We start from the raw sequence: 230686 nt of genomic DNA, 5'->3' as shown, positions 1-230686 counted from the left end.
TGAAGGTGGCTAAAGACTGGCAGCGTGACCCCCGCGCGCTGGGACGTTTGGGCTTCTAGGTCCGCCCCAGCCACCACCCAGTTCGCTCACAGAAGTTTTGCCTAGACTTTCCTAGGTTTTAGAGGATCATCGATTGGAGCCGTACGTGGCCGTTTCTGAAAAGACTCCTTCGCGCAGAAATCTGGTGGGTTATGGCCGCCACATGCGGCAGGAGCCCCAGAAATCACAGCGATTCAAGTGGCTTGCCCTTACCTGCGCCGGCCTGCTGCTCTTTGTAGTAGCTGTTGCCGGCGTCAGTGTTCTGCGCCTGCGCTCTAACGTGCAGACCGCCTCGTTGAACCTGGGTAACTATGCCAACGGAGACCTCAAAGACGGCCCGCTCGATATTTTGGTGATTGGCTCCGATACCCGTAGCGGCAACAATTCTGCCTACGGCGATGAATCAGACCGCAATTCCAACGCGCGCTCAGACGTCATGATGCTGGTGCAGGTGAGCGAAGATAAGCAGGATGTTTCGGTGCTGTCTTTCCCCCGCGACCTCATGGTCGATATGCCCGAGTGCACCGACCCTGAAACCGGCGACGTTTACCCCGCCAGCCAGAATACCCAAATCAATGAATCTCTTTCTCACGGTGGCCCCGGTTGCACCGTGGCAACCATCAGCTCCATCACCGGCGTGAACATCGACCACTTTATGCTGGCTGACTTTAACGCCGTCAAGTCCCTCTCCAGCGTGGTTGGAGGTGTGGAAGTTTGCGTAACCGAGCCGATTGATGACTCCTACAGCGGCCTGAAACTCCCTGCGGGTAACTCAACGGTTGAGGGCGAACAGGCCCTTTCCTTCCTGCGCTCCCGCCACGGTTTTGGCGATGGAAGCGACACCAGCCGTATCGCTGCCCAGCAGAGTTTCTTGGCCTCGCTTCTGCGGAAGGTCAAGGCCGAGGGAACCCTGACCAACCCTTCGGGGCTGATGAACATCGCCGAGGCAGTCACCCAGAATGTGACCGTTGACCAGGGGCTCACCAACCCCGCCACCCTGGCCAATATCGGCTCGCTTTTCTCGGATGTTGAGCTGAACAAGGTGGTTTTTGCGACCGTGCCCAACGAACCCTACGAGCTGGATCAGAACAAGCTGCAGCTGGCCGACTCAGCAGATGAGGTCTTTGCAAAGCTACAGAATGATCAGAGCCTGGCCGAACCCCAAGCCGAAGACCCCGCACCCAGCGCAGCGGCGTCGTCCTCAGATACAGCTGCCCCCGGCGAATCTGCCTCACCCACCGCGGTAGAAACCAATTTCAGCGTTCCGGTAAGCCTGCTCAACGCCTCGGGTGCTGAAAACAGGGCAGAGGATCTCGCGGGAACAGTCAAAGATGCTGGCTTTAGCCAGGTAAACACCGAAGATTCAGCGGTAGAGTACAGCGCCTCTGCCGTCTACTACCCGGCAGGCTACGAAGCTGAGGCTCAGGCAGTAGCCGATGCTCTGGGCATCTCCGACGTTCAGCTCTCCACCGCCTACTCAGGCGTCACCGCCGTCATCGGTCAGGACTTCACCGAGGGCAACAGCCTTGAGCAACAGACCAACGCAATTGCCGGTAACGCCAACGGGCAAACCGCAGACCAGGTCACCTGCCAGCAGTCCTTCGAATACTAAAGCGTCTCAGCCGGGCAATCCCACCGCGGATTGCCCGGTATTTTATTATGTGAAATGATGACTGATTTTTTTCGCCCGCTCATCTATTCGTGGTAATTTCATTATGTGATTGAGATAACCGCAAGCGCACTTCTGCTTATGTGCCGCAGTGAAGATCAGCTCTAGAAGAGAACGGTACTTCGCTGCGGTGTTTGGCGTTGCCGGTCTCGTCATTTCATCTACACAGAGGTTTAATCACAGTGAAAAATCGTCAGCAGCCCACCAAGATGCCCGTTCACAAGTACCGTCCTTTCTCTGAGGAGCTGACGGTCAAACTTCCAGACCGCACCTGGCCGGATCGAGAAATTACTCAGGCGCCTCGCTGGTGCGCGGTCGATTTGCGAGACGGTAACCAATCCCTGATTGACCCCATGGATACCGACCGCAAGCTGGCCATGTTCAAGCTCCTGGTTGATATGGGCTATAAGGAAATCGAGGTGGGCTTCCCCTCGGCGTCGCAGACTGACTTCAACTTTGTGCGCACCCTGATTGAAGACAACCACATTCCCGATGACGTGACGATCCAGGTCTTGGTGCAGTGCCGCGAGCACCTGATTGAGCGCACCTTTGAAGCCATTGAGGGTGCGAAAAACGCCATTGTTCATTTCTACAATTCCACCTCGGTTCTGCAACGCAAAGTGGTCTTTAACCAGGATGAAGACGGCATCTTGGACATCGCTCTGACCGGTGCCCGCCTGTGCATGAAGTATGAGGAGCAGCTGGCCAGCGCCACCAATATCACCTACGAGTACTCACCCGAATCCTTTACCGGTACCGAGCTGGAATACGCGGTGCGGGTCTGCAACGCGGTGACCGACGAGCTGAAGATCGGCCCCGGCCGCGAGGTGATTATCAACCTGCCGGCAACGGTTGAGATGGCCACCCCCAATGTTTACGCAGATGCTGTGGAGTGGATGAGCCGCCACCTGACTAACCGTGAACACGTGATTCTTTCCCTGCACCCCCACAATGACCGCGGTACCGGTGTGGCCGCTGCTGAGCTGGGTTACATGGCGGGTGCTGACCGCATTGAGGGCTGCCTCTTCGGTAACGGCGAGCGCACCGGCAATGTTGATTTGGTGACTCTGGGCCTGAACCTCTACACCCAGGGTATTGACCCTGAAATTGATTTCTCTGACATTGATGAAATCCGCCGAGTCGCCGAGTACGCTAACCAGCTGAAGGTTCACGAGCGTTCACCCTACGGTGGAGATTTAGTCTTTACCGCTTTCTCCGGCTCCCACCAGGATGCCATTAACAAGGGCTTCAACGCGATGGAGAAGAAGGCCGCCGAAGAGGGCAAGCAGATTGATGACCTGCTCTGGGAGGTTCCCTACCTGCCCATTGATCCGTGCGATTTGGGCCGTACCTATGAGGCCGTGATTCGCGTAAACTCCCAGTCCGGTAAGGGCGGCGTCGCCTACCTGCTGAAGAAGGACTACGGTTTGGATATGCCCCGCCGGGCTCAGATTGAGTTCTCGGGCATTGTTCAGGCCCGTACCGATTCTGAGGGTGGCGAGATTTCCAGCAAGAACCTCTGGAAGGCCTTTGCAGACGAGTATCTGCCCGCCGAGAATCCCGACGAGCGCTGGGGTAGGTTCCGCATTGAGTCCATCAACGTGGACTCGCAGGAGGGTGGCAACACCAAGCTGCGGGTTGCGCTCAATGTCGATGGACGCCGCTTTGAGCGGGTTGCTACCGGCAACGGTCCAATCGATGCCATGCAGTCGATCTTCCACCAGGAGGGCGTTGATATTCGTCTGCTGGACTATTCAGAGCACACCCTGGCTTCGACCTCCGATGCCAAGGCTGCCAGCTACATTGAGGCGGCGGTGGGCTCCCGCGTACTCTGGGGCATCGGTATTGACAACTCCACCACCTGGGCTTCGCTTAAGGCCATGACCTCGGCGGTCAACCGAGCCCTGCGCGACCAGGACTAATCGGTTCTCTCCGAAACCGGAAGGGGCGGCTGCCCCTTCCGGTTTTGTTTTGTTGCGTGCTCGGAGCCGGCGTGTGAGATGATAGAGGGGTGGCTTTAGTTTCAACTCCCTCGAAGAACTACCGTGACCGCGGCGTCGTCCTAAGAACTCAGCCGCTGGGGGAGACCGACCGCATTATCATTCTGCTGACCAGGTCTTCCGGGTTAGTTCATGCGGTGGCTAAGGGAGTGCGTAAGGGCAATTCTCGTTTTGGGGGCAGACTAGAGCCCTTCATGTATCTTGATATTTCTTTGGTTGCCGGTAAGAAGCTCCACACCGTTTCGCAGGTACAGACCAGGCACGCCTACACCGCCTCCCTCATGGCTGACTTTGACGCTTATTCTGTGGCTACGGTGATTTCAGAGCTGGCAGAGTCGCTCTTGAACTTTGAGACTGAGCAGAACGAGCCTTTTTTTGATCTTTTGGTGGGGGCGCTGGCCTCCCTTGCCCGGAGCGGCCACCCGGCTCTTGACGTTTTCACCGCCTTTGCCCTGCGCGCTATGGGGCTGGCGGGCTGGGGCTTTTCTCTACAAACCTGCTCCCTCTGCGGCCGGCCTGCTGAACCGGCCTGGTTTTCGGCCGAAAGCGGGGTGGTCTGCGACTCCTGCGCGCGCTCTTCAAGAGTGCAGGCACGCCAGCCCATCTCACCCGAGATGCTCACCTATTTAGAGAACCTTCGGTCGGTGCAGTGGAGCAGAATTAGCCCCGCTGACTCCCGCTCACTCTCCACCGCAGCGTATAGAATCATTATTCAGTATGTGCAGTGGCATCTTGAGAAGCCTCTGAGGTCTGTAGCTCTGATTGAAAAGGAAGTGTCATGACTCCCGTTCCGCCCGATCCGCACCCCTCGGGTGCTCAGCCGCCTCAGATTCCTTCGCAGTTTATTCCCCGCCATGTTGCCGTGGTGATGGACGGCAACGGTCGCTGGGCCAACGAACGAGGTCTGCCTCGCAATGAGGGCCATAAGGCGGGGGAGAAGTCCCTGGTAGACGTGGTGGCGGGAGCTATCGAGATGGGCATTCCCTATGTTTCCGCCTACGCTTTTTCTACCGAGAACTGGAAGCGCAGTTTCGATGAGGTCAGCTTTCTGATGCGCTTTACCACCGAGGTGCTGACCCGCCAGCTGGAGACCCTGCAGGCCTGGGGAGTTCGGGTGCTCTGGGCGGGGCGAAAGCCTAAGCTCTGGAAATCCGTTATCAGGCAGCTTGAATATTGCGAAGAACAGACCAAAAACAATACGGTCTGCACCCTGGTGATGTGCGTGAACTACGGCGGACGTGCAGAAATAGCCGATGCCACCGCCCGTATCGCAGAGGACGTCGCTGCGGGAAAGATCAAGCCCTCTTCGGTTTCCGAAAAGACTGTAGCCAAGTACCTCTACAAACCCGAAGTTCCCGACGTTGATCTTTTCCTTCGATCCTCAGGTGAGCTTCGCACCTCTAACTTTTTACTCTGGCAAAGTGCCTATGCGGAGCTGGTCTTCCTCGACGTGCTCTGGCCCGACGTTGACAGACGCACCCTGTGGCACGCCGTCCTTGAGTACGCACAGCGTGACCGCCGCTACGGCGGGGCCATAGATAAAGTGACCTCCTAAGGAAGTCTCCCCACCCAACCGAAGGATTACCATGAGGATTTATCCCACCCTCTTCAAGATCGTTTTCGTTCCTATGGACGCCGAAAAAGCCCACCGTATCGGTTATTGGGGGGTCAAGCTACTGCGCTCTGCTGGTATCAGCAGATCTGCCAAGGCTATCTTGCGCCCACACAAGTCACTGGCGCGAGAGGTGATGGGGTTGAACTTTCCCTCACCCTTTGGCCTGGCCGCCGGTTTTGATAAAGAGGCCCATGCCATCAACGCGCTGACCGATCTGGGTTTCGGCCACGTAGAAATTGGAACCATCACCGGTCAGGCGCAACCCGGCAACCCCAAAACCCGCCTCTTTCGCCTGGTTGATGACTTTGCCGTGGTCAATCGCATGGGCTTCAATAATGACGGCGCCGCTAAGGTTGGCCCCCGCCTGGCGTCTGCGCGGGCGGATATTGACGCCGAGTACAAGCACTCCGAAGTTCGCCCCATTATCGGTGTAAACATCGGTAAGACCAAGGTGGTTGAGCTAGATCAGGCCATCGAAGATTATTTGATCTCAACTCGAACTTTAGCTCCCCAGGCAGACTATCTGGCAGTGAATGTCAGCTCTCCCAATACCCCGGGCCTACGGGACCTCCAGGCGGTCGAAACCCTCAGGCCCCTGCTTGAAGCGGTGCGGGCAGAAGCAGACCGGGTGGTCACAGACCGTCACGTTCCACTGGCGGTCAAGATTGCCCCCGACTTGGCAGATGAGGATATTCGGGCCATTGCCGAGATGGCACTCGAACTGAAACTAGACGGCATCATTGCCACCAACACCACCACTGCCCGTGAAGGTCTGGGTCTGGTGAGCGATCCCGAAAAGATACGAGAAATCGGTGCTGGCGGTCTCTCCGGTAAGCCGCTGAAGCAGCGCTCTCTTGAAGTGACCAAGCTTCTCAAGAGCCTGGTGGGGGATCAGCTAGCTATTATCTCGGTAGGTGGTGTGACCACCGCTGAAGATGTTGCCGAAAGGCTGCGCGCCGGGGCAGATCTAGTGCAGGGTTACACGGGTTTCCTCTTTGAGGGTCCGCTCTGGGCTCACCACATTAACCGCGGGCTGAAAAAGCTAGGTTTCTAAAGAAAAGGGGCGGGGATACCACTTGGTATCCCCGCCCTAATTTCGCAGAACTTTACTTGGGGTATTCGCCTCGGCGAACCTGCGGCTTGGGCAGGCGGAACCGGCGGATCATCATCACGCGGTTAATGGCGTAGCCGGTTGAGCCGGGCTCAATGGAACCAAACTTTTCAATGAGTTTGGCCTTGAGCCGACGCCACATCAACCAGGTATCGATAATCCAGATCAGGATAATCACCCACATAACGGTGACCGAGATGGCTTGAAGCCTGGGGGAGAAGAGACCCATGATAAAGAAAATCAGAACCAGAATAATCACGAAGTCGCCGATGTTGAAGCGGGCATCAACGAAGTCACGAATATAGCGGCGCTGGGGGCCTTTATCGCGCAGGGGCAGAAAGCGCTCGTCACCGGTCTGCAGCGCCTGCTGCTCGCGAAGACGCTGTTCGCGCAGCTGCTTCTTGTTGGCTTCTTTAGCGGCCTTGCGGTCCTCAGGAACCAGAGGATGCTTGCGTGCAGAAACCTGCTGCTTACGGCTAGGGGTGGGGCGGCCCTTCGGTGCGGTGTAACCGGGGCGATGATTTTCCTGCTGATCCTGGGTGGTTTCAGCTGACTCATCACTGCGCGCAGCGGCTACAGAACCGTGGGTTTCCTTTATAGATTCAGAAGTTTTCTTATTGCGACCAAACACCTAATAAGAATATCTGAGAAATGATGTGAATGCAGACTTGAGCGTATGGTTAAGACATGAGTATTAAACACAGTTATGCTTTTTCCCACCGCGATCAGCTTCAGAGCGTCATTGCGGAAAATTTTGACTCAACTCTAGACCGGCTTAAAGAACTGGTTGCTATTCCCTCCATCGCCTGGGAGTCTTTTGACCTCACTCAGGTACAGCGTAGTGCTGAAAAAGTCTCTGAGCTCGCTCAAGAGGTTGGCTTCGACTCTGTCGAAATTCTGACTGCCCGCTACGGTGAAGAAGGCAAGGAGGGTATGCCCGCCGTGGTGGCTCGCAAAGAGGCTGCGCCGGGCTATCCCACCGTACTGCTCTACGCCCACCACGATGTTCAGCCGGTAGGGGACCGTTCGCTGTGGAATACTGAACCCTTCGAGGCTACCCGGGTGGGTGACCGTCTCTTTGGCCGAGGTGCTGCCGATGACAAGGCGGGCGTGCTTGCCCACCTGGCTGCCTTCAGCGCGGTGAAAGAAACCCTCGGTGATGATTTTAAGGTAGGAGTTACCCTCTTCATCGAGGGTGAAGAAGAAGCGGGTTCACCCAGCTTCGCTGACTTCCTTTACACGTACCAGAACAAGCTGGCCAGCGACGTCATTGTGGTGGCCGACTCCAGTAACTGGAAGGCAGGCGTTCCCGCCCTGACCACCTCTTTGCGCGGGGTAGCCAGCGGCGTCATTAAGCTGACCTCTGGCGATCACGCGGTGCACTCCGGCATGTTTGGCGGCCCCATGCTCGACGCCAACACCCTGATGGTTCATCTGCTGGCCTCCCTGCACAAGCCTAACGGTTCAGTTGCAGTTGAAGGTTTAGAAGTTGCATCTAAACCTGAGGTTGAATATGAAGAAGCTGATTTCAGGGCGGATTCGGGAATCCTGGATTCGGTAGAGCTCGCTGGAGAAGATAGCATTACCTCCCGCCTGTGGGCTCAACCGGCTATCTCAATTATCGGCATGGATATCACCCCGGTGGCTGAAGCTTCGAACACCATCAACGTCACCTCCACCGCAAAAATTAGCGTTCGCCTTGCCCCGGGGCAGGATCCCGCTCAGGCCCACCGCCTTATCGAGGAGCACCTCAAGAAAAATGCCCCCTTAGGCGCGCAGGTTCAATACCGGGCAGACGATTCTGGCCAGCCCTTCCAGGCCAATACTGAGGAGCCCAGTGTTGGGCTCGCACTGGCCGCTATGCAGGAATCGTGGCAGGTTGAACCGGTCAAATCAGGCATGGGCGGCTCTATTCCCTTCATCGCCGACCTAAAGGAAGTATTCCCCTCTGCTGACATTCTCATCACCGGCATTGAGGATCCCGATACCCGGGCCCACAGTGCCAACGAGTCCCTCTACCTTCCCGATTTTGAGAAAGCAATCCTGGCAGAGTCGCTGATTCTCAGTGAACTCAGCGCAGGTGCGACCGAGACAAAGTAAGCCCGTGGTCGGGGAATAAAGTATCCGATAGACTTGTTGTAGTTGCAGAATCTTTAGATTTCAGACCTGATCAGACTCGGTGTTCTGAGCTGATTACAAGAAGAGAAAGGGGAGAAACGATGACCGAAACCGTTTCCACCGAACTGCCCACCCACGGCGTAGAACTCACCGAAGTTGCCGCTAACAAGGTGCGTACCCTGCTGGAGCAGGAAGGCCGCACCGATTTGCGCCTGCGCGTAGCTGTTCAGCCCGGCGGTTGCTCGGGCTTGATCTACCAGCTCTACTTTGATGAGCGGGTGCTTGACGGCGACGCCACCCGCGACTTCGACGGTGTTGAGGTTATTGTGGACCGCATGAGCGTTCCCTATCTCGAAGGTTCCACCATCGACTTCGAAGACACCATTGAGAAGCAGGGTTTCTCCATCGATAACCCCAACGCTCAGGGATCCTGCGCCTGCGGTGATTCCTTCCACTAAGAAGCAGGTTTTACCTTGTGTGGGTGCCCATCTAACCAGATGGGCACCCACATTTTCTGTGTCTACCCGAAAATTTTCGAAATACTTAAGAAATAGCGCTAACTTGGGTGACACAGTGTCAGCAGATTGCACCCAATAAGGGTAAGCTCGTATTGAAAGATTTTTAAGGCGCTTTCTGTCCACACGCAGGGAGCTCCTCAAATTCACGCACATCGCTAAAGGAAGGGCCGTCTGTGAGTTCGCAGCATCGAACCGGCAGCCGTAAGCTGAAGGGCATTGCACTTGCCGCAGCTTCCGCTTTGCTAATGACTGGTTGTTCAGACCAAGCTGAGGTGGGCTTCCTCCCCACCCAGCGCGGTGTCACCGACAACGCTGACACCATCATGAACCTTTGGATTGGTTCATGGGTTGCTGCTTTGGTCGTTGGTCTTATTACCTGGGGGCTGATGCTCTGGTGCATCATCGCCTACCGTCGTCGCAAGAATGAGACCGGCTACCCCAAGCAGCTGAGCTACCATGCTCCGCTGGAAATTTTCTACACCATCATCCCGGTCATTTTGATCGTGAGCCTCTTCAGCTTCTCTGACCGTGCAGAGCGCGATATCACCGCTCCCAAGGAAGACAACGCTGACGTAACCGTTGAGGTTTACGGCAAGCAGTGGTCTTGGGACTTCAACTACCTTGACGAAGATGTTTACTTCTCGGGTGTTCAGGCTCAGCTCAGCGGCCGCGAAGGTGCTGAAGAAACCCTCCCCACTCTTTACCTCCCCACTAACTCAACCGTCGATGTTCAGTTGAAGTCACGCGACGTCATTCACTCTTTCTGGGTTCCCGCCTTCCTTGAGAAGCGAGACACCATTCCCGGCAAGACCAACCACATGTACTTCACCACCGGCTCAGAAGAAGCTGAGTACGCTGGCAAGTGCGCAGAGCTCTGCGGTGAGTACCACTCAGAAATGCTCTTCAACGTTAAGGTTGTAGATCAGGCTGAATACGACCAGTACATTCAGTCCCTGCGTGACTCTGGTAACGAGGGTCGCCTGGGCGATGAGTACAACCGCAATCCCAACCTGCACGAATCTAGTAACTAAGAGGTGACCCGTGACTACTCTTGAGTACTCAGCGGATAGCGCGACTTCGGTCGCCCCGCGGGTGGTGCCTAAGTCTAAGGGACGAATCATCGTTTCCTGGCTGACCTCCACCGACCACAAGACCATCGGGTACATGTACCTGATTGCGTCCATGATCTTCTTCTGCTTTGCCGGTCTGATGGCGCTCATCATGCGTATTGAGCTCTTTGAACCCGGCATGCTCTTGCAGACCAAAGAACAGTTCAACCAGCTCTTCACCATGCACGGCACCCTGATGTTGCTGATGTTTGGTACCCCTGCCTTCACCGGCTTTGCTAACGTTCTGGTACCCCTGCAGATTGGTGCGCCCGACGTTGCTTTCCCGCGCTTGAACGCACTGGCATTCTGGTTCTTCCTCTTCGGTTCACTGGTTGCTATCGCAGGCTTCATCACCCCCCAGGGCGCTGCCTCCTTCGGCTGGTTTGCTTATGCACCTCTGAACTCCACCACCTACAGCCCCAGCGTGGGCGGTGACCTCTGGGTCTTCGGTCTGGCCCTGCAGGGCTTCGGCACCATTATGGGTGGCGTGAACTTCATCGCAACCATCCTCTGCATGCGTGCTCCCGGTATGACCATGTGGCGCATGTCCGTCTTCACCTGGACCTCGCTGATTACCGCGATTCTGATCATCATGATCTTCCCCCCGCTGGCATCAGCTCTCTTCGCTCTGGGTATGGACCGTCGCCTGGGTGGCCACATCTTTGACCCCGAAAACGGTGGCGCAATTCTGTGGCAGCACCTCTTCTGGTTCTTCGGCCATCCTGAGGTGTACGTTCTGGCTCTGCCCTTCTTCGGTATCGTTTCCGAAATCATCCCGGTCTTCTCCCGTAAGCCGATTTTCGGTTACAAGGGTCTGGTCTTCGCGACGATCTCCATTGCGGCTCTCTCCGTAACCGTGTGGGCTCACCACATGTACGTTACCGGCGCCGTCATGCTTCCCTTCTTCTCCTTCATGACCATGATGATTGGTGTTCCCACCGGTATGAAATTCTTCAACTGGATTGGCACCATGTGGCAGGGCTCCATCACCTTCGAAACCCCCATTATCTGGGTTCTCGGCTTCTTGGTGACCTTCCTCTTCGGTGGTCTGACCGGTGTTATTCTGGCAACTCCTCCGCTGGACTTCCACCTCTCCGATAGCTACTTCGTGGTGGCTCACTTCCACTACGTGATCTTCGGTACCATCGTCTTCGCTATGTTCGCAGGCTTCTACTTCTGGTGGCCCAAGTGGACCGGCAAGATGCTCAACGAGCGTATCGGCAAGATTCACTTCTGGATTCTCTTCATCGGCTTCCACACCACCTTCCTCATCCAGCACTGGCTGGGTGTTGACGGTATGCCTCGCCGCTACGCAGACTACATGCCCGAAGACGGCTTCACCTGGATGAACCAGGTCTCAACCGTTGGCTCCATGATTCTTGCGCTGTCGATGATTCCCTTCTTCTGGAACGTCTACATCACCGCCCGTCGCGGCAAGAAGATTGAGGTTGACGATCCCTGGGGCTTCGGTGGCTCCCTGGAGTGGGCAACTTCCTGCCCCCCTCCCCGCCACAACTTCACCGCTCTGCCCCGTATCCGTTCAGAGCGCCCCGCACTGGATCTGCACCATCCTGAACTGTCCACCAACCTCGACGTTGCATCAGCTGCTCGTCAGGCAACCAACCGCTAAAGGAGGGTAATCCATGAAAATTCTTGCTTGGCTCTTTACTCTCATCGGAGTCTTCCTGATTCCGGTTGGCGTTGTCTACGGTTTCATGACCCACTTCGACGAGTGGGCAGGCTTCCCGGCGATCCTGGCAACCGCTGCCATGTGCTTCTTCCTGGGCTTCTTCCTCTTCTTCACTGACAAGAAGCACCCGGATCAGCCCAATGACAACCTCGATGGTGAGATCATCGACGGTGCTGGCGACTACGGTTTCTACTCGCCCTGGTCTTGGTGGCCCCTCTTCATCGGCCTGATTTGCGCAGCCCTGGTTACCGGCGTTGCAATCGGTCAGTGGTGGGTTGCTATCATTGCTGGCGTTGTTGCCATTCTCGGCGTCGTCGGCTGGGTTTACGAATACAGCCGCGGCGACCACGCTCACTAAGAACCTCGTTTCTTAGAAGGGTGGGTGACTCCTTGAAGGAGTCACCCACCCTTTTTCTTAAGGGGCTGGCTTACTGAGCAAGAGGCGCTTATCTCAACGGGCCATGTTCAGGAGCTGGCTCCTAAACATCTCTTGCCAGGGGAGTCGCCGCGGAACGCGAGCACCGTAAGGTCTTGACTCGTTTTATCCAGGACGGCGCTTTGGTGAGTTTTCCTTTCAAACGCAAGGCCAGAGCCCATGTGCTTCTCTATCTGGTTAACCTCTTTGATCCTGGTACCACCTACACCGAGCAAGAGGTCAATGATATATTGCGGCCTGTATGGTCTGATTTCGCCTACCTCCGCAGAGAGCTTGTGAACTACGGCTATTTGGAACGTAATAGCAGTAGCGGTATCTATCGATTAAGCGACCTGACTCCTCAGCGAGCCAAAACAGTCTTCGAGCCCGAAGCGCCCGAGTGGGAGAGGGTCTGGCTAGCATCCTATTTGAGCGGTAACGCCGAGCGATTCATCCTGAACATCTAGGGCCCCTGAGATGAGGCATCTCAAAAATAGCGCTTCTCTGCGTCTATTATTTCTAGGGATTTTTCTATCAGTTCTTGGGGCTTCGCTTTCGTCTATCGGGTTTTCACTTTTAGCAGCCCAGGTTCAGCAGTCCTCTTTATTAGCGGGTGTACTCCTTGCCCATCTCTTGCCCAGCGTTATTTTTTCTTTGCCCGGGGGACACGTTGCGGATAAAAAGCTGCGCTGGTGGTGGTGGCCTGTCTCCTTGCTGGCGACGGCACTGGTTACAACGCTCATGGCGCTGAACCTCAGCTGGCCGGTAATTATTGCTGGAAGTGTGTTTAACAGTAGCTGTCTTGCGCTGGTAGGCCCGGTTGCACAAAAGCTAGTCGCTGCTTATTCAGAAGACTCAGCTAGAGCAGGATCCCAGTTAGCGACTGCTCAAGGTTCTGCGACCGTGCTGGGAGTTGCTCTGGGCGGCCTTAGTTTTGCCGCTAGAGCGCTTCAGATCATGCTCCTAGCTGATGCGGCAGCCGCACTGATACTAGCCATGATTGCACTTGTGGTAGCAACGCCTGAAGCCATAAGAATAGAGCAATCAGACGGCCCAAAGGGGATATTTGCAGGACTAGTCATGTTGAAATCTCCTAAGGTGTTTGGCAGCTTGGGGCTAGTACTGATTATTACCACAGTTTTGAGTACCTCACTCGACGATGTTGCCGGAGTATTTGCCCTGACGCATGCTCTTAATCTTTCTCCCTATGAGTATGGATTAACATCAGCGGCATGGGCTCTAGGAATCGTTTTAGGAAGCTTCATCGGCAGGTATCTTCAAGCAAACCCCCTCAAAAAATATCCCTGGACAGCGCTGCCCATCGGAATTGCTATTGCCGCGGTAGGGTTGTTTGCCCCCGGATTTCGAACGATTATGGTTCTCTTCCTGGCAGGAGGTGCTGGCAACGGATGTTTTAACGCTGTAGGCAACCGAATAATTCTTTCTTCGGTGCCTAAAAATCAACAGGGTCGGGCATGGTCAGCATATCGGTGGATAATCCATGTTCTCTTGCTCGTGGGGTACTTAGTCGGTGCCGTATTTGGTGCTGACTACCCTCTAGAGCTTATGGCTTGGGGAGGGAGCTCTTTGGTTCTCTGCGCTCTAATAAATATCTTGCTACGCGCGTATTGGGCCAGATCATCAGCCGCGAGATCCGCTTGAAACGGCTACTTGGCGCTGAAACAGGCTCTCAGTGCACGTAGATTCCGCTGAAGTGCCACAGGTACAAGCAAAGTTCCCGAGTACAAGTATTGACTTGTACTCGGGAACTTTGCTTGTACATTAGGTGGTTCGACAAGAAGAAACTTGTACCTTACCATCACCGAGTTTTCCCGAGAGGCCATTTTTATACCGTTTTTCTCCGATTTGCGGTATAAAAATGGCCACTCGACAATCAAAGTAGCCTGTGCAGATGCCCCTGTCTTCATAGAGTCGCCCAACATGCTAGAAGCCACGCTTTTCTGCCACTATCTTGTGTGGCCGCCCGGGCTAGTGCACAGATTTGTCCTATAACCTGGATTTAGGCTCTAGAACAGACACAAAGAAGGCCTCCTCTCCAAAAGGAGGGGAGGCCTTCTTTTAGGCTGAGAAATTACTTCTCAATTTGAGCTGAGGAATCAGTTCCTTCCACAGCGTCATGGTGTGCATGATGCGCTGCTTCAAGCTCAGCAGGAGTTACCGGAGCAACACGATCCTGGAACCAAATCTTGGAAAGACCGCCGCGGGTCTTCTCAAGGAGGGAAATCTTACCCTTCTTGTTGGGCTGGGCAGGAATGACCTCGGGCGACTCGAAAGCAACCAGCTTGTAACGGCGGTATTCATCGAGGGGCTTGTGCACCTCAATAAACTCACCGTGAGGCAGCTGAACAACCTGACCGGATTCAATACCGTGAAGCACAAGCTCGCGGTCCTTACGCTGCAGAGCAAGGCAGAAGCGGTAGGTAATCAGGAAGCCAATCAGGGGGCCGAAGACGAACATGAAGCGCAGAACGTAGGCCACGTCGTTCAGAGATACGTGGAAGTGGGTTGCAATCAGGTCGGAGCTTGCTGCCACCATCAGGGAACCGTAACCAATAATACCGGCAACGCCCACACCGGTACGGAAGGGAGCGTTACGGGGACGATCCAGCAGGTGGTGCTCGCGGTTGTCCTTGGTTACCCAGCGCTCAATCCAGGGCCAGAAAATCATGGCCATCATGACTGAGCCCGCCATCAGCGCGAAGGGCAGGAATACCGACAGAACCCAGGTACCGCCCAGGAAATTGAATTCCCAGTGGAAGGGCCACACGCCGGGCCACAGACGCAGCGCGCCGTCACCGAAACCAACGTACCAGTCAGGCTGAGTACCTGCCTGAACGGGGGAGGGATCGTAGGGGCCGTAGTTCCAAATTGCGTTGATGGTGAAGGTAGATGCCAGGAAGGCGATGATACCGAACACGATGAAGAAGAAACCGCCAGCCTTAGCAGCGTAGACAGGTCCAACCGGAAAACCAACAACGTTGTCTTCACGACGGCCGGGGCCGGGGTACTGAGTGTGCTTGTGCAGAACGACCATGAACATGTGAACCGCAACCAGCAGAAGCAGGATTGCAGGAATCACCATGATGTGCATGGCGTAAAGACGGCTAATCAGCAAGGTACCGGGGAACTCGCCACCGAAGAAGAAGAGGGAGAGGTAGGTACCAACCAGCGGAATGGCCTTGAAAATACCGTCGATAATGCGCAAACCGTTACCGGAGAGAACGTCATCGGGCAGGGAGTAGCCGGTGAAGCCAGCGAGAATACCAACAATCAGCAGAGCACAACCCACGAGCCAGTTGAGCTCACGCGGACGACGGAAAGCGCCGGTGAAGAACACACGCAGCATGTGGATGGTTAGAGCCAGCATGAAGAGCAGAGCTGCCCAGTGGTGAATCTGGCGAAGCAGAAGACCACCGCGGATATCAAAAGAAATATCCAGAGCTGAAGCGTAGGCCACTGACATTTCGGTACCCTTCATGGGCACGTAGGAACCGTCATAGGCGGTCGGTGCCATGGAGGGATTGAACCACAGGGTCAGAAAGGTACCCGAGAGAATCAGGATAACGAGGCTGTAGAGGGCAACCTCACCAAACATGAACGACCAGTGGTCGGGGAAGATCTTGCGACCAAATTCTTTGATGATGCCAGACATACCCACACGCTGGTCAAGATAGTTAGCAATCTTGCCGGTGTTGGTTTTAGCCTGGTAGTCCTTTTGTACTGAAGTATGGGACATGATTAAGCCTCACTCTTCATTTCTTCAACGTGCTTGCCACGTTCCCAATAACCGGGGCCAACAGGTTCGTGGAAGTCGCTCTGTGCTACCAGGTAACCCTCTGAGTCAACAGCGATGGGCAGCTGGGGAAGTGCGTGACCAGCAGGACCAAAGACAACCTTACACTCGTCGGTAGCATCGAAGGTTGACTGGTGGCAGGGGCACAGCAGATGGTGGGTGCGCTGCTCGTACAGAGCAATGGGGCAACCAACATGGGTGCAGACCTTGGAGTAAGCCACAATGCCGTCTACGTTCCAGTTTTCACGACCTGCTGAAACCTTCAGGTCGTTAGGATCGAGACGCATGAGAAGAACAACGGCCTTGGCCTTTTCTTCAATGTAGCCGTTCTCGTGGGTCAGGGAGTTCAGGTTCTCGGGGAGCACGTGGTAGGCGGAGCCAATAGTCACATCAGCTGCCTTGATAGGAGTGCCCGAGGGGTCGCGCACCAGACGCACGCCTTCGTCCCAAAGGGTGTACTTGAGAACCGAAGGATCATTGGGGCCCAGATCGCGAAGAAGGGTCACAAAGGTCAGGGGAGCGAGAATTACAGAACCAATCAGGGTGTTACGCAGCAGGGGGCGGCGCTTAATGCCTGATTCGTCAAGAATGGTCTCAACAATCTCCTGAGCATCCGCGCGGTCAGCTTCAGCGCTGATTGCGTGACGGCTCTCTTCCATTTCATGGTCGGGCATCAGGGTACGAGCCCAGTGCACGATACCGATACCGATACCGAACATAGAGAAAGCAATGCCCAGACCCATCAGCAGGTTCTGCAGACGGAGGGTGTTATTGGCTTCGGGATTCAGGACGTCGTAGTAGTTGCCGCCGATCTTGATACCGAAGTAAGCAAACCAGAACAGCAGGGCACCCAAAATGGATATAACAAACAGGAGAACTACCTGACGCTCAGCTGTCTTGGCGTGTTTTGCATCGACGTCAGTAAGACGCGGTGCGTGATGGGGAAGACCCGGATCCGGGAACTTCTCCTTACTTTCCTCTTGAGAGGTAACTACGGCAGAGGACTTAGCCTGTACGCCGTCACTATGGTTTCCCATGTGTTGCCTCAAATCTTCCTTGGTACGAACTAGTGTGTGTAGCTATTTATGCAGAACGTGAGGTCAGCCAGATAGTGAAGACAAGCACGATACCCAGACCCAGGGTCCAGATCAGCAGGCCTTCAGCAACAGGACCGAGCGAGCCCAGCGCGAAACCACCGGGGGAGCTGTTGACCTCCTGAGACTTCAGGTAGGTGATAACATCGCGCTTTTCCTCAGGGGTGATGTTCGCATCGTTGAACACGGGCATACCCTGGGGGCCGGTCTCCATTGCTTCATAGATGTGCTTCTCAGAAACGCCCATCAGGCTGGGAGCGAACTTACCGCGGGTCAAAGCACCACCAACACCGGCAGCGTTGTGGCACATTGCGCAGTTAGCCAGGAACACCTTGGCACCGTTAGCAGCATCACCCTGAGATACGTCAGTGAACTCAGCTTCAGGGATGGTGGGGCCAGCGCCCAGAGACGCAACGTAAGCAGCCAGCTGGTGGGTCTGCTCTTCGTTGAACTGGCCGGGCTTTACCTGGGCCTGAGTGCCCTGCATCTGCATGGGCATACGGCCGGTACCCACCTGGAAATCGACAGCAGCTGCGCCAACGCCAATCAGAGCAGGACCATCGGCAGTGCCTTCAGCGTTGGTGCCGTGGCAGGTTGCGCAGTTAGCGATAAAGAGTTTCTGACCCTCTTCAGCGTCCTGTGCTGTATAGGAAACGCTGGTATCTGCTTTGGCCTCATTTGTAGCTGTGGCAACTGCGTAGAGGCCACCGGTGAGGAGCAAAGCGATAGCAAGGAGAATCACTGCTGCGAGCGGATGCCGCCGCTTCTGAGAAAGTGCCTTCACTTTGAATATTCCTTAGTAGTGTGTGAGCTTTTGGAATTAAATGGCTGTAAGAATCAACTTAAACTTCAGGGTTACTTGAGGAAGTAAACGATGAAGAAAAGAAGGATCCAGATAACGTCAACGAAGTGCCAGTAGTAAGAAACCACAATGGCGCTCGTTGCCTCGTAGTGGCCGAAACGCTTAGCCACGTAAGCTCGACCGATAATAAAGAGGAAAGCCACCAGGCCGGCAGTCACGTGAAGAGCGTGGAAGCCAGTGGTGATGTAGAAGGCTGATCCGTAAGCGCTGTCAGCGATGGTCATTCCCTCTGATACGAGGTTTGCGTACTCGTATGCCTGAACGGACACGAAGAAAGCGCCCATCAGGAAGGTGAGGAGGAACCACTCAACCATGCCCCACTCTTTAACGTTAAAGATGGAGCCGGTGCGACGGGGCTTCAGGCTTTCTGCCTTAAACACACCAAACTGGCAGGTTACCGAGCTCAGTACCAGAACAATGGTGTTCACGGTAGCGAGAGGAACCTCCAGATGGCTTGAGTTCTCCGCCCAGATATCAGGACGGGAGGCCCGGAGGGTAAAGTACATTGCGAATAGTCCGGCGAAGAACATCAGCTCTGAAGCCAGCCACACAATAGTGCCGACAGCCACGGCATTGGGGCGATTCAGAGTCGGATGTGCCGACTTACTTGGGGTATGGGTTGCAGTTGTCACATAGACATTATGTCTATAAAAGTGACCGCCAGCCAACTATAAAGACCCTGATTTAGGTTCCGTGTTGAAAATTACCTCAATTACCCCTACATAGCAGGGATTAAAAATCTGCTCTAACGACACGGTGTCTGTAAAAATCGCGTAACCCGCGCTGCTCATCCATCGAAGCCCTGAAATATAGAGGTCATTTTTCCCAAACTTCAAAACGGAGCAGGGGAGAGGTGCAGGGGCTAATAGAATCGGAGCATGACTACTTCGACTACCTCCACCTGGAAAGAGCTGCTCAACGACCTAGTGGCTAGAAAAGATCTAGAGCCCCACCAGATTTCCTGGGCCATGGATCAGATTATGTCTGGTGAGACCTCTGAGGCCATTATTGGAGCTTTCCTTGTTGCACTTCATGTTAAGGGTGAAACTCCAGAAGAACTCAATGCCCTTGCCCAGGGAATGCTGGAGAAGGCTGAAGATATCAACGTGACCCGAGATGCGGTCGATATCGTGGGTACCGGTGGCGATATGCAGAACACCGTCAATATTTCAACCATGGCATCTTTGGTGATAGCTGGCGCCGGGGTGCCCGTTATCAAGCATGGCAATCGTTCTTCAAGTTCATCTTCAGGTTCAGCTGATGTGCTTGAAGCTCTGGGGGTAAACCTTTCAATGCCAATCGTCAAGGTTGCCGAAAGTGTTGACCGGGCAGGTATCACTTTCCTCTTCTCTCAGGTATTCCACCCCTCTATGAAACACGTGGCTCCGGTGCGAAAGTCGCTGGGCGTGCCTACCGCCTTTAATTTTTTGGGCCCCATGACCAACCCTGCCCAGGTGCGGGCTTCGGCTATTGGAGTCGCAGACGGCGCCATGGCCGAAAAGATTGCCCAGGTCTTTGCTTCTCGAGGCGACCATGCTCTGATTTTCAGAGGAAGCGACGGTCTCGATGAAATCACTATTACCGGAACTTCCACCGTCTGGGAGACCTACAACAAAACATACGAGGAGCATCAGATTTCTCCCAAGGACTTTGGACTACCTTTGGGAAGTCTCGATGATTTGCGTGGGGGAGATGCGACCCATAATGCTCAGGTGGTCCTGGATACCCTCAATGGCAAGCAAGGGTTTATTCGGAATGCGGTGGTGCTCAACGCAGCGGCAGCAATTGTGGCCTTTAAGGACAAGACGGATACGCCCTTCCTGCAGCGTTTTACCGCAGCTATCAAGCAGGCTGAAGAATCCATAGACTCAGGTTCCGCCGCCCGGGTTCTTGAAAAGTGGAAGAGCTTCACTCAGGACAAGTAAAAAAATATCCCTCAGGTTAAGACTGAAACTTTACCTGAGGGATATTTTCTACCTATTTTTCCTGGCAAGCAGTAATCGAGCTAGCGCCCTCCAGCCGAGGAGGAAGAGGCCGGTGACCAGCAGGGTCACCACAATAAAACTGAGCTCAGTAGTGCCGCCGAAAATGACCCGAAGCACCTGACCACCCAGCGCCGTCATTAACCAGACGATGAGCCCAGAAGATTTGAGGCTGATTGGATTCCTTCGCACCCGGGGTAGTAGCCAACCAAGCACTAGGGCAAGAAGGAAGGGCAAAGCGGTGGTCAAGGTTCCAGCGAGATCTTCCTGGTGGGACTTTCTGCCGATTGCAACGAAGAGAAGCACCAGTAGAAGGTCGAGAACAAAAGCTAGTACCGGATGAAGTGCTGGTCTTGGAGAAGCCTGCGACGCGCTTGAAGCTGACATGGGAACCTTTCGAGGGATAAATGCAATCTCTGTCTTCACAGAGTATCAGCAGGAGCGAGGGCCAACTTAAGGGCGCGGAGGGGAGTTCTTTTAAGAACTACTTTACATAATGTAGATTATCGGCTTACTAGTAATCCCTGAGTTGGTCAGTAATTACGCTCTATCCCGCCTGTAAACTGATAATCATTACCACTTCATCCCACCAGCGATGAAAGGACTCCCATGATTACCTGGTTTAGCGAGAATCTCTGGGCACTGTGGGTGCTTGCAGCCCTCATCTTTGCCGTGATTGAGATGCTCTCCCTTGATTTTTTCTGCCTCATGCTCTCGGTGGCTTCACTGCTTACCTCCATCGGAACCTTCTTTATCAACGGCTTACCGCTTCAAATTGTTCTTTTTGCGGCGATCAGCCTGATTCTTCTGCTTACCTTGCGACCCAAGCTGGTTAGACGCCTTAACCGCAATTCTCCGAACATATCTACGAATACAGAGGCTTTACTGGGCCAGCGCGTTGAGATTCTCCAAGATGTGACTACCCGCCAGGGTCTGATTCGACTAGCTGGCGACACCTGGACGGCGCGGACCGAGGCCGAGTTTCAACCTCTGCCTCAAGGTACTTTTGGCACCGCAATGCGCATTGACGGCGCAACAGCCTATATCCAGCCCGAATAAACACAAACCTCAACCTTAAGTTGAAAGGAATGAGCATGTCTCTGGCACTGCCCATTGTTTTACTAGCACTGATTATCTTCGTGATTATCGTGCTACTGAAGTCAGTTCGCATTATCCCGCAGGCTCGGGCAGGTATCGTTGAACGCCTGGGAAAATACCACACCACCTTGAACCCCGGTTTCCACGTTACCGTTCCCTTTATTGACCGGGTTCTGCCGCTGATTGACCTGCGTGAACAGGTGGTCTCCTTTCCCGCTCAATCGGTGATTACCGAGGATAACCTGGTGGTTGGAATCGACACCGTGGTCTACTTTCAGGTGACCGACCCCAAGGCAGCAACCTACGAGATTACCAACTACATTCAGGCGGTTGATGAGCTGACCTCGGCTACCCTGCGCAACGTCGTCGGCGGACTCAACCTCGAAGAAACCCTGACCTCGCGCGACCAGATTAACGCTGAGCTGCGCGGAGTCCTCGATAGCACCACCGGCCGCTGGGGCATTCGAGTCTCCCGTGTGGACATCAAGGAAATCCAGCCTCCCATCTCCATCCAGGATTCCATGGAAAAGCAGATGCGCGCTGAGCGGGATCGCCGTGCGGCGATCCTCACCGCAGAAGGTGAAAAGCAGTCTCAGATCTTGACGGCTGAGGGCGACTCCCGTGCCGCTATTCTGCGAGCTGAAGGTGAAAAGCAGTCACAGATTCTTACCGCTGAAGGTGACGCTAAGGCAGCTATTTTGCGGGCAGACGGTGAAGCTCAGGCCGTGCACAAGGTCTTTAGTGCAATCCACAAAGCAAACCCCTCTAATAAGTTGCTGACCTACCAGTACCTGCAGACACTGCCCAAACTAGCTGAGGGTGATGCTAACAAGCTCTGGTTTATTCCCACCGAACTCGGTGATGCCCTGCGAGGTCTGGGCAATGCCTTTGACCCGGCATCGCTGAAACCCCAGCCCGATGATAGCGACTCCCCCGCCACCCCAGAAGCAAACTCAGCAGAAGATGCCATTCTCGATACCGGAATCATCAAGGTCACCGAAGAAGACCTCAACCCCAACCTGGATAAGCTGGATACCGGTATTGAGGTGCCCCTTGAGTCAGAGACACCACGGTCTGACAGGGCAGAGTAAAATCAGCCGTGTTTTATAATGGGGTTTTGATTCTTTTCGAGATTTTGGAATAAACGCTCAACCCGAGATGTTTTCTTATACAGGTTTTGCCAAATTATTGGAGGATAAATAATGAGCGATCGCAGCCTTCGCGGCATGCGCCTTGGTTCGCAGTCTATGGAAACCGAAGCGGGTGTTGAACCGGCTCCTCGCCAGCGGGTTGAGTACCGCACCGAAGACGGTGAACGTGTATTCGTGACCTTTGCCCAGGAAGCTGAGATTCCTCAGACCTGGACCGCCAAGTCTGGTAAAGAGGCATATCTGGTCAACGGCAAGGGTGAGCAGGAGAAATCCAATGAAAAGCCCGCTCGTACCCACTGGGATATGCTTCTTGAGCGCCGTAGCATCGAGGAACTCGAAGAGACCCTTCAAAAGCGGATTGACTACTACCGTGAGCGTCACTCACTCTAAGTAGAACCTAAAAAGAGGGAGCACCATGAGGTTGCTCCCTCTTTCGTGTTTAAGCAATTACTTCTTGCTGAACTTTCGAACCAGCTGCTGGGCCTTACCCGCGCGGGAGACTAGACCCCAGCGGGTCACCTTGGTCATGGAATCGAAGATGATGCTGCCGTCCATCTTTGAGTCTCCAATTTCTCGTTCAACGAAGGTAATGGGAACCTCTGTGATTTTCAGGCCCGCCTGCTCTGAGCGCCAGGCCAGGTCAACCTGGAAGACGTAACCCTTAGAGTCAATACCCTCAAGGTTGAGGCGCTGCAGGGCCTCGCGGCGATAGGCGCGATAGCCCGCGGTGATATCGTGAATCTTAGTGCCGAGCACCATACGGGTAAAGAGGTTGGCGCCACGGGAGAGAACCTGGCGGTGCACGGGCCAGTTCCTGGTTTTACCACCGGGAATGTAGCGGGAACCAATCGCCAAATCAGCGCCGTCCTCAATCGCCTTAATCAGCAGCGGAAGCTGCTCGGGCTGGTGGGAGCAGTCGGCATCCATTTCCACCAGAACGTCGTAGCCCGCTTCAAGGCCCCAGTCGAAGCCTGCCAGATAGGCGCCACCCAGGCCGTCTTTGACCGTGCGGTGCAGCACGTGGATGTGGGAATCCTCAGCTGCCATACGGTCGGCGATTTCGCCGGTTCCGTCGGGGCTGCTGTCATCGACCACCAGGATGTCGCAGTCGGGTACCGCAGCGCGCAGGCGGCCAACTACAACGGGCAAATTCTCTTTTTCGTTATAGGTTGGAATAACCGTGAGCACGCGCATTGATTTCTCCTGTGGTTTCTGATTCTTAGAATACGAACAAAACAGAATTCAAGTATATATTTATTCTCTGACCCCCAAGCCATTTCAGAACTTTCGGGGCAGAGAATTTGGTCATGATTTGCTGTAAACAGTCTGACCGTCAACGGTCAGGGACATGAGTTCAGATTGATCATCTGTATCGAGGGCCGGCAGCACCGAGGTGCGGCCGCGGGGATCTTCGCTAAACATCACCTGGCTTGCCGAGCCCGACTGAACAATCAGTTCTGCCGCCTGCCAGATAGCAAAATCTGCGGGTGCTCCGGGAGCTAGCTGGCCGCTAGCGGGGTTGGCCTCCCCCAGTGCCCGGTAGGCCCCTCGGGTGGTGGCGTTAAAGGCTCCACGAGCAGAAATTTGGTCTTCGGGGGTCTGCCGAATCACAAAGGAGCGAATCAAGTCCCAGCCCAGAGCGGCTGTACTTGCTCCGGCGTCGGCACCGATAACGGTGGCAACTCCTGCTGAAATCGAACGGCGCACCGAATCGTTAGACTCCCGAGTCTGGGAGACAAACCCAAGAGAAACCGAAAGTTTCAGGGCACGGGCAATCTGCTCATCAGTGACCTCAACCAGACCGTCGATACGGAAACTTGCCCGGAGCTTGGTCAGGCCCTCATAACCGCTGATCATCTCAAAAGCCCGGTCGATCCGATCGGGGCTAGCCCCCAGAAAAGCCACCTTCAGCTTAGCCGCGGTGGCGGCCTGAACTTGAGCGGCGGCGTCCTCGTTCAGAGGATCTATCAGGACGCCGTGGGCCCGGCTTTCGGTGGAAAAATCGGCTGAGTCTGCGATCAGGTAGATAAAGGTTTTCAAGCCCGCGGCCCGGAAGACCGAGTCTACTTCATCCGCTACCTCAGGCTCCACGTAGAGGGTGGCTGCGGTATAGCCGAGGGAAATCAGGCGGGCCGCTAGGTCTTTGGCAGACGCGGAATCCTCAATCGGAAGACCGGCCGCCACGAAACCCGGGGCCACCAGCTGGTCGTGAAGGTCGGTGGTTGTCATCGAGTCGTCTCGAATAGATTCGGCAGAGACATCGGGGCCAACCCATTCCACCTGATCCCCCTTAAAAACCATTGCCGATGCAAAAGAATCTACGGGGCTGAATACCGAACCGTTGAAAAACATGTGTGCTTGAGTCATGGTTTACCTCTTCACCTTGGTCTAAATCTGGCTTGCTACCACGCCGCGCCTCAACAATTCTATGGCGGCTTCGCACTGGGTGCGCAAAGCGGCGTCATGATGGGCAACGTGGGAAATCTGATCGAGCGCGTCAATCACCTGCTTGATCCAGCGCACAAAGTCGCCGGCAGCCAAATCGGTATCTTCAATGGCTACTGCCAGAGACTTTCCTCGTGCCCATTTATAGGTGGGCCAGACCATGCCGAAATCCGGGGCGGGAGTTTCAGGAAGTTTATGCGCTACCTCGGCATCGGTGAGCTTACTCCAGTGCTTAATGAGGGTCATCATGGCAGGCTCCATCGAGCGCTGCGGGTACTTGCGCAGCATCCCAATTTCATCGCGTTTTGCCTCAAAAACCAGGGCTGAAATCACCGCGGCGGTGGAAGCCGGGTCAAGACCGTCAAGAAAACGGTCCTCCAGGCATAGCGACAGCAGCAGGTCTTTCTCACCGTAGACCCGGCGGAGGCTCTGGCCGCGGGCGGTCAGCTCAAGGGTGCCCGACTCCCCCGTTTCCACGTAGCCGTAGCTAGCCAGCAGATCGCAGATTCGCTGGAAAACCTGGGCAATCGTGTTGGTACGGCGATCCATCTGCCGCCGCAGCCCCTCGGTATCTTTCTCCAGCTTCCACCAGCGTTCTGCCCAGCGGGCATGGTTCTCCCGGTCTGAGCAACCGTGGCAAGGGTGGCTTTTGAGCTTCTTTCTCAGCTCAGCGATCTCACGTTCGGTCTTTGATTCTTTGCGGTCAAACCAGGCCTGCTGGCTACCGTCGCGGGCTGGACGACCGTCATGAATCGCCTGCCGCATTCGCGATGCCATATCCCGACGTTCCTTGGGCGTCTTGGCCTGGAACTTTTTCGGCACCTTAATCTTCGAAATGGGCTGGACGGCGCCGTCCAAGTCCCGCGCGTCCAGCCGGCGGAGCTGGGCCTGGTCGGTGAGAATCGGTGGACGCGGGTCGGCATTGTTCTCCGAACGTCCAATTACCACGGCATAACCGCGATTGCGGCCGTGGGGAATTTCAATGACGTCGCCGGGAAGAAGCTGGTGAATTGAAGCGACCGCCTGAGAGAGCTCAAACTTCTTACGACCCTTTTCAGATTTTTTCTCGAGCTGGCTAAGCTCCCTGCGTAGGGCAGCGTATTCGGAGAAATCGCCCAGGTGGCACTGCATTGACTCGGCATAGCCCTCTAGCGCCCGCTCGTTTTTCCGTACGCGCTGGGCAATGCCCACCACAGATTTATCGGCCTGGAACTGGGCAAAAGACGACTCGAGAATCTTCTTGGTGCGCTCGGCACCGAACTGGGCCACCAGGTTAGCACTCATGTTGTAGGTGGGTCGGAAGGAGGAATTCAGCGGGTAGGTGCGCTTAGACGCCAGGCCCGCAATCTGCTGGGGCTCCAGCCCCGGCTTCCACACCACCACCGCATGGCCCTCAATATCGATACCGCGGCGGCCAGCACGGCCGGTCAGCTGCGTGTACTCCCCCGGAGTAATATCAACGTGGGTTTCACCGTTGAACTTGGTTAGCTTCTCCAAGACCACCGACCGCGCCGGCATGTTGATGCCCAGCGCCAGGGTTTCGGTGGCAAAAACCATCTTGACCAGACCTTCAGAGAAGAGGGCTTCAACAATCTCTTTGAAGACCGGCAGCAGACCGGCGTGGTGGGCAGCTACTCCGCGAATCAGACCCTCGCGCCACTGATAGAAGCCCAGAACCGAAAGATCCTTGGTATCTAAACCAGAGGTGGCTTCTGCCACGTAGGCGCGGATAGTCTGTGCTTCTGCATCGGTGGTCAGCCGCACGTCAGCGTCAACGCACTGGGCCACCGCAGCATCGCAGCCCGAGCGGGAAAAAATGAAGCAGATAGCGGGCAACAACGCATCGCGGTCTAGAGCCCGAATCATCGCCGGTCGCGAAGCTCGGAAGGGCTTGAGTGAGGAGCTCTGGGAGTCCTGCTTGCGCGCATAAGCCGACTCGCGTCGTCCTTTGCCCCTTCCCGCGCGCCTGAAGTTATCGCGGGGTGCACGAGGACGACGCCGCGCGTCGCGCAGGCGCATCAGTTCGGGGTTGACCTCGGGCACCTCGTCGGTAGAGGAATCCAGCAAATCAGCTGTCTCTTCAACGGTGGTCTCATCCATAAAGAGATCCACCAGCCGGTTACCCACCAGCACGTGCTGCCACAGGGGCACGGGGCGGTGCTCAGAGACCACCACATCGGTAGCTCCCCGCACTGTATCTAACCAGGCACCAAACTCCTCAGCGTTAGAAATCGTTGCCGAAAGGGAGACCACCGAAATGTGCTCGGGCAGGTGGATGATGACCTCTTCCCACACAGCTCCGCGGGAGCGGTCAGCCAGGTAGTGCACCTCATCCATCACGACATAGCCCAGATTGGTCAGGGTCGAGGAATCGGCGTAGAGCATGTTGCGCAGAACCTCGGTGGTCATCACCACCACCGGTGCCTCAGAATTAATGGAGGTATCACCGGTCAGCAGGCCCACGTAATTCTCGCCGTAGATTTCCACCAGATCGTGGTACTTCTGGTTGCTCAGCGCCTTGATTGGGGTGGTATAAAAAGCCTTCTTACCCTGGCGCAGCGCAAGATAGATAGCGAACTCCCCCACCAGAGTTTTACCCGCCCCGGTAGGCGCTGCAACCAAGACAGCCCGGCCCGCTTCTACCGACTCACAGGCTTGAACCTGGAAAGGGTCCATATCAAAAGAGAGGGTTTTTTCAAAGGCGCCAAGGGCTGTATTTGCGTGAGCGGCTCGGCGTTTAGCAGCTTGGTACTGTTCAGCGTAACTAGGCATACTCCCATCCTACGGGAGCCCTCAGTATTTAGCGGAATCGTTTTCTTCGACCCTGCCCAGCTGGTCGAGCTCTTCGGGGGAAGTGGCGCGGTTGAGCTGGTCTGAGTCCATTCCCGCTGCCAGCTTGGCCAGTTTCTTATCTTTGCGCTTATCGTGCATGATGCAGATGAAGATCGCCAGGAAGAAGAAAAAGAGCAGGGGGGCTGCCAGGTAGAACATGGTCATCACATCGGTACCGGGGGCGGTCATCGCCGCTACGGTAGCCACAAAGACGACCACCCAGCGCCAGGCCTTGAGAATGGTGCGCCCGCGCAGAATACCCATAAAGTTCAGCCCCACCAGAATCACCGGAATCACGAAGGAGAGGGCGAAAGAGACCATGAACTTCACCACGAAGGGAATGTAGACATCGGCGGAGATGATGTTGGAGGTTCCCTCGGGGTTGAAGGCTGTCAGGGCGTAGACAGCCGCGGGCAGGCAGATCCAGGCGGTAATCAGGCCGATAATGAACATCGGAATGGCTGAGAAAATGAAACCGAGCGCGTAGCGCTTCTCTTTCTTGTACAGCGCCGGGGTAATGAAAGCCCACAGCTGGTAGAGCCAAACCGGGGCAGCAAGCACCAGACCGATGTAGAGCGAGACAGTCACCATGATGCTGAAGGACGACTGCACATTGGCGTAGTTCAAGATAGCCTCGCGACCCTGGCGGGCGTTGACCTCGTCCAGGGGCTCTTTAATAGCCTCAATGAAGGGCATGTAAAGAAAGAAGCCACCGATAGCGCCCAGAACGGTTGCTACGGCAGACTTAATCACTCGGTTTTTGAACTCGCGCAAGTGCTCCTTCAGGGCCATATTGGCCTGCGGATTGTTCTTGCGGCTGTTGGGGTTAGCCATTTTCTACCTTTGAACCTGATTGACCGAAAGTCTTACAAAGCCCGCATTCGAAAGAGTTTTTCGAATGCGGGCTTGCTTCAGCAAGATCTAAAACTATTTAGTTTCGGGGTTATCGGTGGGGGTAGCTGCGTGTGAACCGTTGTTCTCTACAACCTCACCGCTAACGATATCGGTGCTGTTCTTTGCAGCCTTTTTCTTGTTGTCTTCTTTCATGCCGTCAACTTCAGACTTGAAGATGCGCATCGACTGGCCGAGGCTACGCGCCATGCCGGGCAGCTTCGGTGCGCCGAAGAGCAGAAGAATAATAATCAGCAGAACAATCAACATAACCGGATTGTCGAACAACTTACCCATGAGTGGCGCCTTTCCGTGCGTTATTTCTTAGATCCCCAAGTCGTTGGGGCTGTCCAAGTGAGTCTCGCTTTTGAATTCTACGCGATATTCTATCGCGTTGGCGTCTTTCTTTACCCTGTTCATACTCAGCATACGCTTCAGTCACCGGAACAAAAATCCCGGGTTCGCGCTCAGCCCTGCGTTTTTGGGCTTCTAGCTTCTGCGCCTGCTCCCAAATGTGGGAAAAATTATCATTGAGGGATAGTAGTTCACGGTAGGCCCGGGAGCCTTTGATGATCACCCGGTAGGCATGCCACACCAGCCAGACCAGCGCACCCAGCACCAGCAGGCTCCACAAAATAATCCAAAACCACCACGGCATGCTATCCAGTATAGAGCCCTAACTTTCGGCTTGTGCTTTCTCTAGCAGGTCGCGGGCACTCTCGGCGATTGAGTCTCGAAGGTGCGCCGGTTTAATGAGTTCCCAGGTTCCGGCGTGTCGAAGGGTTTGCTGGGTCAGCCACCGCTCGTGGGTTAGCGGCAGCCTAAAGTAGGTGCGGGAACCGGCTCGGGCTTTCTCCAAGGAGTAGGACTCCAGCAGGCGGATCCCTTGGCTGTTGGTTTCCGTAGTGTGGACGGCGATGACGGCGCTTCCCCGCGCCGATTGCGCTATCCAGTCGCGGGGGTTGGTGGTGTGCGGCTCAGACTCCCCGGTTTCAAGTTCAAAAGCCGGCTTTTGAACATCCGCCACCGACTCGATGGTGAGAGAGTCCACCCGAAAAACCCTCAAATCCTGCTGTAGAAAGCAGAAGGCCCGGAGGTAGGTGGTGTTGAGGTCGGTAAAGATTTCAAGGGGCAGAATCCGTCGATTGCTGGTGGACCGGTGGGAGGTGTAGGTGATGTCTAAAGCGTCGCCGTCCTCAATAGCATCCTTGAGCTTCTCTAGCTGGGGCGAATCCTCAACCACAGCACAGCGGGCTCTGATCTGCCTGGTGCGGGCAGAGAGCGTGGTCAGCAGCAGTTCTGCTTCGTCCAGTACCCGGGTATAGGTGGTAGAAGCTCGCAGGACTCTCAGGGTGAGTAGGAGAAGAAAAATCTCGCTATCGGTCAGTTGCACGGCACCCTGAAGCGAGAGGCTGGCGTGGCTAAAAATCCGGTTGTTTTCCTCATAGTAACCAAAGTTTTCTTCACCCAGGCTTACCAGCAAAAGATCGAGCTTGGAACGCATAGCAGTGGGGCCCATCGAAAAGTGCTGGGCTAAATCTTTAATCTTGATTCCCTGTTGCCCCATGGCAAAGTGGGCGATGGAGAGCAGCTGCAGGGTCTTGTCTTCAGAAGTCATTCTCTGCCGCTGTTTAGACAGCGGCTGAAAGACAAGGTGGTCAATCTCTTCCGCCGCCGATTCATGGCTTTCTAGCAGGCTGGTGAGTTTTGCAAGGAACAAAAGTCGAACGCGGGACTGATAGGGGTTCTCTTCAGCAGAAGCCGAAAGCGGAATCAAGCCCTTCTCTACAGCGTCTGCCACGCTCTCCTCTGCTGAAAAAGAGTCTTGAGTGACCACCTCAGAGAACTGAGGTTGATAGAAAGAGAGGGTAGCCGGTGGAACCTGGGCAACCGTTGCCAGCGCCTCCTCGGCGGAGAAGTCTTCTGGAAAGTCCAAAAAATGTTCGGCGGTCTCCACATGGCTCATCCGGTCTAGCCGGAATTTTTTGACCGTTGCTGAAGAATCTTCGTTTTCGGCGCCTAGGGCGTACCAGCGGCCAAAACGGCTACCCAGACCAAATACCCGGAGCTTTCTCTCGGAGAAGGTACCGTGTCGCTCGTCCAGGTAGCGAAAAGTGACGGCACGCTGTTCAGCCGCTGCCTCCGCCAGAGGTAGAAGATGGGGTACCTCTAATAAATTGCCCGTCAGTTGCCCACTATCGGTAGATTTACCGGTTGCCCAGCCCAGCTTGTGTACTGCTCGCTGTAGAAAGCGGCTGATTTCACCCTCCTGCCAGGACTGGGCAATTACGGCCAGGGTGGTGGATCCTCTCAAAGATCCGGCCGAATCGGGCAGGTGCTGGGCCTCAGCGGTGCGCGCCCGGTAGCGGGGGCTGAATCCGGGTCGAGTCTCGGTCTCCTCTTCTAGCAAGCCCACTTCGCGCAGGGTCGCCTTGTCCCGCTCGAACATCCGTACAAAAGCAGCCTCAGAAACGGCATCGGAGTATTCGGGCACCATCGAGCGTAGCTGCTGCCGGGTGAGCCCACCGGGTACCTGGGTCAGCAGATCAAAAATGGTCAGGTAGCGTTCGACGGTGCGATTACTCATACATACAAAATAACCCCCGGCAGTACTGCCGGGGGTTATTGAGGCTCTTACTTGCGAACATCCACCAGGTCAACCACGAAGATCAGAGCTTCGTTGGGGCCAATTGCCCCGCCCGCTCCGCGCTCGCCATAGGCGAGGTGGGAGGGAATCTCAAGGCGGCGGCGTCCACCGACCCTCATCCCCAGCAGACCCTGGTCCCAGCCCTGGATAACCTGGCCGGTACCCACGCGGAAGGTCAGGGGTTCTCCGCGGTTCCAGGAGGCGTCGAACTCTTCGCCGGTGGATACCGCTACGCCCACGTAGTGGCAGGAAATGACGTCGCCGGCTTCGGCCACTGCGCCAGCGCCCTCAATCTCGTCGATAATCACGAGTTCTTCGGGGGCACCGTTCTCGGGAAAATCGATCTCGGGCTTGGTGCGGTCAAGTTTACGCTGACCAAATGACATGGTGTACTCCTTTGCTACTTAGCTGACTCAGAGGGCTGGGCCGACTGCTGGGGAGCAGCCGATTCTGAAGGCTGGGCTGAGCCGCTGGGGGCCTCTCCGGGTGCCTGGCCCTCGGTTGCTCCCAGAATATCAACCACGAACACCAGCGCACCTGAAGGCTGGCCCTCGGGAGCGTCGTCCCCGTAGGCCTGGTCAGAGGGAATCAGCAGGAGCACGCGGGAACCAACGGTCTTACCGGCCAGACCTTGCTTCCAGCCGTCAATCACCTGGTTGAGCGAGAGGGCTGCGGTGGCCTTGTCATTGCCAAAGTTACCGTCGAAGGCCTCGCCCTTCTCCCAGTCCACGCCCTGGTAGCGAACGTAAACGGTGTCGTTCTCGCCGACCTTCTTACCATCGCCCTTAATGAGGTTTTCAGAGACCAGCTTCTTGGGGGCGTCGCCGCGCTTATCTGCCAGCTTCAGTTCGGCAGAACCGTCGTCCTTGAGGGTGAAGCTGTCCAGGGCAGAGTTGATGTCTTTCTTGGATGTTTCTTCACCGCTGGCCTCCTTGGGAAGCTTCTCAGCGATGGTGTAGACCTCAACGTTGGTGGGAGTGTCTTTGGGAGCCTCAGAGGGTTCAGAGCCGTCCATTGAGGGAATTTCGTTGGAGGTGTAGGCGAAGGAGGTGCCTACCTTAGCACCGCTGAGCACGTCGTAGAGCTCAGGAGCGTTATTTTTCAGGTCTTCGGAGACGGGAATGACCATGGGGGACGACGGGTAGGTGGTTCCCTGCGAGCTACCGTCTTCACCGCTGAAGATCGAGGCGTTGATAATCAGCTCATCGCCATCCTGGATTTCTTCGCCGTTGCCCTCCTCAATCACGTGGGTGGCGGTCTCACCGGCTGCAAAGGGGGTCTCGAACGAGACAGAGGGCTCGGCGGTTGCACCATTCATATCGTACTGAACATCTTCGAGAGAGGAGTTAGAACCGCCGCAGGCAGAAAGCAAGAGGGCCAGGCTGGCGCCGCACACGGCAAAGGTGATTTTCTTAGACAAGAGAAACTCTTTCTTTAGCTTGTAATGAAAGTTAAAACTCGGTTGAGATACTACAGGTACTTTCTGGGTTCCCCGTGTGAATTTTTACCGTAGTAAACCGCTAGATAAAGGGCGGTGACCAGGGTTCAGCGGTAGTCTGCCGCATGGCATTGAGCAGCATTTGAACCTCATCGCTGTGGGACTCGAAAGGGTCCTTACACTGCAGGTTGAACTGGGGCTTGTTATTGAGCCGCAGATGTACCCAGTCCACGGTGAACTGCTCCCCCGCTGCCCGTGCGGCAGCAATAAAGCGACCGCGAATCTTTGCCCGGGTATTGGGCGGAACCATGGTGGCCTGCTCAATCGCCTCGGCACTCACCACAGACCGTGCCCGCCCGGCCTTGGCGAGCACATTGAAAACTCCCCGGTCTGGGTCAATGTCGTGGTAGCTCAAATCCAGTTGCTGGATACGCGGGTCGTCATAGCCACTGGCTCCGCGGGCGATATAGGCATCCAGAAGTTTTTTCTTAATGGCCCAGTCGATTTCGGTATCAATTGCCGAATAGTCCCCGGTTTCAACCGCCTGAAGGGCCCGTTTCCAGAGATCGAGAATGTAGGGAACATCCTCGCGGTGGGTGCCGTGCTGCTCAATATACTTGTGGGCCGAGGAAAGGTAGTGCCGCTGCATTTCAAGGGCAGATTTGAAGGAGCCGTCTGCCAGCTCAAAGCGGGCAGTACCGGTGAGGTCATGGGAGACCACCCGCAGGGCTGTGGCGGTGTCTTTAACCTCGAAATTAGCCAGGGGGAAATGGTCTTCGAGCATCCGCAGCACAATATCGGTGGCACCAATCTTGAGCAGAGTGGTGGTCTGCGACATGTTGGAATCGCCGTTGATCACGTGCATGCGGCGATAGAGCTGGGCATCAGCGTGGGGCTCATCGCGGGTATTGATGAGGGGGCGAGACCGGGTGGTGGCGGTTGAAGCGCCCTCCCAGATATAGTCTGCCCGCTGCGAGAAAGAGAAGCTGGGCTCTCCGGCTACACCCACCGGTGTTGACCCCCACTGTTCGGGTCCGGTGGGGTGGGTTTTGCCCGCGCCCACCATAATCTGGCGGGTAATCAAAAAGGGTATCAGCGACCGAACCAGCTTGGCGAACTCCACCTTGCGTTCAATCATAAAGTTCTCGTGGGAACCGAAAGAGTTACCTGCGGAGTCAACGTTGTTCTTAAAGAGATACATGCGCCCCTGCTGGCCCAGCTCCTCCAGGGTGTCCTGGGCCTGGTTGAGCAGGTCAGCAAAAAGCATCTCCCCCGCTTTATCCTGGGCAATGAGGTCGCGCAGGTTTGCCGATTCGGCGGTGGCATATTCTGGGTGGGAGCCAACATCGAGGTAGAGGCGAGAGCCATTGGGTAGAAAGACATTGGTTGACCGCCATGATTCAACCACGGGTTTGAAGAGAATACGGGCTGCCTCTTCGGGGCCAAGGGGGCCCAGTTGGTCTGGCACATAGGAGATACCGTATTCGGTTTCAATGCCAAAGATTCTACGTTCCATGAGCTTCTACCTCGCTAGATACTGCTGATTCGCCGGAGTCTAAGAGAGACTACTGGCCGCCCTTTTGAACAAAGCCCTTCACGAATTCTTCGGCGTTTTCTTCGAGCAGACCGTCAATTTCAGCCAGCAGGTCGTCGGTTTCTGCCACCTGCGCCTGGTTGACCTCGCGGGCCTGATGCTGAATTTCAACCTGAGCGACTTCCTGCTCGGCCGAGCTGGACTGCTGGGACTGTACTTGCTTGCGTTCCATTGTTACTCCTTAAAATTTCTATATATTTTGACCGTTGAGCCAGCTAATCAAATCTCCGGCGTGTTCACCTTTGAGAAGGTGCTCCACCGAGGACTTGGTAAAGAGCGAAGGGCTGGGCATATTCAGCCGATAAAGGTCGGTGCCCAGCGGGTCGCGTGCCACTATCGTATCCCAGTTAACGCTCACGATTTCCTCTGGCCAGGTGCTGATCACCTTACCGCGCAGGTAGGCCCGGGTGTTCTCTGGCGGGTTGTGGGCAGCTTCTTCAATGGTTGCTTCATCGAAGAGGGTTTTCATTCGCCCCACCTGCACCAGCTTGAAGTAGAGTCCCTTGTGGGGGCGGATATCCGAATACTGAAGGTCGATAGCCGCCAGCTTGGGATTATCCCAGCCCAGGCCCTGAGAAACATACTGGCTGAGCAGCTGATACTTCGCCACCCAGTCCAGACGGTCTGCCAGGGCAAAGAGGTCGGTTTCTAGCAGGTGCAGAGTCTGCTCCCACAGGTCCAAAATCTGCTGGGTGGCGGCGTCGCAGTCCCCTTCCAGCTCGCGGGCGGCGTCCAGAAACTCACCCTGAATTTCCAGGGCGGTAATGGTGCCCCCGCCGGCCAGCGGCAGCTGGGCGGCTAGCGTGAGGTTGTGGCTGACCGTGTGCATGGCCGCCACGGGGTCAGCCAGCTTAATCTGCGGTGCCTGCCCGGCCTCGATCAGGTTGAGAACCAGTGACATAGTGCCGAACTTTAGCAGGTTGGAGTAGTGCGAAAGGTTGGCGTCGCCGGTAATGACGTGCAGGCGCCGATAGCGGTTGATATCGGCGTGGGGCTCATCGCGGGTGTTGACCAGGGGGCGGCGGATTGTTGTTTCCAAGCCCACCAGCCGCTCAAAGAAATCTGCCCGCTGGGTGATCTGAAAACCGGGCTTCTCCCCCTTGGTTCCGATACCCACCCTGCCCGCGCCAATCATGATTCCGCGGGTGGCGAAGAAGGGCAGCAACCCCGCCACCACGTCGTCAAAATTGGTAGACCGTTTGAGCAGGTAGTTCTCGTGGGCCCCGTAGGACTGCCCCTTGGAGTCGGTGTTGTTCTTATAGAGGTTAACCTTCGGCAAACCGGATTCCGTGGCATTGACCTCAATCGTGGCTACGGTCTGGGCGGCGATGTGGTCGCCGGCGGCGTCCCACAGGACGGCGTCCAGCGGGTTGGTGACTTCCGGCGAGGAGTACTCGGGGTGGGCGTGGTCAACGTAGAAGCGGGCGCCGTTGGGCAGAATCGAGTTCATGGTGACTGAATCCCAGTCCAGCCGCTCAGCGTAGAGCCCCGATTCTTTGAGGGCTTCGGCTGCAATTTCTTCGCTGGTAAGCACGGGTGCCCGGTGGGTCAGCTGGGAAGGATGGGCCTGCTCCTCGCTCATTTCCCCACCGCGGGAATCGGCCAGGGGCGACTCCGATGAGTATTCCCACTGCGAGCTTGACCGGGCCCGGAGGGCGCGGTGGAAGAGGGTGTCGTAGGTGTTGACTACCTGGGCAGAGAGAACGGTGGGATTAGCCCCGGTCTGTTCCGGCGCCAAAATCCCGTATTCGGTCTCTGCTCCCATCACTCGTTCTACGGTCATTTCTATTCCTTAGGAAAGCTGGGTTCGGGGAGGAAGTGGGAACCGGCTTTGGCGGGAGTCACCGACTCGATGCGCTGGCGGATATCCAGGGTTGCCAGAACATCCTCAATTTCAGAAATCTGAGGGGTCTCTACCTGGTCTTCAAATTCAACCCGGATAGCCTCAACGAGATGGGCCGAGTCCAGTCCCCTACCCCGGCCCTCAAGCTGGGCCTTAATGGCAAACTTCTTGGCGTTATCTACGATATTGCGAATCACCGCGCCGGAGAGAAAATCACCGCGGCTGAGGTTGATGCTGGAACCGTCTGCCAGGTTCACCCTGAGATAGAGGTTGGCAACGGTATCGGCAAAGAGGTTGGCAAGGCCCACCTCAATCATCGCTTCAAGGGCCGCCTGCGCTGAGCCCGCCCGGTCAATCTCGCTCTGGGCCACCGGCAGGGAGTCGTTGAGGTAGAGGGCGAAAATTTCACGGGCACCGGCCAAATCGGGCCGGTTGATACGAATCTTGATGTCCAGGCGGCCGGGGCGCAAAACAGCCGGATCAATCATGTCCTCGCGGTTGGTGGCGCCAATAACAATCACGTTATCGAGGGATTCCACGCCGTCAATCTCGGAGAGAAGCTGGGGCACAATGGTGGTCTCAATATCGGAGCTCCTGCCCGTTCCCCGGGTGCGGAAGAGCGATTCCATCTCGTCAAAGAAGACCACCACCGGGTTGCCGTCTTCGGCCTTCTCGCGGGCGGCGGTAAAGATATCGCGAATCTGGCGCTCGGTTTCGCCCACGTATTTATCCAGCAGCTCAGGGCCCTTGATGTTGAGGAAGTAGCCGGTCTTCTTAGAGCCGGGGTGCAGCGCCTCAACCCGGGCCGCCAGGGAGTTAGCCACAGCCTTAGCAATCAGGGTCTTACCGTTACCGGGAGGGCCGTAGAGCAAAATACCCTTGGGCGGGGTGAGGTTGTACTCGCGGAAAATTTCGGGGTGCAGGAAGGGCAGCTCCACAGCATCCCGAATCTGATCAATCTGCGAAGACAGGCCACCAATATTGGCATAGCTAATATCGGGTACCTCTTCAAGCACCAGCTCCTGGGCATCGGTGTGCGGAACCCGGCCGCAGATCATGCCGGTTTTTGAATCGAAGGTAACGGTGTCGCCGATAGAGAGGTTCTCCCCTGCCAGGGCACCGGATACCCGAACCACCGACTTAGCCTGGTTAGCCAGATCAACCACCACGTGGGCATCGTCCAGCACCTCGCGCACCGTCACAATCTCGCCGTAGGACTCAAAGCCCAGCGAGATTACCGCCTGGGTTTGGTCATTGAGCAGCACGGTCATGCCCGGCTTCAGCGTGGTGATGTCCAGCAGCGGGGAACAGGTAATCCGCACCCGGCGGCCCGAGAGCAGAACGTCCAGGTAAGACTCGATTTCGGCAGGGGCCTTACCCTGCGCCAGGTCATCATAGGTCATTTCGCCGGTGGAAACATCCAGAATCACCGCAGAGTTCAGGGGCGGAGCAACCTCCTGGCTCAGCGCAACCCGCAGGTGCTCGATCTCTGACTTAGCCTTCTGCAGGGCCAGCACCAGCTTCTGGTTTTTATCACCTGCTGCCCGCAACTGGCGGTCAAGATTTCTGCGGTTGTCGTTGGCCACGTTGAGCTGGCGCAGAATTCGTTCGTAATCCTGCGGCTTCACGCTGGGCTGGTTAGGTTCGCTCATGAGTATCCCTCTAAAGGTTCTACCCCGTTCATAGTCAACGGGATACCTGTTTTCGGCTGTTTATTCAGCGGATTCCTGCTGCGCTGCCTCGGTGGACTGCGCCGATTTCTCCGCCAAAGACCGAGCGTCGCGGGCGGCTCGGCGGAGCTTGCGGTCTGAGACGTTGCGTTCGCCCAGGGTCGCCGGAGTCCAGGCGTTGAGGTCTTCTTCGCTGAAATCACTCTTGGACGCGCGGCGCTTGGGTGCCAGGCGCACGGCACCGTCTGCCAGGCGGCGGGCGGTAATCAGGAAACCGGTGTGGGCAACCATACGGTGGTCGGGGCGAACTGCCAGACCCTCCACGTGCCAGCCACGCACCATGGTCTCGTGGGATTCCGGTTCGGTAAAGCGACCGTCGGCGCGCAGGGCCTCCGCCACCCGGGAAAGCTGGGTTACGGTGGCCACGTAGCAGATCACCACACCGCCGGGAGCCAGTGCGGTTGCCACGGCGTCCAGGCATTCCCAGGGGGCCAGCATATCCAGCACCACGCGGTCAACCGAGCCGGGTTCTTCAACCTCACCCAGAGTCTCGGCTAGGTCACCCAGGGTAATGTCCCAGGCAGGGTGCGGGCCACCGAACATGGTCTCTACGTTTCCGCGGGCAATTTCAGCAAATTCTTCGCGGCGTTCAAAGGAACGCAGGTGGCCGAAATCCCCGATAGCACGAAGCAGAGCAATCGACAGCGCGCCGGAACCAACGCCGGCCTCCACCACACGGGCACCGGGGAAGATATCCGCCATGGTCACAATCTGACCGGCGTCCTTGGGATAGACCACCGCAGCACCGCGCGGCATCGAGAGCACAAAGTCGCGGTAGAGCGGGCGTAACGCCTGAATCTTCAGCCCCTCGGAATTCTCGATCACGGTACCCTCGGGGGAACCAATGAGTTCGGCATGCTTAAAGAAGCCCCTATGTGAATGGTATTCGCCACCGTCTACCAGGGTGATGGTGGTTATCTTGCCACGCTCATCGGTTAGCTGCACGCGCTCGCCTGCTTGGAAAGGGCCCCGGCGATTGATGCTACCGGTGGGAGTGTATTCTGCCATAGGAAAGAGCTTCTCCTTGAAATCTATAGGGGTCGAAGGGATTGACCGACACTCTATTATCGCAAATATTTGCTGACTTTGTGCCGGGGGTTCACCAGCTGAGAGCAAGCTATCCCTGCGGGATTCTACCGGCCTGCTCTGCCGAGAGCCGCAGGGCCATATCGCGGTGCAGTATGACGCCGGTGGGGCGGCCCTGAGCGTCGATTATCGGCCAGGCGATGGGATAGTAGCCCTGTTTAAGCTGGCTGGGTAGCTGCTGATAGAGGTAACCGTTGAAGTATTCCATCATGTCAATCCGCAGAGTATCCTGGCTAATCTTCTGCGGAGCCAGGGGCGAGGCCAGCTGCTTGAGAGAGGTTGCAGGTAGGTTGCCCTCTCGGAGAAGTTCGGCTGTTTCGGCGGGTACCCAGCCCACCGGCTGAGTCGCCCTGGTGAGAATCACCGGAGCAGCGCCGTCCAGCGCCGAAACCACCTGAGCCACAGGTGTGCCCTCATCGACCACCAGCGCGGGGCGGGCTAGATTGCGGGCAGAGAGGGGGTCCCTCCCCGATTCCTGGTTTTTCAGGGCTTTCAGCATGGGCTGGGAGGCGCTGAAAAGATAAAAGCAGACCAGAACCACTAAAAAGAGACCGGCGCTGGTGCGCCAGGCGCCGGTGAAAATGGCGGCAAGCACAAGCACGGGAATCAGAATCATGCCGGTCCAGGCTGTGACCTTGGCGCCGGTGGAACGGCGCTTGCTGGCCATCGTTACCAGGGATTCGAGGGTGTGGCCGCCGTCTAGCGGATAGGAGGGAATCATGTTGAAAATCGAGATGAGAATGTTAGCTTCGACAGCGATTCGCAGGCCAGCTCTGACCGGTGAGGGCTCCATCCAGCTTCCCACCCCGTAGAGCAGAAGAGCGTAGAGGGCATTGACCATCGGGCCAGCAATCGAGACCAGAAAAGAGGAAAAGGGCGAGCCTGGAGACAGCTTGGTTACCCCACCCCAGAGGGTCATAGAAATATATTCAACCCGGAGTTTTCTTACCCTGCCGGTCATGGCGTGGGCTAGCTCGTGCACCAGCACGCCCAGGGCAATCAGAACCGCAATGGTGGTCGAAATGGTAAAGGCCTCGCTATAGAGCATCCAGCCAGTTCTACCCAGATAGAGGCCGTAGCCCACAATCACCAGGCCCATCAGAATAAACCAGGAGGTTTTGAGGTACACGGGCACTCCGCGAACCGTCAAAAGTCGAACACCTAATTGATTCTGCACAGTCTGCCTCTCACCGGATTTTGCTTCACACGTAGTAACAACCCTACAACCTTTAGTCCCTGAGCGAGATATCGGGCATCTTCACTTCGAGACCGCACAAAATTTTCGCTACCATTGCACAGTGAGCACTGCACAGAATTTTCCGCAAAATATCTTTAACCTCGGTACAGAATCCGGAATGAGCACCGTTTTAGTCTGTGCTTTTGAGGGGTGGAACGACGCCGGGAACGCGGCTTCTGAGGCACTTGCTTACCTTGAGCGAGCCTTCGAGACGGTCGACCACCAGCTCTTCGACACCGAACCTTTCTATGATTTTTCCCAGCAGCGCCCCCTGCTGATTTCCCAGGACGACGGTTCTGGCGAGATTACCTGGCCGGAGCTAAAACTGACCGAAATTTCCCTGCGTTCTGGCTCGGTTCGTTTGTTGCTTCTCACCGGCCCCGAGCCTAACTTCCGCTGGAAGACCTTTTGCCAGCAGATTTTTGCCCTGGCCCGCCAGCACGCGGTAGACCACCTGATTCTACTCGGTGGTCTGCTGGCTGAAGTTCCCCACACCCGCCCCTTCCCCATCGCTATTTCTTCCTACACCCCGGCTCTTCTGAACCAGTCGGGGGTTTCTCCCCAGACCTACACCGGGCCCACCGGAATTGTGGGAGTGCTTGCCCATTCTGCCCGCTCCTTCGGCATGGACGATCTCAGCCTCTGGGTGTCGGTGCCCCACTACGCCGGCCATCCGCCCCACCCCAAGGCAAGCTACGGTTTGCTGCGGGCGCTGGAATCGATGTTGGATATTTCCATTCCGCTGCGCCCCCTCGAAGACGAAACCCATGCCTGGGAACGCGGTGCCGCCGAACTCTTGGAAGAAGAGCCCCAGCTGGCCGACTATGTGGCCCAGTTAGAGGCCCAGGCCAGCCAGCAGCAGGAGCAGGAAATTTCCGGGGACGACATCGCCGCCGAGTTTGAACGCTTCCTCAAGCGCCGCGACAGCTAGCCCGACACAGATAAAGCCGCCCCGGCGGCGTCCTTATATATCAAGAGGACGCCGCCGGGGCGGCTTTTATCTCGCCCAGCCCGCGGGCGCCTAGGCGGTGAGGTCCACTCCCAAACGAGCCAGAACCGCATCGCGAATCAGCGCGCCACCTCCGGCGTTCTCCCCTGCCTTCAGCCGCTCCAAGGTTGAAAGCGCCCACTGGTCAAGAGCCACCAGGGCAGCGGGAGAATTCAAATCATCGGCCAGGTGGTCGCGCACGGCGGCCAGGGTAGCTTCTGCTGCCTCATCAGCATCTGCGCTCGCCTGCTCGGTTGCCTGAGCCAGAATCTCAAACCGTGACTGGGCCTTGGTGAGCAGCTCATCAGTCCAGAACCAGTCATTGCGGTAGTGGTTATCCATAATGGCAAAGCGGATAACGCCGGGGTTAACCCCCTGGGCCCGCAGGTTAGAAACCAGCACCAGGTTGCCCAGGGACTTGCTCATCTTCTCGCCGTCCAGGCCCACCATGCCGGTATGGGCGTAGTGGCGGGCCATGGGCTTACCGGCGATAGCGTAAGCGTGACCTGCACCCATATCGTGGTGGGGGAACTTCAAATCAGAACCACCGCCCTGCACCGTGAAAGGGGCGGGCAGCAGCTTCTGGGAAATCATCGTGCACTCAATATGCCAGCCCGGGCGGCCCTCCCCCAGCTTGCCACCGTTCCAACGGGGCTCACCGTCACGGGCCCGGCGCCACAGCAGCGGGTCCAGGGCATCGCGCTTACCGGCCCGCTGGGGATCGCCACCGCGCTCGGCAAAAATGGGGAGCATCTCTTCGCGCGAAAGGCGGGAGACCTGGCCCAGGAACCAGTGGGCAGGGTCTTGCTCGTTCAGTTTCTCGGCGGCGGCGACGTCAAAATAAATATCGCCGTCGGGATGCACCTGACCCTGCTCGTCGGTATAACCCTCCACCGGGTAGCCAAGGCCGCGCTCCACCAGGTTCTCGACAGCCTCAACCACCCAGGGAATAGACTCTACGGCACCCACGTAGTGGTCAGGCGGCAGAACCTTCAGCGCCTCCATATCGGTGCGGAAGAGCTGGGTCTGATCCTCAGCAAGCTCCTGCCAGTCCACGCCGTCGCGGTTAGCCCGCTCCAGCAGCGGGTCGTCAACGTCGGTCACGTTCTGAACGTAGGTGACCTTCAGACCGGCATCCCGCCAGGCACGGTTGAGCAGATCAAACGCTACATAGGTGGAAGCATGGCCCATATGGGTGGCATCATAGGGGGTGATTCCGCAGACGTAAAGGCTGGCAGCTTCACCCTCCACCTCGGTCTGCAGTGCCCTATTCTGGGCGGTATCAAAAACTGTGGGTAGCGGAGCGGTACCGGGCAGGCTCGGTAAATCGGGCTCATTCCATGCGTGCATGCAAATCCTAGTCTTCTGATGTGTTTTTCTTTTCAGTAGAAAACAATACCCGCTCACCCAGAGAAGGGGTGAACGGGTATCGCTCATTTTAACTATTCAGCTCTCAGCTATTGGAACTTAGCTGTTGGGTGACAGAACGCCGAAGCCCAGCAGTACAAAGACCAGCAGACCCAGGGCAATGCGGTACCAGACAAAGAGGCTGTAGCTGTTGTTCGAGACGTACTTGAGGAACCAGCCAATGATGATGTAGCCCGAGACAAAGGCCACCGCGGTTGCCAGCACGGTTGAGCCCAGACCGTAATAACCGGTAAAGCCTTCGGAGAGGCTATCGGCCAGCTTGTAGAGGCCTGAGGCAAAAACCGCCGGAATGGCCAGCAAGAAGGAGTAACGGGCTGCTGCCTCGCGGGTGTAGCCCATGAGCAGACCGGCCATAATAGTACCGCCGGAACGGGATACACCGGGAATCAGCGCCATAGCCTGCGCAAAGCCGTAGATAATACCGTGCTTGATATTGAGATCTTTGAGCTCGCGCTGTTCCTTGCCCACCTTATCTGCAATCGCAATAAAGATTGCGAAAACAATCAGCATGGTTGCCACAATCCACAGCGAACGGAAGGTGCTATCGATATAGTTTTCGAGCAGCAAACCCAAGATACCAATGGGCAGAGAGCCCAAAATGATGAACCACCCCATGCGGGCATCGGGGTCTTTCTTATCGACTCTACCGGTCAGCGAACCGAACCAGTTTTTAATAATGCGAACGATGTCGCGCCAAAAAAATACGAGTACCGCAGTTTCGGTACCCAGCTGGGTAATCGCGGTAAATGCCGCGCCGGGGTCTTCGCTGTTCGGAAGGAACTGGCTCACAATTCGAATGTGACCCGACGAAGAGACCGGCAAAAACTCTGTAAGACCCTGCACCAGGCCCAAAATAATAGCTTGTATCCATTCCACTCTGGAAACTTTACCGTCTTAAAGTGAAACACAGCGGGCACATTCGCTCGCTGTGTTGGTTTTAACAGGCAAAAGTGGGGACGTTCCTAGGATTCGTCCTCATCCAGATCTTCGTAGTCGATATCGTCGTCATCATCTTCGAAGTCTTCGTCGAAATCGTCGAAGTCCTCGTCGTCATCATCAATATAGACCTCGAGCGGGGTGACTTCTTCGTAGGTGTCGAAGAGAGCTTCTTCGTAGCGTTCAAAGGCGTTGGCTACAGCAACGTATGCGTTGTCAATGGCAGGGTCATGCTCACCGCGGCGGTTGACGATAGCGGTAAGATGCTCTTCAAGAGCATTGGTGAGGGTTGCCAGTGCGGCACGAGGATCGTTACTCATACCTTAGACATTATCGGGTAATGGCCCACTGGGGAAATACATTGGAGGAAAAATTTTGCGAGAGCGCGAGACTGGCATTAAAAACCTGCGTGTAGCTGGCCAGGATCAGCGATTTGAGTACCTGGAAATCACGGTGGAGCGCGGCGAGAGTGTCAAGGATGCTCGGGCTCGCCTGCGGGAGCATTCCGAGTACGGGCGGTGGGAGCTCGCCAAGTCTGTGATTTTATATGGAGGACGCCGCCGCTTCTGGTTGCGCCGCCGCATTATGCGGGTCCACCGCACGGTGAGCTTCGCAGATGTCTAGGAACGTGCAGGAGCCGGCTTCTCAACGCCTAACCCGCCGAGCCACCAGCAAGTGACTGAACCACCAGCCCGTTTCTTGTGTCTCGATCAATTCCTGGCGGCTCGGGGAGTCTTCTGGGATAAAGAAAATCCCCGGCTCCTCAGAACCGGGGATTTGTTTTGTGCGCGGAGGGGGGACTTGAAAACCTGCATTTACCTAAAATGAGCCAAAGAAACCTTGAATAATCAAGTGTCTCTTAGACTAGCTGAATACCGGTGAATAGAGTCTGTTGACTGTGTCAACGGAGCTGGCTTCCCGCATTTTCGGAAAGTTGCTAGCTGGGTATCCGCCGCCAGCGTTCGCCTGGAATTAGCTAGAGGTTGCGCTATGCGGGACTTCTTGAATCCCCTCCTCCAAAAGAGATTCCAAGGCGTAGTGCAAGAGAGTCTCTTCTTGATAAGATAATTGACCCCCCAGAATTTTCCTTACAGAAGTCTCAGAAGGTCTGATTATATGATTTGGCTGCAGGTAGTTGACCTGCTGCCAATATCCTTTATGTGCAAACCTCGGTAATGGCCTTATCTCAAGTGACTCAGTCCATCGGGTCTAACCGAGTGTCTGTTTATGTTTTGCTGCCCATTTGCAAGATAGGCAATACACTATTACTAGAAGACAATATTAATGAGAGGACCACAAGAACATCTCGAACCATCCAAATGGAACGAATGCAACGAGTCTAGCTACAATAGACACATGGGACTACCAACCTGAACCCTTCAAGACCATATCCGCAAAGCCCGCGAGCATGCCGACCTCAGCCAAGACCCGCTCGCCTAAAAATGGCAACCACCTGTCAGACTCTCGACCGATGGGAAATCGGCAGTCATATCCTTACTCAGAAGAACCTCCAAGCGGTCGCAGAAGTCACCGACATCTCCCCTGGAATGGCTCAATTGGTCACAGAGCGACTCAAATGCACCTACACAACCACCAGTAACCGTAACCCTAGAGTGGGAACGGCGCTCGCTACCAAGCGGTACACGGCAAATAGCTGGTTCATTTGCCTAGTTACGGTACTCTTTTAAACCTAAACGCACATTTTGATTGAGGAAGATACGAGGCAATGACAGATTCACTAGCCTCTGTAACAAGATTTCCTGGTCCCTATAGGGTCCAAGCTGATGCAATCTTGGATGTTGCAGATACAGGTGAAAGACCACTCCTTGTACTTGCATCAGACGGGTCAGACTATTGGTGTAAAGATTTTGAAAATAGGGGTAACCGAGAAACACCTATCAACGAGATTGTCTCAATTGAAGTTGGGAAAGCAATAGGTGCTCCGGTTTGTGATTGGGCCATAGTCGATCCGCCTGCAGATATGGCAGGCACGCGTATGGGACAAACTATCGTTCCTAGGCTTCCTATGTTCGGTTCTAAAGAAGTGAAAAATGTTCTTCTACCTGAGAACGGTATCGAGTACATTACTAAAGACGATAATTTTCAGCGCATACCTAAGTTAGTGGCACTTTGGTTACTTTGTAACGCTGAGGATATCCAAATAATGTACGCTGCTTCAGAAGACCACTCTATCTACTCTCTTGACCAAGGTTACTGGTTCGGCTCTCATGAAATGGGACGCCATTTCCGGAAGTTTTTCAACCATCTGGCCGTCCGATTTTACCAACTATCCCTCGCGGGATACCTGCAGAATATTGGGAAGCAGCAGTAGAATCCGTCAATTCATTAGCTTCTTTCGATTTTTCTCATTTGTTGAGGGTAATGCCGAAAGAATGGAATGTAGCATCGGATGAAATAACCCAAATGGTTAAGTATGTAAAGAACCGTATCGAGTATACCGTCGGCAGACTGCGGTATTATCAAAAGAATTCGTAAAGAGAGGAGGCAAACTTGCTGTACCGTTACTGGGTCGTACGTTATGTACCAGATTCTGGGAGGCCCGATACCGTAGGTGTTGGAGTTATAGCTTCAAGCAGTAAAACTGGCGACTCGGCCACCCGATTTATAACCAGGTACCGAGATATTCCGGATATTGGTGGGCCACGCAAGGAGTTTGCTGAATTCTTACGCGGGTTTGAACATGATTTAGCAGCATATTCTGTTGGTCAATCACAGATTGGTTTAGATTTACACTCTTCAGTTTTTTCGTATGTAGAGCGTGTACGACGACAGAATTATGGGCTGCTTCAAATTGATGCGCCCATGCCTGCATCTGGTAATAGCGCTGATGAAGTTGCGGATTTACTGTTCGCAAGAATCATTGCTAGGTCCGGAGAGACCCAACATAGTACGCATAGGGTAACTGACCTCAGGCGTCTAGCTCGAGAGAGCTACCTAAGAAATGGGGTCGTAGCTAAGCGCTTGGTCGAACGTCCTAAACTAGAAGTTAAAAATGGGTCAGCGAAGATTGACATCGCTGTTGTCTCGGATAAATATCAAGAGATCGCAAGAGCCTTTTCTTTCTTAGGTAATCCCTCACAGGAGCTAAGGGACAGAGTTATTGCTTGGAATTTCCAAATCAATAAACTTCGTGATGAGGGAGCTTCCCTCTTTGATGTTCGTAGGAACCAAGAGGTCCGCATCTCCCCTGATGCTCCTGTGCTCGCTGTAATTGAATATCCTCGAACGAAGGGTCAGGTCAAAATATACAATGAAGCTTCAGCTGATTGGGAAGAATTAGGTATCATCCCGATGACAGCAGAAGGGCTTCCTCACCATATTAATTCAGTTCAAGAGTTACTAGTGGCATAAAATATTGCCCCGGTAGTCGGAGAAGGTTGTCGGGGGTTTTATTTAGCTCTGCACAGCACATCGCTACAGCGCAGCCAGCTGGGATTCGATGCGGTTGAAAGCTTGGGCGTTTCCTATGGTGAATCCTCCTATCTTGAGTAAGCGTGTATTTAAAAGGGTAGAGGAAAGCCCTTGTGGTCTTTAAAGGTTACAAGTGACGTGTCGCAAGCTACCAGGAGCCTAGCCCAGCAAATCGCTCAGCTGCTTTGGGGTGAGTATTCCGATGCTCACGCTAGGGATTGGTTCACCGTCTTTATTTATCGAGTATGAGGCCTTGGCGTTTGTCGTGATTACGCATAGACCTTTGCCGCGGGCTTTGCGGATGAGGGACGAGTAGTCTCCTGCCTTGTCGGAGGGGAGGAAACCAACCACGAATTCATTTGGTATAGGTTATTGACACCGATAACTAAATCAACCACGACAGGGCGTTCCCGAATTTTCTGGTTGAGGTGAAGATTAAGAAGCTGCCCTAATTCGTCTTGGAAATCGGATGTGTAAACAGCAGAGTATGGATTCATACCGGGTAGCGGGAACCTCGATAGATCATTCGAGACAGGAACGTAAACTGTACGTTCTGCTGGGTGATGCTCTGTCTCCTGCGAGAGCGGTGGCAGACCACCCCAGGGCTCAGCCTCGTGGTAGCCTTGCAAGAAAAATCCCCGGCTCCTCGGAACCGGGGATTTGAACTTTAATCTGAACCCAAAACGCAGTTACTAATTAGCCGGTCGATAGCGCGGATGTTCAAGTCTTTACCAATTTTGAGCTTGAAGTGACCGGCACGGGTCCAGAGTTCAAGCTCAGCGTTCATATCAAGCACTTTGCCCGAGTTCTCGCTAGACCACATGTTGATTGAAGTATAGGGCAAAGAATACATTTCCACCTTCTTACCAGTAAGACCCTGAGCATCACGGATGATGAGGCGCTTATTGGTAAAGACCGCTGAATCTCGCAGGGTTTTGAAAGCCACATGGGGAACTTCACCATTAGCCAGTACTTCGTTAATGTCTTCAGGAATAGGGCATTCGGCAATGAGTGTCCAAGAAGTAATTGCGTTGATTGTTGACGAAGCCAAAGTCAGGGGCCTTTCTCTTCTTCTACCTAGGGGCTAGTTAAAACTAAAACAGCTAGCCAACAAGAGTGAGATATATTACAGAAAGTGACTGAACCACCAGCCCATTTCTTGTGCCCTCGGTCAATATCTGGTGGTTCGGGGTTATAGGACAAATCTGTGTTCTCAACACCCCGCTCTCCAGCAAAGACAAGGCAACCGGCCCCACAGGTTAGTCCCAGAAGCTAACCTCAACCCACTACCACCTAGAATTCCAGCACCTGCGATATGGGGCACGCCTGAATTATGCACTGAAACAGGCTCTCGGTACACGCAAATTCACACGGCTAGCCCTAAGGTACACACGAATTCCCTGGGTACATGTCTAGAAGTGTACCCAGGGAATTCATGTGTACCTTAGGTAGCCCAGCAAGAAGAAACTTGTACCTTTCCTACCGTGCTTTGCCGAGAGTCCATTTTTATACCGAAAATCGGAGAAAAACGGTCTAAAAATGGCCACTCGGCGATCATGGCAGCCCGTGCAGATGACCCCTGTTTCTTTGAGTCGCCGCTTCAACGATATTTCGCCGGTCACAAACCGGCGAAATGTCGCTGAAGCGGCGTCTGTAATCTAAGCGGTGACTCGGCATACTGACCCATTCTGGGGAAGTGACCGGGCATTGGATTGAAAGGAGCCGGCTTCTCTGCAAAAAACCGCTTAATAAACGACCTTTTGTTCAGAAGCCGGCTCCTGAGCGAGACGGGCACAGATTTGCCCTATAACCCACAAGTTTTACCGGGCAAAGAAAAACCCCGGCTCCTCAGAACCGGGGATTTGCTGTGTGCGCGGAGGGGGACTTGAACCCCCACCCTCGTAAATATGAGGACTAGCACCTCAAGCTAGCGCGTCTGCCTATTCCGCCACCCGCGCAGGTGATTGACGAGACGTTTCGTTTCCGAACCTCTCGCGGCAACAGGTAATAATTTACACGCCCGATGGGCAGGGCGCAAATTGAAAACCGCAGAATTTTCATGACCTGCACCACAGAAGCAAGAAAGGTGTACAGAAAAACTCTATTTTCCCTAGTCAAACCGCAAGAAACCAATCTGAAAAATTTCCAGCACCCCTCCCAAACCGGCCAAACCCCACCCAATTCGGCCAGTTCAGGCAACTCACCCACCAACCATCGTATGACCTAGCTAACATGTAGCTACAATGGTGGGCGTGAATAATGAAAACCTGACTCAAGAAGAAGCTGAAGCTCGGTCTGCCCTGCTAACGGTAGATACCTACGATGTGCACCTTGATCTCACCCATGCCGGTGAGCGAGACTTTGCTACCTATCCCGTGGCAGCCACTATCCGATTCCGGGCACAAGCCGGCGAGACTACCTTTCTTGACTACATCCACCAGTCCATCGATTCGGTGAAGCTCAATGGTGAGCATCTGAATATTAACGAGGTGGTTGATGGGTCTCGTATCGTGCTCCCGCGGCTTCAGGATGAAAATATTGTGACCGTCATGGGGCGTTCTTACTATTCCAACTCCGGCGAGGGCCTGCACCGCTACTTTGACCCTAACGATCAGAAGGTTTACCTCTATACCCAGTATGAACCTGCTGATGCCCGCCGGGTCTTCCCCAATTTCGAGCAGCCAGACCTCAAGGCAGTGTTCAATTTTAGAATCACAGCGCCCAAGAGCTGGGTGGTTAGCTCCAACGCTACCCTGGACAAGGAAATCGAAGACCCCGCTGATTCCAGCATCTCCAAGCGGGTTTTTAAACCTACCGAGAAAATTTCTACCTATATCACCACGGTTCTGGCCGGTGAGTACTTTGTGGCTTCAGACCTCTACACCCCCACAGCGAAGACTAATTCGGGCAAGATTCCGCTGACTGCCTACTGCCGCCAGTCGCTGAAGTCCTATTTCGATACCGAAAACATTTTCGCCGTCACCAAGCAGGGCCTAGATTTCTTCCAGGATCTCTTCGACTATCCCTACCCTTTCCACAAGTACGATCAGGCGTTTGTTCCCGAGTACAACCTCGGTGCTATGGAAAACCCCGGCCTGGTCACCTTCACTGAAAGCTACATTTTTGAGTCTGGCGCAACCGAGGCCCAGCTGGAGAACCGCGCTAACGTGATTTGCCACGAGATGAGCCACATGTGGTTCGGTGATTTGGTGACTATGAAGTGGTGGAATGATCTCTGGCTCAAGGAGTCTTTTGCGGAATTCATGGGCACTTTGGGGGCCCACACCGCCAATGGTTTTGACCAGGCCTGGGTTACCTTTGCAAACCGCCGTAAGGCCTGGGCCTATAACCAGGATCAGCTGCCGACAACCCACCCCATCGTTGCCGATATTCCCCACCTTGAGGCGGCGCGCCAGAACTTTGACGGTATTACCTACGCCAAGGGCTCATCGGTGCTCAAGCAGCTGGTTGCCTATGTTGGTTTTGAATCCTTTATCCGGGCCTCCCGCGAGTATTTCAAGCGTCATGCCTGGGGTAATACTGACCTTCAGGATTTTCTGGCGGTGCTGGATGAGGCTACCGACCGTGACGTTCGTGCCTGGGCCGCCGCCTGGCTACAGACCAGCGGTATTTCTACCCTCTCGACCCGGCGGGATAATGATGAGGACGGCGCCCTGCGGCAGTTCTCGATTATCCAGCAGCTGCCGCCGGGGGCTGATTCTTCTCTGGGTAGGCCTCATCAACTGAAGCTTGAGACTTTTACAGCCGCCGAAGGAAAGCTGGTCTCGAGCGGGCTTCTTGAGATTCAGATTCCGGCCGGTGACTCTGCGCAAACTCCGCTCAACCTGAATCAGGAGGAACTTCGCCGGGTTGAAGAGGCTGACCTGCTGGTGCTCAACGCCGAAGACCTTGCCTATGCCAAGGTGGTGCTCAGCGAAGAAGACGGTCTGAGTACAGCCCTGAAGTTAGTCTCAACCCTTGAAGATCCGCTAACCAGGGGCCTGGTTTGGGGTAGTCTCTGGAATCAGGTGCGCGATGCCAGCTTACCCAGCAGGGTCTTCGTTCACGCGGTGGAGCATCATTTACCGCAGGAGACCTCTTCTACCCTGCTGGCAAATTTGCTGTCCCAGGCCCAGGCAGCAATCTTTAGTTTTTCTCACCTTGCTCAGCGGCAGGAGCTTGCCGACTCCCTCTACTCGGCTATCTCAGAGGCGCTGGCTCAGGCACCTGCCGGCAGCGACAGCCAGCTGATCTTGCTCAGGGCTGCGTTGGCCCTGGCAGTCCATACCGACCTCGGTGTGGAGCTGTGCCAGGAGGTCTCCCGCGGTGCTTTCGAGACAGTGAAAGAAAACATCTCAGAAACTCCGGGGCTGACCACCAACCAGACCCTGGGCTGGTCTGCACTCATTGCCTTGGCCGCCCGAGAGAACATCAGCCAGCAGAGCTTGGATGAGGCACGTACTTTTAGCCCGTCGTCCATCTCTGAGCGGGGCTTTGCCTGCGCCAGCGCTGCCTTCCCTACTGAGCAGACCAAGCGCGAGGCGTTCCAGCGGGTCATGGCTGACCCTGAGCTCTCCAACGAGATTCTCTCCGCTACCGCCCAGGGCTTTCAGATGGGGCCGCAGGAACTGCGAGACAGCTTCACCACTGATTTCTTTGACGGGCTAGAGACTATCTGGGAGAGCCGCTCGATTGGCATGGCCAGCCGGATTGTGAACGGTCTCTTTCCTCATGCGCTCTACTCGCCCGAGGCTAGCGCCCAGACCCACCCGGTGGTCAAAGCCACCCTGGCCTGGCTCGATAGCCACCAGCAGGCCACTGCGGCCCTGCAGCGGGAAATTCTTGAGGAACTAGATCGCACGAGGAGGTCGCTCCGAGCCCAGGAGTTCAACAGTAAAAATTGAGCCTTGGCACAGTCGCAAAGGTTATCTTCTGTGACGCAGTGAAAAAGTTACTTGCCGGTTTGGTGCTGAAAAACCAGTGCCAAACCGGCAATTCATGAGAAGCTATTAGAAACGATTTTGTCACTTACCAAGGAGCAAACATTGGCCGATTATGCACTGGGAGATCGCGGCTCTGTTGAGGTCGTTACCAATGATTTCTACGATGCAGAAATTCTCCAGGTCTTTGAAGAGCTCCAGGTTGACCGTGAGCGGATTTGGAACGGTGAGGCGCGCCTGGTTCCCGAGCCCGATAACCCCTACGAGCCCAACAGCATTGCTGTTTATATCGATGATTTTAAGGTGGGCCGCCTCTCCCCCGAAGATTCAGCTCTTTACTGGAAGCCCATTACCCGCGTGGTGGCCTCCGGTTACGATGCTATTGCCCACCTGCAGCTCTCAGCCGTGCTGCGCCGGGTGAGCAACGAGAATTCTATTGAGAGCCGCGGTGTGCTGTCTTTGAGCGCGCCCAGCTCCCTCTTTCCGCTGAACCAGGCCCCCGTGCAGGCAACCCTACTCCCCCAGGGCCCCTCCATGAAGGTTCTGGACGAAAAGGACTATTCAGAGTACCTGCACGGTATTCTGCCGCCCAGTGGTGAGGGTCGAGTGATTCTGGCGCTGGAGGCTAACCAGCTTAAACTTGCGGACGGCGCTGTGGTGGATTCCGTGGAGGTTTTCCACGATCGCAAACGGGTGGGTCGTCTTTCCACCCAGATGTCTCTTCAACTTGCCCCGGTAATTCGCTATGCCTTTGAACGAAACAAGCTAACCAGCGCCTGGGGTACTATCCGAGGCAACTCCCTGGAACTGTCTTTGACGGTTCAGGCGGTGCGGGCAGCAGATATTCCTCAAGAGTGGTTTGAGGAGCTGCCCAACAATGTTCCCGACCTTCTCCCCGTCAGTGATAGCTACGAGGTACCCCCTGCCTTTGAGCCCACCGAGGGTGAGCTCAACCGCGCGGCAGCCACCAAGAAGAAGCGCGGTCTGGTAGGTTCCCTCACCGGTTCCCATGCAGCCGGCCAGCAAACCCAGGCGGCAGATGCCAATGATGCTCCCGGTTCGCACAGGGTAGCTTCTCCCGACCGCCGCCTGGCCATTCTTCTGGGTGTGATCGGAGCGCTCATTCTGCTTGCCGGTATCTTCCTCTGCTTCTGGCAGCCCCTGCTGGGCGTGGTCGCCATTGTTCTGGGTGTCTCGGTAGCCTTTATGGCCCTCTACATGGGCCGCGACGTGCCGGTTGAGAACTCAAGCTACGAAGAAGCTTCAGTCTAAACCACAGGCTATAAAAAGGGAGGCTCCCCGCCGGGGAGCCTCCCTTTTTATACAGTGCTTAGTCTTCGCCGTACTGGGAGACGTAGCCTGCCATGTCTTCATTTTTCAGTGCGTTCGAAAGGTCTTCGGTCGCAGCGCTGTCGAGAACAACAATGGACTGTCCATCAACAGACCAGCCGGTACCGGCATTGGGCAGAGTCAGCATGTGCAGGTTGGGCCCACCGGTGGAAAGGTAGGGAGCTGCCATAGAAACGATGGCGCCGGAATCAAGGCCGGAGTCAACGGTTACGTAGGGAGCGATGGACTCCACCACGTTCTTGAAGTTGGTGGCGTTCCTGAAAGCGCCCTGGCTTTTAATGGTACCCAACACGCCGTCCATGTAGGCCCGCTGATTACGCACCCGCTGGTAGTCGCCGTCCTCAAAAGCGTAGCGCTGGCGTACGAAGGTCAGCGCCTCGTCGCCGTTCATGTGCTGCTGGCCGGCAGTATAGCTCTTACCGTCTGCCTGGAAGGAGAGGGGAACATCCACGTCCACCCCGCCCAGAGCGTCCGTCATCGACTTGAAGCCGGAAAAGTCAATCTCAGCCACGTGGTCAATGCGAATATCCAGGAGCTGTTCAATGGTGGCAATCTGCACGTCTACACCACCGTAGTTCAGGCCGGCATTAATCTTGGCGGAACCGTAGCCGGGAATGTTCACCCAGGTATCGCGCATAATCGAGATCAGGTAGGGGTCGCCTCCGCCTGCAGGAATGTGCAGGAGCATGAGCGTATCAGCGCGCTGGCCGGTCACGGTAGCGGCCTCAGCGGTTCCCGCCCGGGAGTCGCTACCCATAAGCAGAATGTCAGAGGAGCCGGTCTCCGCGGGGCGCTCAGTTGTTTTGCCGCCCTCAAGATCATCGGCAATACCGTTACCGTTCTTATCTTTCTCGGTAGCGTTATTGCGGCCCTCGCTGTTTTGAATATCGGAGGAATAGGAATCCTTACCGATTTCCTTCTTCAGCTGGTCGCTCAGCTGAGAACGCAGCTGATCCTGGTTAGCTTCCGAGCCGTCTTCATTGGGAAAAGCAGTATCGAATTTATCGGTGCCGTTATCCCATGCCTTGCCAATGCTTGCAACGTAGGCACAACCGCCGATACCGAGCAGAAGAACGATAGCGAGAATGATTCCGCCAAAGATAAGACCTTTTTTCTTCTTTTTAGGTTGAGTCGCCTGAGAACGAGAGACCATACCGCTACCTCTTCATGGGTCAGTGTTTTATAAGTCATCCAAACTGGTGACAAGTCATAGTTATTGTACTCGGGAGCATAGAAAAAACCCCGTATCAGACCGGAAATAGTCTGATACGGGGTGTGATTCTCAGCGAATCTTCACAAAACTTAAGCGGTCTTACCGAAGTTCTTGAAACGAGCGTTGAAGCGCTCAACACGGCCAGCGGAGTCCATAATGCGCTGCTTGCCGGTGTAGAAGGGGTGGGACTCGGAGGAGATTTCAACCTCTACGAGGGGGTATTCCTTGCCGTCTTCCCAGGTCTCAGTCTTCTCTGAGGTGCGGGTGGAGCGGGTCAGGAAGGTCTTGCCGGATGCGAGATCGCGGAAGAGTACTTCGTGGTAATCCGGGTGGATATCCTTCTTCATGGTCTTACCTTATCTGCTCTGGATTTTGCCAGATGCCTAGGATTTGGGAGTCTTGCGGGCACGGTTGTGCGCGCACGGTTTTCTAACCAAGGTTCAACTCTAACACCTGCCCTGCCATAGCAGAGGCCAGCGCGCTAGAAGATTAATCACTTTTTCGGCCGGGTCTCCCAGAAGGTCACCGCAGACGCCGCCGCCACGTTGAGGGAATCGACGCCGTGGGACATGGGAATCATCACCGTATAGTCGCAGTTTTCCAGGGTTTTCCTCGACAGCCCGTGCCCCTCAGTGCCCAAAACAATCGCCAATTTCTCATCGTTTCTCTGGGCCAGCTCGGTCAGCGAGAGCGAGTCTTCTTCCAGGGCCATTGCCGCGGTCACGAACCCCAATTCTCTGATGGTCGCCAGGGCATCCGGCCAGGTTTCAAGTCTGGCCCAGGGCACCTGAAAGACAGTGCCCATTGAAACCCGAATGGAGCGGCGGTAGAGGGGGTCTGCGCAACGAGGAGTGACCAACACGACGTCGACGTCCAGCGCCGCCGCGGAGCGGAAGATTGCGCCCACGTTGGTGTGGTCAACGATGTCTTCGAGTATCGCTATCCGCTGGGCGCCCTCAAGTAGCTTCGCCAGCGGGGCGGGCTCAGGACGGCGCATGGCTGCCAGCGCGCCCCGGTGCAGGTGGAAGCCGGTAATCTGCTCAAGCTCTTCTTCACTGCCCACATAGGCGGGAACCTCGGGGTAGGCGCGAAGAATATCGGAAAGGTCATCCGCCCACTTCTCGCTCATGATGAAAGAATCGGGCACGTGACCGGTGGCCAGGGCGCGCCGAATCACCTTGGAGGATTCGGCGATATAAATCCCCCACTCGGGCTCCTTGAGGCTGCGCAGTTTCACATCGGTCAGCGACTGAAAATAGCGTAGGGAATCTTGGGGAGCCTCCCGCAGGGGAACCACCGAGTCAAGGGCATAGACCCGCTGAGCGCGCGCGGCAATATCTGCTTCAGAAAGCTGCTTCTTGGCCACGGATTTAGCTGTTGTTGGCGGCAAAGGCGGAGTAGCGGCCGTTCTCGGTCTTCGAGAGCTTGAAGTCCATGCCGTAGGTTTCCCGCAGATTTTCCTCGGTAATGGTCTGCTCAATGGGGCCCGAAGCCACTACCCTACCGTCCCGCAGCATCAGAGCGTGGGTGAAGCCGCTGGGGATTTCTTCGAGGTGGTGGGTCACCAAAATGGTGGCGGGAGCAAAGTCATCGGTGGCCAGTTCGGTCAAACGAGCCACCAGATCTTCACGGCCGGCAATATCCATACCGGCACCGGGCTCATCCAGCAAAAGGAGCTCGGGATCTGTCATCAGAGCCCGGGCAATCAGGGTGCGTTTCTTCTCACCGTCTGAGAGCGAACCAAAGCGACGCTCACCCAAGTCGGCAATACCCCAGTCGGCGAGCAGCTCGCTCGCCCGAGCGGCGTCCAGACCGTCGTACTCCTCATTCCAGCGGCCGGTCACGGCATAGGCGGCGGTGACCACCACGTCGGCCACCTTCTCGGTATCGGGAATAGTCTGGGTCAGGGCTGCCGACGAAACACCAATGCGGGGGCGGAGCTCAAACACATCCACCGCACCCAAAATTTCGTCAAGAATATCAACGCTGCCGGAGGTGGGGTGCAACCTGGCACCGGCAATCGAGAGAAGAGTTGACTTGCCCGCACCATTGGGGCCAAGAACAATCCATTTTTCGCCGTCATTGACGGTCCAATTGACGTGGTCGAGAAGCTTCTTATCGCCGCGAACAACGGTTACCTGCTGAAGATCTAGTACTGCGCTCATAGAAGCAACTTTATAACGTTGAGCACGCCGTTGGAAATCTCGCATAATGATTCAGGTCATCTTCTGGGCAGAGCTTTTGCCTACAATGAACGCATGAGTACTTCAGTGAACATCGTTGCCCTGAGCAACCAGAACTACACCGCAGATTTTGATGAAGCCGCCCTGGCTGAAGCCCTAGAATCCGTTGAAAACCTCACCGTGGATTCGGCTCTGGCGCTCAATGTTCCCGAAAGCCACCAGGAGTACGAGGGTCAAGGCCCCGCCTACACCGCCTACCTGGCCAGCGGAAATTATCGGGGCAGCATCGAGGATTTGCGCACTGAACTTTTTAACCTGCCTGCCGAGCAAACCTCTGGGCTCACGGTCAATGCGGTGCCGAGCGAACTCGCCAACGACGAGAAAAAGCTGGTGATCATGGACGTCGATTCCACCCTGATTCAGCAGGAGGTCATTGACGAACTCGCCGCCCACGCCGGAAAGCGCGAGGAAATTTCGCTGATTACCGAACGCGCTATGGCGGGCGAGCTAGATTTTGAAAGCTCCCTGCGCGAGCGGGTCAAGCAGCTGGCGGGGGTTCCCGAAACCGTGCTCACAGAGGTCTACGAGCGTATTAGCCTGACCCCCGGGGCTAGCGAGCTGGTGCGCCTGCTCCACGAGGCAGGCCACACGGTAGCCGTGGTTTCGGGCGGCTTTGTGCAGGTACTGCGGCCGCTGGCACAGCGCACCGGCCTCGACTATGCCCGCGCCAACCTGCTGGATATTAAAGACGGCGCTCTGACCGGCGAGGTGTCAGGGCAGGTGATCACGCCGCAGGTTAAGCGGGACTCCCTCAAGGAATGGATGAAAGCCGAGGGCATCTCCCCCAAGCAGGTACTTGCCGTAGGAGACGGTGCCAACGATATTTTGATGGTTAAAGAGGCAGCCCTGGGCGTTGCCTTCAACGCTAAGGCCGCCCTGAAGGTAGAAGCCGATGTTCAGATTAATACCCCGAGGCTTGATGCGGTGAGGCACTTTATCGGGCTCTAGGTAGCTTGGCCTTAAAGTAGTACAGGGTTGTCTCCGGTGTACAAAGGTATCTTTGTACACCGGAGACAACCCTGTACAAAACCGAGGGGGTTACTCCTTAATGAAGCCCTTACCGCCACCTACTAGCTCGGTATGGCCGGACTCAACATCGGCAGTCACCATCTTGGCAACTTCCTGGGCAAACTCATTGACCGTGTAGAGCTTGCCTGCTTCTTCCCGGCGAGCCTCCAGCGCACCGGGGTGGATTCGGTTGAGCAGAGAGGCGGTCACAGTGCCCTCAATCATGTCAGCCGAGATAATCACCAGAGAAATACCCTTCTCGCTGAGAGCGGGGATTTCCTCGATCAGAGCATCTTCACCGGCTCGCTTCGACAGCGCAACGGGCTGGTACTCGGGCATGGTCTCAACTTCGCGAATAAAGTGAGCCTGGTGGCTGGTCACAAAGACGATGCGGGAGCCCGAGGGCATCTTCTCAGCCGCCAGTCGAGCCAGGCGCAGCTGCGAGTCGCGGTTGAGAATCATGGCGTAGTCCTCCACCATGCCCTTCTCCATACCGCCCGATGCGTTGAGCACCAGATAATCGAGCCCACCAAAAGTCTCTACCGCGATATCAACCAGGCGGGCGGCGTCCTCTTCCTTCGTAATATCCGCGCCCACAGCAATTGCCTTACCGCCCTTTTCCTCGATTGCCGCAACAATCTTCTCGGCGCGGGGAGCCTTAGACCGGTAGTTAATCACCACGTTGGCGCCGGCCTCGGCAAGAATCTGGGCGGTGTCAGCGCCGACGCCGCGGGAGGAGCCGGTCACAATAATGGTTTTGCCTGCAAGGTTAGTCATAGATTTTCCTTCGTGTCAGATGGGTGAGTCTTATTTCAAGGGGGGCACGCAGCGTGAGCGTACGGGCCAACTTCCCTTAAACGCCAACCCCGATGCCAGTTGGCCCGTATGCTCGGGCTACTCTTGTGCCCCTTAATCGCGGCGAGCGCCCCGCGCGAGACGCGAGAGGGTCAGCCGGCGACCGCTTACCCGTGAGGGGCGAGGCAAAGAAACTAGTGGCCCATTCCCAGACCGCCGTCTACGGGGATGACGGCGCCGGAGACGTAGGCTGCCTCGTCGGAGGCGACCCAGCGGACTACCTGGGCGACTTCCTTGGGCTGGGCGAAGCGCTTGGCGGGAATGGTCTCGATGTACTGCTTCTTGGTTTCTTCGGGCAGTACGTCGGTCATTTCGGTTTGAATGAAGCCGGGCGCGATTACGTTGGCGGTGATGTTGCGGGAGCCGAGTTCGCGGGTGATGGAGCGGGCCATGCCCACCAGGGCTGCCTTGGAGGATGAGTAGTTGACCTGGCCCATGCCGCCGTAGAGGCCTACCACGGAGGAGATGAGGATGATGCGGCCGCGCTTGAGCTTGAGCATTCCCTTGGTGGCGCGCTGTACTACGCGGAAGGCTCCGGTGAGGTTGGTGTCGATGACGTCGATGAAGTCCTGCTCTTTCATGCGTAGCAGGAGCATGTCTTTGGTGATGCCTGCGTTGGCTACCAGTACTTCAACGGGGCCGAATTCTGCTTCGATTTCTTTGAAGGCTGCGTCGATGGAGGCGGAGTCGGTAACGTCTGCCTTGACGGAGAAGAATTCCTGGGGTGCTTCGCCGGAGCGGTAGGTGATGCAGACGTTGTGGCCTGCGGCCTTGAATTCCTGGGCGATGGCGTAGCCGATGCCGCGGTTACCGCCGGTTACGAGTACGGTTTTTGCAGTGGTTTCTGTCATGGATTTACCTTTTCGTTGACTACTATTCTCTGCAATCTTACGCGCTTTTGCACGGTCGATGAGGCACTAACATCGTATCCGCTTGCGGAAAGTTTTAGACTGGAAGGAAACTGTTAGAACTGGCAGGTAGCCGGTTGGTGTTCGGAGGGTGCATGTCTGAGAAATATTGGACTGCCGATGATCTCAAAGCCTTTGGTTATTCGGCTGATGAGCCTGAGGTGCACTCGATTACCAATGCGGAGTCTCGGCATTCGGAGAGCGTGGACTATCGTTTTAAGTCTTACGCTTTCAAGATGTTTCTGCGCATTGTCTGCATTGTGGGTGCCCTCTACACCGATGGTTGGGTAATGTGGCTCTGCATTGCCGGTGCTGGTTTGCTTCCCTGGATTGCTGTGGTGTTAGCCAATGGCCATGATCGTCAGCACAGTCACGGGGATTTTTCTGCCTATCTGACGCAGGAGCAATTGCTCCAGCTGGCTGCCGCTGAGAAGGTTCAGCAGGATAAGGCTGAGGCAGCGAGCGCGGGCGCCGGTGGGTCTTCTGCGGATTGGCAGAGTGAGGATTGGATTGAGGGCGAGGTTGTTGAGGACGGCGGCAAGTAGTTTGTCGCGTTGGGCGGCTTGGTTGAGTGTGAAGGGTGGTTTGTGATGGATGTTTTGGGTTCTTTGTCCGGTTCTTCGGCGGCGGCTGAGAGCGATGAGTTGCCGGTTCTTCGGTGTTCTCGGAAGGGTTGTCTGGCGACTGCTCGGTGGGAGATTTTGTGGAATAATCCGAAGATTCATGCTCCTGAGCGGCGGAAGTCGTGGTTGGCGTGTGATGAGCACCGGGTGTATTTGCAGGATTTTTTGAAGGCGCGTTCTTTTTGGAAGCAGACTAGGCCTTTGGAGGCTGGTGAGTGCTGAGGAATCTATCGGTGTACCGTTTTCTTTTCACTGGTAAGTGGATTGCCGGCTTTATTTTTGCCGTGATTTTTTCGCTGATTTGTGTGTATCTTGCCGGTTGGCAGATGGGGCGTAAGGAGGAGTTGGATTATCGTAATTCTTTGATTACCGATAATTATGATGCTCAGCCCTATCGTTTTGCTGATGATCAGTCTTTGTTTTCTGATTTTGAGCAGGCTAACCTGTGGCATCCGGTGGAGATGCGGGGGCACTATCTGACGGAGAATCAGCTACTGGTACGGAATCGTCCCTATGAGGGTCTGAATGGTTTTGAGGTGCTGGTGCCTTTTGAGACTGTTCAGGGCAATGTTGTTGTGATTGACCGGGGTTGGCTAGTTGCTGATGATATGGATGCTTCGAAGCCTGCCGGTGAGGTTCCTGCTCCCCCGGCTGGCGAGGTAACGGTGACTGCCCGGGTTCATAACGGTGAGATGGATACGGGTAAGTCTGCGGTTGAGGGGCAGGTTGCATCGATTCATTTGCCGACTATTGCTGCTTTGACCGGGCTTGATGTAGATGATCAGGCGTATGGGCAGCTGGTGAGTGAGGATCCCGCGGCTGCGGTGACCCCTGAACCTTTTGTGAAGCCGGATTTGGATACGGGCCCCAATCTTTCCTATTCGGTGCAGTGGTATGTTTTTGCAGCCGGTGCCTATGTGGCTTTTGCCTGGTTGGCTCGTCAGAAGGTGCGCAACGATGAGCTGGATGCTCAGGTGGCCGCTGAACTGGATGCCTACTATAGCCAGTTCTACGACGCTGAGGGCAACTATATTGGCGAGGAAGATGAATCGGTGCTTCTCCGTAAGATGGAGATGGTTGATGATATGCCGGCTCATATGAAAGCCATCGTTCGGCCCAAGCTGGCCAAGAAGAGAAGTCAGCCAACAGATGAGGAACTTGAAGATGCCTATCTTGATTCCCTAGAGAAGCTTTCCTAGCGCAGGAGAAAATACCACGGTTCGAAGATGTGTTCGAACTGTGGTATTTTCTTTGGTGTTGTTTTTCGCCGAGTCTAGGGTGGTTGATTGGTCATGATGGGCTATTCCCATACCGTAAGTGCAGCAGCGGGCTGGCTTGCCCTCAACCACCTGGGGGTGGTGAGTGTTGCCGATACTCCCAGCCTGGTGGTGACCACTCTTGCCTGCGCCGGTGCCGGTATGCTGCCCGATATTGACCATAAAAACGGCAGTATTGCTCACTCGATTCCTCCTATTTCCGGCTGGATTTCCGGGATTGTTGCGGCGATCAGCGGTGGCCACCGCAAGGGCACCCACTCCATTCTGGGTGTGCTTGTCTTCTGGGCCGTGGCAATCGGCGCGCAAAAACTCACCTATGAGGGTATTCCCTGGATCTCTATCTTTCTTGCCGCCTACACCGGCGGGTTGGCCCTACGGGTTTTGGGGGCACCGGGAGGCTGGCTGGGCGCGGTGGGCCTGGGCTACTTCGCCTGGGTGACCGACTCTTTGGCAGTCCTTCCCCTGGCTATTGGTGTGGGGGCTACCGTGCATATCATGGGAGACCTACTGACCACTCGCGGCGTCAACCCGCTGTGGCCCCTGACCCTTAAACCGGCTTTTGCCTCCCGTCTCTGGCGCAAATCTGGCTATATGGCCCTGCCGATTCTGGGAGACGCCGGCTCCCGGCGGGAAAAAGCGCTGTGCCTTCTACTGTGCGGCTATATTCTCTTTGTTTCGGCCGAAATTCTGGGCTTCGCCCCGCCCCTTACTGCCTAGATCCTTAAAAGAAAAGTGGAGGAGCCATGAGGCTCCTCCACTCGCGCAAGACGCTCGTATCAGTTGTATTGATACCGAAAGTTTTATGCGTCGTCTTCCTCGGTCCAGAAGACATCTACCTCTGCACCTTCGGTGTCAGCTGCTGCGGGATACATTGCGAAAGGTGAATCGAACATATAGTTTCCTTATCTCTCCTGCCGCCAACATCTTTGTTGGTAGCTTTGGGTAAAACCTTGCTGCCTCTAGGAAAGTTATGGGGAACTTCCTCGGCACACTTTCAGTCTAGAGTGGCGCCGTAAATGGTTCAATGGCCCCCACAATTTATCCATTTCGTTACCAAATCGTTATCTTTTGGACGGCGCAAACACGGCTATCGTCTGCATAGTCCATGCCATACTTCACAAAAAGACCTGTCAACTTAAGACATACAAGACTATTGGTTCGTATGTTTTAAATTGACAGGTCTCTACCGGCGCGAAAACTAGGCCAGCGCAATCAAATCTTGGTAGTCCTTAGACCAGAGATCCTCCACGGCATCGGGCAGCATCAGCACTCGCTCGGGGTCCAGCGCCTCGACCGCGCCCTCATCGTGGGAGACCATCACAATGGCACCCTCGTAGTTCTTCAGAGCGTTGAGAATCTCCTCCCGCGAGGCAGGATCGAGGTTGTTGGTGGGCTCATCCAACAGCAGAACATTGGCCTGAGACGCAACCAGGGTCGCCAGGGACAAGCGGGTTTTCTCACCGCCCGAGAGCACACCCGCCGGCTTATCGACATCGTCCCCCGAAAAGAGGAAGGAACCGAGAATCGTGCGGCAGCGGGTGGCGTCTAAGTCGGGGGCGGCAGACTGCATATTCTCGAGAACCGACCGCTCGCCGTCCAAAATCTCGTGCTCCTGGGCGAAATAACCCACCTTCACGCCGTGACCGTAGACCACCTCACCGGTATCGGGCTCGGTGACCTTGGCCAGCATCCGCAGCAGGGTGGTCTTACCGGCACCGTTGAGACCCAGCACCACCACGCGCGAACCGCGGTCAATCGCCAGCTCAACATCGGTAAAAATCTCCAGCGAACCGTAGGACTTTGACAGCCCCTCAGCGCTCAGCGGAGTCTTGCCGCAGGGAGCGGGCTCGGGGAAGCGGATATGAGCTACCCGGTCTACCTGGCGCTCCTCTTCCAGCCCCCGCATCAGCTTCTCGGCCCGCTTGATCATCTGCTGCGCCGCCACCGCCTTGGTTGCCTTAGCGCGCATCTTCTCCGCCTGCTCCATCAGAGCAGAAGCCTTCTTCTCAGCATTGGCGCGCTCGCGCTTGCGGCGGGCTTCGTCCTGCTCGCGCTGCATCAGGTAGTTCTTCCAGCCCATGTTGTACACGTCAATCACGCAGCGGTTGGCATCGAGGTAAAGCACCTTGTTGACCACCAGCTCCATCAGCTCAACATCATGGCTAATCACCAAGAGGCCGCCCTGAAAATTCTTCAGGAAGTCGCGCAGCCACATCACGGAGTCAGCGTCCAGGTGGTTGGTGGGCTCGTCCAGCAGCATGGTGTCGGCATCAGAGAAAAGAATGCGGGCCAGCTCCACACGACGACGCTGACCGCCCGAAAGCGTTGAGAGCGGCTGGTTGAGAATCCGCTCGGGCAAATCGAGGTTGTGAGTAATAGTGGCGGCCTCAGACTCCGCCGCGTAGCCGCCGCCGGCGATGAACTCGGCCTCCAGCCGATCATAGCGGCGCATACCTTTGGCGTGCTCCGCCGGATTATCCGAGGCCATCATCTCCTGGGCCTGGCGCATTTTTCGGGCCACGCCGTCGAGGTTTCTAGCGGAGAAAATACGGTCTTTAGCCAGTTGCTCTATGTTCTCCACCTTGGGATCCTGGGGCAGGTAGCCAATCTTGCCGTTCCTGCTCACGGTACCGTCTGCGGGCAGAGTCAGCCCAGCCAGCACCTTGGTCATGGTGGTTTTACCGGCGCCATTGCGGCCCACCAAACCAATTTTGTCTCCCTTATCGATGCGGAAGTTTACGTCTTCCATCAGCAGGCGGGCGCCAGCGCGCAGTTCGAGGTTGGAGACTGTGATCAAGGGTTTGTTTCCTTATGCGTTTGGTTTTGTTTCCGGTGTTCTAGTCTACTCGGATTTTGTGGTTTTCTGTGGGGTAAGATGGGTGGGCTTAGTCAATTTTGAACGGTGTTCAATTTTGTTTATAGTGTTGGCTATGACTACTTCTGTTGCTGCTCGGTCGACGTCGACCGGTATGAATATTGCCCTGGTTGCTGTGTTTGCAGCCTTGATTGCTGCCTGCGCCCTGATGCCCGCTATTGCTGTGGGTCCGGTGGGCGTTCCCATCACTTTGCAGACCCTGGGCGTCTACATTGCCCTGCTGGTGCTGGGCCCCTGGCGCGGTGGTGCTGCCTGCGCCCTCTACCTGATTGCCGGTTTTATTGGCCTGCCGGTCTTCGCCGGCGGTGGTTCCGGTGTAGGTTCGCTGGCTGGCCCCGCAGCAGGCTACCTGCTGTCTTACCCGGTGGCCGGTGTGGTTGCCGGTTTTGTGGCCTACCTGCTGATTCGTAAGTTCCGCACCGGTTTTGCCGGTTTCTTCGGCCAGTTTGTTGCCACCTGTGTTGCCCTGGTGGTCATCACCGGTATGGGTATCGCCGGCATCATGATCAACGGCCACCTCTCCTTCGGCGCTGCTTTTGCCGCCGCCATGATCTACATTCCCGGCGACCTCATCAAGGGTGTTGTTGCATCTCTGATTTCTGTGGCAGTGCACCGAGCATTTAGGCAGCTGGCTGCATAGGGTTATTGATGGTTTTCTGGAAGAAGAACTCTTCAGCGCTACCCGCTCCTTCCTTTGCACAGGGGGCGGGTATCGCCTTTAAGAATGTCACCTGCATGGATTCTGAGGGGCAGCGGGCCATTGTTTCCGATGTCACCTGCGACCTCAAGGCTCCTTCGACAGCGGTGCTGGGACTCAACGGTTCCGGCAAGTCCTCCCTACTGAAGCTGGTCAACGGCATCTACTCCCCTGCCTTCGGGCAGGTGCTGGTGGACGGCGTCGAGGTAGCTGGCCACGAGGCGGCGGTGCGGTCACGGGTCGGCCTGCTCTTTTCTAACCCGCTGGCGCAGCTCATCATGCCCACTCCCACCGAAGATGTTGAGCTTTCGCTGCGCTCTATCATCGCTGACCCCGTCGAGCGTAAGGCCCGTGCCCTGGAACTTCTGGAGTCCCGGGGGCTGGGGCACCGCGCCCACGCCAGCGTCTATGACCTCTCCGGCGGTGAGCAGCAGCTAGTGGCGCTCACCTCTGTCTTGGCGGTTGAGCCTTCAATCCTGCTCTTGGATGAGCCCACCACCCTGCTGGATTTACGGAACCGGTCGCGTCTGATTGACCTGCTGGGCACACTAGACCAACAGCTGGTGATTTCCACCCACGACCTCGAGCTGGCAGAAACCTGCCAGCAGGCGATTATCGTCAGTAATGGCCGGGTGATTGCCCAGGGTGCTGGCCCCGAGATGGTCACCATCTATCGGAACTGGTGCGCGGTGGGCTTTCCCGATGAAGAAACTGAGCCTGCGGGCCAGCAGTCGGCAGGCAGTAAGCGCGCATGACCGGTCAAAAACTCTTCGGCTATTTTGTACCGGGAAGCACCCTTATGCACCGGGCACCGCTCTGGCTCAAAGCTCTACTTCTAGTGGTCTTGAGTTTGTTGCTTGCCTTCACCCGAAGCTGGCAGGTATCTCTCGGTGCCTTTCTTTTTGTGATGGTGCTGGGTCTACTGGCGGGTATTAGCCCAAAGTCCTGGTGGGCATCTTTCGCTCCCCTGCGCTGGATTCTACTGGTGCTGGTGGGCTACTACACCTTCACCGGCGCGCTTGCCTCCGGCGGCGACGTCCTGCTAACCCTCTTCACCATGATTGCCTACTCGCGGATTCTTCTGACCACCACGGCAATTCCCGCCATGATTGACGGTTTGATGACCTTGATTTCTCCGCTGAAGAAGCTGGGGATTCCCACCGAACGGTTTGCACTTGCCCTGGCGCTGATGATTCGCTCGATTCCCGTGCTCTTCAACGAGTACACCGTGCTCACCCAGGCGGCCCAGGCCCGCGGCGTCAAACCCGCACCCCACCGGCTTATGGTTCCCTGGGTGATTTCTGCGGTGGGCTTTGCCCAGCAAACCGGGGACGCGCTCACCGCCCGCGGTCTTGACTCCGAATAACCAAATAGAGCCGTAGACCACAGATGTACCGGTGAGCATATTCCCTGCTATTCAACCTCCATACTCACCCTTTCACAATGAGCCCCAGCCCAGCCCGAAGATCAGCCAACAGTTGCTCCGTGACATCGCCGGATGCATTAAGATAGTCCAAGGTCAGCCCATTGATAAGGGCTGTCACCAAGCGTGCCCCCTGCTGCGGCGTGATTCCGGACCGCAGCTGATCCAGGCGCTGGGCTGCGACAAGCGCATCACCCACTCGTGCTCGAAATAAGGCGATCTCGCTGTCATACATGTCAGCCAGCCAGTCTCGCGTTGACGCCGCCGCCCCTACGATCACCCACATAGCCGCGTCCTCGCGCTGGACCGGACCGGTGGGCAGTAGCTCAGCCAGGCGTATGCACATAAGCTCTAAGACATCGGTCGAATCCGAAGGTCGTTGCGTTCGCTCCTCCTGTCTCTGCACAGAGCGGATGAACGCCTTGGCCAATATGTCATCCCGCGTACCCATGTGGTACTGGACAGTACCCGGTGCCACTTGAGCAGCAGCGGCAACGTGACGCACACTCAACGCATCGAGACCCTGTTCAACCATCACCCTAATCGCTGAATCGGCGATAACAGCGGCATTCCCGGTGATGGCTGTTGAACGGTCTGTGGCGTGCTTACTTGGGGACATTGCCCTCCTCGAGGCTTGCATAGCGCAGATAGCTTTCATACAATCGTATCAATTCATGATGTCATACGATCGTATGACATTTTATTGACAACCGCGAGGAAACCCGTGACTAATATCCTTCCACTGATCGGCTTGGCTCTCGTCGACAGTCTGAGTGCAGGAACGCTCGTTATCCCCCTGGCCCTCATTATTGTTTGGCGCCGAGTACGAGTGAACCTCTTACTCACATACCTTGGCACCATCGCTGGAGCATACTGCGCGTTGGGGGTGGCGATTCTTTTCGGCTTCAACCTCATTGATACCCTCAGTGTCCAGGTTAGCCAGGCCAAGTGGTTTCCGTGGATCACACTGGTTTTAGGGGCGGTGCTACTGATCTTCGGCGTCTTCTCACCCTCACCCGTGAAGCCCAACTCAACTGCAATGGACACGAAGCAACCTGCCCCCGTTCCCGCCTCATCCGGTGAAGCCCACCCAGGTACGACCGAGATGGGAGATGACGAAGCACCCTCTAATCTTGCCACCAGACTTACCAAGGGTGTGAGTTCCGGGGCAACTGGAATGGTGGGCCTAGCCCTGGGTGCAGCCGTTATCGAAGCGGCCACCATGCTTCCATACTTGGCAGCAATGGGCATTGTTCAGACCATGGATCTGACGGATACGGCGCGGATGGGGTTGGTGGCTTCCTATTGCATCGTCATGATCCTCCCCGCGCTCGTCATCGGCGCAATCGTTGCGGTAACGGGAGACAAGATGTTTGTCAGGCTCCACCGGGTGATGGTTCGCGCGCAATACGAGGCGAAGGTGACGCTACTGTGGATCGCCGCGATCGTAGGTTTCTACATGGCGGCATCCAGTGCAGCGAGGCTGGGCCTGTTAGGCTGAAAATAAATCGGGGGCTATCGAAACCCGAAAAGCTGTAACTATAAATTCCAGTATTCGTGAAATTTTATTAACAACAAAAGTAGCGCCCAGAGGAACACTCTCCCCTGGGCGCTTCTCTTATGAACTTCTATCAGAATGTACTAGCTGGGCTTCGAGGTACTAGCTAGGAGCTGGTAACTGGGCGCGCAGCTAGTACTTTGGCTCGGCACTGAACTTCAGCCTACACGAAAGACAGGAAGGCCAAGATATTCACCAGGTTGGTGAAGTCAATGAACATACCGCCTACAATCGGCAGAATAAAGAAGGCCAGCTTCGAAGGCCGGTACTTCAGGGTCACCGATGCCATGTTAGCCATACCGTTAGGGGTGGCACCCATGCCGAAGCCGCAGTGACCAGCGGTGATGACAGCGGCGTCATAATCACCACCCATTGCACGGAAGGTCACGAAGTTAGCCCACACCCACATCAGCAGAGCCTGAGCCGCCAGCAGCACAACCAGCGGGCCTGCAAGATCAGCCAGCTGCCACAGCTGGATATTCATCAGCGCCATTGCAAGGAAGATGTTCAGCCCCACGTTACCCACCACGTCAATCTCCTGGGTGGGCACCAGTTCCCGCCCCTCTTCAGAGTTGCGGCGGTCGCTAATATAGCGCAGAATAATCGCCACAATAATGGAACCCATGTAGCTGGGGAAAGCCGCCTTATCGGTGAGCTGGCCAATCAGAGCGTTCAGGCCGTCGGTCAGGAAGCTGCCCAAGAACATGGCAAAAAGAATCATGATGAAGGCCTGCAAAACTCGCTCGCTACTGAGCTGGCGGGGCTTGCTCTCCAGCAGAGACTCATCAATGTTGACCTTGGTTGAGGTCTTGTTCATCAGGTCGTGCTTGATAATCAGGCGGTTAGCCACCGGACCGCCCATGAGCGAACCGGCAATCAGACCGAAAGTTGCAGCGGTGTAGGCAACGGTCTCAGCACCGGTTACCCCCGACTGCTCAACCAGGGGTGCGATACCGCCGGAAACACCGTGGCCGCCGGTCATAGGAGTTGAGCCGGTCATCAGCGCCAGGGCGGGGTCGATGCCAACCACCGGCGCCAGAGCAACGGCCACAACGTTCTGGAAGATACACAGGATGGTCGCAAGCAAAAGAAAGAGGCCAACCCGCGAACCCGCTGCCTTCAATACCTTAATAGAGGCGCCATAGCCCACCGTGGTAAAGAACATCACCATGAAGAAGCTCTGAAGGGTGACGTCGAATTCAACGTTCAGCACACCTGTCTGGTTGAGCACCAGGTTCACGAGGGCGAAGAGAAAGCCGCCAATCACAGGTGAAGGAATAGCAAAACGCTGGAAGAAGTAGAAACGGTTCTTAATCAGCGTTCCTATCACCAGCAAAATAACCGCCCAACCGGCGGTCTGAACCATTGAGAGTTCAAAAGTCATAAAGGTCTCCAGTAACTCTATAGAGCGGAGATCAATTGTCTAGGCTATTGATCGAATTGAGTCATCTCGGGTGGTCAGTCGCACCCGCAACACCGAAACTCTACTATGAAGGCAGGGAATCTCCCAAAACGCGTTGAGTCACAAACAAGGCGCTGAGCCACCAGTTAGTTTCTGGTGTCTCAGCGCCTTACCGGTGACTGGAGCCCCGGGGAGTTTCTAGCCTTCCAGCTCCGGGTCTTCAGCTCGCGCCTGCTCAAAAACTTCCTTAGCCGCCGAGAGGTTAATGAGGCCAATCACTATGCCCACCAGCGCATCGGGCCACACGCTCACCCAGAATATAGAAATCACCCCTGCCGCTAGAATCAGCAGGTTGGCGGCAACGTCATTGCGTGCTGCCAACCAGGCGCCCCGCATCAGTGCTGAGTCGGCGCTGCGTAGACGCAGCAGGAGGACGGCGCAGAGCAGGTTAATGAGCATGGCACCTACCGCGGTGGCTGAGAGCGTGAAGGGTTCAGGAGGCGCACCAGTTGCCAGCTTATAAATCGCCATTGCAAAGGCAGAGACGGCGGGAATCAGAATCAATGCTGCCAACCCATAGCTTGCCTTTCTGCGGCTGGCCACAGACCAGCCCAGGGCGGTGAGAACGAGGGTGTTAATGAGGGCGTCTTCTAGAAAGTCAGCCGCATCTGCGAACAGCGATGCCGAGCCAATGATGCTGGCTATAACCATTTCAATGGCAAAGCCAGCAAAGTTGAGCGCAGCAACCCAGGCCACAATCTGCCGGGCAGAACGAGTCAGAGAACTGGCGGTAAGTTCTTGAGAGTCTTCCATACAGTTAGTTTAAAGCAGACGAGCGGCCGCGAAACCGCCCAACGGCCGTGATTAACGCGGCCGATCGGCGTCATCACGGCCGCTGAGTAAGCCCAAGCCAACCCCACCCGAACACAAGAAAGCCGGCCACCTCTCCCCCACCCTCAGGCAGAAGAAGAGGCAGCCGGCTTTCAGCAGCAATCAACTAGACGTTGAAGCCCAGCGCGCGCATCATATCCCGACCGTCGTCGGTGATGCGCTCGGGGCCCCACGGCGGCATCCATACCCAGTTCACGTGCCACTCATCGATCATGAGTTCCAGGTTCTGCTTAACCTGCTCCTCAATCACATCCTGCAGCGGGCAGGCGGCGGTGGTCAGGGTCATGTCCAGAATCAGCGCGCCGTTGTCGTCCCAGCGCATACCGTAGAGCAGGCCCAAATCAACGATGTTCACGCCCAGCTCGGGGTCGATCACATTTTTGAGCGCTTCTTCGAGTTCTTCCTGCGACGGGCGACCGCCGGCAGGAGCGGTGCTAGCTTCAGTCATTTCGACTCGCCTTTCCGACTACTTACCCAGATAGGAGTCGTAGCCTTCTTCTTCCAGTCGGTCAGCCAGCTCGGGGCCGCCCTGGTCAACCATGTGGCCGTCTACGAACACGTGCACAAACTGGGGCTTGATGTAGCGCAGAATGCGGGTGTAGTGGGTAATGAGCATAACGCCCATGTCGTTCTTCTCGTGAGCGCGGTTCACACCGGCAGAAACAATCTTCAGCGCGTCAACGTCCAGGCCGGAGTCGGTCTCGTCGAGAATGCCGAACTTGGGCTTGAGCAGCTCCAGCTGAAGAATCTCGTGTCGCTTCTTCTCACCACCGGAGAAACCTTCGTTGACGTTACGGGAGATGAAGTCGGGGTCGATCTTCAAATCTTCCATAGCACCCTTGACGTCCTTGGTCCAGGTGCGCAGGGAGGGAGCTTCGCCGTCAACAGCGGTCTTAGCCGAACGCAGGAAGTTAGACATGGTGACGCCGGGAATCTCCACGGGGTACTGCATGGCCAGGAAGAGGCCGGCGCGGGCACGCTCGTCTACGGACATCTCGGTGACGTCCTCGCCGTCGAGCAGAATCTCACCGGAGTCAACGCGGTACTTGGGGTGACCCGCAATGGTAGATGCCAGGGTGGACTTACCGGAGCCGTTGGGGCCCATGATCGCGTGAATCTCGCCCGACTTGATGGTCAGGTTAACGCCCTTGAGGATTTCCTTGGAGTTCTCGTCGTCCAGGATAACGGAGACGTGAAGATCCTTAATTTCGAGAGTTGACAATTTTTCTCCTATAAAAGTCTGGGTAGCGGTTCGCTAGTTGTTGCTGATAGCCAGTTCTTGCTCGAGAGCGCTGGTGAGCTGATCCTCAAGATCGTCAATACGAATCTGCTGAATAATCTCGTTGAGGAATCCGCGAACCACCAGGCGGCGGGCTTCAGCCTCAGGAATACCGCGGGCCTGCAGGTACCAGAGGTGGTCTTCGTCGAGCTGGCCGGTGGTTGATGCGTGGCCGGCGCCAGCAATCAGACCGGTTTCAATCTCAAGGTTAGGTACAGAGTCAGCGCGCGGGCCGTCTTCAAGAATCAGGTTGCGGTTGAGCTCGTAGGTGTCGGTACCTTCGGCTTCCTTACCAATGAGCACATCGCCCACCCATACCGAGTGTGCGTTGCGACCCTGCAGGGCGCCCTTGTAGGTAACGCGCGACTTGCAGTTGGGCACCGAGTGATCCACGAAGAGACGGTTTTCCAGGTGCTGGCCGGCATCGACAAAGTAGAGGCCGTACATCTCGGTGGAGGAACCGGGGCCCGAGAACTTGGTGGTGGGGGTAATACGAACGGTCTTACCGCCCAACGAAATGTTCACGTGCTTGAAGTTGGCGTCGCGACCCAGCAGCGCGTAGTGCGCCGAGGCGTGGGTGGCGTCGTCCTGCCACTGCTGCACGGTAATCACGTTGAGGGTCGCGGAGTCGCCCACAATAAACTCAACGTTCTCCGCCAGGGTGGCTGAACCGGTGTACTTGAGCACTACCACTGCCTTGGAGAAGGGCTTAGCCTCCACCACCAGGTGCTGGGCGGCGGGGTCGAGATGCTCGCCGGTGATGTCAATCTCCACGCGCTGATCCAGTTCAGTCTCAGCGGGAATGGTCAGCACGGTAGCCTGCTGGAAGTGGCTCCAAGCATTGGCTGCCACGCGGTCTTCGGGAACACCGGCGGTGCCGATACGCGAGTCGTCGCGGCCCACTTTTTCAATCTGGACGGCGCTGGGAGCGTCAATCTCGATCTTCGGCGCTTCTGCGCCCAGCTCGTCGGTGTGCAGACCGTTCAGACGCTTGAGCGGGGTGAAACGCCAGTCTTCTTCACGGCCGGTCAGGGCCGGGAAGTCCTCCACCTTGTAGGAGGTAAAGCGACCGGCACGCGAAGAATCTACATCCTTGTTTTCCACGCGGATAGTGTCATCTGAAACGTGCTCGGTGCCCAGCTTCTCGCCCTCATCGGTCATGCCGGGAATGGCGGCGCGGTTCTCGGTGATGTTATCGGTGTTAGACATTATTAGCCTACGGATCCTTCCATCTGGAGTTCGATCAGGCGGTTGAGCTCAAGCGCGTATTCCATGGGCAGCTCGCGGGCAATCGGCTCCACGAAGCCGCGCACAATCATTGCCATTGCCTCTTCTTCGGAGAGGCCGCGCTGCATGAGGTAGAAGAGCTGCTCTTCGGAGACGCGGGAGACGGTTGCCTCGTGCCCCATAGTGACGTCGTCCTCCCGAACATCCACGTAGGGGTAGGTGTCGGAGCGGGAGATGGTGTCAACCAGCAGCGCGTCACAGACCACGTTGGACTTCGAGTGGTGGGCGCCCTCGCGCACCTGCACCAGGCCGCGGTAGGCAGACCGGCCGCCGTTACGGGCAATCGACTTGGAGACAATCGACGATGAGGTATGGGGAGCAATGTGCACCATCTTGGAACCGGTGTCCTGGTGCTGGCCCTCGCCGGCGAAAGCGATGGAGAGAGTCTCACCCTTAGCGTGCTCACCCACCATGTAGACGGCGGGGTACTTCTGGGTCACCTTAGAACCGATATTGCCGTCAACCCACTCCATGGTGGCGCCCTCTTCACAGAGGGTACGCTTGGTCACCAGGTTGTAGACGTTGTTAGACCAGTTCTGAATGGTGGTGTAGCGAACGCGAGCGTTCTTCTTCACGATAATCTCAACAACAGCCGAGTGCAGGGAGTCGGACTTGTAGATGGGGGCGGTGCAACCCTCGATGTAGTGCACGTAGGAGCCCTCATCAGCGATAATCAGGGTGCGCTCAAACTGGCCCATGTTCTCGGTGTTAATACGGAAGTAGGCTTGCAGGGGAATCTCCACGTGAACGCCCTTGGGCACATAAATGAAGGAGCCACCCGACCACACAGCGGTGTTCAGCGCCGAGAACTTGTTATCACCGGTGGGAATCACGGTACCGAAGTACTCGCGGAAGAGCTCGGGGTACTCGCGCAGACCGGTATCGGTATCAACGAAAATAACGCCCTGAGCCTCAAGGTCCTCACGAATCTGGTGGTAGACCACCTCAGACTCGTACTGGGCGGCAACACCGGCAACCAAGCGCTCGCGCTCAGCCTCGGGAATACCCAGCTTCTCGTAGGTATTGCGGATATCTTCGGGCAGATCTTCCCAGGTCTTTGCCTGACCCTCGGTGGAGCGCACGAAGTACTTGATGTTGTCGAAGTCAATCTCAGACAGGTCCGCACCCCAGGTGGGCATGGGCTTGCGATCGAAGAACTTCAGCGCCTTCAGACGCATATTCAGCATCCACTCGGGCTCGTTCTTCTTGGCGGAGATATCGCGAACAACCTCTTCGCTCAGACCGCGCTTTGCAGCCTGACCCGCCTCATCGGAGTCAACCCAGCCGTACTCGTAGGTACCAATGCCCTCAAGCTCTGGGTTGGCCTCCAGAATTTCTGAAATGACGGTGCTTTGCGCATCGCGATCAATCTGATCAGTCATTTTGGCCTTTCATTTGTGGGAATCTTTGAAGGGTGAGTTCAAAGAAGTCTATTTCTGCTCTGTATGCTCCGGCGATGAGCCGAGGTCTCGTGCCAGCGGAATATGGGTGGTGCACACGTGGGCACCGGCTGACATGGTGGAGAGCCTACGAACGTCAACACCGAGCAGAGATGAAATTATTTCTGTTTCTTCATCACAGAAAACATGAAAATCTTCGGCAAGGTCGCGCACCGGGCAGTGGCCCTGGCACAGCTGAATGCTGGCGAGAAGATGCTGAGGAAGCCTGCTGTTTCCCGCGGGCTTCATCTCGTTGGCCGTTGCCACAAAACCGTCTTTGGTCATGGCCTGGGCAAGAGCCTGCGCGCGAGCAGCGACGTCCTCCCCCGCCGCCTCCACAGCGGGGCGGTACTTAGCTTCCATCTCAGCCGCCCGACTCGAGGCGAACAGTCGAAGAGCGTCGTCGCCCACCTGCTGCTGCAGCATGGTCAGTGCGGAGCGGGCAATATCGAGATAGTCGTTGCCGATCTTTGAGTGCCCCTGCGGAGCAATGACGTAGCGGCGGGCTGGCCTGCCAGCGCCGGCACCGTGGGCCTTGATAGGGGCCACCACAATCAGACCGTCTTCTTCGAGCGCGTCGAGGTGCCGCCGAACCGCTGCAGGAGTCAGATTAAGCTCTTCGCCAAGGTTGGCCGCAGAAACAGGGCCGAGGGTAAGAACTCCGCGGAGAACTCGGTCACGAGTCCGTTCCTCTGTTTCCGCAGTGCGCGAGCTCTGAGCTGTCTTTTTCTGAGCTTGTCTTACGGAATACACAACTAAAGTATGACCTAATTACCCCCCGCCCGGCTAGTTAGGCGAGCCTTGCTTCACATGTCTACCTGCTCACACACCCCCAGATTTTCGGCAATTTCGCAGTTTTTAGCGGCTTGTTCTCCCCTCGCTGAACGAGCTCCACCGCGTAGAATGGAACGGTGCCGCCCACCGACGATTTATTTAGAAACAGTATGAATTCTCAGCCCGCCCTCGATATCTCTGACCTCGTCAAAGAGTTCAAGCCGTCTAAGGATTTTCGCGAAAAGCACCCTGAAGCCCTGACCGAGGCCGGCCTCAAACGCGCCGTCAATGGCATCTCTTTTAAGGCCTATCCGGGTGAGGTAACGGTTCTACTTGGAGCCAACGGCGCCGGTAAAACCACTACCCTTGCCTGTGCCCAGGGCCTGACCAAGCGTGACGGCGGCACCATCTCCCTACTGGGCGAAGACCCCTGGGGTGCCAGCCCCCAGTTGCGCGCGCGGGTGGGAATTATGTTGCAGGACGGCGGCCTGCCGCAGTCGGTGCGGCCCCTTCCGCTTCTGCGCCACGTGGCGGCCATGTACGCGAACCCGCTCGATATATCTGAGCTGTCTCAGCGACTGGGCATCGATTCTTTCAACGGCACCTCCATCCGCCGTCTTTCCGGCGGCCAGCGGCAGCGGGTAGCCCTGGCAGCGGCCCTAGTGGGTCGGCCCGATGTGCTCTTTCTTGACGAGCCCTCTGCCGGCCTTGACCCGCAATCCCGCCAGGTGGTCTTTGACATTATTGAAGAGCAAAAGCAGCGGGGCGTGGCGATTGTTTTGACCACCCACCTGCTCGACGACGCCCAGCGGCTGGCTGACTACGTCTACATCGTCGAGCGCGGCCAAAACGTGGTGGAAGGCACCGTGGCAGACCTTCTCACCCGCGCCGCCGACGAAACCAAGACCATCACCTTCACGGTGGCTCGGGAGAATCTGACGCTGACGGATTTGCTCTCTGGCTCAGGGCAGCCCTTCTCCCTGGTTAACCGCGGTCACGGCAGCTACCAGCTCTCAGGCCCTCTGAAGCCCTCCACCCTCACCCAGCTGATGCGCAGCTTCGAACAGCTTGACCTCATGCCCACCCACCTGGAACTAACCCCCAGAACCCTAGAAGACGTATTCCTTGATATAGCTGGACGGGAGATTCGATGACCGAGCAAACCACCTCCGTCTCCACTCGCTCGGAGAACCGGGCCGCCCCGGCGGCGTCCCGCCTCCTAGCCCAGGGAAAGTATGAGCTGCTCGCCATGCTCAAAAACGGCGAACAGCTCATGCTCAATATCGCTTTCCCCATCATGGCGCTTCTGGCTATGGCATGGACCAGCTTTCTCGACCCCTTCGCCGAAGAATTCTCCACCAGTCGCATCAACGTTGCCGTACCCGGTGTGCTGGCGCTGTGCGTGATTTCGACGGCGCTCTCCGGCCAGGGAATCGCCACCGGCTTTGACCGCCGCTACGGTGTGCTCCGCTTTCTCTCGACCACCCCGCTGGGACGAGCCGGTCTGATTGTTGGAAAGATTATCGCCGTGGTGGCTGTGCTGGTGATTCAGGTGCTGCTGGTAAGTATCGTGGGGCTACTTCTGGGTTGGACTCCCCACCTGGGTAGCTTTGCCGGGGCTATTCCCACCCTGCTTCTGGGTGCCGCCGCCTTTACCGCCCTGGGTCTGCTGATTGCCGGTACCGTACGAGCCGAAGCAACCCTGGCAATCGTCAATATGGCCTGGGCACTTCTAGCAGCCGGCGGTGGAACCCTGATTCCCGCCCACAACTTTCCCGGCTGGCTCGCCTGGATTATTAACCTGCTACCCTCTGGGGCACTGGGTAATGCCCTGCGTGGGGAATTCCTCACCCACGACTTCCTCTTACTCCCCCACCTGATTCTGGTGGGCTGGACAGTTCTCTGCGGAGCGCTCTCCGTCAAATTCTTCAAATGGTCCGCATAATACACACACTAGAACGAGTTGATTATGTCTCACTCTACGCTCACGCCTGAGACCGCTTCAGGCACCAGTTTCATGGATAAATTGATGCCCAGCCACTACAACCGCTGGGTCAAAGGCATCACCTATGGCGTGGTGATTGCCAACATCATGCTCATTGTGACCGGCGGCCTCGTGCGCCTGACAGGATCAGGTCTGGGCTGCTCTACCTGGCCCCGCTGCAACGGCGACCAGTGGACCACCACCCCCGAGCAGGGTATCCACGGCGCTATTGAGTTCGGCAACCGCCTGCTCACCTTCGGCCTGCTGGCCGTCACCATCCTGTCTTTTCTGGCCATCGTTCGCATTGTGCTGGGCCGGAAAATCACCTTCTGGCAGACCTGCAAACTACTTTTTGGTAGCCAGCTCAAAGCCTTTAAGGGCCTGCGTTTTGCAGAGTTTAAGCACGCCGACCTCTTTAACCTGAACCTGATTCTGCTCTGGGGAATTATCGCCCAGGCTATTGTGGGCGGGGTGACCGTGTGGCTGCGGCTCAACCCCTGGATGGTCACAGCCCACTACGTGCTCACCGCAATCATGATTGCGGTAGCCGCGGTGCTGCTCAACCGTCTTCTGCGTAGCTTCGAGCCCTCTTTCCGAGAAGATGAGGACATTACCTCAGCAGAGCCGCCGCACGGATCCCTCTGGATGGTGCGCCTGGGCTGGGTGGGCGTCGTCCTGGTCTCGGCCCTGGTCTTCTTGGGCACCGTGGTCACCGGCACAGGTCCCCACGCAGGCGACCCCGAGACCCACCGCCACGCCTTCGACCCGGTTTTCGTGACCCGCAACCACTCGCTGACCGTCTGGCTTTACTGCGCAACTCTGGTGGCACTTTTTGTGCTGACGAAAAAGTACAGCTGGCCCAAGGCATTCAATTTTTCGCTCCTGCTGGTCTTCTTCACCCTGATCTTCCAGGCAGCGGTGGGCTACGCACAGTACTTCACCGGCCTGCCGGTGCTACTGGTGGAGCTCCACCTGATTGGTTCGGGCCTCTTCATTTGGGCGGCCAGCGCACTGATTGAACGCCAGTTCACCCTGGGTTCGCAAAAGAAGCGCTCGCGGGCGCTGGAGAGGGCTGAGAACTAAGTTCCTCGCTGCTCACCGAGCTCTAAGAAGAAATCCCCGGTTCTGTTAAGAGCCGGGGATTTTTTAGAGCTGAAATAGGCTCTCGGTACACACAAATTCCCGCGGCTAGACCCTCAGTACACATGAATTCCCTGAGTACACTTCTAGACATGTGCCCAGGGAATTCATGTGTACCTTAGATAGTTCGGCAAGAAGTAACTTGTACCTTGTCTCCACCAAGGTTCCTCGAGAGGCCATTTCTATACCGTTTTAGGCAGATTTTCGGTATAAAAATGGCCTCTCGTGAAATCTCAGCAGGGGAATGCACAAGCTAGTCCTTACCGGGCAGTCAAGGGTACAAGCAGGGTCCCTGAGTACAAGTATTGTCTTGTACTCAGGGACCCTGCTTGTACGGTTGGGCTTTCAGAGCGATACGGCTGCGAGCTTGCGAGCACTCAGGAGTGAGCGTAATCGCGAAGCGTGCGTTTAAGGGAGGTCGGCTGAGCGAAGCCCCCATCGAAACAAGAATGTCTACAGCGGAGGCATCACTGCCGAGCCCACGAAGGGGTCAATCGCCAGGGCGATGAAGAGAATGGTGAGGTAGGTAATGGAACCGTGGAAGACGGTCATTGCGGTGCGGCTGGTTGCCTTTTCAGCCACGGCCAGGTTGTGGAGCTTGTGGCACTGGAAGATAAACCATAAACCAGCGACCAGGGCGGTGACGGTGTAGACCCAGCCAGCTCCCCCCATAGGTACCAGCAACAGCGAGCAGATGACCATTGCCCAGCTGTAGAGCACCACCTGCACCGAGACACTCTTGGCGTTGGAGGTTGCTCCCAGCATGGGGATGCCGGCTCGCTGGTAATCTTCGGCGTACTTCATAGACAGGGGCCAGTAGTGCGGCGGGGTCCAGAGGAAGATCACCATGAAGAGTACGATTGCCGCCCAGCTGATGGTGTTTTCTACGGCTGCCCAGCCGATGAGAACGGGCATGCAACCGGCAATGCCGCCCCAGACGATGTTCTGGGTGGTGCGGCGCTTGAGGATGAGGCTGTAGAAGACGACGTAGAGCAGGATTGCGGCCAGACCCAGGGCACCCGCCAGGGGGTTAACCAAGAAGGTCAGGTAGGCGATCGAGACAATTGCCAGCACCCAGGCGAAGATGAGAGCTTCACGGTCGGTCAGTTCACCGGTAACCAGCGGGCGCTTCTCGGTACGCTTCATCAACCGGTCTGCTTCGCGGTCAATGTAGCAGTTAAAGGCGCCAGAGGCACCGGCGGCCATGGCACCGCCAATGAGGGTGTTGATAATTAGCCAAAAGCTGGGCATACCACCGGCAGCAAACATCATTGTGGGTGCGGTGGTGACCAAGAGGAGCTCAATGACCTGAGGCTTAGTCAGCATCACAAAGGCTTTGATCTTGCGCTTGAGGCTAATTTTTTCTGGTTGCTGAGATACCTCTGCCGGGGCGGGGGTATCGGCTTCCAGCACGTTGTTCGCGTTAAAACCCTTCACTAAAGTTGGGCTCCTACCGAGATCGTTGTGTGCAATACTGTCTAGACATTTGTGCACTAGCCCACCAGAGTTACCCCGTGTTGCTTGATAGACACGCGAGGGCTTCGTACTGCGGAAAAATGCACATCTGTTCAACCGTTGCCCTAGCCAGCTGGCGATGCTTCCGAGCACCGCCATCTTCAGCCATTTTTAAGCACGACAAATGAACAAAAAGTCAAGATAATCCTATACCTTTTACCGCTTGATTCCTAATGGTGAAGTAGTCAAGAGTTTCACGGTCAGCCGATTTTAAACTGAATAAGTTTTCGCTTGGTTTTTTGTTTTATTCTGGTGTCAGTACAGAAAGGAACTTAAACGTGCCAAATCTTGAAAACAAGCTGGAATGGAACGACAAAGATCAGCTCGCGGTCGATACCACCCGCGTGCTGGTTGCCGATGCAGTTGAGAACGCCGGTCACGGCCACCCCGGTACCGCTATGTCTCTTGCTCCTGTTGCCCATCTTCTCTACCAGAAGGTGATGAACCACGACCCTGCTGACGATCGCTGGCCCGGCCGCGACCGTTTTATTCTCTCCCCCGGTCACTCTTCTCTGACCGCCTACCTGCAGCTCTTCCTCAACGGCTACGGTCTTGAGATGAAGGATATTGAGGAGCTGCGTAAGTTCGGTTCGCTCACTCCCGGCCACCCCGAGTACGGTCACACCAAGGGTGTTGAGGTTACTACCGGCCCCCTGGGCCAGGGTCTGGCTACCGCTGTGGGCTTTGCCTACGCTCAGCGCCGTATGCGCGGCCTCTTCGACCCCGAGGCTCCCGAGGGCACCTCCCCCTTCGACCACACCATCTACACCATTGCTTCTGAGGGCGATGTTGAAGAGGGCGTTACCTCCGAGGCTTCCTCGCTGGCCGGTCACCAGGAGCTGGGCAACCTGATTGTTATCTTCGACCGCAACCACATCTCTATTGAAGATGACACCGATGTTTCCTTCACCGAGGATGTTCTTAAGCGCTACGAGGCCTACGGTTGGGATACCGCCCGCGTAGACTGGACTGCCGGTGGAGAATACAAGGAAGACGTCGAGGCTCTCTACGATGCCATCGCCGCAGCCAAGAAGGTCACCGATAAGCCCTCCATCATTGAGCTGCGCACCATCATTGGTTGGCCCGCCCCCAACAAGCAGAACACCGGCGGTATCCACGGTTCAAAGCTGGGTGCAGACGAGGTTGCTGCGGTGAAGAAGATTCTTGGTTTTGATACCGAGAAGAACTTCCACATTGACCAGGACATTCTCGACTACACCCGCCAGTCAAAGGCTCGCGGTGCAGAAGCACACGCCCAGTGGAACGAGAAGTTCGAGCAGTGGAAGTCAGCCAACCCCGAGAAGGCTGCTCTCTACGCGCGCCTGACCGCCGGTGAACTTCCCGAGGGCTTTGCTGAGGCCTTCCCCACCTTTGAGGTCGGCGATAACCTGGCCACCCGCGCTGCTTCCGGCAAGGTGATTAACGCTATCGCTAACACCATGCCCGAGCTCTGGGGCGGTTCTGCCGACTTGGCCGGCTCCAACAACACCACCATTGAAGACGGCGAGTCCTTCAACCCCGCCTCCCGTTCCACCAAGAACTGGTCGGCTAGCCCCTACGGCCGGGTGCTGCACTTCGGTATCCGTGAGCACGCAGCCGCCGCTATTACCAACGGCATTGTGCTCTCTTCCCCCACCCGCGCCTTCAACGGCACCTTCCTCACCTTCTCCGACTACCAGCGCCCCGCCATTCGTCTGGCAGCGCTGATGGGCGTGCCCAGCATCTTTGTCTGGACCCACGACTCCATCGGTCTGGGTGAAGACGGCCCCACCCACCAGCCTGTGGAGCATCTCTCTGCCCTGCGCGCGATTCCTAACCTGGACGTCGTCCGTCCGGCTGATGCGAATGAGGTTTCGGTTGCCTGGCGCAAGATGCTGGAGATTAGCGACCACCCGGCTGGTATTGTGCTTTCCCGCCAGGGTCTGACCACCTTCCCCCGCGAGGATCTCCATCCCGGTGCCGAGGGTGAGAAGTTCGCCTCTGCCGAGGGTGTTGCCCGCGGTGCCTACGTGCTGGCCGATACCGAGGGCACCCCCGACGTCATTCTGATTGCTACCGGCTCAGAGGTTGAAATTGCCGTAGAGGGCCGCAAGCAGCTGGCTGAGAAGGGTATTAAGGCCCGCGTGGTCTCCATGCCTTCGCGCGAGTGGTTTGATGCCGAATCTAAGGAATACCGCGAGTCAGTTATTCCTTCAGATATTAGGGCTCGAGTTACCGTTGAAGCCGGTGCCCGCATGAGCTGGAACGACATTCTGGGCGACGCCGGCCGGGCGGTTTCGCTGGAGCACTACGGTGCTTCGGGCTCGGCTGAGCGCCTCTACCAGGAATTCGGTATTACCGCAGAGGCAGTTGTTGCCGCTGCCGAAGAATCCATTGAAGCTGCCAAGTAAGGATTGATAGTTTTGACTACTTCAACTCAGAAAATTTCCGATGCAGGAGTTTCCCTCTGGTTCGACGACCTCTCCCGCGAGCGTCTGACCACCGGTAACCTGCAGGAACTGATTAAAGACAAGAACGTGGTGGGTGTGACCACCAACCCCACCATCTTCGCCGGTGCCCTGTCTAACGGCGAGGCCTATGCAGAGCAGGTCAAGGAGCTGGCTGCCGCCGGTACCGACCTTGAGGACGCCGTCTTTGAGATTATGACCGACGACGTGCGCGAGGCCTGCGACGTCTTCGCACCCATCTTCAACTCCACCCAGGGTCGCGACGGCCGGGTTTCCATTGAGGTTGACCCCCGCCTGGCCCGCAAGTCTGAAGATACCGCCACCATGGCGAAGAAGCTGGCTGCCCAGGTAGACCGCGAGAACGTGATGATTAAGATTCCCGCCACCGAAGAGGGTCTTCAGCCGATTGCTGACACCCTGGCTGAGGGCATCTCGGTTAACGTCACCCTCATCTTCTCGCTGGAGCGCTACCGCGCCGTCATCAACGCTTTCATGCGCGGTCTGGAGCAGGCGCTGGAGAACGGTAAGGACCTCTCGAAGATTCACTCGGTGGCCTCATTCTTCATCTCCCGCGTGGACTCCGAGGTCGATGCCCAGCTAGAGAAGATTGGTACCGAAGAGGCTAAGGCTCTCAAGTCCAAGGCAGGTTTGGCCAACGCCCGCCTGGCCTACCAGGTCTTTGAAGAGGAATTCTCCTCCGAGCGCTGGGAGCGTCTGGCTGCTGCCGGCGCCAACGTGCAGCGCCCGCTCTGGGCATCCACCGGTACCAAGGATCCTTCCCTGCCGGCTGACCTCTACGTTTCGGGCCTGGTAGCGGAGAACACCGTGAACACCGTTCCCGAGAAGACCCTCAACGCTTTCGCTGAATCCGGCGAGGTTACCGGCGACACCGTAACCGGCACCTACGATGAATCCGAGAAGATTCTCAACGATATTGAGGCGGTTGGAGTCTCCTACAACCAGGTAGTCAAGAAGCTCGAAGACGAGGGTCTGGAAAAGTTCGAGGCCTCCTGGGACGAGCTGCTTGAAACCGTTCGTTCTGCCCTGGCCTCAGCCTAGATCGGAGTGATTTTGAAGAGGGGCAAGCTGATATTCAGCAGCCCGTGATTCCAGCTGGCGGTGGCCGTTGATGAGCAACGGGCACCGCCGGCTGGCGTATAAAAACCCCTTATCATTTCTAAGGATTTACTGTGTCAAACAGTCAAGAGAAGAACCCCCTGCGGGATCCCCGTGATCGCAGGCTTTCTCGTGTTGCAGGCCCCAGCGCCCTGGTGTTCTTTGGCGTGACCGGCGACCTGGCGCGCAAGAAGCTACTACCCGCCGTCTACGATTTGGTCAACCGCGGCCTACTGCCGCCCAGCTTCTCGATGGTGGGCTTCGGTCGCCGCGATTGGTCGGACGACGACTTCCGCCAGCAGGTGCGTGAATCGGTGGAGGCTCACTCCCGCACTACCTTCCGCGAAGATGTCTGGAACCAGTTCGCCACCGGTATTCGTTTTGTGCAGGGCGCCTTTGACGACGATCAGGCTTACGAAAACCTCAAGGCTACCCTGGCCGAGCTGGAGGAAACCCGCGGTACCCAGGGCAACCACGCTTTTTACCTCTCCATTCCGCCCAAGGCTTTTGAAAAGGTGCTCAAGCAGCTCTCGGCCCACGGCCTGGCGTCTCGCGAAGATAAGAGCTGGCGCCGCGTGGTGATCGAGAAGCCCTTCGGCCACAACCTGGAATCGGCCCGCGAGCTGAACTCCATTGTTGAGGAGGTTTTCCCCGCCGATTCGGTCTTCCGTATTGACCACTACCTGGGTAAGGAAACCGTGCAGAACCTGCTGGCTCTGCGCTTTGCCAACCAGATGTTTGAGCCGGTGTGGAACGCCAACCACATTGACCACGTGCAAATTACCATGGCGGAGCCCTTCGGTATCGGCTCCCGCGCGGGCTACTATGACGGCGTGGGTGCGGCCCGCGACGTCATTCAGAACCACCTGCTACAGCTTCTGGCGCTAACCGCTATGGAAGAACCCATCAGCTTCAATGCCTCCCACATGCGGGCTGAAAAAGAGAAGGTTCTGGAGGCTGTTGTGCTACCCGAGGACCTCTCGCAGTCCTTTGCGGTGGGCCAGTACACCTCGGGTTACCAGGGCGGTGAGGAAGTCAATGGCTTCTTCGATGAGAAGGATATTCCGGCAGATTCCCGCACCGAGACCTTCGCCGCGATCAAGGTGGGTATCAACACCCGCCGCTGGTCTGGTGTTCCCTTCTACCTGCGCACCGGTAAGCGCCTGGGCCGCCGGGTGACCGAAATCGCCCTGGTCTTCAAGAAGTCGCCCAACCTGCTCTTCGATAACAACGAAGATTCGGGCCAGAACGCAATCGTGATTCGGGTGCAGCCCAACGAGGGTATGACCATTCGCTTTGCCTCCAAGGTTCCCGGTACCCAGAACGAAATTCGCAACGTTAACATGGACTTCGGCTACACCCACTCCTTCACCGAAGAGTCGCCCGAGGCCTACGAGCGGTTGATTCTGGACGTTCTGCTGGGTGAGCCGCCGCTCTTCCCCCGTCACGAGGAAGTGGAGCTTTCCTGGAAGATTCTTGACCCCTTTGAGGAATACTGGGAGCAGCACCAGATTAAGCCCGAGCCCTATGAGCCCGGCTCCTGGGGCCCCGAATCCTCCTACGATCTGTTGGCACGCGATGGCCGCGAATGGAGGCGCCCGTGATTAAGAAGCTTGAAAACACCCAGACCATTCAGATTGAGAAAGAAGTCTCCCGTCTGCGCGAGGCTACCGGTGCCACCACTTCTGGCTCGGTTCTCACCCTGGTGATCCTGGCTGATCCCGGCCATTCCTCGGCTGCCCGTGAGGCAGCGGTGCGGGCCTCCCACGAGCACCCCTGCCGTATTATCGTGCACGTTGCCAATGACCCCGAGGCCGAAGACCGCCTGGATGCCGAGCTTGAAATTGGCGGCGAGGCCGGAGCCTCCGAACTGATTGTGCTCGAGGGCTGGGGGCGCGCGGCGGTACCCACCGAATCTTTGATTTCGGGTCTGCTTCTGCCTGATTCCCCCATCGTTGCCTGGTGGCCGCATTCCGTTCCTGAGAACCCCGCAGAGCACTCGGTGGGTAAGATTGCCCAGCGCCGGATTACCGACTCGGCTCGGCAGGCTGACCCCATGCCTACCCTGGCTAAACTCTCCGACAACTACGTTGCCGGTGATACCGACCTGGCCTGGATCCGCCTCACCCTGTGGCGTATCCAGCTGGCGGCTATGCTAGATCAGCTGCCCTACTCGCCGGTCAAGCGCGTGGTGGTATCCGGTTCGTCGAAGTCGCCCTCGGTGGTTCTGCTGGGTGCCTGGCTGGGGCACAAGCTCCAGGCCAAGGTTTCCCTCTCTACCACCAGCGCTGAGCGCGGCCTCTACCGGGTGGTGCTCGAGCGCGAGGACGGCGATATTGTAATTGATCGCCCCGGCCATAACATTGCCACCGTCAGCTCTCCCGACACTCCTGACCAGCAGATTGCTCTGCCGGTTCGTACCCTGGCGGAGTGCCTGGCCGAGGAGCTGCGCCGTCTCGACCCCGATGAGGTCTACGGCGAGGTAATGACCGAGGCTCTGCCGGCGGGCAACATCGTGGTCGATCTCAGCGAGAACGATACCTTTGACGAGGGAATTGAATTTACGGAGGTCTTCGATGCCTAAGCCCCAGGTAATCCGCCACGCGGACAAGGCTGAGCTGGGTGTTTCCGCTGCCCAGCGTATCTTTGAGGTGCTGACTTCAACCCTGGCAGAAAAGCCCCTGGCCCACATTTCGCTCACCGGCGGAAGCATGGGTATCGCTGTTCTTGCCGAGCTGGCCCGGCACCCCCGGCTTTCAGAGGTTGACTTTAGCAAGGTTCACTTCTGGTGGTCTGACGAGCGCTTTGTTGCAGCTGGTCACGAAGACCGCAACGAACAGCAGGCAAAGGATGCCCTGCTCTCTCAGCTCGACATTCCGGCGAAGAACCTGCACATCATGGGTTCAACCGATACCTTCGAGACTCCCGAGGCTGCGGCGCAGGCCTACGCCGCTGAGTTGGCTGAGTATGCGGAGAAGGACGACGCCGCTCCGGTCTTCGACCTCACCCTGCTGGGCATGGGGCCAGACGGTCATATCGCCTCGCTCTTCCCCCACCGGGAAGAAATCCATCTCCGGGAGGGGGTTGCTCTTGCTATCCACGACTCCCCCAAGCCTCCGCCGACCCGGGTTTCGCTGACCCTGCCGGTGATTCGGGCTTCCCAGAGGATCTGGTTCTTGATCGCCGGATCTGATAAGGCAGAGGCAACCGCCCGCCTGACCGAGGCCGCCAAGCTCTCCGACGAGCAGCTGGTGGGCGAGGTACTCACCGAGACCCCGGCTGCCGGTGCCCGAGGTCTGGCTGAGACCCTCGTTCTCGCCACCGAGGATTCACTGACAGCCTAGGTCTGCTTCAAAACATAAAAGAAGCGGGCGGCTCCCAGCTGGGAGCCGCCCGGTTCTTTTGCGCTTTAAAAACTAGATGCCGGTTTCCATCTTCATCACGAGCCCGTAGCCCACAATAAGCAGGGCCCAAATGACCACCAGGGTCACGGTCAAGCGAACCAGGTTCTTAGAAGCAGAACCTGAAGAGTTCAGAGAGGTGGTCATACCGCCACCGAACATGTCTGAAAGGCCACCACCCTTACCGCGGTTCAACAGCACCAGAAGAACGGTGAGAATGCTGGTGATAGCAATGGCAACCATGAGTGCGATCTTAAGAATCTCCACGAGAGCCTTTCAGGGTAAACAATGATAGAGCGCGTTGCCGGGTCAACAAGTGGGAAAGTGCCCTGGCAACGCGCTCTCTATTTTCTCAGGAAAGCCGGTTGATGTCCAACCTATCCGAAGTATTAGGAATCGAAACGAGCAATGTTAGCGAACTCGGTGGCATCCAGCGATGCGCCGCCCACCAGCACGCCATCGACGTCCTGCTCGCCCAGAATCTCGGGAGCAGAAGCAGCCTTAACAGAACCGCCGTAGAGAATACGAACCTTCTCAGCCACGTCTGCCGAGTAGAGCTTTTCCATCTCGGCGCGGATAGCAGCTGACATCTCCTGGGCATCTGCCGAGGTAGCTACCTTACCGGTACCGATAGCCCAGACCGGCTCGTAGGCAATCACCAGGGTTTCAGCCTGCTCAGCGGAGAGACCCTCGATGGAGCCGCGCAGCTGTTCCAGGGTGAAATCAACGTGGGTTCCGGCTTCGCGAATCTCCAGGCCCTCGCCCACGCAGAGCACAGGGGTCAAATCGTGACGGTAGGCTGCCTGAACCTTGGCAGCGCACACGGAGTCAGACTCACCGTGGATGGTGCGGCGCTCGGAGTGACCAACCAGCACGTACTTGGCACCGAGCTTGTTGAGGAAAGCACCGGAGATGTCGCCGGTGTAGGCACCGGAATCCTTGTCAGAGAGATCCTGGCCGCCGTAGGCGATGTTCAGCTTGTCGCCATCAACCAGGGTCTGTACCGAACGAATGTCGGTGAAGGGAGGAAAGACAACAACCTCGGCCTTGTCATAGTCAAAGTTGGTGTCGTCCAGAGTCCAGGCCAGCTTCTGAAGCAGAGTCACGCCCTCAGCGTGGTCCATGTTCATCTTCCAGTTACCGGCGATAAAGGGCTTGCGAGTCATAGTACCTACCTAAATCTTGGGGTTCTCGGCCAGCAGGGCCGACAGATAAAAACAGAGGTGAGGTGCGGGCAGGTTTCCCCCACCCGCACCCAAGAGTCTGGGGATTAGGCGCCCAGAACCTCGATACCGGGCAGGGTCTTGCCCTCGATGTATTCGAGAGAAGCACCGCCACCGGTGGAGATGTGGCCAAACTGGTCGTCAGAGTAACCCAGCTTGCGAACAGCAGCAGCGGAGTCGCCGCCGCCGATAATCGAGAAAGCGTCGGAGGCAACGATAGCCTCAGCCACAGCCTTAGTACCGTGAGCGGTGTTCTCGAACTCGGCAACACCTACGGGGCCGTTCCAGAAGATGGTCTTGGCGCCCTTGATCTTCTCAGCGAAGAGCTCGCGAGACTTGGGGCCGATGTCCAGGCCGTCTGCCTTCTCGCCCAGCTCGCCGCCCTCGATGTCGTCCATGGGGCGAATCTCGAAGTTGGCGTCGTTGGAGAAGTCGTCACCGCAGACCACGTCAACAGCGGTTACAATCTCGGTGCCCTTGGCGGGTGCTTCTTCCATGTAGCGCTTGACGGTCTCGATCTGATCCTTCTCAAGAATCGAGGAGCCAACCTTCCAGCCGTTAGCCGCAGCGAAGGTGTAGCCCATGCCACCACCAATCAGAATGGTGTCTGCCTTGCCAATCAGGTTCTCGATCACAGCCAGCTTGTCAGAAACCTTAGCACCGCCCATGATTACCACGAAGGGGCGCTCGGGATTGTTGAGGGTCTTCTTGAGAACGTCAACCTCGGTCTTGACCAGATCGCCCAGGTAAGCGGGTAGGCGCTTAGCAACATCGTAAACGGAGGCGTGCTTGCGGTGAACAGCGCCGAAAGCATCGTTCACATAGGCACCGTTCTCACCGGTCAGGGCAACCAGCTCGTCGGCAAATTCGCCGCGCTCAGCGTCGTCCTTAGAAGTCTCGCGCGCATCGTAACGCACGTTCTCAACCACCAGTAGCTCACCGTTCTGCAGGGACTCAGCCTTAGCCTTGGCATCCTCACCCACAACGTCCTCAGCCACGAGAACCTTGAAGTCTGCCAGCTCGCTCAGACGCTTAGCAGCGGGGGCGATGGAGAACTTGGGATCAACCTGGCCCTTGGGGCGGCCCAGGTGAGCGGTGACAATCACGCGTGCACCTGCCTGAGTCAGCTTGGTCAGAACAGGCAGAGAAGCCTTCACACGACCGTCATCGGTGACAGTCTCGCCATCCAGAGGAACGTTCAGGTCAGAACGAACCAGAACATAACGGCCTTCTACGCCTTCTGCGAGAAGCTCATCAAGAGCGCGTGCCATATGGATCAACTCCAATAAAGTATGTATGAAAAATAAAGAGGGTTATGAAAATGCCCCCACCCAAAACGGTGGGCGGGGGCACAAATTTAGTTTAGCTTAGAGAGCTGCTGCAACCTTGTTGGTGAACAGAACCAGGCGAGATACGTAACCGAACTCGTTATCGTACCAAGCAACAACCTTGACCTGGTTGCCAATAACCTTGGTCAGGGGTGCATCGAAGATGGTGGAAACTGCGTCACCCTCAATGTCCTTAGACACGATGGGGTCGGTTGAGTACTTGATCAGACCCTTGAAGGCACCCTCGGAAGCCTTCTTCATAGCCTCGTTGACCTCTTCAACGGTTACTTCGCGCTTAGCCTCGAAGGTGAGGTCGGTCAGTGAACCGGTGGGGGTAGGAACGCGAACTGCGAAACCATCCAGCTTGCCCTTGAGCTCGGGCAGAACCAGGCCAACAGCGGCTGCCGCACCGGTGGAGGTGGGAACCATGTTCAGAGCAGCTGCACGGGCACGGCGCAAATCCTTGTGGGGAGCGTCGAGCAGGCGCTGGTCGGAGGTGTAGGCGTGGATGGTGGTCATCAGGCCCTTTTCGATACCGAAAGCATCGTTGAGAACCTTAGCCATGGGAGCCAGGCAGTTGGTGGTGCAGGATGCGTTGGAGACGATGTTCATGGTCTCTGAATCGTAAGTGTCATCGTTTACACCTACAACGAAGGTGCCGTCGATGTTCTTACCGGGAGCGGAGATGATAACCTTCTTCGCACCTGCATCGCGGTGAGCCTGAGCCTTGGTACCGTCGGTGAAGAAACCGGTGGACTCGATCACGATGTCGATGTCCAGTTCCTTCCAGGGCAGGTTAGCGGGGTCACGCTCAGCGAGAACCTTGATAGCCTTGCCATCAACGGTGATTGACTCATCGTCGAATGAAACCTCTGAATCCAGGGTGCCCATGACGGAGTCGTACTTGAGCAGGTGGGCCAGGGTCTTGTTGTCGGTCAGGTCGTTGATTGCAACAATCTCGAAGCCTTCAGCGTGAGCCTGAGCTGCGCGGAAGAAGGAACGACCAATGCGGCCAAAGCCGTTGATAGCTACGCGTACAGTCACTGTGGATCTAACTCCTCGTTTATATCAGTGAATTTTTACGTTGGACGATCGCGCCAGGAGCACGATGCCCAGAAAAGAACTCCCCCAAAAGTTTGGGAGCAAGCCCTTTACCTGTTGGGCTTTCGTCCGTTCTGTATCTATCTTACGACAGATTGTGTGGATTTGGGTGTGATTTTGTGGTTTTTTTGAGTGAAGTTTTGCATTCAAGGGCAAAACCCTCACACAAGCCCACAGAAATAGAGCAAAACACCCGCGTTCCCAACCAAGGGGACACGGGTGTTTCAGCGATTATGTGGTTTTAAAAGCCTAATTCTTCACCGGCATCGGTACCGGGAATACCCTTCTCTGCTGCTCGTTTATCGGCCATGGCCAGCAAACGGCGAATGCGACCCGCAATGGCGTCTTTAGTCATGGGCGGGTCAGCCAGCCGACCCAGCTCATCCAGCGATGCCTGCTTGTGGGCAACACGTAGCTCGCCGGCGTAGCGCAGGTGCTCGGGCACCTGGTCTCCGAGAATTTCCAGGGCCCGCTCTACTCGAGCCCCGGCGGCAACGGCTGCCTGGGCGGAGCGGCGCAGGTTGGCGTCGTCAAAATTAGCCAGTCGGTTGGCGGTGCCGCGCACCTCTTTACGGGCCCGGCGCTCCCGCCAGTTACCCAGAGTGTCGCTGGCACCCATGCGCTCCAGCAGCATACCGATGGTCTCACCGTCACGCACCACCACGCGGTCAACCCCGCGCACCTCACGAGCCTTAGCGATGACGTCAAGACGGCGGGCAGCCCCCACCAGCGCCAGGGCGGCTTCGGGGCCGGGGCAGGTGAACTCAAGGGCGGACGAGCGCCCGGGTTCGGTCAGGGAGCCGTGGGCGAGGAATGCGCCGCGCATCACGGCCTCGGCATCAGCCAACGAACCGTTGACCACGGCAGGAGGTAGGCCGCGCACCGGGCGACCCCGGCTATCGAGCAGACCGGTCTGGCGGGCCAGGGCCTCACCGCCGTTATCCACGCGCACCACAAAGCGACCACCGCGGCGGAGCCCACCGCCGGCCACCGAAGTGACGGTAGCCTCGTGGCCGTACATCTCAGCAATGTTGTACTGAAGGCGAAGCGCTGTCGATTCAAGATCAACCTCAGCCTCAATCACAATGCGGCCTGATACCAGGTGTAAACCGTTGGTAAACCTCAAAATGGTTGAGACCTCGGCCTTACGAACCGACGACTTGGTCGACTCGTAACGAGCTAACTCTTCTTTAACCGATGCCGTCAGGGCCATACGGTAATTCCTCCAATAATTATTAGCGGGTGCACGACGAGAAACTCCACCGTTCACAGGTGCCCCTGAAGGTTCTAGCTGTGAAGGCGGAAAACTTCTTCGTAGGCCGCGCCGAGCTTCAAAGGATCGTGAACGTTCTTCTCCAGGCCATGTCTGACCTGCGCCCACGTGACACTGCCACCCAAAGAGTGGGCAACTTCTTCTAATTCAGCGGGCGATCCCATGCCATCGCTGTCAGCAATAACAGCATTAAGCCTAAATTCTGGAACGTATTTCTGCAAAATCCTCAGGTGCTCGGCGGCGCTCAGCCCCGCGGTTTCTTTCCCAGACAGCTCAAGGTTCATCACCACAATGATCTTAGCCTTGGTCTGCAGAAGGGCATTTCGAATACCGGGAAGTAGCAGGTGCGGCAGTACGGAGGTGTACCAAGAGCCGGGGCCAAGAATCACCCAGTCAGCGTCCAAAATAGACTGCACGGCCTGGGGCGTTGCCTCAGCCTGATCGGGGGTAATCCGCACGTTTTCAATATTTTTCGCCCTGGCCAGGTTCGCCTGACCCACGATTTTTCTCAGCTGAACTTCGCCGGTTTCACTGACCGTACGAGCCTCCCCCTCGATCACCAGAGGGGTGCAGGACATAGGCAGAACCCGGCCTCGCGCGTTGAGTAGGGCGCCCACCCAGTCCAGCCCGGCTACCGTATCGCCCAGCAGCTGCCAGAGAGTAACAATCAGTAAATTACCCAGCGCGTGCTCGTCGAGCTGCTGTGAAGATTCGGAGGTTTCAGAGTTAAAGCGGTGTTGGAGAACATCACGCCAGGTTCTGCCCCAGTCGGTATCGTCGCAGAGGGCAGACAGGGCCATGCGCAAGTCCCCCGGTGGCACCACGTTAAAATCCTGCCGCAGTCGACCCGACGAACCGCCGTCATCGGCAACAGTCACCACGGCGGTCAAATCCGTGGTCACGTGCCGCAGGGCAGAGAGCGAACCGTAAAGACCGTGGCCCCCGCCGAGGGCAACCACCTTGGGCTGGGTAGCACGCAGAGGCGCAGGGGCAACCCCGCGCAGATTTTCGGGCAGTTTAATGGGTGCTGCGGGAGAATGAGCGGTCACGGTTTACTCACGCCCCATATCTCTGTGCTGAACGTTAATGTGAATACCGCCTGCTTGAGCCAGTCGACGGGCAATTTCTTCGGTGACAGCTACCGACCTGTGCTTGCCTCCTGTGCAGCCGATGGCCAGGGTGGCGTAGTGCTTGCCCTCCACCATGTAGCCTTCAAGCACCGGCTTGAGCGCCTTGAGGTAGTTGTCAATAAACTCCAGAGTGCCCGGGTTCTCAAAAACATAGTCGCGCACCCTTTTGTCCTGGCCGGTCAGCGGGCGCAACTCGGGAATCCAGTGAGGGTTGGGAATAAACCGCATATCCGCCATAAAGTTGGCATCGGTGGGAGCACCGTACTTAAAGCCGAAGCTCATAACCGTGAGGTTGAGAAGTTTAGGCCCGGTCTGAGAGTACATCTCGTGCATGGTCTTCTTCAGCTGGTGCACGTTGAGACCGGTGGTGTCAATAACCGTATCAGCGGCGTCCTTGAGCTCGGCGAAGAGCTTACGCTCCCGCTCGATACCGTCTACCACTCGCCCACTGCCCTGTAGTGGGTGGGGACGGCGCTGGGCCTCGTAGCGGGCAATGATGTCTTGATCTTTTGCATCCAGGAAGAGCATGGAAAACTCAACGTCAGACTTGCGCAGCACATCAATGGCGGCGGGAAGGTCACTGAAGAGGGCGCTGCCACGCACGTCAATGCCTACCGCCAGCTTGGGCATAGCCTCCGGTGCCCGGGTGACCCAATCGGCCAGAGCCTGTAGCATCTGCGGCGGAATATTATCGACCACGTACCAGCCCTCATCTTCGAGAGCGTTAGCTGCGGTGGACCGTCCAGCCCCAGAAATTCCGGTAATCACCAGAATCTCCGGGCGGCTCTGCTTCAAGGGCTCCATCTGCGAAATGCTTGAATCGGTAGACGCTACCTTTGAAAAATCAGTCACAATCTTTCCTTTACTCCCCTAGTAGTTCCCCACTAGCTTAGACCGACCGACTCCTCAGACGCTAGGGAGTCTTCACCAGCTGTGGGGTCTTTCTGCACAGCAAAGTGCTCCACAATTTTAGCCGCCATAGCCGGCCCGACACCCGGAACCTCCTGCAGTTCTTCTTCGCTGGCCGAGGCGAGCACCTTGAGCGACCCAAAATGCTTAATCAGGGCTTCTCGTTTGGCCGGGCCCAACCCCGCAACCCCGTCGAGGGCAGACTTGACCATTGCCTTACCGCGCTTGGTGCGGTGGAAGGTAATGGCAAAGCGGTGGGCCTCATCGCGCACCCGCTGCACTAGAAAGAGGGCCTGCGAAGAACGCGGTAGAATCACCGGAAAATCGTCGCTGGGCAGCCACAGTTCCTCCAGGCGCTTGGCAATGCCCGCCACAAAAATATCCGAAATACCCAGGTCATCGAGAGCCCGCTGGGCGGCAGCAACCTGGGGCGGGCCGCCGTCCACCAACACCAGGTTCGGCGGGTAGGCGAACTTCGCGGTCTCTTTCTCGGCCGCCTCCTCAGCCGAAATCTCTCCGCTGGTCAGCGGATTCTGCCGGCGCTGCTTCTGGTCGGCCAGGTAGCGGGAGAAGCGGCGGTGAATGACGTCGTACATGCTGGCGGTATCGTCGCGGGCGGCGTCACCGGTAATGGAGAACTTACGATAGTCACTCTTCTTAGGCAGGCCGTCTTCAAAGACCACCATCGAGGCCACCACGTTGGTGCCCTGCACGTGCGAGATGTCGTAGCACTCGATCCGCAGGAGTGGGTCGGCTATTTCCAGGGCGTCCTGTAGTTCCACCAGGGACGTCGACCGGGTAGTGATATCGCCGGCGCGGCGGGACTTGTGGAGGGTCAGCGACTGCTGGGCATTCTCTGCAACGGTCTGCAAGAGCGCGTGCTTATCTCCGCGCTGGGAGACCATAATGTGAGTTTTTGCCCCGCGGATGGAACTGAGCCACTCCTCCAGCTTCTCCCGGTTATCGGGCAGGGTCGGCACCACAATCTGGCGGGGAATATCGTGCTGGGTCTGTTCCAGTTCAGCTAAATCTCCGGTGGAATTGACCGCAATTTCACCGTAGACCTGCATAATCAGCTGCTCCACCAGGGCAGCATCAGAGGTTTCCTCGACCTTCTCCACAATCCAGCCCCGCTGGCCCCGGATTCTGCCACCGCGTACGTAGAAAACCTGCACCGCGGTTTCCAGCTCATCCGAAGCAAAGGCGAACAAATCGGCGTCCACAGAATCAGCCAGAACCACAGCGTTACGCTCAAAGGCTTTCTGGAGCGCCTCGATGTCGTCGCGTAAAACCGCCGCCTTTTCAAAGTCGAAGTCGGCGGCCGCCTGCTTCATCTGCTGGGTAAGATTCGCGATGAATTTCTCGGCACCGCCGCCCATAAACCGGCAGAGATCCTCGGCGAGCTTGAGGTGGTCTTGCTGAGAGATATTACCCACGCAGGGCGCTGAACACTTATCGATATAGCCCAGCAGACAGGGGCGCCCGCTACGCTCAGCCCGGTTGAACACCCCGGCTGAGCAGGTGCGCACGGGAAAGACCCGCAAGAGAGCGTCCAGGGTTTCGCGAATAGCCCAGGCCTGGGAGAAGGGGCCGAAGTAGCGAACCCCCTTCTTCTTCTCGCCGCGCATCACCTGGGCCCGCGGAAAACGATCTTTGAGAGTCACCGCCAGGTAGGGGTAGGACTTATCATCCCTAAAGGCGATGTTAAAGCGGGGCTTGTACTCCTTAATCCAGGTGTACTCCAGCTGCAAAGACTCAAGCTCCGAGCCCACCACGGTCCACTCCACCGAGGCGGCGGTGTGCACCATAGCGTAAACCTTAGGTGCCAGCGCGTGAACGTTCTGAAAATAGGAGTTCAGCCGGTTGCGGAGGTTCTTAGCCTTGCCCACATAGACCACGCGCCCGAATTCATCGCGGAAACGATAGACTCCGGGCACGGTTGGAATCTCACCCGGTGCCGGGCGGTAGCTCGCCGGGTCAGCCACTTAGGCGACTCCACCGTCTCGGGCAGCCGAGGGCGAGACATTGTATTCGTCTTTGCGCGGCTGGCCCGACAGCTTAGCAATCTCATTCATAATTCGATCTGTGGTTTGGCGCCTCAGCTTGCCGCTCATCTTTTCGCCAGTTTTCTCAAAGTAGATGGGCTCCCCCACGCGCACGGTAAAGCGCTTGGGGTAGATCATGTTAGAACCCTGTTTCTGGAGCTTGTCGGTGCCAATCAGGCCCACCGGAACCACCGGGGCACCGGTCATGTGGGCCAGCCAGGCAACACCAATCTTGCCCCGGTAAAGGTAGCCATCACGGGAGCGGGTGCCCTCGGGGTAAATACCGAAAACCCGGTCTTCCCGCAGCACGGCCAGGGCCTTATCCAGGGCCTTCATCGACTCCGACCGGTCAGAACGGTTAACGGGAATAATGTCTATCGCCTCAAAAAACCGTTTCATTGCTTTGCCTTTAATGCCGGGTGAATTCACGTACTCAGCCTTAGCGAGAAAGGCCACGCGGCGGGGCATCAGCGCAGAGATAATCACGGAATCCAAGAAGGCAAGGTGGTTAGAGGCAACAATCACCGGGCCCTCAGCGGGGAAAGTTTCCAGCCCGGTAACCCTGGCACGAAAGCCGGTCTTCAGAAGGGCGGTCACGCATCTCTGGATTCCCTTGTAGTACTGCACGCTAGCGAAAGTCCTCTATCTCGGTTTCTGGGTGTGTATGAAAGTAGGGCATGCTACATCTTTGGAGCATCCCCTCAAACATAGAGATTACTCTTATCCGCAGGGTAAAAGCGAATATTGCGCCCGGGTCGTAGACAGCCGCTACCTTTCAGGGAAGCGGCTGGCTACAAAGGTGCCTTAGCCCTTAAATATTTCCCTCAGGAAGGTACCTGTATAGGATTCCTTGACCTCGGCCACCTCTTCGGGAGTACCCTCAGCGACCAGCGTTCCACCGCCGTCACCGCCCTCGGGCCCCATGTCCACAATCCAGTCGGCAGATTTAATGACATCGAGATTGTGCTCGATGGTCAGCACAGTATTGCCCTTATCCACCAGGCCCTGAAGCACCTTGAGCAGCTTGCGAATATCTTCAAAGTGCAGGCCGGTGGTGGGTTCATCGAGCACGTAAATCGAACGGCCGTTGGAGCGTTTCTGTAACTCCGATGCCAGCTTGACTCGCTGCGCCTCACCGCCGGAGAGCGTGGTGGCGGGCTGGCCCAGGCGGATATAGCCCAGACCAACGTCAACCAGGGTGTTGAGGTGGCGGGCAATGGGAGTAAAGGCCGAGAAGAACTCGGCTGCCTCTTCCACCGGCATCTCTAGTACCTCGGCAATGTTCTTGCCCTTGTACTTAACCTCGAGGGTCTCCCGGTTGTAGCGCTGGCCGTGGCAGGTTTCGCAGGGCACATAGACATCGGGCAGGAAGTTCATCTCAATCTTGAGCGTGCCGTCACCCGAGCAGGCTTCGCAGCGGCCACCCTTGACGTTAAAACTGAAGCGGCCGGGCTGGTAGCCGCGCATCTTTGCCTCGTTGGTTTCAGCAAAGAGCCTACGGATATGGTCAAAAACGCCGGTGTAGGTTGCCGGGTTTGAGCGGGGGGTGCGGCCAATGGGCGACTGGTCCACATGGATAATTTTGTCCAGGTGGTCCAGGCCCTCAATGGTCTTGTGGCGGCCGGGCACCTGCTTGGCTCCATTGAGCTTATTGGCCAAAGCGGTGTAGAGAATACTGTTGACCAGCGTGGACTTACCCGAGCCCGAGACTCCGGTGACGGCGGTCAGCACACCCAGGGGGAAGCTCACGCTAATGTTCTTGAGGTTATTCTCGCGGGCACCCACCACCTTAATCATGCGCTTTTTGTCGATAGGACGGCGCTGGGGCGGCACGGTAATCTCGCGGCGGCCGGCCATGTAGTCGCCGGTAATCGATTTCTCGTTCTTAAGCAGCTGCTGGAAGGTGCCCGAGTGCACCACCTGACCACCGTGCTCACCGGCGCCGGGGCCAACATCAACAATCCAGTCTGCCTCTTTCATGGTGTCTTCGTCGTGCTCCACCACAATGAGGGTGTTGCCCATGTCGCGAAGTTTAGTCAGGGTATCAATCAGGCGGCGGTTATCGCGCTGGTGCAGGCCAATGGAGGGCTCATCAAGAACGTAGAGCACGCCCACCAGACCCGAACCAATCTGGGTTGCCAAGCGGATTCGCTGCGCTTCTCCACCCGAGAGGGTTGCGGCGGGGCGAGAGAGGGTGAGGTAGTCCAGCCCCACATCCAGCAAGAACTGCAGGCGAGCGTCAATTTCTTTCAGCACCAGCTCGGCAATCTGAGCTTCCCGCTCGGTCAGCTTGAGCTTTCGCATAAAAGTCAGCGATTCCCGCATGGGCATGTCGGTGACCTCTGCGATGGAGGCACCGCCCACCTTCACGCCCAGAATCGTGGGGTTGAGGCGGGCACCGTTACATTCGGAACAGGCTACGTTACGCATGTACTGCTCATAGCGGTCTTTGGACCAGTCAGATTCGGTCTCCTCGTGCTTGCGCAGAATGTAGGCAAAAACTCCCTCAAAGCCAGAGGTATAGCGGCGCTCCCTGCCAAAGCGGTTGCGGTAGGAGACTGTGACCTTGAAGTCCTTACCGCGCAGAATAGCCTTCTTTGCCTTGGCGGAGAGATCCTTCCAGGGGGTATCTAGGCTAAAGCCCACCTCATCTGCCAGGCCTGCCAACAGGCGCAGCCAGTACTCGGTGGTTGCCTTACCCTGAGACCAGGGGGCAATAGCGCCCTGAGCCAGGGAAAGGTCGGGGTTGGGAATCACAAGGTCTTCATCCACCTGCAGCTTAGAACCGATACCATCGCAGACTGGGCAAGCACCGAAGGGAGAGTTAAAGGAGAAGGCACGGGGCTCAATCTCATCCACCTGCAGGGGGTGGTTATTGGGGCAGGCGAGGTTCTCGCTGAAGGAGCGAGTACGAGCCGGGTCGGCGGCGTCCACGTCTACAAAATCAACCAGCACCCGGCCATCAGCCAGATTAAGGGCGGTCTCAACCGAGTCGGTGAGCCGCTGCTGCACAGACTCCTTAATGGCAATGCGGTCCACCACCACCTCAATGGTGTGCTTGTAGGTCTTAGCCAGCTTGGGCGGATCGCTGAGCTGAACCTGCTCGCCGTCTACCCTGGCTCGGGAGAAGCCCTGGGCCGAAAGATCCTGGAAGAGATCAGCAAACTCCCCCTTGCGTTCAGAGACCACCGGGGCCAGCACCTGCAGGCGGGTTTTCTCGGGCAGCTCCATCAGCTGATCAACAATTTGCTGGGGAGTCTGCTTAGAAATTTCCTCGCCACAGATAGGACAGTGCGGGTGCCCCACGCGCGCCCACAGCAGGCGCATGTAGTCATAAATCTCGGTAATGGTGCCCACCGTGGAGCGAGGGTTCTTAGAGGTTGACTTCTGGTCGATTGAAACCGCCGGTGAAAGACCCTCAATAAAATCGACGTCCGGCTTATCAACCTGGCCCAAAAACATGCGGGCATAGGAGGAAAGGGACTCCACATAGCGGCGCTGGCCCTCAGCAAAGATTGTGTCAAAGGCCAGCGAAGACTTACCCGAGCCCGAAAGACCGGTAAAGACCACCATCGAATCGCGGGGGATTTCAAGGTCAACGTTCTTCAGGTTGTTCTCGCGCGCTCCCTGCACCCGAATGTGGGTTAGATCTTGGGCAACGGTGGAAACCGAACTCTTGGGCATACACTTCCTCACGTCTATATGTTTCGAAAATATATTCTATGCCCCCGAGCGCCGTGTTTGAACCGTTTCCGCCCTCCCTCTCAGCTTAATCTCCGCCCGAGTTGAACGCTCACAGTAAAAATCGGTCAGTAACCTTGTTTTTGATTGAGTTCTTTGCCGCCGCGGTTCTAAACTGTGAATCATGACAACTCCTTCAGGCAACCTGATTCTCGATGATGAGTACATGACCGTGCGCTCCATTTCCGTCTCTGACATGGACAACAACGTCTACCTTCTCACCTCCAAAACCACCGGCCAGCAGGTGCTCATCGACGCCGCCGACAACGCCCCTGCAATCCGCGAGTTCATCTCGACCTCAGCCGACGAAGATTTCACCGGGGACGGCGCCGCGGCGGGTCTGAGCGCTATTTTCACCACCCACGGTCATTGGGACCACATCAGGGCGCTCAAGGAGATCGCCGAAGAATTCGACGTGGCGACCTTTGCCGGCGACGATGACCTTCAGGCTATCGAAGAGCAGGAGAACTTCACGGTAGACACCGGAGTCAACGGCACCGAAATTTTCCACTTTGAAGATTTTTCACTGGAAACCATCTCTCTGGTGGGCCACACCCCCGGCTCCATCGCCCTGGTCTTGCGAGACATTGACGAAATGCACCCCACCCTGATTTTCACCGGTGATTCCCTCTTTCCCGGCGGAGTGGGTAAGACCAACTCCCCCGAGGACTTTGAATCCCTCTTTGAAGACGTCAAGACCAAGATCTTTGATGAGTTTGACGACGACACCGTGGTGCTCCCGGGCCACGGCAACTGCACCACCCTCGGCGCAGACCGCGGCAATCTTTCCGAGTGGAAGAAACGGGGCTGGTAGCCTCTGAAGAGGCACTTTATAAAGTAAGGATGAGGTTCTTTCTCACGCCTTACCGCTGTATCACCCCTGGGGCTGAGCTCAAGTTCGTCCCCAGGGGTGATTTGTTTTAAAAGGGGTCTCACTAGGCTGGAACTAACGGGTTGTTCAGACTCGTTCGCACCTTGTGGAGACGCTGACCCGGAAGAACCACCCGGGTCAGCAATCTACCGTTACCAGGAAAAATAACGTGAAAAATCTATATACTTCGACTCCCAGCCTTAAAGTTCTCATCGCCAGCGGCACCTTAGCCACCGCGCTGGTTCTCTCAGCCTGTACTTCGCTCCAGCAAGCGACCCCCGATACTTCAGCTTCGACCGTAGCAACTGCTGCTGACCGCACGCACGGGGCCAAGTGGCAGAAGAAAGAATTTTCCTCTTTCTACGGCCAGAAAATTGACTGGGGTAAGTGCACTGCTCAGGATGCGGGGTTAGGCGCTGAGGACGAAGAAGCTCTCAAGCAGGCAGGCGTGGATTTCGCCAACTTTGAATGTGCCACCGTTAAGGCTCCGCTGAACTGGGCTAACCCCGACGATGACCGTTCTATTGAGCTGGCCATCTCTCGAACCAAGCCCGCCGGTGATTCCCAAGACTCCGTGCCCCTCTTTACCAACCCCGGCGGCCCGGGCATAGCCGGTATTCAGCACACCATGCTGATGGGAAGCGACCCGTCTTTCGAGAAAGTGCTCAGCAACCATGAGCTGTGGGGCTTTGACCCCCGAGGCATTGGCAACTCCACCCCGGTACACTGCGATTCATCCTCAACCGTTGCGGCTGTTCAGCTCGCCGAATGCGCCAGCAGCCAGCCGATTGCCCAGTTTATGGGTACCTCCCAGGTAGCCCGCGATATGGAACTACTGCGGGTTCTTGCCGGTGATAAACAGCTGGACTACGTCGGCTATTCCTACGGCACCATGCTGGGCGCCACCTACGCCACGCTCTTTCCCGACCATGCCGGCCGTATGGTGCTTGACTCAGCTGAAAACGCAGGCTGGGGAATGCTGACCCACAATTTTGACCAGGCTGTTGCAATTTCCAAGGCCGTAGGAGACCTGGCCAATCGATGTGGCGAACTGACCACCTCTGACGGCTCGGCCGTTGAGTGCCCCTTCACCTCCGAAAAGGAGATGCTGAAGCTTAAAAAGAGACTGACCGAAAAGCCGCTGAAAGCACCCAACGGCAAGAGCATCGACGGTGAAGGGCTCCGTTCATACCTGACCAGCGCCCTCTACGTTCCCCAGCAGATGCAGGGAGACCAGCTTGATCTGCTCGGCCGCGCGCTCAAGGGTGATGAGGAAGCTCTCAACGAGCTAGCGGTGGTCGTTGAAGAGGGAAACGTAGAAATTGATGCGGCGGGTCAGCTGACCGTCTGCCCCTCAACGCCCAAGACCCCTGACCTTGAGGGCCTCATCAAACACATGAAAGAGGTGGATGTACCCGAGTTTGTGGGTGGCCCCGAAATTACCGATGAGGTTCTTGCCGAGTACACCGAGTTTGACTGCGCGGTTCTTCCCAGCACCGGCACAGATATCCTCGACAGTTTCAACGCCGAGGGTGTGAAAACTCCCCTGATGGTCATTGGTATTACCGGCGACCACGCCACCCCCTTCCAGCACGCCCAGGAGCTGGCCAAGCAGCTTGGCCAGGCTCGACTGGTCACACTGGAAGGTAGCGGCCACGGCGCCTCCTTCTCGGGCAGGTCTACCTGCATCGATCAGGTAGCAACCGACTACCTGGTCAACGGCACCCTTCCTGAAGAGGGCAAGGTCTGCCAGGCCGGCTAGGAAAGGCCCACCATGGTGCCCTTCTCATCGAAGCCAATTCGTTCTGCTGCCGGGGACTTCGCCAGGCCGGGCATGGTGCGCATGGTACCGCAAATTGCGTACACATAGCCTGCCCCGGCAGCCAGACGCACCTCGCGCACGGGTAAGGCCCAGTCGGTAGGTGCGCCCTTCAAAGACGCATCGGATGAAATGGAGAGGTGGGTCTTAGCAATCACCACCGGCAGGTTACCGTAGCCCAGCTGCTCAAACTGAGCCAGCTGTTTCTTGGCGGCAGGTGCCACCTCAATGCCGTCAGCACCGTAGACCTTGGTGGCCACCTTCTCAAGTTTGGTCTCAAGAGAGTCTGAGTCTTCGTAGGTATACACCAGTTCCGAATGATCGTCACAGGCTGCCGCCACCGCATCTGCCAGGTCGGTGGCACCAGCCCCGCCTTCGGCAACCCCGCGGTGGATTGCCACGCGGGCACCGGCTGCCTCTGCAATTTCGCGAATCTTCTGATGCTCTGACTCAAAGTCAGTGGGGAAAGCGTTAATAGCCACCACCGGTTGCACACCAAAGTTCCGCACAATCTCAATGTGCTTGAGCAGGTTAGCGGCACCGGCTTCAACGTCAGCCGGGGATTCTTTGAGCATGTCTTCCGGCAGGGGCTTGCCGGGCACGATCTTGAAAAGACCCGAGTGGGACTTCAGCGAACGCACCGTCACCACCAGCACGGCGGCGTCCGGCCTCAGACCCGACACCCGGCACTTGACGTTGAAGAAACGCTCGGCGCCCATATCAGCGCCAAAGCCCGCTTCGGTAATCACGTAGTCGGCGTGCTCAAGCCCCACGTAGTCGGCAACGATAGACGAGTTGCCGGTGGCGATATTGCCGAAGGGACCAGCGTGAATCAGGGCGGGAGTGTGCTCAAGGGTTTGGAGCAGGTTGGGGTTCACCGCATCGGCCAGAATAACCGCCAGGGAGCCGTCTGCTTTAAGGTCTTTTGCGGTCACGGCATCGCCGTCATGATTGTAGCCAATCACAATCCGGCCCAGCCGCTCGCGCAGGTCATCGAAGCTGGTGGCCAGCGAGAGAATCACCATGATTTCCGAGGCCGAGGTGATGTCAAAGCCGGTTTGGCGCGGCACGCCGTCCATCCGTTCGCCCAGACCAATGACGACGTTGCGCAGCGCGCGGTCGTTGACGTCAAGTACCCGGCGCCAGGAGATACTGCGGGTATCGATATTGAGCTCGTTGCCGTGGTGCAGGTGGTTATCAATCATCGCCGCCAGCAGGTTGTGGGCTGCGGTGACGGCGTGAAAGTCGCCGGTGAGGTGCAGGTTGAGCTTCTGCATGGGAATAATCTGTGAGTAGCCACCGCCTGCTGCACCACCCTTAATACCAAAGGTGGGGCCCATCGATGGCTGGCGCAGGGTCAGCATGGCCTTGCGCCCGGTTTTGCCCATACCCTGAGCCAAAGAAACAGCTGTTGCGGTTTTTCCCTCGCCCAGCGGTGTGGGGGTCACGGCGGTGACCACAATATATTTGCTGCCCTTTTTGAGGGCATTTTCGGCGGTGGTGGTTTCATCGAGTAGAACCTTGGCAACGTTTTTGCCGTAGGGTTCCAGGCGAGCTTCGCTAATGCCGGCTTCAGCCGCGATGTCGCTAATCGGCTGGATCTCAGCAGCCTGGGCGATTTCGAGGTCTGAGGGAAAGGGAGTGCTCATGGCTATCATCCTTGATAGATCGGTTATCATCCACGCACAAGTATATACTTTTGAGAGAGGTAGGTCACTCGATGAGCCGCCTTTCCCTGCCCCTAAGCTCGAGCGAAAATCTGCTCTGGCCTACCCTCAGCAACAATCTGCCCACCGCTGAGTAGAACAGCCCGATCCGCCAGCGAAGCAATACGGGCATCGTGGCTGATAATCACCACAGCCCGACCTTTCCTTACCGCTTCTAGAGATTGCCGGGCATCGGCAAGTTCGAGCTGGGTGGTGGATTCATCCAGAATTACCACGTGGGGATCTGCCAGCACAATGCGGGCCAGGGCGAGCTGCTGAACCTGGTCTCTTGAAAGCTGACAGTGGCCTCCGCCCAGGCGGGTCTGAACGCCCTCGGGCAGGGAATCTACCCAGTCGGCTCCAACGGCTCTGAGTGCCGCAAGCATCTGCGTCTTACTTGCATCGGGGGCCACCAGGGTAAGGTTATCTGCCAGGGTTCCAAGAAATAGATGGGCTTCCTGGGTGCAGATGAGCAGGTGGGGCCGCTGTTGAATTCCGCGCTGGGTGGGGTAGAGCCCGTTGCCCACCGGCTCTCCCATGACCTCCACGGTACCCGAGCTGGCAGAGAGGGAACCCGCCATCAGGCGGGCCAGGGTGGTCTTACCCGAGCCAGACCTACCCACCAGCGCCACCATCTCCCCCTGCTTCAGGCTAAAATCAATGCCTTCCAGCACAGGCTTGGCAGGATCATAGCCAAAGGTCAGCTCCCGCACCCGAACCGCAGCGCCGTCAAACTCAGCGGTTTGAGCCGCCCCGGCGGCGTCCTTCTGCACCTCCACCACAGAACCGGCAGAGTGCTCCGCCCGCTGGGTAGCCCGCCGCAGCCTGTGTGTGCGCGCTAGATCGATGACGCCGCTGACCCGGCCCATGGTCACGGTCATCTCACGCAGGCGGTCGAGCCAGTAGCTGAAAATATCGGCGTTGGTGCGCATGGTAAACACCAGAATCGAAGCGGTAGAGACCTGACCCCAACTCGCCCAGCCGTTCCTCACGCAGATTGCGCCCCAGGCCACCGACAAGAAGAGCGGAGAATAGGCAGCGATACTGTCCAGGGCCCAAAGGCGGGCGCGCAGTTTCACCAGGCCGTCGGCGACTTCGTAGTAGTCCCAAATATTTCTCTCAAGCACCCGAGCCCGGGCGTCCACCACGCCCAGTTCAGAAGCGGTGGCCGCACCGTGAACGTTTTCCGTCACCGTAGTGGTCATGGTGGAAATGCGTTCGGTACGCAGGACAATTCGGCGGGCAATACGGGGTAGAAAAACGGCGATTACGCAGGTTTCAAGCACCAGGAAGGGCAGGGTCATTGCTCCCAGCGCGGGCGAGAGCACAAAGATAGAAACCACGATGGTGAAGATGCTAATCAGCACGTGGATAATCTCGGGCAGGCCCATCGTGATAATCTGGCGCACCGAGTCAAGGTCATCCGTTACGCGGGAGACCAAATCACCGGCCCCGGCGTCCTCCACCGTCTGGGCGTCAAGATCGAGGGCTGAACCCACCAGGTCTATGCCCAGCTCCTTGTTCATCTGTGTACCCAGGTTCTGGGCCTGAAAAATCCAGGTGCGGGTGATAAGGGCATTAGCCAACGTGGCGGCCGCGATAAAGGCGAGTTCCCGCCAGGGAAAGCCCGCGAGTTCCGCAGCGATTGCGCGGTCAACAATCAGACCAATCTGCCAGGGAGTCACCAGAGCCACCAGTGAAGAGGCAATAAAGAGACACAGAATATAGGTAAATCGTGCGGGATGGTTAAAAACCGTTCGAGCAATGAGTTTCCAGGTGGTTTTTCCGCTGGCGATGGGTAGCAACTCTGCCACGGTCAGCTCCCCCTCTCCACCGGGTGAGACTCTGATGTTGCCTCTCGATTAATGCGCTTTTGAACCTCCACGGTGCCCGAGACAAGATAAACCGCCCGGGTTTTTTCAAGCGGCCCCGGCTGGGCAACGAGGGTTTCAAGCTGGTCGAGAATAAAGCGCTGGCTGGGCTCATCTACGGAGTTCAGTGGCTCCGCCAGAACCAGGTGACTACGCTTCTGCGCCAGGGCGCGGGCCAGTGCCAAGCGCTGGCGCTGGCCACCGGAAAGGTTGGTGCCCTCTGAGGCAATACCGGCTTCAAAGTAGTCAGCCGGTATGTTCCCGCCCAACCGGCGAGCGATTTCCTCAGAGTCGGTAATGCGCAAGAGTTCTTCCGCCTCCCGGTCGCTCAGACCGCCGGTCCCCAGCTCCAGGTGCTGCCGAAGGGTTCCCGCAAAGATAGTGGGATTGGGCTCGCTCAGCAGCACCGCCGATGCATCGGGCAGCACCGCGCGCAGGTGGGCGGCAATCTCCTCGCTCATAGTCTGAGCAGTGACCCCCGCAGTTTTGGGGTTGAAATAGAGGACGCCGCTGGCCCCCTCTACCCCCTGCGGCAGGTAGGCGGGGGGAGGGATGGAAGCCGGTGAAACGGCGTCATCCTGCCCCTCATTCTGGCTACTCTCCGCCTGCCTCTCCAGGCGCTCCACGCGTTTGAGTGCCACTCGGGCGTTGCGCCAGTTAAAGAGGGTCATCTCCACGGCCCACAGCGGGCCCATCATCATAGTGATAATGCCGGTGACCGTAACCAGCTGGCTGGCGGGAATGTCAGGAACCCAGCTGCCGTTGAGCAGGCTACCGCGCAGGGCAAAGCCCACTGCCAGCAGGGTGATGAAGCCGATGAGGGAAACGCGCAGGGCCGAGCTCCAGGACTGGACGGATTCGTAGCGCATCTGGGAGGCTCGGACTTCCTCGGCGCTGGCACTGTAGCGGGTCATCATGATTCGCCCCGCCCCTAAACCAAGAATGGTGCGAATAGACGAGGCAATATCGGAGGCTTTGGAGGCGTTGAGGCCAATCTTGTCTCGGAAGACATCGGCGCGTTTTTCAAGCACCCTGGAGACCGCGGTGAGGGCAAGAACGGTGGCGAAAAACCCCAGCAGGGTGGTGCCAGCCACGAGAGGGCTGAGCAACCACAGCTGAACAGTACCGAAAAGCATAATCGGCACAGCCGCAGAAAGATCCAGCAGGGGCATGTACATGTTGGCGATGTTGCGGGCGTCCTTATTAATGAGGGCAATGATTTGGCCCGCATCAGACCGGCCGGCCACCCGCGAAATAAGGGCGGCGGTATGAAGTTTCCAGTCGCGCTCAATCATGTAGATGGTGCGGAAAGCAGTGCCATAGCCGAAGAGCTCATTAAAGGAAAGCAGAATAATCACGCCGCCCAGAAACCAGGTAAAGTTCCAGGCCAGCTCGCTACTCCCCTGCGAGTGCAAAGTGATGATATGCGCTACCAGGGCGGGCAGAGAAACAATTGCCGTACCCGCTAGAAGCTGGGTAAAAAAGGGCAGAAACCAGCGAAACCGGCTGTACCGGGCGTCGGGCGGAGTTAGCCTCAACCGCACCGGATCAGGCTTTTTGCCCTGCTGCTCTTCCGCTTTAATCACCACACCCAAATTTTATAGTCCCTTGAGTAGACTGGGAATATCATGAAAAAAATTCTCGAGTACCTCGACCCCAAACTTGCAGACAGCTCCAACCGTTACTTCCGCGGAGACTTCGCCTCGAACCCCCTGACCGGCGACGAAATCTACGAGGCTTTTCTTTCCTGGATTGCCGACCGCGGTATGGAGCTCTACCCTGCCCAGGATGAAGCGGTGCTCGAAATCGCCAACGGCTCCAACGTTATTCTGGCGACCCCCACCGGCTCGGGTAAGTCTACGGTGGCGGTCGCCGCACACTTTGCCGGTCTCGCCACCGGCCAGCGCTCCTACTACACAGCCCCCATCAAGGCCCTGGTCTCTGAGAAATTCTTTGACCTGGTGGAGATTTTCGGCGCTGAAAACGTGGGCATGGTAACCGGCGACTCCTCTATTAACGCCGACGCCCCGATTATCTGCTGCACGGCAGAAATCCTGGCGAACGTCGTCCTACGCGAAGGGGAAAACGCAGACCTAACCCAGGTCATCATGGACGAGTTCCACTTCTACTCAGACCCCCAGCGCGGCTGGGCCTGGCAGGCTCCCCTGCTGGACCTCCCCCAGGCGCAGTTTTTGCTGATGTCGGCGACCCTGGGCGATACCAGCCGCTTTGAGAAGGAGATGACGGAGCTGACCGGCCGGGAGTCCAGGCTGGTTACCAGCGTCACCCGGCCCATTCCCCTGCACTTCTACTACTCCACTGACACGGTGCAGGAGACCGTGGAGGAGCTGGTCTCAACCTCCCAGACCCCCATCTATATTGTTCATTTTTCGCAGCTACAGGCTATTGACGCCGCCACCGCGCTGATGAGCGTGAACATTGCCTCCAAAGAAGAGAAGGCCCGTATCAACCAGCTGACCGAGAACTTCCGTTTCTCAGCCGGTTTTGGCAAAACCCTGCAACGGCTGGTTAAAAACGGCATCGGGGTGCACCACGCCGGTATGCTCCCCAAGTACCGTCGCCTGGTTGAGCAGCTGGCGCAGGCAGGTTTGCTCAAGGTCATCTGCGGAACCGATACCCTGGGTGTGGGTATCAACGTGCCAATCCGCACCGTACTCATTACAGCTCTCTCCAAGTTCGACGGCCAGCGCACCCGCCGCTTGAAGGCCCGCGAATTCCATCAGATTGCAGGCCGTGCGGGCCGCGCAGGTTTCGACACCGCCGGCACCGTGGTGGTTCAAGCTCCCGAGCACGACATCGAAAACGAGCGCCTGGAAAAGAAAGCCCGCGAAAAGTTCAAGGGCGACGAGAAGAAAATCAACCAGTCTCTGCGGGGCAAAAAGAAGAAGCCGCCACAGGGTTTTGTTGCCTGGTCAAAGAAGACTTTTGAGCAGCTGGTAGAAGCCCAGCCAGAGCCCCTCACCAGTTCTTTTGATATTACCCACTCCATGCTGCTCAACATCCTCCAGCGGGAAGAAGACCCCTTCGCTGTTGTCAAGAAGTTCCTCACCCGCAATCACGAGCCGGTGGCCCGCCAACGTGCTCTGATTCGCAAGGCTCTGGGTATCTACCGCGAGCTGGTGGCCGGCGGCGTCGTCGAACGCCTGCCCGAACCCGACGAGTTCGGCCGCAGCGTGCGCCTGACCGTCTCCCTGCAAGAGAACTTTGCCCTCAACCAGCCCCTCTCCCCCTTCGCGCTGGCTTCGCTTTCGATGCTGGATCAAGAATCGGAATCATACGCTCTCGACGCTGTGTCTGTGATTGAGTCAACCCTGGAAAACCCCCGTCAGGTACTCAATATGCAGGAGAAGAAGGTCAAATCTGAAGCCCTGGCCGAGATGAAGGCGGAGGGCATGGACTACAACGAGCGCATGAACGAGCTCGACAACATCACCTATCCCAAGCCGCTAGAAGACCTTCTGGAACAGGCCTTTGAGACCTACCGCTCCGGTGCCCCCTGGATGGGCGAGTTCGAGCTAGCGCCCAAGTCTGTGGTGCGCGATATGTACGAGCGCGCCATGGATTTCGGCTCCTACGTGCAGTACTACTCGCTGGATCGCTCCGAGGGTATTCTGCTACGTTACCTCTCCGATGCCTATAAGGCGCTGCGGCAGACCGTGCCCTTATCCGCCCTGACCGAGGACCTCACCGACATTATTGAGTGGCTGGGCGAGATGATTCGCCAGACCGACTCCTCCCTGGTGGACGAGTGGGAGCGCCTGGCCAACGGTGAGTCAATCGAGGATTTGCGCGCTGATTCGCTGGAGGATTTGGTGGAGGAAACCGCCCCCGCCATTACCGCCAATACCCGCGCTTTCAAGGTGATGGTGCGCAACGCCATGTTCCGCCGCGTGGAGCTCTTTGCCGACGAGCGCGAGCGCATTCTTGGCGACTTGGACGGCGAGTTGTCGGGTTGGGATGCCGACCGCTGGGCCGATGCTATGGATGACTATTTCGACGACTACGACGATATTTTTACCGACGCCGCGGCACGGTCGCCGCAGCTGTTACAGATTGATGACGAAGTCGCTGCCCACCCCGGTGTGTGGAAGGTTCGGCAGGTGCTCTCTGACCCCGAGGATAACCATGACTGGGCTATTAGGGCAGAGATTGATCTTGCCGCTTCTGATGAGGCGGGGGCGCCGGTGGTGAAGATTGTGGATGTGGGGAACTAAGACCGCTGAGAAAATATAACAATATAGCGTTGTATTTATATTTATAACAATATATCGTTATAAATATGTTTGTGATGACAGTCGATCAGCGCAACTCATCAAAAAATGATGATCTCATTCCATATTTGGAACATGAACTGTTGCAAGAAAATACGGCCATTCATCCCCTGCGGGGCTTCCAGAGAACCGCAGGGGATGAAGCGCAAGCGGTTTTCGACGATCCCCACGATCTCTTGACCGCAACCCTGTTCTTAAGTAGACAGGGGCGGTGGCACCTTGGAATTGGCTCAGGAGAAATCGAAAAGCCCTTGCCCGAGAATACAAGAGAAGGTAGGGGCGCAGCTTTTGTACATGCTAGAAAAGCAGTGGAACGCGCCAAGAAATCGACTGCGCATATCGCTTTTGAGTCAAACAGCAGATACAGCAACCTGATCGAAGCAACTCTGCAACTGTTAATGAGTATCGAAGAAGACCGTAACGATTCATGGCAACAAGCAGGAGAACTCTACTCACAGGGCTTCACCCAAAAAGAAATTGCTCAAAAGTTAGACACCTATCAATCGGCCGTCAGTCGTTCCCTCAAGCTGGGGCATTGGAAAGAAACGCGCCGAATACTGAGTGAGCTTGAACCGCTGTTGGCAGAGGAAGTATAGATGTCCTTCCTACTTTATGTATCCCTTGCGCTCCTTTTGGCAGGGACTGTGCTGTGGTTCAGGTCGAAAGGAGCTCAGGCAGTCAAAGCTTGGTCGCTCATCCTTTTGCTCATAGCTGTGGTTATCGCGTCTACTTTTACACCGCCGCTTGAACCCCAAATCGTGGCTGTGCTCAGAGTATTGCTTGTATTCATTGGCTCTTTAGGTGGTTCAGTGCCGGCAATGTATTGTCTGGGACTACTCAAACCTCATCAGCAAGAAATGCCAGCTGAAAATCGGAACATACACGGTAAGCTCGGCCCTATTCCCCTTAAAGCAATATTCTCTGCACCTCATTCACCTGCAGAAGCCAGCGGCGGTGGACGTTTGATTGGGATTCTTGAACGCCTTGCAGTTGTACTAGCGCTCACCACATCCCAGGTCAGCCTACTTGCTGTCATTGTCGCAGTGAAGGGCTTAGCTCGGTACCCAGAAATCAAGTCAGGCCAGCTCACGGCCGAAAAATTCATTGTAGGAACTTTTTCTTCACTATTGTGGGCAGCCGGATGCGCAATGGCTACGGTAAATCTTGCCTAACACAGGGTTTGATGCGTCTTAGGGAGTGCCTCATCGCCCCTGTCTTTGGCATATTCGATTGGTGCAGAAAAGCGGTTTTCGGTTGCAAATTTGAAGCCGGAAACCGCTTTTCTGCACCGGTGATTTTTACAATGGAAACTAAGGCTACCCCACACCCCGTGAAAGGCAACTACCGTGACAGCTCCCCACCTTGCCAAGCTCAATCTGCCCCAGGCCAGCCACAGGGTTGGCGCCCAGCACACCATTGGCTCCTTCCAGCTCACAGACCACTGGTTTAGGGTGCCGCTGACCCACGGTCTGGTCTTTGGCAAGGGCGAGGAGGCATCCACAGACCATACCCGGGCGAACGAGACTATCCAGATTTATGCCCGGGAGGTCGTGAATACCAGCCCCGACCTCACCGTCTCGCCCGAGCGCCGTCCTTACATGATCTTTCTACAGGGCGGCCCGGGTGGAAAGTCACCCCGACCCGTAACCGACTCCGGCTGGGTGGCTGAGCTTTCCAAGACCCACCAGCTCATCCTGTTAGATCAGCGAGGAACCGGCAACTCAACTCCGCTCACCGCCAGAAATATCACCGAGCAGGGCACCACCGAAGAGCAGGTCAGCTACCTTGAGCTCTTCCGCGCTGACTCCATTGTTGCTGACGCCGAAGTGGTCAGGGATTTTCTAACACAGGGCAGGGCGGATAAACGTTGGTCTACCATGGGCCAGTCCTACGGCGGCTTTCTGACCCTGAGCTACCTGAGTTTTGCGCCGGAGTCGGTGAAAGATTCGCGGATGACGGCGGGGCTGGCACCGATTCGAGCGAAGGTGGACGACGTCTACCGCTCCACCCTGCAGCGGGTAAAAGAGCGGAACGAGGAATTCTACGGCTGGTACCCCGAAGACCAAGAAAGGGCCGCTCAGATTGCCGATTTCTTGCGGAAGAACACCGTTTACCTACCCACCGGCGAGCGCCTCACCGACCACCGTTTTCAGATGCTGGGGCATTTCTTGGGTGGTAACGGTAGAGTGCACGGGCTGCACTATGTTCTTGAGTCGGCTTTTGCTGAGGGGGAAGAGAGGCTATCGAGTCAGTTTTTAGCGGCGGTGGGGGCAGAGGTTTCCTTTCAGGCTAACCCGCTGTACGGTTTGATGCACGAGACAATTTATGCTGATGGCCCCGCAGGTTCTGGCTCACCCAGTGCAGGTGCTACCGGCTGGTCTGCTCAGCGTATGGCGGCGGAGAGGCAGGATTTTAGTCCCGAGGCGGAGACCCTGCTCTTTACCGGCGAGCATATCTTTGACTGGTACTACCGGGAGGATCCTGCGCTGGTGCCTCTGGCCGATGTTGCTCAGGCGCTGGCGGAGAAAGATGACTGGGGCAGGCTCTATGACCACTCTCAACTGGCCCAGAACCAGACTCCGCTGGTAGCCGCCGCCTACACCCCCGATATCTATGTAGACTATGAACACTCCATGTCTACAGCCAGCTGGGTTGGCAGCACTCGCGTGTGGACGTCGGAGACCCACCATCACGATGGCTTGGGGGTTGATGGTCCGGCAATCCTTGAGCACCTGAAGAATCTTCTGGCCGATTAGGGGAAAATTAGACACTGTGATTACTCGCGCACAATTTTTTGGAGGGTCCGCGCTGGGGTTGGTGGCGGCGTCCTTGGCGGCTCCTGCCCACGCGGCTGAGTTGCACGACGACGGCGCTGCGACGCTGGTTCTCGCGACCGAGCACGGCATAGCCGCTGGGGATAACTCCCCCGTTAACGGCAAGGTCAACGACCTTATTAATGAGCTGGCGGCCCGGGGAGGCGGAACTATCATTTTTCCGCCCGGAATTTACCGGGTTGATTCGAGCGGTATTGAGCTGAAGAACCAGGTTTCTATTATCGGTTTGGGCGAGGCCACCCAGTTTCAGCCGGTAGGTGACTGGAAGGAGCTTGCCGGAGTCTTTCGTATCGGTAGCGACACCGAGAATAATTCCGAGCCGGTTTTCCGCACCGGCCTGCACAATTTTTCTATCAAGCCGGGTACCGACCCTGTTCAGCACTCAGACCCTATTCCCAACACGGTCGGAGTTCTCTTCAATACCTATAACGGCGAAGACCCCGGTGAGCCCGACGCCGCCCACCGCATCTCGGGGCTGACCCTCTGGGATCTCGATATGGGAATCAAGCTCAAGGGTAAAGATGACCAGGGTTGCCAGGTGACCAATATCCGCGGACGCCGCTTTCTCAGGACGGCGCTGACGGTGGGAGACCTCGACCGTGAAGGTGGTGCCGACAACAGTTTTCAGATGATTGACTTCTCTTCGGCCAACCTGGCTCGGCTCGATGCTGCCTGCGTCGAGGTCTACTCCGCTAACTGCTCCTTTTCCCAGGTCAAAACCTGGTATTCCAAGCGTTCTCTGGATTTCTCAGAATCTCTTAAGGCCGGAGCCGGGTTCTTTGTACGGGCCACACGCAATACCTTTAGCCAGTGCGATGCCCAGGATAACGGCGGCCACGGCTTTGTTATTGCCCTAGGCGACAACGGCTTCACCAACTGCATTGCTGACTCCAACGGCCACGCCGATAACCTCTCGCAGGCCTCCCACCAGAGCGACGCTCACGGCTTTCACCTTGAGCGCGAAGCCGAGCGAGTTCAGCTTCTTGGCTGTCAGTCCTTTAACAGGTTGCGGGAGGCCCCTGGCCAGGCGGTGGGCTTTTGGGTATATCCAGACAACACCTCGGTCACCCTCATTGGCTCCGCCGCCCGCAACACCCAAGAACAGGTGAGCGCGGGCAAGCTTCCTGAAAGCCGCTTGCTCATTCTCGAATAACCCACCGCGCTCTCTGCTCACCCCACCCCTTAAAGCCGAAGCCCCGCCGTCCTTACTTCTCAAGCAAGGACGGCGGGGCTAAAGTCTGCGCGGAAACCTCCGCGCTGTCGAATCGGTTGGTTAGCCGTTCATGTAGCTTGCGTGCTCGCCGCGAGCGCGCTCCACCAGGTTCTGGTACTCGGTCTCAGACTCGATGAGTTCGTCGCGGTACTTCTGGGGAACCTTGCGGGACTTGGCGGTAGCCTCGTCGAGCTGGGCCTGAATCTTCTGGCGCTCCTCGGTGGAGGCGTCGTCGGGAAGGTTCAGGTACTTCTCGGAGAGGTTGCGGGTCTTCTGGATAGCTGCCAGGGCCTTGCCCTTGGGTGAGTAGAGGGAGGCCAGCACGGTCAGTGCCAGAACCACCACGATGAAGGTCAGCGAGAAACCAATGGTTACCTCGGGTACGTGAATCGGCTGACCGTCGTTGATGAAGGGCAGGTTGTTCTCGTGCATAGCGTGCAGCAGCAGCTTCACACCGATGAAGGCCAGAATCAGCGACAGGCCCCAGGAGAGGTAGATGAGGCGGTCCAGCAGGCCGTCGATGAGGAAGTAGAGCTGGCGCAGACCCATCAGAGAGAAGGCGGTGGCGGTGAAGACGATGTAGGCGGACTGGGTCAGACCGAAGATTGCCGGAATTGAATCCAGGGCGAAGAGAATGTCGGTACCGCCGATAGCCACCATCACCAGCAGCATGGGGGTCATAACCTTCTTGCCGTTTTCGATGGTGAAGAGCTTGTCACCATCGTAGTGGTCGGTGGTGTGGAAGAGCTTCTTGGCCAGGCGAATGATGAAGTTGTTGGCTTCGTCGTCTTCGTCCTTGTCGGTGACCTCATCCTTGATGAGATTACCGGCGGTGTAGATCAGAATCAGACCGAAGAGGTAGAAGATCCAGGCAAACTGGTTGATGAGGGCTGCACCGATGAAAATAAAGACGGTTCGGGCAATCAGGGCGAAAACGATACCGAAGAGTAGCACCTTCTGCTGATCTTCACGGGGCACCTTGAAGGAGGCCATGATAATCAGGAAGACGAAGAGGTTATCTACCGACAGGGCCTTCTCGGTGATGTAGCCACCGTAGTATTCAGCGGCGTAGGTGGGGCCGTCCATCCAGAGGATGACCAGGCCAAAGAGCAGGGCGATGCCTACGTAGACAGCAGACCAAATGGCCGCTTCTTTGATGGTTGGTTCGTGCGGCTTGCGCACGTGGAAGAAAAAGTCATACGCCAGCAGGCCAAGGATGACCACCAGCGTAATTGTCCACTGAAACCCAGTAATTTCCATTATGGGAGCCTTTCTTGTGGGTTGGATTTGCCAATTGCCACAAGTCTCTCCCGCCCTCACTTCAAGGCATGTTCTTCCGGAAAAACGCCCTCGGTTTTCGTGCTGACGAAAGAACAGTTTGTGGGATACTCCCTTGCTCGTTGAAATAGTCTACATGACTTAGCTCGCCTACTGAGTAAATAGCGGGTGACTTCACTGCGGAGTAGCTGAGTTCTTGCTTACAGCCAAGGCCGCAAGGGGCCACATATCGTTCACTTTTCCCCTGAAATCAGGCAAAAAGTGAACGATATGTGGCCCCTCGCGGAGGATAGTTACTTGCCCTGGGCAGCCTGCTCATTCTTAGAGGCCGCAGTGAAACGCTTACCGGTAAAGCTGCCTTGCTCTGCCTCATCAACAATGGCAATAGCGAAATCTTCAGCAGAGACGAACTGACCTACCGCCTCATCTGAGCCCAGAACAACCTCGCCGGTTCGCACACCGGGAGCAATCACGGGTGAAGGGGAAATCATAGACCACTTCAGCTCCCCTGCCTCAGCGATATAGCGGTCGTAGACCTTGGCGAAAGCAGAAGCCTCTGCCAGGTAGGGGTTGTCTTCGGTCCAGTTGGTGTAGGCTTGCGCGCCGTTCTCATAGAGAGAACCAGCGCCGCCCACCACCAGGAACCGGCCCTGCGGAGCTGCGGCGATCAAATCCGCGTGAGCCTGAGAGACCTCAGAGTAGTCAAGGTTTGCCCGGTCGCCGGTCACGGTAATCACGGTGAAGTCGTGGCTATTAATGACGGCGGTGGTTTCGGCGGTGTTGGCTAGCTGAAGTTTGTGCGCGGTGGCTCCCTCAACTTCCTTACCTGAGCGGGTATAGGCATCAACCTCATGGCCGCGAGCCACAGCCTCTGCTACCACGCGAGAACCAACCATGCCCGAAGCACCGATCACTGCAATCTTCATCATCTTTCCTTTCCTGTTGTGGGCTTTCGCCCCTTGATATACTCAATAGTAACTTTTAGGAACTAGGTACCTCAACGTAACTATTGGAAGAAAAATGGAAAAATTTGAATTCGCCCCCAACATTCTTAACGCCGCCTGCCCCTCCCGCACCGTTTTGCGCCACCTCACCGACCGCTGGACACCCATGATTGTTGCCGTGCTCTCCCAGGGCACAGCCCGGTTTGGCGACCTTAAGAGTCAGATTCAGGGAATCTCCCCCAAGGTACTCACCGAGACTCTTCGCTCCATGGAACGCGACGGCCTGGTGAGTCGAACCGTTACAGCCAGCGTGCCCGTCAGGGTTGATTACACCCTCACCGACCTGGGAGCTACCCTCATTGAGCCCATGTCTACCCTGCGCGCCTGGGCCGAAACCCACCTAGCTGAGGTAGAGGCCAACCGCGAGCGCTACGACGCCCAGCAGGCTTCGTAGAGCGGGCACTTTAAAGACGAGGACGCCGCCACCCGACTCCCCTGCCCTCAGGCAGGAAAGCCGCGCGGCGGCGTCCTTCAAGAAGCACCCCTCAACCAATGTGCCCCGCGGGGCGGAAGGCTCCCTAGAAGCTCTCTACACCGTGGCGGTCGAGGATTTCACCGAAGGGTTCCAGACCCTCAGCTTCAAAGTGCTCAACGAACTCGTTGAAGTCCTCAATCACGGCGGGGTGGCCGGTGCGGCGGTGCGGGAACTGTTCAACCGGCAGCAGACGGTCATTGGAAATCTTGATGTCCACCAGAACCGGCTTGCCTTCGCGAGTCACAGCCTGTGCCGCTTCGAGGGTAGACTTCAAATCCTCCGCCTTATCAACGGTGAAGCCGCGAACGCCAAAGCCTTCAGCTACCTTGGCAAAATCAACATCGGAGAGATCAATACCGGAGTGGGGCTGGTGGGTATCGTCCTGCTCAGCCTCGATAAAGCCCAGGGACTTATTGGTGAAGACAAGGTTCATCACCGGCAGCTTGTGCTCTGCCTGGGTAATAATGTCGGGAATGACCATAGCTGAGGCGCCGTCGCCGGAGAGAGTCCACACCTCGCGGTCGGAGTACTCAAGACCGGCAGCAATACCTGCGGGAAGACCAAAGCCCATAGTGGCATACAGCGGTGAGGTCACCTGGCGGCGATCCTTACCCAAATCCAGCAGGCGGGCAACGGCGATGTTGACATTTCCAACATCTACACCAAAGACAGCGTTATCAGCCGCCATCTCATTGATCAGCTTGTAGGTGTACTCAAAACCAATGGTTCCCTCAGTGCGGGCAGCACGCTCAGCAATCCAGGCCTCCCACTGCTTCTTATCTTCAAGAGCAGCCTCGAACCAGGCGGTGTGGTCAACGCCGCGCTCGGTGTAGCGCTCGCCGTCATTACCGTAGCGCTCCTTGGCAGCTGCCAGTAGCTGACGCAGGAAGGTGGGAACGTCTGCGATGATACCCAGGGCGGTCTGATGGCGGGCACCAATCACCGAGGAACGCAGGTTGACGTCCACAAAGGTGGCATCCTGGGAGAACATGGGGAACTCGAAGTTAGTTCCGGCGAAGAGAACAAAGTCAGCCGCCCGAGCTACGTCCACACCCGGCTTGGTGGCCAAACGGCCGGTGGAGTGCATGTAGAAGTCTTCGTCGCCCTCTAGAATTTCCTTGGCCAGGTAGGTGGCAGGCATGGGTAGCTTGAGAATCCGACCCAGTTCACGCAGCTCGTCAGCGGCACCGTTCACACCCCGACCGAAGTAAATGATGGGGCGGTGGGACTTCTCCAGCAGGTCCAAAACCTCCTGAACATCCTCCTCACGAGCCGGCTGCTCCCACTGGTTGGTGCGGTAGGTCTGGGCCGAGGACTTGTAGGAATCCTCAATTTCAGCCCAGCCGAAGTCCTTGGGAATTACCACAACCGCGGGGCCCTTCTTCTCGTAGGCAGTGCGGATAGCGGTATCAATCACCTGGGGCAGCTGCTCCGCCGTCATCACGGTGCGGTTGTAGACGCTGGCGTCGGCGAACATGGGGTTCTCCGGCATCTCCTGGAAGTAGTCGGTGTTCATTCGAGATGAGGGAACCTGACCAATGAGAGCCAGCACCGGAATATTATCTGCCTTGGCGTCGTAGAGGGGGTTGACCAGGTGGGCAGCGCCGGGGCCTGCCGAGCCAATCATCACGCCCACGCGACCGGTTAGCTTTGCTTCGGCGACGGCGGCCAAACCGCCCACTTCTTCATGACGAACGCCGATGTAGTCGATCTTGTCACGCCAGTTGTGAATTGCGTTCATGGTGGAGTCGAAGGAGCCGCCGGGCAGGCCGTAGATTCGCTTAATGCCCCATTCGTGCAGAACCTTCATGAGTGCATCTGAACCGCTGATTTTAGCCATGGTCCTCATCTTCTTTCGTGAGTGGTGGTTTTCTTTTATGGCTTCAGCTTACACCAAAATTACTTTACAAATCAAATAATTTTGGGGTGTGATGGTGCAGACACAATCCGCGGTGCGGTCCCTATTTTAGGCGTGACCAGCCTGCTGCATCTGCCGCAGTTCCTTCTTCAGATCCGCCACCTCATCGCGCAAGCGAGCTGCCAGCTCAAACTGCAGTTCCTCGGCGGCCTTCATCATCTGAGCGCTCATCTCTTCAATCAAATCCATGAGGTCCTCAGCCGGGGCAGCCGCCAGGCCATCTGCCCGCACGCGTGCCTCAGCCCGGGCCAGAACCTCGTCAGCCTCAGGTGTAGAAGTAGCAACCTTCTTGCCCTTCTTCTGAACCGGCGCCGTCTTGCCCGAAGCTTTCTTGCGCTGGGCCAGCAGCTCAGAAGTATCCTCTTCCTCACGCGCCAGCTGGTCGGTAATATCAGCAATCTTCTTCCGCAGCGGCTGCGGATCAATACCGTGCTCAAGGTTATAGGCCTGCTGAATCTCACGACGGCGGTTAGTCTCGTCAATGGCGGTGCGCATGGAGTCGGTTATCTTATCGGCATACATGTGCACCTGGCCCGAGACATTTCGAGCCGCACGACCAATGGTCTGAATCAGGGAGGTAGTCGAGCGCAGGAACCCCTCCTTATCGGCGTCCAGAATCGCAACCAAAGAAACCTCGGGAAGGTCCAGACCCTCGCGCAGTAGGTTAATACCCACCAGCACGTCGAAGGAACCCAGGCGTAGCTCGCGCAGAAGCTCCACGCGTTTGAGGGTGTCCACGTCGGAGTGAAGGTACTGCACCCGCACCCCGTGCTGGGATAGATACTCGGTTAGGTCTTCTGCCATACGCTTGGTCAGCGTGGTTACCAGCACGCGCTCGTCCTTATCAACGCGCACCCGAATCTCCTCGAGTAGGTCATCAATCTGCCCCTTGGTGGGCTTGACGATTACCTCGGGATCAATTAGGCCTGTGGGGCGAATAATTTGCTCCACGTAGCCATCAGCCTGAGACAGTTCATACTTGCCCGGGGTCGCCGAGAGGTAGACCGTCTGGCCAATACGTTCCAGAAATTCGTCCCACTTCAGCGGGCGGTTATCCATAGCCGAGGGCAGGCGGAAACCAAACTCCACCAGGGTGCGCTTACGGCTCATATCGCCCTCGTACATACCGCCAATCTGGGGAACGGTCACGTGGGACTCATCGACAATCAGCAAAAAGTCATCAGGAAAATAATCCAGCAGACAGTGCGGGGCTGAGCCCGCCGGGCGACCGTCAATATGGCGGGAGTAGTTCTCGATGCCGTTGCAGAAGCCCATCTGCTCCATCATCTCTAGGTCATACTGGGTGCGCATGCGCAGGCGCTGGGCCTCAAGCAGCTTGTTCTGGCTCTCCAAAACCTCCAGCCGGTCTGCCAGCTCGTCCTCAATGGACTTAATCGCCTTGGCCATACGCTCGGCACCGGCAACGTAGTGCGACGCCGGGAAAACATACATCTCAGTTTCTTCGCGGATAATCTCACCGGTCAGAGGGTGCAGGGTATAAATCGACTCGATTTCATCGCCGAAGAACTCAATGCGAATCGCGTTTTCCTCGTACATGGGAATAATTTCCACGGTATCGCCACGCACCCGGAAGGTGCCGCGGTGAAAGTCCACATCATTGCGCACGTACTGCATGTTCACGAACTGCCGCAGCAAATCGTCGCGGTCAATCTCCTCCCCCTGCTTCAGGGTCACCATCTGCGCGATGTACTCTTCGGGGGTACCCAGGCCGTAGATGCAGGAGACTGTGGAGACAACGACGACGTCACGGCGGGTCAGCAGCGCGTTGGTGGCTGAGTGGCGCAGACGCTCGACTTCCTCATTGATAGAGGAGTCTTTTTCAATGAAGGTATCAGTCTGGGGAACGTAGGCCTCAGGCTGGTAGTAATCGTAGTAGGAGACAAAGTACTCCACCGCGTTATTGGGCAGAAGTTCCCGCAGCTCGTTGGCCAGCTGGGCAGCCAGGGTCTTGTTCTGCACCATCACCAGGGTGGGGCGCTGCACCGATTCAATGAGCCATGCCGCGGTAGCCGATTTACCGGTACCGGTAGCACCCATGAGCACAATATCTTTTTCGCCGTTATTGACCCGCTCGGTCAACTCGGCTATAGCCTTGGGCTGGTCGCCCGCTGGCTTGTAGTCAGAGATTACTTCAAAGGGCGCTACAACACGTTCAATCTTCTGGGCAAGACTCATGCCTCTAGCTTACAGGCGCGGGGCGAACCTCTCTATGGTGTTTCACCGTCAGGGCAAGCGCGCCCGCTATCACGCGCAAAAACCGCCCGGCGGCGTCCTTGAGGCAGGACGGCGCCGGGCGGCTCATACTCGATTTTCAGCTGTGCGAGGGGCTAGTACTTCTTGCGCTGACCAGATCTGATATTGACCGAGGGGGCATCATTCTGACCGCGAACCGTGTGGGTTGCCCCGGTGTCCGGTGAAGAATTTTTCTTGTGCTTGGCGGCGTCCTCAGCAATATCCTCAGCGGTAATCACCTGAATTTGGCCGGTGTTGGGAACCAGAGACTCATATTCAGGCTCGGTACCAACCTCGTATTCAGGGCGCATCACAACTTCCTCCACCGAGGAATGATCTTCCTGAGCACGGCGGTGGTACTCCTCAATGGGGATTACCTGCTTCCACTGGCGGGTGCGCATGGGAGGCAGCTCGCCGGCGTCCTCCCGCAGAGCGCGCACAATCATCCACATCTGTAGATAGCCCAGCACAAAGACCGGAAGACCAATCACGATAATCACGTTCTGCAGGGCGTTGAGACCGTTATCTCCGGAGAACATCAAGATAATGGCACAGACCAGACCAATGGATACCGCCCAGAAAACGCCCTGGCGCTTAGGAGCCGGATCTTCATGGCCGTTTGCCATAGCGTCCATCACCAGCGCCGCCGAGTCAATGGAAGTGACGAAGAAGAGGGTAATGACGATTAGAGTCACCGCCGCTACCAGCCCATAGGCGGGGAAATGGCTGAGGAACTCGAAGAGAGCAGCGGGAATATCTCCCTCTTCTACCACGGTCTGCACCAGGGTGCCGCCCTCGTTTTCTTCAATGTGGAAAGCCGACAGACCAAAAACGCCAATCCAGACCATAGTGAAGAGGGTCGGGCCCGACAGCGCAGCAATAATGTACTGGCGGATGGTGCGGCCCTGCGAAATCTTAGCCACGAAAAGTCCCACGAAGGGGGCCCAGGTAACGGTCCATGCCCAGTAGAAGACGGTCCAGGATCCAATCCAGCCGGTGTCATTGAGGGCATCGTTGAAGAAGAGCATCTGCGGTAGCTTCTGGGCGAAGTAGCCGATGGATTCAATGGTGCCGTTAATGATGTAGCGCGATGAGCCCGCCATGAGGATAAAGAGCATCAAGGCGATAGCCATCAGAATATTGACGTAAGAAATCATCTTCACGCCCTTATCCATACCGGCAACCACAGAGGTCACGCCAGCGGCGGTGATGATAGCGATAATAGCGGCCTGAATCCAGCTACCGTAGGGCACTCCGTACATGATATTGATACCGGAGTTAATCTGTAGGGCACCCAGGCCCACCGAGACGGCGATACCGAAAACGGTAGAGATAATAGCGATGCAGTCAATAGTTTTACCGATGGGGCCGTGAATACGCTCGCCCAGCAGAGGCTGGAAGACGGAGGAAACACGGGGAGGTAGCTTGCGCTTGTAGGTAAAGTAGCCGAAGGCAAGTCCCGGAACCAGAAGAATAATCCACACACCCAGGCCGATATGCCAGTCAGCAATAGACAGCGCTTCCATCATTGCCTGGTGGGACTGTGGCTCAACCCCCTCATAGGGCGGCCGCGCGTAGTGGGTAATCGGCTCTGCCGCACCCCAGAAGAGCAGCACAGCACCCACGCCGGCGGCAAACATCATGCCAAACCAGGCAAGACCAGAATATTCAGGCTCGGCATCGTCATCACCCAGCTTGATTCGACCAAACCGGCTGGTGGTCATATAAATCAGGAAGATGAAGAAAATGGCCACACCCAGAACATAGAACCAGCCCAGGTATTTGATGATGAAGGCCGCCATAGAGTCAAAGGCTGGCCCCACAGCATTGGGGAAGAGTGCGAACGCGATGGTAAAGAGAAGTACAAAACCTGCTGAGAAGAAGAAAATCGGTGGATTCGTTCTCAAGCCCAGCTTGTCATGAAGCTTGCTTAACACAGTTTTACCCGGTGGATTTTCGCTTTCTCATGGCGGTCAATGATCCACCCCGCCACAAAATCTCCCATTAAGGGAGACTTATAAATAATAGGCAGGGCTTCTCAGCGATACCAACAAAATCATCAGCGCGACTTAGTATTTTTTCTTAAAATCAGCCCTGACTAGGCGCTATGCAGGATTTATATTCTTGTCACATATCTTGCAGTCTTGAATAAATTTGCTCAACCTGCGCACGAGTGTCGTCTAGGCTGCGCGAGTTGTCCACCACCCAGGTTGCAATTTCTCGCCGCCGCTCATCACTTGCCTGCGTAGCCATTCTTGCCCGAGCGTCATCCTCGGCCATACCCCGCTGCTGCACCAGGCGCTGAAGCCGAATATCCGGTTCTACCTCGACCACCACCACGGCGTCGAACCGATGTGCCTGGCCGGTTTCTGCCAGTAGCGGGATGTCCTCGATAATGACCCCCGAGAAGTCCGGTGCAGCCTGAGCCTCTTCAGCCAGTTGCGCAGAATGACGCCGCACCGCCGGGTGCACGATACTGTTCAGCTTCTCGCGCGCCTGACTATCGCTAAAAACAATCTTTGCCAGCTCCGGCCGAATCAGGTGACCATCGTTGGTGAGAATCTGATTGCCAAAGGTTTCTGCGACCTGCGCCAAAACGGGGCTGCCCGGGCGCATGAGGTCCCGGGAAATCTGATCGGCATCGATAATCACCGCGCCCATCTCTTCAAACATCTTCGCCACGGTGGATTTACCGGATCCGATTCCACCAGTGAGGCCAATTCTCTTCATGACTCCCCTTTCATCTCTCCCTTATTCTAGAGCCAACTTGGCCACCTGCCGTAGACTGGCTAGGTGACTGCTGAAGAATCCCGAGCCAACCAATACACCGTACTATCCAGCTTTGAACCGGTTGAATCTCTACTTGAGATTAAGAAATCAGAGTTCATTGGTCACGTTAAACGCGTGCAAACCGAGAGTGAAGCTCGAGCTTACATTGAAGAAATTCGGAAAAAGTACCACGATGCCCGGCATGTTTGCTCCGCCTTTGTTCTCGGCCCCGATCGAGAGACCCAGCGTTCTTCCGATGACGGCGAACCTGCCGGTACCGCCGGGATCCCCATGCTCCAGGCCCTCCTCAACCGGCGGACCTCAACTGAGGACGAGTCGGTCATGGACCTCTCCGATATCTGCGCCGTGGTGGTGCGCTACTTCGGCGGCATTAAGCTCGGTGCCGGCGGCCTGGTTCGCGCCTACACCGACGCGGTGGTTCAGGTGTTAGATGAAGCTGAACTTGTGCCCCGGCGCCGCCTGCGCATGGGAGCCATCGAAACGAGCTTTGCCGAGGCTGGCAAACTTGAAAACGAACTTCGGGCAGCAGGAATCCACGTAGACACCACCGACTACGGCACCGGTTCGGCCTCCATTATCATCGGCGTCTTTGACTCCCCCGCTTCCAAGGCAGAACTAGAGGAACAGCTCGCCGCACTGACCGCGGGCGCCTCTTCCGTTGCTTGGCAGGATACCCTTTGGGTGTAGGATAAGGCGGAAGTGACGTATGGACCGAGCGGAGCATTCGGGCGCTCAGCGCCCGCATGCGTAGCGAGGGAATCAGTCACGGAGCGTTATCCTACGCCCCCAACCGGTCGCACCTGACCATAACGTCGCTGCCGCATCGCCCCACACGCCGCCAGGGGGGGGTTGCTTCGGCTACAAAAAAAGGGGGTTAGGCAGAAAAGTGTGTCCACAACACCCCACGCCCCAATAAACACAAGACAATCAGCCCCACAAGATAGCCCCATCCCCCTCTACCACCCAAAATCCAGCACCTGAGATATGGGCCAGTCTGGATTTTTCGCGGAAACAAGCTCTCGGTACACATAGATTCCCGCTGAGGTGCCAAAAGTACAAGCAAAACCCGGCTGAGAGGTCAAAGGTACACCTGTGTTCCCTGGGTACACATCTAGATGTGTACCCAGGGAACACAGGTGTACCTACGCCAGCCCAGCAAGAAGAAACGTGTACTTTACCTACCGAGCTTTCCCGAGAGGCCACTTTTATACCGAAAACCTGCGATAAACGGTCTAAAAATGGCCACTCGGCGATCATGGCAGCCCGTGCAGTTACCCCTGTTTCATTGAGTCGCCGCTTCGACGACATTTCGCCGGTCACGAACCGGCGAAACGTCGCTGAAGCGGCGATATGCCACCGAAACGGCGACTCGGGGCGGCTTGCCTATCCTAAATCAGCGCCTAGGTTGTTAGAAGCCATGCTTTTCTGCCGCTATCTTGGGTGGTATGCTCGGGGTGGACACAGATTCGTCCTATAGCCCACAAAAATCCCGCCCCACGCTTTCGCGGGACGGGATTCTATTGAGCTAAGTTGCTAGCTAATCTCGAAAGATTAGTTGCCGGTCAGCTTCTTGCGGAGCTCAGCCAGTGCCTCGTCAGAAGCCAGGGTACCGGAGTTGGAACCCTTGTTATCTGAGGAGTAGGAAGTGGGTGCAGGCTCGGAGGACTCTGCGGCGGGAGCTGAAGTTGCAGCGGATGCTGCTGCTTCTGCGTCTGCCTCGAGTGCCTTGGCAACCTGTACCTTGTGAGCTTCCCAGCGAGCCTGAGCGTCTGCGTACTGCTGTTCCCAAGCTGCACGCTGTGCTTCGTAGCCTTCGAGCCATTCGTTGGTCTCGGGGTCGAAGCCCTCGGGGTACTTGTAGTTACCCTCTTCGTCGTACTCTGCAGCCATGCCGTAGAGTGCGGGATCGAACTCGGTGCCTTCGGGGTCAACGCCCTCGTTAGCCTGCTTCAGTGACAGGGAGATGCGGCGACGATCCAGGTCGATGTCGATAACCTTGACGAACAGTTCATCGCCCACGGAGACAACCTGCTCTGCCAGATCAACGTGGCGAACAGCCAGCTCGGAGATGTGAACCAGGCCCTCGATGCCGTCTTCAACGCGAACGAATGCGCCGAAGGGAACGAGCTTGGTGACCTTACCGGGCACAACCTGACCCAGAGCGTGGGTGCGGGCGAATGCCTGCCAAGGATCTTCCTGGGTAGCCTTCAGAGACAGGGAAACGCGCTCGCGATCCAGGTCAACTTCCAGAACCTCTACGGTTACCTCGGTGCCAACCTCAACAACCTCTGAGGGGTGGTCAATGTGCTTCCAAGACAGCTCGGAAACGTGAACCAGACCGTCTACGCCGCCAAGGTCCACGAATGCACCGAAGTTGACGATGGAGGAAACAACGCCGGTACGAACCTGGCCCTTTTCCAGCTGGTTGAGGAAGGTGGAGCGGACCTCGGACTGGGTCTGCTCGAGGTAAGCGCGGCGGGACAGAACAACGTTGTTGCGGTTCTTGTCCAGCTCGATAATCTTTGCTTCGATCTGCTGACCAATGTAGGGAGCGAGGTCGCGTACGCGGCGCATTTCGACCAGCGATGCGGGCAGGAAGCCGCGCAGGCCGATGTCGAGGATGAGGCCACCCTTGACAACCTCGATGACGGTACCGGTAACAACACCGTCGTTTTCCTTGATCTGCTCGATGTCGCCCCAGGCGCGCTCGTACTGTGCGCGCTTCTTGGAGAGAATCAGACGACCTTCTTTGTCTTCCTTGGTCAGAACAAGGGCCTCAACTTCGTCACCAACGGCAACAACTTCGCCGGGATCGACGTCGTGCTTGATGGAGAGTTCGCGTGAAGGGATGACACCCTCGGTCTTGTAACCGATGTCGAGAAGAACCTCGTCGTGGTCAACCTTAACAACTTCACCGGAGACGAGATCGCCGTCGTTGAAGTACTTGATGGTTGCGTCGACTGCTGCGAGGAAGTCTTCCTCGGTGCCGATATCGTTGATTGCAACCTGGGGAGTGTTGGTGCTCATGTAGTAAAGGGCTCCAATATGGATAGATTTTTCTAGGTCGATACAGTCACACTTCCCCCGCCAACAGCCACGAGAGTGATTGCTTGCGGTATCCGTGTAAGTGGTTCCGCTCTGTATCGAGCGTTTATTCGGACAATTTTGTGCGCGCTTATAACACGCACTCCATAAAGTCTAGGAGGTAGCGTGTGTGGGGTCAATGAAAGGCGCGGTTAATTTCCGCTTAATTCCGGGTTTTTCGCGGCTTTTGGCTTAAGGTCACGCGCCCGGGTGTGTCATGACACAGGCAAGGCTGACTCAGCAGAGCTTAGCTGGCGAACATCGATTCCCAGGAGCTGAGCGGGTGCTTCAGAATAACCTCGGTGTGGGTTTCAGACTTCATAATCTCCAACCCCCGTTTTTGGTAGTTAGCCAGCGCAAAGGGGCCGTCTAAATCGCAGGTGTGCACCCATACCCGCGACACAGCGGGAAGCGGATGTCTGCGATCGATACTCCAGGCGTTGGCAATCATTGCTTCAAGAAAGGCCTTGCCCAGGCCCTGCCCCTGGGCAAACTGCATGAGGCCGAAGTAGAGAATCTCGGTTTCGGAGCTCATGCTGCCCTCGTTAGCGGCCACAGTAACGTGTAGCTGGCAGTAGCCGGCGGGTGTGCCGTCCAGGTAGATCAGCCAGATTTCGCTACCGGTCTCCTCGAGTTCCACCTGCCACTGCTGGCGCGACCAGCCAAGCCGTTCGTACCAGCGGTAGGGCCCGCCCACCACGGAATAGAGCCAGCGGGCAAGTTCGGGAGTGGGGTGGCCCACCCGCTCAATGCGCACATTGGCGGGTGTTTCTAAAGGACGGCGCGTGGGAGGGGTGAGCATCTGCAGGTGGGTAATCGTCACCGAGCGGGGCGCGGCGTCGTTCTCCCACTCCCCCTCACTCGCCCATTCCAGCTCTGCCGCCCCGGCGGCGGCCTGACGCTCAATCGTCATTAGTGGCCTGCCTCGTGCCAGGAGGTACCCGAGCCCACCTGAACGTCCAGGGGAACGCGCAGCTCAACCGCGCGGCTCATTTCCTCAGAAAGAACCGCCGCTGCGGCCTCTTCTTCGCCGGGGGCCACCTCAAGAATCAGTTCGTCGTGAATCTGTAGCAGCATGCGGGTTTTCAGACCTTCAGCTTCCAGGCGAGCCGCCACGTTAATCATGGCAATTTTCATGATGTCAGCCGCAGAGCCCTGAATCGGCGCATTGAGAGCGGCGCGCTCTGCTGCCTCGCGGCGGGCACGGTTGGAGGAACCCAAATCGGGCAGGTTGCGGCGGCGGCCGAACATGGTTTCGGTATAGCCGTCCTGGTGGGCCTCTTTGAGGGTTCCGCGCAAGAAACGCCCCACATCGCCAAAGCGCTTAAAGTAATTGACGGTCAGCTGGGCAGCTTCTTCCACCGGAATGCCCAGCTGCTTGGAGAGGCCGAAGCGGGAAAGACCGTAGGCAAGGCCGTAAGACATAGCTTTGACCTTGGCGCGCATTTCCGGGGTAACATCCTCGGGAGCAACCCCGAACACCTCTGAACCCACAAAGCGGTGCAGGTCTTCGCCAGATTCATAGGCCTCGATCAGTTTTTCATCCTGAGCCAGGTGCACCATAATGCGCATCTCAATCTGAGAGTAGTCGGCGGTGAGCAGGGTTGAATACTGCTGGCCATCTACCGTACGCGGATCAACCACAAAGGCTCCGCGAATCTTCCGGCCCTCCTCGGTGCGAATCGGTATGTTCTGCAGGTTGGGGTCGGTGGATGAAAGCCTGCCGGTAGCAGCAACATTCTGCTGGAAGGTGGTGTGAATCCTGCCGTCTTCAGCGGTTGCCTTTTGCAGCCCCTCCACGGTCTGCTTGAGCTTGGTGTAGTCGCGGTACATCTGCAGGGCCAGCAGAAACTGGGCTCCCTTAGAGTCGGGGTCAATTCTGGTCAGCAAATCGGCCATTGACTCGGCATCGGTGGAGTAACCCGACTTGAGCTTGCGGGTGGTCGGTAGCTCCAGCTCCTCAAAGAGAACCGCCTGCAGCTGCTTGGGAGAGCCCAGGTTGACCTCGTGGTCAATCAGTCGGTACGCCTCTTCGGTGGCCTGCTTGATGAAGGTGTTGTAGTGGTCCTTGAGCTCGGCCAAAACAGTGGAGTCCACGGCAATACCGGCACGCTCCATCTGAGCCAGCACGGTGGCCAGGGGAAGTTCAATCTCCTCGTAGAGCTTGAGCTGGTTCTGCTCTGCCAAATCAGCGTGAAGCGCGTAGGCTAGCTCCTGGATATAGCGCGCCACCAGCGCAACGTATTCAAGGTCAACCTCAGCTTCAAGGGAGAAGAGCTCTCCCTGGGCGCTTTCTTTAACCTCAGCCTTGGGAAACTCGGTACGCAGGTAGGCATCGGTGAGGTCTTCCATCATCGCCTCGAAAAAACGACGGCGGGCAGAGGGAACATGACCACACACGTAGGAGCTCAGCACCGGGTCTTCCACCACACCCGCCAGCCGGAAGCCGCGCGCAGCCAGAGACTTCACGTTGAGCTTGGTATCGAAAACAATCTTCTTCTGGTTTTCGTCTGCAAGCCAGTCGCTCAGGGCTTTTTCGGTGGCAGCATCAATCTCTGCAAACTTAATCCAGCCTGCCCGGGCTCCCCCCAGCAACACCGCGCCGGTGAGGTTCTGCTCGTGCGCGTTACCCGCCTCAGCGGCGTCCTCGTCCACCACAGGATAGAGGACGAGCGCGCGGGCCAGTCGCTCGGGCACGGCAACCGGGCGCTCTGCGGCGGTAATCGCCGCCAGCGCGCCTTCCACAAAGTCACTGAACTCTTGAGCTGACTCAATGGTTTGCACCGACTCCACCGAAATGTCGATCCGGGCGGCAGCTGCCTGAGCAAGATCAGAAAATACCTCCGCCAGGCGCTGGCGGATGGAGCGGAATTCAAGCTCGTCAAAAAGCTCGTTGAGGGTCTCTGGATCCCTGGGGCCAAATTCGGCGGCATCGGCCAGGGTAATAGGCAGCTCCAAATCATCGACCAGGCGGTTGAGCCTGCGGTTGCGCAGCACATCGTCCAGGTGTTCCCGCAGGGCTTCGCCCTTCTTGCCCTTGATTTTCTCTTTGTTCTCGATAATTCCATCGAGGTTGCCGTATTCATTAATCCACTTGGCAGCGAAGCCGGGGCCCACGCCGGGCACACCGGGCAGGTTATCCGCCTGCTCACCGGTAATGGCGGCAAGGTCAGGGTAGAGATGGGGAGGAATCTTGTACTTCTCTTCCACAGCGGCAGGATCCATACGGCGGATACCCTTAGAAGGGCCGGTCGTTACCGGGTAAAGAACCGTTACCGTATCGTTGACCAGCTGAAAAGCATCGCGGTCGCCGGAGACAATCTCAACCTCCATGCCCTCCTGCTGGCCAATCTTGGCCAGGGTCGCCACAATATCGTCTGCCTCAAAGCGCTCCACCGTCACCGAGGGAATGTTCAGCTGCTCCAACAGACGCTGAATGAGCTCAACCTGACCCAGGAATTCCTGGGGAGTCTCAGCACGGCCACCCTTGTACTCACCGTATTCTTCGGTGCGGAAGGTACCGCCTGCGAGGTCAAAAGCAGCCACAATGTGGCTGGGCTTCTCACTCTTGATCAGGCTCAGCAGGGTCGAAAGAAAACCGTGCACCGCATTGGTGTGCTGCCCCTGACTATTGACAAACACATCAACGGGAGTGCCATAGAACGATCGGAAGGCCAACGAGTGGCCATCGATGAGAAGGAGTTTCTGGTTCTGGGAAGCTGCATCAGTAGAAGTCACCTCTCTATCCTAAACGCTCCCTGTCTCTCCCGTACACTCGTTGGCTGCACCCATTTTGCCTGCCTACCTTAGGTGAGGGGCATAATAGAGGTACCCCTCCGGCTGAAAGGAATACTGCATGTTCAGCAATGAAGAACTAAGCCCCGAAACCCGCGCCGAGCTAGCCGAGCGCGGAGTTCCAGAAGAGCACCTGGGCATCTTTGGTCATCACGGCCTGGGCACCCTCATACCCAAACTAGACATCCGCTTCCACGAGTTCACCCGCGAACAGGTGGTGGCTTCCATGCCCGTTGAGGGCAATACCCAACCGGCCGGCCTGCTCCACGGCGGAGCATCCGCCGCCCTGCTCGAAACGGTCGGATCCTTCGCGGCCGCGCTGGCGGCGTCCTCAGATCAAATGGCGCTGGGCACCGAACTCAACATCACCCACCTTCGCCCCGGTTCTTCAGGTCGCGTGACAGCAACAGCCACCCCCATCAAACTGGGCCGTACCCAGTGCGTGCACTCCATTGAAATCGTCGGAGAAAACGGAAAAACCATCTCTGTGGGCCGCATGACCAACATGCTGGTACCCCGCCCGCCGCAGGCCGCCGCCGACTCGCAGCTCAAAGCCGCATAAAACACCCCACATGCCGGTGAGGCACCCCACTGCGAGAAACTTCTAAGCTACAATGTTCATAATTCAGCGCAGATTACTACCTAATCTGCGCTGCTTTGTTTCACACCATTTCCACCGATCATAAGGTTGTATCCCGTGAAGAAAATTCCTCTTCTCGTATGGATTGTTGTCGCCATTATCCTTGGTGTGCTGATTGGCTCCTTTACCCCGGGCATGATTAGCGGACTCAACGATCTCTTCGGCTGGTCTATTCCCACCGACACCATTGTGCAGCTCTTCGTGAGCTTCTCCACCATCTTCAGTGCTTTCCTCAGCTTCGCCATTCCGCTCATTATTCTGGGCTTCATCGTGCCCGGTATCGGCTCTCTGGCCTCGGGCGCAGGTAAGCTGCTGGGCTCCACCGTTGCCTTCGCCTACATTTCGTCGGTGGCTGCGGGCTTTCTGGCTATCACTACCGCTTACTTCATCTACCCCATTATTCTCAAGGGCCAGCAGCTGACCTCCTTCGAGAACCCCGAGGAATCCCTTTCCTCCGGTTACGTGGACTTCACCCTTGACCCGCCCTTCGGCGTGATGACGGCGCTGGTGCTCTCCTTCGTTCTGGGCCTGGGCCTAACAGCTCTGAAGACCAAGACCATGCTCAACCTTTTCATTGATTTCCAGACCATCATTGAAAAGTTGCTCTCCTACGTAATCATTCCCCTGCTACCGGTGCACATTATCGGTGTCTTCTCCAATATGACCCTGGCCGGCGAGGTTGCCATGATTCTGGCGGTCTTTGGCAAGGTCTTTGTGATGGTTCTGATTCTGCACTGGGTGATGCTGCTTATTCAGTACATCTTCGCCGGCACCGTCACCGGCCGCAACCCCTTCACGATGATCAAGGGTATGCTCCCCGCCTACTTCACCGCCCTGGGCACCCAGTCTTCTGCGGCCACCATTCCCGTGACCGTTCGCTCTGCCAAGCAGGTAGGCATCAAAGACAAAATTGTGGACTTTGCTATTCCGCTCTGCGCCAACATCCACCTCTCAGGCTCCATGATTACCATTACCTCCTGCGCGGTCTCGGTAATCTACATGACCTCCGGTTCACTGAGCTACGTAGACATGATTCCGCTCATCTTTATGCTGGGCGTCATGATGGTAGCTGCCCCCGGCGTTCCCGGTGGCGCGGTGATGACAGCCATTGGTCTGCTGGAATCTATGCTCGGCTTTGACGAGTCAATGATTGCCCTGATGATTGCCCTCTACCTGGCCCAGGACTCCTTTGGCACCGCCACCAACGTTACCGGCGATGCCACTATTGCTGCGCTCACCGAGAAGCTCAGCGACCGCATGGAGAAGAAGGACGCCGCTCGTGCGGCTTCTCGCTCCGAGGCGGCTTCCTAGGGTAGCGGCTGAATCTGGTTCAACATTAATCTGATTAGCTTGAAAGGTTAGATATGGCCCCCGAGACCAAGAAAAAATTGGGCATGGTTTTTCTGGTGCTCACCATTGCTTCGCTAGTAACCGCCATGCAAAACGGTGGCTACTGGTGGCTGGCAGTAGCGGTGTGCTCCGCTGCTACCCTCTGGGGCATCGGCCTCAGGTCAGATTCAGGGTCAAAAAAGCGCTAGCCGCTTGAGCCTAGCTTCCTTATACAAAGTGCCTCCCGATTCGTGAATCGGGAGGCACTTTGTATATTCAGATTTATTCTGTTCGGGTCAGAAACCGGCCCTAGGAAACCTGGTTGACGATGGTCTCAGCAACCTCGCGCATAGACAGGCGACGATCCATGGAGGTCTTCTGAATCCAGCGGAAAGCCTCGGGCTCGGTCAGGCCCATCTTGGTGATGAGCAGGGACTTTGCGCGGTCTACAATCTTGCGGGTTTCAAACTGCTCCTTGATGGAGCTGACCTCATTCTGCAAAGCCTTAATCTGCTCGTAGCGGCTCATCGCTACCTCGATAGCCGGAATCAGATCGTTGGGAGTAAAAGGCTTGACCACATAGGCCATGGCGCCTGCTTCTGTTGCCCTATCAACCAGTTCCTTCTGGCTAAAGGCGGTTAGCAAAACCACGGGGGCCAGCTGCTTCTTATTGATTTCTTCGGCTGCGGTAATGCCGTCCATCACCGGCATCTTCACGTCCATCAGCACCAAATCTGGCTGGTGCTCTTCGGCAAGTTCCAGCGCTTTCTGACCGTTGTCTGCCTCGGCCACCACGTCAAAACCCTGGTCTTTGAGAATTTCAACGATATCTAGACGAATCAGTGCTTCGTCTTCCGCCACCACAACGGTGCGGGCGGGCTGGGTCTCTTCTGCGGTGGTTTCAGCAACCGTTTCTTCTGTCTTCTCTGACATCTTGGCTCCTTGACCGTGCTGATTCTTGTCTGCTTACTTCTATGTTTACTTATTGTTCCATGTATAGCGCTGGGATGGAGAGGATTTAGCTCTCAACGAGCTGTATCTGAGGGTTATCTTGACCACCAGAATCCGCCGGGAGAGGCTCGATTTCGTATTTCCCTGTTTACAGTGTAAAGTGTAAGAGCATTCGCGATGGTGAATGCAGAGAATTTAATATGCCCAAGTGGCGGAATTGGCAGACGCGCCGCACTCAAAATGCGGTTCTTCGGAGTGTGGGTTCAAGTCCCACCTTGGGCACCACAGCAAAGGCTGGCTAGCAGAAACAAAGGTTTCTGCTAGCCAGCTTTTTCGCCAAAACAACGTTTCTGGACACCTTTTACTCAAAATAGGACAAATCTGTGTTCCCTCCCGGGACTGTTACCGAGACGTGAGCAGAAAAGCCTGCCCCCTAGCATGCCGGGCCACTACCCAGAATGAGCAAGTGCATTGAGTCGCCGCTTCGGTTGCATATCGCCGCTTCAGCGACATTTCGCCGGTACTGTACCGGCGAAATGTCGCTGAAGCGGCGACTCGATGAAACAGGGGCAACTGCACGGGCTGCAATGATCTCCGAGCAGCCAATTTATGACCGTTTTTCGCAGATTTTCGGTATAAAAACAGCCTCTCGAGGAAGCTCAGCAGGGAGAGTACAAGCTGATTCTTGCCGGGGTGCCAAAGGTACAAGCCTGGTCCCTGGGTACAAGTATTGTCTTGTACCTGGGGATTTCACGTGTACCTTGCGGGTATTAGCGGGAACTTGCTTGTACCCAGAGCATGGTTCAGCTCAAAACCCAAAGCCACCACGCACCGCAGGTGCTGGAAACACAGGTTGCACTAGAACCCTGAACTAGTGGTCTGACTAGCTTGGATTGTCGAGAGGCCACTTTTATACCGAAATTCGGAGAAAAACGGTATAAAAATGGCCTCTCGAAACAGTAGAAGCTGATGAACTAGGCGACCTCGTGGCTGAACACCACGCCATCCTCGGTAAAGTGGTCAATCATCGCCAGAGAGTACACGTCATAGCCCTGCTCACGGAACTCCTTACCGCCGCCCTGGAAGACCTTTTCAATAGCAATACCAAAGCCAGCAATCTCTGCCCCGCCCTGGCGGCACAAATCTGAGAGGCCGTGCAGCGCCTGGCCGTTCGCCAGGAAGTCGTCAATAATCAGCACCTTATCCTCGGGGGTAATAAAGCGCTTATCAACGCGGATATCGTATTCAATCTTCTTGGTGTAGGAGAATACCTTGGAATGATAGGTATCGTTCGAAAGAGTCTTAGAGGAAATCTTCTTAACGAACACCATGGGCACGCCCAGGGCCAGAGCGGTGGTCAGAGCCATCGAGATACCCGAGACCTCCAGGGTCACCACCTTAGTAATCCCCTGCCCCTTAAAGTGCTCGGCGAAGTCCTTACCCATTTCAATCATGAGCTCAGGATCAACCTGGTGGTTAACAAACTGGTCAACCTTCAGAATATTTCCCGGCAGAATACGGCCGTCTTTGCGGATACGATCTTCAAGCAGCTTCATGTTTTTTCTTCCGATCAGTCAAGATAATGTTCAGGAACAGGGCTACCAGGGTACCCGTGGAAATACCCGATGAAAAAATCATCTGCAGAGCAGAGGGCAGTGAACCCAGAATATCGGGTCGCACCGTCACACCGATACCTAGAGCAAAGGCCACGGAGATAATCAGCAGTTCACGGTCACCCAGATGAATATGCGAGAGGGTCTTAATACCCTGAGCGGCTACCAGACCAAACATAATGACGCCGGCCCCACCCAACACCGGCTGGGGCATCACGGAAATCAGGGCGCTCAGCTTGGGAAAAACACCCAGAATCACCAGAATAATTCCGGCCAGCATCATCACCCGGCGGGAGGCAACCTTGGTCAGCGAAATCAGGCCAACGTTCTGGGAAAAAGCGGTGTTGGGGCCGGCCCCAAACACGCCCGCAATAGCCGATCCCACGCCGTCCGCAAGCACACCACCGGCAACCCGCTCATCGCGCACCTTCGTCTGGGAGGCCTCACCGATTGCCTTAATAATGCCCACGGTACCGATTGAAGAGACAATGTAGGCGGGCACGAAGGCCAGGGTCGAGGCCCAGTCAAAGTGGAAGCCATAGCTAAAAATATTGGGCAGGGCGAACCAGGCAGCGTCAGAGACAGCCTGCAAATACACCATGCCCAAAGGAATGCAGATGATATAGCCCAGCACCATGCCAATAAATACGGAGGCAGAGCGAACCATACCCGAGCCAAAGTGGTTCAGGGCCAGGGTAAAGAACATCACGATAAAGGCCACCGCAAGATTGCGCAGCGAGCCGTAGTCTTCTGCCCCACTACCGCCAGCAGCCCAGTCCATGCTCACCGGCAGCAGGGTGATACCAATCAGGGCAACCACGGTTCCGGTAATTAGCGGCGGGAAAAAGCGCATCAGTGGCTTGATAAAGCGGCTGAGCACAATCTCTACCAAGGAACCGGTAATCGTGGCGGCCACAATACCTGCCATGCCGAACTGGGCACCTACACTAATGGTGGGGTTTACAAAGGTGAAATCGGTGCCCATCATTCCCGGCACCTTCGCGCCCACCGGACCAATCTTCTTGGACTGAATAAAGGTGGTAATACCGGCAACAAAAATAGTTGCCGAGACCATCAGCGACGTCTGGGCAACGCTAAAGCCCAGAGCAGTACAGACCACCAGGGGCACCGCGATAATTCCGGCAAAAGCCGCCAAAATATGCTGTAAAGCAAGAATAATGGAGGCACCTACCGGCGGAGTATCTTCTACCCCGTACAGCATCTGATCTGAACCGTCGCTATGATTCGGCTGATTCTCTTCAGTCACTTTTCAATTCTTTCGTTCGCACTGAACACCGGGCTCTTAAAACAAAAATCGCCCCGTTGACCGGCGGCGACCATGCCACCCTTTAGTGTACGGGGCGATATTGCTTTCAGAGAAATATTTCGGGAGCAGAGACAGAAAAGTGGGTGGCTGCTCACAGCAACCACCCACCTATTTTTTGAGGCTTACTCCTCTACCCAGGGGCCGAGCTTCTCGCGCTCTTCGGGTAGAACCGCACCGGCGTCGTCCACATCGCCTACGCGGTGAACCTTCAGCAGGTTGGTGGAGCCAGCAACACCGGGAGGTGAACCGGCTGCCATCACCATGAGGTCGTTAGCCTTAGCCAGCTTGTGCTCCAGCAGGAAGCGGTCTACCAGACCGGTCATCTCGTCGGTTGAACCGGCGAAGTCACTCTGTACTGCCTGAACGCCCCAGAGCAGAGCCAGGAAGGCGCGCACCTTGGGGTCGGGGGTGAAGGCAATCACCGGCTTGGACGGGCGCAGACGTGCAAGACGGCGCGCGGTATCGCCAGACTGGGTGAAGGCGGTGATGTAATCGACATCGAGCTGGTCAGCCACGTTAACAGCCGCACGGGTAATCGCACCGCCGCGAGTCTTGGGCGAGGTACCCAGCTCGGGCACGCGGTAGAGGCCGCGCTCTTCGGTGGAGGCAACAATGCGAGCCATGGTCTGAATGGTGATAATCGGGTACTTACCCACCGAGGTCTCGCCCGAGAGCATCACGGCATCAGCACCGTCCAGAATAGCGTTAGCGCAGTCAGATGCCTCTGCACGGGTGGGAGTGGGGTTGTTAATCATGGTTTCCAGCACCTGGGTAGCCACGATAACCGGCTTTGCCCAGCGGCGGGCCAGCTCAATGGCGCGCTTCTGCACCAGGGGAACTTCCTCCAACGGGAACTCAACACCCAGGTCGCCACGGGCCACCATAATGCCGTCGAACTTATCAACAATATCCTGCAGATTCTCAACTGCCTGAGGCTTCTCAACCTTAGCAATCACGGGAAGACGGATACCCTCTTCGTCCATAATCTCGTGAACACGCAGGATGTCGTCGCCGGAACGAACGAAGGAGAGAGCGATGATGTCAACGCCCAGGTTCAGAGCGAAACGCAGGTCGCGCTCGTCCTTCTCAGTCAGGGCGGGAATGGACACAGCAACGCCGGGCAGGTTAATACCCTTGTGGTCAGAAACGGGGCCACCCACCACAACACGGGAGGTCACGGTGGTCTCGTTAACCTCGATAGCTTCCAGGCGAATCTTACCGTCGTCAATCAGCAGGGTGTCGCCGGGCTTGACGTCGCCGGGCAGACCCTTGAAAGTGGTACCGCAGATTTCCTTGGTGCCCTCAATATCTTCGGTAGTGATCTTGAAAGTATCACCGGGTTCAAGAATCTCAACACCGTTCTTGAAAGTTTCCAGGCGGATTTTAGGACCTTGGAGGTCAGCAAGAATCGCAACGTTCTTGCCCAGCTTCTGGCTCTGCTCACGAATGGTGGTGTAGGAGTTGGTGTGCACCTCGTGGTCACCATGGCTCATGTTCAGGCGGGCAACATTCAAGCCAGCCTCAATCGCAGCAGCAATCTTCTCCGGAGCGGAGATAGCCGGGCCAATAGTACAAACAATCTTTGCGCGTCTCATGCATCAAACCTTAAAAGTATTGGGGTTGTTACAGCTGGAACCCTTCGCGTTCGGAGTGTTACTTGGGTCACGGATAATCTCACCTAAACCCACGGAAACACACTTTTGCGGGGCGGGCTCCTTCGTGTACTGGTTCTAGTATATTCAATTTTCTGTGGTTTTGGGTGCGAAATGCGTGAATATTCTCAGCATGAACATATGTTTTCCAACAAAAACACACACAGCCACATACCTTGTCAAGGGGTTTCATGCCCTGATTTCAAGCTCTCCACCGTCACAGACCGCAACATGTTTCCCCGCGTTGCGCCACAAACGCCACGTTGGGCCACCGCTTTATAAACGACTGGCAACTGCGTAATCTAGTGGATAACCAAACAAACCCAATCACAAACGAGGTTATCGTGTCTGAAAAGAATGTCGTGATTCTCTACGGCTCCAACTACGGTTACACCGAGCGCTACTCCAACTGGATTGCCGAAGACCTGCGCGCTTCAGATTCCGCCCCCACCGTGACCCTGGCCCCCATTGCCGAGGCAACTGACGAGCTCATTGAGTCTGCCGATGTACTGATTGTGGGCGCCAGCTACCTGGGCGGCTTCCTCACCGGTGCTCCCACCCTGCGCAAGCGCCGCGAAGCTATGCTCAAGGTGCCCAACCGCGTCTTCTTCACCGTCTGCTTCAACGGCCTGGCCGTCTACCCCCGCGAGTACCTCGATAAGCGCGTGATGAAGTCTTACAAAGAGGACGTCGCTGGCGGCTACCCCGCCTTCCACTTCCGCGGCGGCCTCGATATGGAACGCATGACCAGCATGCACCGTAAGGCACTGGGTCTAGTAAAGACCGCCTACAAGCTCAAGCCCAAGCAGAACGAGTACGACAAGCAGCTTATTGAAGCCTTCGATAATGGCGGCGGCGACTTCTCTAACCGTGAAGACACCAAGCCCCTAATCGAGACCGTTCTCGGCTACCTCAAGTAAGGTTTCCTGCCGTGTCTTCTCAGGTTCTTGTTCTTTTTGCCAGCCAGTACGGCTTCACTGAAAACTACGCCCGCTGGATTGCAGAAGATTTGCTTTCCCTGCGACCCGAGGTTGAGGTTCAGCTCTCCCCCATCGCGCAGGCAACAGCCGCGCAGGTGCAGGCGGCGGACGCCGTCGTGGCGGGTGCCTCTGACTACGGTGGCTTTCTGACCGGGGCAGGCGAGCTGAAAAAACTGGCTCCCCAGCTCAAGTCGAAACCTCGCTTCTTCTTCAGCGTCTCCTTTAGCGGACTGGCAGGTGCGCCTGCGGAAAAGCTAGACGGAATTGTCAGCAAAAATTTTGGAAACGACCTGGTGGAAGGTGCCCGGCTCTACCACTTCCGCGGTGGACTCGACCACACTAGACTCTCGCTAAAGCACAAGACCACCATGATGGGTATTCGCGCAGCGATTGCCGCCCTGCCCAACAAGAACGAGGCTAACCGGCAGATGCTCGAAAGTTTCGAGAAGAAGACGGTGGACTATAGCGACCGCTCTGCAATAGCCCCACTGGTTGAAGATGTGCTAGCGGCCCTCGGCTCATAGTTTTTATTATTTTTCAAAGGGAGGTTGGTCAGCGCGAGAGCGCTGGCCAACCTCCCTTAAACGCCAGCCCCGATGCCAGTTGGCCAGGCGCTCTCGCACTGTCCGTTGGGGCCACCTTGAATAAACTTCCTGTCGCCTAGACCGCCAGGTCAATCTCCCGATCGCCGGGGCCTACCGGCTCGGGCAGGCTGGTTGAACCGGTCAGGTAGCGCTCCACCGCTGCTGCGCAGGCGCGGCCCTCGGCGATGGCCCAGACCACCAGGGACTGACCACGGCCGGCGTCACCGGCGGAGAAGACGCCGGGCACGTTGGTCATGTAGGTCTCGTCGCGCGCCACGTTGGTGCGAGCGTCAAACTCAGCGCCCAGCTGCTCGGTGATACTCTCCGAATCCTGGCCGGTGAAGCCCAGGGCCAGGAAAACCAGGTCGGCGGGAATAATGTGCTCGGTGCCTGCCTTGGGCAGTCGGCGGCCGTCGTCCATGTACTCGGTCTCTGCGACCTTCAGGCCGGTGAGCTTACCGTTCTCCCCCACGAACTCCACGGTGGAGGCCAGATACTTGCGCTCGCCGCCTTCCTCGTGGGAGGAGGAAACCTCGAACACCTTGGGATACATGGGCCAGGGCTCGTGGTCGGCGCGGTCGCGCGGGGGCTCCTTACCGATGGCCAGGGTGGTGATGGACGCCGCCCCCTGGCGCACAGCGGTGCCGATGCAGTCGGAGCCGGTGTCGCCGCCGCCGAGAACAATCACGTTCTTGCCGGTTGCGTTGATTTCGGGTGCCGATTTGAGACCGGAGACTACCCGGTTGGACTCGGTGAGGTAGTCCATGGCAAAGTGCACACCGTCGAGGTCTGCACCGGGAATGTTCAGCCCGCGGGGCTTGGTGGCGCCGGTCGCTACAATGACGGCGTCAAAGCGCTTTTTGAGCTCGTCCCAGCTGATGTCTTTGCCCACCTCAACGTTGGTGCGGAAGCGGGTGCCCTCGGCCTCCATCACGGCCAGGCGGCGGTCAACCACATCTTTTTCGAGTTTGAAGTCGGGAATACCGTAGCGCAGCAGACCGCCAATCTTGTCATCGCGCTCGTAGACCGCCACGGTAAAGCCCGCCTGGGTGAGCTGCTGGGCAGCTGCCAGACCGGCAGGGCCCGAGCCCACCACGGCAACGGTCTTATCCAGCATGCGCTCGGGCATGATGGGTTCAATCAGGTTCTCGTCAAAGGCCGCTTCACCGATGGAGTATTCAATCTGCTTGATGGTCACCGCGGGCTGGTTGATGCCCAGCACGCAGGAGGACTCGCAGGGAGCCGGGCAGACCCGGCCGGTGAACTCGGGGAAGTTATTGGTGGCGTGCATCCGCTCCACTGCCTCAGCGGTTTGGCCGCGCCAGACCAAATCGTTCCACTCGGGAATCAGGTTGCCCAGGGGGCAACCCATGTGGCAGAAGGGAACACCGCAGTCCATGCAGCGCGATGCCTGGTTTTTGAGCACCGCCTCGTTCTGCGCCACCTGAACCTCTTTGAAGTCCAGAATACGCACCGGCACGGGTCGCTTGGGGCGGTCTTGACGGTTGGTTACTTTTAGGAATCCGCGAGGATCAGCCACGGGTTACCTCCAAAATCTTATTCCAGACATTCATTGAGTCGGGGTCTTCACCGGTTGATTCTGCCTCAGCTCGAATCTGCTGTACCGCCGCGAAATCGCGGGGCAGAACCTTGGTGATACGGGCAAAGGTTGCCGGAAGGTCAGCCAGCAGCTCCCGGGCCAGCAGGGAGCCGGTTTCTGCCTCGTGGGCACGCAGGAGGCTCTCGACGTCCTTCTGGTCTTCGTGGGTGAGCTCGACGAAGGTCAGTTCACCGGAGTCACGGGACTGCCTGTTGACCCTATCCATATCGAGATCCATCACGTAGGCAATACCGCCGGACATACCGGCGCCGAAATTGCGGCCGGTGGAGCCGAGAATCAGCGCCTTGCCGCCGGTCATGTACTCGCAGCCGTGGTCGCCGATTCCCTCGACAACTGCGGTGGCACCGGAGTTACGCACCAGGAATCGTTCGCCCACGATACCTCGCAGGTAAATCTCTCCGCTGGTGGCGCCGTAGCCAATCACGTTACCGGCTACCACGTTCTCGTGGGCAACGAAGGAGGCCCTTTCGGCGGGCTTGATAATCAGGCGACCGCCGGAGAGACCCTTGCCCGCGTAGTCGTTGGAGTCGCCGGTCAAGCGCAGGGTCACGCCCTTGGGAACGAAGGCACCCAGAGACTGACCCGCCTGGCCGGTCAGGTTAATCTCGATGGTGTCGTCGTCCAGGGTCTCCACACCGAAAGTCTTGGTGACCTTATGGCCGAGCATGGTGCCCACCGAACGGTCAGTATTGACCACCTCAGAGGTAATGCTGACCTTTGAGCGGTTGGTCAGCGCCGGCTCTGCCTCGGCAATGAGCTTGTTATCAATGTGCTTCTCGAGCTCGTGGTCCTGGGTGCGGGTGTTGCGCACGCCCTCGCCGTCATACTCCACGAAGCTGGACTTGAGCACGTTGGTGAGGTCCAGCCCGTCTGCCTTCCAATGGGAAATAGCGGCCGAGGTATCGAGCACCTCTGCATGGCCAATCGCTTCGTCCAGGGTGCGGAAGCCCAGGGCGGCCAGGTATTCGCGTACTTCTTCAGCGATGAACTCGAAGAAGTTAACCACGTGGTCTGCCTGGCCGGTGAAGCGGGCGCGCAGGTCGGGATTCTGGGTTGCTACGCCCACGGGGCAGGTATCCAAGTGGCACTTGCGCATCATAATGCAGCCCTCAACCACCAGCGGAGCGGTGGCGAAGCCGTACTCTTCAGCGCCCAGCAGGGCCGCGATAATGACGTCGCGGCCGGTCTTCATCTGGCCGTCTGCCTGAACCACCACGCGGTCGCGCAGGCCGTTGAGCAGCAGGGTCTGCTGCGCTTCTGCCAGGCCCAGCTCCCAGGGGGCGCCGGCGTGCTTGAGCGAGTTCAGCGGTGCCGCACCGGTTCCGCCGTCATGACCGGAAATCAGGACGACGTCTGCCTTCGCCTTGGTCACGCCCGCCGCCACGGTACCAATGCCCAGTTCCGAAACCAGCTTCACGTGAATGCGGGCCTCGGGGTTGGAGCGCTTCAGGTCGTAGATGAGCTGCGCCAAGTCCTCAATCGAGTAGATGTCGTGGTGCGGCGGAGGCGAAATCAGGGAAACGCCGGGGGTTGAGTGGCGGGTCTTGGCCACCCAGGGGTAGACCTTAGCCGCCATGAGCTGGCCACCCTCACCGGGCTTAGCGCCCTGGGCCATCTTAATCTGAATGTCGTCGGCATTGGTCAGGTAGAGGGAGGTTACGCCAAAGCGGCCCGAAGCTACCTGCTTGATAGCCGAACGGCGCTCGGGGTCGAGCAGGCGGTCAACGTCTTCGCCACCCTCACCGGTGTTGGACTTAGCGCCCAGCCGGTTCATGGCAATCGCCAGGGTCTCGTGGGCTTCCTTGGAAATAGAGCCGTAGCTCATTGCACCGGTGGAGAAGCGCTTGACAATCTCAGAGACCGGCTCCACCTCATCAATGGAGATGGGGGTGCGGTCTTCCTTGAATTTGAGCAGACCGCGCAGGGTCATCAAATCCTTAGACTGGTCATCTACCAGCTTGGTGTAGGACTTGAAGATGTCGTAGCGGCGGGTCTTGGTCGAGTGCTGTAGGCGGAAGATGGTCGCCGGGTTGAAGAGGTGGGGTGCACCGTCGCGGCGCCAGTCGTATTCGCCACCGGATTCCAGCGGGCGGTGAGGCACCGTCACGCCGTCCTCGGGGTAGGCCTTCTCGTGGCGGATGCGAACTTCCTCGGCAATGACGTCCAGCCCCACGCCGTCCATCTGCGAATTGGTGCCGGTAAAGAACTCGTCGCAGAGGCGCTGGGAGAGGCCGAGTGCCTCAAAGGTCTGCGCGCCGGTGTAGGAGGAAACGGTGGAGATGCCCATCTTGGACATAATCTTCTGTAGGCCCTTGCCCAGGGCCTTAATGAGGTTCTTGACAGCCTCCTGCTCGGTGACACCGGTGATTTCGCCCTCGCGCACCAGCTGCTCCACCGATTCCATCGCCAGGTAGGGGTTCACGGCGGAGGCGCCGTAGCCGATGAGGGTTGCCACGTGGTGAACTTCGCGGACGTCGCCGGCCTCCACAATCAGGGACGCCTTGGTGCGGGTCGCCGAGCGTAGCAGGTGGTGGTGGACGGCGGCGGTCAGCAGCAGGGAGGGGATGGGGGCCCACTGGCCGTTGGAGTGACGGTCAGAGAGAATGATGTGCTGCACACCGCGGTTGACCGCGGCAGAGACCTTCTCGCAGATTTCGGTCAGGCGGGCCCGCAGGGCAGCCTCTCCCCCGCTGGGGTTGTAGAGGCCACGAACCTTCAGGGCAACCTCCATGCCGTCTTCGTCAGTGATGTGCGCGATCTTGTCGAGCTCATCGTTGTTGATCACGGGGAAGTCGATGGCGACCTGGCTGGTCTCGACCTGGCCCTTGCGCAACAGGTTGCCGTCGGGGCCGATGGAGGTCTTCAGCGAGGTCACCAGCTCTTCGCGGATGGAGTCCAGCGGCGGGTTGGTCACCTGAGCAAAAGACTGGATGAAGTAGTCAAAGAGCAGGCGGGAGCGGTTGGCCAGCACAGCAATGGGGGTGTCGGTGCCCATCGCGTAGATGGGCTCGGCGCCGGTCACCGCCATAGGCCCCAGGATCTTCTTCAGCTCTTCGGTGGTGTAGCCAAAGGTCTGCTGACGCAGGGTGGTAGAAGACCGCGGGTAGCGGATGTGCTCTCGCTCGGGAAGGTCGGCGAGGTTGACCAGGGATTCGTCGGCCCACTTCTTCCAGGGGGCGGACGCCGCTACTTCGGCTTTCACCTCTTCGTCTGGAATAAGACGGCCGGCTTCGGTATCGACAAAGAACATCTTGCCGGGGCTCACCCGACCCTTTTCAACGATGTGTTCCTCGTCGATGTCTACGATGCCCACCTCGGAGCCCAGCACCACCAGGCCCTCGTCGGTCACCCAGTAGCGGCCGGGACGCAGACCGTTGCGGTCCAGCACAGAACCCACGCGGGCGCCGTCCGTAAAAGCAATAGCGGCGGGGCCGTCCCAGGGCTCCATGAGGGTGGAGTGGTAGCGGTAGAAGGCCTTACGGTCTTCGTCCATGTTCTCGTTGTTTTCCCAGGCCTCCGGCACCATCATCATCATGACCTGCGGTGCAGAACGGCCCGAAAGAAGCAGGAGCTCGGCAACCTCATCGAAAGACTGGGAGTCTGAGGCACCCACCGAGCAGATGGGGAAAAGTTCTTCGGGATTGCGACCCAGTACCGGTGACTTCATCTGGGACTGGCGGGCGCGCATCCAGTTACGGTTGCCCTTGACGGTGTTGATTTCACCGTTGTGGGCGATGGTGCGGAAGGGCTGGGCCAGCGGCCAGGAGGGGAAGGTGTTGGTGGAGAAACGCGAGTGGACAATCGCCAGCTTGGTCTTGAAGCGCGGGTCTGAAAGATCGGGATAGAAGGGCTCCAGCTGGGCGGTGGTCAGCATGCCCTTGTAAACGATGGTGCGCGATGAGAAAGAGGGGAAGTAAACTCCCAGCTTGTGCTGGGCGCGCTTGCGCACGCGGAAAGCCTTCTGATCCAGCTGAACCCGCTCGGCGTCCTGGTCAAGATCAATCACCGGAATGTGGCCGGTGAAGGGGGCAGCTACGGCGTCCACCTCGGTTGCGCTGGCCTCTGCCACGAACATCTGCACGAAGTAGGGCATGACGGCGCGGGCCGACTTACCCACGAGCTCGGGCACGATTGGCACCTCGCGCCAGCCCAGAACGGTCAGGCCCTCTTTTTTCGCGATGGCGGTGAGGCCCTCTTTGAGCTCGTCTGCATTGACCCCGTTGGTGGGGAGAAAAGCGGTACCCACGGCGTACTTACCCTCGGCGGGCAGCTCAAAATCAACTACGGAGCGCAGGAACTCGTCAGGAACCTGAAGCAGAATACCCGCGCCGTCACCGGTTCCCTCGTCAGCTCCCACTGCACCGCGGTGTTCCAGGCGACGCAGAGCAACCAGCGCGTGATCCACAATGTCGTGCCCTGCTTCACCGCGCAGGGTGGCAATCATGGCAAGACCGCAGGCATCCTTCTCAGACTCGGGGTTGTAGAGCCCGGTCGCCTCGGGAATGGCGGCGAAAGTCTTAAAAGGCGATTCAGCGTGCTGGGTGCTCGAAGAAAACTTCTCTTCGGTGAGCTGGGAGTGGGTCATAAAGGCCTTTTCCTCTCCACATGGTCGAGGCGCTTCCCGCGAGGGGTTGCGCGAACGATACTGGCAGGTAGGCTCGGGCAGGTCAACACGCACGCTGATGTGGCGCCCCCGAAGAGAAACGGGGAGGTGTATGACTAGCCGCGCCATTGCAGCGATTCATAAGAGGAAATCGCGGAGCCCAGTGGTACTGGGGGAAACCGGGATAACTCCTGTGTGTGATGACAGTTCATCTTGATCAGGTCTCTTACGGTCACTATGAGACAGAACACCCACTTAAGTGAGTCTCTTCTCAGATATGTCCATTGTGCAATTTTTATGTTTCTAATCGGTAAACCGGCTTGTTACATTGGCGTAAAAAACGGGGCTAGGTGAGTAAGTATTAGCCTTGCTTACACCTCTTGCACTCTGTAAAACCCATTCTATGCATAAAATTCCATTTGTATGCAAGAGTATTCTCATTATGAAGAGGGTTCTGTTTCATATTCTGAAACAAGGCCCAGTCCCCTCTTCGTGTCGCAGCTCATGCCTGAGCCGGCATAAGTTGATAGGTTACTTCTCAGTAACGGAATCTAGGGCAGAGCATCATGAACAACAATATGTCCCCCGAAAACAGCAAGATCTTCGACCTTCTCTTCAACGCAGGTGAGGCATTGCTGCGCAGCGGTGCCAGCGCCGCCTCCACCACCAAAACCCTGCTGGCCATCTGCGCTAAAGCCGGTATGGAAAATGTCTCGGTCAGCATTACCGTGGGTCAGCTAACCGTTAGCTACCAGCCCACCAGCGATTCTTTTCCCATCTCCCGCATGCACAACATCGCTCCGGGAGTGCTCGATATTTGGTGGAGAACCCGTGCAGAAGACACCATTGAGCAGTACCTGATGGGCGACCTTGAAATTGAAGAAGCTAACCTGGCCCTGCAACAGTATTATGAGCGGAATAAATACCGCACCCTGTGGTGGTGGACCACCGCTGGCTACGGAATTCTAGGAGCCGGCTTCTCTATTCTGCTCAACGGTGACTTCACCACCACCCTGGGCGCCGTGCTGGTATCGGTCTTTGTCTCCATGCTCTTCCGATGGCTCTCCCGGGTGGGAGCACCGGGAATCTTCAGCTATGCCGCCGGTGGTTTCTGCGCGGTCTTTCTTGCCGCGGGCTTTATGTTGCTGACCAATACCGACCAGGCTACTATCTGCATTGTCTCCGCCCTTGCCTCCCGGCTAGCGGGTGTAACGGCCTACGCGGTGATTCAGGATTCAATTACCGGCTGGTACCTCTCGGCGGCAGGCCGACTCATGGATATCGCCGTGTGTACCGCGGGCCTTATCTCGGGCGTGGCAGCGGCTATCGCGGCGGCCCAGCCCTTCATTGGAGACGATATTCAGCTGGTTACCCTGGTCTCTGCCGAATCAACCAACTGGTTCTATTCAATCCTCGGCGCAGCGCTGGTGGCCGGTGGCTTTGGCCTGGCAAGCGGCGGCTGGAAAATTCGCCTGCTGGCCCTTGTTATTTTAGGCAGCCTTGCCGAGGTCTTTTACCTGATTCTGTCCGAGTCCTTCGAGGTCAATACCTACTCAGCTATCTTCACGGTGGGAACCATCATCGGTGGCCTCTGCGTGCTTTGCTCCCGCATGGTCAGTCTGACCTCCAACGCTTTGATGCTGGTGGCGCTACTCCCCCTCTTCCCCGGCCTGATGATCTACCAGGGTGCCCTGAGCTACTTCTTCGGCCTGGGCGATACCTCTACCTCCCTCATGGAAGCTCTGGTGACCACCTACTGCCTGTCGATGGGCGGAACCTTAGGCCAGTACCTGCTCTCTCAGCTGCTCTGGCAGATTCGCAAACGCCAGTTCTTGCGAACCCATCCCGACAAACGCTTTGACCGGGACCTACAGCACGAGTACCAGGCCAAGGACATTATGCTGCCGGTCTTCAGCAAACCCTTCAACGGCGCTGAGCCCAGGGAATAGAAAATGGCCTGTTCTCCACAGGAGAGAACAGGCCATTTTTACGCTCTGACTAGCTTACTTTTTCAACTGTGGCCTCTTGATCGGAAGCCTTTTCAAGCCTGCGGGCCCGGGCGCCAAAGACCAGAAAACCAATCAGGCCCAGAAGAATCAGGGCACCGGACGTCCAGATATGCACGCGCAGTCCCAGGAACATCTGCGCGTTATCGATACGCAGAAAGCTCTCAATCATAAAACGACCTACCCCGTACCAGAGCACGTAGAGCCAGAAGGTCTGCCCCAGCTTCAGCACAGCCTTTCGCCCCAGAACAATCAGCACTATCGCACCGAGCAGATTCCACAGAGACTCGTAGAGGAAGGTGGGGTGAAAGAGGGTACCCGGCGGGTACTGGCGGGGGAAGTTCCCCGAGAAGTAGTCAATCTCCAGGCCCCAGGGCAGGGTGGTGGGCTTACCGAAGAGCTCCTGGTTGAACCAGTTTCCCCAGCGGCCAAAGGCCTGCGCCAGAATAATACCGGGGGCAGCGGCGTCGGCAAATTTCACCAGGGAGATTCCGTAGCGGCGGCAGGCAAGCCAGGCACCCAGACCGCCCACCGAAATTGCACCCATAATGCCGATACCGCCCTCCCAAATCTTTGCCCAGCCCCAGGGGTCAACGCCGGGGCCGAAGTAAGAGGCGGGGTCGGTAATGAGCACGTGGTAGGCGCGGGCACCGACAATGCCAAAGGGAATCGCCCAAATGGCGATATCCCAGACCCGCTCGGGGTCCTCGCCCCAGCTCTTCCAGCGGCGGGAGGTTAGCCAGAGGCAGACCACAATGCCGGTCAGAATACACAGCGCGTAAAAGTGAACGGTCAGCGGCCCCAGCGAAAACTGGCTGACCGAGGGCGAGGGAATAGAAGCTAACAGAGTTGAACCCAATCTGTTTCCTTTCTATGCTCGACCGGCAAGCTCGCGGGTCAGCGCACCCACAGCCGCCGGGCCGCCGTCCTGCAAAGCCTTAACCAGCGCAGTACCCACAATCACGCCGTCCGCATAAGCACCGATTTCTTCCACGTGCTCGCGCTTGGAGACGCCCAGGCCCACGCAGACCTTGGGGGCACCGGCGGTGCGCAGGTTCTCCACCAGGGTCTGGGCGGCGGTGTTGACCGAAGACCGCGCGCCGGTCACACCCATCACCGAGACCGCGTAGACAAAGCCCGAGGACGCCGCCGAGACCAGGTTCAACCGCTCGGTAGAGCTGGAAATCGCGGCGAGGAAGATGCGGTCGAGGCCAAAGTTATCGGAGGCTTCAAACCACTCGGAGGCCTCATCGGGTACGAGGTCGGGGGTAATCATGCCCGCTCCCCCGGCCTCTGCTAGGTCGTGGGCGAAAGCGTTAACGCCGTAGCGCAGAATGGGATTCCAGTAGGTCATGACGACGACGACCGCCTCGGTTGCCTCGCTGATTTCCTTCACGGCGCGGAAAACATCCTTGACGTGAAAACCGTTGCGGATTGCCTCTTCGGTTGCCCGCTGAATCACCGGTCCATCCATTACCGGGTCGGAGTAGGGAATACCCAGCTCAATAATGTCTGCACCGTTCTTGCCCAGTTCAATAGCGGCGGCAATTGAGTCATCTACGGTGGGATAGCCCACGGGCAGGTAGCCAATCAGCGCGGCACGGCCCTCTACCTGGCATGCCTCAAGTTTTGCCTTGAGCTTGGAATCGGGGTTGGGCGCGGGAAACTTCTTCTCGAGCACGGAGAACTTGGCAGCGCCGGGAATTTTGTCCTGATAGGTCATTACTTCGCCTCACGTTCCTTGGTAGCCTCGGTGTTACCGGTCAGCAGGGTTGAGCTAGGGATTGCCTTGCCCAGGCCGAACCATTTGAGCGCGGTTTCCATGTCTTTATCACCGCGGCCCGAGAGGCAGACAATCATAATCTTCTGCTTGGCCGCCTCGGGATCTTCAGCTGCCCATTCCTTGGCCACCCGCACGGCACCCGCCAGAGCGTGAGCCGATTCCAGGGCCGGAATAATGCCCTCGGTCTGGCAGAGCAGGCGCAGGGCGTCCATTGCCTCGGTGTCGGTCACCGGCTGGTAGCTCACCCGGCCAATATCGTTGAGGTAGGAGTGCTCGGGGCCCACACCCGGGTAGTCCAGACCGGCAGAAATCGAGTGGGACTCAATGATCTGGCCGTCTTCATCCTGCATCAGGTAGGTTACCGCGCCGTGGAGCATACCCGGCCGGCCCAGATTGATGGTGGCAGCGTGACGGTCGGTGTCCACGCCGTCACCACCGGCCTCAAAGCCATAAATCTGCACGTCTGAATCGTCCAGGAAAGCGTGGAACATACCGATAGCGTTCGAACCGCCACCCACGCAGGCAGCGATGCCGTCGGGCAGTCTGCCGGCTGATTCAAGAATCTGCTCGCGAGCCTCTGAACCAATGGCATCGTGGAAGAAGCGCACCATGGCGGGGAAAGGGTGCGCCCCGGCAGCGGTACCCAGCAGGTAGTGGGTGGTCTCAACATTGGCAACCCAGTCGCGCAGAGCCTCATTAATGGCGTCTTTGAGGGTGCGGGAACCGGTCTGCACCGCAATCACCTTGGCACCCAGCAGCTGCATACGCGCCACGTTCAGCGCCTGACGCTCGGTATCTTCCTCCCCCATATAAACCACACACTCCATGCCGAAGAGGGCGGCGGCGGTAGCGGTGGCAACACCGTGCTGGCCTGCACCGGTCTCAGCAATCAGACGGGTTTTGCCCATGCGCTTAGCCAGCAGAGCCTGGCCAATCACGTTGTTAATCTTGTGGGAGCCGGTGTGGTTGAGATCTTCTCGCTTGAGGAAGAAGCGCACGCCCCCGGCGTGCTCGGAGAACCGGGGCACCTCGGTCAGCAGCGAGGGGCGGTTAGAGTACTCCCGAGACAGACGGCGGAACTCCGCCATGAACTCCTCGTCTTCGCGAGCCTTATTGAAGGTCTCTTCCAGTTCCTCCATGGCAGCCATGAGCGACTCGGGCATCCACTGGCCACCGTACTTGCCAAAATAGGGTCCGGGGGCATTCTTCAGGGACTCCCCCGGTTCACCCAAAAACTGGTCTACAAGATTCTCAGTCATACTCGACTACCTATCTTTAGTTGCGATTCAAAAACTCAGCGCGAGCAGCCGCGCCCGCTTCACGGAAATCCCGTACCGACCGGGTCGGCTCACCCGATTTCACCAGCGCCTCACCCACCAGCACAGCCTGCGCTCCGGCAGCCGCGTAAGCAGCGACGTCCTGCGCACCAGCCACACCCGACTCAGCCACCGTCACAGCATCGGCCGGCAGGTGGGCAGCCAGCTCGCCAAAGTGACCGTTATTGACTTCTAAGGTCTTGAGGTTACGAACGTTCACGCCCACAATCTTGGCTCCGACCGCCTTTGCCCGCTCAATCTCTTCAACGGTGTGGGTCTCCACCAGAGCGTTCATGCCCAGCTGGTGGGTCAGGTCGAGAAAACGCTTGAGGGTCTCGTCGTCCAGGGCGGCAACGATTAGCAGCACAAGGTCGGCGCCGAAAGCGCGAGCCTCCCAAATTTGATACTCGTCTACCGTGAAATCCTTGCGCAGCACCGGAATGTTCACGCGCTCGCGCACCGCTGCCAAATCTGCCAGCGAACCCTTGAAACGGCGCTGCTCGGTCAGCACAGAAATAACAGCCGCCCCGCCCGCTTCATAGGACGCCGCCAGGTCGGCCGGGCTGGGAATATCGGCGAGTTCTCCCTTAGAGGGCGAGGAACGCTTCACCTCAGAAATAATTTCCACTGTCTCGGGGCTGGCTCCGCATAGAGCCGCTAGAGCGTCCAGAGCCGGTTTCTGCTGCCGGGCGCGCTTTTTCATCTCGTCCAGCGGGGTCTGCTCCATGCGCTGGAGCATATCCTCGCGAACGCCCTCAATGATTTCGTCTAGTACAGTTGCCATACCCTTACCTCTTTTTCTTACACAAAAGCGCCCCGCTGCGGTGCGGGGCGCTCTTATGTCACCGTGAAAACTTAGTGATGCTTGTACTTGGTCTTTGCACCACCCTGGCCAAAGCCCATGCCCTTGAGAACCAGACCGGCAACGATACCGAGTACCATAATGGCTGCGCCCGTAATAACGATGGGCCAGTGGAAGGTATCAAAACCTACAGCAGCGATCACGGCGCCAACGCAGGTGATAATAACAAGTGCCCACGCGGCAACGGTGTTGCCGTGGTTGGGGTAGGGCAAGGGAGAGTCAAGTACAACCTGCTTCTCAGCCATTTTTACTCCTTGAATGTGTGTGCCCGTGATGCTGCACGGGAAATGTTCTCTACAAGTCTAAGCCATAGGGCCAGCGCCACCACAAATATTCGCCTATGTTGCTCGATTTAACGTTGACGATTTCTCGCTGTTTTCATCAGGCCCACCAGCTCGAACAGTACTTATCGGGTGGGGTCAACGCCGTCGGTCAGCGAATCCCAGGTGTCGATTTCATCCATCTCCTGCCCCGCAGCGGTGCGACCCCGCTCGTATTTGCGGCGCTGGGGCCACTTTCGGCTGGCCACCGCCGCCCAGAGCGCTGCCAGCAGAATCAGCAGGGCGCAGACCAGGGCAATCCAGGGCCAGGAACTGAAGGTATAGTCGGCGGCTGAGCCCACCATGCCGGTGGCCTTACCCACCTCGGTCATCGACGCTTCATCGGGGTTTCCCAGCACCTGAAGAACCGAAAAGCCCATGCCCACCGCAGCCAGGGCCACTACCGCGGCAACGATCAGGCGAGCCTTGGGCCCCACAATCCGAATCGCTAACCCGCCCGCCAGGGCCACCAAGGCCAGCGAACTCACTGCCGGAGCGGCGTCCGACCCCGCAACCGCAACGTTGGCCTGCGAGAGGGAGGTGTGAACCTGCGCGGTAATCCAGGTGGGCAGGGTGGTGCCAAAGGCAATGGCTGCGGTGGCGACCATCAGCAGCATTACCCGTCCCGGGGCTGCCCAGCCCTGTTTCTTGGGCTGGGGTGATTCATGGTTTTCTAAGCTGGCGTTGGATTGCTCCACGCTTAACCAACTCCCTTGTCTGTTGAGGTGTGTGGTGCTTGGGCTAGTCATGCCGGAATTCGGTCTCCAGCGGTTCAAGACCCGATGCTGTGAGGACGGCGCGGAGAGGGGCGGCCGACTTGTTGACGGTCTCCTCTGCCTCCAGGGCGGGCACGGAATCCATCACAATACCCGCGCCAGCCTGAACGTAGGCTTTGCCGCCCTTGAGCAGGGCGGTGCGGATAGCGATCGCCATGTCCATGTTTCCGGCAAAGTCGAAGTAGCCGCACACGCCACCGTAGACCCCGCGAGCTACCGGCTCGTACTCATCGAGCAACTGTAGCGCACGAGGCTTGGGGGCACCTGAGAGTGTGCCCGCGGGAAAGGCAACGCGTAGCACATCGTAGGCTGTCATGCCCTCTCGCAACTGGGCGGTGACGGTAGAGGAAATGTGCATCACGTGGCTGAAACGCTCAATTTCCATGAACTGGGTGACGTTGACGGTACCGGGCACTGCAATGCGCGAAATATCGTTGCGGGCCAGATCGATGAGCATGAGGTGCTCGGACCGTTCCTTCTCATCAGCCAGCAGTTCTTCTGCCAGGCGCTGCTCTTCTTCGCGGCTGGCACCGCGCGGGCGGGTGCCAGCAATGGGGTGGGTGGTCGCCTCGCCGTCCTTGAGCGTCACCAGTGCTTCGGGCGAGGAACCGACAATCTGGAAGGGCTCACCCTCTGGGGTTTCAAAGTTATAGAGGTACATGTAGGGCGAGGGATTGGACTGGCGCAGAATGCGATAGACATCCAGGGCCTTGGCCTTGTTTTCCACCTCGAAGCGGCGGGAGACGACAATCTGAAAAACGTCCCCATCAATAATGTTCTTTTTGGACTTATCGATGGCATCAAGGAAACCCTGCTCCGCCCAGGTATGCTCCACTTCGGTGCTGATTCTACCCTGGACCTTCTCAGTACCGGTCAAAGTTGCAACCGTGGTCTGCGGCTGGGGGTTGGCCAGCTTGGCCAGCATCTGGTTGAGACGGTCCACGGCGTCCTCATAGGCGGCGTCCACATTCTCATCGGTGCCGTTGAAATTGACGGCGTTGGCCACCAGGGTCACGGTACCGTCGGTGTTATCGTGAATCGCCATGTCGGAGACCAGATTCAGGACGAACTCGGGCAGGTTGACATCGTCAGCGGGTCGGTGGGGCAGCTTCTCCCAGTGGCGCACCACGTCCCAGCCCATGAAGCCCACCAGGCCGCTGGTCAGCGGCGGTAAGCCCTCCAACTTCTCGGTGTGGAGCATGGCCAGGGTGGTTTTGATAGCCTCCACCGGATCCCCCTCGGTCGGCGCACCCGAGGGAGTCATGCCCTGCCAAAAAATCTCACCGTCTTTGGTGGTCAGGGTTGCCTTGGAATGAGCGCCGATGAAGGAATAGCGCGACCACCTACCGCCCTCGGCAGCGGATTCCATCAGAAAGGTGCCCGGCTGCGGGTCGCCGTCCTGCATGGTCAGCGTGCGGTAGATTCCAATCGGGGTCAGCGCATCGGCAAGGATCTTTGCGCGCACCGGAATCACCCGGTGGTTCTTGGCAAGCTCGCGGAATTCGCTCAGGCTCGGCTCAACGGTTCCAAGGTTCTGCATGGGGTCTTCCTCTCGGCAGATACGTGGTTCTTGGTTAACTTGTTGGTTTGCGCGGCTCAGCCGCAGCGCCGCCGGCTTAGGCGGCGGGACTCTCTGCGACGACGGCGTCCAGGCTACCCCCAGCCTCAAAGCAGGTTCTGGTGCCGGTGTGGCAGGCGGCCCCTACCTGATCAACCTGCACCAGCAGAGCGTCGCCGTCACAGTCGATTTCTACCTGCTTGACGTACTGAAAATGGCCCGAGGTATCCCCCTTACGCCAAAACTCCTGACGCGAGCGCGACCAGAAGGTGACCCGCCCCTCGGTGAGGGTGCGGCGCAGGGCTTCGTCGTTCATCCAGCCCAGCATCAGCACCTCTTTGGAGTCATACTGCTGAATAATGGCGGCAACCAGCCCGTTGGGGTCTCGCTTGAGCTTGGCTGCAATGGCGGGGTCGAGCTGCACGGGTATTCCTTACACCTGGCTTGATTTATATACTTTGAACAATTACATCTACTGTAAACCAATTGGGGAGAACCACGTGAATGCTAAGTCGCCAATGGATTTTATGGCTGCCCGTTTTGCCTCAGCAATTATCTACGACAAGACGTGGGTGCACAGGGTGGTAGACTCCCTCACCTTTGAAGCGGGAGAAGTTATTAACTCGCAGTCAGTCTCGCTTGATTTAACTGTTCCCGACCTTCCCGCCTGGCAACCAATCGAAAAAATTCTTGGGTCAGGTGCAACACCCAAGTGCTCTGAAGATTCCTGGAATTTGGCTCACCGCAGGGAGAAAGACCAGATACCGGTGCCCCTTGCTTTGCTTCTTAAGGGTGTTATTGACCAGCTAGACATCACCTTAGAGGGGAAATCTCTTCCAACTCTTACGAGCAATGAAAATCGCCTCTTAACGATTATCATGGTCAAACACGCGGTGCTGGAGATTATTCCAGATGCTTTCTCTTTAGATGAAGATATTGACAGTATTCTTAGCGGTTCAGTCTCAGATTTTGAGGCTCTAGATATAGTTCAAGAACTTATCAAGGTGGCTGAATCTTCGTCGGTTGTTGCTCATAAAGCCCATGCATTATTGAATTTCTTGAATAATCTTATGGACCAGTTTGTTCTATTTGCCCTGGCACCCGCATCAGTTGTTGGTCAGCGCGTTGTAATGAAGTACAAGATTTCAAGTTCAGCAGGCCCAGCTCAACAGGCTTCTACTTTTCCCGCCCTGTTACTTCCCTTCAAGTACCAGTATGGGGCTGGAACCTGGTGGTCAGAGGCAAGCTATCACGTTGATATTACTGTTCCAACCGACCTGGTTATCTCACAGGTACGGGTGAGCCTGCCAGAACAACCCGCTGTATCAGAACCGTTTAGTACCCCCAATTCTCACCGTTTTCATGGGTACATTTCTTCGCAGGAGCTGAAAGAATCTCCCCTCAAAATCTTAACTTTGAAACTTGAACCAAGTTTTCAAGGCATAAGAAAGTGGAGCCTGTGGCTGTCGGTTCTCTTCGCTCTAGGCTTTATCTTCGCAGCGATAGTTCAGTTTCAGCCGGGAGGTCTGGAAGCACCCATGCTTCGGTCTTCGGTGACGCTTCTGCTCGTTACCCCGGCCTTGATGCTTTCGTGGTTGGCCCGCAATGCTGAACATCCCTTTGTCGGACGAGTGCTTGCCCCTATTAGAACGTTGCTCATCTTTCAGGCTTTGATCCTCTATCTCAGCGCACTCAACTTAGCGACCCAGCTTACTCATTTTTGGGTAATTGGATGGATCATCTGCTATATCGCAGCGTTCCTTGTCTCTGCATATGCTTTATACGTCCACGGCATGATTTTTAATAGGGGGAAAGCCCTCTAGCTCACCAGAAGATGTAGAATATCTACCAGAAGAAAGGTAAGGAGGTAGCCTCCATGCGTATCCCGAGCTACTCTGCCCTGAAGAAGAAGACTAGTTCTAAAACAGTAAAGCCTTCTCGCAATACACATCAGCTTTGGTCGGGTTCGAAGATTGTGCAGTACAAGACTCCTGCGCAAAGAAGCGAAGAACAAGCGACCTCACACTACCAGGCTAAAACCGCATAGCACAGACTTTACCTAGCCCCTGCCCAGTGCAGGGGCTACTTGTATCAGGAGTTTATTTTGTCTCTCACCTCAGCAGAACTCATAGCCTACGAACGTGCCGAGATGGTGCGGGTCTTACGCGAATCTGACCCAAGCGCGCCCACCCTCTGCGAAGGCTGGGAAGCCCGCCACATGCTGGCCCACCTGCTCTTGCGAGAATCCTCTGTTTCTTACGCGGCCGGGGTGGTGGGCGGCCCGTTGGGTGCCCGCACTGACAGACTCACTGATGAGCTGGCCGAGAAGCTGGCAAACCGGTCAGAGTATGACGCTGCTTTGGCGCAGTTCGCTTCTCTCCCCGGGCACCTAAAGATGCGCTCGCGCAAGCCTGCCGCCGATGCCGCCATGAACACCATTGAGTATTTTGTTCATTGTGAGGACGTCGTTCGGGCGGATTCCGCGCGGAAGCCTCGGGTTGAGCGTCGCGAGGTGCAGGAGAAAATCTGGGCAGACCTAATCAAACGTGCCCGCATAATGTTTGGCAGGAGCTTTAAGAATGGTCTGATTCTGGAGGCACCCGGCTACTCCCCTGTTGCGGTGACTGTGGTTGCCCCGCCCGCCGGTCACGTTGCCACCGTTCTCTCAGGCGAACCGGGCGAACTGCTGCTCTATCTCTTCGGCAGAGAAGAGGCGGCTCAGATGAAGGTCAGCTAGCCCCGGCCCATAGGCCACTTTGGTTGGTTCTGTGCAAACTTATCTGCACAGAATCAACCACAGTGAACTATTATTTCAACACCATCGAATAACGAAATTCCTCAACAGGTGTCGGATATACTACTTCATACATCAAGTAAACTCCTGATCCCCCTGAGGAAAAGTCTTGTCCCCCATCAGAAAGAAACGCTCTGCCGTCTATCCTCCAGCAACCCCGCCAAGGCAGAGCAAAAAGAAAACATCGCTCCGCACTAAAGCACTCACCGGCCTGGGTATTTTCGCCCTGCTTGCAGGTTGCGGAGCACTCATCGATACCGATGAAGAATCAACCACAGCAAGTTCTACCTCAAGCTCGACAGCAGCGCCTTCTCTCGAGCGATCATCTGAAAGTCCGGTTACCCCAAGTCCGGCAGTAACCTCTGAGAGCCCTTCAGAAGAACCAACTCCTGAACCCACCTCAGAGCAGGCAGAACCCACGGCTGTTGCCCTCGATGAAGAGACAAACGCAGCTGAGATTCCTGCTTTAGGAACCGCCGATGGTTCCGACGCACAGTCAGCCATGGATACCCTCAACACCCTTGAAGTCAAGGGCCGGGCACCCAAGACTGGATACGACCGAGCTCTCTTTGGCCCAGCCTGGGCAGACGTAGACCGCAATGGTTGCGATACCCGCAATGACATTCTCCGTCGTGACCTGGTAACAATCACTGTCAAAGCTGGCACTAACGGTTGTGTTGTTATGACAGGCACTCTCCACGACAATTACACCGCCAGTGTGATTGACTTTCAACGGGGTAATAGCACATCCAGCGCCGTCCAAATTGACCACGTCGTAGCTCTCTCCGATGCCTGGCAGACCGGAGCACAGAACCTCAGCGTTGACGAGCGCGAAGCCTTCGCTAATGACCCCCTCAACCTGCTGGCGGTAGACGGACCCACCAACCAGCAGAAGTCGGATGGGGACGCCGCCACCTGGCTTCCGCCCAACTCCAGCTACCGCTGTACCTACGTAGCTAAGCAGATTGACGTGAAGGCAAAGTACCATCTGTGGGTCAAGCCCGCTGAAAAAGACGCTATGATTAGCATTTTGGAGAACTGTGGCGCTGAGGATTTTACTAGCGAGCCCGAGCCGGTTGAACCTGCCGAGCCGACTCAAACACCGGTATATGAAGCTCCTGCCCCGGTAGAGCAGGCCCCCGTTCAGCAAGCACCGGCGGCGCCTGCGGCTCCCGCAGCGCCAGCTACTCCGGCTGGACCTTTCCCCAACTGCGATGCCGCCCGGGCAGCTGGTGCAGCCCCTGTATACGCAGGTCAACCTGGCTACCAGCCCAAGCTAGACCGCGATGGTGACGGCGTAGCTTGTGAAAACTAATCACTAGGGGGCAATCCCGATGGCAAATCGGGCACGCCCCATCCGGTGACGGTAATTGACCGCCAACTGGCCCTCAACACGGTCAAAGGGCCATACCCGGGGCCAGTTGCTGGTCAGCGCCCTGCCCCAGTTGGCAGAAAGTTGTGACTCCAGCAAAATAGTTCACTTTGGTTGATTCTGTGCAGATAAGTTTGCACAGAATCAACCAAAGTGAACTATAGCTGCCGCGTTACCGAGTAGAAGGGGCTACTACCTACCGCACCTCATAGCCCGCTTCGCGCAGAGCCTGCTTCACCTCACCGATGGTCACTTCGCCGAAGTGGAAGATGGAGGCCGCCAGCACGGCATCGGCGCCTGCCTCAATCGCCGGCGGGAAGTGCTCGGGAGCACCGGCACCGCCAGAGGCAATCAGAGGAACCCTGGTCACTGCCCGCACTGCCCGGATCATCTCGAGGTCAAAACCCGCCTTGGTACCGTCAGCATCAATAGAGTTCAGCAGAATCTCTCCCACTCCGCGACGTTCAGCTTCAGCCACCCATTCCAAAGCATCAATACCGGTCGACTTGCGGCCGCCGTGGGTGGTGACCTCATAACCCGAGGGGGTCTCAGAAGACCGCTTGGCGTCCACCGAGAGCACCAGCACCTGGGACCCAAACCGCTCGGTAATTTCGTTGATAATCTCGGGCCGGGAAATCGCGGCGGTGTTGATTGACGCCTTATCCGCGCCGGTGCGCAGTAGCCGATCGACGTCGTCCACGGTGCGCACGCCCCCGCCCACGGTCAGCGGAATAAAGACCGTCTCGGCGGTCTGGGCCACCACGTCGAAGGTGGTCTCTCGGTCAGAGGAAGAAGCGGTGACGTCCAGGAAAGTCAGCTCGTCAGCGCCTTCAGCGTTATAGCGCTTGCCTAACTCCACCGGGTCACCGGCGTCGCGCAGACCCTCAAAATTGACGCCCTTGACCACGCGGCCGGCGTCCACGTCCAAACAGGGAATCACACGAACAGCTACACCCACGGGACATCCTTTCAAAGAAGCCCGCGACCGAAAACCGGCCGCGGGCGAAAAACCAACAGAATTTAGAGGCGGGCCGCCTGAATCGGCGAAACCAGCACCGCGCGTGCGCCTACCTCATAGAGGTCGTCCATCACCTTATTGACGTTCTTGCGCTGCACCATCGAGCGCACCGCTACCCAGCCTTCGCGTCCCAGCGGCGAGACGGTGGGCGCCTCGAGCCCGGGGGTCACCTCGGTAGCCTTGGGCAGCAGCTCCTCGGCGATGTCATAGTCAACCAGCACGTACTGGCGGGCAATGAGAATACCCTGAAGACGACGGCGTAGACGGTCGAGTTTCTCGGTTTCGGCGACTCCATCACGTTTAATGAGCAGGGCCTCCGAGCTCATCAGCGGCTCGCCGAAGGGTTCAAGACCGGCCGCGCGCATGGTGTTGCCTGTCTCGACGACATCGGCGATAGCGTCTGCCACGCCCAGCCGGATGGAGGACTCGATAGCGCCGTCGAGTCGAACAACCTCGGCACTAATTCCCTTCTCTGCCAGATAATTACGCACCAGGTGGGAATAAGAGGTTGCAATGCGCTTGCCTTCAAGCTCCTCGACCGAGGTAAATTCGCCGGCGGGGCCTGCAAACCGGAAGGTGGAGCGGGCAAAGTCCAGACCCAGCTCTTCGACGGCGGGGGCTTCAGAATCCACCAGAAGGTCGCGACCGGTGATGCCGGCGTCCAGGGTTCCCTTACCCACATAGACCGCAATATCGCGTGGGCGCAGGTAGAAGAACTCCACCTCGTTTTCTTCATCGAGAATACGGAGCTCACGGGAATCACGGCGCTGAAGGTAGCCTGATTCTTTAAGCATCTGGGTTGCCGCTTCTGAGAGCGACCCCTTGTTCGGAACTGCCACACGCAGCATAGATTTTTCCTTTGAAAACTTAGAGGTACTTGTAGATATCTTCGGGAGTCAGTCCCTTGGCGATCATCATGACCTGCAGATGGTAAATCAGCTGAGAGGCTTCTTCAGCAAACTCAGCATCTGACTGAAATTCAGCAGCCATCCACACTTCAGCAGCCTCTTCAACGATTTTCTTACCAATGCCATGAACGCCGGAGTCAAGCTCGGCAACGGTGCCGGAACCCTCGGGGCGGGTTTCGGCCTTTTCAGCGAGTTCAGCAAAAAGAGAATCGAATGTTTTCACAGTCACTACCCTAGCGTGACGACGCTCAAGGAAACTAACTGTGACCGAAGATTTCCATCATGTGGGCGTTATTCTCAGCGGGTAGACCGCGAACACCACCCAGTCACGACTCTCACAGCTTCCCTCACCGTTTACCCAGGTTCTTTTAAGTTTTAATACTAAAGTCCCCCGCTAGATAAAACGTTTTAGAGAGATTCCCCTGTGTCTAAACGCCATATTTCACGTAGGACTTTAGCCAAAGGAGCCGCCTGGGCGGCACCGGTTCTGGTGGCCACATCAACGGTACCCGTCTACGCAGCGTCAAACAGCTGTATCCGTTATACCTCTGCTGTTAGAGAATCTGATTTCCGCTACGGTAATGACGTTGTTGACAAAACCGATGACGTGACCGAAGCTTCCCTGGCCCTCAATAGCTCGCAACTTACCATTGTTGGTCTTGACAGGGACGAAATAATTCAGCGCGTCGAATTTAGCTGGTACGTGGAGTTTCTCAAACTTGATCAAATGCGAGCCGGCTACGACCAGGGCTTCTACTACCCCGATGCAGAGCAGGTGAGCTACGATTTCTCAGGTCTAGGGGCCGGGTGGGCACCTTATCAGATTAATCAGCCCAGCCCCATTTCGATTCCCACCGATCAGGGAACCATTCGGAAGACCATGTGGTCTTTGAGCTTTGCCAACACCACCAATATTGCCCGTTACAGTACTGATGCAACAGGGTGTAAGACCGCTGAAATCACCAATCTTGTGACTCGGGCAGGTGGCTTTAATGCAACTCTAAGCGATGTTGTGCCGGTTACAGGTGACCCCGGTAACTATGCTCCCGCCCAGATTTTCTACTGGACGGTGACCACTAACAAGCGCACCATCGAATTCTTCGGCTACCTTTACGACAACGACATGGTCGGTGACAAAGTCCAAAGTAGAAACGCAGGAACCAGCGATAACTGGACCGGCTCTTCTGACTGATATAGCTTCCTGGTCGAAGGCCCCAAGGTACATGTTTAACACGGAGTCCAGGTCTTACCGCCGGGAGCATAACAGCGGGGCCCGGTGTAGCCGGGGTAAGGGTTCTGTCCCTGGCCCGAATCAGGGGCAGGAGCCTGGGTAGGTTCCGGCGCCGGGTTCGGAGCGCGTACCGGCTCAGGTTGCGGAGCAGGTGCTGGCGGAGCCGCGGGGGCAGGAGGCGGTGCAGGGATATTCTGCTGGGACTGCCCCTGTTGCCGAGCAGCCTCTTCCGCGGCGATTCGGTCAGCTTCTGCTTGCGCTGCTTGATCCTGAGCCGCTGAGTTGCCGCCCGCTTCAGCCGGAGTATTTTGGCCCTTATCAGCAGCGGCTGGCTGAGAAGCGTCAGCTTTCTTCTTCTCTTCTTCCTTTTTCGCCTTGCTCTCCTCAGCCTTCTTTTTCTCCTCGGCTTTCTTTTTCTCTTCTGCCTGCCGCTTAGCCTCTGCTTCTCGGTCTGCTAGCTCGCTCTTTGCCGCCCTGTATTTGCCCTTCTTGACCGCGACTCGATCTTCCAGGCGCTCTTTTAACATGACGAATGTAGCCGAGTCGATGAGGTTTTCAACATAGTCAGAATCCGCTGAAGACGAAAGATTCTCAATTTCGCTGAGGAGTTCCTGAGCTGCCTCGTATGCCGCTACTGTCTCTTCCGGAGAGGTCGCTTTTTCCAACTGCTCGTTAGCCTGCTTCATCTGGGCCTGCAGAGAGCAAGAAACCTCCGGGTCGAAGAGACCTACTTGATTGCGGGTTGCTTCTTCCTGCGCAGCTAAAATCTGGGGGTAAAACTTTTCATTAGGAGCGATTTTAATAGCGTTACCAAAGCCGTTACGCGCTATCTCTTCGTTGACAAAGGTGGAATCCTCAGTGAAAACTCCCGCCAGCAGGCGGTCGTACTTATCGGTTTTTTCTTCATCAAATTCCAGGGTAACCTTGCTGCCCTCCGGCAGAAGTTCTGTGAGAAATTCGGTAGCTTCAGGCCCCATACACTCCACCTGTTTGTTGGGGTGTTTTGTTTCAGACGTATCTATATTGAGCAAGCGCACAGTGGCGTCGTTGCCACGATAGTTCACTTCAATCGTGTCGCCATCAATAACGCGTGTGACTGTAGCTGTGTCTTCTCCGCCGCAAGCTGTCAAGATAAGCGACGATAAGAGTGCTATTCCGATAGCACCCGAAAGATTCTTGTGCATGTGTTGTCTTTCTTGGTTTTAACCCTCGTGTCTTTATAGACCTAACAAGCATATAGATTTTTTAGATAAGTTAAAGAGCCCCCTTGTTCCGCCTTATTTAAGGCGGAACATAGGGGGCTTTTCTCAGAAGCCTCTGGGACTAGAGTTGCTTGAGAACCACCGCGGTTTCCAGGGCTGCGGCGGTAGCCTCAAAACCCTTGTCCTCAGATGAGTCTGCCAGGCCAGCTCGGTCCAGCGCCTGCTGCTCGTTATCGCAGGTCAGCACGCCAAAGCCCACCGGGGTCTTAGAATCCACAGCAACCCTGGTCAAGCCGCTGGTGGCAGCCTCACACACGTAGTCAAAGTGCGGGGTACCTCCCCTAATCACCACGCCCAGGGCAACCACCGCATCGTAGCTTTCAACCAGTCGAGCCGCCGCCACCGGCAGCTCAAAGGTACCCGGCACCCTCACCAGAGCGACGTCCTCAATTCCCGCCTGCTCGGCAGCCCGCTGGGCACCGGCAACCAGGCCGTCCATCACCCGGGTATGCCAAGACGCCGCCACGATAGCCAGCTTCAGGTTCTTCATGGTTGAAGGGTCAAGGTTTGTTGTAGCAGCTCCTGCACCGCTCATGATTTTCTCCTTAGGGTTCTACTCTGCCTCAGAAAAAGGCAGAAGGTGATTCATTCTGTCTCGTTTAGTTTCAAGGTAGCGCGCGTTCTCCGCGCGGGGCTCAATGCGGTCTGGCACCAGACCGGCAATTTCAATGCCCAGCTCCCCCAGCGACATTTCTTTGGCGGGGTTGTTGGTTATCAGCCGAATCTTGGTCAGCCCCAGCCGGTGTAGAATGACGGCGGTCTGCCGGTAGTCGCGCTCGTCGGCTCCCAGCCCCAGCCGGAGGTTGGCCTCAAGAGTATCCAGCCCCTGATCTTGGAGCGCGTAGGCGCGCAGCTTATTGACCAGCCCAATGCCGCGGCCCTCATGATTCTTGGTGTAGATCATATAACCGCCAATACGCTGAATAATCTCTAGCCCCTGTTTTAACTGGGGGCCGCAGTCGCAGCGAAAGGAACCAAAAATATCGCCGGTGGCACACTCCGAGTGAACGCGCACCGCCGGTATTCCAGCTAGCTCGTGCGGCACGGGCTGACCCTCGGCGGTCATGGCCTGCACCGAAATATGTTCGCTTCCGTCAGCAAAGGCCCAGGCCTGCATGGAGAACACTCCCTGGGGCGTGGGTACCAGCACGGCTTCCGAGAAATCGAGCAGCTGTGGATTAGGCTCAGGCCGCAGGTTCTGTGGATCCACCCTCCACTGACTTCCAGTCATTTGTTAACCTTCAGATACTCAACCAGGTCAGCTATGGCAATCATGGGCAGGTTATGTTCCGTTGCAAAGGTGCGCAAAGAGTCAAAGCGCATCATGGAACCGTTATCGTGCACCAGTTCAGCGATTCCGGCGACTCCCGAAAGTCCTGCCAGCTGGCACAGCTGCACCGCAGCTTCGGTGTGGCCGGGTCGCTCCGCCACGCCGCCGTCCACCGCCCGCAGTGGGAAAACGTGACCCGGCCGGGTCAGCGATTCGGGGCCGGACTCAGCCGCTGCCAGGGTCTTGAAGGTGGTTGCGCGGTCGAGAGCGGAAATTCCGGTGCTTTCCACCGCCATAGCATCGCAGGAGACCGTGTAGGCGGTTCCCTTGGGATCCTGGTTGTTCTCAAGCATGGGAGGCAGGTTCAGCTCGTCTGCCCGAGCGTTGGGCATGGGAGCGCACAGCACACCCGAGGTAAAGCGCACGGTAAAGCCCAAAAGTTCCTCGGTCGCGTGCTCGGCGGCAAAAATAATATCGCCCTCGTTCTCGCGGTCTTCATCGTCAACGGCCACTACGGCGCGGCCCTGCCGAATTGCCTCTACCGCACTTTCAACAGAATCAAGACCGTGGCGGCCACCCTGCTGTTCAGCGGTATTAAAGGTGTGCAGTGCCCTACCCCCATAGGCGGGCACATAGGGCGAGACCTCCAAAATCCGCTGGATGTACTTGGCGAGCGCATCGGTTTCGAGATTCACGGTGTCGCCCACGGTCAAGCCCCCCAGGGTGGTGGCAGCCAGGGTCACCGGTATCAGACCGATTTCAAACCAGGCCGGGCTTTCGTCGGGGGCTGAGACGGCGGTGACGGTCAGCGAGGCGCCCGAGACGGTAATCGATCCCTTCTCTACCAGGTGGGCGGAGAGCTCGCGGGGAATGCTGATTCTCAGAGTTCGCCAGGATTCATGGTTGATGACCTTGGCGACCGTGCCCAGCCCGTCAACGTGCCCCTGCACCACGTGGCCGTCAAAACGGCCACCGGCTGGCATGCAGCGTTCGAGGTTCACCTGTGCACCCACTTTCAGCGCGCCCAGGTTGGTTCGTTGTAGGGTTTCGCCCATGACGTCGGCGATGAAGCGCCCCGGTGCTAACCCCTCGGTGCGGGTTGCGGTGAGGCACACGCCGTTGACCGCCAGAGAGCCTCCCTGCCCCAAATCGTCGATGATTTCTCCGGCATCGACGGTAATGATAGCCGCTTCTTCATCGCCCGAAATACTCATCACGGGCTCGATTTTTTCTACGGTGCCCACTGCACCGACAATTCCTGTAAACATGGTCTTCTTTCTGTGGTTCGTTTAGTTTCGAGGGGCGAGGTGCAGGCGAAGATCCTCGCCCAGCTGAATCAAACCCGGCTGCATACCCAGCTGATCAATCTCCCACTGCCCCGCCTCGCTGAGAGTCGAGATTCCGAGATCACCCACGCCACGGCGTCCTGCACCCAGCACCTTAGGCGCCTGGTACCAGAGAAGCTCGTCCACCAGGTTCTCGCGCAGAAAGGCGGAGACCACCGTGGGCCCGCCCTCGACCATCAGGTGGCGCACCCCGCGGGAGTAGAGTTCATTCAGGACGACGCGCGGGCGGCGACTGCGCACCTGTAGCACCTTGGAGTCGCGGAAGACCGCTAGATCTTCCGGCAGGTCGCGTTCCCCCATAATGACTCGCAGAGGTTGGTTGCCGCTTTCTCGCCCGGCAGAATCGCGAGCGCTCAGACGCGGGTTATCGGTGACTGCCGTTTGGGTACCCACCAGAATGGCATCTGCCCGCTGCCGCAGCTCGTGGCCGTCTGCCCGTGCCTGGGTACCAGTAATCCACTGGCTACTGCCGTCTTCTGCGGCAATGAAGCCGTCTAGGGTTGAGGCGATTTTAGCGGTGACCCAGGGCCGCTTAGCTTCGGCTGCGGCAAACCAGCGCCGGTTAATCTTCTCTGCCCGGTCTTTGAGCAGGCCAGACTCCACGGTGACTCCCCTGCTGCGCAGGTAGGCCGCACCTCCGGCGGCGTCCTCGGTCTCATCACCAATTGCAAAGTGCAGATAGGAGACTCCGGCATCAGCCACCGCCCGGGAACAGGGACCGGTGCGGGCGGTGTGGTTGCAGGGTTCCAGGCTCACATACATGTGGGTGCCCCGCAGGTCGGTGCCCGATGCCCGGGCCTGAGCCAGGGCATCGGCCTCGGCGTGGGGGCTACCGGCACCCCGGTGCCAGCCCACGTGCAGAACCTCGCCTCGGCTGTTCGCCAGCACCGCCCCCACCAGAGGGTTAGCGCCTCGAATTCCCTGAAGCGAAGCGTCTAGGGCAAGCTGCATCAGCTGCTCACCGCTCAGTTTTCCGCCGGGTATCTCGAGAGTCTTAGCGGGCATTGCCGGGAGCTTCCACCACATCGACCGAGGGGTCAAGGTGCTGGGTCTGCACCTTCACCCGGGCGGCCTCCTGGTTGCGGGTGCGCCACCAGACGAAGAAACCGGCCAGGGTAAAGGCGCCGTAGAAGATATACATGAAAGCGGTGGCGTAGTAGCCGGCAGACCAGAGCAGGGGCGTGCCCACCACGTCAACGGCCACCCAGACCAGCCAGAACTCAACCCAGCCCTTGGCCATGCCGATGGTTGCCAGCAGGGAACCGGTGAAAATCCAGGCGTCAGACCAAACGGGTTCGTAGGAGCCCAGAGCCCGGAAAACGGGGGTGAGCACCCCGGTGCCGATCAGCATGAAAGCCACCATGAAAAGGCGCTCTTTCCAGCTGGCCCACTCGGGAACCACCGCAGCGCCGTCCGAATTCTTAGAGGTCTTCCAGCGGTACCAGCCCCAGATCGAGACCACGATGAACATAATCTGGCGGCCCGCCTGCCCCAGCATATTTGCCGCGTGCACCTGCCCGCCAAAGAGCGTACCCATAAAAACAGTAAAGAGCAGCAGATTACCGGCAATGCCCACCGGCCATGCCCATACCTTGCGTCGCATACCGCCCAGCGCAGATGCCAGGCCAAAAAGATTACCGAGGACTTCGCGCACAAGCACCGACTGATCGCCAAAATGCCACTGAGCGTCGAAGAGCCACCGCAGAAATTCCATTGTTTTCCCTTTCGCGGAGGCTCCGGGAAGAACAAAATGGGTAGCTTGAAACCGCCCGGTCTCGGGCGGAAAGAATCATTTTGCTCGTGCACCTACCATCCAGACTGTACTGTCTGCCAAGGAATTCCACCTTGCAGGTATCGGGCTTTGCCTCTGGTTGTGCAGAAGAAAAGCCGTCAATTAGCGGGCTTTTACCGCAGGTTCGGAATTTCACCGTTTCCCGGAGCACGAATTATTGCCCTCTCGTTATATCACAGGTTCCTTATCTACGGACAGTGCCCCGGCCACAGGAGGTCATACTTATACGGTTGGCCCACCCTCTACTTGCTAGGATTAAGGCTGAAAAGTAACCGTTGAAAGGCCATTGTGAGCGAGCAGAATCTTCCGAAGCGAGACACCACCTTTAAGCAGGAGCACGGCGCGGTCACCCACGCCGTCAAGCGCTCCCCCGAACGGGCTGTAGCCCGCGCTATCAAGGGATCCAGCAAATTGCTTGAGGAGAATCAGACCAAGCAGGCCCTGAACGTTCTCACCCTGGCCAAACCGGTTTTGGCTGGCCAGAGTTCTGAACAGTCTGCCGACTACTATCAGATGCTGGGCACCATCCACGAGGCTTTGGGCAACGTGTCTGCCGCCGAACGCGCTTTCGCTCGGGCGCGCGAAGCTTAAGGCCCACCGCGAGGGGTCATATATCGTTCAAAAATAGGCTGTTTTTAGCCTGAAAATGAATGATATGTGACCCCTCGCGGTGTATGGGGGCTACTTCTTGCGGAAAAGCGCAAAGAACATAGCGTCGGTCGCGTGCACGTGCGGCCACAGCTGCGCGGTGGTCTGCTGGGGCTTCTTCTCATCGGGGGCGAAAGCTACCTCGCGCTCGCCACTCAGCCGCGAAGCGCCGTCCTCATTCTTCAAGGCCACCGCCCGCAGGGCCTCGCCGGAGTCGAGAAGCTCCACCTCGCCGCCAGCCAGAATGTCATGCACGATGTTCTGGGTCTCCGCCATGTGGGGTGAGCAGGTGACGTAGGCGATCAGACCGCCCGAACGGGTCACCGAGGCAGCTGCGTCAAAGAGCTGCTTCTGCAGGGGTAGTAGCTCGGCGATGTCGCGGGGGCTCTTGCGCCAGCGGGCCTCAGGACGACGCCGCAGGGCTCCCAGCCCCGAGCACGGCACGTCTACCATCACCCGGTCGAAGAGCTGGCCCTCAGACATACCGGCGGGTAGCAGGGCCGCCTTGGAAACAGTCTTGGCAATCTGCCGACCGTCGCCGGTCACCACCTTGTAGGAGTCAGCGGGCAGGGGCTTAAGGGAAGACTCCACTAGCTTGGCCCGGTGCTTGACTGACTCGTTGGCCAGCAGGCTGGCACCGCGTTCAGCAGCCAGAGCACCCAAGAGCGCCGCCTTACCGCCGGGTCCAGCGCAGAGATCAAGCCAGGCTAAATCAGAACCGTCCAGGGGCGCAGAAGCGAGGGCGCGGGCCACCAGCTGGGAGCCGACGTCCTGCGCTCTCACAGAGCCCGAGCGCACCGATTCAAGGCGGCCCAAATCACCGGAAGAATAGTAGGCAGAACCCTCAACCAGCTCGCCCTTTTCAGCACCCTGGGCCAGTGCCTCGTCAAGGGAGCCCAGGCCGGGTAGCTCCACCAGGTTGACCACCGGCGCGGCGTTATCGGCATCGAGCAGGGCCTCAATCTCAGAGGCCGAGCGGCCGTGGGCCGCCAGGGCCTGGCGGAAGGCGCGCACCACCCAGGTGGGGTGGGACTTGGTCAGGGCCAGGCGCTGGTGATCGTCCTTGGCCTCGGCTGTAATGAGATCATTCCACTCTTCAGCAGAGCGCTCAGACACCCGGCGCAGCACCGCGTTAATGAAGGAGGAGGGGCCCGAACCAATCTCAGCTCGCGCCAGTGCCACGGTGGAATTCAGCGCTGCGTGGGCGGGCACCCGCATACCCAGCAGCTGGTGGGTGCCCATGCGCAGGGCTGTCAAAATCTGGGTGCCGGTTTTCTCCAGCGGACGGTCAACGCAGTGGGAAAGAATCGCATCGTAGGTGCCCTGGTTCCGCAGGGTGCCGTAGGTAAGCTCGGTGGCAAAAGCTGCATCGCGGTGGTCTAGCCGGTGGCTGCGAATCGCCTTGGGAAGCACCAGGTTCGCGTAGGCGTCGTCGAAGCTCACCGCGTTGATGACCTCAAAAGCCGTGAGACGGGCGGGGTCAGCGGTACGACGGCGCTGCCCCGGCGCCAGCGCGGACTTTTGGCGCTGGTCGAGGGAACGGCGGTTGCGCTCGTGCCCCTTGGCATTGCGGCGGGAACCGCCACCCTGACCCGCTGCACCCGCCCGGGTACGATCCGACTTGTTGGCTCCGGAACGACCCTGGCCAGCCCGGTTAGTCGCCCGTTTGTTTGAGCCGCGGCCACCGCGACCGCCAAAGTTCTCTCCGCTCATACCAGCACCAGCCTATCTGCCTCTGCGTTTACTCCGGCACCGCGTGCCCAGTCAGCGGCGTTCATCATTTTCTTACCGGCAGGCTGCACCTGGGTGAGTTCCAGGCAGCCGTTTGAGCAGGTCACCACAACTTTCTTGGCAAGGAGCCGAACGCTACCCGGTGTGCCCTCGGGCGCTACCTCTGAGGCCCGAACCATGCCCAGCTTAAAACGGGCATCCTTGAATTCGCACCAGGCACCGGGCTCGGGTGTGACCCCGCGAACCTGCGCCAGAATATGCTCAACGGTGTCAGAAAAATCAATGCGACCATCAGCTAAGGTCATCTTGGCAGCGTGGGTGGGCTCCCCGCTCTGCTCGGTGCCGGTCTCCCCCGCCTCAATGTTGGCAAAGGTCTGCGCCAGCAAAGCGCCACCGGTTGATGCCAGCCGATCCAACACGGTACCGGCGGTATCGTCTGCCTCAACGGCGGTGGATTCCTCTAAGAACACCGGGCCGGAGTCAAGCCCAGCTTCAATGCGGAAGGTATTGGAGAAAATCTCGGTCTCCCCCGCCATCAGCGCCCGCTGTACCGGCGCCGCACCGCGCCAGTGCGGCAGGGAGGAAAAGTGCAGGTTAATCCAGCCCTGGGGTAGAAGATCCAGCGCTGACTGGGGCAAAATTGCCCCGTAGGCAACCACAGCGGCAATATCGGCGCCGAGGGCAGAAACAGCTGCCGCGGCGTCGTCCGACCATCTATTCGCCTTAACCACGGGTAGCCCTAGCTCTTCGGCACGCGCTGCCACCGGGGACGCCGTGAGCTTGCGTTTGCGGCCCACCGGTGCGTCTTCGCGGGTCAGCACACCCACCACGTCATAGCCGGCTTCTAGCAGGCCGTTGAGCGGGGCAACAGCAATCTCGGGGGTACCGGCAAAAAGAACCTTCAGAGTCACTTATTTACCTCCAAAGGCTGAACCGGGCTTGTGAGCACCCACGGCGCCAAAAGAAGCACCCGCGCCGAAAGCAGAGGAAACCGCCGAAGCTCGCTCGGAACGGGTTGCCGAAGAAATCTGATCGTAGTTGGCGGCCCGGATAGCGCGCATGATGCGCTTCTTGTCCTCGCCCACCACCCGGTCGATGAACATCTTGCCGTAAAGGTGGTCGGTCTCGTGCTGAAGCATGCGGGCAAAAAGACCCTCGCCCTCAAAGCTGACGGGCTTATTATCGGCATCTACACCCGTGACCCGCGCCCAGTTCTTACGGGGAGTATCGGAGGAAAGACCGGGAACTGAGAGGCAGCCCTCACCGCCTTCTTGGTCTTCTTCGCCCACCTCAAGCACGGGATTAATCACATAACCTTCACGGTCATCGATGTTGCCAAAGGTAAAAATCCGCTTGGAAATACCCACCTGCGGCCCCGCTAGGCCCACGCCGTTGACCTCGTACATGGTCTCCAGCATGTCGGCAATCAGTTTTTTTAGGTCAGCATCAAAAACAGTGATGTCATCGCAGACCGTGCGCAACACCGGGTCCCCCACGGTACGAACCGTCAGAATGGTCATAAAAAATTTTCTTTCCTCTACGGGTTATTTTCTGCTTCTAGTCTAGAGAATTTATTGCACCGGCGGAGGCACCACGGGCATCAGCGAATCCTCCGTTTCTTCGCCGAGCGCCCGGTTATAGTCCCAGACCCGCTTGAGGGCACAGAACTTATACCAGTTCTTCTCTAGCACCGCGGGATTAGCCTGCTGGGGAACCACCTGGGTCTCCCCTAAAGCAATCCCCATAAGAATCGGCGCGTTCGAGTGCTGCCAGGGCTCCCAGTCACCCGCCACCGGATCAACCAGGCACTCCTCAGCCTTCACACCGGCAACCAGCTGCATCACCACTTTTTCATCCAGCGGCTTCACCCGGCCGTTGCGGTCAGTGCCCTTGGTCTTATAGTCGATCACGCAGGTATGCCCGGCAATCTCAGCTACCAAATCGAGGGTGCCCGCATAGCCCACCGTAGAGTTCCAGATGGTCACCTCGGTAGCCAGGGGCTTAGGCTTCCACAGCTCCCACCACTCATCAAAACGGTCTGCATAGGCCTGCTCACCGTGGCTAAGCAACAGCTCCCGCATCTCTTCAACCTGATGGGGCTGGCCCATCGCCCGCAGCGCCACGTTCTCAGCGTAGTTATGCACCCGGTCTCCCCGGGCGGCAGCGGCGTCCCGGTAGCGCTCGCTGGCCGCGGCGGCGTCCCGAATAATCGCGTACTTTAGCCCCGATGAGGACGACGCGCGGTAGGCCCGCTGGTCTTCGAGGGCCGCCTTCGCCGCCATGTAGCCGTGCCAGCCGCCTAAGTCGGTGGCCTGCTGGCCAATTACGGTGGTAATCGAGGGAACCTCAAGTTCCCCACCTTCAACACGGGCATACATGCGGCCGTGGGCAGTACTCGTTGCTAAACGCGGTGAAGTCACCCTTTACACCCTCACATGAACTACAGAAAAGCCCCCACCAATCGGTAGGGGCTAACGCTGCATGAGCATTAATATCGTGCGCGATACTGGGTTCGAACCAGTGACCTCTTCGGTGTGAACGAAGCGCGCTACCACTGCGCTAATCGCGCTCAAACACAGGATAAGACTTTACTCCCGCTCTGGCACAAGGTCAAATCGAGGGTCTGGGGCAGGGCAAATTCCACAGAGCCACCCCATAACCCAAAAGTTGCAGTTTTGGTTCTTAAAACCGCTGAATAAGAACCAAAACTGCAACTTTGTGGTTAAAAAAGGCTCCCGGCCAAAGCCGGGAGCCTTTCTATTGGAGCGGTTGACGAGACTTGAACTCGCGACATCCACCTTGGCAAGGTGGTGCTCTACCAACTGAGCTACAACCGCGTGCAATTACCTCTTAGAGGTAAGTGCGCGATACTGGGATCGAACCAGTGACCTCTTCCGTGTCAGGGAAACGCGCTACCGCTGCGCTAATCGCGCCTACAATATGAAATTGTATGGAGGTGAGGACGGGAATCGAACCCGCGTACACGGTTTTGCAGACCGTTGCCTAACCACTCGACCACCTCACCGTGACCTTGCGTGAAGGTTAGGGCGTGTGCTTGAGAATATTCAAACAACATGCGAGCGGTTGACGAGACTTGAACTCGCGACATCCACCTTGGCAAGGTGGTGCTCTACCAACTGAGCTACAACCGCATATCAGCTTGTTTCCTTCGGAGTTTTTCACCCCGTCGGGCTGACAGGTAAATACTTTACACATATTTTTGCCCCGTGCCAAATCGAGACACGGGGCGGTCTAAAACCCCGGATTTACAGGGAAAAAGCGGGTAGACCCACTCCAAAACCCGGCCCAGACTCAAAATTTATTTCTATGGGCTGAGTCACAGACTTACTGGTTTTGCTCGCCCAGCATTCCCTCTCGCGCCAGGGCGGTGAGGCGGGAAACAGCTCGGAAGTACTTTTTCTGATAGCCACCGGCCATCATCTCTTCGGTGAAGACCCGGTCAAAGGGAACACCCGAGGAAATAATCGGTAGGTCCTTGTCATAGAGACGGTCTGCCAGCACCACAAAGCGCAGGGCAACCGCCTGCTGGGTGATGGGCTGCACGTCTTTCCAGCAGATTCCATCGAGGCCGGCAATGAGCTGCCGGTAGCGCGAGGGGTGCACCACAGATAGGTGCTCCACCAAATCGGCAAAGCTATCCACAGCAATGGTGGCTGAGGCGGGGAACTTATCTTGCACGGTTGCCTCTTCGCTTCCGGCGGCAACGGGCTGCGGGGCCTCGGGCAAACCACGGTGACGGTAGTCCTCGCCGTCCACCCGGATCACCTCAAACTGGTCAGCCAGCACCTGAATTTCGCGCTTGAAGTCAGCTGCGGCGAACCGGCCCTCGCCCAGGGCGCCGGGCAGGGTATTCGAGGTTGCGGCAATTTTGACGCCGGCGTCTGAAAGCTCGCGCATGAGCCGGGACATCAGCACGGTATCGCCGGGATCGTCCAGCTCAAACTCGTCGATGCAGACCAGCTTGTACTGGCTCAGCGCCTCCACGGTTTTGCGGAAGGTCAGGGCGCCCACCAGATTGGTGTACTCCACAAAGGTGCCGAAGGCCTTGGGGCCTTCAACCATGTGCCATAGGGAGGCCAGCAGGTGGGTCTTACCCACGCCGAAACCGCCGTCAAGATAGATTCCGTTCAGTCCGCCGCCAGCAGGCTTGCCCCCGCCGAAGAGCTTGGAGAAAAATCCTCCACCGCCCCCGGAGTTTGAGCCCACCCGGGCGCCAAATTTTTTCAGTTCCTCTACCGCCTGCGCCTGGGAGGGCTGGTTGGGGTCGGGAATGTAGGTATCGAAGGAAACTTCACCGAAGCGCTCGGAGGGGCGGAAACCCTCAAGCAGCTCCTCGGGTGATACCTGCGGACGACGGTCGGTCAGGTGCTCGATATTGACCAATGCAACAACTTTCGTATCTACTGCGCAGGCAGATACCCCTGTGAGGCTTATTCAAAGATCACAGAGAACAGCCTGAGGGCGCCCAGGCAACTGGCACCGGGGCTGGCGTTTAAGGGAGGTTGCCTGGCGCCCTCAGGCTGGGAGTCCCACCTGTTGAATAAGCCACTGTGTATCCACCTGTTTTGTTTATCACGTTTAGTCTAGTTCAGCAGGGCGCTCGAGGCATATTTATGACTTGCACCCAGAGCCACCGGCGTAAACTGGGGTGCAACAAGGAAACCGCGAGAGATGTGAGGCGCTAGAAGTGGCGAAGAAGAAAAAGCAGGCACACGGATCAACCGCAGCGGTAAAGGCTCTGACCGAGGCGGGGGTTGCTTTTGAGGCGCTGGAGTATGTGCACGAGGACGGCGCCACCAACTTTGGTGCCGAGGCGGCGGCATCGCTGGGCCGGAACCCCGAGCAGGTTTTCAAAACCCTGATGGTCAACCACGACAAGGATTTCGCTATCTGCGTGGTGCCGGTGGCGGGAAAGCTCAACCTCAAGGCGGCAGCTGCTGCCCTGGGCTGGAAGAGCGCCTCAATGGCGGATCCGGCGGTTGCTGAAAAGCGCACCGGCTACGTGGTGGGCGGTATCTCTCCCCTGGGCCAGAAGACGGCCCACCCCACCCTGCTCGATGAATCTGCCCAGCTCTTTGAGACCGTGCTGGTCTCCGGAGGGAAGCGGGGCCTTGATGTGGAGCTCTCCCCCGCCGACCTCCTGAAGCTGACCGGCGGCAGCTACGCCGACATCGCGGCGTCCTAGCACCTACTCATCTACCGCCTAGCGGGCGAGCGCCAGCAGCCAGTCCTGAACGGTCTTCGTCCACAGCTGCGGATCAACGTTCCACTCGCGGGTGTGGGTTGCCTGCGCGAAGGGCACAAAATCCACCAGCGGAGACTGCTTGGCCAGCTTCTTGCTGCTGGAAGCGGGCACAAAGGTATCGGCCAGCGAGTGGATAATCAGCACGGGTACGCTGATATCTTCGGGGCGGCGGTTCCAGGAGAGTCGGGCCAGGTCAATGGGCTTCTCGAGGCCGGTAAAGACTTTCAGGGCGGCCTTAGAAATCATCGAGATACCCAGCTCGCCCAGCCGCAGGGGCAGCTTGTTAATCTCCGAGTGGTATTGGATGAGTTCTAGCCAGTCGACGGCGGGGCCATCAAGCACCAGGGCCCGAATAGCTGCGCGGTGACGGGCGCGGTCCATGGCCTGAAGGGCAATCGCTCCGCCCATCGACCAGCCAAAAAGCACTACGTCCTCGGCTCCGCGAGCCAGGGCAAATTCGATGGCGGTATCAACATCTTCCCACTCGGTAAAGCCCAGCCCGTAGCGGTTGTCGCCGGCCGCCGGGGCCTCGCGGTCGGTTCTATAGGAGATATGGAGCGAGGTCATGCCCAGGGCCTGGGTGGTTTCAAGCGCCCGCAGGGTCTCTGCCCGGGTGGCGCCCATTCCGTGCACCATGATGGCCCAGGTTTTGCGGTAGGGGCTATCTGCTTTGTCGTCGGCTCGGATTAGCCAGGCGGGCGCCTGGCCCACCGGCAGTTCCAGGGAAACGTCTTCGGAGTCATAGCCGGCCAGCTCGGGAGTCGGTGAGACAACACCCGAGAGGCGCCCACGGGTTGCCTCCGCCAGGTTCCCCTTGATGACTTTCAGGACGGCGCGGGTTACGGATTCCTCGCGCGGCGAGTAGGCAAGCACCTCGCCGAGCAGGGCAAAGGAGGCACCGCCGTCAAAGTAAAACCCGTAGGTGCCCGGGGCCAGGGTTGCGCGTGTGGCGTCCAGGCGGATTGCCGTGGGCACCTGTCCCTCAGTAATGTCAGGGCTGGAGAAGTCCACCGACAGCACTTTGAGGTTCTCTATCGGCTTCTTGGGCGGAACCACCACTTTCCGGGCAAAGTAGGCCGAGACAGAGGCTGACCCCACCAGACCCACCGTAGCTGCACCGGCACCGACTGCTGCGCCGATGAGGCCGGGCCCCCACTTTTCACGCTTCACCCTGTTCTTTCCTTTCGCTCTCTGCTCAACTCTTTCCACCCAGCATAGAGGCAAGAGTGCCCCGGGCGGAATATGTGAGCTGCCATGATGGTTATGAAGGAACACAGATAAGGAGGTTTATTCGAAAGGTTACAAGAAGTCAGCCCGAGAGCGCCTGGTCAACTGACATCGGGATGAAGCGACACGGGTGCGAGCCTGCGAGCACATAAAAGTGAGTGGAATCGCGAAGCGTGCGTTTAAGGGAGGTTGACCGGCGCTCTCGGGCTGGGTACCTTGCTTTTTGAATAAACCTCAAGCTAGCGAAAGGCAATCATGAGCGATTCACTGCCCGGCGTAGGAAAAATTGCAAAGGACTGGAAATCAGTTCTCAACCCCACCGAATACGCGGTGCTGCGCGAGGCGGGAACGGAGCGCCCCTTTACCGGTGAATACTGGGATACCACTACCGAGGGTGTCTATTCCTGTCGAGCCTGCGGTACCGAGCTTTTCCGTTCCACCGAAAAATTTGAATCCCACTGCGGCTGGCCCTCTTTCTTTGAGCCGCTGGCTGAAGACCGGGTGCGCTACCTCGAAGATTTCAGCATGGGTATGAAGCGGGTTGAGGTGCGCTGCGCTGCCTGCGACTCCCACCTGGGTCACGTCTTTGAGGGTGAAGGTTACGATACCCCCACCGATTTGCGCTACTGCATCAACTCGGTGTCCCTCAGGCTGGAAGAAAAGCCGGTAGAATAAACACGGTTGAAATTGATGGAGCGGTCTTTCACCGCTCCATCGCTGTATGCAAAGACGGTAGTGAAACGGTGAATCATTAATGGCTCAAGCAGAAGAAACCGAGCTGACCTGCGAGCAGCTGGGACTCTCTGGCCTTACCATTCCTCGGGTTGTCGAGCTCAATGAGCCCTCGGGTGGTGTTCCCTCCGTTATTTCTACCCAGCGCGGGCTTGACCATGCCCTTGAGGCCCTGCGCAGTGCCGAGGGACCGGTGGCTGTTGATACCGAACGTGCCTCGGGTATCCGCTACGGGCAGCGGGCTTTTTTGGTGCAGCTCAAACGGGGTGATTCGGGCATTATTCTCATTGACCCCGAGGCTTTTGAGAATCTCAGCGCCGTCAATGATGCCCTGCGCGGGGTGGAGTGGGTGGTGCACGCCTCGACCCAGGACCTCCCCTGCCTGAGGGATTTGGGCATGCACCCCGATTTCCTCTTCGACACCGAACTCGCCGCCCGACTTGCCGGCTTCGAGAAGGTGGGCCTCGGCGCCGTCGTCGAGCGGATGCTGGGCTTTAAACTCGCCAAGGAGCACTCCGCTTCCGACTGGTCTAAACGCCCCCTGCCCCCTGAGTGGCTGATTTACGCGGCGCTTGACGTCGATATTCTGCTAGATTTGCGCGACGCTATGGAAGAGGTACTCGAAGAGACCGGCAAGCTCGAATTTGCCCGCCAGGAATTTGCCTACATCGCGGCCTCCCCCGGTAAGGAAGCCGCCAAAGATCCCTGGCGTAAGACCAAGGGTATTCACGCCCTGCGCAACCGCAGGCAGCTGACCGCCCTGCGGAATATCTGGTTTGAGCGCGATAAGCTGGCGCGGAAGAAGGACGTCGCTTCTAAGCGGTTACTACCGGATTCCTCCCTGATTGAGGCGGCGCGCACTATGCCCCGCTCAGTGCCGGCGGTTCTTTCTATTCCGGGCTTTCAGACCCGAGCCCTGAGACGCGAGGGCCCCCGCTGGGTGCGCGCTATCAATGCTGCCCTGCACGAGAAAAACCCGGTGCCCTACACGACTCCGGCAGACGGTCCTCCGCCGCTGAAGGCCTGGGAAAATAAGCGGCCCGAGTCGTATGCACTGATCCAGGCCAGCAAAGAGGCTATCTACGCTCTGGCCGAAGAGCTTCAGATGCCCCACGACAACGTGCTCACCCCCGATACCCTGCGCAGGCTGTGCTGGGATCCGCCCCGGGAAGTATCAGAGCAGGCCCTCGCCCGGGAGCTTGCTGCTATGGACGCCCGCCCCTGGCAGATTGAGCAGGTGCTACCGGTGCTGCTTCCCATATTCGATTCTGTTCTAGGGCATAATCGCTAGTAGGCCCATCGTTCTTTAGGAGATTCCCATGAAAGAAATGTATTCGTCCCTCTTTACCCGTCGCACCGCTTTGAGCCGGTTGGGGCTATCCGGTCTGGGCCTGGGTGTGGCTCCCCTGGCCCTGTCTGCCTGCTCTTCCTCTGACGAGTCTTCTGACTCCAACGCCCTCAATGTAGATGTAACCGGTCCCGAGACCCCCACCGATGTTGCCGCAGCCTCGGAGGTTCCTGTCGGTAGTGCGCTGAAGACCAACACCGGCGAGTTCACCGTGATGCTCACCCAGCCCACCGAGGGTGAATTCCACGCTTTCAGCTCCATCTGCACCCACCAGGGCTGCGTGCTCAACGTGCAGAAGAACATTCTTGCCTGCCCCTGCCACGCCTCCCACTTCTCCATCGAAGACGGCTCGGTTCAGGGTGGACCGGCGCCTGAGCCCCTGCCCGAATTTGAGGTGGAAAACAGGGGCGGCCGCCTCTTTGTGTCCAAGAAAGCCTAACCATTAATACAGCGGTGCGCCGCTCACCCTGATCTACTGCTTTCGGTAGGCTGGGTGAGCGGCGCACCGCTGTCACCGGACTACTAGTGAGCGTTCTTGGGTGCCTCGCCCTTCTCGCGGGCATAGGGCACCATCTCACCGGAGAGCTGGGCCAGAGTATCGGCGGTAATCTTCTCCACCGTCAAGCCGGTCTCCTCGAAAATCTGCTCGCGCGAGGCGTGCTTAATAAACTCGGCGGGCAGACCAATCTCGTTCAGGGCGGTGTCTACCCCGGCAGAGCGCATTTCCTGGCGAATTCGAGAGCCTACGCCCCCGGCTCGAATACCGTCCTCCAGAACCACCACAATGCGGTGATTCTGCGCTGCCTTAACCACTGAGCCGGGCACGGGCATCACCCAGCGGGGGTCAACCACGGTGCTGGTCACTCCCGCCTCAGCCAGTTTCTCTGCAACGCCCAGGGCAAGCGGAGCCATAGCGCCCACGGCTACCAGAAGCACATCCCGCTGGCCTGTCTGCGCGTCAGCCTCACCGGTGCAGGCCAGTAGGTCGGCGCCGTCCTCCCACCGCTCGATCGCGGGAATATCCTCGCCCACCGTTCCCTTGGGATAGCGCACCACGGTGGGGGCATCGTTGACCGCCACCGCCTCACGCAGTTCCTCGCGCAGGGTGGCGGCGTCGCGCGGGGCGGCCAGGTGCAGGCCGGGAATAAACTGCAGGAGGGAGAGATCCCACATGCCGTGGTGGGAGGCACCGTCGGGGCCGGTAACACCCGAGCGATCCAGAACAATAGTGACCCCGGCCTTATGCAGGGCAACGTCCATGAGTAACTGGTCAAAGCCCCGGTTCAGGAAGGTCGCGTAGAGGGCAACCACCGGGTGCTGGCCGCCAAAGGCCAGGCCCGCGCTCATAGCGATAGCGTGCTGCTCAGCAATGCCCACGTCAATCACGCGGTTGGGGTGGGCCTGCTGCATGGGCTTGAGCCCCACCGGAATCATCATGGCACCGGTCACGCCCACAATATCGGGGCGCTCGTCTGCAATTTCCTTGATTTCCTGGGCAAAAATACCTGTCCAGGACTGGCCGCTGGAAGCGCCCAGGGGCTTGCCGGTCTGCGGGTCAATCTTGCCGACAGCGTGGAACTGGTCGTCCTCATCTGCCCGGGCAGGCGCGTAACCGCGGCCCTTTTCGGTAATGGCATGAACAATCACGGGCCCGGCAAATTTCTTGGCCGCCTTGAGCGCCTTCTCCACGGCCTCCTGGTCGTGACCGTCAATCGGGCCCACGTACTTCATACCCAAGTCTTCAAAGAGACCGTTGGGCACGACCATGTCTTTAATACCCGCCTTCATGCCGTGCAGGCCCCGGTAAACCGCCTTGCCCACGTGGCCGGAATTTTGCAGGATGTTCTTGCCTGAATCCAGGGCCCTATCGTAGCGACGGTCCAGGCGCACCTCATCCAGCCGCTTCTGTAGCTCCAGCTGAAGCTCGGCCATGTGGTTGGCAAAACCGCCCACGGTCGGCGCATAAGACCGGCCGTTGTCATTGACCACGATCACCACGCGGCGATCTTTATCTGCTGCAATGTTATTGACCGCCTCCCAGGCCATACCGCCGGTCAGCGCGCCGTCACCAATCACTGCAATCGTGTAGCGGTCTGACTCGCCGTTGAGCTGGTGGGCGCGGGAGATACCGTCTGCCCAGCTCAGCGAGGACGACGCGTGGGACGACTCCACGATGTCGTGTTCAGATTCTGCCCGCTCGGGGTAGCCCGAAAGGCCACCCTTCTGGCGCAGGGTATCAAAATTCTGGCGGCCGGTTACCAGTTTGTGCACATAGGACTGGTGGCCGGTATCAAAAATCACGGAATCGCGGGGAGAATCAAAAACGCGGTGAATCCCCAGGGTCAGCTCCACCACGCCCAGGTTGGGCCCCAGGTGCCCGCCGGTGGCAGAAACGTGCTCCACCAGGAAGTCCCGAATTTCTTGTGCGAGCTCCTTCATCTGCGAGCTACTGAGTGCCCGCAAATCTTGAGGCTTAGAAATTTTCTCAAGAAATCCCACCGTGTTCTCCTCATACATTCTTTAAAAATTCGTGCACGGTTTTTAAGGCTGAGCCCCGAGAGGCCGTCGAATCTGTGCTGTTTCCACTTTACCCGTTATAAAAGGTTCTAAGCCTCTACCAAACGGGGCGGAGACTGACGGAACTTCGCGAACTGAACCTCACCGACGTCGTCCTGCACCTCAGACTGAACCTGGGCGGCACGGGTGAGCCGGTTCTTCATGGTCTCAAAGGCCGGCTTATTCTTATCAACCAGCAGAAAGTTCCTGCCCAGCTGTAGAGCGGCCTCGCCGGTGGTGCCGCTGCCGCCGAAGAAGTCCAGCACCCAGTCACCGCGCTGGGAACTCGCCTGAACAATCCTGCGCAAAATACCCAGGGGCTTCTGCGTGGGATAGCCTGTTTTCTCCCTGCCCGAGGGGCTAACAATCGTGTGCCACCACACATCGGTGGGGAGCTTGCCCAGGGCGACTTTCTCGGGAGTCACCAGTCCCGGAGCCATATAGGGCTCGCGGTCAACCTCGCGGTTGTTGAAGTAGTAGCCCTTGGGATCTTTCACGTAAACCAAAATGTTATCGTGCTTGGTGGGCCAGCGCTTCTTGGAGCGGGCGCCATAGTCGTAGGCCCAGATGATCTCATTGAGAAAGCACTCGCGACCAAAGAGCACATCAAGTAGCACCTTGGCATAGTGCACCTCGCGGTAGTCCAGGTGTAAGTAGAGGGTACCGCTGGGCTTGAGCAGACGCCAGGCCTCTTCAAGGCGGGGTTCGAGAAACTCCCAAAAATCCTCAAAAGAGTCATCGTAGCTGGTGATTTTACCCTTGACCGTTTCGTAGGTCATGCCCTTATAGCCCACCCGGTTGCCCTCCTCCGAGCGCACGGTCTTGATATTCTGCCGGGTTTGCTTCTTGCCGGTGTTGAAAGGAGGGTCAATATAAATGAGCTGAAAAGACTCGTCTGGCAGCTCCCTAATGACCTTAAGGTTATCCCCGTGTACCACGAGGTTAGGCGAAGTGGGAGTCCAGATGGGTTCTTTGGGCATGAGCAATATTTTAACAGCATTTTCCCACCGACCGAGAATTCATGACCTCACCCCACCGGCAATATCTGGCGTGAGATGGCAGGATAGACCTATGAGCACCCTACACCCCTCTCCCCTAGGAAACCGGCGCCCCAACAAAGAGGAACTGGCAAGCTTCAAAAACGCCGAGATTACCGACCGGCTCCCCACCCCGGAAAACCCCTACCCCGTACGACTTCTAATTGTGGGAATCAACCCCGGCCTCTGGACCGCCGCCGTCAATGCCCCATTTTCCCACCCCGGCAACAGGTTTTGGCCCTCGCTAGCTCGGGCCGGGGTGCTGGATCCGCAGGTTGACGCCACCGCCGGAATGACCGATGACGACGAAGCCCGACTCCAAGCGCAGGGGATAGCCATCACCAACCTGGTGGCCCGCGCTACCGCGCGTGCCGATGAGCTCACCCGCTCCGAATTACGAGACTCGGTTCCCCGTCTGCTGTCCCTGGTAGCTGAGATTGAGCCGCAGGCAGTTGCCATTGTTGGCATTACGGCCTTCCGCACTGCCTTTCGGCAGCCCAAGGCTGTCTTGGGCAGGCAAGACACCTCTTCTCTTGAGGGCTGGCCTAACGATGCTGCCCTGTGGGTGGTTCCCCAGCCCAGCGGCCTGAACGCCCACGAGAATATCGACACCCTGGCGCAGAAATGGCGGACGGTGTGGGACTCCCTGGAGGGGTAACAAGCCATGTGGGTGAGGTTGCCCTCGCCAGCCTGAGGGGCCTGCCAACACCCAAACGCCAGCCCCGAGCCAGTTGGCAGGCCCCCTCAGGCTGGCTCTTTCAAGTTCCCCAAGCCCCACAGTTCACTTTGGTTGATTCTGTGCAAACTAATTTGTACAGAATCAACCAAAGTGAACTATCGAACCCCTGCAGCATTTAATCTGGCCAGCAAATTTCGGGGTTGGTTCTGCACCTCGTACCATTCAACGCGAAGAACCGTCCACCCCTGGCGCTCTAGGTTTCTTTGCCGGGCTCGTTCCTGGCGGATAACTTCATCAGCTTTGCCGTAGATACCCGAGTATTTAACCCTGCCATCTGCTTCAAGAATGACCTTGGGCCCCCACCAAAGAAAGTCAGCTCGGTGTTTCTGACCGCCACCACAATCGATCCAGACCTGCTGAGCCGGTAGTTCAATTCCCCACCCTTTGATTCTGAACCAAATCAGTGTTTCCAGGGGTGACTCGCAGTAAGGATTCAATAATTCTTGTACCTGCTGACATCGCCCAGAACGGTACAGGCCGGGGTCTAACAAGGCCTCACTAGCAGTCTGATATTCAATGAGTTCCTCCTTCAGGAAGTAATTTCCCAGAGTGAGGGCTGTCAGCACCGGATAAGCTACTGTGCAGTCAAGAAGCGTGTCAATAATGGAGGTTACCGGCAAATTTTGGTGAATGACCGATGACTCGCATTGTTGAGGTCTATTCCTGTGGATTTTTGTTGAAACTTGACGCCTGGTTGAGTTTGTAGGCACCGAAAAGTGCACCAGTTCTGGCTTCTCAAGCAGAGGAGCACCCCACCACAAAGCGGCCGAGATATGTGAGAGCACTAGTTGATTTGAACATTTTGCGGCACTCACAATTCGAGCCAGAGGTCTCTCGAAATCTGTCAGTGCCCGGGCAAAGTCTGAATAGACATACACGCCACGATCAGACCTCAGCAACTCACCGCGCTTGAGACGGGTGTGGATCTGGTTCTTGCTTATTCCTTTTTCTGCCAGTTCCTCTATGCTCAAGATATTTTGTAGAAATTTAGTATGCATAGGTTCATTTTCATCACCAGATTAAAGGCTGGCAATGAAAATTTTGAGCTTCCTGTGGATAACCTCTGATTGTTACAGATAGCAAATAGTGCACTTTGGTTGATTGTGTGCAGACTAGTTTGCACAGAACCAACCAAAGTGCACTATCAGCCGCTCCCAGGCACAGCACAAAGGGGCACTCCCCAGTGGGAAGTGCCCCTTAGCCTAGTTACGAACCGGCTTACTTAGAGCCGCGAACCAGGTTACGCAGAACGTACTGCAGAATACCACCGTTGCGGTAGTAGTCAGCTTCACCGGGTGTGTCGATACGAACCACTGCATCGAACTCGGTGGTCTTGCCGTCCTCAGCGGTGGCGCTAACCTTCACGGTCTTGGGGGTTACGCCGTTGTTGAGCTCGGTCAGGCCAGTGATGGAGAAGGTCTCGGTACCGGTCAGACCCAGGGACTCGTGAGACTCGCCCGCGGGGAACTGCAGCGGCACAACGCCCATACCAATCAGGTTTGAACGGTGGATGCGCTCGAAGGACTCAGCAATAACAGCCTTCACGCCCAGCAGGGTGGTACCCTTAGCTGCCCAGTCGCGGGAGGAACCGGAACCGTATTCCTTGCCGCCCAGAATCACCAGCGGAGTGCCGGCTGCCTTGTAGTTCTGAGCTGCATCGTACACGGTGGACTGCTCGCCGCCAGCGGTGAAGTCGCGGGTGAAGCCGCCCTCCACGCCGTCCAGCAGCTGGTTCTTGATGCGGATATTCGCGAAAGTACCGCGAATCATCACCTCGTGGTTACCGCGGCGAGAACCGTAGGAGTTGAAGTCCTTGCGCTCCACGCCGTTTTCAATCAGGTACTTACCAGCGGGGGTATCTGACTTGAAGGAACCTGCCGGGGAGATGTGGTCGGTGGTGATGGAGTCGCCCAGCTTCAGCAGAACGCGGGCACCCTCGATGTCGGTAACGGGGGTCAGCTCCATGCTCATACCGTCGAAGTAGGGAGCCTTGCGCACGTAGGTGGAGTTGGGGTCCCACTCGAAGGTGTTACCGGTGGGGGTCTCCAGGGCCTGCCAGCGCTCGTCGCCGTCGAAGATGGAGCCGTATTCCTTGCTGTACATATCGGTGGAAACCGAAGAAGCAATAATCTGCTCAACCTCAGCGGGGTCGGGCCAAATGTCCTTCAGGTAAACATCGTTACCCTCGGAGTCCTGGCCCAGGGCATCCTTCTCAAAGTCGAAGTCCATGGTACCGGCCAGGGCGTAGGCAATCACCAGCGGGGGTGATGCCAGGTAGTTCATCTTGACGTCCGGGGAGATACGACCCTCGAAGTTACGGTTACCGGAGAGCACCGCGGTAACGGAAAGGTCGTTGTCCTGGATAGCCTCAGAAATCTCGGGCTCCAGCGGACCGGAGTTACCGATGCAGGTGGTGCAGCCGTAACCGACCACGTAGAAGCCCAGCTTCTCGAGCTCGGGCAGCAGGCCTGCCTTCTCGTAGTAGTCGGTAACAACCTTTGAACCGGGGGCAATAGAGGTCTTAACCCAGGGCTTGGAGGTCAGGCCCTTGGCAGCTGCGTTGCGGGCCAGAATACCGGCAGCAAGCATCACCGAGGGGTTAGAGGTGTTGGTGCAGGAGGTAATCGATGCGATGGAAACCGCACCGTTCTTCAGCTCGAAAGCGCGGCCGTCTGACATGGAGACGTCGGTTGACTTCGCCTCTTCGCCTTCCTTGGCGTAGTTCTTGATGTCGGAGCCGAACTGTTCCTTTGCCTTGTCCAGCTCAATGCGGTCCTGGGGACGCTTGGGGCCGGAGATAGAGGGAACAACGGTGGAAAGATCCAGTTCCAGGTACTCGGAGTATTCAACTTCCTTGGAGGGATCGTGCCACAGGCCCTGCTCCTTGGTGTAGGCCTCGACCAGGGCAACCTGCTCCTCGGAGCGGCCGGTCAGGCGCAGGTAGTCCAGAGTGACGTCGTCAATCGGGAAGATTGCTGCGGTGGAGCCGAACTCGGGGCTCATGTTACCGATGGTTGCGCGGTTAGCCAGGGGAACCTGGCTGACGCCCTCACCGTAGAATTCAACAAACTTGCCCACAACACCCAGATCGCGCAGCATCTCGGTGATGGTCAGCACGACGTCGGTTGCGGTAGCGCCGGAGGGAATGGAACCGGTCAGCTTGAAGCCAACCACCTTGGGAATCAGCATGGAGACGGGCTGGCCCAGCATTGCTGCCTCAGCCTCAATACCGCCAACACCCCAGCCCAGTACGCCCAAGCCGTTGACCATGGTGGTGTGGGAGTCAGTGCCCACAACGGTGTCGGGGTAAGCGCGCAGAACGCCGTCTACCTCGCGGGCCATGACGGTGCGAGCCAGGTACTCGATGTTGACCTGGTGCACAATACCCATTCCCGGGGGAACAACCTTGAAGTCGTCGAAGGCGCCCTGGCCCCAGCGCAGGAACTTGTAGCGCTCACCGTTACGCTGGTACTCGATGTCCATGTTGCGGGTAATCGCATCTGCGGTACCGAAAGCGTCAATCTGAACGGAGTGGTCAATCACAAGCTCAGCGGGTGCCAGCGGGTTGATCTTGGAGGGATCGCCGCCGAGTTCCTTCACTGCCTCACGCATGGTTGCCAGGTCTACAACACAGGGAACACCGGTGAAGTCCTGCATAATCACGCGGGCGGGGGTGAACTGAATTTCTACACTGGGTTCAGCCTTGGCGTCCCAGTCTGCCAGCGCCTTGATGTGCTCGCTGGTGATGTTTGCGCCGTCTTCGGTGCGGAGCAGGTTCTCCAGCAGGATCTTCAGGGAGTAGGGAAGCTTCTCTGATCCTTTGACCTTGTCCAGGCGGTAAATTTCGTATTCGGTACCCTTGACGTTCAGTACGTCCTTGGCACCAAAGCTGTCCACAGTGCTCATGTGGGACTCCTCTCGACACTGTTTTAATGCGATGCGGTGCAGTGTCTGCCTCGAAAAACCTCGGGGGCTAAGCGATCACCTGTGATGCGCTTCTTAGAGACAGAATGACACTAAGCACGTTGTTTCTCAGTGTACTACGCCTCACCTTTGGCTCAATTTCGCAAGAGAAACATGACTAAATAGAAAGTCTTAAAAGATAGGGCCGCCCGGCAACATTTTCGGGCGGCCCTGCCTTCTAGCGTTTCTCAAAAAGCGCTACCGTTTCTACGTGGTGGGTATTGGGGTACATGTCGAAGGCCCGCAGGGCTGTGATCTCCCAGCCCATCTGGCGCAGGTAGCCGGTGTCGCGGCCCAGTGCCGCCGGGTCGCAGGCAACGTAGACGATGCGGGACGGCGCCAGCTGGTTGCACTGTTCCATCACCTTTTTGCCGGCCCCCTCGCGGGAGGGGTCGAGAATGACGGCGCTGGGGCGACCCAAGCGCCCGGAGGCGACCGAGGGCAGGATTTTTTCCAGGTGGGCTCCAACATCAGACCGAACCACCTCAACCGGGGTCTTCTTTGACTCCTTAATTCGGGCCAGGCCCGAGGCAAAGTTCTCCCGGGCGTTGGCTGATGTTACGGCGGAACCCTCCACCGCCAGGACTGAGCCCTTTGCCCCAACCTCAGCAGCCGCCATAGCGGTAAAGAGGCCGGCTCCCGAGTAAAGGTCAAAGACGGTCTCGCCCGCTGAGAGTTCCAACATCTCGGCAACCGTGGCTGTTAGCGCTGCGGGTGCTTGGGGGTGAATCTGCCAGAAGCCACCGGCTCCGACTTTCCAGCGCAGGCGCGCGCCGTCGGCGTCCAGCTCCTCGGTTACGGTCGGCCGCTCCGACTGGGCACCGCGGGTAAGATCGGGCTGGCGCTGGCCGCGGCGTCGTCCTCCCACCCGCTCTTCTGTGAAGTGCAGGGTGATATTTTGCGCAGTGAAATCACCCCAGGCAGAACCCGCCTGCTCGGTGATTTTCCGGGCAACCGACTCTACAGATTCTCCGGTAGAAACGGCAAAGACCAGCAGAATCTCACCCGTTGAAGAGACGGTCGCATCGAGTCGTACCGCCCCGGTGAGGTCAAGCTGGGAAAGATTGAGTTTCCTCAGGGTCTCGTGGGCCAGTGGAAAGTCCTCTACCTCACGAGTCTCTGCCGAAGAGTGCGGGTGCATAGCTACCCTACCCGCCGGAGACACCGCAAAGTGTACCCGGGTGCGCCAGCCCAAGTCCTCCTCTGAGAGAGCCTCGACCCGGAGCAGGCGCAGCAGCGCAAAGTCAGCGGGCAGTCCACCTAACCGTTCCAGTTGCTCCCGCACCACCTGGGTTTTGAGCTCGCGCTGATAGTCGGGGTTCAGGTGGCCAAATTCCATGCCACCCAGGGGGCTTTCCTGGGCTAGGGCATCAGCGGGCGCCCAGGGGTGGGGGCGCCGGTGCTCAGAGGGCTCAAGCACCTCAACCGTATCGGCAAAGAAGAAGCGGTTCTTAGCGCCAACTCCGGTGATGCGAGCGCGCACCTTCTCTCCGATTGCCGTGTGGCGTACAAAAATTACCCGGTCGTGGGCGCGGGCTACGAAGGAGCCTCCGTGGGCCACCCGTTCGGGGGTGAGGGTGATGATTTTGCCGACTTCCAGTTCTTCTGGGATGGGGGCTTTAGCCACGAGAATCTCCTTGGGCTGCTAAGGGGCTGGGCGTGATGATTTCGGTTTCTTTACCGATGTTCCAGGGAACCTGGGCGATAACGATTCTGTTCTCGCGCCTGAGCTGGGCTGCGAGCTTGTGCACGGTGCGCCGGTGGATGAGGTTCTCCCACCAGTGGCGCACGATGTACTCGGGCAGGTAGACCACCAGGACGTCTCGGGGGGATCTTTGCTTGAGTTCCCGGATGTGCTGCATCACGGGGGTTACCGGGTCGCGGTAGGGGGAATCCAGCACGGTCAGGGGCACGGGAACGCCCAATTGCTCCCAGCGTTTGATGATTTCTTTGGTGGAGTCTTCGTGCATGTTGATAGCGACTGCTTCGATGGACGACGGCCGAGAGGCCCGCGCGTAGGCCACCGCCCTGGCCACGGGTTTGCGCACGCGTGGAACGTAGATGACGGCGCGTACCCGCGAGGGCAGTCTGCGGGCTTCTTCTGCCCCGGTCTCGAGGTCGAGTTCTAGGTCGTTATCAATTCGACTGTAGTGTTTGCGCACCATGAGCATGATTCCTACGGTTGCGGTAATGAGTAGCACGGTAATCCATGCGCCCTGCGCCAGTTTGGTGAGCAAGACCACCAGCAGAGACAGGGCGGTGGCAAGCAGGCCGAGGGCGGTGACGATGAGGTCTCGAATAACCCGCCGGCGCTTGAAGCGGTCGAGGGTTACCCGCAGCTGCTGAATTTTGTGGCGAACAATCGCTGTTTGGGTGAGCGTCATGGAGGTAAAGACCCCCACGATGTAGAGCTGGATCAGCGAGTTGACGTCTGATCCAAAAATCGCCACCAGGAAGACGGCGGTGGCCGAGAGCACCAGCACTGAATTGCCGTAGAGGTTTTGGGAGGTTCGTGCGGAGAGCTGGATTGGCAGATAGCGGTGTTCTGCGATTTTGCTGGTGAGCAGGGGGAAGCCCATGAAGGCCGTTGCCGTGGCCATCATCAAGATACCCACGGTTGCCAGCGAGAGCAGAACGGGCATGGCTTGCCCGGCAAAAACAGCGTCGGTGACCTGAAAAAGCACCGGCTTCTGGTAGAAGTTCTCCCCCACCAAAGCGCCGTCCACCATCAGGTAGCGCTGGGGGTCTGCCACCACCTTGGCCCCCGTTTTCTCCACCAGGTAGAGAATACTGACCAGGAGAACAGACGAGATAGCGCCCATGAGCATGAGTGTGCTCGCCGCATTGGTTTTCTTGGGCCGGGCAAAGAATTTCACCGAGTTGTTGACTGCCGAGACGCCCGAGAGCGCCACCGCTCCGGAGGAAAAGGCCCGCGCCAGTAGCACCGCTAACCCCAGACCGGTGAGGGCCTGGTCTAGATTGGTGCGGGGAATGATGTAGTAGTCGGCGCTTTCGGCCCGGGAAAGCCAGCCGAACTGGGCCTCCACCAGCCCCACCACCAAGACGATGGAAAGCAGAAGCAAAAAAGCATAGGTGGGAATAGCGGAGATTTTGCCCATAAAACGCATACCACGCACGCAGAGCAGGGTGGTCAGCAAAACCAGACTGATAGCTACCCAGCGGTCATAGGGAATCAGGCCGGGCCAGATCGCCTGCAAAAAGGCCGAGCCGGAGGCGGCAGAAACCGCCACCGTGAGCAGGAAGTCCACCATAGAAGATGCGCCCAGCACCATCGCGGGCACCGCACCGAGACGCCGGTGCACCAGCTGGTAGTCACCCTGTTCAGCAATTTGAGAGATGTTGTAGCGGTAGGTTCCCACCACCGCTAGCAGGATAGCTCCCACGCCAAAGCCCACCCAGGGCGAATAGATGAGCCCCGCCCCACCGGCAAAGGCCAGCATAAGGATGATTTCATCGGGGGCATAGGCCACAGAAGAAATAGAGTCTGCACCCAGCAGGGGCAGGGCACGGCGCTTGGGTAGCACAAGGGTAGCCAGCTTAGTCCTGTGTGCTGGCTGCCCCAGCACGGTGCGCTCTAGCCTGCCCAATACTTTCTTCACAGCCTTTACGGTAGCCCTTATCAGGGCCAAACAAAAGTTTGCCCCGCTGCGGGTGGGAGAGAAAACAAAATGCTCTAGAGTACAAAGTGCACTACAGTGACATAGGCTAGTACTACCGGTAAAAGCAAAACCCACCGATGAGGAGCAGTGAGTGCCGCATTTTGTGATTATGGGCGCGGGCCGCGTTGGCGTGATGCTGGCGCACACGCTGGAAGACTCCGGTCACACCGTTGCTGTGATTGACCAGAACGAAAGCGCCTTCCGCAGACTCCGCAAAGATTTTGAGGGTAAAAAAATTACCGGGGTGGGCTTTGACCGGGACACCCTCAAGCGGGCAGGCATTGAAAACGCCTACGCTTTTGCCGCGGTATCGTCGGGCGATAACTCCAATATCATCTCCTCCCGCGTGGCCCGCGAGACCTTTAAGGTTCCTCACGTGGTAGCGCGCATTAACGACCCCAACCGCGCCGAGTTTTACCAGCGCCTGGGTATTCCCACCGTGGCGGCGGTGCGCTGGTCTACAGACCAGGTGTTGCGCCGCATTCTGCCAGAGCAAACCATGTCGGGCGACTTCCGAGAGGCCTCGGGCCGACTGATTTTGGCAGAACTCCAGCTCAATGACGAATGGGCGGGCCACGCCCTGACCGAAATTGAAGAGGCCGCCGGGGTGCGCATCGCCTATATCACCCGGTTTGGTGAGGGAATCCTGCCCCCGGCCGACGCGAGCTACCAGCAGGGCGACGTCGTCCACGCCATGATGCGCACCATCGACATCGGCGAAATTTCGCGCGTGCTCGCCGCGCCCCCTCTTGATCCAGACGACACCGAAGCCCCGGGAGAGTAGCTCGTGAAAGTTCTCATTATTGGCGCTGGCTCCGTGGGCTCCTCTATTGCCCGCGAGCTCATCTCGCACAGCCACCACGTTACCGTGGTCGATGAAAAACCCGAAGTCATCGGCAGAACCGACCTCAAAAGTGCCCACTGGATTATCGGGGATTCCTGCGAGCTCTCGGTGCTACGCAGGGCCAGACCGGAGGTCTGCGACGTCATTGTGGCCGCCACCGGCGACGACAAAACCAACCTGGTGGTCTCGCTGCTCGCGCGGTCTGAATTCGGTGTGCCCCGCACGGTGGCGCGGGTCAACAACCCCAAGAACGAGTGGCTCTTCGACGAGTCCTGGGGCGTGGACGTCGCCGTCTCGACTCCCCGACTCATGACAAGCCTGGTGGAAGAGGCGGTGGAGGTCGGCGACGTCGTGCGCCTGCTCCAGCTACAGGCAGGCGGCGCCATGCTGGTGGAGTACACCGTACCCGACGACCACCCGATTATCGGCCACACGGTCGAGAACATCCAGTGGCCCGAAGACACCACCCTCACCGCGATTCTGCGCGACGGCACTCCGATTGCCCCCAGCGGCGACGAACCTATCGAGGGAGAAGACGAGCTCTTCTTTATCACCACCCCCGAGGGCGAAGAAGATATCAGGGCGCTCTTTAGCTAGCTTCTCTCTTCAGCCAGCACGTCTGCGGGCTTGCGGGTCATCATCCAGGTCACCCACAGCACCGCGGCGTAGAGCGGGGTGCCCATGAGCAGGCGGGCAGCTCCCAGACCGGCCACATGATCTGCCAGGTAGAGGGGAACCTGAACCAGCAGGCGCACCACAAACATGGCGAAAAGTACCCAGGTGGCTTTTTGGTAGGCCTTCAAGCGGCCGGGAACGGTTCGCCAGGTACCCACCTCGTCTCGAATGAAACTGTAGATCAACCCTAAGATAGGCCAACGCACGATAATGGAGAGCAGCACGCCCAGACCGTAGGCGAGGTTAATCCAGAGCCCCGGCACATAGTAGTCGGCGGCGTCCCCGGTGCGCAGGGCAACCACCGCACAAATCAGCACGCCCACAAAACCCGAAACCGACTGCACCAGCTTGCCCCGCTGTACCAAACGCACCGCGGCAAAGACCAGGGCAACAGCCCCGGCCACCGCCAGGGAAACATAGAGACTCTCAGAGACCAGGTAGACCGTGAGAAACAGAAAACCCGGCAGCAGCGCCTCCACCAGACCGCGCACACCGCCGACGGCGTGCATCACGTCTACCTCGCCGTTTTCCCGGCGGCGCAACTGGGAACCAGCCATAGACAGAGCATCCTGGAGGGACTGGTGATGTTCCCTCTCATCTCGGGCGGAATTAGAGGGGTTAACACCGGGGTCTTGCATCAGGGTCTTTTCACCTTCTAAAAATTCTTGGTGCTTACCCGCACCGGGACTATTTCATAGCGTGGATTAAAAATGCGCACCGGGGACTGCCGGGTAGAGAGCATACCGCTCACGCGCAGATAGGTACCCGCTGTAATACCGGGTACTGATTTCTGGCCGTGCCAGACCAGCTGCACCTTCTCCCCTGCTGCCACCGGCGGGTGGTCCGGGTAAAGAGGCGCCGGTTTCACCGCGTGGCGGTGCACCCTGTACTGGGGAAAACTCTGCGCGTCCTCGTCCTCATCCACGTGCTCTAGCGCGGTACCGCCGGCGGTTGCGGAATCCTCCGCATCTCCGCGATCATTATCGTCTTCGGCAGCGACTTCTGACTCGTCGTCCAGGTCATCACCCACCACCTCAACCATGGGAATGCCGCTCAAAGCGTGCACGCTAATGGGCGGCAGGGGCCGGGACTTCTCTACCTCCAGCACCGCCTCGTAGCGGGGCGGTAGACCGGGAGCAGAGAGCGAGACCTGAAGAACCCTGCCCGCCACACGGGCGCGGAACCGTTCGGGGTAGGCTTGGAGCCGTTCCCGTTGCTCGGCAGCTAGACTAGAACCCCGATGCTGAGATAGCGATGTCACTAGCGGACTTCTGCGATTTCGGGGCCGCGTTCGGGCATATCCAGAGTCTTCTTCTCTTCTGCCTGCTTATTCGCCTCCTGGGCTTCACGGATAGAAGCGGGAACGGTCATGGGCAGCAGGTCTCGGGGTGGGCGGGGATCCTCACCGCGCACCACCACAATGCTCCTGAAAATCTCTTCCATCTCGGCGGCGTCGGCCGGGCGCAGGGCAGCATCGCCGGAGTAGACCCCGCGCAGGAACCAGCGCGGACCATCCACGCCCACAAAACGCGCAACGCGGAAACCCTTGCGGCCGTCCTTGGTCTTTGCCGGTAGCTTTGAGATCATTTCGCGGCCCAGACCGGCGTCCCGAATCTCAACGGTTCCACCCTGCTTGCGCACGGAGTCGGCAATTTCAGCGCGAATATCGTCCCAGATACCGGTGGACTTGGGAGCGGCAAAAGCCTGCACCTGTAGCGAGTTGTTTCCCTTGGTCAGGGTGACCGCCACCATCTGCTGGCTCTTCTGCTCCACGTCAAGGCGCATATTGAGACCGTCGATCATGCGAATGCGCATAGAGCCGAAATCGATGTAATTCTCATCTACATCAATTTCGTCAATATCCCAGGGGCCGTTCGAGCGGTCAAACTCCCCCGGAGTCTGAACGGCGGCAGCTTCTTTTTCCTCTTTCGTTTCGGTGGTCTCAGCCTGTTCAGGGGCGGAGGCGACTTCTTCTTTTTCTTTCTTCTTACGACCAAACATCGCTAGCCTCTTTTCTCGTGTCTCGTTAGCGGCGGTTTAGGCAAGCCCGGTAGAACCGAAGCCCGCAGCTCCGCGGGCAGATTCGGGCAGGTAATCGACCGCAATAAACCGTGCTGTCTCGTACTTCTGAATGACCAGCTGGGCAATACGATCGCCCTTCGCCACCCGGAAGGTTTCTTTCTGGTCTGTGTTGAGCAGGCACACCTTAATTTCCCCGCGGTAGCCAGCATCGACGGTTCCCGGAGCGTTAACAATGGTGATACCGTGCTTGGCGGCTAGCCCCGACCGGGGGTGCACCAGACCCACATAACCGGCAGGCAGGGCAATCGCCAGGCCGGTGGGAACCAGCGCCCTCTCACCCGGGGCGAGTTCGAGGTCAACTGCGGCGCGAAGGTCAGCGCCGGCGTCCCCCTCCTTGGCATAGCTGGGCGGTTCAAGAGTGGAATCCAGCATCTTAATCTGCACGTCTATCTGTTCATTCACAGTGTTTACTGTACTAGAAAACCCTGCACGCCAGCAGGGAGCCCACCCCGCGAAGGTGGCTGCGGTTCGCCAGGCGGGAAACTCATCACTAAGATAGGGGGAAGAAAGCTAATTCTCGGGTCTTGATTCCCACTGGCAAGTTAGGTGAGCACAAAGTTTATGGCAGCTGAAAGTTCTGTTGGTTCAGACGTTATTTACCGGGAACGGCTTTCACCGGGAGTCGGCATGTGGCTCATCGCGTTGGGTAGCGGCGTAGCCTCCTTTTTCGTGGGTGCCCCCATCGCTATTCCCGCCGGAATTATCGCCGGCATCGTTGTAGCTGCCCTGGTTGCCATTATCTTGGTTGCAACCTCCCCCATCATTGAAATCACGCCCTCTGTTTTGCGCGTGGGTCGCGCTCAGATTGAGCGCGAGTACGTGGGTGAGGCCGAGGCTTTTTATGGGGAGGACGCGCGGGCGGCGGCTGGTCCTGCCCTCGATGGTCGCGCTTTCATGTGCTTTCGTGGCTGGATTGAGCCCAAGGTGCGCGTGCAGATTATCGACCCCGCTGACCCCACCCCCTACTGGCTGGCCTCGAGCAGGAACCCGCAGAAGATTGCGGACATCCTCAACGGCTAATTTTCTACGATACACAGGGGCCCGGGGCAGAAGATTTTTCTTCTGCTCCGGGCTCCTGTACACCCTCAGAAAAACTACATGATTCCGGTGGGAACCAGGATTGCCCAGGCAATCAGGGGAGCAATGAGAATAACGAAGCCGGCGTAGACCACCAGATCCTTCCAGATGGTCTTCTTTGCCCGGCCCTGGGTAGAAGCGATCACCAAAGCTCCGTTGGTTGAGACAGGCGAAACGTCAACGATGGTGGCAGAGATAGCCAGTGCCGCCAAAACAGCCGTGGGGCTGAGGTTTGATCCTTCGAGAAGCGGGGCGGCCATGGGCACAAAGGCAGTAATCAGAGCGGTGGATGATGCAAAGGCTGAGCTGATGCCGATGACGTAGCAGAGGAAGAGCGCTACCACGATGGGCACACCCAGTCCCATTGCCGCGTGGGAAAGGCTATCTGTTACTCCTGCCTTGGTCAGCAAGGAAATGTAGAGCATCATACCCGTCACCAGAAGAATGGTGTTCCAGGAAATTCCCGAGGTGAGGTTTTCGGTTTTGTTCAGCATGGTGAAGGCTAGAATAACGCCCAAGACAATTCCGAGGAAACCGATGTTGAGACGGAATCCAACGGCCAGAACCACCATCACTGCGGTGAGAATCAGAGTGAGAACAATTCGCCAGTTGAGCTTGTGCAGATTGGGCACGGTTGTAAGCCCCGTGGTTGCATCCAAAACGTGCTCTTCCGGTTTAACGTGCAGTTTGCCCAACACTTTCATGGCCACGATGGTCAATACAGAGATAAAGAGGTTGACCACAAAGGAGGAAATAAAGAGGCCCATATTATTAACGTCAAGACCGTTCTTCGCGCCGATATCCATCACGATGTTGCCGGAGACTGAGATCGGTGAGAAAGCGCCCGCATGAGCACCGTTAATAATGAGGGCACCCATAGCAACGGGACTGAAGCCGGTTCGGGCGCTAAAGGCCATAGCCGCAGGAACAAGCAGGGCCACCGCCGCCGGTGAAAAGGTACCCATAGCTGTCAGCGCAGCCCCCATGAAGAAGAAAATCCAGGGAACCAGACTGGTTTTAGAGCCCATTCTGTGGATGAGCGAATTCACCAGATAGTCAATGGTTCCGTTCTTTTGCGCCAGGGAGAAAAAGAAGGTAACACCGATGATGGTGACCACAATGCTGGCGGGGAATTCCTCAAGAATTTCGCTGTCAGACATTCCCAGCACAAAGGCACCGACGATAAATGCCCCAACATAACCCAGAAGCCCGATATTAATCGGCCACTTGGTGGCAATCACGAACATGATTACCAAGATGGCAAGAAGAGCTATCTCCATAAACGTCATCTTTTAAAATCCTTCGAACAAGTAAGCTAACAAACTCTTAGATAAAAATTTCTGCATCTGCAATATGGTGGGCACTGCGCAGAAGCGAAACTGAGACAGAACCGTCGTCGGGGCTGGTTCTCAGCGTGGTTTCGATAACCCCGGAGAGAGTTCCCATTCTGAGGGTGAAGCCGTCGCTGGAGGGTTCCAGTCCCTTTACCCTCAGCAGGCTATTGACGACTGAGCCCTCAACAAGTGCACTTCGGGCGATAGCAACCGCAGAGGTAATACCGATGGCGGGGTGGGCGTCAAACATCGAGAGCATCCGCACCGAAATGTCATACTCATCAGCACTTACCTTTGTGCCGGTCAGGGTCGTATAGTCCTGGGCACCGCCCACCACACCAACTTTAGGAACAGCGGGGCTGGCAGTCTCGACAGAATCCGAGAGGCCCGTGCGAACCGAGGCCAGGGAGCGGATGGTAAGTAGCGAATCTAGAAGATTGTTTCGGATGGTTTCAAGGTTTTCAGCGCCTGTGACCCCGAGAGATTCCGCTGAGATGAGGCAGGCCGGGGCGCCGGCGTCAATACAGGTGGCGTGGGCTTCAAACCTGCCCTGCTCGAAAGAGTCGAGGGGGCGGCCTGTGGGAAGCAAGGCTCCGGTTGAGACGCCGTCCACCCGTTCAAAGGTTACGTCTACCCCGTAGCCGGGATCCTCCACTCCCGGAATTGCAACGCTCTCCTGCTCGGGCAGGCGACCTGCCGGGGTGGGAATATAGGTTGAGATGAAAGCACCGGTGTTTTCGTTATAGATTCTCACCCGCGTGACGTCGTCGGCCGGCTCAACCAGCCCCTGGTCGAGGGCAAAAAGCCCCACCGCCGCAGAGCAGTTTCCGCAGTTTGAGGTGTATTCCACGGCTTCTTTTCCGATACCCACCTGCGCAAATAAGAAATTGATGTCCGCTTCTTCACCTTCAAACGGTGAGATGACGGCGGCCTTCGAGGTGGTTGAGGTTCCCCCTCCCACCCCGCTCAGCTGCCGAGCATCAGATGCACCAAAGGCTTTAACCAGAACATCGGTCACGTGCTCTCGGGAACCCGAGAGATCTTCGGGGCCAAAAATCCAGCACTTTGAGGTACCACCCCGATACCAGTGCCCTTTCAGCGTCGTCATTGAATTTACCTCCTGGAAAATTGCGATAGAAATCACTATCTACCAGGTTTCAGTTAATGACAATTTAAAATATCTCAAATATGTTTAAGCTAAACTTAAAGCATGGGCAATAATCCAATCAGTTTTGAACGCCTCAGAATCCTGCTCTCAGTAGCAGAAACAGGGTCACTCACCGATTCAGCCGCCGATCTCATGATGAGTGTTTCAGCAATATCTCAGCAGATGAGCAAGCTGGAGAAGGAACTAAAAATTCCGCTGATGGAAAGGCTACCCAGAGGGGTAAGACTCACCGATGCGGGCAGGTCGCTGGCCGAGCACGCCCTCAAAATCGATAGAAATATTTCTGCCGCCCTGGCTGAAATCGAAAATTACAGAAAGCTCAATCAGGGGAAGGTAAGAATCTCTACTTTTCCCACCTTTGCCGCCTCTGTTATGCCTGAGATTATCCGTCTCTACCGCATGCGGCATCCAAATATCGAGATTGAGGTCAAAAGTACCAGGCAGCAGGCTATTCTTGACTCCCTGCTGAGGCGGGAAACCGAGGTCGCAACCCTCTGGGACTATCCCTGGCTCCCCTTTAGCCACGCCGACCTCAAGCTCACCCCGCTGATGGTGGAACCGACCATGCTCCTTGTTCCCAAAGAACACAGGCTCTCCAGCCGAAAAATAGTGGATATGAGCGAGCTAGAGCAGGAGAAGTGGATTACCAGAGAAGATCACCCGGTCGCCTCGGTTCTAGAAACCATCTGCCAAAACGCGGGCTTCAAACCAAACATTGCCATGCTCACCAATGACTACCAGGAGCTCCAGGGCATGGTCTCAGCGGGTATCGGCTTAGCCCTTGCCCCCAAGCTGGCCGTGATTAACCCCAACCCCAGCGTCAAGGTCATCAAAATTAAAAACAACCCGGCCCCGCGAAGAATTTTCCTAGCCCGTCACGCCCACGGAATGATCTCGCCCAGCACCCACGAGGTCGTCAAGATTTTCGGAGAAATCGCCCCACAATTTTCCGGTTAAAACCAATCGGGGCGGCAACCCAAGAAGTTGCCGCCCCGATAAGATCAAGTCGTTTTAGCCCTCGCACTCGAAGCAGTACAGCAAGCCACCCTCTTCGCGGGCAATCTGCGAACGGTGGCGAACCAGGAAGCAGGAGGCGCAGGTAAACTCGTCGTCCTGAGCAGGCAGAACCACAACATTCAGCTCTTCGTTAGAGAGGTCAGCACCGGGCAGCTCAAAGCTTTCGGCAGCCGCGTTTTCGTCCTCGTCTACGGCGCCGGACTGCATCTCAGAGCGGTGGGCATTCAGCTCTTCAATTGATTCTTCGTTGTTCTCGTCATCTTGCTTACGAGGTGCATCGTAATCGGTAGCCATCTACTCTTCACGCTCCGTGTGTTAGGCGAATTGTCTGAAGATGATCAGGCAATTTGCGCGATCTGTGGGATATTTTGCCACCGTTGTGCCTCTAGTGCGATTACTTAGGTCGTTCCGGTAACGCGTAGCATTTTTCACTAATTTTTCGATTCTTGCAAGCCCGGCAGGGGGTCTTTATCTTCTGAGCGAAACACACAGTCGCAACATCCGCGATAAATTCCTTCAACTTCAACTTTGCCTTGAAGCGTTTTCGCTTGATTTTCCGCAGTTTTTACCCGGTTTGAAGCTGTGTCTTTACCCGAGCTTGAACATTCGCGATAGTCTTTTCTTGAACTTTTTCTTTAACCTTTATTTCTACCTCAGGAGATCGCATGGCTCAGTTGCGTTTGGTAGGTGTTCACGATGACGGCGAGCACCTGCTACTCGAATCAGCAGACGGTACCGAGTACCAACTTCCCATTGACCAGAACCTGCGCACCAGTATCGCTAAGGCCCGCCGTATTCAGCCCGCTCGCGGGCGTGGAGCCAGCGGAACCTTCGGCCCCCGCGATATTCAGACCCGCTTCCGCCAGGGCGCCACGGTAGAAGAGATTGTTGCCGAGTCTGGTTGGGACGCTGACCGGGTGCGCCGCTACGAGTGGCCCATTGTTGCCGAGCGCGCCAACATCATCACCGTTGCCCGCAAGGTTTTGATTTCTACTGCCGGGGCTAGCCGCCGCGATTCCTCTGCTCTGACTCTCGATGAACACATTAACCGGGTGGCCCAGCACTTTGGTTTTGAAGAAGCACCCACCGACTGGAATACCTATCAGCAGGAGTCTGGTCAGTGGACTATCAGCCTCGATATTTCCCTCGACTCCGATACCAAGGATTCCCTGCCCCGGGGCGTGGTTTTCCCCGCCCGCTGGTCTTACAACCCCGCTAACCAGAGCATTTATGCCTCCAACGAGGCCGCCTACTTCCTTCTGGGCCGCGACCACTCGGGTGATGCTCCGCTGCCCGGTATCGGCGCCCACGACCATAGCGAGGACGACGCCGCCGCGGAGGATTCCGCCGAGCAGACGGCGTCGTCTCCTCTGACCGCGGTCAAGCAAGAGCAGCCGAGCGCTCAGGAGGAACTGCTGGATGAGTTAGAGAACCGTCGCGGTATCCGTGACCGCTCCTCGGCAAGCGAGCGCAAGCTGGCTGACCTTCTCGAACGTGCCCGCCAGAAGCCGGAGTCTCCGCTGGTCAACACCGAAGAGACCGCCGCCCGGGCTCAAGAAAATGAGTCGGCGGCAGAAGAAGAAGCGCAGAGTCGGGAAGAGCCTGTCTCTACGGCGGATGAAACAGAAGAAGGAGCCGAAGAGACCGTTATCTCCCCCGAGCCCAACCAGGCAATTGACGCAGAGGTAGCTGCTGGCACCGAGGTTGAAGATTCGGTACCCCACGAGGTGGCCCAGCCCGACGTTGCAGAAGATGAGCCTGCAGCCGATGAGGCCGAACAGCCCCAGAAAGAAGAAAAGCCGGCTCCCAAGCCTGCCCAGCGTTCCAAGCGCACCTCTGTCCCCAGTTGGGATGACATTATTTTTGGCAACCAGCGCCGCTAAAATCACAGGTCACTGGCCTGTTTTCCCAAGAAATCCAGGTCAGTGACCAAATTTACTCAGTCAACTGAGTAAAATCAGCGTAGTATATTCTCAAGCACAAGTGTTGACAGTAACCACGACTCACTTTCAGTAGGAACTCATGGTATGAGCTAGGGACTCATCCAGAAAAGAGATAGCTTCATGGCTACGCAGCCCCCTTCGAATCGTTTTTCGCAGAACGGTGATGAAAATCGGGACCTTTCTCAGCAGTCATCGATCGATGCAACCGAGGAGTTTGCGCCGCTTGATGATGGTTATGTCTACGTGACGGATAGCGATGATTCCGGGGACCATGATACCGAGGACGATTCGCTGTCTCACCAGCTTCTCAGTGGCGGTAGCGTGGTGGAGAAGCGCTCTTTCAAAAATGTGATTGAGGATCGCAACTATAACCGTGCCGTGGAGCGCGAGCAGCGGTTAGAAGAAAAAGAGCAGCAGCGTGAAGCCGAAATTATTGCAGGTATTCAGGCGATGCGCGCAGGTCGTGCCCGTGCTGCCGAACGCGAGCGCCTGGGTCTTCCGCCGGAGGAAGCTGAGCAGCCTACCTCTTCTAAGAAGCCTCTGCTGATCGGCGGGCTTACCCTTGCGGGCCTGGCGCTGGCGGGGGGTACCCTGGCTTTTGCCCTGGGCGCAGGTGATTCGGAACCTTCTGAGGTTCCTGCCGCTGAGCAGCAGACCGAAAGCTCTCCCGCAGAGACAGCCCGCCCCTCTGCCCCCGAGCCCTCCTTTAACTCCAAGGCTCCCGAGGTTAACTTTGTTGAATCCACGGAGCAGCCGGTTGCCCCCGGTCAGGTGGAGTATGTTGAGGACGACGCCGCGGCGGCTGTGCCTGCACCGGCAGAAGAAGCGCCGGTAGAGACTCCAGAGGATTCTGCCGCTGAGGAAACTGAAGCGGCTGAAGAGAGTACCCCCGCTGAGTCAAGCGTCGCTGAGCCCACTCGCTCAGTTCCCGCCGAGGAAGAGACCGGTCAGCCTGCCGAAGAGAGCCAGCCAGCCTCAACCAGCGCCCCCGCCCCTACTCAAGCGCCGGCGCAGCAATCCAGCCCGGCCCCGGCGAGCCAGCCAGCCCTTGAATCTCCTGTGGCCCAGCCCGGAACAGAGCGGGCACCAGCGCAGGAGACCCAGACAGCGCCGTCAGCTAAACAGCCCGAGGCCGGAGCAAGCGGCACGGCTACCCCCTAAGATACCGACCTAGAAGCCCCTAAGATACCGGCCTAGAAGCTAGCGGCTTAGCCGGTGGGCAACAGCAGGAGCGGTACCGAGGTCTCTGCCTCGGTTAGCGAACCGTGCTGGCCCACCATCTTCAAAGAGTGCGGCTTAAAGTGGCGCATGTCGTAGAGGGCAATGTCATCCCGGGCAGCAACAATAACGTCACCGATTCGGGCTTTTGCTTCCTCGGTGAGGTTCTGGCCAAAATAGCCCGCTGCATAGAGCTGCTCGGTATCAAAAATCCATGCCTGCTCACCCCAGCGCTGCGCCCAGCTTTCTAGGGTGTTCTTCTTAGCGGCCGCACTCTTGTCTTTGAGGTAGAGCTGCACCATGCGGGGTTCACCGGCGGTAAGTTCGATGTTTTCCAGCAGTTCGGTGTCAGTGGAATAGTCAATCCGGTTCTCGGGCTTAATATCGACCATTCCGTGGTCGGCAGTCAGAAGCAACAGAACATGAGAAGGCAAGCGCTCAGCCATGCGCCTCATGGCCAGGTTGAGCTCTTCGAGCTGGTCGCTCCACTCAGGGGAGTCAACACCGTAGCGGTGGCCCGCTTGGTCAATTTCGCCCCAGTAGAGGTAGACCAGGGCGGGTTTGCGCGCCGACAGCAGGCTGGTTGCCATGGTAACCCGCGCCGTGGGGCTCTGGGCGTGAATGAACCTGCCGCCGCGCAGTCCAGCCTCGCTCAGCCCCGATCCCTGGTACTTGCTCAGGGAGACGGTAGCAACATCGCAGTGGTTTTCATAACGCTCAAACACCGTGGGATAGGGTTGCCAACGGTGGGGGTCAACGGTCTTATCCCAGCCAGAAAGCTGGTTCATCACCTGCCCGTTGGCGGGGTTGCGTACCTCGTAACCGGCCACGCCGTGCGTTCCCGGAGCCAGCGCCGTCCCAAAAGAAGTCAGGGAGGCCGCGGTTGTGGAGGGCACCGCCGAGTGCAGCGGCCCTAGGGACGGCGCGGACTTGAGGTAGGGCGCGTAGGAGCCGAAGGTGCGCAGGAGCTGCTCCCCCAGTCCATCGACCATCACTACGCAGACGCTACGGTACTTGTTGGGGTCGTAACCCGCCGAGCGAACCAGGTCAGCCAAACCCAACAGGTCGTGGCGGCCTGCCCCCAGCTGAGGGTGGTCATCGGGGGTCAGTGACCCCTGCGCTACCAGGGTTCCCGCCGACTCAAAGAGGTCTGAAACATTGTGCGCGTGGTAGCCGGGGTGGGTGGGTAGCGGCTTACCCAGGAAATCTTTAAGGTCCACCCTAAGCCTCGATTCCCAGCTGGGCTGCCCGCAGAGCCCGGGCAAAAGTGCGGGCCTGCTCCACCATCTCCGCCCCATCGGCGGTAGCACTGATGCGCATGACGACGTCCTCCCGCGGCGCCACTCCCGTATAACCGTGGTCGGCGGTGCAGGTGGGATCGGGGCAATCTGCCGGCTGAACGTCAATGCGCTGGCCGCCGGTCCAGGCGATCATCAAAGAAATCTCAGAGGCGGGCTGGCCCGGTACAAAGTCCTGCGGCTGTGGGTAGGAATAGCTCAGGGTCAGGGCATTGATAGCAGAAACCGGCAGGGTCTCCACGTTCACGTGGGCAACCACGGCCTCTCCCGACTCATCAAACTGCTGGTCGTCGAGGTGGGCCACCAGCAACCAGGAGCCGGTCAGCGCCAGCACCGTAATGTGGCGGTGAAACTCGGCGTTGTCGAAGTGAGTTTCCAGCTGCACCAGGTGGGCATCGGCGTCCCGACCCAGCAGCCCGTCTGCCACGGCGTCCTTCACCAGCTCGGGGTAAAAACCCAGTTTCGAAATCGATTTATCGAGAGTTGGCTGAAAATCGCCCTGCATACCTGGTGTCCTACCTTTGGGGAGCTGATAAATGACTAAGTTTCTATTTTAGGTCAAGACTCGCTACGACTCATGGTTCTCCGGGCCGAATCGGTTCTCTGCTTGGGGTTACCCAGCTTCATCTGGGCCCTGGCAACGGTCAGTCCCTCATCGGTAACAATCACCGGGCTCAGCTGAATACTCGCGATTTCGGGATGGTTGTCTTTGAGCAGGGCAACCCGAGCCACCAAATCTTCCAGTAAATCTACGCGCACCGCAGCCAGGTTATTTTCACCAAAGAGCCGCGCAGCCGCCTTGGGGGAACGAACCATCTTGAAGATATCCCGCTGGGTCAGCGGAGGAATCCGGTGGGCCCAATCTTCAAGCAGGGCGGTGGAATCGCCGCTCATGCCAAAGGAGACAACGGGGCCCAAGAGCGGGTCTTCAATCGCTTCAAGAATAGTTGCCTGGCCAGCTTTCACCTGTTTTTGCAGGGCAATCTCTTCTTTCTGGTACTGGGTCAGGGTTCGTTTGAGGGCCTCAAACTCGTGGGCGAGTTGGTCTGGGCCTTCAATGTTGAGGCGGATCGCCCCCAAATCAAGCCGGCGGCCCAGGAATTCATCGGTGGACTTGAGCACCACCGGATAGCCGCCCAGCTCCTCGGCAGCAGCCTGGGCCTCTTCGACCGACTCCACCACGCGGGAGGGTAGCAGTTCAATCCCGTACTCAGCCAGGATGTGGGAGGTATCGGCCTGGGAAAGGGCCAGCAGCTGTTCGCCGCTAACCTCTTCCATGCGGGAGGCAATAAATTCAGCGGTATCCTTGGGCTTGACCCCGCTGACCACCGCAAAAATACCCTCTTCTTTCTCCCGCCACTCCACATAGTTCATGGCACTGGCCAGGGCGTTGACGGCGGGCACCGGCGAGCGGAAGCAGGGCAGGCCGCTGACCGCGGACTCAGCCCCAGCGGCGTCGTCATTATAAATTCCCTGAATCTGCGCCGGATACTCCATCAGGCCGGGGAAGACCGCCACCACCGGCTTGTCAGCCCGGCGGGCGCTCTCCAGCAGAATCTGCGCCACGGTCACCGGATCGGTAAAGCCCTCGGTCAAGAAAATACCAATCAGCGCATCAACATCGGTTGATTCCAGGACAGAATCTACCACCTCGGCCAGCAGCTTGAGCCCCTCTTCATCTAGATCCAGGCGGTTCTCGGTGAGCTTGACCTCGATGTCCCGTTCTACCGCCGCATCCACAATCAGCTGGCCCAGTGCCATCGCGTTAGAGACCACCGCAAGACGGCGGCCGGCGGGCAGGGGCGCAGAGACCAGTAGCTGGCCGACCTCTAGCACCTGCTCGCTGGACTCGGCGCTAATCACCCCCGCCTGGTTAAACATAGAGTTCAGGGCATCAGCGGGAGCAATCGAGGTGCGCACGGCATGGCCGGGAGGCAGCTTAACCCCCGTCAGCGAATTCTTAGTGACAATCACCGGCTTGGTGCGGGAGAGCCTGCGGGCAATCCTGCTGAACTTTCTGGGATTACCGATAGACTCCAGGTAGAGCGCGCAGACAGAGGTATGGGGATCATCCTCCCAATACTGCATCAAATCGTTACCCGAAACATCTGCGCGGTTGCCAGCTGACACCAGCGACGACACCCCGATATTCTTCCGCACCGCGGTGTGGGAAAAAACCGCCCCAATAGCTGAGGACTGACTAAAAAGACCCAGCTTTCCCGGCTTGGGATCGTGGTGGGTAATCGTGGCATCCAGACGAATCTCGGGATTATTATTCAGCACACCAAAGGAGGCGGGGCCAATAATGCGCATACCGTACTGCCGGGCCGAACGCACCAGCGCCTTTTGGCGCGCCCTGCCGCGAGCGCCGTCGTCCGCAAAACCCCGGGTGTAGATGACCGCACCGCGCACACCGGCGGCACCGCAGACCTCCACCGCCTCTGCCACCCGCTCAATCGGAACTGTTACCAGGGCGAGGTCAATTGTTTCTGAGCTGTCATCGAGGGAGTCGAGAACCTGGTAGTCCTCTGCGGTAGCAGCTGCCGGCTGGTCTGAATCGAGGGAAAAAGCAAAGAGGGTGCCCGAGAAGTCACCCTCCACCAGGTTGGTGAGCATGGGTTGAGCGGCCGACTCCCAGGTGGCAGACTCCCCCACCACCGCGATTCTCTCCGGTGCCAGAAGCTCGGTGATTGACTTGGCCTCGGCGCGGTGCTCACGGGACTCCATGACCTCGCGCGAACGGTCGGTGGGGTCAATATCGAACTCGAGCATCACAAAGCCGTCTTCGATTTCCCGCGATACCTCGTAGCCAGCGTCGGCAAAGACATTGAGCATAGCCCGGTTTTGCGGCAGTACCTCGGCGGTGAACCGGTGGATTCCGCGTTCAAGTGCTGCCGCCGCCAGGTGCTCCAGCAGAATCGACCCGATTCCCCTCCCGTGGTGGCGGTCGGAAATAAAGAAAGCAACCTCACCGGTGGTAGGATCAACCCCGCGGTCATAGCGCCCAATACCGATAATCTCTGACCCCAGGTAGAGCACAAAGGCCACCCGGTCAATATGGTCAACGGTGATAAAGCGGGTCAGCTCTTTTTCTGAGAGCTTGGGCTTGGGCGCGAAAAACCGATAGTAGATCGAATTTTCGCTCTGGCCCGCATACATGGCCTCATAGGCCTCCCGGTCAGAAGGAAGAATGGGGCGCAGGTGGGCTGTCGCTCCGTCGCGGAGCACCACGTCTGCCTCCCAGTGGGCCGGGTAAATGTAGGGAAGCTCATCGGTGGTTGGGCTCTGACCGGAGTCGGGCGTAGCGGACATGCTCTGACCTCGATTTCATGTGGCGTATACAGTAAATTCAGAATACCCGAATATGGCCTAGATAACATTCATGCGGCGACGGAAGGGCAGAAAGAAGCGGCGGGGAAATCCTGGGATTTCCCCGCCGCTTTAGCGCTAATTCGCCCGCTGTTAGCGCGCGAAGGGCTTATTCAGCACGACGGCGCGCGATGGCAACAACCGCTACGCCCAGTGCCAGAATACCCAGACCACCCAGGGCAAGCTGCCAGGAGTTGAAGCCGGTGTAGGCCAGCACTCCGGTGGACTGGCGGCCGGCCTGCTGCTCGGTCATGCCAGAGCCACGCCCCTCAGCAACCACGGTGGAACGATCCTGCTGGTCCAGGGGCTGGGAGGACTGCTCATTCTGAGCCGGAGCGGGAGGCTCTGAACCGTTATCGCTCACGGGAGCGGGGGTTTCAGAAGCCTCGGGAGACTCGGTCACCTCAGGGGTAGGCTCCTCAGAGGGCTCCGGCGCCTCAGGAGTTTCAGAGGCCTCGGGGGTTTCAGTTACCTCGGGCGTAGACTCTTCAGAAGGCTCGGGAGCTTCAGGAGTTTCAGTCACCTCAGGAGTGGGTTCCTCAGAAGGCTGAGGTGCTTCAGGAGTCTCGGTTACGTCGGGAGTCGGCTCTTCGGAGGGCTCGGGAGCATCAGGGGTTTCGGTTACCTCAGGAGTGGGTTCCTCAGAAGGTTGAGGTGCTTCAGGAGTCTCGGTTACGTCGGGAGTCGGCTCTTCGGAGGGCTCCGGCGCCTCAGGAGTTTCAGTCACCTCAGGAGTGGGCTCCTCTGTAGGAGCGGGAGGGGTCGGTTCCTCGGAAGGTGCCGGAGGTAGCTCGCCGTTGCCGCTACCCGATGCCCAGTAGACGGGAGTGGAGGCTGCGCCCTCGTAAGAGCCGTTATCAGCGGTCAGCGTCCAGTCGTTGGTTGCCTCTGCAACGCCGTTAACGGGTACAGAGTCAATGGTTACGTGCACCAGCTGGTTGTCGGGAATCTCGGCGATGTTGAGGGTAAAACCGCCTTCGGTGCAGTTGAAGGAGTAGGCATCTTCGCCCACGGAAGTCCAGCTGCTGGGGTAGCCGTTAGATTGATCAGCAATTCCCACGTAAATCGAGTCGCACTTCAGCGCCACGTTGTTGGGAGAATCAACCAGTTCAGCGTTGGTCATCTGCCCGGGAATATCAAAGGCCCAACCAACGTCACCACCGGCGCGGTTCCAGCCCAACTTACGGGGTTCCTGAACGGGCTTGATGAGATTCTGGCGGGGCTGGACAACGATTGCCTGGCCCTGCCACTCGATGGTTTCGGGCTCGGTGGCTGCAACGTTGTTAGCGGCACGAGCCGAAAAAGAAAGGGTGCCCTTGATGTTAATGGGGTGCTGGGTGACGTAGTCGGTGAGGGTAGCGGTCACCAGGCCGTTTTCAACGGTGACATTAGCTACGGTCTGGCCGTCGTCCGATTTCACCTCAAAGGCACGGGTGAGAGCAACGAGCTGCTCGGGCAGCTGAAGGGTAAAGGTATCGCCGGGCTGAGAATAGTCAGGTACTGACCACTCAGCGTTAACAGTGAAGGGCTCTCCGGCGACAGCCTCACCGGCGGTGGTCAGGCTTGTAATTGCGCCGTCAATTTCTTCTGCCTGCGCGGGTACAGAAACCAGGCCCAGCCCACCCAAGGTGAGAGCAGTAACGGTCAATGCTGCTGCTTGTTTTTTCATTTTTTCTCCTCATATTGCATGCGAATATGCGGGGAGAGCGAGAGTGTTGTGAACCGATCGGCTCGACTCGATAAGAAGAACCAGCAAACCCCATATTTGCTGGCATTTCTTAAGAATTCTCATGCGTGACAAATGCAATTTGCCACATTCCCCTAGTTAAATTGGCCTGTTCTGGCAGACCGATTCATCAGCGAGTGTAACAAGGTGGAAATTCTTTGAAAGATAAGACAGCGAGGTTTTTGCCATTTTGTGGGTCAAAGTAGGTATGGTCTCCACTCTTTGTCCCGAGAGAAAGTAAGAGCCACTGTAGAATAGATATTCGATTGTGCCCGTATCTACCGCGCAAGAAGGTTCACCTATGGCCCGCAAGTCAAAGACCGTTCACGATGACTACCCCACCGGCATCGTAGAGAACATCGTTGATATTGATGTTTCAGCTGAGATGGAGACCAGCTTTTTGGAGTACTCCTACTCGGTCATCTACTCCCGTGCGCTGCCCGATGCCCGCGACGGTCTCAAGCCTGTACAACGCCGTATTCTCTACATGATGCAACAGATGGGTCTGCGCCCCGATAAGGGGCACGTAAAGTCGGCGCGCGTCGTCGGCGAAGTGATGGGTAAGCTGCACCCCCACGGCGACTCGGCTATTTACGATGCCATGGTGCGCCTGGCCCAGCCCTTTGCCATGCGAATGCCGCTGGTTGATGGCCACGGTAATTTCGGTTCTTTGGACGACGGCCCGGCGGCTTCGCGCTACACCGAGGCCCGCATGGATTCGGCTGCCCTGGCGCTGACTGCCGATCTCGATGAGAACGTGGTGGACTTTGTTCCCAACTACGATAACCAGTTCTTTCAGCCGGCTGTTCTACCCGCGGCCTTTCCCAACCTGCTGGTCAACGGTGCTACCGGCATTGCTGTGGGCATGGCTACCAACATGCCCCCGCACAACCTGCGCGAGGTCATTGCCGGTGCCCGCCACCTGATCGAGCACCCCGATGCCAGCCTGGCAGAAATCATGAAGTTCATTCCCGGCCCCGACCTTCCCAGCGGTGGAACCATTGTGGGGCTCTCGGGTATTAAAGATGCCTACGCTTCGGGTCGCGGAATTTTCAAGACCCGCGCCAAGGCTAGCATCGAGCAGGTGTCTGCCCGCAAGCAGGGCATTGTTTTCACCGAGCTACCCTACATGGTGGGCCCCGAAAAGGTCATTGAAAAAATCAAAGACGGGGTCACCAAGAAGAAGCTGGTGGGTATCTCAGATGTTCAGGACCTCACTGACCGCAAGAATGGCCTGCGCCTGGTGGTCGAGATTAAGAACGGCTTTAACCCCCAGGCTATTTTGGCTTCCCTCTACAAGTACACTCCGCTGGAAGATTCCTTCGGCATCAACAACGTCGCTCTGGTTGAGGGCCAGCCCCACACTCTGGGCCTTCTTGATTTGCTGAAGGTCTATGTGAACCACCGCATTGACGTGGTGCGGCGCCGCACCGAGTTCCGGCTGGGTAAGCGCCGGGACCGCCTGCATCTGGTAGAGGGCCTGCTGGTTGCAATCCTCGATATTGACGAGGTTATTCAGATCATTCGGTCTTCCGATGAGACCGCCCAGGCCCGCGAGCGCCTGATGCAGATTTTTGACCTCACCGAGGTTCAGGCTAACCACATTCTTGAGCTTCGCCTGCGCCAGCTCACCAAGTATTCCCGACTTGAGTTGGAAAAAGAACGCGATGATCTCACCGCAGAGATTGCCGAGCTTGAGGCAATTTTGGCGGATGAGCACAAACTCAATACCCTGGTTTCTGACGAGCTACAGCAGGTGGCAGATCGCTACGGTACTGACCGTCGCACCAAGCTTACCAACAAGGATGACCTCGAGGCGGCAGCGCTTGCGGCAGCACCGGCTGAGAAGAAGGGTAAGAAGGGCCTGGGTCTGGCGCTTGAAATTGCCGATGATCCCTGCTGGGTTTTGCTCTCTACCTCGGGACTCATCGGTAGAACGGTGGCCCAGAAATCAGGTCGCGCTGCTCTGGTGGAGCCGGGTAAGAGAATCAAGAACGATGCTCTAGCCTCCTGGGTACCCGCCACAGCCCGGGGTGAAATTGGCGCTGTAACCTCTTCCGGGCGCATGATCCGCATCAACGTGATGGACTTGGCCACCCTGGATGACTCCAAGGGCACTCCCCTGCTCTCCTCGGGAGTCAAGGCCAGCGACGTCCTTAATCTCAACCGCGGCGAAACCCTGGTGGGGCTTGCTCCCATCAATGAGATTATTGCGCTGGCAACCAGCGCCGGCGTGGTCAAGCGGGTGAACCCCGACTACCCGCTCAATGCCGATGACTGGGAGGTCATCAAGCTCAAGCCCAAGGATCAGGTGGTTGCCGTGGCAGCCTGCCCCAGCAATGATTTGAATCTCACCTTCGTGACCGAACAGGCCAAGCTGCTGACCTTTGACGCCGGTAAGGTACGACCCCAGGGTCGTACCGGGGGCGGTATTGCCGGCATTAAGCTGGCTAAGGACGACCGCATGATTTCCTTCGGCGTGACTGCCCCCGGCGCCAACGCCGTGGTGGTTACGGTCACCGACGGCTCTGCCGATGAGGACGCCGCTACTTCAGCTAAGGTGACTCCACTCAGCGACTTCCCCGCTAAGGGCCGTGCTACCGGCGGCGTGCGTTCCCACCGCTTCCTGACCGGTGAGAAAAAGCTGGCGCTGGCCTTTGTGGGAGTTGGCCCAGCCAAGGCTGCTACTGCTGCCGGTGTGGCCCGCGCCCTGCCCATGGAATTTGGTGCCCGAGACGGTTCGGGCGTTCCCATGAACCAGGCGATTGCCGCTATCGGCCCCGCATACACGGTGACCGAAGAGGTCTCAGTGCCTGCTGCTAGTGAGGCTCCAGCCGAAGAGCCCCAGGGCGCAGGCAGACCAACACCGGCCGAGGGCAAGACCGTGGTTTCCGACCCTGACACTGCTCCCCAGCCCCTCACGTTGGATTCGCCCCTGGTAACCGACCAGACACCAGACGCCCTCTTCTAGAAGAAAAGTCCCCGGTTACAAGAGAAATCTTGTAACCGGGGATTTTTAATCAGCCTGTCTATTTCGGTTCGGTAGGTGTTCTTCCCCAGAACTTGTTGCGTACAGCCACCACTACCGTAATCACCAGCACAGCGTAGAGGGTGATGACGATGGGCCCGTCGAAAAGAACGCTGAAGTCACCCGATGAGGCAATGAGTGCATCTCGCAGGTTGGTTTCTGCCAGCGGACCCAGCACCATGCCGATAATCAGCGGTGCCAGCGGGTAGTCGTTGACCCGCATCAAAAAGCCCACGAAGCCGATCCCCAGCACCATCAGCAAATCGAAGGTGGAGTTCGACGTTGCGTAGATACCCAGGGCACAGAACACGGTAATCCCCGCGTAGAGGTAGGGAGCCGGAATCAAAAGCAGCTTAGCCCAGAGCAGGGCAAAGGGCAGGTTGATAATCAGCAGCACCACCATGGCCACAAAGAAGCTCGCCAATAGTGCCCAGACCAAATCCGCCGAGCGGTCAAAGAGCAGGGGGCCCGGTTGCAGGCCGTACTGTTTGAAGGCGGCCAGCATAATGGCGGCGGTGGCGGAGATGGGCAGGCCCAGCGCCAGCAGGGCACCCATAGACATACCGGTGGTGGCGTTGCCAGCGGCTTCGGGGGCGGCGAGTCCGCGGATAGCGCCGCGGCCAAAACGCGGGTTCTTGCGGAGGGAATCGAGCTTCCGTTCCACGCCGTAGGCGAGGAAGGTAGGAATATCCGCACCGCCTGCAGGAATCACGCCGAAGGGCAGACCAATAGCGGTACCGCGCAACCAGGCGGGAGCCGCCTCTTTGAGGTCGGCCTTGCTGAGATAGGTGCCCTTCTTGGGGCGGATCATACGGTGCTCCGACTTATGGCTACGAATGCAGGCCTGGTAGAAAACCTCGCCCAGCGCCAGTACCGCCACGGTCACCGTCACCAGCGAGATGCCGTCAAAAAGCTCCGGCGAGCCCAGGGTAAAGCGCGGGGTGCCGGTCACGCCGTCAATACCCACCACTGCAAACGCCAGGCCCAGCAGCAGGGAGAGCACGCCCTTGACCGCCGAGTCGGTGACGACCGAGGACGTCGCGACGAAGGCGAAGAGCGCTAAGGCAAAGAATTCGGCGGGGCCAAAATTTGCCGACCAGTCGGCCAGTTTTGGAGCCAGAAAGACCACCAGAACCGAGGAGATAAAACCGCCGATAAAGGCACCGATAGCGGCAACGGCCAGCGCCTGGGCAGCCCGGCCTTTCTTGGCCATGGTGTGCCCCTCGAAGGTGGAGGCAATGGCCGAAGCCTGGCCGGGGGTGTTCATGAGAATACCCATGGTGGAATCGCCAAAGAGGCCACCGAAGTAAACACCGGCAAACATAATAAAGGCTGCGGTGGGTTCCAGCGCGAAGGTTACCGGCAGGAGCAGGGCCACCGCCATAGAAGATCCTAGCCCGGGCAGCACGCCCACGGCGGTACCCAAAAAGCAGCCAGCGAAAACCCAGAAGAGGTTTTCCAGGGTGAGGGCGTTGCTAAAACCCTCCATCAGCAAAGAGAGCGCGTCCATTAGAGAACCCCTCCTAGAAATCCGGTGGGCAGGGGAAGCCCCAGGCCCAGGCTAAAGGCCAGGTAGGTCAGAGAGCTCAGGGTCAGGCCAACCACCGCTGAGTGCAGGTGGCGCTTAGCTCCGAAGGCATGGGCCACGCACCAGAAGAGCAGGCCGGCGGCGAGAATCCAGCCCAGAAAGTTCAGGGCAAAGGTGAACACAATAAAGCCGACCAGGCACCAGACCAAAGAGAAAAGGTCGAGCTTCGAGACGGCGTCCTCATGCACCTCATCGGCGGGATCACCATCGCGGAAGGTCGTGTTCTGCACGCTGTGGGCGGTAACCGGCTGGCGCAGCTGCCGCAGCACCATCGCCAGATCCACCAGGCCCAGAATAATCATTCCCCCTGCAATAACCGCCGGAAAGAAGCGGGGGCCAGGAAAATCTACGTTATCGCTAACCTCCATACCCAACATGCTGATCACCATAAAGGCGGCAAAACCCAGCAGGAGCAAGGGCATCGAGAGCATCTTCACCGCCAGAGAAAATTTACTGGGCGCCTGAGGTTCTTTACGGGCTGCCGGTACAGAAATTTGAGTGCTCACAGTCCCAGCTCCTCCTGTAGGTCGCTAATTTTCTCGGTTTCTTCCTGCAGAAAGCTCTTGAGTTCATCCCCCGTTATCACGTTCTCATTCCAGTGATAGTTCTCAATGGCGGCCTGCCACTCGGGGGTTTCAACCGTCTCTACCACAATGGATTCGAGCTCGGACTTCTCCTCGTCGGAGAGCTTGCCCGGCGCCAGCAGAATGCGCCAGTTCGCCAGGGTAACGTCGTGGCCCTGCTCAACCGTGGTGGGGATATCAATACCTTCCACCGGTTCTTCGGCCACCAGCGCCAGGGCCTTGAGGCGGCCGGCTTCAATCTGGTCGATTGTATCGGGGTAGCCCGAGGCAGAGGCCTGGGCGGTACCGTTAATCATGGCCTGGGTGGCTTCACCGCCGCCGTCTGAATTGACGTAGACCATGTCATCAACGTCCAGCCCTGACGAGAGCGCCAGGTCAGCTACCACCAGCTGGTCGAAGGCGCCGCCGCCCGTCCAGGCCACCGAGCTGGGGTCCTGCTTCCAGGCGGTTACCAGCTCGTCGAGGCTGTTGTAGGGTGAATCGGCGGGTACCACAATGACGTCGTACTCCTCCACGGTCACCGCCAGCGGGGTGACGTCGTCATAGGTGGTCTTCGATCCATACTGCAGGTAGCCAGCCAGCTGGCCAGTTCCGCCCACCATCAGGTGGTTGGGCTCGCCCGCCAGCACGCCCAGATTTTCCAGGGCGATGGTGCCTGCGGCACCGGGCATATTAACCACCTGCGTGTTGTTCACAATGCCGTTGGCCCGCTGGGCCTGCTGCATCTCGCGGGCGACGGTGTCCCAGCCGCCACCGGCGGCTGCCGGGGCAACAATGGTCATGGACGAGCGCAGGCCCGACCCGCTCTCTGCCGAGGATGCAGAGACAAAAAGAGCTGAACCAATCACCGCAGCCGAGAATACACCGCCCACCACAGTCAGCCATTTTGACTGTTTTTTGGTGATGCGTATGCCCTGTGTGTGCGGAGAAGTGGTCTCAGGGGAAATATTCTGAGATTCCAAGGGGGTCTCCTTGTGTGTGCAAACCAAAGGTTGAGAGACCTAGATTACAGGCAGGTGTGACGCAGGGCAATTTATTACACCCCCCGCTTAGGAGCCGACTCCTGAACATGGAGACTGGTAATACAAAAACCCACACCCCTTATAAGGGGTGTGGGTTTTCTCTGGTGGCCTAGTTAGGCTAGTGGGGCAACAGAGTTACTCGCCGAGTGTCTCTGCCAGCTGAATACCCTGGGCAACGCCAGCCATGGTCGAGGCGATACGCAGCGCCTCGTTGACCTGCTCCTTACCCATGCCGCCCTCGCGCACCTCGTGCTCGTGGGCTGCAACACAGTGGGAGCAACCATTGACTGCGGAAACTGCCAGGGAGAAGAACTCAAAGTCCACCTTCTCAATGCCACCGGACTTACCGATAATCTGCATGCGCAGGTTGGCACGCTGATCATCGTAGGCGCCATCGAGGTAACCGCGGGTGCGGTAGAGAACGTTGTTCATACCCATGATGGTCGCCGCGCCCAGAGCCGCATTGAAAGCCTCATCAGAGAGGTGCTGCTTTGCCTCTTCAGCAATTTCAACAATCACTGAATCAACCTTGGTTGCAGCGGCAGTTGCCAGAATAGTTCCCCACAGCTGCTGCTCGGAGAGGGAACCAATGCGGGTCAGCGAAGAAAGGTTAAGGTTGAGATCCTTGGCGTAGGAGGGAAGTGCCGAGCGAAGATTGTCGATGCTCATTACTTATCGCCACCCATTTCCTTGAAAGCGTCAATGGTTGCCGCACCCTTCTTCCAGTTGCATGCACACAGCTCATCTGACTGCAGAGCATCCAGCTGGCGCAGGATTTCGTCGGTGTTACGACCAACGGAATCTGCGGTGATGGAGACGGACTGGATAACGTTGTTGGGGTCAATGATGAAGGTTGCACGGTCTGCAACACCGGCAGCATTCTTGATTCCCAGTGCCTCTACCAGTTCGCGGTTGAGGTCAGACGCCATTACGATGGGCAGATCCTTCAGTTCTTCGTGGGAACGGCGCCAAGCGTAGTGGGTGTATTCGTTATCTACAGATGCACCAATAACCTGGCAGTCGCGCGCCTCAAACTCGTCTGCGAGCTTACCGAAAGCTGCAATTTCGGTGGGGCAAACGAAGGTGAAGTCCTTGGGCCAGAAGAATACTACGCGCCACTGGTCTTCATCACGATCCTTGGAGGAAACGGTGGTGAAGTAATCCTCGGGCTGCTGTGCATCAACCTTGGAGAGGTCACCGGGGATAACACCGGTCATTTCGTACTCAGGGAATTCGTCGCCAATAGTCAGAACGGGCATGCAGTATCACGCTTTCTTTTCAGTGCGAATCCGCAGGGTGCGGATAGAACAGACGCTGGTTTGAAACTTCCGTGTTTCAACCAACCAGTATCCAGATTATTATGAATTACTCAAAATAGTCCAATACCATAGTGAGTGATTCACATCACCACCCTCTAGGGTATAGAAAGACCGCCCCTCTCCCAGGAATGACACAGTTGATTTCAAGAAAAGGAGCGGTCTGAGTTTTTCGAGCGTTGAGACCCGCCTAGAGTTTCACCACCTCATCGCAGGCTTCAATATCTTCTGGCCGGTGTGATACCAAAATGACGGCGGGGGGAACCTTAAGTTTCGAGTCTTTGGCGACCTCGCCCAGCGTCTCGCGGCTGACCTTGGTTCCGCGAGCCACCTCGGCAATGAGCGCCCGGGCCGACTCGGTATCGAGATGGGCCGTGGGTTCGTCCATGAGCAGCAGCGGGGAGTCGGTCAGCAGGGTGCGGGCAATGGCAATTCGCTGCCGTTGGCCGCCCGAAACATAGGAGCCTCCGGCACCCACCTGGGTCTGGAGCCCCTCGGGTAGCGAGCGCACAAACTGCCCCAGGCCTACGCGGTCAAGAACATCCAGCATTTCTTGGTCGCTGGGCCTCTTCTCCCCCGGCGCCGCCAGGGCCAAGTTGTTTGCGATAGAGGATTCAAAGATGTAGGCAGACTGGGGGCACCAGGCGGCGTAGCCACGGAGCTGTTGCTGGGAGAGCTGGCGGCCGTTGACGCTAATCGAACCCGTTTCTGCCGGCAGGAAGCCCAGCAGGGTGGCCAGGGCGGTGGTCTTGCCCGAGCCTGACGGCCCGGTAATGCCCAGCCAGGCTCCCGATTCCGCCCGCGCCGTCAAATCTTCAAAGACAGGAGCCTTCATTCCCGGCCAGCGGGTAGAGACCCCGGAAAGATCCAGGGTAATCGGGGAGCCAAGCTCGGCGCGCTGAGCCAGCACGCGCTCGTCCTCATCATCGCTCACAGCAATACGAGAGTTGACCTCCAGCAGGGGTCGCATCCGCGCCACCAGCTGGGCAAAGGCGGGCCAGCCCCGCACCGCTTCAATGTGGGCGCCGGTGGTCTCGAAGAGAGCCGTGCACATGAGCACCACAATGGCCGCCGACGGCGCAGTTACAGCCCCCTCGCGCACGGACGACCAGGAAATTCCGATGGTTGCCAAGGTTGCCAACCACCAGGTCAGCGAGGTCAGACCCTGCCCAAAGCCCTGTGCCCGGGAACTGTCCAGCGTGGAGTCAACGTTGCGGCGGTCTTTTTCGGCAAAGGCATTAGATACCAGGTCATTGAGGCCGTTGGCTTGCAAGTCCCGGGCGGCATCTACCGAAGAGACCCCCAAACGTAGCATCTCTGCGGTGGACTCGCGGGCGGCGCTGTCGGCGGTGGAATCGGTGTAGAGCACCAGGGCGGGCACCAGCAAGGTTACAATCAGGGTCGCGACCGCCACCACCGGCAGCGCTTGCGGCAGGGCAAAGCCTGTGACCACCAGGGCCAGCACCATCACTGCCAGGTGGGTTGCCACCGGCAGTACCACCCGGGGCAGGGCGTCGCGCAGCTCGTCAATATCGCCCACCAGTCGGTCAAGAATTTTATCCCCGCGCAGCAGCGAGCGAATCGAAAGCACGGTGCGCCCGGCGGAATCCCAGGCGCGCACCCGCAGGGTATTGGCCGCCCGGAGCACCAGATCGTGGGTTTTCAGCCGCTCGAGGTAGCGCAGGCTCGCCCTGCCCAGGCCAAAGAAACGCACGCCCACCACGGCAACCAGCAGGTACATCATGGCCGGCTGCTCGGCGGCGCGAACAATCAACCAGCCCGAGAGCGCCGTCAAAGAGATAGCGAAGGAGGCTGCCAGGGTGGAGAGCAGTACCGGCGCTACCGCCTGAGAGGCGGTGATGCCGGTCAGCGCTGAGACATCGCGCAGGGTTTTGAGTACGGAGCGCTTGGGCTGTTTTTCAGGACGTCGCTGGGGCAGCTTGGGCGCCTCCTGTCCGCCAGGTGCGGGGGCTTCTTCCGCGACGGTTTGGCGCAGCTCTTCCAGGTTCCAGCCCCGGCCTCCCCCGGTAGTGAGTTTCCACCGAGCGGCGAAGCCCTCGCGCTGCATTGTGGCGCTCAGAACGTAGTCTGTTCTCTCGGTCAGGCTCAGGTCGTGGGTGACGATCAGCAGGGTGGCACCGGTGGCGGCGAGCGCTGCCAGTGAAGCATTGACCCGTTCGGCAGCGCGGGAATCGAGATGGGCTGTGGGTTCGTCTACCAGTACCGTTACCTGACGACCGACCTTTTCTAGGGCATCCACCCGGGCCAGGGTGCGGGCGATGGCCAGGCGGCGCATCTGGCCGGCGCTGAGGGATTCCGGTGCCAGGTCGGCAAAGTCGGCAAGCCCCACCATCCTGAGGTAGCCCAGGTATTTCTCCCGGCCTCGGCGGGAGAGGGACATGGGGCCTGACTCGTCGAGGAGGGCCAGCACCGCATCGAGGTCTTCTTCAAATTCCACCTCGGCGGGAAAGCCAAAGAGGGCCACTTCGTTAATCACCGAGCTGGCGATAAAGGCCGGAGACTGGGAGACCCAGACGGTTTCTCCGGTGCCGGTCACCTGGCCGGTAACCCGCATGGGCTCGGTAGAGCCGGTGGGCACCAGCCCGTTGGTAATAGAGCCGCTCATAACCCCCAGCAGGGTGGATTTTCCGCAGCCCGAGGCACCGGTAATCGCGGTGGTGCTGCCGCGCTTGATACGGAAATCCACCTGGTTGAGCACCTCACCGCGCCCGGGGTAGGAGACCGAAATTTTCTGGGCAATGAGGTCTTGGCCGTCGGGGTTGACGGTGGTCTCGGGCAGGGGCTGGTCAATAATCTGCTGGGCGGTGCGCAACGCCTGCACGCCGTCCTGCGATTGATGGAAGGCAGAGCCCACATTGCGCAGGGGCTGGAAGCACTCGGGGGCGAGCAGCAGAGCCAGCAGGGCGACGTCCAGCCCCATCTGGCCGTGCACCAGCCGCACGCCAATCAGCACCGCCACCACCGCAATGGAGATGGTGGTGAGCAATTCCAGCCAGAAAGAGGACATGAAGGCCGATCGCAGCGTGACCATGGTGGTGGTGCGGTAGCGCTCCCCCAGCTGGGCCAGAGCCCTAGACTGGGCGCGGGCGCGGCCCAAACCGATGAGCACCGGCAGCCCCTTCACCAGCTCCACAATGTGGTCGGAGAGGCGCAAAAGTTCCTGCTGTGAGCGGGCGGTATCGCTCTGGGTGGTTTTACCGATGAGCACCATAAACAGCGGAATCAGCGGCAGGGTCACCAGAATAACCAGCGCCGAAACCCAGTCGTGAAAGCCGATGTAGACCAGAAGAATTACCGGTACCACCACCGAGGAGACCGCAGCGGTGAGGGTTTTGGTGTAGTAGTTATCCAGGGCATCGAGGCCGCGGGAGAGCAGGACGGCGGTTGCGCCGGTTCCGTCGGGAGTATCGACTCCCCCGGTGGCTAGTACTCGGTCAATGAGCCGGGCTCGAATGGTTGACTTGGCTCCGGTGGCTGCCCGGGCGGCGAAGTAGTTGAGTGCCCAGTCGCTGGCCGCCCTCAGCAGGGCTGCCAGCAGGCCCATGCCCAGCAGAAGCATCACGCTGGGTTCCCGCCCCAGGGTGGAGAGCCAGATACCGGAAACCTGAGCCTGGGTGTTACCGGCGAAGATCGCCAACCTCTGCTGATACTCGCTGGCAAAGACCTGGTTCTCGTGCAGGGCGAGAAAGGTCATGCGCGCCATGTAGGTCAGGGCTGTTCCCACCACCGAGGCAAAGAGCAACATCGAGAACGCTTTGACGGCGCTGAGCACCCCAAAGACAGTGAGGTTGGCGGCTGCTGAGGGACCAAGTGGAGGGCGCTGATTCATAGGCGGGCGGGTGCTTTCGGTAACAAATAACTCCAAAGTTGTAAGAAAAGTTTACCGAGTGAACCTGCAAATCACCGAGATTGTAAGGTTACTTTTCAACACAGGCTACCTACCGCGGGGCAGTTCTTTAATCTCGTGCACCGCGGGAATATGTTCCACCCGAATGCGCTGGCGGAACTGGTAGTAGCTCCAGGACTGGTAGAGAATAATCAGCGGCAGGGCAAAGACTCCCAACCAGGTCATAATCGTCAGGGTGTAGTCGGAGCTGGCAGCATTGGCAACGGTCAGGCTAAAGTCCGGGTCTAGTGTAGAGGTAAACACGTTGGGGAAGAGGGCGCTGAAAATTGCCAGGGCGCCTGCCCCCATGAAGAGGGAGGTGCCCACAAAGGCCCGGCCCTCTCGGTCAGCACGCACGCTCACCCAGGCGAAAACCACGGCAAGCAGCGCAAGAACCAGCAGAGCCCAGGAGAGCGCACCTGCGCTCTTACCCACAAACTGAAGGTAAAGGGCCCAGGCGAGCAGGGGAAGAACCGCCACCGGCAGTAGCGCCGCCAGCCGAGCCCGCGCGCGGTGCCGCACCTCGCCGTCCGTCTTCAAAGCCACAAAGGCCATGCCCTGAACCAGCGAGAACAGCACCATGCCCACACCGCCGATGTAGGTAAAGGGGCTGGCCAGCCAGGCAAAAGCGGAAACAACGTTGCCCGACTCATTAACCGGCAGACCGGTGGTGGTCAGGGCCAGCAGGGCTCCGATGAAAAAGGCAATAGCTGCTGATGAGACGACGATCCCCCGGTTCCACCAGGTCACCCAGGTTTCGCTGGCCTTTTTACCGCGGTAGTCAATCGCCACCACGCGCAGAATCAGAGCCACCAGCAGGAGCACCAGCGGAATGTAGAGGGCCGAGAGCAGGGAGGCATACCAGTGGGGAAAGGCGGCAAAGGTGGCGGCACCGGCGGTCACCAGCCACACCTCATTGCCGTCCCACACCGGGCCAATCGTGTTGAGTAAAAGGCGGCGCTCTTTCTCGTTCTTGGCAAAAATCTTGGACATCATCATGCCCACGCCCAGGTCAAAACCGTCGAGAATCAGGTAGCCAATCCAGAAGATAGCAATAAAGATAAACCAGACGGTGGGCAGGGTGGGTTGTTCGAAAAATGCGGTCAAGGGGCTCTCCTGCCTAGTAAGCAAACGCCAGGACGTCGCGGTCGCGGTCATCGGAGTCGGCGGGGTCTTCTGTCAGTTCGGGCATGGCGGCTATGACGCCGGCGCGCACGTACTTACTGAGCAGATAAATTTCTACCACCGCCAGGCAACCGTAGACCAGGGTGAAGGTAATCAGCGAGAACAGGTAGGTTCCGGCAGAGATTTCCGGTGACACTCCGGCTGCGGTAAAGAGGAAAATCGAGGCGTCTTCCTGGAAATTGGGCGCCACCACAAAGGGCTGGCGGCCCATCTCGGTGAAGATCCAGCCGGTGGCGTTGCCGATGAAGGGGAACCAGATGGCCGCCAGCTGCAGGTTCTTCATCCAGCGGGATTCGGGCACGGTTCCGGCACCCGATTTGCGGGTGACCCAGAGAACATAGAGGGCAACCAGCATCGACATACCGCCGAAGGTAAACATGGCGCGGAAGCCATAGTAGGTGGTCTCAAAAATCGGGGTGTAGTCAATTTCCTGGCCCGCATAGTCACCGTAGATTTCCGGATCGTCGGGGTAGTGGATACCCAGCTGCTGCGAGTAGGTCTCCAGCAGGGTTTCTACGCCGGGCACATCGGTATCGAAGTTGTTGTAGGCGAGGAAGGAGAGCAGGCCGGGCACCTTGATGAGGGTCTCCATGTGCTCACAGCTCTGCGAAGCGGGATCAAAGCTCACCGAAAGAATGGAGAACTCGGTGCCGTCTTCACAGGCAGCCTCGGCCGCCGCCATCTTCATGGGCTGCTGCTCAATCATCAGCTGGGCCTGGGCGTGGCCAGAGAAGGCGGTGCCGAAGAAGCCCACCAGAGCGATAATTGCGCCGAAGCGCAGGGAGTACCACCAGGCATGGAAGTCCTCGGTGTCTCGGGCGGTTTCACGCTGCTCACCGATTACAACCTTGCCATCGACCACGGTATCGATACCGTCTGCTCGACGGCGGTAGAGGTGGTACCAGGCAATACCCATAAGAAAGGCGCCACCGACCATCACGGCTCCGGCAAGCACGTGCGGAACAGCGACGAGAGCGGTGCTGTTGGTGAGCACAGCCCACACGTCGTTCATCACCGGTCGGCCGTCAACCATTTCAACACCCACCGGGTGCTGCATCCAGGAGTTTGCCACCATGATGAAGTAGGCAGAAAGCCAGGAACCCGCCACCGCAATGGTGATGGTCATCGCATGGATTTTGGGCTTGAGCTTACCCCAGCCGAAGATCCACAAACCGATAAAGGTTGACTCGAAGAAGAAGGCGAGCAGACCCTCCATGGCCAGGGGTGCGCCAAAGACGTCGCCCACAAAGCGGGAGTATTCGCTCCAGGCCATGCCGAACTGGAACTCCTGCACCAGGCCGGTGGCAACGCCCATCGCGAAGTTGATGAGGTAGAGCTTGCCCCAGAACTTGGTCAGCCTCTTGAATCGATCCTGGCCCGTTTTAACGTAGCGCCAGTGGAAGTAGGCAACGAGAGGGCCCAGACCGAGGGTTAGGGGCACCATGAAAAAGTGGTAGACGGTGGTGATACCGAACTGCCACCGAGCAATCAACAGAGGATCCACAAGAGATTCCAATCGGTGTTGCGGACAAAGACAGATTGCTCAACAGAGTAAAGCCCCAAGATGAAAATCAGCTCTATGCTCCAAGCCCGACCCCCGGCACCCTCAAAATCACCCTTGACAAGTGCAAATAAGGTGTGACTCACCCAAAGTCATTGGGTGTTTACTAAGTAAACTCCCAGTTTCGCTTTTCCCTCCCGCGTTTGAGCTGGTCACCCGGTTCTCGCAGAGCTAACAGAAGAGACTTCTCCCCCGCCCCCGGTCTTCCTTACTCGCCGAAAATACCGCCCGCACCGGCTTCAGAGGCCACCGGATGATGGACAGCAGGAGCCAGCACGGGCATTTTCCCGGTGACTATGTTCATAAAAATATTTTGACTCAAAGGGTGGCCCCCACCCTGCTTCTAAGCCAACAGCCCCAAGCTCAGCACAGTGTCCCGCTCAGCTTTCAGTTCCTCCACCGATGCCCGCAGGCGAGCCTTCGAGAACTCCCCCAGCTCAAGGCCCTCCCGAATCCGATATTCGCCGCCCTCGCAGATAACGGGGAAGGAGCAGACCAGCCCCTCTTCCACGCCGTAAGCACCCGTGGAGGGAACCGCCATAGAGGTCTCCACCGGTTCGTCGCTCATCCAGTCGCGCATGTGCTCAATCGCCGCGTGGGCGGCAGAACCCACCGAGGACCCACCGCGCACCCGAATAATTTCCGCACCGCGCTGGGCTACCCGGGGAATGAACTCATCCTCCACCCAGCTGTGGTCCTTTCCCCGAGCCTTCAGCACCTCCAGGGCGGGCACTCCCGCTACCGTGGCAAATTCAAGTGAGGGATACTGGCTGGCCGAGTGATTACCCCAGATAGCGACTCCCTCAATCTCTCCCACGCCGGTCTCCGTTGCCTGCGCCAGCTGTGCAAGGGCCCTGTTGTGGTCCAGTCTGGTCAGGGCGGTAAAGCGCTCGCGGGGGATACCCCGACCGTGGTGGGCGGCAATCAGCGCGTTGGTGTTGGCGGGATTACCCACGACGACGACGCGCAGGTCGTCCGCCGCGCCGTCAGCAAGCGCTCGTCCTTGAGGCGCGAAGATTTCGCCGTTAGCGCTGAGCAAGTCGGCGCGCTCCATGCCGGCGGTTCTCGGCCGGGCACCAATAAGAAAGGCGCAATTGACCCCGTCAAAGGCTCGCACGGGGTCACTAAAGGTATTCACCGATTCCAGCAGAGGAAAGGCGCAATCCGCCAGTTCCATCGCCACACCCTCTAGCGCCTGAGCGGCGTCAGGAATATCAAGCAGGTTGAGACGAACCTGAACGTCCGGGCCCAGCAACTCCCCCGCCGCCAGGCGAAAGAGGATGGCGTAGCCGATATTGCCGGCAGCTCCGGTAACAGCAATCGTGACTGGTGATGACTTATGATTCATACCACCATAGTAGTGGCACAAGTCACCCTCAGGAATTACATGTCAATTTGAGTCTCGTCGAGCTTGTGAGCGCCATTGATAATAAACTCCTTGCGGGGGGCAACTTCCGACCCCATTAGCAGGGAGAAAGAGCGTTCCGCCGCCTCGGCGTCTTCAATTCTCACCCGGCGCAGCACCCGGTGGGCCGGATCCATAGTGGTCTCAGCCAGCTGGTCGGCGTCCATCTCGCCCAGACCCTTGTAACGCTGAATGGGCTCCTTATAGTTCTTGCCCTCAGCCTCCAGCCGAGCCAGCAGTTCGTTCAACTCCCGCTCCGAATAGGTATAGACCATCTCGTTGGGCTTACCACGGTGTACAATTTCCACCCGGTGCAGGGGCGGCACCGCCGCGTAAACGTGGCCCGCCTCAACCAGCGGTCGCATATAGCGGTAGAAGAGGGTCAGTAGCAGGGTGCGGATGTGGGCGCCGTCCACATCGGCATCGGTCATCATAATAATCTTGCCGTAGCGAATACCCTCGAGGTCAAAGGTTCTTCCCGAGCCAGCACCGATCACCTGAATAATGGCGGCACACTCGGCGTTGGCCAGCATATCGGTCAGCGACGCTTTCTGGACGTTAAGAATCTTGCCTCGAATGGGCAGCAGCGCCTGGTAGGTAGACGAGCGAGCCAGGCGGGCAGTACCCAGCGCCGAGTCACCCTCAACAATAAAGAGTTCAGAGTGCTCCACATTATCGGAGCGGCAGTCCACCAGCTTGGCGGGCATAGACGAGGTTTCCAGCGCGGTCTTGCGGCGCTGGGTCTCCTTGTGCACACGGGCCGAAATACGAGACTTCATCTCGGCAACGACCTTCTCGGTCAGCGTGGTTGCCTGCTGCTTATCAGCGCGGGCTGTTGCCTTGAGCTTGGCAGCCAGTTCCTTGCTGACAATCTTAGAAACAATCTGGCGCACGGCGGGTGTTCCCAAAATTTCCTTGGTCTGCCCCTCAAACTGCGGCTCCGCCAGGCGCACCGTCAGCACGGCAGTCATACCCGCCAGCACGTCGTCCTTCTCAATCTTCTCGGTCTCCTTGACCTTGAATTTTCGGGCGTTAGCGCTAATGTGCTTGCGGAAGGTTTTGAGTAGCCCCTGCTCAAAACCTGCCTGGTGGGTTCCTCCCTTGGGGGTGGCAATGATATTGACGAAAGTCCTGACGGTCGTTTCGTAGCCGATGCCCCAGCGCAGAGCCAGGTCTACCTCGCATTCCCGCTCCACCTCGGTCAGCTGCGAATGGCCCTTCTCATCAAGCACCGGAACGGTCTCGGTGAAGGTCTCCCGCCCCTGAAAACGCCAAATATCGGTGACAGAAGAATCATGGGCCAGATAGTCTACAAACTCAGAAATACCGCCGTCATGCTGAAAGACCTCTTCGTGGGTTTCAAACTCGCCGGGGGTGCCGGGCAAACGGCGCTCGTCGCGAATCGCTATGCGCAGGCCGGGAATCAAAAAGGAGGTCTGCCGGGCCCGCTGGGCAAGGTTCTCGTAGCTGAACTTAGCATCGGGGGTAAAAATCTGCGGGTCAGCCCAGTAGCGCACGCGGGTACCGGTCACACCCCGCTTGGCCTTGCCCACTACCACCAGGGCGTCGTTGTCTTTCTTCGACTCAGTAAAGGGAGAGTCCGGTTTGGGAGTTCGACCGTCGTCAAACGTGCCGGGAATACCGTGTTTGAAGCTCATCTGATAGGTTTTGCCGCCGCGGTCAACCTGCACGTCCAGGCGGGAGGAAAGGGCGTTGACCACCGAGGCACCTACGCCGTGCAAACCGCCGGACGCCGCGTAAGAGCCGCCGCCGAACTTACCGCCGGCGTGCAGCTTGGTGTAAACCACCTCGACGCCGCTGAGGCCGGTTCTCGGCTCAATATCGGTGGGCACGCCGCGACCGTCGTCGCGCACCTCCACCGAACCATCTTTATAAAGGATAATCTCGATGGACTGGCCAAAGCCCGCCAGCGCCTCATCCACCGAGTTGTCAATGATCTCCCACAGGCAGTGCATCAGGCCCCGGGAATCGGTGGAGCCAATGTACATACCGGGGCGTTTACGCACTGCCTCCAAACCTTCCAGCACTGAAAGGTTGCGGGCGGTATAGGAGGATGCTGCCACGAATGACTCCGTTCATCATAAGGTCGAAAGGCGCTGACTAACCCCACTAGTTTAGGCGAAGATTCCCTCTGAGCGAAAGCAGGAATGAAGCCGGGGGCTACCGTGGTTATATGGTTGAACCCTTGAAAGATTAGAGAGAAACCCACAGGAGGAGAAAGCATGTCCACCGCAACTTTAGAAACCCGGGAACTGACCAACCTAGACCGCTGTGATGCCTGCGGAGCCCAGGCCTACGTTCGGGTCGTCATGGCCTCGGGAAATGAGCTCTACTTCTGCGGCCACCACGCCCGCGAAAACGAAGAGGCGCTCAAGGCTGTAGCCAGCCACTGGGACGATCAGACTGACCGTCTGAGCTAGGGAGCAACCGAGATCGCCAGCCCCGGTGGTTCCTTATGCTTAAAGTCAAAGCCGGTGCCCACCCCAGGTGTTAGAGGGTGGGCACCGGCTTTTTCGCGCCTGAGCCTAACTGCTTAGTCCAGGTAGTCGCGCAGCACCTGCGAGCGCGAGGGGTGGCGCAGCTTAGACATAGTCTTGGACTCAATCTGGCGGATGCGCTCGCGGGTCACGCCGTAGACCTTGCCGATTTCGTCCAGGGTCTTGGGCTGGCCGTCGGTCATACCAAAGCGCATGGCTACCACACCGGCTTCACGTTCAGAGAGAGTGTCGAGCACCGAGTGCAGCTGCTCCTGGAGCAGGGTGAAGGAGACCGCATCGGCGGGCACTACCGCCTCGGAGTCTTCAATCAGGTCGCCAAACTCGGAGTCGCCGTCCTCACCCAGCGGGGTGTGCAGGGAGATGGGCTCGCGGCCGTACTTCTGAACCTCGATGACCTTCTCGGGGGTCATATCCAGTTCCTTAGCCAGCTCTTCGGGGGTGGGCTCGCGACCGAGGTCCTGTAGCATCTGGCGCTGAACGCGGGCCAGCTTGTTAATAACCTCAACCATGTGCACGGGAATACGGATGGTACGAGCCTGGTCTGCCATAGCGCGGGTAATAGCCTGACGAATCCACCAGGTGGCATAGGTCGAGAACTTGAAGCCCTTCGAGTAGTCGAACTTCTCCACCGCACGAATCAGACCCAGGTTGCCCTCCTGAATCAGGTCGAGGAAGAGCATACCGCGGCCGGTGTAACGCTTAGCCAGCGAAACCACCAGGCGCAGGTTAGCCTCGAGCAGGTGGTTCTTGGCGCGGCGACCGTCATGGATGACCCAGCGCAGCTCCTTCTTGAGCTGGCGGTCCATGTCGGGGTTTTCCTTGAGTTTGTGCTCGGCGTAGAGGCCGGCCTCAATGCGCATGGCCAGATCGACTTCCTGCTCTGCGTTCAGCAGGGAAACCTTACCGATCTGCTTCAGGTAGTCCTTCACCGGGTCAGCGGTAGCACCGGGGGTGACCACGCGAATCGCCGGGGCGTCGTCGTCATCGTTGTTGGTCAGCACAAAGCCGTTGCGCTTGGCAGCGACCTCTTCAGACTGCTTCTTCTCTTCTTTTTTCGCAGTCTCTTCTTCGTTTTCTACCGAGTCGTCAGCATCGGGGTCGATCTCGGCATCGGGGTCGTCAAGGTCGAGCTCGTCGGTATCGAGCTCTTCATCGTCGAGGTCTTCTTCGGCCTTTCTAGCTTTTTTGCGGGAGGCAGTCTTTGCCATGGTCGCGGTTTTCTTGCTGGTGAGTGCCAGGTCAAGATCTTCTACGTCAGTTGTCTCGTCAGATGCTTTCGCCGCCTTGGTAGTAGCCTTTGAGCGGGTCGAAGGCTTCTTTTTTGCCGTAGCGGTTTTAGTTTTGGAAGCTGGGCTCTCCGATGCCTTCTTACGTGCAGCAGGTGACACTGGGTACCTTTCTTTTTGGAACAGACCGCTCATCGGGGAAATGATTGCGGTCAAAACACCTAAGACCCTGTCAAGTCTGCTCGTTATCCAAAGCGGTGACCTGAAGGGTTTCAGCCGGTAAAACGGTGAAAATTACAGGTTTATTCCCGGGGAAGGAAGGAAACTTTGAAGTCAGACTAAACGGGGTCAATTACCTAGTATCGCAGATTCTTGCTCAAGTCGCGGTAGGGCCGCTGTGGTGTCGCTTGCTTTAGCCAGCAGGCTCAGCCGCAGCGGCCACAGGCTTCAGGAATCCTGCTGCTCCGCAAAGTCTATGCCCCGAAAACAGCGCTCCCCATCGGTCACCCACTGCGGTAATAGCCCGCACTCAACCACCATATCCAGCGGAGTATCCTCCCAAATTCCGAGGTTCCTGCATTCATCAAGGTACTGTGCTGCCAGACTACAGCTTCCCTTGAGCCAGGCTATCCAGGCCAGCATGAGCTTCAGCCTGCCCAGTTCCATGCCGTAGGCGCAGGGAACCAGAAACTCCACCAGGTTCTGCAGGGCAACAATCCGCTCCCACTGCGGGGCTGTATCTGCCCGCCCGGTTAGAAGCTCGCCAAAGCGAAAACACGCCTCGCCCATCTCATCTTCTTCAACACTGGGGAAGTCAATCTCATCTGCCGCCAGCTGCTGAGCCTTCTCTTCGAAAATTCCTCCCTGGAAGATGGTGGTGGGCAGCAAGAGGTGGGAGGACGCCGGCGCTTCGGCTTGCGGCTGTTCCCTCGCCTGTTCACGGTGCAGGTGGGCCATCAGCGCCCGGCAGGTATCTATAGAATCTGCGGCGGTGAACAAAGCAAATTGCATACTGGAGATGCTGGTCAGGGTCGCAGAAAGAAAGCCGGCTAGTTGCTCTGGGATTGCACGGCGCAGGCGGTCTGCCAGCACGGCATTTCGGTTCTTATTTTCCTTACCTTTGAGGGGTTTGCTCAGCTCTTGCCGGGTAACATCCACCGCTAACGACCAGAGGGCGGCTTCTGCATACTTCTGCCGCAGATAGTCTGCACAGTAGTCATCTTCAATCTGAATATGATGCTGGAACTGGTCGAACCAGAAGGTGGCCTCGCGCAGCCAGCCCTCCTGAAGTTCCGTATCTAAGGTCGCCTCGGGTCGAAGACAGTCCTGGGGAACATGTTCAGACCGATTAGATGCCACAACAGAGCCTTCGGTCATCAGGGTCAGATAGACATTGGTTTTCTGTATATCTTCAACAAAACCAGATAATTCAAATTCTGGCTTTTGCTGGCTGAGTTCCCAGCGACTCACCTCGCCGATATAGAAAATATCGCCGAGGTTCAGCCTGAGAGTTCGGGCTGCCTGAAACGCCCCGCTAATCCAGGGTAGAAAATCAGCGGCCTGTTCAGCTTCTGCCTCAATCTGTGCGTGTTCCGGCTGGCGGTGGGTGTGCGGGTTGAGCTGGCGGCTACGAATGCCCGTATCTGCACCAAAAATCAGAAGGAAGAAGGTAGTGATGGGCTCGGCGGGGCTAAACTTCTGCGGACTATTGCCCACCAGCTGGCAAATCATCTCTTCGATTTCCTCAGCCGGCAGATCAAAGGTGGGCACGTTTGCCCGAAGAACCGGCCCCATACGGGCGCCGCTGGCTGTCATCACCATGATCGATTTCTCAGGCCAGTAACCGAGATTATGCAGGGCGCAGGCGGTCACCTCTGCCGGGGTTGAAACGGATACGACGGGCTGCTTGTGATTCTGTGTTGTTGTCATAGCCACCACGGTGCCACGCTTTGCAGCCCGGTGGGAGCGAAATAAAAAATCTGTGGATAACCACCGCCCGTTTGAGCAAAATTTTTTGGTTATCCACAGATTTTACGTATGAAGTTGTTCACAAAACGGTCGGTTCTTGGGTTTAGCTTTCCTCGTTGAACCGGGCCAGGTAGGCCTCAATGGTTGCTCCCAGCTCGTCTCGGTCGGGCATCTTTCCCTGCTCGCGCTCTTCGAGGGAAAGCATCTGAGAGGCCGCGTTTTTCATGTTGAAATCGTAGTTCTCTTCGAGCCGAGAAATCATGGTGGCAATCTCGGGGTTAGCCTCAACCTGCTCGTTAATCTGGGCGTTGGCTGCGTCTGTGGCATCCAGCAGCTGGTCGGTGGGCAGAGAAAGCTTAGCCGCCATCGAGAGGTGCTCCATGGCCAGCAGAGATGCCTGGGGCAGCTCTGCCTCCGCCAGGTACTGGGGCACGTTGATAGCAAAACCTGCCGTGCCAATCCCCGCCTCGGTCAGTGAAACCTCCAGCAGGCTAGAGACCGAGCTGGGTACTTCTGCTACCGGTTTCCAGGCAGAAATTCCCCGCGTGAGGTCCTTGCGAGATCCGTGAGCGGAGACAGGCAGGGGGCGGGTATGGGGAACGGGTACCGGAAAAGCCGTGACCAGCAGGCCCACCGAGACTTCAAGTTTTTCGGCAATATCGACCACGCCCCGCACAAAACGCTGCCACTGCAGGTCTGGTTCAGCACCGGCCAGGAGCAGGAAGGGGGTTCCCAAACGATCCTCTACCGCATAGAGCTTGAGCTGGGGCATCACGGGGTTTTCAAAATGGTCTTCGACAAAACGGATTCGAGGCTTGCGCGCGCGGTAGTCGTGGAGCTGGTCGGCATCGAACTCCACAATAGGAACGTTTTTGAGTTCCTTGAGTAGCACATCCGCCAGGTGGCCGGCTGTGCCGCCGGCGTCATGCGGGTGACTGAGCGCAATCACGAGGGGTAGCCCGCGCAGCCTCTCATTGCTCAATGCCCCTGCTTGGCTGAGATATAGATTGTCTGGTTCAAGCACCGCTACTCCCCTCTTTCCTTATCCTCTAAATCAACTGCTTCCGGGTAGGTCATTATTTTATGCCAAGACCCTAGCAACCGGGTTCAAGCACCAACGTGATATAGCACGGTAGAACTACCTGTACCGTGTTTCAACCGGAAAGCAGACGGTTTTATTTCCGTCGCTCTTCCTGTTTTAGCTCACAGGGTAATCCGAAGAAGAGAAACTCAGCCGGCACCGGTGACTACTGGGCTACCCTGTCTATAGGGTTCAAATCAACCCCTACCGTGGTCTTCACCGGCGGCAAGCAACTGTCGCCGGTTGTCCTAAGGAGAGATATGACTGAATCAGCAGATCTTACGTTCTCGGTGA

General features: G+C 57.5%; 195 protein-coding genes, 7 tRNA genes and 1 riboswitch (2 of these 203 only partly in view). Of the genes, 74 read left to right on the top strand and 128 right to left on the bottom strand.

What is annotated here, in order from left to right:
- The 6 genes from IEV00_RS01465 to IEV00_RS01440 form a co-directional block, all read left to right on the top strand.
- A protein-coding gene (locus IEV00_RS01465) for a GTPase Era (RefSeq protein ID WP_188358564.1) crosses the window boundary here: on the top strand, positions 1-59 show its 3' portion. Its footprint begins 1027 nt before the window's first position; 59 of the gene's 1086 nt are visible here — the last part of the coding sequence; its start codon lies off the left edge, out of view; the stop codon is at positions 57-59.
- 86 nt (positions 60-145) lie between these two features.
- Positions 146-1651: an LCP family protein gene (locus tag IEV00_RS01460; protein ID WP_229723009.1), complete on the top strand. Its 1506-nt coding sequence runs from the start codon at positions 146-148 to the stop codon at positions 1649-1651.
- Between the two features lie 239 nt (positions 1652-1890).
- On the top strand, positions 1891-3630 hold the full coding sequence (gene leuA, locus IEV00_RS01455; protein WP_188358563.1) for a 2-isopropylmalate synthase: 1740 nt from the start codon (positions 1891-1893) through the stop codon (positions 3628-3630).
- Positions 3631-3719: 89 nt separating this feature from the next.
- The gene (gene recO, locus IEV00_RS01450; RefSeq protein WP_188358562.1) at positions 3720-4490 is read left to right on the top strand and encodes a DNA repair protein RecO; all 771 of its coding nucleotides are present in this window, start codon (positions 3720-3722) and stop codon (positions 4488-4490) included.
- Positions 4487-5263: an isoprenyl transferase gene (locus tag IEV00_RS01445; RefSeq protein WP_188358561.1), complete on the top strand. Its 777-nt coding sequence runs from the start codon at positions 4487-4489 to the stop codon at positions 5261-5263. The genes recO and IEV00_RS01445 overlap by 4 nt, the downstream gene beginning before the upstream one ends.
- A 31-nt stretch (positions 5264-5294) precedes the next feature.
- The gene (locus IEV00_RS01440) at positions 5295-6377 is read left to right on the top strand and encodes a quinone-dependent dihydroorotate dehydrogenase (RefSeq protein WP_188358560.1); all 1083 of its coding nucleotides are present in this window, start codon (positions 5295-5297) and stop codon (positions 6375-6377) included.
- Between the two features lie 52 nt (positions 6378-6429).
- On the opposite strand, the gene IEV00_RS01435 is transcribed toward IEV00_RS01440, so the two are convergent.
- On the bottom strand, positions 6430-7065 hold the full coding sequence (locus tag IEV00_RS01435) for a DUF3043 domain-containing protein (protein ID WP_229723008.1): 636 nt from the start codon (positions 7063-7065) through the stop codon (positions 6430-6432).
- 56 nt (positions 7066-7121) lie between these two features.
- Here IEV00_RS01435 and IEV00_RS01430 point away from each other — a divergent pair, with 56 nt between their 5' ends.
- The 7 genes from IEV00_RS01430 to IEV00_RS01400 all read left to right on the top strand — a co-directional run bounded on the left by IEV00_RS01430 (position 7122) and on the right by IEV00_RS01400 (position 13946).
- Positions 7122-8534 (top strand): dipeptidase, encoded by a 1413-nt coding sequence (locus tag IEV00_RS01430; RefSeq protein ID WP_188358559.1) that lies wholly within the window; start codon positions 7122-7124, stop codon positions 8532-8534.
- A gap of 119 nt (positions 8535-8653) precedes the next feature.
- Positions 8654-9010, top strand: coding sequence for a HesB/IscA family protein (locus tag IEV00_RS01425; protein ID WP_188358558.1), 357 nt, complete (start codon positions 8654-8656; stop codon positions 9008-9010).
- Between the two features lie 233 nt (positions 9011-9243).
- Positions 9244-10101 (top strand): aa3-type cytochrome oxidase subunit II, encoded by an 858-nt coding sequence (gene ctaC / locus IEV00_RS01420; protein ID WP_188358557.1) that lies wholly within the window; start codon positions 9244-9246, stop codon positions 10099-10101.
- A 10-nt stretch (positions 10102-10111) separates the two neighbouring features.
- A complete protein-coding gene (gene ctaD / locus IEV00_RS01415; RefSeq protein ID WP_188358556.1) occupies positions 10112-11809 on the top strand; it encodes an aa3-type cytochrome oxidase subunit I in 1698 nt (565 codons plus the stop codon).
- 13 nt (positions 11810-11822) lie between these two features.
- Positions 11823-12227 (top strand): cytochrome c oxidase subunit 4, encoded by a 405-nt coding sequence (locus tag IEV00_RS01410; RefSeq protein ID WP_188358555.1) that lies wholly within the window; start codon positions 11823-11825, stop codon positions 12225-12227.
- Positions 12228-12400: 173 nt separating this feature from the next.
- Positions 12401-12751 carry a DUF2087 domain-containing protein gene (locus tag IEV00_RS01405; protein WP_188358554.1) on the top strand — a complete coding sequence of 117 codons (351 nt, stop codon included), beginning with the start codon at positions 12401-12403 and terminating at the stop codon, positions 12749-12751.
- A gap of 10 nt (positions 12752-12761) precedes the next feature.
- Positions 12762-13946 carry an MFS transporter gene (locus IEV00_RS01400; RefSeq protein ID WP_188358553.1) on the top strand — a complete coding sequence of 395 codons (1185 nt, stop codon included), beginning with the start codon at positions 12762-12764 and terminating at the stop codon, positions 13944-13946.
- 430 nt (positions 13947-14376) lie between these two features.
- Here the strand turns inward: IEV00_RS01400 and qcrB are convergent, their stop codons facing one another.
- The 4 genes from qcrB to ctaE all read right to left on the bottom strand — a co-directional run bounded on the left by qcrB (position 14377) and on the right by ctaE (position 18686).
- Complete coding sequence (qcrB, locus tag IEV00_RS01395; RefSeq protein WP_188358552.1) at positions 14377-16041, bottom strand: cytochrome bc1 complex cytochrome b subunit; 1665 nt, start codon at positions 16039-16041, stop codon at positions 14377-14379.
- 2 nt (positions 16042-16043) lie between these two features.
- Positions 16044-17135, bottom strand: a complete 1092-nt coding sequence (gene qcrA / locus IEV00_RS01390) for a cytochrome bc1 complex Rieske iron-sulfur subunit (protein WP_188358551.1) — start codon at positions 17133-17135, stop codon at positions 16044-16046.
- A 46-nt stretch (positions 17136-17181) separates the two neighbouring features.
- Positions 17182-17976, bottom strand: coding sequence for a cytochrome bc1 complex diheme cytochrome c subunit (gene qcrC / locus IEV00_RS01385; RefSeq protein ID WP_188358550.1), 795 nt, complete (start codon positions 17974-17976; stop codon positions 17182-17184).
- 71 nt (positions 17977-18047) lie between these two features.
- Complete coding sequence (ctaE, locus tag IEV00_RS01380) at positions 18048-18686, bottom strand: aa3-type cytochrome oxidase subunit III (protein ID WP_188358549.1); 639 nt, start codon at positions 18684-18686, stop codon at positions 18048-18050.
- Positions 18687-18932: 246 nt separating this feature from the next.
- On the opposite strand from ctaE, the gene trpD reads away from it, so the two are divergent.
- Positions 18933-19979 carry an anthranilate phosphoribosyltransferase gene (trpD, locus tag IEV00_RS01375; protein WP_188358548.1) on the top strand — a complete coding sequence of 349 codons (1047 nt, stop codon included), beginning with the start codon at positions 18933-18935 and terminating at the stop codon, positions 19977-19979.
- Between the two features lie 48 nt (positions 19980-20027).
- Here trpD and IEV00_RS01370 read toward each other — a convergent pair whose 3' ends face one another.
- Positions 20028-20423, bottom strand: a complete 396-nt coding sequence (locus IEV00_RS01370) for a DUF3054 domain-containing protein (RefSeq protein WP_188358547.1) — start codon at positions 20421-20423, stop codon at positions 20028-20030.
- A gap of 222 nt (positions 20424-20645) precedes the next feature.
- On the opposite strand from IEV00_RS01370, the gene IEV00_RS01365 reads away from it, so the two are divergent.
- From IEV00_RS01365 to IEV00_RS01355, 3 genes are all read left to right on the top strand, one after another.
- Positions 20646-21095, top strand: a complete 450-nt coding sequence (locus IEV00_RS01365; RefSeq protein WP_188358546.1) for an NfeD family protein — start codon at positions 20646-20648, stop codon at positions 21093-21095.
- Between the two features lie 35 nt (positions 21096-21130).
- Positions 21131-22225 carry an SPFH domain-containing protein gene (locus tag IEV00_RS01360; protein WP_188358545.1) on the top strand — a complete coding sequence of 365 codons (1095 nt, stop codon included), beginning with the start codon at positions 21131-21133 and terminating at the stop codon, positions 22223-22225.
- Between the two features lie 111 nt (positions 22226-22336).
- Positions 22337-22675: an RNA polymerase-binding protein RbpA gene (locus IEV00_RS01355; RefSeq protein ID WP_188358544.1), complete on the top strand. Its 339-nt coding sequence runs from the start codon at positions 22337-22339 to the stop codon at positions 22673-22675.
- 57 nt (positions 22676-22732) lie between these two features.
- Here the strand turns inward: IEV00_RS01355 and IEV00_RS01350 are convergent, their stop codons facing one another.
- The 15 genes from IEV00_RS01350 to IEV00_RS01280 form a co-directional block, all read right to left on the bottom strand.
- The gene (locus tag IEV00_RS01350; RefSeq protein WP_188358543.1) at positions 22733-23479 is read right to left on the bottom strand and encodes a polyprenol monophosphomannose synthase; all 747 of its coding nucleotides are present in this window, start codon (positions 23477-23479) and stop codon (positions 22733-22735) included.
- A 111-nt stretch (positions 23480-23590) separates the two neighbouring features.
- Positions 23591-24652: an amidohydrolase family protein gene (locus IEV00_RS01345; protein ID WP_188358542.1), complete on the bottom strand. Its 1062-nt coding sequence runs from the start codon at positions 24650-24652 to the stop codon at positions 23591-23593.
- 21 nt (positions 24653-24673) lie between these two features.
- Positions 24674-27502, bottom strand: coding sequence for a DEAD/DEAH box helicase (locus IEV00_RS01340; RefSeq protein WP_188358541.1), 2829 nt, complete (start codon positions 27500-27502; stop codon positions 24674-24676).
- A 21-nt stretch (positions 27503-27523) separates the two neighbouring features.
- Positions 27524-28396 (bottom strand): twin-arginine translocase subunit TatC, encoded by an 873-nt coding sequence (gene tatC / locus IEV00_RS01335; RefSeq protein ID WP_188358540.1) that lies wholly within the window; start codon positions 28394-28396, stop codon positions 27524-27526.
- Positions 28397-28489: 93 nt separating this feature from the next.
- Positions 28490-28750 carry a Sec-independent protein translocase subunit TatA gene (tatA, locus tag IEV00_RS01330; protein WP_188358539.1) on the bottom strand — a complete coding sequence of 87 codons (261 nt, stop codon included), beginning with the start codon at positions 28748-28750 and terminating at the stop codon, positions 28490-28492.
- Positions 28743-29111, bottom strand: coding sequence for a hypothetical protein (locus tag IEV00_RS01325; RefSeq protein WP_188358538.1), 369 nt, complete (start codon positions 29109-29111; stop codon positions 28743-28745). Before IEV00_RS01325 ends, tatA begins: the two co-directional genes overlap by 8 nt.
- An 18-nt stretch (positions 29112-29129) precedes the next feature.
- A complete protein-coding gene (locus IEV00_RS01320) occupies positions 29130-31040 on the bottom strand; it encodes a WYL domain-containing transcriptional regulator (protein ID WP_188358537.1) in 1911 nt (636 codons plus the stop codon).
- Between the two features lie 47 nt (positions 31041-31087).
- Positions 31088-31486, bottom strand: a complete 399-nt coding sequence (locus IEV00_RS01315) for an FKBP-type peptidyl-prolyl cis-trans isomerase (RefSeq protein WP_188358536.1) — start codon at positions 31484-31486, stop codon at positions 31088-31090.
- 14 nt (positions 31487-31500) lie between these two features.
- A complete protein-coding gene (locus IEV00_RS01310; protein ID WP_188358535.1) occupies positions 31501-32520 on the bottom strand; it encodes an FKBP-type peptidyl-prolyl cis-trans isomerase in 1020 nt (339 codons plus the stop codon).
- 100 nt (positions 32521-32620) lie between these two features.
- Complete coding sequence (gene pafA / locus IEV00_RS01305; protein WP_188358534.1) at positions 32621-34054, bottom strand: Pup--protein ligase; 1434 nt, start codon at positions 34052-34054, stop codon at positions 32621-32623.
- Between the two features lie 49 nt (positions 34055-34103).
- The gene (locus IEV00_RS01300) at positions 34104-34304 is read right to left on the bottom strand and encodes a ubiquitin-like protein Pup (RefSeq protein ID WP_188358533.1); all 201 of its coding nucleotides are present in this window, start codon (positions 34302-34304) and stop codon (positions 34104-34106) included.
- A gap of 18 nt (positions 34305-34322) precedes the next feature.
- Positions 34323-35915: a depupylase/deamidase Dop gene (gene dop / locus IEV00_RS01295; protein ID WP_188358532.1), complete on the bottom strand. Its 1593-nt coding sequence runs from the start codon at positions 35913-35915 to the stop codon at positions 34323-34325.
- A gap of 2 nt (positions 35916-35917) precedes the next feature.
- Complete coding sequence (arc, locus tag IEV00_RS01290; protein ID WP_188358531.1) at positions 35918-37627, bottom strand: proteasome ATPase; 1710 nt, start codon at positions 37625-37627, stop codon at positions 35918-35920.
- 60 nt (positions 37628-37687) lie between these two features.
- A complete protein-coding gene (locus tag IEV00_RS01285) occupies positions 37688-38713 on the bottom strand; it encodes a tRNA (adenine-N1)-methyltransferase (protein WP_229723006.1) in 1026 nt (341 codons plus the stop codon).
- 109 nt (positions 38714-38822) lie between these two features.
- Positions 38823-39920, bottom strand: a complete 1098-nt coding sequence (locus IEV00_RS01280) for a site-2 protease family protein (RefSeq protein ID WP_188358530.1) — start codon at positions 39918-39920, stop codon at positions 38823-38825.
- A gap of 226 nt (positions 39921-40146) precedes the next feature.
- Between IEV00_RS01280 and IEV00_RS01275 the strand changes: the two genes are divergently transcribed.
- Positions 40147-40959 (top strand): PAC2 family protein, encoded by an 813-nt coding sequence (locus IEV00_RS01275; protein WP_188358529.1) that lies wholly within the window; start codon positions 40147-40149, stop codon positions 40957-40959.
- Positions 40960-41049: 90 nt separating this feature from the next.
- Here IEV00_RS01275 and mshC read toward each other — a convergent pair whose 3' ends face one another.
- The 3 genes from mshC to IEV00_RS01260 form a co-directional block, all read right to left on the bottom strand.
- Positions 41050-42366: a cysteine--1-D-myo-inosityl 2-amino-2-deoxy-alpha-D-glucopyranoside ligase gene (gene mshC, locus IEV00_RS01270; protein WP_188358528.1), complete on the bottom strand. Its 1317-nt coding sequence runs from the start codon at positions 42364-42366 to the stop codon at positions 41050-41052.
- A gap of 117 nt (positions 42367-42483) precedes the next feature.
- Positions 42484-43320 carry an undecaprenyl-diphosphate phosphatase gene (locus IEV00_RS01265; protein ID WP_188358527.1) on the bottom strand — a complete coding sequence of 279 codons (837 nt, stop codon included), beginning with the start codon at positions 43318-43320 and terminating at the stop codon, positions 42484-42486.
- A gap of 86 nt (positions 43321-43406) precedes the next feature.
- Positions 43407-43700 (bottom strand): hypothetical protein, encoded by a 294-nt coding sequence (locus IEV00_RS01260; protein ID WP_188358526.1) that lies wholly within the window; start codon positions 43698-43700, stop codon positions 43407-43409.
- Between the two features lie 55 nt (positions 43701-43755).
- Between IEV00_RS01260 and IEV00_RS01255 the strand changes: the two genes are divergently transcribed.
- The 3 genes from IEV00_RS01255 to IEV00_RS01245 all read left to right on the top strand — a co-directional run bounded on the left by IEV00_RS01255 (position 43756) and on the right by IEV00_RS01245 (position 46752).
- On the top strand, positions 43756-44004 hold the full coding sequence (locus tag IEV00_RS01255; RefSeq protein WP_188358525.1) for a DUF5703 family protein: 249 nt from the start codon (positions 43756-43758) through the stop codon (positions 44002-44004).
- 1102 nt (positions 44005-45106) lie between these two features.
- Positions 45107-45712: a hypothetical protein gene (locus tag IEV00_RS01250; protein ID WP_188358524.1), complete on the top strand. Its 606-nt coding sequence runs from the start codon at positions 45107-45109 to the stop codon at positions 45710-45712.
- Between the two features lie 179 nt (positions 45713-45891).
- Positions 45892-46752: a DUF3037 domain-containing protein gene (locus tag IEV00_RS01245; RefSeq protein WP_188358523.1), complete on the top strand. Its 861-nt coding sequence runs from the start codon at positions 45892-45894 to the stop codon at positions 46750-46752.
- 727 nt (positions 46753-47479) lie between these two features.
- On the opposite strand, the gene IEV00_RS01240 is transcribed toward IEV00_RS01245, so the two are convergent.
- Both IEV00_RS01240 and IEV00_RS01235 read right to left on the bottom strand, forming a co-directional pair.
- Entirely contained in the window at positions 47480-47863 is a 384-nt protein-coding gene (locus tag IEV00_RS01240) for a PH domain-containing protein (protein WP_229723005.1), read from the bottom strand.
- 819 nt (positions 47864-48682) lie between these two features.
- Positions 48683-48770: transfer RNA gene (locus tag IEV00_RS01235), tRNA-Leu, on the bottom strand.
- Positions 48771-49064: 294 nt separating this feature from the next.
- On the opposite strand from IEV00_RS01235, the gene pepN reads away from it, so the two are divergent.
- Both pepN and IEV00_RS01225 read left to right on the top strand, forming a co-directional pair.
- Positions 49065-51716 carry an aminopeptidase N gene (gene pepN, locus IEV00_RS01230; protein ID WP_188358522.1) on the top strand — a complete coding sequence of 884 codons (2652 nt, stop codon included), beginning with the start codon at positions 49065-49067 and terminating at the stop codon, positions 51714-51716.
- A gap of 141 nt (positions 51717-51857) precedes the next feature.
- Positions 51858-53024 (top strand): HIRAN domain-containing protein, encoded by a 1167-nt coding sequence (locus IEV00_RS01225; RefSeq protein WP_188358521.1) that lies wholly within the window; start codon positions 51858-51860, stop codon positions 53022-53024.
- Between the two features lie 58 nt (positions 53025-53082).
- On the opposite strand, the gene IEV00_RS01220 is transcribed toward IEV00_RS01225, so the two are convergent.
- From IEV00_RS01220 to IEV00_RS01205, 4 genes are all read right to left on the bottom strand, one after another.
- Positions 53083-54255 (bottom strand): LCP family protein, encoded by a 1173-nt coding sequence (locus IEV00_RS01220; protein WP_188358520.1) that lies wholly within the window; start codon positions 54253-54255, stop codon positions 53083-53085.
- 149 nt (positions 54256-54404) lie between these two features.
- Positions 54405-54662: a type B 50S ribosomal protein L31 gene (locus IEV00_RS01215; protein WP_188358519.1), complete on the bottom strand. Its 258-nt coding sequence runs from the start codon at positions 54660-54662 to the stop codon at positions 54405-54407.
- A 146-nt stretch (positions 54663-54808) separates the two neighbouring features.
- Positions 54809-55651, bottom strand: a complete 843-nt coding sequence (locus tag IEV00_RS01210; protein ID WP_373868225.1) for a TrmH family RNA methyltransferase — start codon at positions 55649-55651, stop codon at positions 54809-54811.
- Positions 55652-55685: 34 nt separating this feature from the next.
- Entirely contained in the window at positions 55686-56480 is a 795-nt protein-coding gene (locus tag IEV00_RS01205; RefSeq protein WP_188358517.1) for an ABC transporter ATP-binding protein, read from the bottom strand.
- A gap of 93 nt (positions 56481-56573) precedes the next feature.
- On the opposite strand from IEV00_RS01205, the gene serB reads away from it, so the two are divergent.
- Positions 56574-57506 (top strand): phosphoserine phosphatase SerB, encoded by a 933-nt coding sequence (serB, locus tag IEV00_RS01200; protein ID WP_188358516.1) that lies wholly within the window; start codon positions 56574-56576, stop codon positions 57504-57506.
- 90 nt (positions 57507-57596) lie between these two features.
- Here serB and IEV00_RS01195 read toward each other — a convergent pair whose 3' ends face one another.
- Entirely contained in the window at positions 57597-58343 is a 747-nt protein-coding gene (locus IEV00_RS01195; RefSeq protein WP_188358515.1) for an SDR family oxidoreductase, read from the bottom strand.
- A gap of 212 nt (positions 58344-58555) precedes the next feature.
- A complete protein-coding gene (locus IEV00_RS01190) occupies positions 58556-59272 on the bottom strand; it encodes a beta-ketoacyl-ACP reductase (protein ID WP_188358514.1) in 717 nt (238 codons plus the stop codon).
- Positions 59273-59424: 152 nt separating this feature from the next.
- Between IEV00_RS01190 and IEV00_RS01185 the strand changes: the two genes are divergently transcribed.
- The 3 genes from IEV00_RS01185 to IEV00_RS01175 all read left to right on the top strand — a co-directional run bounded on the left by IEV00_RS01185 (position 59425) and on the right by IEV00_RS01175 (position 61946).
- The gene (locus IEV00_RS01185; protein WP_188358513.1) at positions 59425-59874 is read left to right on the top strand and encodes a DUF3099 domain-containing protein; all 450 of its coding nucleotides are present in this window, start codon (positions 59425-59427) and stop codon (positions 59872-59874) included.
- Positions 59875-60185: 311 nt separating this feature from the next.
- Complete coding sequence (locus IEV00_RS01180; protein WP_229723004.1) at positions 60186-61151, top strand: SURF1 family cytochrome oxidase biogenesis protein; 966 nt, start codon at positions 60186-60188, stop codon at positions 61149-61151.
- Between the two features lie 93 nt (positions 61152-61244).
- The gene (locus IEV00_RS01175; RefSeq protein ID WP_188358512.1) at positions 61245-61946 is read left to right on the top strand and encodes a metal-dependent hydrolase; all 702 of its coding nucleotides are present in this window, start codon (positions 61245-61247) and stop codon (positions 61944-61946) included.
- 481 nt (positions 61947-62427) lie between these two features.
- On the opposite strand, the gene abc-f is transcribed toward IEV00_RS01175, so the two are convergent.
- Complete coding sequence (gene abc-f, locus IEV00_RS01170; protein WP_188358511.1) at positions 62428-64026, bottom strand: ribosomal protection-like ABC-F family protein; 1599 nt, start codon at positions 64024-64026, stop codon at positions 62428-62430.
- Between the two features lie 133 nt (positions 64027-64159).
- Here abc-f and IEV00_RS01165 point away from each other — a divergent pair, with 133 nt between their 5' ends.
- The 3 genes from IEV00_RS01165 to IEV00_RS01155 are packed head-to-tail and all read left to right on the top strand — an operon-like array spanning position 64160 to position 66167.
- Positions 64160-64744 (top strand): biotin transporter BioY, encoded by a 585-nt coding sequence (locus IEV00_RS01165; RefSeq protein ID WP_229723003.1) that lies wholly within the window; start codon positions 64160-64162, stop codon positions 64742-64744.
- Between the two features lie 8 nt (positions 64745-64752).
- Positions 64753-65556 carry an energy-coupling factor ABC transporter ATP-binding protein gene (locus IEV00_RS01160; protein WP_188358510.1) on the top strand — a complete coding sequence of 268 codons (804 nt, stop codon included), beginning with the start codon at positions 64753-64755 and terminating at the stop codon, positions 65554-65556.
- Positions 65553-66167 (top strand): energy-coupling factor transporter transmembrane component T family protein, encoded by a 615-nt coding sequence (locus IEV00_RS01155; RefSeq protein WP_188358509.1) that lies wholly within the window; start codon positions 65553-65555, stop codon positions 66165-66167. The genes IEV00_RS01160 and IEV00_RS01155 overlap by 4 nt, the downstream gene beginning before the upstream one ends.
- 64 nt (positions 66168-66231) lie before the next feature.
- Here IEV00_RS01155 and IEV00_RS01150 read toward each other — a convergent pair whose 3' ends face one another.
- Positions 66232-66843: a TetR/AcrR family transcriptional regulator gene (locus IEV00_RS01150; RefSeq protein WP_188358508.1), complete on the bottom strand. Its 612-nt coding sequence runs from the start codon at positions 66841-66843 to the stop codon at positions 66232-66234.
- Between the two features lie 105 nt (positions 66844-66948).
- Here IEV00_RS01150 and IEV00_RS01145 point away from each other — a divergent pair, with 105 nt between their 5' ends.
- Positions 66949-67725 (top strand): GAP family protein, encoded by a 777-nt coding sequence (locus IEV00_RS01145; RefSeq protein ID WP_188358507.1) that lies wholly within the window; start codon positions 66949-66951, stop codon positions 67723-67725.
- Positions 67726-67945: 220 nt separating this feature from the next.
- On the opposite strand, the gene gltS is transcribed toward IEV00_RS01145, so the two are convergent.
- The 7 genes from gltS to IEV00_RS01110 all read right to left on the bottom strand — a co-directional run bounded on the left by gltS (position 67946) and on the right by IEV00_RS01110 (position 74833).
- Positions 67946-69166: a sodium/glutamate symporter gene (gene gltS, locus IEV00_RS01140; RefSeq protein ID WP_188358506.1), complete on the bottom strand. Its 1221-nt coding sequence runs from the start codon at positions 69164-69166 to the stop codon at positions 67946-67948.
- 216 nt (positions 69167-69382) lie between these two features.
- Entirely contained in the window at positions 69383-69997 is a 615-nt protein-coding gene (locus IEV00_RS01135; protein ID WP_188358505.1) for a cation efflux transmembrane domain-containing protein, read from the bottom strand.
- A 184-nt stretch (positions 69998-70181) separates the two neighbouring features.
- On the bottom strand, positions 70182-70523 hold the full coding sequence (locus tag IEV00_RS01130) for a metal-sulfur cluster assembly factor (protein ID WP_188358504.1): 342 nt from the start codon (positions 70521-70523) through the stop codon (positions 70182-70184).
- 18 nt (positions 70524-70541) lie between these two features.
- On the bottom strand, positions 70542-71297 hold the full coding sequence (gene sufC / locus IEV00_RS01125; protein ID WP_188358503.1) for a Fe-S cluster assembly ATPase SufC: 756 nt from the start codon (positions 71295-71297) through the stop codon (positions 70542-70544).
- 33 nt (positions 71298-71330) lie between these two features.
- Positions 71331-72563: a Fe-S cluster assembly protein SufD gene (gene sufD, locus IEV00_RS01120; RefSeq protein ID WP_188358502.1), complete on the bottom strand. Its 1233-nt coding sequence runs from the start codon at positions 72561-72563 to the stop codon at positions 71331-71333.
- Between the two features lie 2 nt (positions 72564-72565).
- The gene (gene sufB / locus IEV00_RS01115) at positions 72566-74023 is read right to left on the bottom strand and encodes a Fe-S cluster assembly protein SufB (RefSeq protein WP_188358501.1); all 1458 of its coding nucleotides are present in this window, start codon (positions 74021-74023) and stop codon (positions 72566-72568) included.
- Between the two features lie 48 nt (positions 74024-74071).
- Complete coding sequence (locus IEV00_RS01110; RefSeq protein ID WP_188358500.1) at positions 74072-74833, bottom strand: helix-turn-helix transcriptional regulator; 762 nt, start codon at positions 74831-74833, stop codon at positions 74072-74074.
- 191 nt (positions 74834-75024) lie between these two features.
- On the opposite strand from IEV00_RS01110, the gene IEV00_RS01105 reads away from it, so the two are divergent.
- The 3 genes from IEV00_RS01105 (at position 75025) to IEV00_RS01095 (ending at position 77921) form a co-directional block, all read left to right on the top strand.
- A complete protein-coding gene (locus IEV00_RS01105) occupies positions 75025-76008 on the top strand; it encodes an ABC transporter ATP-binding protein (protein ID WP_188358499.1) in 984 nt (327 codons plus the stop codon).
- On the top strand, positions 76005-76799 hold the full coding sequence (locus tag IEV00_RS01100) for an ABC transporter permease (protein ID WP_188358498.1): 795 nt from the start codon (positions 76005-76007) through the stop codon (positions 76797-76799). Before IEV00_RS01105 ends, IEV00_RS01100 begins: the two co-directional genes overlap by 4 nt.
- Before the next feature lie 84 nt (positions 76800-76883).
- Complete coding sequence (locus IEV00_RS01095) at positions 76884-77921, top strand: COX15/CtaA family protein (protein ID WP_445009367.1); 1038 nt, start codon at positions 76884-76886, stop codon at positions 77919-77921.
- Between the two features lie 510 nt (positions 77922-78431).
- On the opposite strand, the gene IEV00_RS01090 is transcribed toward IEV00_RS01095, so the two are convergent.
- Positions 78432-79391, bottom strand: coding sequence for a heme o synthase (locus IEV00_RS01090; RefSeq protein WP_188359402.1), 960 nt, complete (start codon positions 79389-79391; stop codon positions 78432-78434).
- A gap of 380 nt (positions 79392-79771) precedes the next feature.
- Here IEV00_RS01090 and tkt point away from each other — a divergent pair, with 380 nt between their 5' ends.
- The 5 genes from tkt (at position 79772) to pgl (ending at position 86400) form a co-directional block, all read left to right on the top strand.
- Entirely contained in the window at positions 79772-81883 is a 2112-nt protein-coding gene (gene tkt / locus IEV00_RS01085; protein WP_188358496.1) for a transketolase, read from the top strand.
- A 12-nt stretch (positions 81884-81895) separates the two neighbouring features.
- Positions 81896-82999 carry a transaldolase gene (gene tal / locus IEV00_RS01080; protein WP_188358495.1) on the top strand — a complete coding sequence of 368 codons (1104 nt, stop codon included), beginning with the start codon at positions 81896-81898 and terminating at the stop codon, positions 82997-82999.
- A gap of 131 nt (positions 83000-83130) precedes the next feature.
- Positions 83131-84660 carry a glucose-6-phosphate dehydrogenase gene (gene zwf / locus IEV00_RS01075; protein ID WP_188358494.1) on the top strand — a complete coding sequence of 510 codons (1530 nt, stop codon included), beginning with the start codon at positions 83131-83133 and terminating at the stop codon, positions 84658-84660.
- On the top strand, positions 84657-85640 hold the full coding sequence (locus tag IEV00_RS01070) for a glucose-6-phosphate dehydrogenase assembly protein OpcA (RefSeq protein ID WP_188358493.1): 984 nt from the start codon (positions 84657-84659) through the stop codon (positions 85638-85640). The genes zwf and IEV00_RS01070 overlap by 4 nt, the downstream gene beginning before the upstream one ends.
- Positions 85633-86400: a 6-phosphogluconolactonase gene (pgl, locus tag IEV00_RS01065; protein WP_188358492.1), complete on the top strand. Its 768-nt coding sequence runs from the start codon at positions 85633-85635 to the stop codon at positions 86398-86400. Before IEV00_RS01070 ends, pgl begins: the two co-directional genes overlap by 8 nt.
- Before the next feature lie 72 nt (positions 86401-86472).
- On the opposite strand, the gene secG is transcribed toward pgl, so the two are convergent.
- From secG to uvrA, 10 genes are all read right to left on the bottom strand, one after another.
- Positions 86473-86724 (bottom strand): preprotein translocase subunit SecG, encoded by a 252-nt coding sequence (gene secG, locus IEV00_RS01060; RefSeq protein WP_188358491.1) that lies wholly within the window; start codon positions 86722-86724, stop codon positions 86473-86475.
- 122 nt (positions 86725-86846) lie between these two features.
- A complete protein-coding gene (gene tpiA / locus IEV00_RS01055; RefSeq protein ID WP_188358490.1) occupies positions 86847-87623 on the bottom strand; it encodes a triose-phosphate isomerase in 777 nt (258 codons plus the stop codon).
- A 104-nt stretch (positions 87624-87727) separates the two neighbouring features.
- Positions 87728-88951, bottom strand: a complete 1224-nt coding sequence (locus tag IEV00_RS01050) for a phosphoglycerate kinase (protein ID WP_188358489.1) — start codon at positions 88949-88951, stop codon at positions 87728-87730.
- A 96-nt stretch (positions 88952-89047) separates the two neighbouring features.
- On the bottom strand, positions 89048-90052 hold the full coding sequence (gap, locus tag IEV00_RS01045; protein ID WP_188358488.1) for a type I glyceraldehyde-3-phosphate dehydrogenase: 1005 nt from the start codon (positions 90050-90052) through the stop codon (positions 89048-89050).
- A 298-nt stretch (positions 90053-90350) separates the two neighbouring features.
- On the bottom strand, positions 90351-91322 hold the full coding sequence (whiA, locus tag IEV00_RS01040; RefSeq protein WP_188358487.1) for a DNA-binding protein WhiA: 972 nt from the start codon (positions 91320-91322) through the stop codon (positions 90351-90353).
- A 74-nt stretch (positions 91323-91396) separates the two neighbouring features.
- Positions 91397-92431 carry a gluconeogenesis factor YvcK family protein gene (locus IEV00_RS01035; RefSeq protein ID WP_188358486.1) on the bottom strand — a complete coding sequence of 345 codons (1035 nt, stop codon included), beginning with the start codon at positions 92429-92431 and terminating at the stop codon, positions 91397-91399.
- Positions 92432-92434: 3 nt separating this feature from the next.
- A complete protein-coding gene (gene rapZ, locus IEV00_RS01030) occupies positions 92435-93316 on the bottom strand; it encodes an RNase adapter RapZ (protein ID WP_188359401.1) in 882 nt (293 codons plus the stop codon).
- 80 nt (positions 93317-93396) lie between these two features.
- Positions 93397-95406, bottom strand: a complete 2010-nt coding sequence (uvrC, locus tag IEV00_RS01025; protein WP_188358485.1) for an excinuclease ABC subunit UvrC — start codon at positions 95404-95406, stop codon at positions 93397-93399.
- Positions 95407-96063 (bottom strand): lysophospholipid acyltransferase family protein, encoded by a 657-nt coding sequence (locus IEV00_RS01020; RefSeq protein WP_229723001.1) that lies wholly within the window; start codon positions 96061-96063, stop codon positions 95407-95409.
- 207 nt (positions 96064-96270) lie between these two features.
- Positions 96271-99150 carry an excinuclease ABC subunit UvrA gene (gene uvrA / locus IEV00_RS01015; RefSeq protein WP_188358483.1) on the bottom strand — a complete coding sequence of 960 codons (2880 nt, stop codon included), beginning with the start codon at positions 99148-99150 and terminating at the stop codon, positions 96271-96273.
- A 178-nt stretch (positions 99151-99328) separates the two neighbouring features.
- On the opposite strand from uvrA, the gene IEV00_RS01010 reads away from it, so the two are divergent.
- Both IEV00_RS01010 and IEV00_RS01005 read left to right on the top strand, forming a co-directional pair.
- A complete protein-coding gene (locus tag IEV00_RS01010; protein ID WP_445009366.1) occupies positions 99329-100021 on the top strand; it encodes an MBL fold metallo-hydrolase in 693 nt (230 codons plus the stop codon).
- A 226-nt stretch (positions 100022-100247) separates the two neighbouring features.
- The gene (locus IEV00_RS01005; RefSeq protein WP_188358482.1) at positions 100248-101840 is read left to right on the top strand and encodes an alpha/beta hydrolase; all 1593 of its coding nucleotides are present in this window, start codon (positions 100248-100250) and stop codon (positions 101838-101840) included.
- On the opposite strand, the gene IEV00_RS01000 is transcribed toward IEV00_RS01005, so the two are convergent.
- The 3 genes from IEV00_RS01000 to IEV00_RS00990 form a co-directional block, all read right to left on the bottom strand.
- Positions 101837-103546, bottom strand: coding sequence for a formate--tetrahydrofolate ligase (locus tag IEV00_RS01000; protein WP_188358481.1), 1710 nt, complete (start codon positions 103544-103546; stop codon positions 101837-101839). The two genes, IEV00_RS01005 and IEV00_RS01000, sit on opposite strands and share 4 nt — an antisense overlap.
- Before the next feature lie 92 nt (positions 103547-103638).
- Complete coding sequence (locus IEV00_RS00995) at positions 103639-105417, bottom strand: ABC transporter ATP-binding protein (RefSeq protein WP_188358480.1); 1779 nt, start codon at positions 105415-105417, stop codon at positions 103639-103641.
- Positions 105418-105419: 2 nt separating this feature from the next.
- Positions 105420-107063 (bottom strand): ATP-binding cassette domain-containing protein, encoded by a 1644-nt coding sequence (locus IEV00_RS00990; RefSeq protein ID WP_188358479.1) that lies wholly within the window; start codon positions 107061-107063, stop codon positions 105420-105422.
- A gap of 39 nt (positions 107064-107102) precedes the next feature.
- Here IEV00_RS00990 and IEV00_RS00985 point away from each other — a divergent pair, with 39 nt between their 5' ends.
- From IEV00_RS00985 to IEV00_RS00965, 5 genes are all read left to right on the top strand, one after another.
- The gene (locus tag IEV00_RS00985; RefSeq protein WP_188358478.1) at positions 107103-109709 is read left to right on the top strand and encodes a DEAD/DEAH box helicase; all 2607 of its coding nucleotides are present in this window, start codon (positions 107103-107105) and stop codon (positions 109707-109709) included.
- Positions 109710-109783: 74 nt separating this feature from the next.
- Positions 109784-110362, top strand: a complete 579-nt coding sequence (locus tag IEV00_RS00980) for a terminase gpP N-terminus-related DNA-binding protein (RefSeq protein WP_188358477.1) — start codon at positions 109784-109786, stop codon at positions 110360-110362.
- Positions 110363-110938 carry a hypothetical protein gene (locus IEV00_RS00975; RefSeq protein ID WP_188358476.1) on the top strand — a complete coding sequence of 192 codons (576 nt, stop codon included), beginning with the start codon at positions 110363-110365 and terminating at the stop codon, positions 110936-110938.
- Positions 110939-111112: 174 nt separating this feature from the next.
- The gene (locus tag IEV00_RS00970; RefSeq protein WP_229722999.1) at positions 111113-112522 is read left to right on the top strand and encodes an alpha/beta fold hydrolase; all 1410 of its coding nucleotides are present in this window, start codon (positions 111113-111115) and stop codon (positions 112520-112522) included.
- Positions 112523-112538: 16 nt separating this feature from the next.
- A complete protein-coding gene (locus IEV00_RS00965) occupies positions 112539-113753 on the top strand; it encodes a glycoside hydrolase family protein (RefSeq protein ID WP_188358475.1) in 1215 nt (404 codons plus the stop codon).
- A 120-nt stretch (positions 113754-113873) separates the two neighbouring features.
- Here the strand turns inward: IEV00_RS00965 and IEV00_RS00960 are convergent, their stop codons facing one another.
- Positions 113874-115073, bottom strand: coding sequence for a TerC family protein (locus IEV00_RS00960; RefSeq protein WP_188358474.1), 1200 nt, complete (start codon positions 115071-115073; stop codon positions 113874-113876).
- A gap of 311 nt (positions 115074-115384) precedes the next feature.
- A complete protein-coding gene (locus IEV00_RS00955; protein ID WP_229722998.1) occupies positions 115385-116020 on the bottom strand; it encodes an NAD(P)-dependent oxidoreductase in 636 nt (211 codons plus the stop codon).
- A gap of 91 nt (positions 116021-116111) precedes the next feature.
- Here IEV00_RS00955 and IEV00_RS00950 point away from each other — a divergent pair, with 91 nt between their 5' ends.
- Positions 116112-116489, top strand: a complete 378-nt coding sequence (locus IEV00_RS00950) for a winged helix-turn-helix transcriptional regulator (RefSeq protein WP_188358473.1) — start codon at positions 116112-116114, stop codon at positions 116487-116489.
- 124 nt (positions 116490-116613) lie between these two features.
- Here the strand turns inward: IEV00_RS00950 and spxB are convergent, their stop codons facing one another.
- From spxB to coaE, 4 genes are all read right to left on the bottom strand, one after another.
- Complete coding sequence (gene spxB / locus IEV00_RS00945; RefSeq protein ID WP_188358472.1) at positions 116614-118410, bottom strand: pyruvate oxidase; 1797 nt, start codon at positions 118408-118410, stop codon at positions 116614-116616.
- 126 nt (positions 118411-118536) lie between these two features.
- Positions 118537-120684 (bottom strand): excinuclease ABC subunit UvrB, encoded by a 2148-nt coding sequence (uvrB, locus tag IEV00_RS00940; RefSeq protein ID WP_188358471.1) that lies wholly within the window; start codon positions 120682-120684, stop codon positions 118537-118539.
- A gap of 152 nt (positions 120685-120836) precedes the next feature.
- A complete protein-coding gene (locus IEV00_RS00935) occupies positions 120837-122648 on the bottom strand; it encodes a BCCT family transporter (RefSeq protein ID WP_229722997.1) in 1812 nt (603 codons plus the stop codon).
- 220 nt (positions 122649-122868) lie between these two features.
- Positions 122869-123471: a dephospho-CoA kinase gene (gene coaE / locus IEV00_RS00930; RefSeq protein ID WP_188358469.1), complete on the bottom strand. Its 603-nt coding sequence runs from the start codon at positions 123469-123471 to the stop codon at positions 122869-122871.
- 63 nt (positions 123472-123534) lie between these two features.
- Between coaE and IEV00_RS00925 the strand changes: the two genes are divergently transcribed.
- Positions 123535-124218, top strand: coding sequence for an IMPACT family protein (locus IEV00_RS00925; RefSeq protein ID WP_188358468.1), 684 nt, complete (start codon positions 123535-123537; stop codon positions 124216-124218).
- A gap of 864 nt (positions 124219-125082) precedes the next feature.
- Here IEV00_RS00925 and rpsA read toward each other — a convergent pair.
- From rpsA to polA, 3 genes are all read right to left on the bottom strand, one after another.
- A complete protein-coding gene (gene rpsA, locus IEV00_RS00920) occupies positions 125083-126558 on the bottom strand; it encodes a 30S ribosomal protein S1 (RefSeq protein WP_188358467.1) in 1476 nt (491 codons plus the stop codon).
- A 304-nt stretch (positions 126559-126862) separates the two neighbouring features.
- The gene (locus tag IEV00_RS00915) at positions 126863-127528 is read right to left on the bottom strand and encodes a GNAT family N-acetyltransferase (RefSeq protein ID WP_229722996.1); all 666 of its coding nucleotides are present in this window, start codon (positions 127526-127528) and stop codon (positions 126863-126865) included.
- Entirely contained in the window at positions 127528-130353 is a 2826-nt protein-coding gene (gene polA / locus IEV00_RS00910; RefSeq protein WP_188358466.1) for a DNA polymerase I, read from the bottom strand. Before polA ends, IEV00_RS00915 begins: the two co-directional genes overlap by 1 nt.
- A gap of 118 nt (positions 130354-130471) precedes the next feature.
- Here polA and IEV00_RS00905 point away from each other — a divergent pair, with 118 nt between their 5' ends.
- The 3 genes from IEV00_RS00905 (at position 130472) to IEV00_RS00895 (ending at position 132588) form a co-directional block, all read left to right on the top strand.
- Positions 130472-130972 carry a PaaI family thioesterase gene (locus IEV00_RS00905; RefSeq protein ID WP_188358465.1) on the top strand — a complete coding sequence of 167 codons (501 nt, stop codon included), beginning with the start codon at positions 130472-130474 and terminating at the stop codon, positions 130970-130972.
- Between the two features lie 135 nt (positions 130973-131107).
- Positions 131108-132361: a dicarboxylate/amino acid:cation symporter gene (locus IEV00_RS00900; RefSeq protein ID WP_229722995.1), complete on the top strand. Its 1254-nt coding sequence runs from the start codon at positions 131108-131110 to the stop codon at positions 132359-132361.
- 53 nt (positions 132362-132414) lie between these two features.
- Positions 132415-132588, top strand: a complete 174-nt coding sequence (locus IEV00_RS00895; protein WP_188358463.1) for a hypothetical protein — start codon at positions 132415-132417, stop codon at positions 132586-132588.
- Between the two features lie 100 nt (positions 132589-132688).
- Here the strand turns inward: IEV00_RS00895 and IEV00_RS00890 are convergent, their stop codons facing one another.
- Entirely contained in the window at positions 132689-133312 is a 624-nt protein-coding gene (locus tag IEV00_RS00890) for an ANTAR domain-containing response regulator (protein ID WP_188358462.1), read from the bottom strand.
- Positions 133313-133532: 220 nt separating this feature from the next.
- Here IEV00_RS00890 and IEV00_RS00885 point away from each other — a divergent pair.
- Positions 133533-133615: transfer RNA gene (locus tag IEV00_RS00885), tRNA-Leu, on the top strand.
- 689 nt (positions 133616-134304) lie between these two features.
- On the opposite strand, the gene IEV00_RS00880 is transcribed toward IEV00_RS00885, so the two are convergent.
- The 3 genes from IEV00_RS00880 to pyk form a co-directional block, all read right to left on the bottom strand.
- The gene (locus IEV00_RS00880) at positions 134305-134886 is read right to left on the bottom strand and encodes a xanthine phosphoribosyltransferase (protein ID WP_188358461.1); all 582 of its coding nucleotides are present in this window, start codon (positions 134884-134886) and stop codon (positions 134305-134307) included.
- Positions 134873-136210, bottom strand: a complete 1338-nt coding sequence (locus IEV00_RS00875; RefSeq protein WP_229722994.1) for a nucleobase:cation symporter-2 family protein — start codon at positions 136208-136210, stop codon at positions 134873-134875. The genes IEV00_RS00880 and IEV00_RS00875 overlap by 14 nt, the downstream gene beginning before the upstream one ends.
- A 182-nt stretch (positions 136211-136392) precedes the next feature.
- The gene (pyk, locus tag IEV00_RS00870) at positions 136393-137865 is read right to left on the bottom strand and encodes a pyruvate kinase (protein ID WP_188358460.1); all 1473 of its coding nucleotides are present in this window, start codon (positions 137863-137865) and stop codon (positions 136393-136395) included.
- A 401-nt stretch (positions 137866-138266) separates the two neighbouring features.
- Between pyk and IEV00_RS00865 the strand changes: the two genes are divergently transcribed.
- Positions 138267-138842 carry a flavodoxin domain-containing protein gene (locus tag IEV00_RS00865; RefSeq protein WP_188358459.1) on the top strand — a complete coding sequence of 192 codons (576 nt, stop codon included), beginning with the start codon at positions 138267-138269 and terminating at the stop codon, positions 138840-138842.
- 11 nt (positions 138843-138853) lie between these two features.
- A complete protein-coding gene (locus tag IEV00_RS00860) occupies positions 138854-139426 on the top strand; it encodes a flavodoxin domain-containing protein (protein ID WP_188358458.1) in 573 nt (190 codons plus the stop codon).
- 136 nt (positions 139427-139562) lie between these two features.
- Here IEV00_RS00860 and IEV00_RS00855 read toward each other — a convergent pair whose 3' ends face one another.
- Together IEV00_RS00855 and gltB are read right to left on the bottom strand one after the other, a co-directional pair.
- Complete coding sequence (locus IEV00_RS00855) at positions 139563-141026, bottom strand: glutamate synthase subunit beta (RefSeq protein WP_188358457.1); 1464 nt, start codon at positions 141024-141026, stop codon at positions 139563-139565.
- Positions 141019-145692 carry a glutamate synthase large subunit gene (gene gltB / locus IEV00_RS00850; protein ID WP_188358456.1) on the bottom strand — a complete coding sequence of 1558 codons (4674 nt, stop codon included), beginning with the start codon at positions 145690-145692 and terminating at the stop codon, positions 141019-141021. The genes IEV00_RS00855 and gltB overlap by 8 nt, the downstream gene beginning before the upstream one ends.
- 584 nt (positions 145693-146276) lie before the next feature.
- Between gltB and IEV00_RS00845 the strand changes: the two genes are divergently transcribed.
- Entirely contained in the window at positions 146277-147659 is a 1383-nt protein-coding gene (locus IEV00_RS00845; protein ID WP_188358455.1) for a threonine/serine exporter family protein, read from the top strand.
- Positions 147660-147708: 49 nt separating this feature from the next.
- Here IEV00_RS00845 and lgt read toward each other — a convergent pair whose 3' ends face one another.
- The 8 genes from lgt to hisI all read right to left on the bottom strand — a co-directional run bounded on the left by lgt (position 147709) and on the right by hisI (position 154761).
- Positions 147709-148575: a prolipoprotein diacylglyceryl transferase gene (gene lgt / locus IEV00_RS00840; RefSeq protein ID WP_188358454.1), complete on the bottom strand. Its 867-nt coding sequence runs from the start codon at positions 148573-148575 to the stop codon at positions 147709-147711.
- A gap of 12 nt (positions 148576-148587) precedes the next feature.
- On the bottom strand, positions 148588-149439 hold the full coding sequence (gene trpA, locus IEV00_RS00835) for a tryptophan synthase subunit alpha (RefSeq protein WP_188358453.1): 852 nt from the start codon (positions 149437-149439) through the stop codon (positions 148588-148590).
- Positions 149439-150758 carry a tryptophan synthase subunit beta gene (trpB, locus tag IEV00_RS00830; RefSeq protein ID WP_188358452.1) on the bottom strand — a complete coding sequence of 440 codons (1320 nt, stop codon included), beginning with the start codon at positions 150756-150758 and terminating at the stop codon, positions 149439-149441. Before trpB ends, trpA begins: the two co-directional genes overlap by 1 nt.
- A 16-nt stretch (positions 150759-150774) precedes the next feature.
- Complete coding sequence (gene trpC, locus IEV00_RS00825; RefSeq protein ID WP_188358451.1) at positions 150775-151599, bottom strand: indole-3-glycerol phosphate synthase TrpC; 825 nt, start codon at positions 151597-151599, stop codon at positions 150775-150777.
- Positions 151600-151670: 71 nt separating this feature from the next.
- Entirely contained in the window at positions 151671-151922 is a 252-nt protein-coding gene (locus tag IEV00_RS00820) for an HGxxPAAW family protein (protein WP_188358450.1), read from the bottom strand.
- 161 nt (positions 151923-152083) lie between these two features.
- On the bottom strand, positions 152084-152695 hold the full coding sequence (locus IEV00_RS00815; protein WP_188358449.1) for a Trp biosynthesis-associated membrane protein: 612 nt from the start codon (positions 152693-152695) through the stop codon (positions 152084-152086).
- Positions 152696-152738: 43 nt separating this feature from the next.
- Positions 152739-154313: an anthranilate synthase component I gene (locus tag IEV00_RS00810; RefSeq protein ID WP_188358448.1), complete on the bottom strand. Its 1575-nt coding sequence runs from the start codon at positions 154311-154313 to the stop codon at positions 152739-152741.
- A 76-nt stretch (positions 154314-154389) separates the two neighbouring features.
- Entirely contained in the window at positions 154390-154761 is a 372-nt protein-coding gene (gene hisI, locus IEV00_RS00805; RefSeq protein WP_188359395.1) for a phosphoribosyl-AMP cyclohydrolase, read from the bottom strand.
- 70 nt (positions 154762-154831) lie between these two features.
- Between hisI and IEV00_RS00800 the strand changes: the two genes are divergently transcribed.
- From IEV00_RS00800 to IEV00_RS00790, 3 genes are all read left to right on the top strand, one after another.
- Positions 154832-156154 (top strand): hypothetical protein, encoded by a 1323-nt coding sequence (locus IEV00_RS00800; RefSeq protein WP_188358447.1) that lies wholly within the window; start codon positions 154832-154834, stop codon positions 156152-156154.
- Between the two features lie 281 nt (positions 156155-156435).
- The gene (locus IEV00_RS00795; protein WP_188358446.1) at positions 156436-157068 is read left to right on the top strand and encodes a TIGR03085 family metal-binding protein; all 633 of its coding nucleotides are present in this window, start codon (positions 156436-156438) and stop codon (positions 157066-157068) included.
- A 166-nt stretch (positions 157069-157234) separates the two neighbouring features.
- Positions 157235-158440 carry a GmrSD restriction endonuclease domain-containing protein gene (locus IEV00_RS00790; RefSeq protein ID WP_229722993.1) on the top strand — a complete coding sequence of 402 codons (1206 nt, stop codon included), beginning with the start codon at positions 157235-157237 and terminating at the stop codon, positions 158438-158440.
- Between the two features lie 253 nt (positions 158441-158693).
- Here the strand turns inward: IEV00_RS00790 and hisF are convergent, their stop codons facing one another.
- From hisF to IEV00_RS00775, 3 genes are all read right to left on the bottom strand, one after another.
- Entirely contained in the window at positions 158694-159455 is a 762-nt protein-coding gene (hisF, locus tag IEV00_RS00785) for an imidazole glycerol phosphate synthase subunit HisF (RefSeq protein WP_188358445.1), read from the bottom strand.
- 62 nt (positions 159456-159517) lie between these two features.
- Positions 159518-160363 (bottom strand): ATP phosphoribosyltransferase, encoded by an 846-nt coding sequence (gene hisG / locus IEV00_RS00780; RefSeq protein WP_188358444.1) that lies wholly within the window; start codon positions 160361-160363, stop codon positions 159518-159520.
- 19 nt (positions 160364-160382) lie between these two features.
- Positions 160383-160646, bottom strand: a complete 264-nt coding sequence (locus IEV00_RS00775) for a phosphoribosyl-ATP diphosphatase (RefSeq protein WP_188358443.1) — start codon at positions 160644-160646, stop codon at positions 160383-160385.
- A gap of 201 nt (positions 160647-160847) precedes the next feature.
- Between IEV00_RS00775 and IEV00_RS00770 the strand changes: the two genes are divergently transcribed.
- Positions 160848-161615, top strand: a complete 768-nt coding sequence (locus IEV00_RS00770; RefSeq protein ID WP_188358442.1) for a hypothetical protein — start codon at positions 160848-160850, stop codon at positions 161613-161615.
- Positions 161616-161650: 35 nt separating this feature from the next.
- Here IEV00_RS00770 and IEV00_RS00765 read toward each other — a convergent pair whose 3' ends face one another.
- The 6 genes from IEV00_RS00765 to pnuC all read right to left on the bottom strand — a co-directional run bounded on the left by IEV00_RS00765 (position 161651) and on the right by pnuC (position 167246).
- Positions 161651-162838 (bottom strand): thermonuclease family protein, encoded by a 1188-nt coding sequence (locus IEV00_RS00765; RefSeq protein ID WP_229722992.1) that lies wholly within the window; start codon positions 162836-162838, stop codon positions 161651-161653.
- 139 nt (positions 162839-162977) lie between these two features.
- A complete protein-coding gene (gene ribH, locus IEV00_RS00760) occupies positions 162978-163451 on the bottom strand; it encodes a 6,7-dimethyl-8-ribityllumazine synthase (protein ID WP_188358440.1) in 474 nt (157 codons plus the stop codon).
- 18 nt (positions 163452-163469) lie between these two features.
- Positions 163470-164147 (bottom strand): GTP cyclohydrolase II, encoded by a 678-nt coding sequence (locus IEV00_RS00755; protein ID WP_188358439.1) that lies wholly within the window; start codon positions 164145-164147, stop codon positions 163470-163472.
- On the bottom strand, positions 164144-165454 hold the full coding sequence (gene ribB, locus IEV00_RS00750) for a 3,4-dihydroxy-2-butanone-4-phosphate synthase (protein WP_188358438.1): 1311 nt from the start codon (positions 165452-165454) through the stop codon (positions 164144-164146). Before ribB ends, IEV00_RS00755 begins: the two co-directional genes overlap by 4 nt.
- A gap of 21 nt (positions 165455-165475) precedes the next feature.
- Entirely contained in the window at positions 165476-166537 is a 1062-nt protein-coding gene (ribD, locus tag IEV00_RS00745; protein WP_188358437.1) for a bifunctional diaminohydroxyphosphoribosylaminopyrimidine deaminase/5-amino-6-(5-phosphoribosylamino)uracil reductase RibD, read from the bottom strand.
- Complete coding sequence (gene pnuC, locus IEV00_RS00740; RefSeq protein ID WP_188358436.1) at positions 166527-167246, bottom strand: nicotinamide riboside transporter PnuC; 720 nt, start codon at positions 167244-167246, stop codon at positions 166527-166529. Before pnuC ends, ribD begins: the two co-directional genes overlap by 11 nt.
- Before the next feature lie 83 nt (positions 167247-167329).
- Positions 167330-167478: riboswitch (FMN riboswitch) on the bottom strand.
- Positions 167479-167612: 134 nt separating this feature from the next.
- Here pnuC and IEV00_RS00735 point away from each other — a divergent pair.
- The gene (locus IEV00_RS00735) at positions 167613-167915 is read left to right on the top strand and encodes a hypothetical protein (RefSeq protein ID WP_188358435.1); all 303 of its coding nucleotides are present in this window, start codon (positions 167613-167615) and stop codon (positions 167913-167915) included.
- Positions 167916-168005: 90 nt separating this feature from the next.
- Here the strand turns inward: IEV00_RS00735 and IEV00_RS00730 are convergent, their stop codons facing one another.
- The 10 genes from IEV00_RS00730 to zapE all read right to left on the bottom strand — a co-directional run bounded on the left by IEV00_RS00730 (position 168006) and on the right by zapE (position 174107).
- Positions 168006-169685 carry an RsmB/NOP family class I SAM-dependent RNA methyltransferase gene (locus IEV00_RS00730; protein WP_188358434.1) on the bottom strand — a complete coding sequence of 560 codons (1680 nt, stop codon included), beginning with the start codon at positions 169683-169685 and terminating at the stop codon, positions 168006-168008.
- Positions 169682-170608, bottom strand: coding sequence for a methionyl-tRNA formyltransferase (gene fmt, locus IEV00_RS00725; protein ID WP_188359393.1), 927 nt, complete (start codon positions 170606-170608; stop codon positions 169682-169684). Before fmt ends, IEV00_RS00730 begins: the two co-directional genes overlap by 4 nt.
- Before the next feature lie 6 nt (positions 170609-170614).
- On the bottom strand, positions 170615-171223 hold the full coding sequence (gene def, locus IEV00_RS00720) for a peptide deformylase (protein ID WP_188358433.1): 609 nt from the start codon (positions 171221-171223) through the stop codon (positions 170615-170617).
- Positions 171224-171274: 51 nt separating this feature from the next.
- Entirely contained in the window at positions 171275-172123 is an 849-nt protein-coding gene (locus tag IEV00_RS00715; protein ID WP_188358432.1) for a PD-(D/E)XK nuclease family protein, read from the bottom strand.
- A 77-nt stretch (positions 172124-172200) separates the two neighbouring features.
- Positions 172201-172272 (bottom strand) — tRNA-Val (locus IEV00_RS00710).
- Between the two features lie 192 nt (positions 172273-172464).
- Positions 172465-172540, bottom strand: a tRNA-Gly gene (locus IEV00_RS00705).
- Positions 172541-172564: 24 nt separating this feature from the next.
- Positions 172565-172636: transfer RNA gene (locus IEV00_RS00700), tRNA-Val, on the bottom strand.
- 18 nt (positions 172637-172654) lie between these two features.
- Positions 172655-172728: transfer RNA gene (locus IEV00_RS00695), tRNA-Cys, on the bottom strand.
- A gap of 54 nt (positions 172729-172782) precedes the next feature.
- A tRNA-Gly gene (locus tag IEV00_RS00690) sits at positions 172783-172855 on the bottom strand.
- 193 nt (positions 172856-173048) lie between these two features.
- The gene (zapE, locus tag IEV00_RS00685; RefSeq protein WP_188358431.1) at positions 173049-174107 is read right to left on the bottom strand and encodes a cell division protein ZapE; all 1059 of its coding nucleotides are present in this window, start codon (positions 174105-174107) and stop codon (positions 173049-173051) included.
- 304 nt (positions 174108-174411) lie between these two features.
- On the opposite strand from zapE, the gene ybaK reads away from it, so the two are divergent.
- Positions 174412-174909: a Cys-tRNA(Pro) deacylase gene (ybaK, locus tag IEV00_RS00680; RefSeq protein ID WP_188358430.1), complete on the top strand. Its 498-nt coding sequence runs from the start codon at positions 174412-174414 to the stop codon at positions 174907-174909.
- A gap of 18 nt (positions 174910-174927) precedes the next feature.
- Here ybaK and IEV00_RS00675 read toward each other — a convergent pair whose 3' ends face one another.
- Positions 174928-176139, bottom strand: a complete 1212-nt coding sequence (locus IEV00_RS00675; protein ID WP_229722991.1) for an alpha/beta hydrolase family protein — start codon at positions 176137-176139, stop codon at positions 174928-174930.
- A gap of 312 nt (positions 176140-176451) precedes the next feature.
- Between IEV00_RS00675 and msrB the strand changes: the two genes are divergently transcribed.
- The 3 genes from msrB (at position 176452) to IEV00_RS00660 (ending at position 178715) form a co-directional block, all read left to right on the top strand.
- A complete protein-coding gene (msrB, locus tag IEV00_RS00670) occupies positions 176452-176871 on the top strand; it encodes a peptide-methionine (R)-S-oxide reductase MsrB (RefSeq protein ID WP_188358428.1) in 420 nt (139 codons plus the stop codon).
- Between the two features lie 79 nt (positions 176872-176950).
- Positions 176951-178219 (top strand): HRDC domain-containing protein, encoded by a 1269-nt coding sequence (locus tag IEV00_RS00665; RefSeq protein ID WP_188358427.1) that lies wholly within the window; start codon positions 176951-176953, stop codon positions 178217-178219.
- Positions 178220-178247: 28 nt separating this feature from the next.
- Complete coding sequence (locus IEV00_RS00660) at positions 178248-178715, top strand: Rieske (2Fe-2S) protein (RefSeq protein WP_188358426.1); 468 nt, start codon at positions 178248-178250, stop codon at positions 178713-178715.
- Between the two features lie 83 nt (positions 178716-178798).
- On the opposite strand, the gene dxs is transcribed toward IEV00_RS00660, so the two are convergent.
- Positions 178799-180775: a 1-deoxy-D-xylulose-5-phosphate synthase gene (dxs, locus tag IEV00_RS00655; RefSeq protein WP_229722990.1), complete on the bottom strand. Its 1977-nt coding sequence runs from the start codon at positions 180773-180775 to the stop codon at positions 178799-178801.
- 107 nt (positions 180776-180882) lie between these two features.
- Entirely contained in the window at positions 180883-181812 is a 930-nt protein-coding gene (locus IEV00_RS00650) for a DNA-methyltransferase (protein ID WP_188358424.1), read from the bottom strand.
- 91 nt (positions 181813-181903) lie between these two features.
- Here IEV00_RS00650 and IEV00_RS00645 point away from each other — a divergent pair, with 91 nt between their 5' ends.
- Positions 181904-182527, top strand: coding sequence for a mismatch-specific DNA-glycosylase (locus IEV00_RS00645; RefSeq protein ID WP_188358423.1), 624 nt, complete (start codon positions 181904-181906; stop codon positions 182525-182527).
- A gap of 176 nt (positions 182528-182703) precedes the next feature.
- On the opposite strand, the gene IEV00_RS00640 is transcribed toward IEV00_RS00645, so the two are convergent.
- The 4 genes from IEV00_RS00640 to IEV00_RS00625 all read right to left on the bottom strand — a co-directional run bounded on the left by IEV00_RS00640 (position 182704) and on the right by IEV00_RS00625 (position 190191).
- A complete protein-coding gene (locus tag IEV00_RS00640) occupies positions 182704-183606 on the bottom strand; it encodes a DUF559 domain-containing protein (RefSeq protein WP_188358422.1) in 903 nt (300 codons plus the stop codon).
- 220 nt (positions 183607-183826) lie between these two features.
- A complete protein-coding gene (acnA, locus tag IEV00_RS00635) occupies positions 183827-186514 on the bottom strand; it encodes an aconitate hydratase AcnA (protein WP_188358421.1) in 2688 nt (895 codons plus the stop codon).
- A gap of 235 nt (positions 186515-186749) precedes the next feature.
- The gene (locus IEV00_RS00630) at positions 186750-188198 is read right to left on the bottom strand and encodes a class I SAM-dependent RNA methyltransferase (RefSeq protein WP_229722989.1); all 1449 of its coding nucleotides are present in this window, start codon (positions 188196-188198) and stop codon (positions 186750-186752) included.
- Positions 188191-190191, bottom strand: coding sequence for an APC family permease (locus IEV00_RS00625; protein ID WP_188358420.1), 2001 nt, complete (start codon positions 190189-190191; stop codon positions 188191-188193). The genes IEV00_RS00630 and IEV00_RS00625 overlap by 8 nt, the downstream gene beginning before the upstream one ends.
- Before the next feature lie 151 nt (positions 190192-190342).
- Between IEV00_RS00625 and IEV00_RS00620 the strand changes: the two genes are divergently transcribed.
- Positions 190343-191035, top strand: a complete 693-nt coding sequence (locus IEV00_RS00620; RefSeq protein WP_188358419.1) for a potassium channel family protein — start codon at positions 190343-190345, stop codon at positions 191033-191035.
- A 3-nt stretch (positions 191036-191038) separates the two neighbouring features.
- On the top strand, positions 191039-191692 hold the full coding sequence (locus IEV00_RS00615; RefSeq protein ID WP_188358418.1) for a potassium channel family protein: 654 nt from the start codon (positions 191039-191041) through the stop codon (positions 191690-191692).
- Here the strand turns inward: IEV00_RS00615 and IEV00_RS00610 are convergent.
- From IEV00_RS00610 to dut, 4 genes are read right to left on the bottom strand one after another with little or no spacing between them, the layout of a single operon-like run.
- Positions 191689-192408 carry a DUF3159 domain-containing protein gene (locus tag IEV00_RS00610; RefSeq protein WP_188358417.1) on the bottom strand — a complete coding sequence of 240 codons (720 nt, stop codon included), beginning with the start codon at positions 192406-192408 and terminating at the stop codon, positions 191689-191691. The two genes, IEV00_RS00615 and IEV00_RS00610, sit on opposite strands and share 4 nt — an antisense overlap.
- Before the next feature lie 17 nt (positions 192409-192425).
- A complete protein-coding gene (locus tag IEV00_RS00605; protein WP_188358416.1) occupies positions 192426-193031 on the bottom strand; it encodes an asparaginase in 606 nt (201 codons plus the stop codon).
- Positions 193031-193771 carry a DUF3710 domain-containing protein gene (locus tag IEV00_RS00600; RefSeq protein WP_188358415.1) on the bottom strand — a complete coding sequence of 247 codons (741 nt, stop codon included), beginning with the start codon at positions 193769-193771 and terminating at the stop codon, positions 193031-193033. The genes IEV00_RS00605 and IEV00_RS00600 overlap by 1 nt, the downstream gene beginning before the upstream one ends.
- Positions 193772-193807: 36 nt before the next feature.
- A complete protein-coding gene (dut, locus tag IEV00_RS00595) occupies positions 193808-194254 on the bottom strand; it encodes a dUTP diphosphatase (RefSeq protein ID WP_188358414.1) in 447 nt (148 codons plus the stop codon).
- Between the two features lie 159 nt (positions 194255-194413).
- On the opposite strand from dut, the gene IEV00_RS00590 reads away from it, so the two are divergent.
- Complete coding sequence (locus IEV00_RS00590) at positions 194414-194872, top strand: DUF3093 domain-containing protein (protein WP_188358413.1); 459 nt, start codon at positions 194414-194416, stop codon at positions 194870-194872.
- A 74-nt stretch (positions 194873-194946) separates the two neighbouring features.
- Here IEV00_RS00590 and IEV00_RS00585 read toward each other — a convergent pair whose 3' ends face one another.
- Together IEV00_RS00585 and IEV00_RS00580 are read right to left on the bottom strand one after the other, a co-directional pair.
- Positions 194947-196209 (bottom strand): SLC13 family permease, encoded by a 1263-nt coding sequence (locus IEV00_RS00585; RefSeq protein WP_229722988.1) that lies wholly within the window; start codon positions 196207-196209, stop codon positions 194947-194949.
- 46 nt (positions 196210-196255) lie between these two features.
- Complete coding sequence (locus tag IEV00_RS00580) at positions 196256-197371, bottom strand: PrpF domain-containing protein (RefSeq protein ID WP_188358411.1); 1116 nt, start codon at positions 197369-197371, stop codon at positions 196256-196258.
- Between the two features lie 102 nt (positions 197372-197473).
- On the opposite strand from IEV00_RS00580, the gene IEV00_RS00575 reads away from it, so the two are divergent.
- On the top strand, positions 197474-198388 hold the full coding sequence (locus IEV00_RS00575; protein WP_188358410.1) for a LysR family transcriptional regulator: 915 nt from the start codon (positions 197474-197476) through the stop codon (positions 198386-198388).
- Between the two features lie 54 nt (positions 198389-198442).
- Here the strand turns inward: IEV00_RS00575 and IEV00_RS00570 are convergent, their stop codons facing one another.
- Positions 198443-198742, bottom strand: coding sequence for a DUF4193 domain-containing protein (locus IEV00_RS00570; RefSeq protein ID WP_188358409.1), 300 nt, complete (start codon positions 198740-198742; stop codon positions 198443-198445).
- Between the two features lie 371 nt (positions 198743-199113).
- On the opposite strand from IEV00_RS00570, the gene sepH reads away from it, so the two are divergent.
- Positions 199114-200331, top strand: coding sequence for a septation protein SepH (sepH, locus tag IEV00_RS00565; RefSeq protein ID WP_188358408.1), 1218 nt, complete (start codon positions 199114-199116; stop codon positions 200329-200331).
- A gap of 180 nt (positions 200332-200511) precedes the next feature.
- Positions 200512-201552 (top strand): hypothetical protein, encoded by a 1041-nt coding sequence (locus IEV00_RS00560; RefSeq protein ID WP_188358407.1) that lies wholly within the window; start codon positions 200512-200514, stop codon positions 201550-201552.
- Positions 201553-201599: 47 nt separating this feature from the next.
- On the opposite strand, the gene IEV00_RS00555 is transcribed toward IEV00_RS00560, so the two are convergent.
- From IEV00_RS00555 to IEV00_RS11205, 4 genes are all read right to left on the bottom strand, one after another.
- Entirely contained in the window at positions 201600-202829 is a 1230-nt protein-coding gene (locus tag IEV00_RS00555) for an alkaline phosphatase family protein (RefSeq protein ID WP_229722987.1), read from the bottom strand.
- A gap of 1 nt (position 202830) precedes the next feature.
- Positions 202831-203412 (bottom strand): DUF5998 family protein, encoded by a 582-nt coding sequence (locus IEV00_RS00550; RefSeq protein ID WP_188358405.1) that lies wholly within the window; start codon positions 203410-203412, stop codon positions 202831-202833.
- Positions 203413-203465: 53 nt separating this feature from the next.
- The gene (locus IEV00_RS00545) at positions 203466-206219 is read right to left on the bottom strand and encodes a bifunctional acetate--CoA ligase family protein/GNAT family N-acetyltransferase (protein ID WP_188358404.1); all 2754 of its coding nucleotides are present in this window, start codon (positions 206217-206219) and stop codon (positions 203466-203468) included.
- A 166-nt stretch (positions 206220-206385) separates the two neighbouring features.
- Positions 206386-207945, bottom strand: a complete 1560-nt coding sequence (locus IEV00_RS11205) for an Ig-like domain-containing protein (protein ID WP_188358403.1) — start codon at positions 207943-207945, stop codon at positions 206386-206388.
- Positions 207946-208303: 358 nt separating this feature from the next.
- Here IEV00_RS11205 and IEV00_RS00535 point away from each other — a divergent pair, with 358 nt between their 5' ends.
- The gene (locus IEV00_RS00535) at positions 208304-210973 is read left to right on the top strand and encodes a DNA gyrase/topoisomerase IV subunit A (RefSeq protein ID WP_188358402.1); all 2670 of its coding nucleotides are present in this window, start codon (positions 208304-208306) and stop codon (positions 210971-210973) included.
- Positions 210974-211031: 58 nt separating this feature from the next.
- Here the strand turns inward: IEV00_RS00535 and IEV00_RS00530 are convergent, their stop codons facing one another.
- The 10 genes from IEV00_RS00530 to IEV00_RS00485 form a co-directional block, all read right to left on the bottom strand.
- Positions 211032-212540, bottom strand: coding sequence for a tripartite tricarboxylate transporter permease (locus tag IEV00_RS00530; protein ID WP_188358401.1), 1509 nt, complete (start codon positions 212538-212540; stop codon positions 211032-211034).
- Positions 212540-213124, bottom strand: a complete 585-nt coding sequence (locus IEV00_RS00525; RefSeq protein WP_188358400.1) for a tripartite tricarboxylate transporter TctB family protein — start codon at positions 213122-213124, stop codon at positions 212540-212542. Before IEV00_RS00525 ends, IEV00_RS00530 begins: the two co-directional genes overlap by 1 nt.
- Complete coding sequence (locus tag IEV00_RS00520) at positions 213121-214113, bottom strand: Bug family tripartite tricarboxylate transporter substrate binding protein (protein WP_373868224.1); 993 nt, start codon at positions 214111-214113, stop codon at positions 213121-213123. The genes IEV00_RS00525 and IEV00_RS00520 overlap by 4 nt, the downstream gene beginning before the upstream one ends.
- 246 nt (positions 214114-214359) lie before the next feature.
- A complete protein-coding gene (gene ahpD, locus IEV00_RS00515; RefSeq protein WP_188358399.1) occupies positions 214360-214893 on the bottom strand; it encodes an alkylhydroperoxidase, AhpD family in 534 nt (177 codons plus the stop codon).
- Positions 214893-215483 carry a peroxiredoxin gene (locus IEV00_RS00510; protein ID WP_188358398.1) on the bottom strand — a complete coding sequence of 197 codons (591 nt, stop codon included), beginning with the start codon at positions 215481-215483 and terminating at the stop codon, positions 214893-214895. The genes ahpD and IEV00_RS00510 overlap by 1 nt, the downstream gene beginning before the upstream one ends.
- A 247-nt stretch (positions 215484-215730) precedes the next feature.
- Positions 215731-219390 carry a thiol reductant ABC exporter subunit CydC gene (gene cydC, locus IEV00_RS00505; protein WP_188358397.1) on the bottom strand — a complete coding sequence of 1220 codons (3660 nt, stop codon included), beginning with the start codon at positions 219388-219390 and terminating at the stop codon, positions 215731-215733.
- A gap of 105 nt (positions 219391-219495) precedes the next feature.
- Positions 219496-220554 carry a cytochrome d ubiquinol oxidase subunit II gene (gene cydB, locus IEV00_RS00500; RefSeq protein WP_229722985.1) on the bottom strand — a complete coding sequence of 353 codons (1059 nt, stop codon included), beginning with the start codon at positions 220552-220554 and terminating at the stop codon, positions 219496-219498.
- Between the two features lie 13 nt (positions 220555-220567).
- Complete coding sequence (locus IEV00_RS00495) at positions 220568-222136, bottom strand: cytochrome ubiquinol oxidase subunit I (protein ID WP_188358395.1); 1569 nt, start codon at positions 222134-222136, stop codon at positions 220568-220570.
- 400 nt (positions 222137-222536) lie between these two features.
- Positions 222537-223541 (bottom strand): malate dehydrogenase, encoded by a 1005-nt coding sequence (locus tag IEV00_RS00490; protein ID WP_188358394.1) that lies wholly within the window; start codon positions 223539-223541, stop codon positions 222537-222539.
- 35 nt (positions 223542-223576) lie between these two features.
- Positions 223577-225682 carry a DNA gyrase/topoisomerase IV subunit B gene (locus IEV00_RS00485; protein ID WP_188358393.1) on the bottom strand — a complete coding sequence of 702 codons (2106 nt, stop codon included), beginning with the start codon at positions 225680-225682 and terminating at the stop codon, positions 223577-223579.
- 159 nt (positions 225683-225841) lie between these two features.
- On the opposite strand from IEV00_RS00485, the gene IEV00_RS00480 reads away from it, so the two are divergent.
- Entirely contained in the window at positions 225842-226039 is a 198-nt protein-coding gene (locus tag IEV00_RS00480; RefSeq protein WP_188358392.1) for a DUF7455 domain-containing protein, read from the top strand.
- Positions 226040-226152: 113 nt separating this feature from the next.
- Here IEV00_RS00480 and IEV00_RS00475 read toward each other — a convergent pair whose 3' ends face one another.
- The 3 genes from IEV00_RS00475 to IEV00_RS00465 all read right to left on the bottom strand — a co-directional run bounded on the left by IEV00_RS00475 (position 226153) and on the right by IEV00_RS00465 (position 230293).
- Positions 226153-227505 (bottom strand): RNA polymerase sigma factor, encoded by a 1353-nt coding sequence (locus IEV00_RS00475; RefSeq protein ID WP_373868211.1) that lies wholly within the window; start codon positions 227503-227505, stop codon positions 226153-226155.
- Positions 227506-227790: 285 nt separating this feature from the next.
- Complete coding sequence (locus IEV00_RS00470) at positions 227791-229272, bottom strand: hypothetical protein (RefSeq protein WP_188358391.1); 1482 nt, start codon at positions 229270-229272, stop codon at positions 227791-227793.
- Positions 229273-229414: 142 nt separating this feature from the next.
- A complete protein-coding gene (locus IEV00_RS00465) occupies positions 229415-230293 on the bottom strand; it encodes a PAC2 family protein (protein WP_229722984.1) in 879 nt (292 codons plus the stop codon).
- Between the two features lie 359 nt (positions 230294-230652).
- Between IEV00_RS00465 and IEV00_RS00460 the strand changes: the two genes are divergently transcribed.
- Positions 230653-230686 carry the 5' portion of a leucyl aminopeptidase gene (locus tag IEV00_RS00460; protein WP_188358389.1) on the top strand. The gene runs 1484 nt beyond the window's last position, so only the first 34 of its 1518 coding nucleotides appear in the window; the start codon lies at positions 230653-230655; the stop codon falls past the right edge of the window.

The sequence above is a fragment of the Rothia aerolata genome (assembly GCF_014635585.1).
GTDB lineage: Bacteria > Actinomycetota > Actinomycetes > Actinomycetales > Micrococcaceae > Rothia > Rothia aerolata.
Note: the sequence above shows the minus strand (reverse complement) of the source record. Positions and strands in the feature narration are given on the sequence as shown.

Bases quoted from the DNA above. Each gene is read 5' to 3' on its own strand.
- IEV00_RS01445 (WP_188358561.1), top strand. From the start codon at position 4,487: ATGACTCCCGTTCCGCCCGATCCGCACCCCTCGGGTGCTCAGCCGCCT.
- IEV00_RS01440 (WP_188358560.1), top strand. From the start codon at position 5,295: ATGAGGATTTATCCCACCCTCTTCAAGATCGTTTTCGTTCCTATGGAC.
- IEV00_RS01430 (WP_188358559.1), top strand. From the start codon at position 7,122: ATGAGTATTAAACACAGTTATGCTTTTTCCCACCGCGATCAGCTTCAG.
- IEV00_RS01425 (WP_188358558.1), top strand. From the start codon at position 8,654: ATGACCGAAACCGTTTCCACCGAACTGCCCACCCACGGCGTAGAACTC.
- IEV00_RS01410 (WP_188358555.1), top strand. From the start codon at position 11,823: ATGAAAATTCTTGCTTGGCTCTTTACTCTCATCGGAGTCTTCCTGATT.
- IEV00_RS01400 (WP_188358553.1), top strand. From the start codon at position 12,762: ATGAGGCATCTCAAAAATAGCGCTTCTCTGCGTCTATTATTTCTAGGG.
- qcrB (WP_188358552.1), bottom strand. From the start codon at position 16,041: ATGTCCCATACTTCAGTACAAAAGGACTACCAGGCTAAAACCAACACC.
- qcrA (WP_188358551.1), bottom strand. From the start codon at position 17,135: ATGGGAAACCATAGTGACGGCGTACAGGCTAAGTCCTCTGCCGTAGTT.
- trpD (WP_188358548.1), top strand. From the start codon at position 18,933: ATGACTACTTCGACTACCTCCACCTGGAAAGAGCTGCTCAACGACCTA.
- IEV00_RS01370 (WP_188358547.1), bottom strand. From the start codon at position 20,423: ATGTCAGCTTCAAGCGCGTCGCAGGCTTCTCCAAGACCAGCACTTCAT.
- IEV00_RS01365 (WP_188358546.1), top strand. From the start codon at position 20,646: ATGATTACCTGGTTTAGCGAGAATCTCTGGGCACTGTGGGTGCTTGCA.
- IEV00_RS01360 (WP_188358545.1), top strand. From the start codon at position 21,131: ATGTCTCTGGCACTGCCCATTGTTTTACTAGCACTGATTATCTTCGTG.
- IEV00_RS01355 (WP_188358544.1), top strand. From the start codon at position 22,337: ATGAGCGATCGCAGCCTTCGCGGCATGCGCCTTGGTTCGCAGTCTATG.
- IEV00_RS01350 (WP_188358543.1), bottom strand. From the start codon at position 23,479: ATGCGCGTGCTCACGGTTATTCCAACCTATAACGAAAAAGAGAATTTG.
- IEV00_RS01345 (WP_188358542.1), bottom strand. From the start codon at position 24,652: ATGACTCAAGCACACATGTTTTTCAACGGTTCGGTATTCAGCCCCGTA.
- IEV00_RS01340 (WP_188358541.1), bottom strand. From the start codon at position 27,502: ATGCCTAGTTACGCTGAACAGTACCAAGCTGCTAAACGCCGAGCCGCT.
- tatC (WP_188358540.1), bottom strand. From the start codon at position 28,396: ATGGCTAACCCCAACAGCCGCAAGAACAATCCGCAGGCCAATATGGCC.
- tatA (WP_188358539.1), bottom strand. From the start codon at position 28,750: ATGGGTAAGTTGTTCGACAATCCGGTTATGTTGATTGTTCTGCTGATT.
- IEV00_RS01325 (WP_188358538.1), bottom strand. From the start codon at position 29,111: ATGCCGTGGTGGTTTTGGATTATTTTGTGGAGCCTGCTGGTGCTGGGT.
- IEV00_RS01320 (WP_188358537.1), bottom strand. From the start codon at position 31,040: ATGAGTAATCGCACCGTCGAACGCTACCTGACCATTTTTGATCTGCTG.
- IEV00_RS01315 (WP_188358536.1), bottom strand. From the start codon at position 31,486: ATGTCATTTGGTCAGCGTAAACTTGACCGCACCAAGCCCGAGATCGAT.
- pafA (WP_188358534.1), bottom strand. From the start codon at position 34,054: ATGGAACGTAGAATCTTTGGCATTGAAACCGAATACGGTATCTCCTAT.
- IEV00_RS01300 (WP_188358533.1), bottom strand. From the start codon at position 34,304: ATGGAACGCAAGCAAGTACAGTCCCAGCAGTCCAGCTCGGCCGAGCAG.
- dop (WP_188358532.1), bottom strand. From the start codon at position 35,915: ATGACCGTAGAACGAGTGATGGGAGCAGAGACCGAATACGGGATTTTG.
- arc (WP_188358531.1), bottom strand. From the start codon at position 37,627: ATGAGCGAACCTAACCAGCCCAGCGTGAAGCCGCAGGATTACGAACGA.
- IEV00_RS01285 (WP_229723006.1), bottom strand. From the start codon at position 38,713: ATGGCAGAATACACTCCCACCGGTAGCATCAATCGCCGGGGCCCTTTC.
- IEV00_RS01275 (WP_188358529.1), top strand. From the start codon at position 40,147: ATGAGCACCGTTTTAGTCTGTGCTTTTGAGGGGTGGAACGACGCCGGG.
- mshC (WP_188358528.1), bottom strand. From the start codon at position 42,366: ATGCACGCATGGAATGAGCCCGATTTACCGAGCCTGCCCGGTACCGCT.
- IEV00_RS01260 (WP_188358526.1), bottom strand. From the start codon at position 43,700: ATGAGTAACGATCCTCGTGCCGCACTGGCAACCCTCACCAATGCTCTT.
- IEV00_RS01250 (WP_188358524.1), top strand. From the start codon at position 45,107: ATGACAGATTCACTAGCCTCTGTAACAAGATTTCCTGGTCCCTATAGG.
- IEV00_RS01220 (WP_188358520.1), bottom strand. From the start codon at position 54,255: ATGGTCTCTCGTTCTCAGGCGACTCAACCTAAAAAGAAGAAAAAAGGT.
- IEV00_RS01215 (WP_188358519.1), bottom strand. From the start codon at position 54,662: ATGAAGAAGGATATCCACCCGGATTACCACGAAGTACTCTTCCGCGAT.
- IEV00_RS01205 (WP_188358517.1), bottom strand. From the start codon at position 56,480: ATGAGCGCAGTACTAGATCTTCAGCAGGTAACCGTTGTTCGCGGCGAT.
- serB (WP_188358516.1), top strand. From the start codon at position 56,574: ATGAGTACTTCAGTGAACATCGTTGCCCTGAGCAACCAGAACTACACC.
- IEV00_RS01195 (WP_188358515.1), bottom strand. From the start codon at position 58,343: ATGACTAACCTTGCAGGCAAAACCATTATTGTGACCGGCTCCTCCCGC.
- IEV00_RS01190 (WP_188358514.1), bottom strand. From the start codon at position 59,272: ATGACAGAAACCACTGCAAAAACCGTACTCGTAACCGGCGGTAACCGC.
- IEV00_RS01185 (WP_188358513.1), top strand. From the start codon at position 59,425: ATGTCTGAGAAATATTGGACTGCCGATGATCTCAAAGCCTTTGGTTAT.
- IEV00_RS01175 (WP_188358512.1), top strand. From the start codon at position 61,245: ATGATGGGCTATTCCCATACCGTAAGTGCAGCAGCGGGCTGGCTTGCC.
- IEV00_RS01165 (WP_229723003.1), top strand. From the start codon at position 64,160: ATGACTACTTCTGTTGCTGCTCGGTCGACGTCGACCGGTATGAATATT.
- IEV00_RS01160 (WP_188358510.1), top strand. From the start codon at position 64,753: ATGGTTTTCTGGAAGAAGAACTCTTCAGCGCTACCCGCTCCTTCCTTT.
- IEV00_RS01155 (WP_188358509.1), top strand. From the start codon at position 65,553: ATGACCGGTCAAAAACTCTTCGGCTATTTTGTACCGGGAAGCACCCTT.
- IEV00_RS01150 (WP_188358508.1), bottom strand. From the start codon at position 66,843: ATGTCCCCAAGTAAGCACGCCACAGACCGTTCAACAGCCATCACCGGG.
- gltS (WP_188358506.1), bottom strand. From the start codon at position 69,166: ATGACTTTTGAACTCTCAATGGTTCAGACCGCCGGTTGGGCGGTTATT.
- IEV00_RS01135 (WP_188358505.1), bottom strand. From the start codon at position 69,997: ATGGAAGACTCTCAAGAACTTACCGCCAGTTCTCTGACTCGTTCTGCC.
- IEV00_RS01130 (WP_188358504.1), bottom strand. From the start codon at position 70,523: ATGACTGAAGCTAGCACCGCTCCTGCCGGCGGTCGCCCGTCGCAGGAA.
- sufD (WP_188358502.1), bottom strand. From the start codon at position 72,563: ATGTCTAACACCGATAACATCACCGAGAACCGCGCCGCCATTCCCGGC.
- sufB (WP_188358501.1), bottom strand. From the start codon at position 74,023: ATGACTGATCAGATTGATCGCGATGCGCAAAGCACCGTCATTTCAGAA.
- IEV00_RS01105 (WP_188358499.1), top strand. From the start codon at position 75,025: ATGAATTCTCAGCCCGCCCTCGATATCTCTGACCTCGTCAAAGAGTTC.
- IEV00_RS01100 (WP_188358498.1), top strand. From the start codon at position 76,005: ATGACCGAGCAAACCACCTCCGTCTCCACTCGCTCGGAGAACCGGGCC.
- IEV00_RS01095 (WP_445009367.1), top strand. From the start codon at position 76,884: ATGCCCAGCCACTACAACCGCTGGGTCAAAGGCATCACCTATGGCGTG.
- pgl (WP_188358492.1), top strand. From the start codon at position 85,633: ATGCCTAAGCCCCAGGTAATCCGCCACGCGGACAAGGCTGAGCTGGGT.
- tpiA (WP_188358490.1), bottom strand. From the start codon at position 87,623: ATGACTCGCAAGCCCTTTATCGCCGGTAACTGGAAGATGAACATGGAC.
- IEV00_RS01050 (WP_188358489.1), bottom strand. From the start codon at position 88,951: ATGGCACGCGCTCTTGATGAGCTTCTCGCAGAAGGCGTAGAAGGCCGT.
- whiA (WP_188358487.1), bottom strand. From the start codon at position 91,322: ATGGCCCTGACGGCATCGGTTAAAGAAGAGTTAGCTCGTTACGAGTCG.
- rapZ (WP_188359401.1), bottom strand. From the start codon at position 93,316: ATGGAGCCCTTGAAGCAGAGCCGCCCGGAGATTCTGGTGATTACCGGA.
- uvrA (WP_188358483.1), bottom strand. From the start codon at position 99,150: ATGCCCAAGAGTTCGGTTTCCACCGTTGCCCAAGATCTAACCCACATT.
- IEV00_RS01000 (WP_188358481.1), bottom strand. From the start codon at position 103,546: ATGAGCACTCCCTTTCCCTCAGACCTCGAAATCGCCCAGGCTGCTGAG.
- IEV00_RS00985 (WP_188358478.1), top strand. From the start codon at position 107,103: ATGAAAAAAATTCTCGAGTACCTCGACCCCAAACTTGCAGACAGCTCC.
- IEV00_RS00980 (WP_188358477.1), top strand. From the start codon at position 109,784: ATGACAGTCGATCAGCGCAACTCATCAAAAAATGATGATCTCATTCCA.
- IEV00_RS00975 (WP_188358476.1), top strand. From the start codon at position 110,363: ATGTCCTTCCTACTTTATGTATCCCTTGCGCTCCTTTTGGCAGGGACT.
- IEV00_RS00960 (WP_188358474.1), bottom strand. From the start codon at position 115,073: ATGGAAATTACTGGGTTTCAGTGGACAATTACGCTGGTGGTCATCCTT.
- IEV00_RS00955 (WP_229722998.1), bottom strand. From the start codon at position 116,020: ATGATGAAGATTGCAGTGATCGGTGCTTCGGGCATGGTTGGTTCTCGC.
- IEV00_RS00950 (WP_188358473.1), top strand. From the start codon at position 116,112: ATGGAAAAATTTGAATTCGCCCCCAACATTCTTAACGCCGCCTGCCCC.
- spxB (WP_188358472.1), bottom strand. From the start codon at position 118,410: ATGGCTAAAATCAGCGGTTCAGATGCACTCATGAAGGTTCTGCACGAA.
- uvrB (WP_188358471.1), bottom strand. From the start codon at position 120,684: ATGAGTCTTGCCCAGAAGATTGAACGTGTTGTAGCGCCCTTTGAAGTA.
- coaE (WP_188358469.1), bottom strand. From the start codon at position 123,471: ATGAAGAGAATTGGCCTCACTGGTGGAATCGGATCCGGTAAATCCACC.
- rpsA (WP_188358467.1), bottom strand. From the start codon at position 126,558: ATGAGCACCAACACTCCCCAGGTTGCAATCAACGATATCGGCACCGAG.
- IEV00_RS00915 (WP_229722996.1), bottom strand. From the start codon at position 127,528: ATGACGATTGAGCGTCAGGCCGCCGCCGGGGCGGCAGAGCTGGAATGG.
- IEV00_RS00905 (WP_188358465.1), top strand. From the start codon at position 130,472: ATGTTCAGCAATGAAGAACTAAGCCCCGAAACCCGCGCCGAGCTAGCC.
- IEV00_RS00895 (WP_188358463.1), top strand. From the start codon at position 132,415: ATGGCCCCCGAGACCAAGAAAAAATTGGGCATGGTTTTTCTGGTGCTC.
- IEV00_RS00890 (WP_188358462.1), bottom strand. From the start codon at position 133,312: ATGTCAGAGAAGACAGAAGAAACGGTTGCTGAAACCACCGCAGAAGAG.
- IEV00_RS00880 (WP_188358461.1), bottom strand. From the start codon at position 134,886: ATGAAGCTGCTTGAAGATCGTATCCGCAAAGACGGCCGTATTCTGCCG.
- pyk (WP_188358460.1), bottom strand. From the start codon at position 137,865: ATGAGACGCGCAAAGATTGTTTGTACTATTGGCCCGGCTATCTCCGCT.
- gltB (WP_188358456.1), bottom strand. From the start codon at position 145,692: ATGACCCACTCCCAGCTCACCGAAGAGAAGTTTTCTTCGAGCACCCAG.
- IEV00_RS00845 (WP_188358455.1), top strand. From the start codon at position 146,277: ATGAACAACAATATGTCCCCCGAAAACAGCAAGATCTTCGACCTTCTC.
- trpA (WP_188358453.1), bottom strand. From the start codon at position 149,439: ATGACCTATCAGGACAAAATTCCCGGCGCTGCCAAGTTCTCCGTGCTC.
- trpB (WP_188358452.1), bottom strand. From the start codon at position 150,758: ATGACTGAGAATCTTGTAGACCAGTTTTTGGGTGAACCGGGGGAGTCC.
- trpC (WP_188358451.1), bottom strand. From the start codon at position 151,599: ATGGCAACTGTACTAGACGAAATCATTGAGGGCGTTCGCGAGGATATG.
- IEV00_RS00820 (WP_188358450.1), bottom strand. From the start codon at position 151,922: ATGGCTGAGAAGCAGGTTGTACTTGACTCTCCCTTGCCCTACCCCAAC.
- IEV00_RS00810 (WP_188358448.1), bottom strand. From the start codon at position 154,313: ATGCAGAACCTTGGAACCGTTGAGCCGAGCCTGAGCGAATTCCGCGAG.
- hisG (WP_188358444.1), bottom strand. From the start codon at position 160,363: ATGCTGCGTGTGGCAGTTCCGAACAAGGGGTCGCTCTCAGAAGCGGCA.
- IEV00_RS00765 (WP_229722992.1), bottom strand. From the start codon at position 162,838: ATGCACAAGAATCTTTCGGGTGCTATCGGAATAGCACTCTTATCGTCG.
- ribH (WP_188358440.1), bottom strand. From the start codon at position 163,451: ATGAGCGGTGCAGGAGCTGCTACAACAAACCTTGACCCTTCAACCATG.
- IEV00_RS00755 (WP_188358439.1), bottom strand. From the start codon at position 164,147: ATGACTGGAAGTCAGTGGAGGGTGGATCCACAGAACCTGCGGCCTGAG.
- ribB (WP_188358438.1), bottom strand. From the start codon at position 165,454: ATGTTTACAGGAATTGTCGGTGCAGTGGGCACCGTAGAAAAAATCGAG.
- ribD (WP_188358437.1), bottom strand. From the start codon at position 166,537: ATGCCCGCTAAGACTCTCGAGATACCCGGCGGAAAACTGAGCGGTGAG.
- pnuC (WP_188358436.1), bottom strand. From the start codon at position 167,246: ATGGAATTTCTGCGGTGGCTCTTCGACGCTCAGTGGCATTTTGGCGAT.
- IEV00_RS00730 (WP_188358434.1), bottom strand. From the start codon at position 169,685: ATGAGCGGAGAGAACTTTGGCGGTCGCGGTGGCCGCGGCTCAAACAAA.
- def (WP_188358433.1), bottom strand. From the start codon at position 171,223: ATGACCATTCTGACGGTTCGTACCGTGGGGGACCCGGTGTTGCGCACG.
- msrB (WP_188358428.1), top strand. From the start codon at position 176,452: ATGAGCGATTCACTGCCCGGCGTAGGAAAAATTGCAAAGGACTGGAAA.
- IEV00_RS00665 (WP_188358427.1), top strand. From the start codon at position 176,951: ATGGCTCAAGCAGAAGAAACCGAGCTGACCTGCGAGCAGCTGGGACTC.
- IEV00_RS00660 (WP_188358426.1), top strand. From the start codon at position 178,248: ATGAAAGAAATGTATTCGTCCCTCTTTACCCGTCGCACCGCTTTGAGC.
- IEV00_RS00650 (WP_188358424.1), bottom strand. From the start codon at position 181,812: ATGCCCAAAGAACCCATCTGGACTCCCACTTCGCCTAACCTCGTGGTA.
- IEV00_RS00645 (WP_188358423.1), top strand. From the start codon at position 181,904: ATGAGCACCCTACACCCCTCTCCCCTAGGAAACCGGCGCCCCAACAAA.
- IEV00_RS00640 (WP_188358422.1), bottom strand. From the start codon at position 183,606: ATGCATACTAAATTTCTACAAAATATCTTGAGCATAGAGGAACTGGCA.
- acnA (WP_188358421.1), bottom strand. From the start codon at position 186,514: ATGAGCACTGTGGACAGCTTTGGTGCCAAGGACGTACTGAACGTCAAG.
- IEV00_RS00610 (WP_188358417.1), bottom strand. From the start codon at position 192,408: ATGCAAGACCCCGGTGTTAACCCCTCTAATTCCGCCCGAGATGAGAGG.
- IEV00_RS00600 (WP_188358415.1), bottom strand. From the start codon at position 193,771: ATGTTTGGTCGTAAGAAGAAAGAAAAAGAAGAAGTCGCCTCCGCCCCT.
- IEV00_RS00590 (WP_188358413.1), top strand. From the start codon at position 194,414: ATGGCAGCTGAAAGTTCTGTTGGTTCAGACGTTATTTACCGGGAACGG.
- IEV00_RS00585 (WP_229722988.1), bottom strand. From the start codon at position 196,209: ATGGAGATAGCTCTTCTTGCCATCTTGGTAATCATGTTCGTGATTGCC.
- IEV00_RS00580 (WP_188358411.1), bottom strand. From the start codon at position 197,371: ATGACGACGCTGAAAGGGCACTGGTATCGGGGTGGTACCTCAAAGTGC.
- IEV00_RS00575 (WP_188358410.1), top strand. From the start codon at position 197,474: ATGGGCAATAATCCAATCAGTTTTGAACGCCTCAGAATCCTGCTCTCA.
- IEV00_RS00570 (WP_188358409.1), bottom strand. From the start codon at position 198,742: ATGGCTACCGATTACGATGCACCTCGTAAGCAAGATGACGAGAACAAC.
- sepH (WP_188358408.1), top strand. From the start codon at position 199,114: ATGGCTCAGTTGCGTTTGGTAGGTGTTCACGATGACGGCGAGCACCTG.
- IEV00_RS00560 (WP_188358407.1), top strand. From the start codon at position 200,512: ATGGCTACGCAGCCCCCTTCGAATCGTTTTTCGCAGAACGGTGATGAA.
- IEV00_RS00550 (WP_188358405.1), bottom strand. From the start codon at position 203,412: ATGCAGGGCGATTTTCAGCCAACTCTCGATAAATCGATTTCGAAACTG.
- IEV00_RS00545 (WP_188358404.1), bottom strand. From the start codon at position 206,219: ATGTCCGCTACGCCCGACTCCGGTCAGAGCCCAACCACCGATGAGCTT.
- IEV00_RS11205 (WP_188358403.1), bottom strand. From the start codon at position 207,945: ATGAAAAAACAAGCAGCAGCATTGACCGTTACTGCTCTCACCTTGGGT.
- IEV00_RS00535 (WP_188358402.1), top strand. From the start codon at position 208,304: ATGGCCCGCAAGTCAAAGACCGTTCACGATGACTACCCCACCGGCATC.
- IEV00_RS00530 (WP_188358401.1), bottom strand. From the start codon at position 212,540: ATGGACGCGCTCTCTTTGCTGATGGAGGGTTTTAGCAACGCCCTCACC.
- ahpD (WP_188358399.1), bottom strand. From the start codon at position 214,893: ATGAGCATCGACAATCTTCGCTCGGCACTTCCCTCCTACGCCAAGGAT.
- IEV00_RS00510 (WP_188358398.1), bottom strand. From the start codon at position 215,483: ATGCCCGTTCTGACTATTGGCGACGAATTCCCTGAGTACGAAATGACC.
- cydC (WP_188358397.1), bottom strand. From the start codon at position 219,390: ATGAATCAGCGCCCTCCACTTGGTCCCTCAGCAGCCGCCAACCTCACT.
- IEV00_RS00490 (WP_188358394.1), bottom strand. From the start codon at position 223,541: ATGAATCATAAGTCATCACCAGTCACGATTGCTGTTACCGGAGCTGCC.
- IEV00_RS00480 (WP_188358392.1), top strand. From the start codon at position 225,842: ATGTCCACCGCAACTTTAGAAACCCGGGAACTGACCAACCTAGACCGC.
- IEV00_RS00470 (WP_188358391.1), bottom strand. From the start codon at position 229,272: ATGACAACAACACAGAATCACAAGCAGCCCGTCGTATCCGTTTCAACC.